Below are 173,530 nucleotides of genomic sequence, written 5' to 3' on the forward strand. Positions count from 1 at the left end.
ATGTCGCCTTTGCTATGAGCAACGCTTGAATGGAGAGCCGGATGCGCTGAGAGGTGCAAGTCCGGTTCGGGGAGGAGAGGCCGGGAAATAGCTCGACTACGTCCGGTCTCTTACTCCACGCTTCTATCCGACCTACGCGCGGCTCTTCGAAATCGATTACCGGACGGTCGCTCTCGACGACAGCTTCGCGATCAACGTGGACGATTACGCAGCGCCCAACGGCGGCGTGTTATTCCCCAATCCCAACGCGCCGACCGGACGCCCGCTGCCGCTCGCCGACATCGAGCGTGTGGTAGCGAAAAACACCGATTCTGTCGTCGTGATCGACGAGGCATATGTGGATTTTGGCGCTGAGTCGGCCATCAAACTGATCGACCGCTACCCGAATCTGCTGGTCATTCAGACAGTGTCGAAGTCGCGCTCGCTGGCCGGCATGCGGGTCGGCTTCGCGTTCGGCAATCCGGAATTGATCGACGCGCTGAACCGCGTGAAGGACAGTTTCAACTCCTACCCGCTCGACCGGCTGGCGCAGGTCGCGGCCATCGCCGCTTATGAGGACGATGCGTGGTCCCGAGACAATTGCGCGAAAGTGATCGCGAGCCGCGAGCGCCTGGCCGCTGGCCTGACGGCGCTGGGCTTCGAAGTCGTGCCGTCGGCGGCGAATCTGCTGTTCGCGCGCCATGAAGGCTACGACGCGGCAACGCTTCTTTTGCGGCTCAGGGAAAGGGAGATTTTCGTGCGCCACTTCAATGCGCCACGAATCGCCCAGCGTCTGCGAATCTCGGTCGGCACCGATGCCGAATGCGACATTCTGCTGGACGCGTTGCGCGATATCTTCAACGCCTACGTGGGATAAACCGGCGGCGCGCGCAGCGGAAAACGTTGCCGCAAAAGGGAAAACGGCGAGGCTGGCACCTCGCCGTTCATTCAACTCTCACGCGGCCTTGTCGGCCTGCAGCGCGTGGTACTTCGCCATCAACCCTTCCGGCGTTTCCAGATGTTCGGGATCGCGCGGAATGCACTCGACCGGGCACACCTGAATGCATTGCGGCTCGTCGAAATGGCCGACGCATTCAGTGCATTTTTTTGGGTCGATCACGTAGATTTCCGGGCCCATCGAAATTGCGTCGTTCGGGCACTCGGGCTCGCACACGTCGCAATTGATGCACTCGTCGGTAATCATCAAGGCCATGCTTCTCTCACTTCACGCCGGCTGAAACCGGCTTAATCCGTCAAGCCGACAGTTTACGCCGGTTACGGTTGCGCCGCCGAAGTGCCGCCGTCCGGGTCCAGCGCGGCAACCTTCTCCGTCAGCCATTTTTCGACCGAGGGAAACACAAACTTGCTGACGTCGCCGCCCAATTGCGCGATTTCACGCACGATGGTGCCGGAGATGAACTGATACTGATCCGACGGCGTCATGAACATGGTTTCGACGTCGGGCAGCAGATAGCGATTCATGCCGGCCATCTGGAACTCGTATTCGAAGTCCGACACGGCGCGCAGGCCCCGCACGATCACACGTGCGTTGTTGCTGCGAACGAAGTCTTTCAGCAAGCCCTTAAAGCTCATTACCTGGACGTTCGGGTAGTGCCCGAGCACTTCGTGCGCGATGTCGAGGCGCTCCTCGAGCGTGAAAAAAGGCTTCTTGTTGCGGCTGTCTGCAACGCCCACCACCAGCGTGTCGAAAATGCTCGACGCGCGCCGAACGAGGTCTTCGTGACCGCGCGTCAGCGGGTCAAACGTGCCCGGGTACACGGCGACTACCATGAGACTTCTCCTCTCTTCAGACAAATGGGCACGTCAAAGCGTCCACGCGACGCATTTGGCACCGGCCGCGCGCGTGGCGATAAACCGCCCGGCGCTTGTTATCGAACGCGCATTATTCCTTATTTTCGCGCTGCAGCAAATGAAAGTGGACAGCACCCGCCTTGCCGTGCCGAATGACGTCCCAACCTGCGAGCGTCTCGTTTCCAGCCAGTTCGAGGGCGGCACCGGCTTCCACATACAGAAAGCCTTCGGCGCTCACCAGCGGTACGGCCAGCGCGAGCGCCTTGTCGAGCAGATCGTCGCCGAATGGCGGATCGAGAAACACCACGTCGAACGATCCGGGCGCGAGACTCGCGGCAAGGCGCAAGCCGTCCGCCTCGGCGATTTCGATTGTGCGCGCCGCGAGCCGTTCCTGGTTGGCGCGCAACTGACCGGCGGCTCGCGCGTTACGTTCCACCATCAGCACGCGCGCCGCGCCGCGCGAAGCCGCCTCGAAGCCCAGCGCGCCGCTGCCGGCGAACAGATCGAGGCAACGTTGACCGTCCAGCCGCTGGCCGAGCCAGTTGAACAGCGTCTCGCGCACGCGGTCGGGCGTGGGGCGCAGCCCGTCGAGGTCGAGCACGGGTAGCGGCGTGCGTTTCCAGTCGCCGCCGATGATGCGAATGGCGTGCGGCTTGCCGCCTTTGGATGAAGCGCCGTGGGCGCGTGAAGGTGCGGAACGAGGCATGCAGGTTTCGATGACGTCATGAAAGCGCCCGCGACGTCGATGCGCACGGGCTGGAGCGGCAACGTTACCACAGGGGCTATCGGCGTCCACCCTGGCCGTTCGGCCGATACGACGGCGGGCGGCGCGCCTGATAAAATGTGCGGCTTCCAGCGCCTTGCATCCCGCATCGCAACGCTGCCTGCCGCTTGCCGGTCATTGCCGGCTGCGCGCATCGGCGCGCGCTCTCACCACGCCAGATCATGTTCAGCTTTTTCAAACGATTCAAGGGTTCGAAAGAGTCCGATAACACGCCGGCAGAATCGCAAACGGCGCCGGAGGCCTTGGCGCCCGAACACGCCGAGGAGCCCCCGGTGGCCTCCGCTACGCCGCGTCCGGCAGCGCCGGTCAGCGTCGATATTCAGTCACCGGGCGCTTCGTCCATAAACGAACCGGAACCCGAGCCGGAAGAGCCCGAACTGGAAACCGTTGAGATCGTCCCGCCGCCGGTGCAGGATGCGGGCGCGAGGCGCTCGTGGCTCAACCGCCTGAAGACCGGCTTGTCGAAGACCAGTTCGAACCTGACCGGCATCTTCGTCGGCACCAGGATCGACGAGGATCTGTACGAGGAGCTCGAAACCGCGCTGCTGATGTCGGACGCGGGCGTCGAGGCCACCGAATTTCTGCTCGAGGCGCTGCGGGAGAAAGTCCGCACCGAACGTCTCTCCGATCCTCAGCAGGTGAAAACGGCGCTGCGCACGCTGCTCGTCGACCTGCTCAAGCCGCTGGAAAAATCGTTGATGCTAGGCCGAGCGCAGCCGCTCGTCATGATGATCGCCGGCGTCAACGGCGCGGGCAAGACCACCAGCATCGGCAAGCTCGCGAAGCATCTGCAGAGCTTCGACCAATCGGTGCTGCTGGCCGCGGGCGACACGTTCCGCGCCGCGGCGCGCGAGCAGTTGGCCATCTGGGGCCAGCGCAACAACGTCACGGTGATGTCGCAGGAAAGCGGCGACCCGGCGGCGGTGATCTTCGACGCGGTCGGCGCAGCGCGCGCGCGCAAGATCGACGTGATGATGGCGGACACGGCCGGCCGTCTGCCGACCCAGTTGCATCTGATGGAAGAACTGCGCAAGGTGAAGCGCGTGATCGGCAAGGCGCAAGACGGCGCGCCGCACGAGGTGCTGCTGGTGATCGACGCGAACACCGGCCAGAACGCGCTCGCGCAAGTCAAAGCCTTCGACGACGCGCTCGGCCTCACGGGCCTGATCGTCACCAAGCTCGACGGCACCGCGAAGGGCGGCATTCTCGCGGCGATCGCGCGGCAGCGTCCGATTCCGGTGTACTTCATCGGCGTCGGCGAGAAGGTGGAGGATCTGCAGCCGTTCAGCGCGGAAGAGTTTTCGGACGCGTTGCTGGGCGGTTGAATACGGCCACCCGGCATTCGCGGCTGAACAAGCAGAAAGGGCGCTCCGTCAACTGACGAGCGCCCTTCCTCATTCAGCCGCGAATCCGATCACTCCGCGTCGGGCTGGGCGCCTGGCGCCGCGCGAGCAAACGCGTCGAGTTGCATCGCGTGATCGTAGATGCGCTGGATCGTCGGAAACTTGCCCGTGTCGACCTTGAAGCGCTGCGCGTTGAATACCTGGGGAATCAGACAGGCGTCGGCGAGCGTGGGCGTATCGCCGAAACACAGTTTGCCGGTGCGTGAACTGCCGGCCAGATGCGTTTCCAGCGTCGCAAAGCCCGCTTCCACCCAATGCCGGTACCACGCGTCCTTCGCGTCGTCGTCGACACACAACGTGTGCTTCAGATACTTCAGCACCCGCAGATTGTTCAGCGGATGAATCTCGCACGCAACCTGCAACGCCACCGAACGCACATACGCGCGATCGGCCGGCGTCCTGGGCAGCAGCGGCGGCTCGGGATGCGTTTCCTCCAGATACTCGATGATCGCGAGCGACTGCGGCATCACCTCGTTGCCGTCGACGAACGTGGGCACGATGCCGTCGACATTCAACTTGCGGTAGTCGGGTTTCAACTGTTCGCCGCCGTCGCGCACGAGGTGCACCGGCACGTAGTCGTACGGCAGGTTCTTCACGTTCAGCGCGATGCGCACGCGATACGACGCCGAGCTGCGGAAATAGCTGTAGAGCTTCATGTTGTTGTCTCCTCCTCCAACCGGCTGTCAGACCACGCGCACGCTGAACTCTCCGAGCCCGTCCACGCCGCCCTTCATCAGATCGCCCGGCACCACCGCGCCGACGCCTTCCGGCGTGCCCGTGAAAATCAGATCGCCGGGTTGCAACTCGAACAGCGTCGACAGATAAGCGATCGTCTCGCCCACCGACCAGATCAGTTGCGACACATCCGAGCGCTGTTTTTCCTCGCCGTTCACCGACAACCAGATCGCGCCCTTGCCGAGATGGCCCACCGTCGCCGCCGGATGAATCGGCCCGAGCGGCGCCGAATGATCGAAGCCCTTCGCGGTATCCCACGGACGGCCGAGCTTCTTCGCTTCCGCCTGCAGATCGCGGCGCGTCATGTCGAGACCGAGCGCGTAACCGTAGACGTGATCGAGCGCGCTTTCAGCCGGAATGTTCTTGCCGCCCTTGCCGATCGCCGCGACCAGTTCCATCTCGAAGTGGACGTTTTTCGATTGCGACGGGTAAGGAAATTCGCCGGTGGCGCCGGGCGCGACGTACAGCACGGCGTCGGCGGGCTTGGCGAAGAAGAACGGCGGCTCGCGGTCGGGATCGTGTCCCATCTCGCGCGCATGCGCCTCGTAGTTGCGGCCCACGCAGTAGATGCGACGCACCGCGAACTGCTCGCCGGACCCGACAACTGGCACCGCGACCACCGGTGCGGGTGCGAATACGTAACTCATCCCGTTCTCCGTTTCTTCGATTGTGCCGCCAGCGCGGCGAGAAAAACATCGAGTGTAACGCGCGGCAAAGTGCGGCGCGCGGCGGATGGACAGGGCGCGCCAGGCGAATCGTCTCGCCGGTTTGCCATAGATGCGATACTCACACCCAATAGCGTCCCTTGAATACCGTGGCCACCGCTTCAGGGCGGCACCGCCACACCGTTCCACTGTCCCGATGACTGATTCCGCCGACACTGCCAATCCCTTCCCTTGCGCCCGCTTCATCAAGGAAATCGGCCGCGGCCCGAACGGCGCCCGCGCGCTCACCGCCGAAGACACGCGCGCGCTCTATACCGCCATGCTCGACGGCCGCGTCGCCGAGCTCGAACTCGGCGCGGTGCTGCTCGCCTATCGCGTGAAGGGTGAAACCGCCGACGAACTCGCCGCGATGCTGGCCGGCGCCCATGCGTCGTTCGAACCGGTTCATGTGCCGCACGGCGCCTTCCGGCCCGTCTCGATCCCCACGTACAACGGCGCGCGCAAACAGCCGAACCTCGTGCCGCTGCTCGCCCTGCTGCTCGCGCGTGAAGGCGTGCCGGTGCTGGTGCACGGCGTGACCGAAGACCCGGGGCGCGTGACGAGCGCTGAAATCTTCACGCATTTGCAGATTCCGCACGCGCGCTCGCACGCCGAGATCGAAGACGGTCTCGCCGAGCGCCGTCTCGCGTTCGCGCCGATCGACGTGCTCGCGCCGAAACTCGCGCGCCTGCTCGCGCTGCGCCGGCGCATGGGCGTGCGTAATTCGACGCATACGCTCGTGAAGATTCTCCAGCCGTTCGCGCCGGCCGGCCTGCGGCTCGTGAACTACACGCATCCGCCGTATCGGGACAGTCTCACGCAGTTGTTCAACACGCATGCGGACGCGGCGGCCGGCGGCGCCTTGCTGGCGCGCGGCACCGAGGGCGAAGCGGTAGCCGACACGCGGCGCCAGGTGCAGGTCGACTGGCTGCACGACGGTATCTGCGAAACGCGCGTGCCGCATGAGCGCTCGTCGCCGGACGCGCCGGAAGTGGCGTTGCCCGAAGCGCGCGACGCACCCACCACGGCGGCATGGATCGGCGCCGTGCTGCGCGGCGAGGCGCCCGTGCCGAGCGCGATCGAACGACAGGTCGAACTGATCGTGGACGTCGCGAAGACGCAGGTGTGAAGGACGCTGCGCGAGCGTGGTGATTGCGCTTGCTGCAAGGGATGGACCGCAATCTCGCCTGACGCGACAGCATCGGGCTGTCGCCGCATCGCCATGCGAGTGATAGGGCAATCTGACCGCGGCGTGGACGACCGGCGCATGACGGCTCGACGCCGCTCAAGCGCCAACCGGCAGGCTCACTCGATCGCGCAACGGGTGGCTTGCCACGCAATCAGCCGCCATTGCCCGGCTTCGTGCGTATGAATCGCGGTGTATGCGATGGGGAACAGCAGCGCGCCGTTATTCGCCTCCATCTCGATCAGCGCGCGCCCCGTGACGACGCAGGTCTCGCGTCCCACCGGCAACACGTCTTGCGACTGCACCTCGATCTGCCGATAACGGCGGCGGCCGCCGGTAATCCCGTCGATGAACTGCCGCTTCGTCTCGCGTTTGCCGTTGGTATGGACATAGCTCACGTTGTCCGCGAGCAGTGTGTCGAGCGATTGCCCGTCGCCGTCGACCATCGCACGAAAGCGCTCTCGCTCGAGCCCGCGAATCGCTTCGATTATCTTTGCCGCCATTGCTCAGCCCTCGCACCGGTGAGCCGAACATGGCCACGGTCGTCAGAAGTTATATTGCAAATATAGCTGGCTGAAATTTATACCAGGATTCGGCTCTTTGATACCGCCGTTGGAAATATGCTGGAAGCGGTAGCCCGCCTGATACTGCTGACGATGGCCGAACTGCACGCCCACGCCCGCGACGTCGGCGAACTGGAACGCCGAGCCGAGCGTGAAGTCGGAGGAAATTCGCGGACTCGACAGGAGCCGCACGCCGGCGCCCACTTCGATGAAAGGACGGATCGACCCGGATGCCTTGATGAAGCGAATCATCGGCGTCACGCCGATCTCGCCGATGTTGTCGTGCACGTTGCCTTCGTTGGTATGCCACCAGGCCATGTGCGCCTCGCCGATCAGCGTGAAATGCCAGTCACCGATTTGCCACCAGGTGAGGTTTGGATCCCAGACCACGCCGAGGTCGAGCTTTTTCACATGGTGATCGCCCACGCCGCCGGCGACCTGCAAACCGAACTGATCGGCCGCGGCCAGTCCGGATACACCCAACAGCGCCGCTGCCGACGCGCTTTTCAGCGCCAGAACACGCCAAGCCTTCTTTTTGTTGTTCATCTAACACCCGAGCTCGCCGAACGTTGAACAATCTGTAACAGATTTGCCTATTCTAAATTCAATCACGATCAGGCGGATCGTATGAAGAAATCTTATTTTTCGCAATTAGTCACTTCTAAAACGGCAAATATCGTTCATTTATGACCGCGGAATAGCATAGCCCGGTAAGTTCTACGGCCCACACAGGGCAAACGGAAGCGGCGTATGATGGCTATCAGGAAGTGAACTTCAATAGAAAATGACGGAACTTGGATGCCCCTACCGCTTCTAAGTATTAGCACTCAGGAAATCAGAGTGCTAACATCCAACGCTGGAGTCGTCACCTGAATACGCTGTTACCTGATTCCAAAGGAGTTTTTTACGTGAGCCATGCAATGACCCTTCCGAGTACTCTGAGCCCGTCGTCGGCTAAGGCCGCTTCGGCAGGTGCACTGGCGCTCTCGCATTCCTCGCTGCTGCCCGGTCAACTGGGCAACATCGACGCTTACATCCAGGCCGTCAATCGCATTCCGATGCTGACGCCCGCGGAAGAACGCCAGTTCGCCACCGAATTTCGCGAGCAGGGCAATCTCGAGTCCGCCCGTCGTCTCGTCCTGTCGCATCTGCGGCTGGTCGTGTCGATCGCGCGCAACTATCTCGGTTATGGCCTGCCGCATGCCGACCTGATCCAGGAAGGCAACATCGGCCTGATGAAGGCCGTGAAGCGCTTCGATCCCGAGCAGAACGTGCGCCTCGTGTCATACGCGATGCACTGGATCAAGGCCGAAATCCACGAATACATCCTGCGCAACTGGCGCATGGTGAAGGTCGCCACCACCAAGGCGCAGCGCAAGCTGTTCTTCAATCTGCGCAGCCACAAGCAGGGCTTGGGCGCGTTCACGCCCGACGAGATCGAAGGTCTCGCCAAGGAGCTGAACGTGAAGCGCGAGGAAGTGGCCGAGATGGAAACACGCCTCTCGGGCGGCGACATCGCGCTGGAAGGCCAGGTCGAAGACGGCGAAGAGTCGTACGCGCCGATCGCCTACCTCGCCGACTCGCATAACGAGCCGACCGCCGTGCTGGCTTCGCGTCAGCGCGACAAGCTGCAAACCGACGGTATCGCGAGCGCGCTGGATGCACTGGACGCCCGCAGCCGCCGCATCATCGAGGCACGCTGGCTGAAGGTGGAGGACGACGGCTCGGGCGGCTCGACGCTGCACGAACTGGCCGACGAATTCGGCGTATCGGCCGAACGGATTCGCCAGATCGAAGCAAGCGCAATGAAGAAGATGCGCGGCGCACTGACCGAGTATGCGTAAGGTCTGAAAAACTCAGCAAACCGGTTCGCGCGACGCACGCTGACCAGCCGGCCGCAAAGCCCCGCCCTCGCAAGACGGCGGGGCTTTTTTCCGTCCAGGCGTCGAAGCGTCGAAGCCCCGCCTCCTTCGCCGTGCGCGCATTGACTCAGGGCCACGGCCGGCCGGCGTTCCTTGACCTACCTCAACCCCCCTGGCAATACTGCATCAACCGTGTGGCGCCAGCGACCCGATGCCGCAGCGCGGAACCCACGCGCGCAAGGTCCCGCTCCTAAAATCGGGATGCACTCGCCGGATCGCTCGCGCGATCTGGATCCAGCCGGACCAACCGGCGTGAAGTCGCCATCGACCGCCCATGACCCTAGCCCTCAATCGCAATAACCGCCCTCGCCCGAGCCTGCGTCAACGGCTCGCCGGGTGGGTGCGCGGTCCGACGCTGGCGCGGGATATCGCCATCGTCCTCGCCATCAAATTCACGCTGTTGATGGTGCTCAAGTACACGTTCTTCAATCATCCCCAGGCGGAGCACATGTGGCTGCCGCCTGAGCAGGTTTCGCAGGCGCTGCTGTCAACGCCTGCCCCGCATCCGTCCCAAGGTGATCAACATGCCCGTTAGCGAAGTCGTAGAACTGTCGCGCCTCCAGTTCGCCATCACGGCGCTTTATCACTTTCTGTTCGTGCCGCTCACGCTGGGCCTGTCGTGGCTGCTCGTCATCATGGAATCGGTCTATGTGATGACCGGCAAGCAGATCTACAAGGACATGACCCAGTTCTGGGGCAAGCTGTTCGGCATCAACTTCGCGATGGGCGTCACGACCGGTCTCACGCTGGAATTCCAGTTCGGCACCAATTGGTCGTACTACTCGCACTATGTCGGCGACATCTTCGGCGTGCCGCTGGCGGTTGAAGGTCTGATGGCGTTCTTCCTGGAGTCGACCTTCGTCGGCCTGTTTTTCTTCGGCTGGACGCGGCTTTCGAAAGTGCAGCACGTCACCGTCACGTTCCTCGTCGCGCTCGGCTCGAACCTGTCGGCCCTCTGGATTCTGGTGGCCAACGGCTGGATGAACAATCCGGTCGGCGCCACCTTCAATTACCAGACCATGCGCATGGAACTCGACAGCATCTTCTCCGTGCTGTTCAATCCGGTCGCGCAAGTGAAGTTCGTGCACACGGTCTCGGCCGGTTACGTGACGGCGTCGATGTTCGTGCTGGGCGTGTCGTCGTGGTATCTGCTCAAGCGCCGCGACACCGAATTCGCGCTGCGTTCGTTCGCCATCGCCGCCGGTTTCGGCCTTGCGTCGACGTTGTGCGTGATCGTGCTCGGCGACGAATCCGGCTACCGTACCGGCGAAGTCCAGCAGGTGAAGCTGGCCGCGATCGAGTCCGAATGGGAAACCGCGCCCGCGCCGGCGCCGTTCACGCTCATCGGTCTTCCGAACCAGAAGGAAGAGCGCACCGACTACGCCATCCGGATTCCGTACGCGCTCGGCCTCATCGCCACGCGCTCCATCGACGAACCGGTGGTCGGTCTGAAAGACCTGATGGCGCAGAACGAAGTGCGCATCAAGAACGGCATGCTCGCCTACGCCGCGCTGCAGAAGCTCAAGCTGGGCGACGCCACCGACGAAGCCAAGGCCGAGTTCGACGCGCACAAGAAAGACCTCGGCTACGGTCTGATGCTCAAGCAGTTCACCGCGAACGTGACCGACGCCACGCCGGAGCAGATCGCCCAGGCCGCAAAAAAGACGATCCCGCCCGTCGCGCCCGTGTTCTTCTCGTTCCGCTTGATGGTCGGCCTCGGCATCCTGTTCCTCGCCACTTTCGTGCTGGCGTTCTGGTTCTGCGCGCAGCGCTCGCTGCTGCTGCAAAAGCGCCGCTGGTTCCTGCGCTGGGCCGTCTGGGCGATTCCGCTGCCGTGGCTCGCGGCTGAATTCGGCTGGATCGTCGCCGAAGTGGGCCGTCAACCGTGGACCATCGCCGGCATTCTGCCGACCCACCTGTCCGCCTCGAGCCTGACGCCGGGCGACCTGTATCTGAGCATCGCCGGCTTCGTGGTGTTCTACACCGTGCTGTTCATCATCGAAATCATGCTGATGTTCAAGTACGCGCGGCTCGGACCGTCGTCGCTGCACACCGGGCGCTATCACCACGAACTGCAACAGCCGCGGCATCAGCCGGTGAATCAGCCGCTGCCGACCAACACGGCCGCATGATTCGCCGCCACTCTGCTTCAAGGGAAACCTCATCATGGATTACGCAACCCTCAAACTGATCTGGTGGGTGCTGATCGGCGTCCTGCTGATCGGCTTCGCGCTCACCGACGGCTTCGACATGGGCGCCGCGATTCTGCTGCCGTTCATCGGCAAGACCGATGCCGAGCGGCGCATCGTCGTGAACACGGTCGGCGCGACGTGGGAAGGCAATCAGGTATGGCTCATCACGGCAGGCGGCGCGATGTTCGCCGCGTGGCCGCTGGTGTACGCGGCGTCGTTCTCCGGCTTCTACTTCGCGATGCTGCTGGTGCTGTTCGCGCTGTTCTTCCGGCCGGTCGGCTTCGACTACCGCAGCAAACGCGAGGACCCGCGCTGGCGCAACGCGTGGGACTGGGCGCTGTTCGTCGGCGGCTTCGTGCCGGCGCTGGTGTTCGGCGTCGCGTTCGGCAACCTGCTGCAAGGCGTGCCGTTTTCGTTCGACACCGACCTGCGCGTCACCTATCACGGCGGCTTCTTCGCCTTGCTCAACCCGTTCGCGGTGTTGTGCGGGCTCGTGAGCGTGTCGATGCTGGCCGCGCACGGCGCAGCCTTCGTGAAGATGAAATCGGACGGCATCGTCGCCGAACGCGCTTCGCTCGCACTGCGCATCGCGTCGCTGGCCGGCGTGGTGCTGTTCCTGATCGCGGGCGCGCTGATCGCGGTGGTGATCGGCGGCTATCAGATCGTCGACGCCGCGCCGCTCGATGCGGTCGCCAATCCGCTGATGAAGAGCGTGATCGGCGCGCCGGGTCTGTGGCTCACCAATTACGCAACCTATCCGTGGATGACGGCCGCGCCGATAGCGGGTCTCGGCGGCGGCGTGCTCGCCGCGTTGCTCGCGCGCTCGCGCTTCGAAAAGAGCGCGTTCCTGGCGACCTCGTCGACGATCATCGGCGTGATTCTGACGGCGGGCTTCTCGATGTTCCCGTTCATCATGCCCTCGTCGCTCGACGGCCGCAGCAGCCTCACCGTGTGGGATTCGACCTCGAGCCGCATGACGCTGCAGATCATGCTGGTGGCGGTGGTGGTTTTCCTGCCGCTCATCCTGATCTACACGAGCTGGGTCTATCGCGTGATGCGAGGCAAGGTAACCGCGGCGGCGCTCGAAGAAAATCATCATTCGATGTATTGACCGGCAATACGATTAACAGGAGTTTGCGATGTGGTACTTCAGTTGGATTCTCGGCATTGGCGTGGCGTTGGCGTTCGGCATCATCAACGTCATGTGGCTGGAATCGCGCCGGCCGGCGGAAGCGGGAAAACACAAAGCGCGTTGATCGAGCCATTGCCGGCGATGCCGGTTAGCGCAAGCGGGTAAACGCAAAAGCGGCACCTTGAATTGAAGGTGCCGCTTTTTTATTGTCGCGTTGTCTTGTCAGAAGAGACGCGCGGTAAGCGGCGCAGAGGCCGCTGCATCACACGACATCAAGCCGGCAAAGGCGTCGCGCCGCCGCTCGTGGGCGACAGACGCGTCGCCAGTTGCGCGGCATAGCGCTGCGCCGACTCGCCGACCACGATATGAAACGTGTCCGCCGACACCCACGCCGTATCGAGCGTGGCGAGGCGCTGACGATCCACCGCCGACGGATCGCGCACGACGATACGCAGACGCGTCGCCGCGACGGCATCCAGCGACAGCACGTTGCCCGCGCCGCCGAATACGGCGAGCCAACGCTGCGGGTCAGGATCGAGCGGACCGCCTTGAGCGCTCGCGGCGGCAGTCGCGGAAGCCGCGGCAGGCGCAACAGCGGACACAGTAACCGCCTTCGCTTCGCCGCCGCCCTGCGCGATTACCGTGCGGATCTCGTCCGCAATAATGTCCGCTTCCGGTCCGATGATCACCTGCACGTTGGTCGCGCCGCGCTTGAGCACGCCGCGCGCGCCGATCGTCTTCAGTTCGTTTTCGGAGACCTTGTCCGAGTCGACCACCGACAGACGCAGACGCGTCGTGCAGGCATCCACCACCGACAGATTCGACGCGCCGCCCAGCGCCGCGATATAACGCTGCGCGCGCGGCACGGCTGCGCCGGCTACCGGCGAAACGAAGCCGCCGGCGGCAAACGATTCGACCTGTTCATCGGCGGCAGCGGGTTCGCGGCCCGGCGTCGCCATGTTGAACTTGCGGATGAAGAAACGGAACAGCCCGTAGTACAACACCGAGTACACGAGACCGATCGGAATCGCCCACCAGCCCCTCGTCGAGAGGCCGTAGTTCAGCACGTAGTCGATCGCGCCGGCGGAAAACGTGAAGCCGAGGTGTATGCCGAGCGCCGAGCAAACAGCAAGCGCGACGCCGGTCAACAGCGCGTGGATCGCATACAGCAACGGTGCGAGGAACATGAAGCTGAACTCGATCGGCTCGGTCACGCCCGTCAGGAACGAGGTGAGCGACATCGAGAACAGCAGCCCGCCGACCACCGCGCGGCGCTCCTTCGGCGCTTCATGGAACATCGCGAGGCACGCGGCCGGCAGACCGAACATCATGACCGGGAAGAAGCCCGTCATGAACGTGCCCGCGCTCGGGTCGCCCGCGAAGAAGCGATGCAGGTCGCCCGTCACCGCGGCGCCACCCGGCGGCGTGAAGGTGCCGAACACGAACCACGTGAGCGAATTCAGAATGTGATGCAAGCCCGTGACCAGCAGCAGGCGGTTCAGCACGCCGAACACGAACGCGCCGAACGCGCCCGCGGTGGTCAGCCAGTGGCCGGCCGTGTCGATCACGGCTTGCACCGGCTGCCACACATAGCCGAACACAATCCCGAGCGCGAGACAGGCCACCCCCGTGACAATCGGCACGAAGCGTTTCCCTCCGAAGAACGCGAGGTAGTCGGGCAGCTTGATGTCCTTGTATTTGTTGTACAGCAAGCCCGCGACGATACCCGCCACGATCCCGGACAACACGCCCATGTTGAGCTTGTCGTTGATGTCCTTCATTACCGCGACTTCGATCAGATAACCGATCGCGCCCGCGAGACCCGCCACGCCGTTGTTGTCTTTCGCGAAACCGACCGCCACGCCGATCGCGAACAGCAGCGGCAGGTTGTCGAAGATCGCGCCGCCGGCGTCGGCGATCATCTTGATGTTGAACACATCGGGCTGGCCCAGGCGCAGCAGCAGGCCGGCAACCGGCAGCACCGCGATCGGCAGCATCAGCGCGCGTCCCAGGCGCTGAATCTTCAGAAACGGATTCCCATCCATTGATATCTCCAATCCTTGTCTCGTTGTGGACTGTCGTTGTCGACTGTCGTCGTTGAGTTTCGTCGCTATACGTGGTTGATCGAGCGAAGCCGGCCGCGGACTGCGTGGGTTCAGTCCAAAGGCCAGGTTTCGCGACTTGCTGCCCTTACCGCCTGGGCCGATTCGAGCGCGAGTGCATCCTGCGCGCGCTGACGGCACAGTTGATAATCGAGGTTGCGCACGCGCGCCTTGATGCCCGGCACCGACACCGGATCCACCGAAAGCTCGGTCACGCCGAGACCGACGAGCAGCGGCATCGCCAGCGGATCGCCCGCCAGTGCGCCGCATACGCCGACCCATTTGCCATGCTTGCTCGCGCCTTGCACGGTCGCCGAAATCAGGCGCAACACCGCCGGATGCAGGCCGTCGGCCTGGGCGGCGAGATCGGCCTGGCAGCGGTCCATCGCCAGCGTGTATTGCGTCAGATCGTTGGTGCCGATCGACAGAAAATCCGCGTGCCGCGCAAGCTGATCGGCAAGCAAAGCCGCCGACGGCACTTCGATCATCACGCCGACTTCGATCGGCTCGGTGCGGCCCGACTCGCGGGCGAACTCATCGATCCGTTTGCGGATGCGGATCAACTCGCCGACGTCGGTCACCATCGGCAGCAGAATCCGCACCGCGCCGAGCGGCTGCACCGCCAGCAGACCGCGCAACTGATCGTCGAGCAGATCGGGGCGCACTTGCGCGAGGCGGATGCCGCGCAGGCCGAGTGCCGGATTCGGTTCGGGCGGCAGCGTCAGGTAATCGACTTCCTTGTCCGCGCCCACGTCCAGCGTGCGGATGATCGCGGTGCGGCCGTTCAAGGCGTCGACGATGGCCTGGTAGCTTTGGCGATGCTCATCCGTGGTCGGCGCCGCCGAGCGATGGATGAACAGCAATTCGGTGCGCAGCAGGCCGACGGAATCGGCGCCGTTGTCGACGGCGGTTTTGGCGTCGTCGAGCGTGGCGATGTTCGCGGCCACTTCGATCGCACGGCCATCGGACGTCACCGCGGCCTGCTGCGAAGTGCGGCGGTTCGCTTCGCGCACGCCTGCCAGACGCGTGCGCTCCAGCCGCGCGCGTTCGACGTCGAGTTCGGTCGGCGCGAATTCGAGCCGGCCGGTGCTGGCGTCCACCACCACTTGCGTGCCCTCGGGAATCGCGTGCAGCGCGTCGCCAACGGCCACCAGTGCGGGAATGCCCGCCTGGCGCGCGAGAATCGCCGCATGCGAGGTCGCGCCGCCGCGCGCCATCACGAGCGCGGTGACACGCGAGCGATCCAGCGAAGACAAATCGGACGGCGTGAATTCCTCGGCCGCCAGCACGGCTTCGTCGGGCAGCGTGCGCGCTGCGGCGTTCGTATAACCCAGCGCGCGCAGCACGCGCTTTTCGATGTCGCGCAGATCGGCGGCACGTTCGGCGAGCAACGCGTCCTCGATGTTCGTCAGGATGCGGATCTGCGCACGGATCGCCTCGCGCCATGCGAAACCCGCGCTCTTGCCGAGGCTGATCAGATCGCGCGCCGCGTCGAGCAGCGTCGGGTCTTCGAGCAGCACACGGTGCACCGCGAAAATGCCCGCTTCGCCATGCGCGCCGCGTCGTGAGGCGTCGCGCACGGTGGTGCCGAGATCGGCATCGACGGTGGCAATCGCCTTGTCCAGCAGACGGCTCTCCGCGGCGGACGTGCCGGTCGCCGTCTCCGGCGGATCGATGTCCGCATCGTCCCAGCGCACCAGCTTGCCGACCGCGACGCCCGGCGCCGCGCACACGCCCGCGAGCGTATTCGGCGCAAGCACTTCGTCCGCCGCGCGCGCCACCGCTTGCGGCGGCGGCGAGCTGGCGCGCGCCGGTTTTTCCTCCACGTCGCCGTGCGCTTCGCGCGTCAATTCGCGGGCGATTGCATCGACCGCGGCCAGGGCTTGCGGACCGACGCCCAGCAACTCGACCGTCGCGCCTTCACCCGCGCCCAGCCCAAGCAGGCCGACCACGCTTTCGATCGACGCCTTGCGCCCCTCGTAACGCACCTCGACGCGCGCGTCGAAACCGCGCGCCGCTTCACGGGCACGCGCGGCGGGCCGCGCATGCAGGCCGCCGGCGTGGGCCAGCGTGACCTGCTGACGCGCTTCCTCGGTGACGTTCGTCGCACTTGCCTCGCGCGACGCATGGGCCGCCGCGCCGCCGCGTGCGCGCAGCACCAGCAGCGGCGTTTCGCCGGCTTTCAGCATGCCGCCTTGCACACGCTCGACGATCTCGAACGCGTCGGAATTGGCAATCGCGATCACCGACACAAGGCTCGGCGCATTCAGCGCGATCTGGTCCTGATCGAACTCGATCAGGACGTCGCCGGTGCGCACATGTGCGCCTTGCTCGACCATCGGCGTAAAGCCCTTGCCGCTCAGCTCGACCGTGTCGATACCGATGTGCAGCAGAATTTCCGCGCCTTCCGCGGTGGCCAGCGTCAACGCGTGACCGGTGCGCGCAAGGTGGGTGACGATGCCGTCGCACGGCGCGACGAGTCGGCCCTCGAGCGGATCGACACCGATGCCGTCGCCAAACATGCCGCCCGAAAACACAGGGTCGGGCACGTTCGCGAGCGGCACGACCGGACCGGTCATCGGCGCGAGCAAAACAATATGGCCTTCAGAATGGCTCTTCAAGCGGGACTCCTCGACACGTCGCATCTGATTTTCTCGTCAGTGAGTTTCGGTGACTTTGTTGAGATGGCGCGGCGCGTCAGGATTGCGCCCGCGCGCGGCGGCAAGGCCGGCGGCCATCACATAAAAGGAAAGGATCGCGGCGATCGGATCGAGCGCCGCATGCGCGGTGGCGGCGAGCGGCAAGCTCGCTTCCGGCACGTCGGCCGGCGCCGCGAGCAGCACGCGCGCGCCGCGCGCCTGCATGTCGCGCGCGAGTTGCAGAAGGCCGGCCTGTTCGGGTCCACGCGGTGCGAACACCAGCAGCGGGTAATCGCGGTCGATCAGTTCCATCGGACCGTGGCGCACTTCCGCGCTCGAAAACGCTTCGGCCTGAATGCCGGAGGTTTCCTTCAACTTCAGCGCGGCTTCCTGCGCGATCGCGAGACCGAGACCCCGGCCGATCACGATCATGCGCTCGATGCCGCGCAATTCGTCCACGGCTTTCGACCAGTCGAGCTTGCCGGCCGCTTGCAGCGCATCGGGCAGCGTGTTCAACGCGCCGAGCAGCGCCGCGTCTTTCTGCCAATGCGCGACCAGTTGCGCGGAAATCGACAGCATCGCGATGTAGCTCTTGGTGGCCGCGACGCTCAATTCCGGGCCGGCCAGCAGAGGCAAGTGGAATTCGCACGCGTCGGCCAGCGGCGAACCCGGCGCGTTCACCGCGGCCACCGTCAACGCGCCGGCGCGGCGCAATGCTTGCATGGTGCCGATCAGATCGGGGCTCTTGCCCGATTGCGAGAACGCGAGCGCAAGCTGGTCGCGCACCTGTAGCGGCGCCTGTTGCAACGTGGCGACCGACATCGGCAGCGAGGCGACCGGCACGCCGAGGCGGCTCATCGTCAGGCTGGCGAAGTAGCTCGCGGCATGATCCGAGCTGCCGCGTGCGACCGTCAGCGCGACATGGCGCGGCTGCTGCGCGAGCTTCGCCGCCAACACCGCCACGCGCGCGGTGTCCGTGAGTTGCGCGGCGACCGTTTCAGCGGACGCCAGCGCCTCTTTAAGCATATTCGACAATTGCTTCTCCTTCGACGTAAGTCGCGGTCAACGCCAGTTCACGATCGAACACGACCAGGTCGGCCCACGCGCCGCGCACGATGCGGCCGCGGTCTTCGATGCCGAGATAGTCGGCGGCGTAGCGCGACAAACGGTTTGATACATCGGCGATCGGCAAGCCGATCGAGACGAGATTGCGCAGCGCCTGATCCATCGTCAGCGTGCTGCCGGCGAGCGTGCCGTCGGCGAGACGCACGCCGCCGAGGCACTTCGTTACGTGCTGGCTGCCGAGGCGGTATTCGCCGTCGGGCATGCCGGTGGCCGAGGTGCTGTCCGTCACCACGTAGAGACGCGGAATCGCGCGCAACGCGGCGCGGATCGCGCCCGGATGAACGTGCAGCAAGTCGGGAATGATTTCGGCGAATTCGGCGTGCGCGAGCGCCGCGCCGACGATGCCGGGATTGCGGTGATGCAGCGGCGACATGGCGTTGAACAGATGCGTGAAGCCGCACGCGCCGTGCTTGAGCGCGGCGACGGCGTCGTCGTAGGTGCCGAGCGAATGGCCGAGCTGCACGCGCACGCCGCGCGCCGCCATCTCCGAGATGATTTCCATGTGGCCGGCGATCTCCGGCGCCAGCGTCACGACGCGAATCGGCGCGATCGACAGATACTTCAGCACCTCGTCCATCACCGCCGAAACGGCGGCGTCGGGCTGCGCGCCGAGCTTGCCGGGGTTGATGTACGGCCCCTCCAGATGCACGCCGAGCACCCGCGAGCCACCCGGCGTGCGTATCTTTGCGTTGTGGCCCAAGCCCGCGACGACGCTCATCAGTTCGTCGCGCGGCGCGGTCATCGTGGTGGCGAGCAGGCTCGTCGTGCCATGGCGCGCATGCGTGCGCGCGATCGTTTCGATCGCGTCGCCGGCTTCCATCACGTCGGCGCCGCCGCCGCCATGCACGTGCAGATCGATGAAGCCGGGCAGGATGTAGGGCGCGTCGTTTGTCGACGGATCGACACGCTCGCCCGTCAGCGCCGTGATGCGGCCGTTTTCGTATTCGAGCGTGCCGTGAATCCACCCATCGGTGGTGAGTATGTTTCCGGTCAGCATGAGTCTCTCTGGTGAGGCGCGATACAGGTGCGACTGAATGGCGTTCGCCTGCGTTGTCGACGGCGGCAGGCCGCCATGCGTCAAAGCGACTTTTCAGGTGCGCAATTCAGCGACGAAATCGTAGTAATCGTCGCGGCAATAGGTGTCGGTCAGTTCGATCGCGCGCTGGTCCGCGCTATATCCGACACGCGTAATGACCAGCAGCGCCGAGCGCGGTTCGATGTCCATTAACGATGCGATCTCGCTCGATGCGTTGACCGCGCGAAAGTGCTGCAAGGCGCGCACGACGGCAGCGCCCCGTTGTTCCAGATAGCTGTAAAGCGACACGCCGATCGCGTGCGGGTCGGGCACGACAGCGGCCGGCAGCGCAGAATGCTCGACCGCCATGACGATGCCGTCCGCGCGCCGCAGCCGCCGCAAGCTCGCCACGGCGGCGCCCGGCGAGAGCCCGAGGTGCACCAGTTCGTCGCGATTGGCGGCGCGGATATCGCGCTCGAGCCACACCGAATCCGGGCGGAAACCGCGCTGCTGCATCTTCTTCGTGAAGCCGGTGAGCCGCGACAGCGGATCTTCGACGCGCGGCGTGATGAAGCTGCCCGCGCCCCGCGCGCGCCGGATCAAACCCTGCTCGACCAGCAACTCGATCGCCTTGCGCGCGGTGATGCGCGACACGCCGATCGCGTCGGAGAGGGTGCGCTCCGACGGCAGCGCCTCGCCCGCCGACCACACGCCGCAATGAATCGCCGTCGCAAGATTGCGCGCCAGCTGCAAATAGAGCGGCGTGACGTTGCGGGCGTCAGGCATGAGTGCGGACCAGCGAGTTTCCATGGGGCTCCGGCGGTGTGCGTGGAAGAGTCCGGCCTACGAAAAAGAGAGCCCATTATATAACCAACATAATACCAGTCAATCGACTGGTTCCATGCTGCCACGGCCTGTGTCAAAGCCTTGCCGGATAAGCGTCAGCCGGGCATTACAGCGCCTTTGACGATGCTTTTCCGGCACCAGGATTTACCCGCACGCGGGAGGTGAAACCCGAAAAACGCGATCCATACTGGGCTCCTACAAGCCGGGCGAGATGACCATGATCCATACCTTTTTGATACCACTTGCCGCGCCGCCGCCCAAGCGGCTTTTTTAATGGAATGCCTTCAAATATAGTGTTGTGTACCCAGCCCATAAAAAATCCCCCCGGGAGCAGCATTGACAGATTCCGAGGCGCTGCGACGCGCTCAGGCCGTCCGCCATTTCAACCGCTTCTATACCCAGCACATCGGCGCATTGCATGAGCATCTGGCAAGAAGCGCCTTCTCGCTTACGGAAGTGCGAGTCCTGCACGAACTCTCCCGCGGACATGCGCAGACAGCGTCGGCGCTCGGCCGCGCGCTCGGGCTCGACAGCGGTTATCTGAGCCGTCTGCTGACCAGCTTCGAGCGACGCAATCTGATCACGCGGCGCCCGTCCGACTCGGATGCGCGGCAGTCGCTGATCGCGCTCACCGACAACGGCCAAGCGGCTTACGCGCCGCTCGATGCGGCGGCGATCGAAGAAGTGTCCGGGGTACTGGGCGGCCTCGCGCCGCGCGCCCAGCAAGATCTCATCGCTGCGATGAAGCTGATCGAGCGGCTGCTCCGCGGCAAGCAACTCGCTGGACCGGTCGAGCTTCGGCAGCCGCGCGTCGGCGAATGCGGCTGGCTCGTGCATCGGCAAGCGCAATGGTTCGCCGCGCAATACGGCTGGGACCAATCGTTCGAAGGACTGCTCGCACGCGTCGTCGCCGATTACACGCAACGCAACGATCCGGTGCGCGAGATGTGCTGGGTCGCCGATCAGGAAGGCATCGTGGTCGGCTCGGTGTGCATCGTCGGCGTCTCAACGACGGTGGCGGGCGTGCGGCTGTTGTGGGTGGAACCGGACGCGCGGCGTCTCGGCATCGGCACGCAGTTGCTCAGCGAATGCCTGCGCTTCGCCGGGCGCGCGGGTTACACGAAGCTCACGCTGACCACCGCGAGCACGCTTGCGGACCCGCGCCGGCTATGCGAGCGCGCCGGCTTCACGCTCGCGGGCACGGCGGCGGAGCGGCGCTTCGGGAAGGATCTGACGGTTGAGAGGTGGGAGCGCGAGTTGTAGGCGCGGGGCGGGGCTGGCCCGCATGCGAGTGAAGGAGCTGCCGGTTCCCCTTTCACTCGCACTCGCTTGAACGCAGCCGCTTAGAACGACGGCACCACCGAACCCTTGAACTGCGTCTTGATGAACTGGCGCACGTCTTCCGACTGGTAAGCCGCGACCAGCTTCTTGACCCACGGCTTGTCCTTGTCCTGTGCGCGCACGGCGATCAGATTCGCATACGGGCTGTGAATGTCCTCGAGCGCGATGGCGTCCCTGGTCGGCTGCAATCCGGCGGCCAGCGCGAAGTTGGTGTTGATCGCGGCGGCGTCGACGTCCGACAGCGAGCGCGGCAGTTGCGCGGCGTCGAGTTCGACGAGCTTGATCTTCTTCGGATTGTCGGCGACGTCGAGCGCGGTCGCGTTATTGCCGTTCGCGCCCGCGCCGGCCTTGAGCTTGATCACGCCTTGCGCCTGCAACAACAGCAGCGCGCGGTTCTCGTTCGACGGATCGTTCGGCACCGCGACCTTCGCGCCTTGCGGCAGATCCTTCAGCGACTTCAGCTTCTTCGAGTAGATGCCGAGCGGCGAGATATACGTCAGGCCGACGTTGACGATCTTGTAGCCGCGCTGCTTGATCTGGCTATCGAGGTAGGGCTGGTGCTGGAAACTGTTCGCGTCGAGGTCGCCCGCGTCGAGCGCGGCGTTCGGCTGCACGTAATCGTTGAATTCGACGACCTTCACGTTCAGCCCTTCGCGCTTCGCCACCTTCGTGACGACTTCCCAGATTTGCGCATCCGAGCCGCCGATGGTGCCGACCTTGATGGCTTTGTCGTCGGCGTGCGCGCCGAAGCTGGTGACGATCGCCGCGCCGGCGACGACTGCCGAGAGGGCCTTGAGTATGTTTCTGCGCTGCATGTAGTTCTCGCTTTTTCTGATCGATGTCAGATTCGGGTGGAAGCGGGCGGCGTTGCTCAGCGATGCTTCGCGTTGCTCTGCGTGATTGATTACAGCGCCGCCAACTGGACCGTAAATGCTCTCATAGGCCCGGCGAGATGGGAAATATCACGATCGCATATAGGTATGCGCGTTTACGCGCAAGACAGGAACGTGCGCGGCTTTGCTTGCGGGCGACGGCGCGACAAGCGGTCGAGCCTCCGTGGCCGGCTACGGGCCTGGTGAGCGCACGAGAGGTTCGCGCGCTCACATGCCTGCAATGCGGCGAGGCTGGCTAGAACGCGGTCCAGTCGTCGTCCGAAGCGACCGGCTTCGCGTCCGCGGCGACCGGGCGCGTCGGCGCCGGCTTTGTGCTTGCAGCGGGCGTGGCCGATGCGACAGGCGCGGAAAGCTTCAGCGCAACCGACTGCGGCTCGGCACGCGCGGCCGACTGCGGCTCGGCACGCGCGGCCGACTGCATCCGCCCCGTTGCGCCCGCTTCGCGCTTCGGGCCCGCCTGCACCACCGCCGTCACTCTGCGCGCTGCCACGGCAGCCGGGCGCTCGGCCGCGGCATCCGCGCCGTTCACGCGAAATGCACTCACGGTGTCGCGCAGACGCCTCGCCTGATCCTGCAACGAAGCCGCCGCGGCTGCGGCCTGCTCGACCAGCGCCGCATTCTGCTGCGTCACTTCGTCCATTTGCGTGACGGCGCGGCCGACCTGCGAAATGCCGCCGCTCTGTTCCTCGGACGCCGCCGCGATCTCGCCCATGATGTCGGTCACACGTTGCACCGCTTGCAGGATTTCGCCCATCGTCGCGCCGGCTTGCTGCACGAGCGTCGAACCGTTGTGCACGCGTTCGACCGACGCGCCGATCAACTGCTTGATCTCCTTGGCCGCCGTTCCCGAGCGCTGCGCGAGGCTGCGCACCTCGCCCGCGACGACCGCGAAGCCGCGGCCTTGCTCGCCCGCGCGCGCGGCTTCCACCGCCGCGTTCAACGCCAGAATGTTGGTCTGAAAAGCAATGCCCTCGATCACGCCGATGATGTCGGCGATCTGCCGCGAGCTCTCGTTGATCTCGCCCATCGTGTCGATGACGCGGCTCACCACGTCGTTGCCGCGCGTCGCGATCTCGGACGCGTTATGCGCGAGGCCGCTCGCCTGGCGCGCGTTGTCGGCGTTCTGCTTGACCGTCGCGGTCAACTCTTCCATGCTCGCGGCGGTTTCCTGCAGCGAGGCCGCCTGCTGCTCGGTGCGCTGGGACAGATCGCCGTTGCCGGCTGCAATCTGCTGCGTCGCGGACGCGATCGATTCCGCCGAACCGCGAATTTCGCCGATGGTCCGCTGCAATCGGCTCTGCATTTCATGCATCGCGGCCATCATGCTGGTCTTGTCATGCGGACGAACCGCGACGGCTTGCGTCAGATCGCCCTGCGCGATATTCGCCGCGAGCCGCGCCGCCTGTTCCGGTTCGCCGCCGAGACTGGCGCGCACGTTGCGGATGATGAGCACCATCCCCAGCGAGATGAGCGCGCCGATCACCAGCACGACGGCGAGGTGTCCCAGCAGCGTCTGATAGTAGACGGTGTCGATGTCCTTGATGAACACGCCGCTCGTGATGTTCCAGTCCCACGGCGCGAAACGCACCACATAGCTGACTTTCGGCACCGCCGTTTCACTGTGCGGCAGACGTCCGCGATATTGCGCGAAGCCGCGGCCGCTGGCCTTGGCGGCATCGACGATCGCCACGTACAACAACTTGCCGTCCGGGTCCTTGAAGTCGCCCACCGGCTTGCCGGTCATTTGCGGCAGCGTCGGATGCATCAGCACGACCGGCTTCGAATCCATCACGAACAGATAGCCGGACTCGCCGTAGCGCATCGTCGCAAGGCGGGCGAGCGCCTCGCGCTGGGCATCGGCCTCGCTCATCTTGCCGTTCTGCGAAAGCGCGTAGTAGCCGTTCACGACGCCCTGCGCCGCTTCGACGAGGTTCGCCATGCCCGCCTTGCGCTCGGCCAGCATCGTGCCGCGCGTTTCGATCGCGCTCCACAAGCCGACGCCGAGCAGCCCCAGCCATACGAGCGCGAGCGACAGCCATAGTTTGCGATTCAAACTCATCCTGCTCATTGAGGTCTCTCTCGTGTGATTTCGTTTTGAGTGCCGCGCACGCCAATACCGGCGGCAAACGATTGCCACGGTTATATCGGCATGGCGGACGCTCAACTTGAGAAAACCGTAAGGGGCCCGATGGCTGGCAGAAAGGCCGCGAGGCGAGTCGGCCGTACGCAAGAAACCCGCGGCTGACCGATAATCGAGGGCCAGGTGGCCGCGAATCCGAGCGGTCCATTCGATTCATTCAATTGCCTGCGAGAACACTTATGTACGTCATCGATCTCATCTACACCGCACCGCTCGAACGTATCGACGACGCGCTCGAAGCGCACCGCGCGTTTCTGACGAAGCACTTCGATGCAGGCGTATTCGTGGCCGCCGGGCCGAAGATGCCGCGCGACGGCGGCATCATTCTGGCGGTGCGCATCGAGCGCGATAAGCTGGACGAGATTCTCGCGAGCGACCCGTTCGCGCAGCAACATCTCGCGCGTTATGAAGTGACGGAGTTCAAGACGACGCGCCTCGCGGCGGGGTTGAATTTGCCGGTTCCGGCTTGAAAACGGCAGCGAAGAAGGGATTTGAGAACGGGGCGCGCGGCTGATAGGCGCGCCCCATGTATCGAAGCGTCAGTCGAGCAGCAGCTTGATGTCGTGCACCCAGGGCGCCGCGCCCTGGCCGTCGCGCGCGAACAGACGCAGTTTGCCGTTCGTGTCAAGTACATAGCTCGCCGCCGTGTGATCCATCGTGTAGCTGTCCGGCGTCTTGCCCGGCACTTTCGCATAGTAGATGCGGAAGTCTTTCGTGACCTTGGTGAGTTGCGCCTGATCGGCCGGACGCAAGCCGACGAACGTCGGGTTGAACGCCGGCACATATTGCGCGAGCAAGGCGGGTGTGTCGCGCTCGGGATCGACGGTGACGAAAAGCACCTGTACGCGCTTCGCGTCTTCCGGGCCGAGTTGCTGTAGCGCTTGCGAGAGTTCGGCCATCGTCGTCGGGCAGACATCCGGGCAATGCGTGTAGCCGAAGAACAGCACCACGACCTTGCCTTTGTAATCCGCCATTGTGCGGATCTTGCCGGACGTGTCGGGCAGCGCGAAGTCGCTCCCGAATTGAGTATTGCCGGTGATGTCGAGATTCTGGAACGCCGGCGGCTGCTTGCCGCAGCTTGCCAGCAGCGCGGCGCCGCCAAGCGCGCAAGCGATCGCGGCGGTCCGCACGGCAGCACGCGCCGTGCGCGCGAAGCGGTTTTTGAGCATGGGATTAAACGCCGATCAGGACGCGTGCGTAATGGTCGATCAGCAGCGCGGCGAACAGCAGCGACAGATAGACGATCGAATAACGGAAGGTTCTACGCGCCAGATCGTCCGAATACTCCCGATAGATCTTCCACGCATACGCGAGGAACACGGCGCCGAGCAGCGCCGCCGCCGCGAGGTACACCACGCCGCTCATGCCGGAGATGAACGGCATCATCGTGACCGCGAACAGGATCACCGTGTAGAGCAGGATATGCAGACGCGTGTACTTCTCGCCGTGCGTGTTCGGCAACATCGGCAAGCCGGCGTTTTCGTAGTCTTTGCGGCGATAGAGCGCGAGCGCCCAGAAATGCGGCGGCGTCCACACGAAGATGATCAGCACGAGAATCCATGCGTCCCCAGGCACGTGGCCGGTGACCGCGGCCCAGCCGAGCGCCGGCGGCATTGCGCCCGAGGCGCCGCCGATCACGATGTTCTGGGGCGTGGCGGGCTTGAGCAGCAGCGTATAGATGACCGCATAGCCGACGAAGGTGGCCAGCGTCAGCCACATGGTCAGCGCATTGGCGAACGTGTAAAGCGTCCACATGCCGAGGCCGCCGAGCACGGCCGAAAACGACAGGATCTGCGTGGTGGTGATTTCGCCGCGCGCGGACGGCCGCCATGAGGTGCGGCGCATCTTCGCGTCGATTTTCTGTTCGACGAGGCAATTGATGGCGAACGCCGCGCCGGCCAGCAGCCAGATGCCGACGGTGCCGCCGATCAGCACGGTCCACGGCACCATGCCGGGCGTCGACAGAAACATGCCGATGACCGCGCAGAACACCGCAAGCTGCGTGACGCGCGGCTTGGTCAGGGCGATGTACTGGGAGACCCGGCTGCCGGGCGTTTGGGAGAGAGTTGTGCTGTCCATGTGGGTCACGCTGGCGCGGCATCGCGCGCGGGCAACGCGGCGCGGCCGGGACGGCTAGAAGCGATTCGAAAGTTTAGCATAACGAGTAGCAGCAGCAGGATCGCCGCGCCGCCGTTATGGGCAACCGCAACGGGAAGCGGCCATTGCAAAACGATGTTCGACAGGCCGGTGATGAACTGGATCAGCACGACCAGCAGCACGCCGTCCGCCGGACGGCGCAGCGACTCGAAGCGGCGCAGTTTCAGCGCGAACCACACCAGATAGGCGACCACCACGATCGCGAACGTGCGGTGCGTCCAGTGAATCGCGACCAGCGCATCCTGCGTGATCATGTCGCCGTCGCGGGTCATCCCGAGTGCGCGCCACAGGTGGAAGCCGTGCTCGAAGCCCATTGACGGGACCCATTGGCCGTTGCAGGTCGGGAAGTCCGTGCAGGCGAGCACGGCGTAGTTCGTGCTGACCCATCCGCCCAACGCGATCTGTACGATCAGCAGCGCGAGGCCGGCGATGGCCGCCGCGCGCCAGCGCGCGGCTTCGGGTTCGTAAGCGGGCAACGGCGTCTGCCGGGCGGCCAGCCAGCCGAGCGTGCCGAGCAGCGCGAGACCGAGCAGCAAGTGAATCGTCACGATCACCGGTTGCAGTTTCATCGTCACGGTCCATGCGCCGAATGCGCCCTGTACCAGAATCAGCAGCAACAACGAGGTCGGCCACCACGGCGACACATGCAGCGGGCGGCGCTTGATGCGCGCCGTCCACGCAATCACCGTCTGCGCGATGATCAGCACGCCGATCGCCATGGCGAAGTAGCGGTGGATCATTTCAATCCATGCCTTCGTCATGCTGACTGGGCCGGTGGGCATCGCCTGATGCGCGGCAGTGATCGCCGCATGCGCGATGAACGGCGACGACGTGCCGTAGCAGCCCGGCCAGTCGGGACAGCCGAGGCCGGAATCGGTGAGGCGCGTGAAGCCGCCGAACATCACCAGGTCGAGCGTCAGGAAAGTGGTGAGCCAGACCAGCTTGCGGAATTTGTTGTCGTCGGCCTTGACCCACACGTAGGACAGCGGCAACAGCGCGATACACAAGCCGATCAAGGCCAGTTGCAGGACGAACATCTTCTCTCTTACCCTGGTTGCGGCGTCAGCCGATGCTCGACCATTTGAGCAGCTTGGTCACGTCGCCCTTGATCTTGCTGGGGTTCGGATCTTTCGGGAAACGCATCATCAGATTGCCGTTCGGATCGACCATGTAGAGGTGATCGGTGAGTTGGGTGCCGGTATCGGCCGGCAGCCACGCGGCCACTTGCGCCGGGTCGGCGACCAGCATGTTGGTATCGGGATACGCTTTTTGTATCACGTCCGCCACGTTGCCTGCGTCGGTGCGCAGCCATACTTCGACGACACGCTCGCGCTCCGGTCCCTGCGCCGCGCGGATTTGCCGCATGAAGTAGAGCTTGGTGACGCAGGCTTTGTCGCACGCGCTGTTGTCGACCGAAATCAGCAGCCAGCGGCCGCGCAGCGAAGCGAACTTGAGCGGCTTGCCGTCCTCGCCCGTGACCATGAGCGAGTCGGGGATCGGCCGCTGCGGTTCGACCAGCTTGCCGTAACTCGTGCTGCCGCCGGTCGGCTTGATCACGTAGTACGTGACATACGACACGACGATCGGCGCCGCGCAGACGATCGCCAGCAACAACAGGATCCAGCGGCCACGCTCCCATGAGCCCTTGCCGTTGGGTTGGCCGGGCATCGCTTGCCTCGGAGCTTCGGATTTGCCGGCTTGCGGCGAACGGGGAGATTGCGTCGACACTACAGAACCTCTTTCAATGATTGCGCGGTCGCCGGCCCGTGCGTGGCCGACGAAACCGCATGCGCTGCGTTACACGCCCGGCGCGTGCTCTTTTTTTGCCGCGCGGCGCGCGGCGTACACGCCGAAGACGAGCGCCGCAGCCGCCATGCCCCACCACTGGAACATATAGCCGTAATTGCGCTCGACGCCGCTCGTCGGCGCAGGCCAATCGCGCACCAGTTTGTCGCCGTCGTCGTTCAATTGCTGGATCACGAACGATTGCAACGGCAGGCCGGTTTCCGCAGCGTAAGCGGCAATATCCAGATTCTGCCGGATCAACTGATGCGCGGCAGAACCGCCCTGCCCCAACTCGAAAGCGCGCGAAGCATCGGCGCGCGCGATACCCTCGATTTCGATCTCGCCTTGCGGCGTGGCATACGGCGCGATGGTCTCGCGATTGCTCATGTTGCGCGGCAACCAGCCGCGATTGACCAGCACATAACCACCGTCGGCCAGTTTAAAAGGCATCACGACGTAAAAGCCAGGCTGATCGTTATACGGACGATTATCGAGGTACACGACCTTGTCCGCGACGAAACTGCCGCGCGCCTTCACGCGATGGAATTCGATGTCCTTCAATTCGACCGCCTGGCTGCTCACCGGCTGCGCCGGCGCATGCTCGAACTGCGTGATGTGCGCTTCGAGCGCTTCCTTTTGATGCGCGCGCTCGCGCTGCCAGAAACCGAGCCGCACCGTCACCACGATCACCAGCAGAATCAGCAGTGCGGGAATGAGGCGAATTTTCATCGAACGCGCTCCGGCATCGCGCGCCGCACCACCGGGAAGGTACGGCAGACGCTAGCGCGCGGTGAGATAATGATCGTCTCGCCTATGCGCTTTCCGCTTTCAGTTGGTTCCATGCACATTCTCGTTCCCGTCGCCTTCGTCCTGATCATCGCCAGCATGGTGTCGGCGCTGTACTTCATGATGCATGACAAGGGCAAAACCAAGCGGATGGTCTGGTCGCTCGCCACGCGGGTGGGCCTGTCGATCTCGCTGTTCCTGTTCATCCTGTTCGCACACTGGATGGGCTGGATTCAGTCGACCGGTATTCCTTACGGGCGTTGAGCCCGGCGGAAAGTCCCCCACTCCGCTAAACAAAACGCCGCCCTGACAGGGTCGAGGGCGGCGCTGATCCGTTCCTTATGCGCCGCGTCCTTCACAGACGTTGCGCGACCGGCTTCTCATGCGATTCCGGCGAACCGGCGGACGCAAGCCGGACTGCGTTACAGCCAATACACCACGACGTACAGCCCCAGCCACACCACGTCGACAAAGTGCCAGTACCAGGCGGCGCCTTCGAACGCGAAGTGATGCTCCGCCGTGAAGTGGCCGCGAATCATGCGCGCCAGCACCACCGCCAGCATCGTGCCGCCGAGGAACACGTGGAAACCGTGGAAGCCCGTCAGCAGGAAGAACGTCGAACCGTACACGCCCGAGGCCAGCGTCAGGTTCAGTTCGTGGTAAGCGTGAAAATACTCGTAGCCCTGAAAGAACAGAAAGACGACGCCGAGCACGAGCGTAGCCGCCAGCCAGATCATCGCCTTCTTGCGATGATCTTCGCGCAGCGCGTGGTGCGAAACGGTCAGCGTGGCGCCCGAGGACAGCAGCAGCGCCGTGTTGATGGTCGGGATCGGCCACGGCTGCATCGACTTGAAGGTCGAGACCAGCGCTGCCGGACCATTGTTCGGCCACACCGCGGAGAAGTCCGGCCAGATCAGCTTGTAATCGAGGCTGCCGAGTTGATGCAGCGCGATTTCGCGCGCGTAGAACAGCGCGCCGAAGAACGCGCCGAAGAACATCACTTCGGAGAAGATGAACCAGCTCATGCTCCAGCGGTACGACTTGTCGACATTCTTGCCGTACATGCCGCCCTCCGACTCGGCGATCGCGTCGCCGAACCAGTGCCACAAGGTAAAGAGCAGCCACAACAAACCGACGACAACGCCAATCGGCGCCCAGTCATGCGCGTTGATCCAGGCCGCCAGCGATCCGAGCATGACCAGCAACCCAACCGCGGCGCTAATCGGATGCCGCGACGGATGCGGTACGAAATAGTACGGGCTCTCGTTTTGACCGCTCATTCTTGATTCTCCACTTCAGTCCAGTTGTTCCGGAATCTCCGGCTGTATCTTCGGCGGCGCGTCGATACCGCACCGCTTCACTCTAATTCGTGGGCTTTGCTTCGCCCTGTATCCTGCACGCGCCTACCGCTTCAACCCACCACGGTCCGCACGACCAGGATCAGCACGCCGATGAAAACGGCCGCGCAGATCAACGCCGCCGCAATCACATGCAGCGGGTTCAACTGCGTGGCGTCCGCTTCCAGATCGCGGCGCTTGCGCACGCCGAAAAACGACCAGAGCACGGCTCGCATCGACTGGCCAAAACTGCTCTTGCGCGGACTGCCGCCGTTATTGCTCATCTCGTCTTCCTTCGCCAGCGGCTCATGCCGTCAAGCGGGGTTGGCGGCGGTTGCCGCCGTATTGGCCGGGAGCGCCGCGCTTCCGGTCTTCGCCGCGGCCGGCGTGCTCAATTCAAAGAATGTGTACGACAACGTGATCGTTTTCACATCCTTCGGCAACTTCGGATCGACCACGAACACCACCGGCATCCGCTTGGTCTGATTCGCGGTCAACGTCTGCTGCGTAAAGCAAAAACACTCGATCTTCCTGAAGTACTCGGTGGCCTGTTTCGGCGCGTAGCTCGGAATGGCTTGCGCCTGAATCGTGCGCGCCTGCTCGTTGCTGACCTCGTACATCACCGTCGTCACTTCGCCCGGGTGCACGTCGAGGCTGCGCTGTTCCGGCTTGAAACCCAACGGGCCGCGCGCGTTCGCGTCGAATTCGATCGAAATCGTGCGGCTCATGTCGACCTGCGTATTCTTCGCCTCGCGCGCCGTGGCATCACGCTGCACGAGGTTGTTGATGCCGGTGATCTCGCAGATCGCGCGGTACATCGGCACCAGCGCAAAACCGAAACCGAACATCATCAACGCGACCACGAACAGCTTGATCAGCATCGAACGGTTAAAAGAGCGGTCGGCCTGAGCCGGCGGTTGCGTCGACATCTCAATCCTCAACAAACCTGCAAACGGACTTCAACCGCCGCGTCAGGAGAACCACGCCTGATTGATGATGACGCTCGCAAAAAATATCGCTGCGATGGCGAACATCACAAGTCCAATCCGCCTGTTGCTTGCGCGAATCTGTTCCGGCGTACGTCTTTCCTGTGGATTGCGCGTCATGCTCAAGCTTCTGAATACCTTTGTGACACGGCGGAAACCGCCGCTACGGCTGCCGGCTCGGAGGGCGACGCGCTATCCGCGCCGCCGCCGAAACCGGCTATCGCGCTGGCTGACGATTACTCGACCGTCGGCGGGTTTTCGAACGTGTGGAACGGAGCCGGACTCGGCACGGTCCACTCGAGGCCCGTTGCGCCGTCCCACGGCTTGTCGCCGGCCTTTTCATGGTCGCCGCCGCCACGGTAGGCCGGCAATGCAACCGCGAACAGGAAGTACACCTGCGCCAGACCAAAACCGAAAGCGCCGATCGAGATGACCTGGTTCCAGTCGGTGAACTGGGCCGGATAGTCGGCGTAGCGACGCGGCATGCCTGCGAGACCGACGAAGTGCATCGGCAGGAAGGCGAGGTTGAAGAAGAACATCGACGCCCAGAAGTGGATCTTGCCGCGCGTTTCGTTGTACATCCAGCCGGTCCACTTCGGCGCCCAGTAGTACCAGCCGGAGAAGAGCGCGAAGAGCGACCCCGCCACCAGCACGTAGTGGAAGTGCGCCACCACGAAGTAGGTGCCGTGATACTGAATGTCGAGCGGCGCCATCGCGAGCATCAGGCCCGACAGACCGCCGAACGTGAACACCAGCAGGAAGCCGACCGCGAACAGCATAGGCGTTTCGAAGCTCAGCGAACCGCGCCACATCGTCGCGACCCAGTTGAACACCTTCACGCCTGTCGGCACCGCGATCAGCATCGTGGCGTACATGAAGAACAGTTGGCCCGTCACCGGCATGCCGGTTGCGAACATGTGGTGCGCCCAGACCATGAACGACAGAATCGCGATCGACGAGGTTGCGTACACCATCGAGCTATAGCCGAACAGCGGCTTGCGCGAGAACGCCGGAATCACCTGCGACACGATTCCGAACGCCGGCAAGATCATGATGTACACCTCGGGGTGCCCGAAGAACCAGAAGATATGCTGGTACATGACCGGGTCGCCGCCGCCGGCCGCGTTGAAGAACGACGTGCCGAAGTGACGGTCGAACAGCACCATGGTGATCGCGCCTGCGAGAACCGGCATCACGGCAATCAGCAGGTATGCGGTGATCAGCCATGTCCAGACGAACATCGGCATTTTCATCAGCGTGAGGCCGGGCGCGCGCATGTTCAGGATCGTCACGACGATGTTGATCCCGCCCATGATCGACGAAGCGCCCATCAGGTGGACCGCGAAAATCGCGAAGTCCATGCCGGGGCCCATCTGCGTGGACAACGGCGCATAGAGCGTCCAGCCGGCGGCGGTCGCGCCGCCCGGCGAGAAGAATGAACCGACCAGCAGGACAGCCGCCACCGGCAGCAGCCAGAAGCTGAAGTTGTTCATCCGCGCGAAAGCCATGTCCGATGCGCCGATCTGCAGCGGCACCATCCAGTTCGCGAAGCCGACGAACGCCGGCATGATCGCGCCGAACACCATGATCAGGCCGTGCATGGTGGTCAACTGGTTGAAGAACTCGGGGCGCATGATCTGCAAACCCGGCTCGAACAGTTCGGCACGGATCATCAGCGCCATCACGCCCCCGGAGAGGAACATGACGAACGAGAAGATCAGGTACAGCGTACCGATGTCCTTGTGATTGGTTGCGAACAGCCAACGGCGCCAGCCATGCGGCGTTTCGTGGGCATGGTCGCCGTGCACGTGCTCGTGGCCCGCGACTACATCGTGTCCGATGCTAGACATGACAATCTCCTAAAGCAAATACTGCGATGCTGACCATGAACACGTCAGGCAGCCGGGCTGATCTGAACACGCCGGGCTTCTTTCGCGTCGCTGCCGCCCGTGATCGTTTCCGGCTTCTTCAAAATAATGTGGTCTTCGGCGATGCCGGCTGCTTTCAACGCGTCGCGCACGGCTTCGGCGCGGCTCTTCGCGAGCTTGGCGTTGGTGTCGGCGGAACCGGTTGCGTCGGTGAAACCGGACAGCGTGAACTTCGCGTCCGGATGCGCCTTCGCGTAAGCCGCGGCCGCCTCGACCGCCGCTTTCGCGTCGGCCGGCAGCGTGCTCTTGCCCGTTTCGAAGTAGACGCTTGCCGGCAATGCCGCTTGCGCTGCGGCCGCGCTGTCCGAAGCGCCCGCGGCTGCTTCCGCGCCCGAGGCGCCCGAAGCTGCCGCCGCACCCGAAGCCGCTTCGGCACCGCTCGCCGCGGCGCCTGCGTCGGCCAGATGGTTGCCGCCTTCGGGCAGCTTGCCGTTACGCGCGTCCGCCACCTGCTTCGGCTGGAGAATGTCGCCCGTGTGGTTGCTCCACGCGTTACGTTCGTATGTGATGACCGAGGCGATCTCGACGTCGTTCAGCGTCGGCGCCCACGCAGGCATCGCGTTCTTGCCCTTCAGCACGAGGCTTACGTGCTCGGCCAGCGGGCCGTGCGCGACCTTGCTGCCGTCGATCGCCGGGAATGCGCCCGCGCCCTTGCCGGTCGGCTGATGGCAGACCGCGCAATTCGCCGCGTACACCTTGCCGCCGCGCTCCATCAACTCGGCCAACGTGTAGGTCTTGTTCGGGTCGTCCTTGCCGGCCGCCATTTTCTTCTTCTGCGTGTCGACCCACTTCGCGTAGTCGTCGGCGGACAGCACCTCGACCACCACCGGCATGAACGCGTGTTCCTTGCCGCACAGTTCGGTACAGAAGCCGCGGAACGTGCCGACCTTTTCCGCCTTGAACCACGTGTCGCGCACGAAACCCGGAATCGCGTCCTGCTTCACGCCGAAAGCCGGCACGTACCAGGAGTGGACCACGTCGTTCGCGGTGGTGATGATGCGGATCTTGCTGTTGACTGGAACGACGAGCGGATTGTCGACTTCCTGCAGATAGGTAGTGGAAATCGGCTGACGACCGTCGGTTTCCGCACGCGGCGTGGAGAGCGTGGACAGGAAACTGATGCCCTCGCCCGGACCCTTCACGTAGTCGTAGCCCCATTTCCACTGATAGCCGGTGACCTTGATGGTGACGTCGGCGTTCGTGGTGTCCTTCATCGCGACGACGGTCTTGGTGGCGGGCAGCGCCATCAGCACGACGATGACGAACGGCACGATCGTCCAGATGATTTCGACGGTGGTGCTTTCGTGGAAATTCGAAGCCTTGTGGCCTTTCGATTTGCGGTGAGCAAAGATCGAATAGAACATCACAGCGAACACGCCGATGAAGATCACCGTGCAAAGAATCAGCATGAACGTGTGAAGGCTGTAGAGCTCCTCAGCGATTTTCGTCACAGGCGGCTGGAGATTGATCTCGTTGACGGCAGGGCCGCCCGGAACATCGCCCACTGCCAGGGCGGCACCGGCGAAAAGCAGTCCGCTCGTCGCCAGCACGCCCATGAGGGCTCGCTTGATTGTTTTCATAGCTTCCTTACCCAAAATTTCCATTCAAACCCTCGACCCCGCCGGCAGGCTGCCCCGCGCTCCCCGTGAACGCCGCGCGCTCGACACGTCTAGCAACGTGTGAGCCACATGCGCAGTTCGCCTGCGAACTGCGCGCGCCGATACTGCGCGAGATGTTGCCCGATCATGACCGTCTGCCCGCGCGAGATCAGTTTGATCTGCTCGCGCGGCGTTGCGCCCGCCTCGATCCGCACCCAGCGCGGATTGAATTCAAATTGCGTGAGCCGCTCGCCGCTGACCTGCTCGATCACGAGCCGGTTCTGAAACAGCCGGATGCGCTCGTAATCAACAGCATGACGCGCATAGATGGCAAACGCGACGCCCACCGCCAGCAATTCGATACCGGTGAACGGCAACACCAGCCAGGCGCCGACCAGAACCAGCATGAAAGCAATTGCCAACGAGAACAACGCAAGCGACACGTAGAGACATACGAACTGCCGTGGAGACATCGAACAGTTGCGCTTCATGATCCAGTCTTTGAGGACCGGTTCCGAATCCGCCAGCAGATCTGATGCTTCCATCGCAGCCTCCTGCGAATCCCCGGCTGCGGACAGTGCTCGCGACCACCATGCGGCCGCTCGCTACACCGCCGCGCCACTTCATTTTGCAGCCCTGCGTCTCGGGCCTGCCGCCCCAAATGTGGGAACTCCGGGCGACAAACTGACGCATTATAGGCGCGATCCATAGCATCCACAAGCAAGCCTCGGCTGGCTCACAAGCCAGGCGTGACAAGCCTCCGCGCCGTTTTGACGCACCTTTTGCGCGTCCTTCGAAGCGGTAATTTCGGGCATAACAGATGCCCGCTTTACCGCCTCGTTGATTCCTCAACGGTTCCTCGAGGAACCTCGTCCGATATCCTCGATCCGCACGATGCCATGACCTTCGGCCGTGGTGCGCGGCACGGCTTTCCATGCGTGTCCGTAGATCACCTCGAAGGTCAGCGCGATGGTGCCGTCCGCGCGCCGACGGGCTTCGAGCGCCCCGAGCAGTGCCTTGTGCAGCCTGCGTGCGGCGGCACTCGACGACGCTTCGCGCTCAAACGGATAGGCGCCCCAGCGGCGCACGTCCGCGAGCAGCGACTCGGGGGACTTGTAGGTGATCGTGAGCGTTTCCTGGTCCATCACTGGAATCTCGAAGCCGCTCTCGACCAGCATGTCGCCCAGATCATGCATATCGACAAAGTCGATCACGTGCTTGCGCATGACGACGCCGTGCGCGGCCTCGACTTCCGCATAGGCGCCGCGCAACTCCTTGAGCGAATCAGGGCCGAGCGTGCTGAACATCAGGAGCCCGTTGACCTTCAGCACCCGCTGCCATTCTGGAAAGACGAGATCGGGACGCGAATGCCAGTGCAGCGCGAGGTTTGACCAGATGAATTCGAAGGCGCCGGCCGCGAACGGCAGCGCCGAGAAGTCGGCCTGCGCGAATCGTGGGCCGCGGGCGCCGAGCGCCTTGCCGAGCGTTGCCGGCAGAAATCGCCGCCAACTCGTGTCGCCGGAATCGTGGCGCAGCGCGCGGCTGAGCATGCCATGCGAGAGATCGGAGCCGAACACCGGCGCCTCGGGAAAGCGCTCACGCAGCGCGGGAATGTCTTCGCCCGCCCCGCAGCCGGCATCGAGGACGCTCGCCGGCGTCACCTTGATGTAATCGAGACGCTCGCGCATGCGCTGGGCGATTTCGCGCGGCAGGAAGGCGACCTCGTCGAAGGTCGCGGCACGGCGGTCGAAAATCCGCCGCAGACGCCGGGAATCATAGGCCGGACGGCCGGATTGAGCGGAAGTTGGGGGCATGAGTGTCGTACTGGCGTGGAGCCCGAAGTATACTCGTTCGCTTCCCTTCATTCAGTGCGAAAGGCCTTCGGGCGGTCGAATCATGCCATTCCGTCTGTTTTCTTCATTCCCCGGCGGTTCGACCACGCGCTTCGTTCGTTTTGCACACGGCTTGCGTTCGGCATGGCCGCATGTGACCCAAGCCGTGCTGCCGAATCTGTGCGCGTTATGCGGCGATTTGTCGCATAAGACACTGTGCGCCGGTTGCGACGAAGCGTATTGGAATGAAAGCCGATTGCGGTGCACGGTATGCGCCGAGCCCTTGTCCGAGATGCGAGCGGCGAGCCGTGCCTACTATCGCTGCGCGGAATGCATCGGTGAGCCGCCCTCGTTCGACGCGACCCTCGCGTTGGCGGATTACCGTCCACCGCTCGACGCGTTGGCGCTCGGCCTGAAATTTCGCGCCCGGTTGATGCTGGCGCGCGAGTTCGCGCTACGCCTCGCTCGGCTCGCGCAAGACTCGTGGCAGGACAGATCGGCGCGGCCCGATGTGATCGCGCCCGTGCCGCTCGCCCGCCAACGTCTCACCGAGCGCGGCTACAACCAGGCATGGCAAATCGCGAGGCCGTTGGCCCGCGCGCTGACTGTGCGCGGCAACGCCACCTTGCTGCATCGCGTGATCCATACCGCGCCGCAATCGCGGCTCGACCTGGAGGCGCGCCGGCTGAACGTGGGCCGCGCCTTCAAGGTGGCCGAACCGGTGCAAGGCCTGCATGTCGGCATCGTCGACGATGTGATGACGACCGGCGCCACGCTCGAGGCGCTGGCAAGCACGCTCAAAGCCGCCGGTGCGCGGCGGGTCACCAACTTCGTCGCGCTGCGCACACCGAAAAACTAGTCTCCACCTGGTCTCATCATGTTCAACGTCGTTCTCGTAGAACCAGAAATTCCGCCGAACACCGGCAACGTCATCCGTCTGTGCGCCAACACCGGCGCGCGGCTGCATCTGATCGAGCCGCTCGGCTTTCCGCTCGACGACGCCAGGATGCGCCGCGCGGGTCTCGACTATCACGAGTATGCGCAAATGAACGTGCATGCCGATTGGTCGGCGTTCGTCGCCAAGGAATCACCGGACCCGGCGCGTATGTTCGCCTTCACCACACGCGGCTCGGGTCGCTTTCACGAGCATGCGTTTCAATCCGGCGACTGGTTCGTGTTCGGCGCCGAAACGCGCGGCCTGCCCGACTCGGTGCTCGACCAGTTCGCCAACGAGCAGCGCGTGCGTCTGCCGATGCGCCCCGGCAATCGCAGCCTGAATCTGTCGAATACGGTGGCGGTGGTGGTGTTCGAGGCCTGGCGTCAGACCGGCTTCGAGGGCGGCGCGTGACGGCGCTTCAATTCGGCTTCGTAGCGCGCAAGCATTGCATCGTCGAAACAGGCGAATATCACCCGCTCGATCCGCGGCGCGCGCGGCAAGTTTTCGAGTACGGTGCCGACCGCAATCCGCACCGCTTCGTCGGCGGGGAAACGGTAGATGCCGCAGCTGATCGCGGGAAACGCGATGCTCTTGCAATCCGCCTCGCGCGCCACTTCGAGCGAACGCTGATAGCAGGACGCGAGCAGGTCGGCTTCGCCGTGCGCCCCGCCTCGCCAGACCGGGCCGACCGCATGGACCACATGTTTGGCAGGCAGGCGGTAGCCGCCGGTGAGCTTCGCGTCGCCGGTCGCGCAGCCGCCGAGCTGCTCGCATTCATGCAGCAACTCCTTGCCGGCCGCGCGATGAATCGCGCCATCCACGCCGCCTCCGCCTAACAACGACGTATTCGCCGCGTTGACGATCGCATCCACGCCGAGCGTCGTGATGTCGACCACGCGTGCTTCGAGCGTGCAACGATTGAAGGTGAACATGGGAACCTCGCTGGTCCGAAGCGTCGATAAAACGTGGACAGCGAGATGGGGCAACCGTTCAGCACTTTTGCGCGCTGAACGGTTGAAGACTCGAACTGTAAGGTGGCGCCTATTCGGCTTTGGAATCGCGCCGCAGCAGGGCGCTGACGGCGTCGCGAGGCGCTATGCCGTCGAACAGCACGGTGCACACCGCTTGCGTGATGGGCATCTCGATCGCGTGAGCGCGCGCGATCGCCAGCACGGCCTGCGCGCAACGCACGCCTTCGGCCACGTGACCGAGGCCGCCGAGAATGTCGTCGAGCGTACGACCCGCGGCGAGTTGCATGCCGACCGTGCGATTGCGCGACAGGTCCCCCGTTGCGGTGAGAATCAGATCGCCGAGGCCGGTCAAGCCGGTGAACGTTTCGGCCCGTCCGCCGAGCGTCACGCCCAGCCGTGACATTTCCGCGAGACCGCGCGTGATCAGCGCCGCGCGTGCGTTGAGACCGAGACCGAGGCCGTCGGCGATGCCCGTTGCGATCGCCAGCACGTTCTTCACCGCGCCGCCCACCTCCACCCCGACGACGTCGTCGCCGGTATAGATGCGCATGGCGCCGTGATGGAACGCGGCGACCGTGCGCTCGCGACATGCTGCCGACACACTCGCGATCGTCAGCGCAACCGGCAAGCCCTGGCCGACTTCGCGCGCGAAACTCGGACCCGAGAGTACGCCGTTGCTGCCATGCCCCGGCAGTTCGGCTGCGACCACCTGATGCGGCAACAACTGCGAGTCGGCTTCAAAACCCTTGCACAGCCAGATTACGTGCGCCGGCACCTTGCCCGCATCCCGCATCGCCTGAAAGAGACCGCGCAGTCCGGCCACGGGCGTTGCGACGACGCATAACGCGTCGTCGGCGAGCGCGTGATCGAGTGCCGCGCCCAGGTCAGCTTCATAGCGAAGCGCCGGCGGCAAGGCAACGCCCGCCAGGTAGCGGGTGTTTTCGCGCGAAGCGCGGAGCTCGGCGACGAGCGCTGGCTCGCGCGCCCACAACACCGTGTCGTGCCGCGCGGCCAGATGGCCGGCGAGGGCCGTGCCCCATGCACCGGCGCCGAGTACGGCAACCTTCATAGCCGGCACCGCCCGTGGCGCGTTAATGCGTGACGCCGTTTTGCGCCGCGCCGTCCTGGCCGCCCATTTGCGCGAGACGTTGCTCGTACAGCGCCTGGAAGTTGATCTCGGCCAGATGGATCGGCGGGAAACCGGCGCGGGTAATTGCGTCGGCGATGTTCGAGCGCAGATACGGGAAAAGGATCGTCGGGCAGGCAATGCCGACCAGCGGATCGATCTGTTCGGCCGGAATGTTGCGGATGTCGAAAATGCCGGCTTGCTTGGCTTCGATGAGGAACGCGACCTTCTCCGACACCTTGGCCGTGACCGTGCCCGTGACGAGAATTTCGAACACGGTGTCGGCGAGGCGTTCGGCCTTCACGTCGACTTCGACTTCGACCGAGGGCATTTCCTGCTCGAGGAAGATGCCCGGCGAATTCGGCTGCTCGAGCGACATGTCCTTCAGGTAGATGCGCTGGATGTTGAAGAACGGCTGGTTATTCTCGTCGGACATGATTGAATGGTTCCCTGATGGATGTGCATAGCGGCGGCCCATGGCTTCAAGGGCCGCCAGATCGTTGCGGCGCATCGCCCGCCCTGTAAAGGCCGGGATGCGCCGGCTTGTATTTCACCCGCCCTGCTCATGCGGCGCGCGGGCGCCGCGAATTCAGGCGGCTTCTTCGAGCAGAGGCATCAAACCGCCCGCGCGATCGAGCGCGGAAAGGTCATCGTACCCGCCGACATGCGTCTCGCCGATGAACACCTGCGGCACCGTGCGGCGGCCGGTCCGCGTCATCATTTCCTCGCGGCGGGCCGGGTCCTTGTCGATCAGTACCTTCTCAACGTGCTCGACGCCGCGCGACTTTAAAAGACGTTCGGCCATCTGGCAATACGGGCACACCTGCGTGCTGTACATGATGACTTTATTCACTTGGCTACTCCTTGTTTCACCACCGGCATGCCGGCTTTCTGCCAGGCGTCGACGCCGCCTTCCAGAACGTGGACTTCGGCGTACCCTGCATCCTGAACGATACGCGCCGCCTTGTTCGACTGCTGGCCGTTCTGGCAGACCAGCAGCACCGGGTTGCTCTTGTTCTTCACAAGCTGCGCGACTTTCGCCTGCAGCTCCGCGAATTCCAGGTGTCGCGCCGCGGGCAAATGACCCTTGGCGAACTCGGCGGACGGCCGCAGATCGATGACCGCCGCGTTGCGCCGGTTGATCAGTTGCGTGGCTTCAGCGGCCGACAGGCCACCGCGGCCGCGCCGGCTGATCGTCGGCCACAGCAGCAACCCACCGGAGATGAGGACGATCGCGATCAGTACAAGGTTTGTGTAATCAGTGAAAAACTTCACGGAAAATCCGCCGAAAAAGAGAGAAATCGAAAAGGGCAATCCGGCCATTATAAAATAACCGTCTGACGCGATGGCGGCGCTCCTCGCGAGCAAGCTCGCCGCGCTTTACCGCTTCCTTACTACCGACCGGCAATCTCATGTACAAACTCGTTCTCATCCGCCACGGCGAATCGACGTGGAACAAGGAAAACCGCTTCACGGGCTGGGTCGACGTCGACCTCACCGAGCAGGGTAATCGTGAGGCGCAGCAAGCGGGCGTGCTGCTGAAGGAATCGGACTACACGTTCGACATCGCCTACACATCGGTGCTCAAGCGCGCGATCCGCACCTTGTGGCACGTACAGGACCAGATGGATCTGATGTACCTGCCGGTGGTGCATTCGTGGCGTCTGAACGAGCGTCATTATGGCGCGCTGTCGGGTCTGAACAAGGCCGAAACCGCCGCCAAGTTTGGAGACGAACAGGTGCTGGTCTGGCGCCGCAGCTACGACACGCCGCCGCCGGCGCTCGAGCCGTCGGACGAACGCGCGCCCTACGACGATCCGCGCTATGCCAAGGTGCCGCGCGAGCAACTGCCGCTCACCGAGTGCCTGAAAGACACCGTGGCGCGAGTGCTGCCGCTGTGGAACGAGTCGATCGCGCCGGCCATCAAGTCGGGCCGCAAGGTGGTGATCGCGGCGCACGGCAACTCGATCCGCGCGCTGGTGAAGTACCTGGACGATATTTCGGACGCGGACATCGTCGGGCTGAACATTCCGAACGGCGTGCCGCTCGTCTATGAACTCGACGAGAACCTGAAGCCAATCAAGCACTATTATCTGGGCGACCAGGAAGCGATCGCGAAGGCGCAAGCCGCGGTCGCCAAGCAAGGCAAGGCGGGCTGATCGCGTCGTCCGGCCGCCGCCCTCCGATGAAAAATACGGCTGGGCGCGGCAAACGGCGCAGCCCCGCGCCGAACGGCAGAGACGCGGCTAGCATCGCCCAGGCGCGCTCGTGGCCGGCATCCGCCGCTTGCGGTGCATGACTTCGGCGATGGGGCACATTCCGTCGAACCAGGCCCGGCATGTGCTGTCGAATCACGATTGCCCGCACCGCGCCCTGAGTGCGCGGGTGTGCAGTTATACTTGTCCGTCCCCATCTCTATCGACGCTGCCACGCGCTTCCGACCGCAACAGACTCTATGCGAAAGAACCTGAAAACTATCGGCCTGATTGCCGCGGGCCTTGCTACTGGCGCATTTGCCACCCTGCAACTCTCGGCCTCGGCCCAGCAACCCGCCAGCGCCACGGCAACCCCGCTGCCGCTGGACCAGCTCAGGCTCTTTGCCGAAGTGTTCGGGCAGATCAAGCATGAGTACGTCGAACCGGTCGACGACAAAAAGCTCCTCACCGCCGCGATCAAGGGCATGGTGTCGAGCCTCGACCCGCACTCGTCGTACCTCGACAAGACCGATTACGAAGAACTGCAGGAGCAGACCAAGGGTCGCTTCGCGGGGCTCGGCATCGAAATCTCGTCGGAAGACGGCCTGATCAAGGTGATCTCGCCGATCGAAGACACGCCGGCGTTCCGCGCTGGCATTCGTCCGGGCGACCTGATCACGCGTATCAACGACAAGCCCGTGCGCGGCATGACGCTCGACCAGGCGGTCAAGCAGATGCGCGGCGAGCCGGGCACCAAGGTCACGCTCACCATTTTCCGCAAGACCGACGACCGCACGTTCCCGCTTACGGTCACGCGCGCGATCATCAAGGTCCAGTCGGTCAAGATGAAGATCCTCGCGCCGGGCTATGCGTACGTCCGCATCACCAGCTTCCAGGAACGCACCACGCCTGACCTCGCCGCGAGGCTGCAGGACATCGCGCGTCAGCAGCCGAACCTGAAGGGTCTCGTGCTCGACCTGCGCAACAACGGCGGCGGTCTGCTGCAAAGCGCGGTCGGCGTCGCGGGCGCATTCCTGCCGCCGAATTCGGTGGTGGTGTCCACCAACGGGCAGATTCCGGATTCGAAACAGGTCTATCGCGACACCTACGACAACTACCGCTTGCAATCCTTCGACAGCGATCCGCTGAAGGACGAAGCGCCGATCTTCAAGACCGTGCCGATGGTCGTGCTGACCAACGCCTACTCGGCGTCGGCTTCGGAAATCGTCGCGGGCGCGCTGCAGGATCAGCACCGCGCGCTGATCGTCGGCAAGACCACCTTCGGCAAAGGCTCGGTGCAAACCGTCCGGCCCATGACGGCCGAAACCGCGCTGCGCCTGACCACGGCGTACTACTACACGCCGAGCGGCCGTTCGATTCAGAACAAGGGCATCCGTCCTGACATCGCGGTGGATCAATACGCCGAAGGCGATCCGGACGACGCGCTGGTCACTCGCGAAGTCGACTACTCGAATCACCTGGCGAACACCCAGGATCCGAACGAGAAGAAGGAAGCGGAACGGCGCGAACAGGAACGCATGGATCAGTTGCGCCAGCTCGAGGAGCAGAACGACAAGAAGACGCCTGAACAGCGTCAGAAGGATCGTGAGCGTAAGCCGGTGGAGTTCGGTTCGGGCGACGACTTCATGCTGCAACAGGCTTTGAATAAGCTGCAAGGCAAGACCGTGCAGGAATCGAAGTCGCTGACCGAGCGGCGTCTGGCACAGAACAAGCCGGCCACATCGGCCTCCGCGCCGGTGGCGGTGAAGCCGACTCAACCGGTTCCGGGCGCATCGGGTCCGGCTTCGGCGGCCGCACCGGCCTCGGCTCCGGCTCCAGCCAAGTAAGCAGCAAACGTGGCGTGTCTTCGCAGCGAAACTTGCTGCGAAGACACGCCTCGGAACACGAAAAAACGCTCCAGCAAAACCCGCAGCAAGCCGCACCCTTCGCGCGATTAAAATAACAGCAACGAAAACGCGCGCCGCAAACCGCCGGTTTGCGTCCCATCGCGCGACACTCACGCGCCCCGCCATGAACGACGACCAACTCCTCCGCTATTCCCGCCATATCCTCGTCGATGAAATCGGCATTGAGGCGCAGCAGCGCTTTATCGACGCGCACGCGATCGTCGTCGGCGCGGGCGGGCTCGGTTCGCCCGCTGCGATGTATCTCGCGGCGGCAGGTGTCGGCCGTTTGACGCTGGTCGATGCGGATACGGTCGATCTCACCAATCTGCAACGGCAGATCCTGCACGTGACAGCATCGGTCGGCAGAAAAAAAGTGGAATCCGGGCGCGACGCGATCGCGCGGATCAATCCCGAGGTCGCGGTGAACGCGGTGGCGGAACGCGTCGACGACGCGTGGCTCGACCGCGAAGTGCCGCACGCGACTGTCGTGCTCGATTGCACCGATAACTTCGCGACGCGCCATGCGATCAATCGCGCCTGCGTGCGGCACGGCGTGCCGCTGGTGTCGGGCGCGGCACTGCGCTTCGACGGCCAGATCAGCACCTTCGATTTTCGTGACGAAGCGTCACCCTGCTACGCGTGTGTGTTTCCGGAAGACCAGCCGTTCGAGGAAGTCGCCTGCTCGACGATGGGCGTGTTCGCGCCGACGGTCGGCATCATCGGTTCGATGCAGGCTGCGGAGGCGCTAAAAGTGATCGGAAATATCGGCACGCCGCTGACGGGCCGCCTGACGATGCTCGATTCGCTGCGGATGGAATGGAACACGATGCGCATTGCGCGCCAGGCGGATTGCCCGGTGTGTGGTGAACAGCATCGGGACTGAGCATGCAAGACGCTGAATGAACAAACGCCGCGGATGTGCGGCGTTTGTTCATTCGAAGCCGATCCGATCCGGCAAACCTCGCTAAGCCAACGCCACGCGCTTGAGCGCGGCCTGCACTTCCTCGGGTTCGAACGAAGCCAGCACATCGGCCACCGGCTTTTCCAGCGTCTTCAGATGCGAGCGCAAAATTTCCTGCTTGACCACCAGCAGTTGACTCGGATGCATCGAGAACTCGGTGAGGCCCATGCCGAGCAGCAGACGCGTCAACGCCGGATCGCCCGCCATCTCGCCGCATACCGACACCGGCACCCCCGCCCGCTTCGCCTCGCGCAGCGTGAACGCGATCAGATGCAGCACCGCCGGATGCAGCGGGTCGTACAGATGCGCGACCGAGTTGTCCGCGCGATCGATCGCCAGCGTGTACTGAATCAGATCGTTCGTGCCGATCGACAGGAAATCCAGTCGCTTCAAAAACAGCGGCAACGCGATCGCCGCAGCCGGAATCTCGATCATTGCGCCGACCTGCACGTTCGGATCGTAGGCCATGCCGGCATCGTCCAGTTGACGCTTGGCTTCGCGAATCAGATCGAGCGTCTGGTCGATTTCCTGCGCGTGCGCGAGCATCGGAACCAGGATCTTCACTGTGCCAAACGCCGACGCGCGCAAAATCGCGCGCAGTTGCGTGAGGAACATCTGCGGCTCCGAGAGGCTCCAGCGAATCGCTCGCAGTCCGAGAGCCGGATTCGCGGCGGTTTCGTAGCCATCGCCGCCGCCCATCGAGTCGAGCGGCTTGTCGGCGCCCACGTCGATCGTGCGGATCGTGACCGGCAAGCCGTTCATCAACTCGACCGCGCGACGGTACGCGCCGAACTGCTCCTCCTCCTCGGGCAAGCGGTCCTTGTGGTTCATGAACAGGAATTCGGTGCGAAACAGTCCGACACCCGTTGCGCCCGCATCGAGCGCCGCGCGCGCGTCGTCCGGCAGTTCGATGTTCGCGCACAGTTCGATACGCGTGCCGCACAGGGTTTGCGTCGGCGAGAATTTCAGGCGCTGCAGCTTGCGCTGTTCGAGCGCCTTTTCGCTTTGACGATACGAATACTCTTCCAGCACGATCGGCGCCGGATCGACGATCACGATGCCATGATCGCCGTCGACAATGATCAGGTCGTCCTGGCGGATCAGCGCACTCGCGTGCTGCACGCCGACCGCGGCCGGAATGCCGAGACTGCGCGCGACGATCGCCGTATGCGAGGTGCGGCCGCCGAGGTCCGTGACGAAACCCTGGAACGTTTGCGTTTTGAATTGCATCATGTCGGCCGGCGCGATGTCGTGCGCAACCACGATCATTTCGTCGCACGCGCCGTGCACGCCGTCCACCAGCGCCACCGACGCGCCCGCGAGCGCCTTCAACACGCGCTCCACCACCTGCTCGATGTCGGCTTTGCGCTCACGCAGGTATTCGTCCTCGATGTCGTCGAAATGGCGCGACAGGCGCTCGAGCTGTTCGGTCAGCGCCCACTCCACGTTATAGCGGCGCGTGCGGATCAGGTCGATGGTTTCCTGCACGAGCATCGCATCGTTCAGGATCATTGAATGAACGTTGATGAACGCGCCCATTTCGCTGGGCGCGTCCGCGGCGAGGTCGGCACGCAGCGTGTCGAGTTCGCCATGAACGAACTGCTGGGCCGCACGGAAACGCTCGACCTCGCTCTCGATCTGAGCGGGTTCGATCAGGTAATGGTCTACGTCGAGTGCAGCCGGGGCGATCAGGTAAGCCCGCCCAATGGCGATACCGCGTGACACGGGAATTCCATGCAGCGTGAAGGACACGCGCACCTCCTCTAGTTGTGTGATGCCGCGGCAAACCGCTGCAGTGCTCTCAGACTCTCGTCGCCATTATAAATTCCACGCCCCTCGCGCGGGCGCCGGGGCTGTGTGCAGCGCAGCACGAATTGTCGCAGCCGCAACGATCGTCGTCGGTTCCATGGACGCCGAATCACCCATTGTCATGCGCTAAAAAAAACGCCGCGGACAGCCGCGGCGTGGTGGATGCTCTTCGCAACGTGGACGCGCGAGCTCACTGGCCCTCGCCGAATTTATCGGCGATCAGTTTCAACAGTGCGTCCATCGCTTCCTTTTCGTCGGTGCCTTCCGTTTCGATCAGCACGGTGCTTCCAATGCCTGCTGCCAGCATCATCACGCCCATGATGCTTTTGGCGTTGATACGGCGGCCGTTGCGGCTCATCCAGATTTCCGCCTGGTAGTTGCCGGCGAGTTGCGTCAACTTGGCCGACGCACGCGCGTGCAGCCCCAGCTTGTTCACAATGGTCGTTTCCTGTTGCAGCATGTGATGGTCCGAAGCGCGGGTAAGTGTTGTTGTGAAGGATGAAACTGCAAACCGGTTGCAATGCGTTTTGAAATCGCTTGACGCCCTTTGAACGCCGTTCGATCCGGTTACAAGCCCGTGGAGTCGGTTTTGTGGGTCAAATCGGCCTCGGGGGGCAAGGCGGGCAAACAGTCGCCAGCAGCGGCATCGGCCGGCAACGCGGGCGAACACGGTTCGCAAGCCGCGGCGGGCTGTGGGGTGGCCGGGCCGATTGCATGCACGCCCTTGGTGGCGCCGGCGAGCGCCTTGTCGACCAGCGTGTCGAGCGGCGTGGCGCGATAACAGACGGCACGCACCAGCATCGGCAGGTTCACGCCGCACAGCACGCGCACATTCGGCACCGACGCGAGCCGCCCGGCGATATTCGCCGGCGTGGCGCCGAACATGTCGGTGAGCACGAGCGCGCCGTTCTCTTCCTTGAGCCGCTCGATTTCCGAATTGGCGAACGAGACCATTTGTGCGGGATCGCAATCCGGCGATACGTCGATCACGCCGATGCGAGCCGGCAAGCCACCATAGATATGCGAAATGCAATCGCGCAACGCGGTGGCGAACGGAGCGTGCGCAATGATCAGAATGCCTGCCATGTCAGCCTTACTGCAAAAGAACGGCCCCAAACCGTGGACCGGGACGAGGCCCGGATCCCAAGCGCCCTCGACCGGCCGTGGGCCATGAGGGCCGGAACGCATCGTTTTGACGAGCGGCCCGCGACGCCCGGTCCAACCGGGACGCATGCGGAAAACTGCTCGCTCACAGTCCGCAATCCATGCCCGTGACGTCCGGCTGACGCCACCGAGTCGGCTTGGCGCGGCGGAGCGGGCATTGTAGCAGGCTCATTTTCGCGCCAAAGCGGGCGTTTCGCCCCGCGCGGAGTTACTACATAGTTTGGGGGCCATGGCGTCCAATCAAGGGCCGTGCCTCAGCCGACCGCCCGCTCCAGCGCGTCGATGAACATGGCCGCGACGTCGAAGCCGGTCTGATCCATAATCTCGCGAAAACACGTCGGGCTCGTCACGTTGACTTCGGTCAGCCAGTCGCCGATCGCGTCCAGTCCGACCAGCAGCAAACCGCGCGCCGCCAGCACGGGCGCAAGCGTGCCGGCGATCTTGCGATCGTGATCGGTGAGCGGGCGCGCCACGCCCAGCCCGCCCGCGGCCAGATTGCCGCGCACCTCGTTGCCCTGGGGAATGCGCGCGAGAGAAAACGGCACCGCTTCGCCGCCGATCAGCAGAATGCGCTTGTCGCCTTCCTTGATCTCCGGAATGAATTTTTGCGCCATCACCGAGCGTGCGCCGTCGTGGCTCAGCATTTCGATAATCGAGCCGAGATTCATGCCGTCGGCCTTCACACGGAACACGCCCATGCCGCCCATGCCGTCGAGCGGCTTCAGGATCACATCGCCGTGCTCTTCGTGGAAGGCGCGCAAGCGAGCCGCGTCGCGCGTGACCAAGGTCGGTGCGACGAACTCCGCGAACTCGCCGATCGCGAGCTTTTCCGAGTGATCGCGAATCGCCTGCGGCTTGTTGAAGATGCGCGCGCCGCCGCGTTCCGCCATTTCCAGCAGCCACGTCGACGTGACGTATTCCATGTCGAACGGCGGGTCCTTGCGCATCACCACGGCGCTGAAGCTTTTCAGCGAGCGTGGCGCGGCGGCCTCGGCAGCGTACCAGGTGTCGCGATGCAGATCGGTCACGTCGCCCGCGATCGCGAAGCGCCGCACGTTCGCCTCGACGTCGCCGCCCGTCCACGCCAGATGCTTCGGCTCGCACGTGTGAAGCGTGTGGCCGCGGCGCGCGGCCTCGGCCATCATCGCGTAGGTCGAGTCTTTGTAGATCTTGAATTGCGTGAGCGGATCGGCGATGAAGAGAATGTCCATGAAGGTCCCGGTGCGCCCTGACGGGCTTGGCATTGAACGTCAATATACTCGTTGAAAATGACGATGGCGGCACGCATGCCGCCATCGGCCACCCAAGGTGGTTAGACCTGAATCGCTTCGGGATCGGTCTTTTCCAGTTCGACCGATGCGGCCAGCAACCCGAGCCGCGCCACCACGCCATACATGTAGAAGCGGTTCGGCGGCGCCGCGCCGGGCTTCGCGTGCGCATCCGGCAGCGCCGTATGCTCGAACCCGAGCGGCACGAAGTGCATGCCCGGCGCGTTCAGATTCTGATCGCGCTCGCGGCTGCCGTGCACGCGGTAGAAGCCGCCCACCACATAGCGGTCGATCATGTACACGACCGGCTCGGCGACCTCTTCGCCGATCCGCTCGAAGGTGTACACGCCTTCCTGCACGATCACGTCGTGCACTTCGAGGCCGTCTTTCGTGGCCGCCATCTTGGCGCGTTCGCGCTTGGTGAGCGCGGCCACTTCCGACGCGTCGTGCACGGTCATCACGCTCATGCCGTAGGTGCCCGCGTCCGACTTGATGACGACATACGGTTTTTCGGAGATGCCGTACTCGCGATACTTCTTGGCGATCTTTTTCAGAACGCCGTCGATCGCATCGGCCAGCGCTTCCTCACCGGTACGCTCCTGGAAATCGACGCCTTCGACGTGCGCGAAGTACGGATTGATCATCCACGGATCGATCTCGACCATCTTGGCGAATTTCTTCGCAACGTCGTCATAGCAGGAGAAATGCGTGGATTTGCGCCGAACCGCCCAACCGGCATGCAACGGCGGCAGCAGATACTGCTCGTGCAGATTTTCCAGCACGGGCGGAATGCCGGCGGACAGATCGTTGTTCAGAAGAATCGAGCACGGATCGAAGTTCTTCAGGCCTAGCCGCCGCGGCGTGCGCTCGAGCGGTTCGAGCACGAGCTTCTGCCCGTCGGAGAGCGCGATCGTGACCGGCCCGACGATGCTTTCGTCGAGCGTGCCGAAACGCACGTTCAGGCCGGCCTGGCGCATGATCGCGGCCAACCGGGCGACGTTCTCGAGATAAAACGCGTTGCGGGTGTGGCGCTCGGGAATCACGAGCAGGTTTTTCGCGTCAGGGCAGATCTTCTCGATCGACGCCATCGCGGCCTGCACGGCGAGCGGCAACACTTCCTGCGGCAGATTGTTGAATGCGCCGGGGAACAGATTGGTGTCGACCGGCGCCAGCTTGAAACCCGCATTACGCAGATCGACCGAACAGTAGAAAGGCGGCGTGTGCTCCTGCCATTCGAGCCGGAACCAGCGTTCGATAGCGGGCGTAGCGTCGAGGATCTTCCGCTCGAGGTCGAGCAGCGGGCCGTTTAACGCCGTAACTAGGTGCGGAACCATTGATCACTCGCAGACTGGAGAAAAAAGATTGTAGAGCAAATGCTTTGCCCATTTGGGGACGGTTTCTCCATTCGCAAGCCGATACGAATGCATTCTCACTATCGTCATGATAGGTGGGGAAAACTGTTGCTCACAAGACGGAACAACTCTTTCAGCAAGAAAAAAGCCCGCCATGAAGGCGGGCCAAAGTCGCTGTGCTTGATTCTGATTGTTCAAGCCCTGAAGCCGGGCTTGCGCATGTTTTCTTATTCGACGTGTTCGCCGTGCAGGCTCACGTCCAGACCTTCGCGTTCCTGTTCTTCCGTCACGCGGATGCCCATCACCATGTCGATGACCTTCAGCAGGATGAAGCTCACGACGCCGCTGTAGACCAGCGTCGTCACCACGCCCTTGGCTTGCAGAAGGACGCTGCCGTCGAAGCCGCCGATGTCCTTGACCGCGAACACGCCGGTCAGGAGCGCACCCACGATACCGCCGATGCAGTGCACGCCGAACGCGTCGAGCGAATCGTCGTAACCGAGCTTGTGCTTGAGCCACGTTGCCGACCAGAAGCAGACCACGCCGGCCACGATGCCGATCACCAGCGAACCCGTCATGCCGACGAAGCCCGAAGCCGGCGTAATCGCCACCAGACCCGCCACCGCGCCCGACACGATACCGAGCACCGACGGCTTACCCTTGGCCGCCCATTCGGCGAACATCCATGCCAGCGCTGCCGCCGCCGTTGCGATTTGCGTCGCGAACATCGCGAAACCGGCACGGCCGTCAGCCGCCACCGCGGAACCCGCGTTGAAGCCGAACCAGCCCACCCACAGCATGGACGCGCCGATCAGCGTGAGCGTCAGGTTGTGCGGGGCCATCACTTCCTTGCCGTAGCCGACGCGCTTACCGAGCACGAGGCAGCAGACCAGACCCGCGACACCCGCGTTGATGTGCACCACCGTGCCGCCCGCGAAGTCGAGGATGCCGGCGCTAGCCAGCCAGCCGGTCGGTTCCCACACCATGTGCGCGATCGGCGAGTAGACGATGATCGACCACAGCGTCATGAACACCAGCATCGCCGAGAATTTCATCCGGTCGGCAAACGCGCCGGTGATCAGCGCCGGCGTGATGATCGCGAACGTCATCTGGTAGACGAAGTAGACCGTTTCCGGGATCGTCTGGGCCAGATGGCTGACGGTCAGCGTCGTGGCCTTGTCGCCCTTGATGTAGTTCATGCCGGACATGAACACGCGCGAGAAGCCGCCGATGAACGAGCCGCCCGGCGTGAACGCGAGGCTGTAGCCCACCACGCCCCAGATAATCGTCACGAGGCAGGTGATCGCGAAGCTTTGCATCAGCGTGGCGAGCACGTTCTTCTTGCGGACCATGCCGCCGTAGAACAGCGCGAGACCGGGGATCGTCATGAACAGCACGAGCGCGGTGGAGGTCAGCATCCAGGCGGTATCGCCCGAATTGATCTTCGACGAATCGACCGAGAACGGCGCGGTCGGCGCGGCCGGTGCGGCGTCCGATGCCGCGGGCGCGGCTGCGGCGCTGGCGGCCGGGGCGGCGGAAGCGTCCGCTGCCGGCGCCGAGGCTGCGGCCGGAGCCGATGCGTCCGCTGCCGGCGCGCTGGCGGCCGTATCGGAAGCAGCGGCCGAGGCGGCTGCCGGGGCGGAAGCGTCGTCCGCGAGGGCGGCGCCGATACCGCCCGCGAGCAGCGAACCGGCCATCAGCAAGGACATCAATAATTTGCGCATCTTTCGTTTCCTCTTATCGCTATCTGTGTCGCTATCTTTTAGTGTTACAGGGCGTCCGCGCCGGTCTCCCCGGTGCGGATTCGAATCACCTGTTCGATCGGCGTGACGAAAATCTTGCCGTCGCCGATTTTGCCGGTGCGTGCCGCGCGCTCGAGTGCCTCGATCGCCTGGTCGACGATGTCGTCCGAGACGGCTGCCTCGATCTTCACCTTCGGCAGAAAATCGACGACGTATTCAGCGCCCCGATACAGTTCCGTATGGCCCTTCTGACGGCCGAACCCTTTCACTTCCGTCACCGTGATGCCCGAGACGCCGATGGCCGACAAGGCTTCGCGCGCCTCATCGAGCTTGAACGGCTTGATGATTGCGGTAATGAGCTTCATGAAATCCTCGCTAAGTTGCGTAACCCGTTCGTAACCTGTTTGCGTACCCGTAACCCCTTCGCGTGGTCTCGTTCCGCTGTCGGCAAAACGCTACCGGCAGTGCGCGCGGGGCAGTAACAGCAACTCGCATGCCATGTTGTGTCAGACTTCGCGTGGGGGCACGCTGCGCAAGGGCTCAAGCGTGCCTGGCCGGACGGCCAACGTTGTCGGCGCACGCTGGCGCGGCTTATTGATCGTTGCTAGAGTGTTCTGACGGCGTGGAACAGCCCGACGCGCACCAAAGGCGCCCATGAGGACACCTCATACCACCGGTCATGCACCAAGGTTGAGCATTTCGCGCAGCAAGGCACAGCCGCAATGAAACATGCACATTTTCCGTGCAGAAAAGGGAACACCATGAAACAACCGAATGATGTCTTCAACGACTTTCAGGCCCGCATGAGCGAGCTGTTCAAGAACTCACCGGCCAAGGACGTCGAACGCAATTTGAAAGCCATGCTGTCGCAAGGCTTCTCGAAACTCGACCTGGTCACGCGCGAGGAATTCGATACGCAGACTCAGGTGCTGGTGCGCACGCGCGCTCGCCTGGAGGAACTGGAGCGCCGCGTCGCCGAACTCGAGCAGAAGCTGCCGGTCACGCAAACGCCGTAAGGCTTTGCTCGCCGCGCATTAGCTGCGCAGTGCTGCACATCACTGGCAAGCGAGCCGTGACGTCATCAGCGTTTTAGGGGACTTGCGCGCACCCCGGCGCGCTGTCCGACGGGAGAAAACATGTCGCTTGCCGTGGTGCGCAGTCGCGCGCCGGCCTCTGGCCGCGCGCCCGAAGTTACCGTCGAGGTTCACCTCGCCAACGGATTACCCTCTTTCTCGATCGTCGGCCTGCCCGATCTGGAAGTGCGCGAAAGCCGCGAGCGCGTACGCGCGGCGCTGCAGAACTGCGGCTTCGACTTTCCTGTGCGGCGCATTACCGTCAACCTCGCTCCCGCCGATTTGCCAAAGGAGTCCGGCCGCTTCGACCTGCCGATCGCCTTGGGCATTCTCGCGGCGAGCGGCCAGATTCCGGCCGAATCCTTGCTGCATCGGGAATTCGCCGGCGAACTGTCGCTGACCGGCGCGCTACGGCCGATGCGCGGTGCTTTTGCGATGGCGTGCGGCACGGCGCGCGGCGGCGTCGCGCTTGGCGGCGGCGCCGCGCATGGCGGCGGCGTCGCACTTTCCGTCACACCGGGCGAGTTCGCGGCAGCCGGTTTGCCGGCACCGCACACGCCGCAACTCTATCTGCCGGTCGCAAGCGCCGCGGAAGCGGCGCTGGTGCCCGGCGTCGACGTCTATGGCGCCGCCGATCTGCCATCGTTATGCGCACATCTGGCAGGAGCGCCCGATGCGCGGCTCTACCCTGTCGCCGCACCCGAGCTCGGCGAAACGGCGCCAGTCGCCGCACCTGACATGAGCGACGTGATCGGCCAGCGCGGCGCGCGCCGCGCGCTGGAAGTCGCGGCGGCGGGCGGACATCACGTCCTGCTGATCGGGCCGCCCGGCGCCGGCAAGTCGATGCTCGCCGCCCGTTTGCCGAGCCTGCTGCCGCCCATGACCGACGACGAAGCGCTCAGCTCCGCCGCGCTACTGTCCGCGAGCCGGGCCGGTTTTACTCCCTCGCAATGGCGGCAACGGCCGTTTCGCGCGCCGCATCATTCGTCGAGTGCCGCGGCGTTGGTCGGCGGCCGCAACCCACCGCAACCGGGCGAGATCACGCTGGCGCATCTCGGCGTGTTGTTTCTCGACGAATTGCCCGAATTCGATCGACACGTGCTGGAAACGCTGCGTGAACCGCTGGAGGCGGGTCGCATCACGATCTCACGCGCCGCCTTGCAGGCGGATTTTCCGGCAGCATGCCAATTGATCGCCGCGATGAATCCCTGCCCGTGCGGATGGCGTGGCGACCCCAACGGCCGCTGTCGCTGCACGCCGGAGATCGCCGCGCGCTATCTGCGCAAACTGTCCGGGCCGTTGCTGGACCGCATCGATATCCAGCTCGAAATTCCGGCGCTCACGCCGGCTGAGTTATCGGCCCGATCGACTGCGACGGGCGAGACGAGCGCCACGATCGCAGAGCGGGTGAACGCCGCGCGCGAACGGCAACTGAGCCGGCAGGGCAAAACCAACCGCGAGCTGAGCGGGCGCGAAGTGGACGAAGTCTGCCGGCCGGACGCAACGGGCGAAGCGCTGCTGCGCGAGGCAGGCGAGCGCTTCGGCTGGTCCGCGCGGGCTTATTACCGCGTGCTGAAGGTGGCCCGGAGCATCGCCGATCTCACCGGTGCCGCCATGCCGAGCGCCGCGCAAATCGGTGAAGCCGTCCAATATCGTCGGGCGTTGAGCCCGTTATAAAGCGAAAAACATGCTGTCAAGACTTGACTTATGCACATTCGCGCGTTCCTGCAAACTTTTGAAACATGTGAAAGGTGCGGCGCGCGATTCAACGAAAGACCGTTGATTCGATTGCGTTTTTTCAACCGGCGCGGGCGAAGTGAAACTGACGGAGTGCCCACCGGATGGGCATTTGCGGCAATTAAAGCGGAGTTCTCAACAGAGTTATCCACAGGGCGTCTGCGCAACGGGAAAACTTCAACGTAAACCGGCAATTAGCGCACGATGCTGCGAAGGAACTTTCACTGTGCATGATGAACCGGCGCGACGCCTCGTCGGCCAAAACTACCGTTTTTAATACAGGTGGAACGACGAAAAGAATTGGTCGATCTGCTCCTGTTGCAATGGTTTCGACGTAATGATCGCGGCTTGATAAACGTGCCGCCCGCGTGCTGCCAGCCGTGCATAGACGGTGCGCGATTCATGCTGGGAGCCGGCCTCGCCGCTCACTTTCATTTCCAGCCCCAGCACCTGGCCGCCCGCGGCAAGCGGGATTTGCACCGCATGGGTGACGGGCGCGGCGCCCACGTTATGGGCAAGACCGGTGCGCAGGAATTCGAGCACGGCGCGCTGCGTCGTGTCGTCGTCGTTCGGCAGCATCACGGTGCCCACCGCGAATACGGCGTCGCCTGCTTCGGCGGTCTGCATCGCCATCTGCATCGGCGTGCCGTCGATCTGCACCGTTCGCTGATCGTTGCCCGGCTTGGCAGGCAGGTCGATGGTGTAGCCGTTGTCGCTGTTCGCCACGGTGCGCCAGTCGAAAGCGGGCGAACATGCCGACAAAGCCGCGCCGAGTGCCAGCATGCAGGCCGCCGTGCCGATCACCGTCCGGGCCCGCCGCAAGCGCAAAGTGCCGTCGGCGGAACGACAGTTAGTCGAAAAACGGTCTTGCGAGCGACGAACGAACGAGCGGACAGAAGAAATTCGAGCGAACAGATGGAAAACGCGATGAAAAACGAGCGAAACGGTTCGGGACATGGGGCGGAAGATCGGACTGACGGAAGCGGAAAACCCTATTATCCGCTCCCGGCCCGCGTCCTGCCGCGCCGACGGATTGGGGCTACAATGGCGGCAGTCATGCTGCGCCGGGCTGAAAAGCCCGAACCGGCGCACTGTTCCGCGCGTGCCGCGCGACTCTCGAGGTTCCGTTCATGAGTTCCACCCCAATGAGCACCACCCCGTCCACCGCCGCCCGGCGCGCGAGTCCGGTTCGCTACGTCATCATCGCCGCCGTGGCCGTCGCAATCGCGATCGCCGGCTATTTCGCGTTTGCGGGTCAGCAGCGCGTACCCGACGCCACCTTCACGCTGCTCTCCGGCCAAAAAATCTCGACCGCCGACCTGAAAGGCAAGGTCTATCTGGTCAACTTCTGGGCGACGAGTTGCGACACCTGCATGAAGGAAATGCCGCAAATGGTCCAGACGTACAACCGCTTCAAGGGCCAAGGGCTTGAATTCGTCGCCGTCGCGATGAGTTACGACGCGCCGATGTACGTGACCAACTACACGCAAACCCGTCAGTTGCCGTTCAAGGTGGCCATGGACGACGGCTCGGCCGCGAAGCAGTTCGGTAACGTCCAGCTCACGCCCACCACGTTCCTGGTCGACAAGGACGGCAAGATTCTGAAGCGCTACGTCGGCGAGCCGCAATTCGCGGAACTCGACAAGCTGCTGGAAAAAGCGCTGAACGCGGCCTGAACGCAGGCGAGGTTCCTACGTTCCAACCTGACTCAAACGCGCCGGCCTGGCATCTCCTTGGCCGGCGCTTCAAATCCTCACCGCTCCCCTTCCCCCTTGGCCGCGAGGCCATACCGCTTGATCTTCTCGTAGAGCGTCGCCTTGCCGAGCTGCAGCTTGTCCGCCGCGACCGCGACTACGCCGCCCGTCTGCTCCAACGCCTCGGCGATCACCGCGCGCTCGAACTGCTCGACGCGTTCCTTCAGCGGCTGAGTGGGCGCGCCGTCATCGGCGAAGGACATCACCGGATCTTCGGCGACGCCGAGCACGAAACGGTCGGCGGCATTGCGCAACTCACGCACGTTGCCCGGCCAGTCGCGCTGCATCAGGCTCGCGCGCTGACGATCGGTGAGGATCGGCGCCGGGCGTTGATAACGCACGGCCGCGTCGAGTAGAAAGTGCTCGAAGAGCGGCACGATGTCCTCGCGCCGCTCGCCCAACGGCGGCAACGCGATCGTCACCACATTCAGCCGGTACAGCAGATCGCGGCGGAACGAGCCGTCCGCGACATGCTCGGCCATGTCGCCTTTCGCCGCGGCAACCACGCGGCAATTCACGCGGATCGGCTGATTCGAGCCGAGCCGTTCCAGCACGCCGTCCTGCAGCACGCGCAGCAGCTTGACCTGCAACGCGAGCGGCATGCTTTCGATTTCGTCGAGAAACAGCGTGCCGCCCGACGCATGTTCGAGCTTGCCGATGCGGCGCTTCGCCGCGCCGGTGAAGGCGCCCGGTTCGTAGCCGAACATTTCCGACTCGAACATCGGCTCCGGCAGCGCGCCGCAATTCACCGCGATAAACGGCTTGTCACGCCGCGGCGACAACTCGTGCAGACTGCGCGCGATCAATTCCTTGCCCGCGCCGGTGTCGCCGTTGATGAGCACCGATGCATCGGTCGGCGCAACGTTCGCGATCAGCCGCCGCACCTGCTCGATCGCCGGGCTGCGGCCGATGATGCGCGGCGCCACCGAATTCTGTTCCGCCAACTCGCGCCGCAGCGCGAGGTTTTCGAGCACCAGCTTGCGGCGCTCCAGCGCGCGCCGCACGGTTTCGATCAGACGTTCGGACGCAAACGGCTTTTCGATGAAGTCATACGCGCCGTCGCGCATCGCCTGCACGGCCATCGAAATATCGCCGTGACCGGTGACCAGAATCACCGGCACGTCGGGCGCGCGCTCGTGGCATTGCGCGAGCAGATCGAGACCGCTCGCGCCGGGCAAGCGAATATCGCTGACGATCACGCCGGAGAAATCCGCGCTGATCGTCTTCGCCGCGGATTCCACCGACGCATGGCCGATCACGTCGAAGCCGGCGAGTTGCAAACTCTGCACACTGGCGCGCCGCACGAGTTCGTCGTCTTCGATATACAGCACTTGCAAGCCGTGGTTCACCATTGTCGTTTTCCGTCTGATTCAGGAACCCGTCGTCAGCGGGTCCGATGTATGGCTCGTTTGCACGCCAGCGCGGCGCAGCGTCAACACGAATAATGCGCCGCCGTGCGCCGCGTTGCGCGCCACCAGCGTCCCTCCGCAATCGCGGGCGATCGACGACGAAATCGCGAGGCCGAGGCCAAGCCCTTGCCCCATTTCCTTGGTGGTGAAGAACGGTTCGAACAGGCGCGGCAGCACGTCTTCGGGAATGCCCGGACCATTGTCGCTCACGGCGAACGACAAGCTCGCCTCCGCGACTTCGATCTCGATCGAAATGCGCGGCGGACTCATGCCAGCGGTTGCATCCAGCGCATTGCCGAGCAGATTGATCAGCACCTGTTCGAGCCGCAAGTCGTCGCAATGGGCGATCAGTTCGGGATGGTCGTCGGAGAGGTTCAAGGGCGCGCGCGCGCCGCTGTCGGCGTCGAGCAAGGCGAACTCCATCTCCACGCCTTGCAAGCGCTTTTGCAGCAAACCGATCACGTTGCGCAGCGCCCGCACGACCGGCGCGCGCGCATTGCGCGGCCGCGCTCGTCCGACGAACAGCTTCAACTGATTGGTGATCTTGCCCATGCGCTCGGTGAGCGAGGCGATCGCTTCGAGGTTGTCGCGCGCCGACGCGTGGTCGCCGCGATCGAGCAGCACGCGCGTGTTGTCCGAGAATCCACGCAATGCCGCGAGCGGCTGATTCAATTCGTGCGTGATGCCGGCCGCCATCTGGCCGAGCGCGGCGAGCTTGCTCGCCTGGATCAGCTCGTCGTGCGCGGCGCGCAGTTCCTGTTCGGCGCGCGTGCGTTCGGCGACTTCCTTCTGCAATTGCTCGTTCGCCTGCGAAAGATCCGCGGTGCGCTCGGCGACCCGCCGATTCAATTCGGCGTAGGCCTTTTGCAGCAGCGCGCGGCTTCTCATGACCTCGCGCACGCGAGCGCGGCGCATTCTCCAGTAGAACGCGAGCAGCACGAGCGAGATGTAGCCGAAGCCCGTGACGATGGTCGCGTTGCGCGCGTCGGCGTCGACCGGATCGACGGGCGACATCGTGATCAGATGCCAGTCCGGCTCGCCCATGCCGCGCCGCGACGCGAGATAGCGCGGCGCATAGCGGCCGCCGCCGATGCGCACGATCTGCGCGTTGCCTTCGAGCGTGCGCTCGATCGTCACCGGCAGCGGCGCGATCGGCTGCTGCGCGTACTGACGCGCCTGGTAGATCGAATCGGCGACCTGGCCCGACAGCGGCCGTATCGTGTGATATTTCCACGCGGGCACGGCGGACAGAAAGATCACGCCATGATCGTCGGTGACGACGAGCGGCTCGGACGCATCCGCGCTCTGAAACCATTCGAGATCGAGTTTGACGACCGCCACGCCGACGATCTTGCCCGCGCGCCGCACCGGCTGCGAAATGTAGTAGCCCGGCGCCTGCGAGATCGTGCCGATGCCGAAGAAGCGGCCCACGCCGCCTTTGACCGCATCGAGAAAATACGGCCGGAAGTGATAGCCCGCGCCGATGAAACTGCCCGGCCCGCGCCAGTTGCTCGCGGCCACGCAGTATCCATTGAGCGGAATGATGTAAGTGACCGTCGCGCGCGCGTGACGGTTGAGGTCTTCGAGATAGTGATTGGCGCGCTCGACGTTGGCCGGAGTCGGATCGACCAGCACGTCTTGCACGCTGGGATGTTCGGCCAGCAGATACGGCAGCGATTCGTAGCGCTCCAGCGTGCTCTTCAGCGCGCTGGTGGTGCGGTCGACGCGCACCGCGGCGTTGCGCCGCAAGTTGTCGATTCCGCTTTGCCACGCGACGCTGTAAGTGAGCCCGCACGCCGCCACGAGCCCGGCGACGAGCGCGAAGAGGATCAGCAGGCGGCGCGTCACGTTGGCAATATCCGATCGGTGAGGATCAGTTATTGTGGCATAAGGCGACACGCCGTCGGCGCGAGCTTCGTCGGCCGACGGCGTGGGGTTGCGGCTCGCGGCCACCGGTTTCATGCGAGGTGTCCGCGGCCGTGAGCGTCGTGGTTCTGGCAGCCGGTACGCGGCTTAAACGCCGGCCGGCTCTTTGAGCGGCACATCGCCGCGCAATGCCGCGTTCAGCTTGTTGCGGTCCAGTTCCTTTTCCCATGCCGACACCACGACCGTCGCCACGCCGTTGCCGACGATGTTGGTCAGCGCACGGCATTCGCTCATGAAGCGGTCGATGCCGAGAATCAGCACCATGCCCGACAGCGGAATGGTCGGCACCACGGCGAGCGTCGCGGCCAGCGTGATGAAGCCCGCGCCGGTCACACCGCTCGCGCCCTTCGAGGTGAGCATCGTCACCGCCAGCAGCGTGAGCTGTTGCGTCCACGTGAGGTCGATGTTGGTCGCCTGGGCGATGAACAGCACGGCCATCGTCATGTAGATGTTGGTGCCGTCGAGGTTGAACGAATAACCGGTCGGCACCACCAGACCCACCACCGAACGCGAGCAGCCGAGCCGCTCGAGCTTGAGCATCAGTTGCGGCAGCGCGGCTTCCGACGAGCTCGTGCCGAGCACGATCAGCATCTCTTCCTTGATGTAGCCGATGAAGCGCAGGATGTTGAAGCCCACCGCGCGCGCGATGATACCGAGCACCACCACCACGAACACGATCGAGGTCAGATAGAACGTGCCGATCAGCTTGAGCATCGGCAGCAGCGAGCCGATGCCGTACTTGCCGATCGTGAACGCCATCGCGCCGAACGCGCCGATCGGCGCCAGCTTCGTGATGATGCGCACGATGCCGAACAGCACATGCGAGATCCCGTCGATGAAGTTCGTCACGACCTTGCCCTTCTCGCCGGCCGTCGCGAGCACCGCGCCGAACAGCAGCGCGATCAGCAGGATCTGCAGGATTTCACCCTGGGCGAACGCGGACACGAGCGTGTCCGGGATCAGGTGCATCAGGAAGTCGACGGTGGTCTGGCCGTGCGCCTTCGCGGCATACGAGGCGACAGCCTTGCCGTCGAGCGTGGCCGGATCGATGTTGAAGCCGACGCCCGGTTTCAGCAGATGCGTCGCCATCAGGCCGAGGATCAGCGCGAAAGTGGAGACGACCTCGAAGTACAGCAGCGCCTTGCCGCCGACGCGCCCGACCTTCTTCATGTCCTCCATGCCGGCGATACCGGTCACGACCGTACAGAAGATGATCGGCCCGATCACCATCTTGATCAGCTTGATGAAGCCGTCGCCGAGCGGTTTCATGTCGACCGCGAGCGTCGGATAGTAATGGCCGAGCGCGATGCCGATGATGATCGCCGCGATCACCTGGACGTACAGCACTTTGTAGAAAGGTTTCTTCACGATATTACCTGCGATGTGGGTGAGCCCATGGCCTGCCACGCTGCGCATCATGCGAACGGAACTCGTCACGCCTGTGCACGGCATTAGGCCGCGACAAGACGACGAATTCAGAAATACCGGGAAGGGAAATCAGACATCGTTGTCTCCTTGCTTTAGTTGTCGGACCGTTGCGGCCGCGTTATCTATTTCGCAAGGTCGATGCCAGCTCGAATCAAAACGCAACAGCTTGATTTTTATGGATTTTCCGTCGCGCGGCGGAATGCGGCGTCCGGGATTCCGGAAATCGGGACAAGGGGCGTCGGATAATCCGGAATCCATCGGGGCGGCGGCCCCGGGAAAACCCGGACGCCTTTTCAACGGCGCGGTTCGGCCCCGCGCGCGCTGCGTCAATCAGGGGTCAAGCACCGCCTTCTTCCAGCACCAGCAAGTTTTCGTGAGAAAAACCGAGCGACACCGGCTGCCCCCGTTCGGGCAAGCCGCGATTCGGATCGTTGAACACGTCGAGCGAAATCACGGCGTCTTTCACGCGCGTTCTGATGCGCACCACCGCGCCGAGGAAATTCACTTCCTCGACGGTGGCGTTCAGCGTATTGCGGCCCGGCGCCGCCGGCTCCAGCACGATCGCTTCAGGGCGCAACGCGAGCAGACGCTTCTTGCCGGCATCGTCCGGCGGCAGTTCCTGGGTGGTGGTGAGCTCCTGACCGTCCACGGCCATCTTGCCGGTCGCCGGATCGACCACATGCCCGGCCAGAATATTCAGCGTGCCGACGAACGACGCGACAAAGCGCGTGCGCGGATAGTTGTAGATTTCCGAAGGCGAGCCGATCTGTTCGACGCGCCCCTCGTTCATCACGACGATGCGGTCGGAAATCGACAGCGCCTCTTCCTGGTCGTGCGTGACGAAAATCGACGTGATGCCGAGCTCGCGCTGCAACGTGCGAATGTCCTGCCGAAGCGAAATACGGATCTTGGCGTCGAGTGCGGAAAGCGGCTCGTCGAGCAACAGCACTTGCGGCTTGCCGGCCAACGCGCGCGCCAACGCCACGCGCTGCTGCTGCCCGCCCGACAACTGCCACGGATAACGCCCGCCCAGATGCGGCAGCTTGATCAGATGCAGCATCTCCTCGACGCGGCTGTTGATCTCCGCCTGCGGCCGATGCGTGATCTTCAGACCGAAGCCGATATTCTCGGCCACCGTCATGTTGGGAAACAGCGCATACGACTGGAACACCATGCCGACCTTGCGCTGCCGCGTGCGAAGGTGCGTGACGTCCTTGTTGTCGAGCCGGATGACGCCGCGCGTCGGCGTTTCGAAGCCGGCGATCATCCGCAGCACGGTAGTCTTGCCGCAGCCGGACGGCCCGAGAAAGGTGATGAATTCGCCGCGCTCGATCTTCATGTCGAAGTGATGCAGCGCCGTGTTCGTCCCGAAGGACTTATGCAGATTTTCGATCTCAAGGAATGCCATGATTCGCTGCCTCAGTCCGTCAAGTTTTTTGGCCGCCGGTCGCGCGGGCCGAGCCGAATACCTGAATCAATCCCATCGACGCCCACGTGATCACGAACGCGATGATCGCAAGCGCCGACGGCTCATAAGCGCGGTTCGCGCCGATCAATTGCAGGTACGGACCGAACGCGGGCCGATCGAGCAGACTCGCCAGCGTGAACTCGCCGATCACCACCGCGAAGGTGAGAAACGCGCCGGAGAGAATCCCCGAGCGGATGTTCGGAAAGATCACCTTGAAGAGAATCGTCGGCCAGTTCGCGCCGAGACATTCGGCGGCCTCGGTCAGCGAACGCACGTCGACGGCGCGCAGGCCCGCGTCCACCGCGCGGTACATGTACGGCAGCGCGAGCGTCACGTAACCGAACACCAGCAGCAAATCCGTTGCGCGCTCGTTGCCGGTGAGCGGCAGGATCGAACTGCTGTTATAGATGCGCAGATAGCCGAACACGATCACGATCGCGGGCACCACCAGCGGCAGCAGCGTGATGAATTCGACGACCGGCCGCAGCTTCGGCAGCCGCAACTGCACCCAGTAGGCGGTCGGCACCACCAGCAGCACGCCGACGACGATCGTGAACACCGCCATCATGATCGAATAGCCGAACGAGGCCTGAAAGCGCGGATCGGCCAGCACGACGCGGTACGCCTCGAAGCTGTAGACGCCGCGCTTCATGCGCATGCTGAACTCGACCGTGGCGATCAACGGAATCAGGAAATACAGCGAACCGACGATCATCGCGGTCCACGCGCCCACCCGCGACTGGCTTTTCATCGGCGCCCCCTTTCAGCGCGCGAACGCAGCCAGATGTAGCCGCCGTTCGACAGGCCCGTCACCAGCACCATGCCGAGCGCGAGCGCGTAGCCGAGGTTCTGGTTATGCATCACGTCGCCGCGAATCTGCGCGTACAGCAGGATCGTGACGATGTTCAGCGAACTTCCCGTCAACGCATAGGCCGTGGCGACCGCGCCGAACGAGTTGGCGAACAGCAGCAATGTGGCGCCGAGCACGCTCGGCCACAGCACCGGCAACGCGACGTGGCGCCAGTATTGGTACGCGGTGCCGCCGAGGCAGTCGCACGCCTCGCGCCATTCGCGCTTCAGGCCGTCGAGCGCGGGCGTGACGATCAGCACCATCAATGGAATCTGGAAGTACAGGTAAGTCAGCGTCAGTCCGGTAAAGCTCAGAATGCTGAAGCCGGTCGAATAGAGATTGATGTCGAGGTACTTCTTCAGCAACACGGTGACGAGTCCGACGCGCCCCAATGTGCAGATGAAAGCGAACGCGAGCGGCACGCCGGCGAAGTTCGAAGCGACGCCGGAAAACGTCATCAGGGTCGGGCGAATCCAGCGCGGCAGCTTGCCTTGCACCGCCGCCCAGGCCAGCAGCGAACCGATCACCGCGCCGCCGAGCGACGACGCCGCGCTCACCTTGAAACTGATCAGATACGCGTTCATGACCGTGGGCTGAAGCAGGTCACGAAAGTTGGCGAGCGTGAAGTGGCCTTGCGAATCCTGGAACGCGCCGATCATCAGGAAGCCGGTCGGCAGAATCAGAAACAGCAGCGCGAAGGTGAAAAACGGCACCACGCCGATCCAGGCGAGCAACTGCGACGCGCGGCCCGGACCGTCGACGCGAGGCGTTGGGGTGGGCACGGGAGGAACCAGCAGTTCCGTTTGGACCGACCCGGCATCCGATGAAGCACTCATAGCTCACCCTTGGCAATCTGGCTAACGCCGGGGGGCGCCGCTCATTACGAGCGGCGCGCCGCCGGCCCGACTTCACGCTATGGTTTGAAGCTGCGGTACGTCCGCGGCCAGGTTCGTCGCTGCGCTCAGTTGATGCTCAGTTGGCGCTCAGTTGAGCGCTTACCTGACGCTCACTTGACGTTCGCGCCGACCGCTTCGTCCCAATGCTTGGTGATGGTTTCCTTGTACGCGTCCTGTTGCGACAGCGTCGGGAACACCACGTTCTTGTACGACGAAGGCGGCGGCAGCTTGTCGAGCAGCGCTTGCGGAACCTTCTTCGCCGCGACCATTTCGTTATAGCGCATCGGGTGGCAATAGCCGGCCAGCCAGCCGATCTGGCCTTCGTCCGAGTACAGGTATTCCATCCACAGCTTGGCCGCGTTCGGATGCGGCGCATACGCGCTGATCGCCTGGACGTACACGCCCGCGACCACGCCGGTTTTCGGAATCACCACCTGCACCTTCGGATTGCCCTTCAACGTATCGCGGTCGGCCAGCGCGTTGTAGTCCCAGCGCACGATGATCGGCGTCGTGCCCTGCGCGAGCGATGCGGCCTTGCCGATCACCGGCACGAAGTTGCCGCTCTTGTTCAGATCGGCGAAGTACTTGAGGCCGGCTTTATCGGCCTTGCTCACGTCGCCCTTGCTTTGCGACAGACCCGCCGCGAACACGGCCTGAATCGCCTGGTTGGCCGAGCGCGGATCGCCCGCGAGCGACACGGCGTTCTTGTAGTCCGCCTTGAGCAGATCGCTCCAGTCGGTGGGCGCCTTGTCGATCATGTCGGCGTTCACTTCAAACGACAGCACGCCGTAGTAGTCGCCGTACCAATAGCCGTCGGCGTCTTTCAGTTCCTTGGGAATCGAGTTCCACGACGAAACCTTGTACGGTTGCAGCAAACCTTCCGCCTTCGCCGTGGGACCGAACGACAAACCCACGTCGATCACGTCGGGCGCTTGCGGCCCCTTGTTGCCCTTGTTCGCCTTGATGGCTTCGACTTCGTCGCCGGAACCGGCGTCCGGATTCAGCTCGTTGATCTTGATGCCGTATTTCTTCTGAAAGCCGGCGACCAGTTGACCGTAGTTGCACCAGTCGTGCGGCAACGCGATCACGGTGAGCTGGCCTTCCTGCTTGGCGGCGGCGACCAGCGCGTCGAGCGGCGCGGCCGAGGCGCTGCTCACGCCGGCTGCGGCAACGCCCGCGACGGTCGACAGCGAAAGTATGCGAGCTAACGCGGTGCGGTTCATGGTTTTCCCCATCCTCTGCCGAAATTGCTACGTTTGGAAAATTTCTGGTTCGAGCATCAAGGCGGGCGGGTGTGATTCGCACTCGCCCGCCCGCGGCATGTTCACACCGAATTAGCCGGTGCGGAAAACATGTCGGGTTTCAGTCTATCGATACGATCGGTACAAATCATGTCAACGCCCCACTGCGCCAGCAGCAGGGCGCGCGCCGGTTCATTCACCGTGTAGGCGAGCACGCGCAAGCCGGCCGCGCGGATGTCCGCGACCAGCGGCTCGCTCAGATGCCGGTGGCTCGCGTGCAGCGACACGCAGTCCAGTTCACGCACGATGCGCAGCCAGTCCGCCGGCACCTCTTCGAACAGCATGCCGCGCCGCAATGAAGGCGCGGCGTCGCGCGCCGCGGCGAGCGCGTCGAATGAAAACGATGAAAGCAGCGGCGGCGTCTGTCCTTGCCACAATGTCAGCGCGCCGCTTGCAACCAGCCGACCGGTGATCTCGTCGCGGCCCGGACACGGCTTGATTTCGATGTTGGCGGCAATGCCGTCGCGCGCGCAACGCATGGCCGCGTCGGCCAGCGTCGGCAGACGCGTGCCCGCGAATTGCGGTCCGTACCAGGCGCCGGCGTCGAGCGCGGCGAGTTGCGCCCACGTGTAGTCGGCGGCGGCGCCATGACCGTTGGTGGTGCGTTCGAGGGTGTCGTCGTGCAGCAGGAAAAGCTGATTGTCCGCGGAAAGCTTGGCGTCGAATTCGACCATGCGGTAGCCGTGACGCACGCACGCGTCGAAACCGGCCAGCGTGTTCTCAGGCGCGAGGCTGCCGCCGCAACGATGCGCGACCAGTTGCGGATACGGCCAGTCTGCGGATACAGCGCGATCAATCCCGTTTCCCACGTCTCGTCACCTTCCATGCGGATAGTTCGAAATAGGCACGACGCTATGATTTGCGAAGGCTAAGTTGAAATACACAAACTTGCAAGCTGCCAAAAAAATACAACACAATCCGGCTAAAGTAGTACGCTTGACATCGCCCGGACACACATTCGTGTCCACGATGTCGTCCTTAGAAACAAAGTCGTGTAACGCGCGTTCGCATCCAGGGAAAAACGCATGTGGCAGGAAGACCGTCATCAGAGAATTCGAGCGTTGTTGTCGACGCTTCAACGCGTGTCGACCGAACGGATCATGGCGGACCTTGGCGTGTCACGCGAAACCGTGCGGCGCGATCTGCTCGATCTCGAAGCGCTCGGCGAACTGCGGCGCGTGCACGGCGGCGCAATCAGACCCGCCGACGAAGCGCCGATCGCCGAACGCGCTCACACGCGCGTCAAGTCCAAAACGGCGATTGCCAAGGCGGCCACCGGTTTGATCGCGAGCGGCCAGACGCTTTTCATCGACGCGGGCACGACCACCGCGGCGCTCGCCGAACAACTGGCGAAACTGGCGAATCTCACCGTTGTCACCAACTCGATCGACGTCGCGCTGAAAATGCGCGGCGCCGTGGAGCAAGCCGACGCGGCCAACGAAGTGATCCTGCTCGGCGGCTCGATCAGCGACCGCGCAATGGCGACCACCGGCGCCACTACCGTGCTCGACATCCAGCGCTATCGCGCGGACATGGCGCTGCTGTCGCCGGTCGGCGTCGACCACCGGCATGGCGCGACCAACTACGACCACGCCGAAACGGAAGTGGCGCGCGCGATGGTCGCCAACGCGGACCGCGTGATCATCCTCGCCGACTACAGCAAGATCGGCCAGCGCAGCCGCATTTCGTATTGCCCGATCGATCGGATCGACGTGCTCGTCACCAACAAAAAGGCGGCCGAGGCCGCCGACTTTGCATCGCTAAAAAAGAAGCTGGAAGAAATCGTGCTGGCCTAGGATCGGGCGCCCGCGCCTATTCCTTCACATGCATCGTATCGAGCACGCGTTTGCGCAAGCGCGTGTCGTGCAGCGCGCCGGCTGCGTCGAGCACCGGATAGGCGGTCGAACAGAACAACGAGTTGAGCCGCTTCATGTCGCTGATCAGGTCCAGATGCAACGCGCTGGTCTCGATGCTGCGCAGGCTCTGTCCCGCGAGACGATCGAGGTGCTTGTAGGAATACGCGCGCTCCAGGTCGCGAAAGCGCTCCTTCTCGGCCAACAGTCGCTCGGCGCAACGTAGATCGTTATTGAGGAACACGGAGAGGCCAAGTTGCAGATTGCTGACGAGCCGCGCCTGGAGGTCGTCCAGTTCGCCCAGCCCTTCCTCTGAAAACGAAAGGCGGTGCGCGATCTTCTTCTCCTCGATATCGCCGACGATCCGCTCGATGATGTCGCCCGCATGCTCCAGGTTGATCGTCAGCGAAATGATGTCGGTCCAGCGGCGGCTGTCGGCTTCGTCCAACTGCTCGCGCGAGATCAGCGTGAGGTACGTTTTGACCGCGGCGTAGAGTTCGTCGACGTCGTCGTCCATGCGGACGGTTTCGCGCGCTTTGTCCAGGTTGTTGTGGTGAATCAGCTCCGCCACGTTGTCGAGCATGGTCCGCACGATGTCGCCGATGCGCAGCGCCTCGCGCGAGGCATTCGCGAGCGCGAGCGTGGGCGTGGACAGCGCTGCCGTATCCAGGTGCAGCGGCCGCAGTTCGCCGTTCGGCAGCGGGCGGTCATGCAGCACGCGGGTGCAGATGCGCGCGACCGGGTCGATCAGCGACAGGCACGCGCAGCAACGCAGCGCGTTGTAGATCAGATGGAAGCCGACCGTGGCTTCGCGCGGATTCGCGATCAACACCGGCAAACCGCGCGCGAGCAGCGAGGTGAACGGCAGGATCAGCAGCGCACCGGCCAGCTTGAACGCGAAGCTACCCAACGCGAGCCGCCGCGCCGCCGAATTTTGCGCGACGGTACCCATGAGCGCGAGCACGCCGCTGCCGAGATTCGCGCCGATCACCAGACACAACGCGACCTTCAGCGAGATCACGCCGGACGAGGCGAGCGTCGCGGTGAGCAGAACCGCGGCGAGGCTCGAATAGGACAGCATGGCGAACGCCGCGCCGACGAGCGCATCGAGCATGGTGTCGCCGGTCAGCGCGCCGAACATCACGCGCACGCCGGCGCCTTGCGTCATCGGCTGGGCGGCCTCGACGATCAGATGCAGCGCCAGCAGAATCAGGCCGAGCCCGATCAGCGTGCGCCCGACCTGCCCCAGGCGCGTTTGCTTGCGCGACAGGAAGAGCGGCACGCCGAACAGAACCAGAATCGGCGACAGCCATGAAAGGTCGAGTGTGAGGACCCGCGCCATCAGCGCGGTGCCGACATCGGCGCCGAGCATGATCGCAAGGCCGCTGGTCAGCGGCACCAGACCTTGAGCCGCGAACGACGTGACGATCACCGCGGTGGCATTGCTGCTCTGTACCAGGCTCGTTACGCCGACGCCCGACAGAAAGGCGCGCCAGCGGCTGCTGGTGCTGCGGCCGAGCACGCTGCGCAGATCGGCGCCGAGCACCCGCAGGATGCCGGTACGCACGATGTGCGAGCCCCACACGAGGAGCGCCACACCGGCCAGGAGGTTAAGGAGTATCAACATAAGGCACTGCGCGTCCGTTCCTGCTGCCATGACCCGAACCGCATGCCGCGCGAACCGGCACCCGGGGCGTATGCAGTAGTGTTGCACAATTTTGCCTTATTGTAATTTTGTGCTTTTAAATATACGCTCGGTGGCACGCGGTGTACGAATGGCGTCGACCTTTGTGGACGCATGTTTCGTCGTTCATCGCTCCGCTACTTACTTCGTTCGCCCACTTGATCACGAGGACGCTGGATGAGCCGCAATCTTGCGCTGTTCGACCTGGACCACACGCTGCTGCCGCTCGACAGCGATCAGGCGTGGGCTCACTTCATTGCGGGCCTGGGCATAGAGGGCGCTGCGCGGCACGCGCAAGAGATCGACGAGTATTACCGGCAGTACGTGGCCGGCACGCTCGATATGACCGACTATCTGAACTACACGCTGGCGCCGCTCGCCCGCCACTCGCGCGAGCAACTCGACGCATGGCATGCGCAGTTCATGCAGGACGTGATCACGCCGGCGATTCTGCCGGCCGCGCGCGAACTCGTGCAACGCCATATCGAGGCGGGCGATTTGTGCTGCATCGTTACCGCCACCAATGTGTTCATCACACAGCCGATCGGCAAGGCGCTGGGCTTCGAGCATCTGCTCGGGATCGAACTCGACACGGAACACGGCGATCCGCTCGCGCGCTTTACCGGAAGCTCAGTGGGCGTGCCGACTTTTCGCGAAGGCAAAATCACGCGCACCGAGAGCTGGCTGGCGTCGCTCGGCCATTGCTTGCAGGATTTTCCGCAGAGCTATTTCTATAGCGACTCGATCAACGACGTGCCCTTGATGGAGCGCGTCACGCACCCGGTCGCGACGAATCCCGACGCGCGGCTGCGAGCGATTGCGGCAGAACGCGGCTGGCCGGTGATCGAGCTGTTTGCTTGAATCGACAGGCGTCGCCTCGACGGTGTTAACCGCGGCTCCAGCGCCTGGATGCCGCGACTGAGCAACCTGCAACGGGCACTGCATGGGTTCTCGCGAATGATGACGCGTCGATATCCAGTTGCGCAAGCTGGCCGTTCGGCAGATTGACCGCGTGCGGCACGCAGCGCGATGATCTTCGCGTTGCCATTCTTCGCATCCGCCATGGTCTTCGTATTCAGTTGTTTGAGCTGGCTGTTCTTCAATGTCGGCGTGCCGGTGTTTGGGCCGATTGCACTGCTGCCCCTGTTGAGTTTATCGCGCGTTTTTCGGCGGGCGTCGCAGGGCATTGCGATAAAAGCCATCAAAGACGGACAGCTTCTCTGGGTCGTCATTTCGATGTGCGCGAGTGCTTGTTATGAGATTGGCTCTGCGCTAGGCGACGCACGAACCGACGGCTCGCTGGCGTCGATCCTCGTATCGTTCGCTGCGGCTGACGCGGTGTATCACCCCGCGCGAAACGACAGCGAAGAACCGTGCGACCGAAGGCTGATGTGGTTTTCGCTATTCATGACCGCAGCCGTCGCCGCCTCTTTCTCCGCATCTCATTATTCGCTAGCCTAACCAACACCAAGGCGATTGCACTATACTTTTTCACCGAGCCTAACAGGGAGAGCCAACATGCCGAATCTGATCGATCACCTCATCGAGAATCGCGCGCTGCGCAATCGCTTTATCGACCTCATGTACCCGTTCACGTTAATTGGTGCAACGCTGGCTTCGATCTCAATGCTGCTCGCGCGCTACTATCGGTAGTCCGCTCGCATGTTCCGTGAGCGCATGATTCCAGCGCTCACAGTTCGCTTGCCAAAAAGAACAAAGCCCGCAACATGTGCGGGCTTTGCTTTTTTTCAAACCGACCGTAATCAACCCGCTCAGACCACGCCTGCTCCGTGCGCCTGCAAGTCGGCGTGGTAGCTCGATCGAACCATCGCGCCCACGGCGGCATGCGTGAAGCCCATCTTGTACGCTTCTTCCTCGTACATCTTGAACGTGTCGGGATGCACATACGAGCGCACCGGCAAATGGTGTTCCGACGGTTGCAAATACTGGCCGATCGTCAGCATGTCCACGTCGTGCTCGCGCAGGTCGCGCATCACTTGCAGGATTTCTTCCTCGGTTTCGCCGAGGCCGACCATCAGGCCGGACTTGGTGGCGACGTCCGGATGCAGCGCCTTGAAGTCCTTCAGCAGCTTCAGCGAATGTGCGTAATCCGAACCCGGACGCGCTTCCTTGTACAGACGCGGCACCGTTTCGAGGTTGTGGTTCATCACATCGGGCGGTGCGGCGTTCAGAATGCCGAGCGCGCGATCCAGGCGGCCGCGGAAGTCCGGCGTCAGAATTTCGATGCGCGTTTCCGGCGACAGCTCGCGCGTCTGCCGAATGCACTCCACGAAGTGAGCCGCGCCGCCGTCGCGCAAATCGTCGCGATCGACGCTGGTGATCACCACGTATTTCAGCTTCAGCGCGGCGATGGTGCGCGCGAGGTTGCCCGGCTCCTCGGTGTCCAGCGGATCGGGGCGGCCGTGGCCGACGTCGCAGAACGGGCAGCGGCGCGTGCACTTGTCGCCCATGATCATGAAGGTCGCGGTGCCCTTGCCGAAGCATTCGCCGATGTTCGGGCAGCTTGCTTCTTCACACACCGTGTGCAGATTGTGCTCGCGCAGAATCTGCTTGATTTCGTAGAAGCGCGAATTGCCGGTCGCCGCCTTGACGCGGATCCAATCCGGTTTCTTCAATTTTTCGATCGGGACGATCTTGATCGGAATGCGGGCGGTTTTGGCTTGCGCCTTCTGCTTCGCGGTGGCGTCGTAGGCGGCGGAAGCCGGCACGGCTTCGGCGGCGGGAGAAGTTGCGAGGTTCGCGGTAACGTCAGTCATTCGTTCGGTCCAGTCAGGCGGTGATCGCACCGGCCTGCGGTTGGGCGACGGCCGCGGGACTGCCGTCGAGGTTTGCGGTGAGGCGTGCTGCAAGGGTGCGGGCCACGTCGTCCCAGCCGGCGGCAACGCCGAGCGTCGCCATATCGACTGTTTCGAGCCCCGCGTAGCCGCATGGGTTGATGGCCAGAAACGGCCGCAAGTCCATGTTCACATTGAGGCTCACGCCGTGATAGCTGCAGCCGTTGCGGATTTTCAGACCCAGCGCGGCGATCTTCGCGCCGGCGTGCAAGCCGGCTTGCGGATGAGGCGCCACGTAGATGCCGGGGGCGCCCGCCTTGCGTTCTCCGGCGAGATTATACGCCGCGAGGGTGTCGATCACGGCCTGCTCGATCCGCGTGACCAGTTCCCGAACCATCAGTTTGCGGCGGCGCAAATCGAGCAGCAGGTAGGCCACCACCTGACCGGGCCCGTGATACGTGATCTGACCGCCCCGGTCCGCCTTGACGAGCGGAATGCCGCTATCGGCCGCCAGCAGATGCGACGGATCGCCGGCCTGGCCCAAGGTGAAGACGGGAGGATGTTCGACCAGCCAGATTTCGTCGGGAGTGTCGGCCGTGCGCGCGTCGGTGAATGCGCGCATGGCTTCGAAACTGGCTTCGTAAGGTTCGCTGCCGCGCCAGCGCAGCGTGAGCGGCGCCGCGGCGGACAATGGAGACGGGGAAACCGGGGTGGCGCACATGGTGGCGCTAGTTTACCGAAAACCGGCGATCCCCGCCGGGCGCGGCGCCGCCGCCGAGGCGAACGCCGGAAGCGCGGCATGCGCCGGACATGCGCGGCGAGCCGCGCGCCGCGGCCTGCCAGTGAGCGATTCCCCGCTCAAACCGTCCGCCAGCCGCCGCGCATGCGCGCCGCCAGCCGTTCGCCAACCCGGGCGAACCAGTTCAACGCGCGTTCGTCGCAGCGCGTCGGCACGGAAAACATCACCTTCGCCTGCGCGCTGTCCTCGGCGCTCAGCCAGAGCCGCTCGCCGCGCCGAAGCCGTAGCGTGTGGCCGGGTTGCAGCCAATAGTCTTCCGTGTCGTCGCTGCGTGTCACCCACACCGCGCCGCCGTGCACGACGAGCCTGGTGCTGCGCGCCACCTTCATCGGAACCGTTTCGCCACGGCGGATTTCAAACGCAATGCTAGAGGAAATTTCTCGCATGATGCCCTCGCCAAAAATCGTTTCATGGCTACAATCGTAGGCGTAGCAAGGGTTGACGCAAAACGATCTATTTTCACCTCTATGTGAGAAAAATTTCGATGGATCTCCGGCAATTACCCGCCCTGAACGCAGTCAAGGCATTCGAGGCCGCCGCCCGCCATGAGAGCTTCTCGCGCGCCGCCGACGAACTGTTCGTCACCCACGGCGCCGTCAGCCATCAGATTCGTGCGCTCGAGGCCGAACTGGGCGTCTCGCTGTTCGCCCGCGACGGCAAACGCGTGCGGCTCACCGAAACCGGCCGGCGCTACGCCGCACAGGTGCGCTCGGCGCTCATGGCGCTCGCCGACGCCACCCGCGAAATCCGCGCGGGCGACCGTGAGCGGCGGCTGGTCGTGTCGATGCTGACTTCGTTCGCGGCGCGCTGGGTGACGCCGCGCATCGGCAGCTTTATTGAAGCGCATCCGCAGTGGGATCTCGAACTGCTGTCCACCAACGCGCTAACCGACTTCGCGCGCGACGACGTCGACGTGGCGATCCGTTTCGGCTTCGGCAAATATTCGGGGCTGCATTCGGAGCTTCTGCTGGAGGAGATTTTCTTTCCGGCGTGCGCGCCGACCTTCAACGGCGGCAAGCTACCGCAAACGCCGACCGATCTGGCCAAGGTACCGCTGCTGCGCTCCGACGACGAATTGTGGCGTCCGTGGTTCGACGCCGCCGGCCTCACCGACTGGCCGGAGCCGAAACGCGGCGTGCTGTATCAGGATTCGTCGAATCTTTTGCAAGCGGCCATCGACGGCCAGGGGGTCGCGCTCACGCGCCGTTCGCTGGCGATGCACGAGATCGCCGCGGGGCGCCTCGTGCGGCTATTCGATGTGGATGGGCCGAGCCCGTGGCAGTACTACTTCATCTGCCCGCCGCAGATGCTCGAAACCGCGCGGGTCAAGGCATTCCGCGACTGGGTGTTCGACGAGGTGGGCCGCTTCAAGCAGCTTTTCGAGCGGGCTTGCGAGGCGCGGCCCGCGGCAGACACCGAGCAGACGGCGGACGCCTTGCGCGCCGCGCCGTGACGCTCGCGCAGGCGTTAAAGCACCACCTTCACCATCGGGTGACCGGTAAGCGCGCGGTAGATATTGTCGAGCTGTTCGCGGCTGGTGGCGCGAACCGTCACCGTCAGGCCGGTGTAATTGCCGCTGCTGGACGGCCGCGTCTCGACGTTTGCGGCGTCGACTTCGCTATCGAACTGCCGAACCACCGTGACGATCGTCTCGGTGAATTCGGGGTGCGACTTGCCCATGATCTTGATCGGAAAATCGCACGGAAACTCAAGCAATGATTCGTTCACGGAACTCATTTTCCACTCCTTGCCGCGCTTCTCGCGCCTGCTTTGCCTTGGCGCGCTGATACGCCGCGTACAGCGCCGCAAACACCGCGCCCGGCTTACCGTCGCCAACCGGCTGACCGTCCAGTTGCGTGACCGGCAGCACTTCCTTGGTGGCCGAGCTGACGATGATCTCATCGGCCGCGCGCAATTCGGCTTCGGCGATCTCGCGCGCCTCGAAGCGGATGCCGCACTCGCTCGCCAGTTCTTCGATCAGCCCGTAGCGAATCCCTTCGAGAATCTTGTGGCTGCGCGGCGGCGCGGACAACACACCGTCTTTCACCATCCACACGTTCGACGACGAACCCTCGGTCAGCATGCCGTCGCGAAACTGGATCGTCTCGAACGCGTCGTTTTCCGCCGCGTATTGCGCCATCAGCACATTGCCGAGCAGCGACACCGACTTGATGTCGCAATTGAGCCAGCGACGGTCTTCGGCGCTCACGCAGCGCACGCCTTGCGCGCGCTGCGCGGCGCCGGGCAGATTGAGCGGCGTGACCATCACGAACACGGTCGGCTGAATGCCGGCCGGAAACGCGTGAGCGCGCTTCGCGACACCGCGCGTGACCTGGATGTAGGCGATCGCGTCCTGCTCGGGGCTGAGGCCGGCGTCCGCTTCGTTCGCCGCGACCACGCGCTCGATCAACTCGCGCCAGCCGGCGTCGCTAAACGGATTGACGATGCCGATCTTGTCGACCGACCGGGCGAGGCGCGCGAGATGTTGCGTGAAACGGAACGCCGTGCGGCCGCCGGTATGCGCATACAGCGGCGCGACTTCATAAATGCCGTCGCCGAAAATAAAGCCGCGGTCGAGAACCGGCACGCGCGCTTCGGACAACGGCACCAGTTCGCCGTTCAGATAAACGATCGGGTCGAACGAAACATCGGAAAGGGCGGTCATCGCGATTGGGCGCTTATTTTTTCTTGTTGAACATCAGCATCAGCGAATCCCACACGCGGCCCACCACGCCGGCTTGCGGCACGGCCTGCAACGCGACCACCGGGAATTGCGCCAGCACCTTGCCGTCCGCAACCAGCTTCGCCGTGCCGACCTGCTGACCGCTGGCGATCGGCGCGATCAGCGGATCGATCTGCTCGATCTGCGGCTTCACCTTGTCGGCCATGCCCTTCGGCACGGTGATGTACTGATCGCTCTTCACGCCGATCTGCACGGTGTCCTGCGCGCCCTTGTAGACGCGCGGCGTGCCCACCACCTGCGCCGCCTTGTACAGACGCACCGTGTCGTACGCGGTGTAGCCGTAGTTCAGCATCTTCAGGCTGTCCTGCACGCGGTCGTGTTCCTTCGGCTCGCCCATCATCACCGTGACCAGACGGCGCGCCGCGCCAGGCGTGCCCGGCAGCTCACGCTTCGCGCTCGCGATCAGGCAGTAGCCGGCAGCTTGCGTATGGCCGGTCTTCAGACCGTCGACCGTCGGGTCGATCCACAGCAGACGGTTGCGGTTCGGCTGCTTGATCTTGTTGTACGTGAAGTCCTTGACCGAGAAGATGTTGTAGTAGTCGGGAAAGTCACGAATCAGACGCGCCGACAGCACCGCGAGGTCGCCCGCGGTGGTGTAGTGCTGCGGATCGGGCATGCCGTTCACGTCGGCGAAATGGGTGTTCTTCATGCCGAGGCGCTGCGCCTCGGTGTTCATCATGTTGACGAACTGCGACTCGCTGCCGCCGACCAGTTCGGCCAGCGCGATCGCCGCGTCGTTACCCGACTGGACGATCATGCCGTACACCAGGTCGTGCACGGTGACCGGCTTATTCGATTCGATGAACATGCGCGATTCGTCGGTGCGAACGCGGCGCACCGCTTCGCCCGGCATCACCGTTTGCTCCATCGTGATCTTCTTCGTCTGCAATGCCTCGAAGACGAGATACGCGGTCATCAGCTTGGTGAGCGACGCCGGCTCCACGCGCTCGTCGGGATTGCCGGATGCGAGCACCTGGTTGCTGGTCGCGTCGACGAGCACCCACGAACGCGCGTTCACCGCCGGCGGCGGCACTTGCGCGAACGCGGTGCTGGCAACGAGGGTTGCCGGCAACACGATGCCGAGGGTGACGGCACGGCCAAGCGTATTAGGAACGAAGGAAACAGCGGATGGAAATGACGTGCGGCCGAAAGTTGAGAAACGCATAGGGTCGATTCGTGCGGAAAAGTACATCGTGCGCAGGGCGCATTGTTGGAAGAGCCGGTCGGCGAGCGTCTGGCCGTAAAACGGCGCGGCGCCCGTTGGACTTCCGGCCACGCGGTCGGTTCGCGCAGCACGCCTCGCATCCGGCACCGCTGCGCGCGAGAAGAAGCCACGCGTCGCGCGAACTGCCGGGTGGGCGGCGCTGCGCCCAAAAAAGAGCGCCCATTATACGCGCGCTATCTCGCCAACCATGCGCGGGGCGCGGCGATTAATTGCCGTTTGTGCGTACCTGTACCCCGGAAAACGCGCGCCGCCCGCCCCTCAGCGCCACGCGTCGACGATGATCCGCTTGAGAATGTGCAGCTTGCGATGCAGAAAATGCTCGGCGCCCGGAATCACGATCACGGGCAATTCCTGCGGCCGGGCCCAGTCGTAAACGGATTGAATGGGAACGGTGTCGTCGGTTTCGCCGTGAATCAGCAGCGTGTTGTCCGGCACCGGCGCGACTTCCCAGCGGCTCGCCGCCGTGCCGACGAACACCATGCGCTCGATTGCCTGGCCTTCCTCGCGCAGCTTCGCGGCGACGTGCGACAGCACGAACGTGCCGAACGAAAAACCCGCGAGCACAAGCGGCAGATCGCCCTGCCCGGCTTCAGCGCGCATGTGATCGATCACGGCGCGCAGATCGTCGCGCTCGCCGATGCCCGCGTCATGCTCGCCTTGCGTTTGCCCGACGCCGCGAAAATTCGTGCGATACGTCACGTAGTTCAACTGCACGAGCGTGCGCGCCAGCGTCTGGGCGACCTTGTTGTCCATCGTGCCGCCGAACAGCGGATGCGGATGCGCGACCAGCGCGATGCCGCGCGGCGCGGCGCCGTTTTCACGGGTTCCGTCGGGCAGATCGCGCGCGACCTCGATCTTGCCGACCGGGCCGTCGATCAGATACTTCTTCGTGTGTACGTTCATGGGGACGCTTATTGATCGATTTTCAGGCGCTCGACAATCTTGCCGTTCACGAGATGCGAATCGACGATTTCGTCGATGTCGCTCTCGTCGATATACGTGTACCAGACGCCTTCGGGGTACACGACGAGCGTCGGGCCGAGCTCACAGCGGTCGAGACAGCCGGCCTTGTTGATGCGCACCTGGCCGGGGCCGGCGAGGCCGAGTTGCTTCACGCGTTTTTTCGCGTACTCCTGCATCGCCTGGGCGTTGCAGTTCGCGCAGCTTGGGCGATCGGCGCCGGGTTCGCGCTGATTGAGGCAGAAGAAAACGTGGTACTTGTAGAAGGAATCCATGTGTGCGGTGGCGAGGCTGTAAGAGTGGAAAGGGCGCTGGATGCGCCACGGCGCGCCTGTCGGTAATGCGGACGATTATAGCGAGCGGGGCTCGCGATCGCTGGCGGCGGGCCGTGCATCGCCGGGTCCGCGCTACGCATGGAGGTGGCGGCCGCACCGGCTTCTTCACGCGCCGGGGCAAACCGGCGCCCCACGCGCCGTCAAACGTGCGTCACGCGCCGCTTGAGCCACGCCTGCTCGACGACGAACGCGAGCCACACCAGCGCCGCGTACGGCCAAATCCACGCGAGCCAGTGCGCGAGACCGTTGAAATGCAGATACCGCCCCTGCCGCCAGTCCGCCAGCACGACGTCGAAATACGGATTCACCGGCAGCAGATTGACGAACACCAGCGCGACCGTCAGCGCGCAGGCCGCGAGCGCCGCGCGCGAGCGGCGCCGCAAGCGCAGCGCCAGCAGCGCCGCGACGGTGCCGCACGCAAGCCCGGCGAGTGCGCCGGAGGTCGCCCAGTCGAATGTCAGACCCGACTGCGACTGTAGAAACGTCGCGCCCACCTTGACGCCCAAGGTCATGAGGATGAACGCGATCAACAGTCGCACGCGCGGCGCATGACGGCGCACCGCCAGCGACGCCAGCGCGAGCGCGGCAAACAGATTGAGGGTGGTGATCGCCGCTTCCCACAGGTCGACGGGCAGCCACGCGGCGACCCGTGCCGGCCATGCGCCGACGTGCCAGCGCAACGGCGTCCATGCGAGCAGCGCATCCTGTGTCGTCGAATCGAAGCGCAGCCACAACGCGCGCGGCCAGTTGCCGAGACCGAACAGGCGGGGCGCCGGGTACATCGTCGCGAAAGGCCACGAGAAGATGAGGCACGCGAGCGCCGCACGGTCGCGTTCGAACCACAGGAGCCGCAAGCGCCGCAACAAGCCGCGATCGAGCAGCGCGCCGGTGGCGGGCGACATGATCGCCGCGCCGAGCAGCGCGCCGAGCGCATTGGCGGCCAGATCGACGTTGGAAGCGACGCGCGTGGGCAGATAGGTTTGGACCGCCTCCATGGTCCCCGACAGCAGTCCGCCCAGCACGAAGGCCAACGCGACCGCCAGCGGGCCGCGCCAGCGCGGATAGACCGCGAGCACCACGAGCGCGCCGAACGGCATGTAGCCGAGCACGTTGGTGATCACGTCGAAGGCCGTGAGGTACTGCGGCAAGGGATCGGACAGAAAGGCGAACGGTGCGAGGCCGAGCGAGCGCCAACCGTAAAACGGATACCACGAACCGTAGACGATCAGCGCGGCATACAGCACCAGCGCCTGCCGGGAGAGCGCCGACGGGCGCCGCTGCCAGGGCTTTTCGCTCATGCAGCGCTCCGTTGCGTGCGCCGCCGGGAGGTCATTGCGCGGCGACCAGCGCCTGCACGCCGAGCCACGCGCCGATTTGCGCGACCAGATCGTCGCTGGCCGTGGCGAGCGCCTGCGCGCCGCCGGCGGCGTCCGACGAACTGGCCGGCGCACGCGAGACGAACGTGCGCTGGCCGATCACCTTGCCGTTCTGCGTCAGCGTGGCGCGCGCGGTGACTGCGGCGTGGCTCTGGGAACTGCTGTCGAAAACCTGCTCGAACTCGCTCAGATCGACCTTCAGCACCGGCGCGCGCACGCCGTCTGCGCCCGTCAATACGGTGCCGTTCGAACTGAGCGCGTTGCGCAGACGCTGGGTCAGCAACTGCGCGGGCGGCATCGTCCAATGGCTGTTCGCGTAGGTGGCGGTTTGCTGCGCGTCGGCGTAGCTGAGCCGGTAGATCAGCTTGTCGGATTCGAGCATGCCCGGCGCGCTGACGTCGAGTATCTTCACGGCCGGCAACTGGCCCGCCGAAGCGGCCTGATTCGGCGGGCCGAAATCGTAGCGGATGTCCGAGATTGCCGCAGGATTACCCGCGCAACCCGCGGCCAGCACGCCGAACGCGAGCAGCGCCGCCAGCGCGGCGCGCGTGGACCATCCCGAGGACAACAATCGGTGAATCGAGCGTGACATAACCATCTTCCTTCTTCAAAACCTTCAAATCATTTATCGGCGCGGGCGGCGGGCCACTTGAAACCGGCCTCGCCAGGTCCGGGCGCCGCGCCCGGCGCGCCGAACAGCACGCTGCGCGGATTGCTGCTCAACGTATCGGCCGCGCGGTCCACCGAACGGGCCGCCGAGCGCACGTCCTCGGCGAGCGAATTGACGCGCGGCAAGGTGTCGTAGCCGACCCGCGCCGACAACTCCTGCAGCGAGCCGTTCATCGACGTCAACGCGTCGCCCGCCTGCTGCGCCGCCGCGCCGACCTTGTTGAGGTTGGTCTCGAACGGACCGTCCGGGCGGTTCAGACTGGTGATCAACTGATTGGTCGACGCGAGCGTGCGATCCAGTTGGTCGATCGTGGCGGGCAGCTTGCCGGCGACCGGCGCCGCCTGCTGGGTCAGCGTGGCCACACCGTCGGCGGCCTTCTGGATGCTGGCCGCCGTGCCTTGCAGTTGAGCGGCCATTTCCGGCGACAGCAGATTATCGACGTCGTCCGCGACTTTTTCGAGTTTGCGCAGCAGCACGTCGCCGCGTTGCTGCAATTGATCGAGCAAGCCCGGACGCATCGGCAACTGCGCGACCTGCTTGGGCGACGACGGCAGCGGCGACGGATCGCGCCCGCTGTCGTCCAACTGGATGAAGGCAATGCCCGTCACCCCCTGGAAGCCCAGGCTGCCGAAAGTCGAATGGGTGATCGGCGCGTGCGTGTCGACGAGGATGCGGATCAGAATCTGCCCCGGATGAGCCCGGTCGAATTTGATCGACTGCACCTTGCCGACGTCGAGCCCGCGATAGCGCACCGCCGCGTCGGTATAAAGCCCCGTCACGTTGGTGCGCGCGATCAGATCGTACGGCACCCGCACGGAACGGTCGACGTTGAACAAAAAAGCCGCCACCGCGATCGCAACCAGCAGGACGATCGTGAAGAGCCCCGCCCAGAAGGCGTGTGATTTGTTTTCCATTGTCAGGTTCCCTGGTTCACAGCGGCAATTCGGACGACGCCGGTTCGAGCGCCGCGCGCGGCAGTTTCGCGCGGCGCTCCGGCGGCAGCGCCTGCAACGCGCGGCGCCCGCGCAGGCCGAGGAAATATTCGCGGATGAAAGGATGATCGACGCCCGCCGCCTCCTCGACCGGCGCGGCGACCAGCACCTTGCGATCGGCCAGCACCGCGACGCGGGTGGACAGCGCGACCATCGTGTCGAGATCGTGCGTGACCATCACCACGGTCAAGCCCAGCGCGCGATGCAGCGCCGAGATGAGTTCGACGAATTCATCGGACGCCTGCGGATCGAGCCCGGCGGTCGGTTCGTCGAGAAACAGCAGTTCAGGTTCCAGCGCGATCGCGCGCGCAATGCCCACGCGCTTGATCATTCCGCCCGACAGCGCCGACGGCATCTTCGACGCGTGCTTGCACGGCAGACCGACCATTTCCAGCTTGAGCATCACGATGTCGCGCAACAGGTCCTCGGGCACCTGGCCGAGTTCGCGCACCGGCTGCGCGATGTTGTCGAACACCGAAAGCGACGAGAACAGCGCGCCGCGCTGAAACAGCATGCCGGAGCGGCTGCGCATCAGCAGCGCGGTTTCCGGCGAGATGGTCGCGAGGTCCTCGCCGAACAGCTTGATGGTGCCCGACGACGGCCGCTCCAAACCGAGAATCTGCCGCACCAGCGTGGTTTTGCCGGAGCCCGAGCCGCCGACGATCGACACGATCTCGCCGCGCCGCACGTCCAGATTCAGGTGCTGATGCACGATGTTGCGGCCGTAGCGCTTGGTCACGTCGATCACCTCGATCACCGGCTCGGCGATCGAGGGCATCGGCTGGCCGCGCACGGCCTGGGTGAGTGGCGCGATCATCCGAGCCCCACGTTCTGGAAGAGGATCGCGAACACCGCGTCCGCGAGAATCACGATGGTGATCGAGGTCACCACCGAAGTCGTCGTGCCTTCGCCGAGACTCTGCGAATTGGCCTTGATGCGGAAACCGAAATGGCAGCCGACGAGCGCGATCAGCATGCCGAACGCGACGCCCTTGCCGAGGCCGATCCACAGATTCGCGACCGGCACCACGCCCGGCAACGCGCGCGCGAAGTAGCTCATGTCGATGCCGAGCACGATCTTGGCGGCCAGCGCGCCGCCGGCGAGCGCGATGATGTTGGTCCACATCACGAGCAGCGGCATCGCCACGCCGAGCGCGATCACGCGCGGCAGGATCAGCCGCAGCCCGTGCGGAATGCCCATCACGCGCATCGCGTCGAGTTCCTCGGTCACGCGCATCACGCCGATCTGCGCGGTGATCGCCGAGCCCGAACGGCCCGCCACCAGGATCGCCGACAACACCGGCCCCAGTTCGCGGATCACCGAGAGCCCGAGAATATTCACGATGTACTGATTCGCGCCGAAGAGCCGCAGTTGCTGCGCGGACAGATAGCTGAGCACGATGCCGATCAGGAACGCCACCAGCGCGGTGATCGGCAGCGCCCGGGTGCCGGCGTTGTAGATGTTCGCGGAGATCTCGGTCCACGGCGTGATTTTCGGCTTGCGCACGATCGCCAGCAGATCGAGCACGACGCGCCCGAGCATGCCGACGCCGCCATATAGATGCTCGAAGAACGAGAAGATCGCGAGGCCGAGCCGCGTGAACGGATCGAACTTGACGACCGGCTCGGCCGTTTCGCGCGCCGTGTCGAGCAGCGCGATGCGCTCGAAAATATCGCGCTGCGTATCGGTGAGCTCGGTGTCCGGCGGCATCCGGTGGCCCCACACGCGCCATAGCGCCTGGCCGCCCACGTGGTCCATCCGGTCGATGCCCGAGAGGTCCCACTGGCGGATGCCCGTGGCGCCTATCAGCGAGCGCAACTGGGGAATCACGTGTCCGGTCGCGCGGTCGCGCGCGAGCGCGAGCGCCGTCCACTGGCCCGAGAGCCGGACGATCTTGCCCTGGCTGCCGGCCGCGACTTCAAGGCCGGGCGGAGTGTCGTAGTTCAAGGATCGCAGGAATCTGGTTATCGGATTAAGCGGCCATTGTAGCGAAGGCGCGGCGGATAGATCGTGCCGGCGGCCGGCCCGGTTGGCTGTCGCTACAATACCGGACATGAACGCTGACAAGACCTCATCCCGGGCCGCCGCGGCTGCCGACTGGCGTATCGATCGCGAGCGCGCCGTCGCGCTGTTCGGCCCGCACGCGCATGACTGGCCGATCGAAATCGTCGAGGAAACCGGCTCGACCAACGCCGACCTCATGACCCGCGTCAAGGCGTTGCCGCGCAAGGCCGGCGCGCTGCCGCGTCCGATCGTGCGGGTCGCGTATCTGCAAACGGCCGGGCGCGGGCGCCGCGGCCGTCCCTGGTATGCGGAGCCCGGCAATGCGCTGCTGTTTTCGGTGGCGTGCGTGCTGCCGCGTCCTCTCGGAGGACTGGCGGGGCTAAGTCTCGCTGTCGGCGTGGCGCTGGTCGACGGGCTGCGTTCGCTGCCGGTCGCGGGTCCCGGCCAGATCGCGCTGAAGTGGCCGAACGACGTGCTGCTCGAAGGCGACAAACTGGCCGGCATCCTCATCGAAACCGCGTGGAGCACCGACGAGGCCAGCGCCGTCGTGATCGGCATCGGCACCAACGTGAAGGGCGCGGACGAACTGGCGGCCAAGGTCGGCGCACTGAACGCCGGCACGCCGCCGCAGGCGCGCGGCACCGCGCCGACGGCACTGCAACGCGCGCTGCCCAACGCGAATCTCACCGACACGCTCGCCGCCGAACTGAACGCGCTCGAACCCGCGCTGCAGCGCTTCGGCGCCGACGGCTTCGCGCCGTTCCAGGCGCGCTGGAACGCCGTGCATGCGTACGCGGGGCGCGAAGTCGTGTTGCTGGAGCAAGGCGAGGAACTGGCGCGCGGCGTGGCGGCGGGCGTCGACGAGCGGGGTCAATTGCTGCTCGACACGGCTGCGGGCCGCCAGGCCATCGCCACCGGCGACGTCTCGCTGCGTCTCGCCGACGGTGCCGCATGACGAACGGTGCGCCCTATCTGCTGATCGATGCGGGCAATAGCCGCATCAAGTGGGCTTTGGTGCAGGCGGACGGCGCGCGGATCGCGTCGGGGGCGCTGGCGCACGACGGCGCCGAAGACGCTCTTGAGTGGTCGAACTTGCCGACGCCCGGCAGCGCATGGTTATCGAACGTCGCGGGCGATGGCGTCGCGGCGCGGATCACAGCGCTGCTTGCCACTCACTGGCCGCAATTGCCGCTCACGACGATTCGCGCCTGCGCGCGGCAATGCGGCGTGACCAACAGCTACACCACGCCGCACGCGCTCGGCAGCGACCGTTGGGCCGGTATGATCGGCGCGCACGCGGCGTTTCCCGGCGAACCTCTGCTGATCGCGACGTTCGGCACGGCGACCACGCTGGAGGCGTTGCGGGCGGACGGCTGTTTTGTCGGCGGCCTGATCGCGCCGGGTTGGACCTTGATGATGCGCTCACTGGGCGAGCACACCGCGCAACTGCCGACGCTCGACGCCGACGCGGCGCGCGGCCTGGTCGACGCCGGCGGCACGCTTCAGGCGGCGCACCCCGGCCCGTTCTTCGCGACCGACACGCCGCGTTCGCTGTCGGCCGGTTGCACGCTGGCGCAAGCCGGCTTGATCGAGCGGATGTGGCGCGACTTGCAGGAAGAATGGCAGGTGCCGGTGCGTCTGGTAGTGAGCGGCGGCGCCGCCGATGAAGTGACAAGCGCGCTCAAAGTGCCGCATACTCGCCACGATTCGCTCGTGCTGTCCGGTCTTGCGCTGATTGCCGCCGAACGCGCGATGCAACGCGGCGCCTGAGTTCCGCCCATCAAGATAACGGCGGCCCGATTTTCGGAGTGAGAGAACAACAATGCTGCGCTGGCTGATCGCCATACTCTTTCTTGCCAACCTGCTGGCATTCGTCGCGGTGCGCGGCGTATTCGGGCCCCCGCCCACAGCCGGAGGACGCGAGCCTAACCATTTGAACCGGCAAGTCCATCCGGAGTGGTTGCGCGTTCAACCCATCACGCCGGCTCAGGCCGCCGACCAGCCGGTAGTCGGCGGCCCGGCGCCGGCCGCGCCGATCGCGGCATCGGCCTTGCCTCAGTAAGCAGACGCACGAAGGGGCGCAGACAGCGCGTAAGCGCATGAGACTTGCGCGGCGCGCGAGCGAGCGCGTCGTTCAGCCTTGCGTGCGAACCTTCTTCAGCAGCGCGCTGGTCGAGCGGTCATGCTCGAACGGGATCGCCAACGCCTTCCCGCCCCATCCGCGCACGATGGCCGACTCGGGCAACGCATCCATATCGTAGTCACCGCCCTTGACGAGCACATCCGGCCGCAGTGCCGAAATCAACTCGACAGGCGTCTTTTCGCCGAAGCACACCACGTAATCGACGCTCTCCAGAGCCGCCAGCAGAGCCATCCGATCAGCCTCGTTATTGATAGGCCGATCGTCGCCCTTGCCTAGCATGCGGACCGAGGCGTCGCTATTCACGCCGACGATCAGACTGGCGCCCAACGCTTTCGCGTCCGCTAGGTACGTGACATGCCCGCGATGCAGGATATCGAACACCCCATTGGTAAATACCACCGGCGCGCTCAACGAGGGACGGAGCTCGACCAGCGCATCGCGCGTGAGAATCTTGCGTTCGAAAGTAGCAGCCATGACGGAGTCGGAAAGAAACGGGAAAGTGCCGCCACGATACACGTTGGGCGGCACGAAGCAAAACGGTCCGGCAAGCTCACGCGTGCCGGACCGTTCTTTGAAACCGTAAGACCTGTTCGTGGCGCGAGCGCCGCCGGAGTCGACTCATACCGGCAAACTCAAGCCAGCGAATTCACAGCCATCAAGCCGGCTGCCCAGCCGATTTCTGGTCGGCCTGCAAGCGCGCAACCACTTCCTTGCGGTAGCGATTCAATTCCTGCGCCGTATTGAACGTGCGCTCGAACAGGATCGACAGATTGTGCAGGATCCGTTCGACCACCTTCTTTTCCCAGCCGTCGTCGAAACGGATTTGCTCGTCGAGCCAGCGTTCGAGCCATTCCGGATCCGGCAGACGCGACTGAATCGTGTCGCGCGGGAACAGCGCCTGGTTCACGTGCAGATTGGTGGGGTGCAGCGGCTTTTCGGTGCGGCGTGCCGACGCCATCAACACGCCGATCTTGGCGAAGGCCGCGCGCGCGATGTCGCCGGTCTGCGCCATTGCTTTCTTCATGTAGCGCAGATAAGCGCCGCCGTGACGCGCTTCGTCGCGCGAAATGGTTTCGTAGATATGCTTGATGACCGGCTCGGTGTGCCACTCTGCCGCACGGCGATACCAGTGATTCAGGCGGATTTCGCCGCAGAAGTGCAGCATCAGCGTTTCGAGCGGCGGCGCCGGATCGAATTCGAAACGCACGGCGTGCAGTTCTTCTTCCGTCGGACACATTTCCGGTTTGAAGCGGCGCAGATACTCCATCAGCACCAGCGAATGCTTTTGCTCCTCGAAGAACCACACGCTCATGAACGCGGAGAAATCGCTGTCGTGGTGGTTGTCACGAAGAAACATTTCCGTGGCGGGTAACGCCGACCATTCGGTGATCGCGTTCATCTTGATCGTCGCGGCCTGCTCGTCGGTCAAGAGCGATGCATCGAACTTGTCCCAGGGAATGTCTTTCTCCATGTCCCATCGAACGGATTCGAGCGATTTATAAAGTTCCGGATAAAGCATGGTGTTCATAGTCCCACCCCTGTTCTGCGCATACTGTCTGTGTCTGTCACTACTACATGTAGCACTTTTGCTGACGACGAACGAACGCACCGTTCGCCGGCCAAGCATTCAATTTTACGCGGTAATCGGCTGCCTGGATGCGCCGGGCAGCAAGAAGTCCGGGCGTTTGCGCGGGCGCCTGATCTTGATGACGCGCTGCGCGGCCAACCGTGGGTGAGGGATACCCTGTGCCTGAGGTCGAGCCAGTTTTGCGATGAAGCCGCACCGTCCAGCCCTGCGCCGGTGGTGCCGGCGGCGAATGGAGCAAGGGCGGCTGGATTGGTTGTTTTCAGCGCACGCCCAAAAGCCAGATAAAGCTTACACAATCATAGCACGCTGACTTTACGGGACCCTCGCGGTAGCGGCCGCAAGTGCGGTGCCCGATTGACCTGCCTCAATGAACCACGCGATCCAGCGAGTGTGGTGGACGATCTGGGGCAAAACCATGACAGGCGGTGAATTCGAGTTCTCGATTGAATGGGGCACCGCCCGTTCGTGCGTCTTTTGCGCGCTTTGCGTCGTCTATGTCGATGCCGCGCCAGTCGCGCCCCGTTTCATTGCCGCCGTCAAACCGACTTTTTCGCGACTCGCGGGCTCACGCTCGCGCTGCCCGTGCGCTTCGTGGATGTCGATGCCCGCTTCGCCGCCGGTCGCCTGGGCGCGGCTTGCGGCACCGACTCGGGCTCCTCGCGCGCGTCAGACGGCTGCGTGCCTCCCGACGCCGGCGCTTTCGCCTCCTCTTCCGGGGACTCCGTCGGCGAACTGCCTGTTGCGGCGCCCGCCGCGGGCTGTGTCATCGCGAATTGGGCGATCTGATTGAACTGGGATTGCAGCAGGTTCCACCACGCGGAGGCGTCGAAGGGAGTGGTCGCGGGGGCCTCGTCCTGATCGCCCGCCGATTCGGCCGCTCCCGGAGACGATGCCCCCGATGGCCCGGCACTGCTAGAGGCTGGACGCGGCGCGTCGGAATGCGGCCAGCCGGTCGCCGGTGACGGGCTCGGCGCGGCGGATGCAGCCGGCTGTTCCATCGACGCCTGCGCGAACGCGCCGAACGCGCGCAACGTGGCGAGCGTCGCGCGCTGCACTTCGAGCGCCTGAATGGCGGACTGCAACATGCTCAGATTGAGCTTGAGCCATTGCTCGACGGCGCGCATGTCGGTAATGCGCTTGTCGAGTTCCTCGACGCTGGTGAGCGGCGCCATCATGTCGGACATCATCGAGAGCGACGGCCCGAGGCCGGCGCCGGGTTGCGCGCCGGAAAAGGCCGAGCCGAACGGAGAGAGCCGCATCATGCCCCACATCTGGTCGAGCATTTCAGCGGGCGGAAAGCCAGGGAAGCCGGGAAAGGGCGGCGTGGAGCCAGGTGTATCGGTCATGCTTGTCGCCTCGCTGCTTGAAGGGAAGGAAATGGCGCCGTCCCGCGCGCGTTTGATTCGATGATACCGTGCGAGGCGCCTGCTTTTGCGTCTCGCTCGTGGCCGGTTTTTGCCGGCGCATCTTGATACGCTGCGTAGGCTGTGCGCCGTCGCGCTTCAGGAATTCTCGTCGTCCGACGCAGCGCCGCGGGCCGACTTTTGCGGCCGCCCACTCCACGGATCCGCACCGCCGAAGTCGGGCGCGCGCCGCTCGCGCAGCGAACTCACGCCTTCGCGCACATCCGGCCCGGCAAACCCCATGAACTCCAGCGCGAGCGACGTATCGAACGCCGGCCCCGCCGAGCGCAGCCAGTTGTTCAACGCATACTTGGTCCAGCGAATCGCCGTTTGCGAGCCGTCGGCCAGTTTGCGCGCGACCTCGAAGGCCTTGGGCAGCAGATCGTTTTCGTCGACCGCGAGCGATACGAGGCCGATCCGTTCCGCTTCCGCGCCGCTCACCGGCTCGCACAGCATCAGGTAATACTTCGCTTTCGCCATGCCGCACAGCAGCGGCCAGACGATCGCCGCGTGATCGCCGGCGGCGACGCCCAGACGCGTATGCCCGTCGATGATGCGCGCCGTCTTCGCCGCGATCGAGATATCGGCGAGCAGGCCCGCCACGAGCCCCGCGCCGACCGCCGGGCCGTGCATCGCCGAGACGATCGGCTTGCTGCAGTTGATGACGTTGTAGACCAGATCGCGTGCCTCGCGCCACACGCGCGCGCGCACGTCGAAATCGGTCGCCATGTCCTCGACCAGTTGCAGATCGCCGCCCGCCGAAAAGCCCTTGCCTTCGCCGCGAATGATCGCGACACGCACTTGAGGATCCCGATCGATGTCGCGCCAGATTTCGGCGAGCTCGAAATGCATCCGCGCGTCGGCGGTGGCGAGTGCGCTGCGGTTCGCGCCCTCGCCGCTCATCACGACTTCGAGCACGCCGTGCGGATGGCGGTGCAATTGAAGCGCCTGGTAGTGCGCGTAATGCGCGTCGTTGCGATGGGGTGCGTGAGACATGGCAGGTAATCCGTCGATCGATGCATCGGTTGAAACCGCTGCGCTAAAAACCCGTTCAGCGCGACTGATAAACCCACTTCGCGTTTCTGATTTCGACCATCACGCGCGCTCGTTGATCGAGCCCGAGGTGGTCGGTGGCGCTCATGTTGACCACGCCGTTGGTGTCCGCGAGACCGCGCGTGCCTTCGAGCGCATCGCGCAGCGCGCGACGAAACTCCGGCGTGCCCGGCGCGGCCGTCTTCAGCGCGATCGGCACGGCGTTGCTGAGCAGCATGCCCGCGTCCCACGTGTACGAACCGAACGCCGACACGCTGCCCGGTCCGCGCAGCGCTTCGAAGCGCGCGATGTAGTCGAGCGCGAGGCGTTTCGCGGGATGATCGGCCGGCAACTGCGCGGCCACCAGCACCGGGCTGGCGGGCAGGAACGTGCCGTTGCAATCGGCGCCGCACACGCGCAGGAAGTCGTTGTTGCCGACGCCGTGATTGTGATAGATCAGCCCTTTGTAGCCGCGTTCCCTGAGCGTCTTCGGCGGCAACGCGGCGGGCGTGCCGGCGGCGCCCACCACCACCGCGTCGGGCTTCGTCGCGAGAATCTTGAGGACCTGGCCGGTTACGCTCGGATCGGTGCGGTTAAAGCGTTCGCTCGCGACCACGTTGATGCGATGCAACTGCGCGAACTTCGCGACCTCGACGTAGAACGTCTCGCCGAGCGCGTCGGCCTGGCCGATGAACGCAATCGTCTTGACGCCGCGCGTGCTGGCGTGTTCGGCGATGGCCGAGGCCATCATCGCGTCCGTCTGCGGCGTCTTGAAGACCCAATGGCGCCTGGCGTCCACGGGCTCGATGATTTTCGCCGACGACGCAAGCGAGATCATCGGCGTTTCACCGTCGGCGACCACGTCGATCATCGACAGCGAATTCGGCGTGATCGAGGAGCCGATGATCGCGTCGACGCGATTCTCCGAAATCAGCTTCTTGGTGTCCTGCACCGCCTGGGTGGTGTCGGACGCGTCGTCGAGCACGATGTATTCGACGCTCTGGCCGCCGATCTGTCTGGGCAGCAGCGTGGCCGTGTCACGGGCGGGAATGCCGAGCGATGCGGCCGGTCCGGTCAGCGACAACACGAGGCCGATCTTTACCTGCGCGAGCGCCAGGGCGGGCCATGACGCGGCGAGCGCGGCGCCGAGTCCGGCGGCGATACCCTGAAGCGCAAGACGCGATTTGCCCGTGCGGGCTTTCGCGGCGCAAGCGCGAGCGTCTCCGGTTGCAGGTTCAAAGGATTCAAGTCGCGGCATGCTGTCTCCTCACGTCGGTCTTTCGTTTTTTGATGTACTGCCGATGTCGTGCTGCTTTTTTTGCGGCTTGTTTGCTGATTGTTTGTACCGCGCGCGCCGACGCTCGCGATGAACGGCGGCGGGCCACCCCGAGGCGTGCGGCCGCGCCAGTCAGTGTAGCGGCGCGCCGGGGCCGCGGCATCGGGCGAAACCCTTTCGCCGCTTCAATCCAGCGGCGCGATGCCCTGGTCGATCGAACCGAAAATCGACTTGCCGGCTTCATCGAACATTTCGATCTTCACGGTATCGCCGTAGCGCATGAATTCGGTTTGCGGCGCGCCGTGCTCGATGGTCTCCAGGCAGCGCTTCTCGGCGATACAGCAGTAGCCGCGCTTCGCGTCCTTGTTCGACACCGTGCCCGAACCGACGATCGTCCCGGCGCGCAGATTGCGCGTTTTCGCCGCGTGCGCGATCAACTGGCCGAAGTGAAACACCATGTCGGTGCCCGCGTCCGGCTGGCCGACCTTCTTGCCGTTCCAGTGGACGATCATCGGCCGATGCACGCGGCCTTCGCGCCAATGTTCGCCGAGTTCGTCGGGCGTCACGGCGACCGGCGCGAACGAGGTGGCCGGCTTGCTCTGGAAAAAGCCGAAGCCTTTCGCCAGTTCGGCGGGAATCAGATTGCGCAGCGAGACGTCGTTCGCGAGCGTGATCAGACGCACGCTTCTGAGCGCCTGGTCGGGCGTGGCGCCCATCGGCACGTCGGTGGTGATCACGGCGAGTTCCGCCTCGAAGTCGATGCCGAACGCTTCCGACGCGCACAGCACATCGTCTTTCGGGCCGATGAAGTCGTCGCTGCCGCCTTGATACATCAGCGGATCGGTCCAGAACTCGGGCGGCATTTCCGCGCCGCGCGCGCGCCGCACCAGCTCGACATGGTTCACATACGACGACCCGTCGGCCCATTGGAATGCGCGCGGCAGCGGCGCCATGCATTCCTTCGCATCGAACGCGAAGGTGTTGCGCGCGCGGCCCTGATTGAGCGCTTCGTAAAGTTCCTGCAATTGCGGCGCGTAGAAGGTCCAGTCGTCGAGCACGCGCTGCAACGTGGGCGCGATCGCGTCGGCGATGGCCGCGGTATGCAGGTCGCGCGACACGACGATCAGTTGGCCGTCGCGCGTGCCGTCCTTCAGCGTGGCAAGTTTCATAGGGGAGTGAACCGTGTTGGTGACGATGGAAGGAATCTATTCTACGATGGTGAATCGGCGCCGCCCAAGCGACTGCAGGTTTCGGCCGCGAGCCACGCCGATCAAGGCACTTTTCTCACCGCCGTTTAAACGCGCTCCGTGCGCCTCGCTCATGCCTCCAACTGCCCGCTCCGGCGCGATTCACAGCAACGCCGACTCCGCTGAGCCGCTCGATACGCCCGAAACCGACGACGAAAGCGTCGAGACCGGCGAGGAGAAACTGCGCTCGGGCATTCAGTCGATCGAAGTCGGTTTCCGCTTGCTCGACGTGCTGACCCACGAGCCGCGCGCCATGATGCTGCGCGATCTGGCGCAACGCGCCGGCATGAGCCCGGCGAAGGCGCATCGCTATCTGGTGAGTTTTCTGCGCCTTGGCGTGGTCGCGCAGGATCCGCTGTCGGGTCGCTACGAACTGGGCGGCTTCGCGTTGCAATTGGGGCTTGCGCGGCTCGCGCGCGTCGACGGCGTGAAGCTCGCGCGCATTGCGCTCGCCGAACTGCGCGAGCGGCTCGACTTGACAGTGGGCATCGCGGTCTGGGGCAATCAGGGACCCACAATGGTTCATTGGATGGAATCGAGCCATCCGGCCAAGGCATCGCTGAAACTCGGCGACGTCATGCCGTTGCTCGGTTCCGCGACCGGTCTGCTGTTTGCCGCGTATCTGCCGTCGAGCAAGACGGCGGCGATGCTCGAACGCGAACTGGCCGATTCGCGCCGCTCGTCCCATATGGGCGGGCCGCGCACGCACGAAGAGGTCGAGCGTGTGCTCGCCGACGTGCGGCGGCATGAAGCGGCACGCGTGGAAGGCATGCTGCTGCCGACCATCCACGCCTTCTGCATGCCGGTGTTCGACTCCACCGGCGAGCTCGCGCTCGGCATCGTGGCGCTGGGCCATGAGGGTGCGTTCGATATCCGCTGGGGCGGCGAGATCGATACGGCGTTGCGCGAATGCGCGCAGAAGCTCTCGTATGAGTTGGGGTATAGTGCGACGCCCCGCTAGGGTTCGAGCCCGCGCGGCATAAGGCCGGCACGCTTGACGTTGCCAGCTTGCCGCGATTCGATGCCTTCGGCGTGGGTGCGATTTCGCCGTCGCGGAACATCGTTTGCGGCGGCGCGGTCGAATCCGTTCGCTGCCGGCCTCGCGGCTCGGCGGGCCGATGCGGCCCGCCAGTTCTTCGCGGCATTTTGCGGCGGCATTCGGCGGTGGTTTTTGCGGCGGTTTTTTACGGTAGCCGCCGCGCACATGCCCACAGGCGTTGTCCAATCCCGACACTTCCTTCCGCACGCATTCATCGCCAAAAAATGGCCTCACCCTTCACCGCACGCCGCCGCTCCGACCACCTGCCGCCCGCCGCGCAGCGCGCCGGCTCGCGCGCGTGGCGGTGGATTGCGGCTCTCGTGCTGGTGGCCGTTCTGCACTGGATCGCCGCGCAATGGTTCGAGCGCAACCGCGCGACGCTGAATCCGTCGGATAACGAGCATGTCCCCGTGCAGGTCGCGCTGCTGACGCCTGAACGCATCGAGCGGAAACCGGCCGCCGCGCAGCAAGCACCAACACCCGCGCCGACGCATAAGGCAGCCCCGAGCAAGCCGCGCGAGCATGTGCTGACGGCGTTGCAGCCGGCGACGCAAGCTCCGGCTGCTGCATCGGACACCGCGGCAAGCGCCCTCAATGCGAACGCAAATGCGAACTCCAATGCGGGCGCCAGCGGCGCCGGTGCAGCCAGCGCGCCCGCAGGCGCGAGCGGACCGCAAGCATCACCGGGCGTGAAGTTCTCCGTTCCGCCATCCGGCGAACTGCAGTACGACACGTTTTACAACGGCGTGCGTAACCAGCCCGGCACGATCCACTGGTCCAGCAGCGCGCAAAACTACGAAATGGTCGTCTCCGTGCCGTTGCCGTTCGTCGGCACATTCGTCTATTCGAGCCACGGCCGCATCGACGCATTCGGCCTCGCGCCGGATCAGTACGTCGAAAAACGCGGCCGCCGCGCGGAAGACATTTCGATCTTCAATCGCGTCGACAAAAAGATCGCCTTTACGCGCACGCCGACCACACTGCCGCTGCCCGACGGCGCGCAAGACCGTTTCAGCATGGTGATGCAGCTTGCGAGCCTGGTGCGTGGCGATCCCGCCGCCTACCAACCGGGCGTGACGCGGCAATTCTTCGTGGCCGACAGCGATAGCGGCGAAAACTGGCCGGTCGAGACGATCGGCGACGAAACCATCCGCACCGCTCAGGGCTACCTCGATACGCGCCATTTCAAACGCCTGCCCCGCCGCGAGGGCGACCGGCGCCGCATCGACGTGTGGCTCGCGCCTTCGCTCGGCTGGCTCCCCGCGAGAATCCTGCAGACCGAGCCGAACGGCACGCAATTCGAACTGGTGTGGCGCGGCAAGCTCGACGCCAATGGTGCCGTCGGTTCGTCGAATGCGGGAGGAGCCAATGGTATTGGCGATGGCCGCACAGCGTCGCCTGATGATTCGGCGAGCCCGCCGCCTTCAGGCGCGTCAGCGGTTCCGTCCGGGCCGGGGCCGGAGCCCGCGCCACCCGCTCCCGCCGATTCGTCCGATCCCGCCAATAACCCAGGCATCATCAAGCCCTGAAAGCCTGGACCCGAGCAGGGTCTCGAGCAAATCGCGAAACTTCCGCGTCAACGCTCGCTCGCACAAACAGTTCCGACCGTTTGCGCGGCGCTGAGTATGATGTGGTAACGGCGTGTCGTCCGACGCCCGCTACAGCGCGCGAATGGATCCTTCTACTGCGTTCCCTTCAAGGAGCCCGTATGCAAGTGAACATCAACGGCATCGAGACGCGCTATGTGCTGAGCAATGAGGGCGGCGGCCCCTGGCTCACGTTCATCCACCAGCTCGGCGGCGACCTGTCCGTGTGGGACCAGCTCGCCGGCTATTTCCGCGACGACTACACCGTGCTGCGCTACGACCTGCGCGGTCACGGAGAAACCGCGGTATCGAGCGAACCCTTCACCATCGCCGACCTTTCGCGCGACCTCGCCGCGCTGCTCGATGCGCTCGACGCACCTCGCACGCATCTGGTCGGCATGTCGATGGGCGGCATGGTCGCGCAACAATTCGCACTGGACTACCCTTCGCGCGTCGATACGTTGACCATTGCCGACAGCACGGGCGGGACGCCGCCCGAGGGCCGCGCGCTTTTCGATCAACGCGCCGCCGCGGCCCGCCAGGACGGGATGGCGCCGCTGGTATCCGCCACACTGAGCCGCTGGCTGACGCCCGGCTTTCAGGCCGCGCACCCCGAAGCGGTCGAACAGATCAGCGAGGTACTGAGCCATACGTTGCCGGAAGGCTACGCCAAGGCGTGCGAAGCCCTGCGCGATTTCGACGTACGCAGTAAGCTGGGAGCCATACGTTGTCCAACCTTGACCGTGGCGGGCCGCCACGACACGGGCACGCCGCCTGCTGCGACACAGGCGGTAGCAGACGCCATCGAAGGCGCGCAGTTCGAACTACTCGACGCCGCTCATCTTGCGCCTGTCGAGCAAGCTCACCGTTTTGCTGCACTGCTTGAAACGTTTCTTGAAAGACCGGTCTAACCGGTAGGTTCGGAACCTTTAGGAGCGTCAATCCCGGACCCACCCCTTGAATTCCACACCACAAGCTCCAGATATGGCGCAGGAACGGCCAGGAGCCAACGGAAATAAGGAGTGTCGCCATGCAAATGATCTATAACAGCCCCAACTATTGTGTCGTCGAGTTTCCGCCGCAGGAAGGTCCGCTGGCCATGAAGTCAGGTGGCTACGAGATCGTCGATAAAAACATGCAGCGCGAAATTTACATCGACGGTGCAATGGCGGCGCGTTTTCGCGAGCACGTGCAAAAGCTGATCGAAGAGGAACCGTCGCTGGACGAAGTAGACGAATTTCTCGGCCAGTTCGACAGCCTGATGCATCAACCGGTCATTCTTCACTAACCGCAGGGTTCGGCTCAACGTTTTTGGCGACCTACATCGACCGCGCCGTCCGGCTCCGCCGGCGGCCCTTATAAGGCGGTCAGCAGCATGAAACGGCCCAGCAGGCTTTTGCCTTGCTGGGCCGTTTTGTTATCCGCGCGGCGCATGCCCCGATTGCGGGCATGGTTGCTCCGGCCCGCGCCCGGCGGAACCGGGCAGCAGCGGCTACAATGACAGGCTCCCGAGAAAAGCCGGCGCAAGCCCAAGTCCGCCATGAACCAGCCTGCTCAAATTGCCCCGTCAGCCCGTCCCGACGCCGCCTACACGCGCGGCGCGGCGCTGCCCGCGCTGCTCAAGTCGCGCATTCTGATCCTGGACGGCGCAATGGGCACGATGATCCAGCGTTACAAGCTCGACGAAGCCCGCTATCGCGGCGAGCGCTTCAAGGACTATGGGCGCGACATCAAGGGCAACAACGAGTTGCTGTCGATCACGCAACCGCAGATCATCCGCGAGATTCACGAGCAATACCTGGCCGCGGGCGCGGACATCATCGAAACGAACACGTTCGGCGCGACCACGGTGGCGCAAGCCGACTACGGCATGGAAGCGCTTGCAGTCGAGATGAATCTCGAGTCGGCCAAGCTCGCGCGCGCGGCGTGCGACAAGTATTCGACGCCCGACAAGCCGCGCTTCGTCGCCGGCGCGATCGGGCCGACGCCCAAGACGGCGAGCATTTCGCCCGACGTGAACGATCCTGGTGCACGCAACGTTACCTTCGACGAATTGCGCACGGCGTACTACGAACAGGCCAAGGCTTTGCTCGACGGCGGCGCGGATCTGTTCCTCGTCGAAACGATCTTCGACACGCTCAATGCGAAGGCCGCGTTGTTCGCGCTCGACGAGCTGTTTGAAAACACCGGCGAGCGTCTGCCGATCATGATTTCGGGCACGGTCACCGACGCGTCGGGGCGCATTCTCTCGGGGCAAACCGTCGAGGCGTTCTGGAACTCGCTGCGTCACGCCAAACCGCTCACGTTCGGCCTGAACTGCGCGTTGGGCGCGGCGCTGATGCGCCCGTACATCGCCGAACTGGCGAAGCTGTGCGACACCTACGTGTCGTGCTATCCGAACGCGGGCTTGCCGAACCCGATGAGCGACACCGGCTTCGACGAATTGCCCGCCGATACCTCCGGGCTGCTCAAGGAATTCGCGCAGGCAGGTCTGGTGAATATCGCCGGCGGCTGCTGCGGCACGACGCCGGAGCATATCGCGGCGATCGCCAAGGCGCTGGCTGAAGTAAAGCCGCGCCAATGGCCGACGCAATACCGCGACGCAGCCTGAAAACGGCGGCCCGGATTCCGGGCCGCCGCTTCCCGCCATCGAAACAGACGCATCAATCGCCCGCAAATCACTCGCACCTACGCCATGACCGATCACACCATGCGCCTTGCCGGCCTCGAGCCGTTCAACGTCACCTCCGGGACGCTCTTCATCAACGTCGGTGAACGCACCAACGTGACGGGCTCCAAGGCGTTCGCGCGAATGATCCTGAACGACCAGTTCGACGAAGCGGTCGCGGTGGCGCGTCAGCAGGTGGAAAACGGCGCGCAGGTCATCGACGTCAACATGGACGAGGCGATGCTCGATTCGAAAGCGGCGATGGTGCGCTTCATGAATCTGATCGCGTCGGAGCCGGACATCGCGCGCGTGCCGATCATGATCGACTCGTCGAAGTGGGAAGTGATCGAAGCGGGCCTGAAGTGCGTGCAAGGCAAGGCGATCGTCAACTCGATCTCGCTGAAGGAAGGCGAGGAAGCGTTCCGCCATCACGCGAACCTGATTCGCCGCTATGGCGCGGCCGCCGTGATCATGGCGTTCGACGAGCAAGGCCAGGCCGATACGTTCGAGCGCAAGACGCAAATCTGCAAGCGCTCCTACGACTTCCTTGTGAACGAAGTGGGCTTCCCGCCCGAAGACATCATCTTCGATCCGAACATCTTCGCGATCGCAACGGGTATCGAAGAGCACAACAACTACGCCGTCGACTTCATCAACGCCACGCGCTGGATCAAGCAGAACCTGCCGTATGCGAAGGTGAGCGGCGGCGTGTCGAACGTGTCGTTCTCGTTCCGCGGCAACGATCCGGTGCGCGAAGCGATCCACACCGTGTTCCTCTACCACGCGATCCAGGCGGGCATGGACATGGGCATCGTCAACGCGGGTCAGCTCGGCGTGTATGCCGAGCTCGATCCCGAGTTGCGCGAGCGCGTGGAAGACGTCGTACTGAATCGCCGCGAAGACGGAACCGACCGTCTGCTCGAAATCGCCGACAAGTTCAAGACCGGCGCCGCGAAGAAGGAAGAGAACCTCGAATGGCGCAATCAGCCGGTCGAGAAGCGTCTGTCGCATGCGCTGGTGCACGGCATCACCAACTTCATCGTCGAAGACACCGAGGAAGTGCGCGCGAAAATCGCCGCGGCGGGTGGCCGGCCGATCAACGTGATCGAAGGTCCGCTGATGGACGGCATGAACGTCGTCGGCGATCTGTTCGGCCAGGGCAAGATGTTCCTGCCGCAAGTGGTGAAGTCGGCGCGCGTGATGAAGCAGGCGGTCGCGCACCTGATTCCGTACATCGAGGAAGAAAAGAAGCAGTTGGCCGCCGCCGGCGGCGACGTGCGCGCGAAGGGCAAGATCGTCATCGCCACGGTCAAGGGCGACGTGCACGACATCGGCAAGAACATCGTATCGGTGGTGCTTCAGTGCAATAACTTCGAAGTGGTCAACATGGGCGTGATGGTCCCGTGCAACGACATTCTTGCGAGAGCAAAGGTCGAGGGCGCGGACATCATCGGTCTCTCGGGGCTCATCACGCCGAGCCTGGAGGAGATGGCCTACGTCGCGTCCGAAATGCAGCGCGACGATCATTTCCGCATCAAGAAGATACCGCTTTTGATCGGCGGCGCGACCACGTCGCGCGTGCACACCGCCGTGAAGATCGCGCCGCATTACGAAGGCCCGGTGGTGTACGTGCCGGACGCGTCGCGCTCGGTGTCGGTGGCGTCGAGCCTGCTCTCCGACGAAGGCGCGGCGAAGTACGTCGACGAACTCAAGGCCGACTACGACCGTATCCGCCTTCAGCACGCCAACAAGAAAGCGCTGCCGATGGTCACGCTCGCCGAAGCCCGTGCGAACAAAACCAAAGTAGATTGGGCGAGCTATCAACCGGTCAAGCCCAAGTTCATCGGTCGCCGCGTGTTCAAGAACTTCGATCTGAACGAACTCGCGAACTATATCGACTGGGGTCCGTTCTTCCAGACCTGGGACCTGGCCGGCCCGTACCCCGCGATCCTGAACGACGAGATCGTCGGCGAATCGGCGCGGCGTGTGTTCTCCGACGGCAAGTCGATGCTCGCGCGCCTGATCCAGGGCCGCTGGCTGCAAGCCAACGGCGTGATCGCGCTGCTGCCGGCCAACACGGTGAACGACGACGACATCGAAATCTACACGGACGAATCACGCTCGCAAGTCGCGCTGACCTGGCGCAACCTGCGTCAGCAAAGCGTGCGGCCGGTGGTGGACGGCGTGATGCGGCCGAACCGGTCGCTTGCCGACTTCATCGCGCCGAAGGATTCGGGCGTGGCCGACTACATCGGCATGTTCGCGGTCACGGCGGGCCTCGGCGTGGACGTGAAGGAAAAGCAGTTCGAAAAGGATCACGACGACTACAGCGCGATCATGCTCAAGGCGCTCGCCGACCGCTTCGCCGAAGCCTTTGCCGAGGCTCTGCATGCGCGCGTACGGCGCGACCTTTGGGGCTATGCGAACGCCGAAACGCTTTCCAACGACGAACTGATCGCGGAAAAGTACCGCGGCATCCGCCCGGCGCCCGGCTATCCGGCCTGCCCGGACCACCTGGTGAAGCGCGATATGTTCGACGTGCTGCAAGCCAATGAAATCGGCATGACCGTGACCGAATCGCTCGCCATGCTGCCGGCGGCGAGCGTCTCCGGCTTCTATCTGGCGCATCCCGACAGCACCTATTTCTCGGTCGGCAAGATCGGTCAGGATCAACTGGAAGACTACGCACAGCGCATGTCGTTATCGAAAGCCGACGCCGAACGGGCTCTCGCGCCATTGCTCTAGGCACGGCGTGGCGTGGCGTGGCGTCAAACCCACTATATCGGGCGGGAAACACTGAATATTTGCGGCGGCGTAATTTTCGTCTTTGTAGACTGAATTGCTTTTACCGCCAGACGCGGCCAAAAAAACGCGTCGGCTCATCTAATTGCAATCGTCGACGGAGAGAATCATATGAAGAAGCTGACGCTGTTATTGACTGCAGTTTCCCTTGCCTTGGGCGCCTCGGCGGTGCTGGCCCAGCCTGCCGCTCCCGGCGGCTCCAGCGCGGTCAGCTCGTATTCGCCGCCCACCGTGAAGCACGTCAAGAAACCCAGGAAGCAGAAAATGAAGAAGGGTGCGTCGGCGCCGGCAGCGGCCCCGGCGGAGGCCGCCAGCCAGTAAGCAGCGCACGCCGGCCGGTTGTTCGCGTCCGGTAAACACAAGAGCCCGCACTCAGCGGGCTCTTTTCATTGGCACACCGGCGTCAGCGGCGCAACGCGCGCCGCGCGCCGTCACCGAGATCGCGCCGGGATCACAGACCCCACACGATATCCGCGTTTTCCTTCTGCGCCGCGCGCAGCATGTCGAGGAACGGGTACGCGCGCTGTGCGAGTCCCGGCGGAATTTCATGATGCTCGTGACCTTCCTCGCCTTCATGGAAATGGCCGTCGTGCTCGGCGCGTTCCTGCTTGTCGATGGTGATGGCCGCTTCGAGTTTCGCGATCGCCACGCCCAGTTCATCATGGGCAACGACGCCCCGCTCGCCAAGGCGTTTGCCGATGATGCCGACCAGATACTGTGCGAGGTTCTCCAGCATCACCACGTCGGGGCAGGCGCGGCATTTAAAAGTAATCAGCATGTCTGTTCCCTGTTTCGTTATGTTGGATCGACGCGCGAGCGGCTCGTGGACGACTGCCGGCGCGCGTTACGTTAGCCCGCCGATCAGGCGCGGCGGCCACGGCCCTTGCCGGGCATCTCATTGAACATATTAGCACCTGCTAAAATCCGTCTGGACGGAAAAGCGCGCCGCCATGCGCCGCGCGCGGCATGGCGCAGGCGGCGCGGCTGGGCCCGGTTGGCCCACCCCGCTTAGGCGCTGCGTGCAACGGCAAGCGGTTGTTGCCACCGCTTGCGGCCCGCCGCGGCAGCCCTTGCATGTCGCCGCACGCCGCGCTCACCGCGACGCAGGCAATGTGCCCAGTGGCGCCGCTAATGTGCCCGGCGCGCCCGGCAAATCCGGGCGGGCACATCGCCGCTTTCCACGCTTCTGACGAACCGGCTGCGCCCGTCGCGCGGCCGGCGCCTCTTCCGCATCACCGGATTGCCTCACTGGACTCGCAACAAGCATGCTGCCCGCACATAAACACACTCTCGAAACACTGCTCGCCGATACGGTGAAGCAGGTGGCGCAAGCCTCCCAAGGCGCGACCGAAGCCGCTTTCGTGTCGCCCACCATCACGCTGGAGCGTCCCAAGGTCGCCGCGCACGGCGACGTCGCGTGCAACGTGGCGATGCAACTCGCCAAGCCGCTGCGCGCCAATCCGCGCCAACTGGCGCAACAGATCGTCGACGCGCTGCTCGCGCAGCCGCGCGCCCAGGGTCTCATCGAAACCGCCGAAGTGGCCGGTCCCGGCTTCATCAACCTGCGCCTCGCGGCTGCCGCGAAGCAGGCGGTGATCGCCGCCGTGTTCGCGGAGAAAGAGACGTTCGGCCGCTCGCCACGCGACGCCGGCAAGCACGTGCTGATCGAATTCGTTTCGGCCAACCCCACGGGCCCGCTGCATGTCGGCCACGGCCGCCAGGCCGCGCTCGGCGACGCGCTTTCGAACGTGCTGGCCTCGCAAGGCTGGGACGTGCATCGCGAGTTCTACTACAACGACGCCGGCGTGCAGATCCACACGCTCGCGCTGTCCACGCAGGCGCGCGCCCGCGGCCTCGCCCCCGGCGATGCGGGCTGGCCGGCTTCGGCATACAACGGCGAGTACATCGCCGACATCGCGAAAGACTATCTGAACGGCGTCACGGTGGCGGCGAGCGACGGCGAGCCGGTCACCGGCGCGGGCGACGTCGAAAATCTCGAAGCGATCCGCCGGTTCGCGGTCGCCTATCTGCGCCGCGAGCAGGACATGGACTTGCAGGCCTTCGGCGTGAAGTTCGACCAGTACTATCTGGAGTCGTCGCTATACACGGAAGGCCGCGTCGAGAAAACCGTCGAGGCGCTGATCGCCGCCGGCAAGACCTACGAGCAGGAAGGCGCGCTGTGGCTGCGCACCACCGACGACGGCGACGACAAGGACCGCGTGATGCGCAAGACCGACGGCACCTACACGTACTTCGTGCCGGACGTCGCCTATCACGTCGCCAAGTGGGAACGCGGCTTCACCAAGGTCATCAACATCCAGGGCTCCGACCACCACGGCACGATCGCGCGCGTGCGCGCCGGTCTGCAAGGTCTCGGCGTCGGCATTCCGAATGGCTACCCCGATTACGTCCTGCACAAAATGGTCACGGTGATGCGCAACGGCGAGGAAGTGAAGATCTCGAAGCGCGCCGGCAGCTATGTGACGGTGCGCGACCTGATCGAATGGTCGGGCGGCGCGACGCCGGGCACGGAGGCCGCCGTCGACCTGATCGACGAAGAGACGATTCGCCGCGGCCGCGACGCCGTGCGCTTCTTCCTGATCTCGCGCAAGGCCGATACGGAATTCGTGTTCGACATCGACCTCGCGTTGAAACAGAATGACGAAAACCCGGTGCATTACGTGCAATATGCGCACGCGCGAATCTGCTCGGTCATCGCCGAATGCAAGGCGCGCTACGGCATGGACGAAAGCACGCTCGCCAACGTGAACGTCGCGCCGCTCACCAGCGAACGCGCCATGGCCTTGCTGAACAAGCTCGCCGAATTCCCCGACATGCTGCAACACGCGGCCGACGAACTCGCGCCGCACGCGGTCGCGTTCTACCTGCGCGACCTCGCCGGGGAATTCCACTCGTTCTACAATGACAGAGCCGAGCGCGTGCTGGTCGACGATGCAGCCGAACGCAATGCACGCGTCGCGCTGCTCGCGGCCACGCGCCAGGTGTTGGCCAACGGTCTCGCGACGATCGGCGTCTCCGCTCCCGTCAAGATGTAAGTCCTCCGGCGCAACATGCATGCGGCCGTCGCTATAATCGGCGGCCGTTCCAGGATTCTTTTCGTAGGTGATTCATACGATGGCAAAACCACGCCGCACAACAAAGCAATCGAAACAAACCGGGGGGACTTTTCTCGGCATCGTGCTGGGCCTGATCGTCGGCCTTGCGATCGCGGTAGTGGTGGCGCTGTATATCACCCGTGCGCCTACGCCGTTCGTCTCGAAGGTGGCGCCGCCCGCGGCGTCCGATGCCGGCGCGAGCCAGCCGCAGCAATACGATCCGAACCGTCCGCTGCAAGGCAAGACGCCGGGCCAGCCGGTGCCGCAAGCCGCGCAACCCGCACCGCCGAACACCGCGCCGGGCGCGACCAACGCGCAGACCCAGTCGGGCATGCTGGAAGAACCGCAAATCGTCGAAGTGCCGCCGTCCAATGCCAATAACGGCAATGCGAACGGCACGGCGATCGCGCCGAAGCCCGCCCCGGACAACGGCACTGCAACGGCGCCCGTGAAGAAGCCGGGCGAGAGCGCGCCGAGCGCGACCGCCGCGGGCTCCGCGCCGAAGAGCACGTCATCGGCCACGACCGCCAACGCCAAGCCCGGTTCGGGCGCGGCGCCGACGCCGGGCGATGCGAACACCGGCTACTTCCTGCAAGTGGGCGCCTACAAGACCGCCGCCGACGCCGAGCAACAGCGCGCGCGTCTCGCGTTCCAGGGTTTTGAATCGAAGGTCACGCAGCGCGATGCGGGCGGTGTCACGTACTATCGCGTGCGCATCGGGCCGTTCTCCAAGTTCGAGGACATGAATTCGAGCCGTCAGCGTCTGTCCGACGCGGGCGTGGATACCGCCGTGATCCGCTTTACGAAACAATGAAGCAACGCGCCAATCACCAATAAACGCTGATTTGCCGGAGCGCGCCGCCGCCGAACTATCGGCGAACGGCTCGTGTCCTAGGCAACGGAACACTGAAAACGTTCAACGCCGATTCACAAACGGTGACGGGCATTGCGTGGCGCCACCGCTTTACCGCCTACTTGGGTCATCAACACATGAAAAAACTGCTGAGCATTCTGTTCCTTTCGCTGGGCCTCATCGCCGCCACGGCGCATGCCGCGCCCGCCACGCCGGTGTCGGGCAAGGACTACACCGTGCTGTCCACGGCGCAACCCACCGACGTGCCGGCCGGCAAGATCGAAGTCATCGAGTTCTTCTGGTACGGCTGCCCGCACTGCAATGAATTCGGCCCGTACCTCGACGGCTGGGTGAAGAAGCAAGGCCCGGACGTGGTGTTCAAGCGCGTGCCGGTTGCCTTCCGCGACGACTTCATTCCGCATTCGAAGATGTTCCACGCGCTCGAAGCACTCGGCCTCAGTGAGAAACTCACGCCGACGATCTTCAAGGAAATCCACGTCAACAAGAACTACCTGCTGACGCCGGAAGATCAGGCCAAATTCCTCGCGAAGAACGGCGTCGATCCGAAGAAGTACATGGAAGCGTACAACTCGTTCTCGACGCAAAGCGCGCTGCAAAAAGACAAGAAGATGCTCGAAAGCTACAAGATCGAAGGCGTGCCGACGCTGGCGGTGCAGGGCAAGTATGAGACGGGTCCGGCCGCGACCAACAGCCTGACGGGCACGCTCGACGTCCTCGACTACCTGGTGCAGCAGGTCCGCGCCAAGAAGATGTAACGTCCGAGGCGCCGGAATGAGTTCACCGTTGAAGGTCTTCATTACCGGCGCGTCGAGCGGCATCGGCCTCGCGCTCGCCGCCGAATATGCGCGGCGCGGCGCGATTCTCGGCCTCGTCGCCCGCCGCGGCGACGCGCTCGCGGCTTTCCAGCAGTCCCATCCCCAAAACGCTGTCTCTGTCTACGCCGTCGACGTTCGCGACGCCGAGGCGCTCGCCGAGGCGGCCACGCGCTTCATCGCGCAGCATGGCTTGCCGGACGTCGTGATCGCCAACGCCGGGATCAGCCGCGGCGCGCTCACCGGCCACGGCGACCTGCGCACGTTCCGCGAAGTGATGGATATCAATTACTTCGGCATGGTCGCGACCTTCGAGCCGTTCGCCGCCGCGATGGTCGCCGCGAAACGCGGCACGCTGGTCGGCATCGCCAGCGTCGCGGGCGTGCGCGGCTTGCCGGGGTCGGGCGCGTACAGCGCGTCGAAGTCGGCGGCGCAAAAGTACCTGGAAGCGTTGCGCGTCGAGATGCGGCCGCACGGCGTGGGCGTGGTCACCATCGCGCCCGGCTATATCCGCACGCCGATGACCGAGCACAACCCGTACACCATGCCGTTCCTGATGGACGCCGACCGTTTCGCGGTGAAGGTTGCCGGGGCGATCGAGCGTCAAACCGCCTTTGCGGTGTTTCCGTGGCAAATGCGCATCGCGGCGATGCTGCTGCATGTGCTGCCGCGCTGGCTCTACGACCGCGTTTTCGAACGCGCGCCGCGCAAACCGCGCGCCGTCACCGAGTAGGCCATGCAGCCCCGTGCGATCGATGCAGCCGGCGTCGCGCACGAACCGGCGAGCGCCGAGGCGCGCATCGTCTCGCTGGTGCCGAGCATCACGGAACTGCTGTTTGCCTTGGGATTGGACAGGCAGATCGTCGGGCGCACCGGTTTTTGCGTGCATCCGCGTGAGAAGGTACGCCAGGTGCGCAAGGTAGGCGGCACCAAGGCCGTGAATATCGACGCCGTTCGTGCGTTGCGCCCTACCCATCTGATCGTCAATGTCGACGAAAACGAGCGCGATACCGTCGACCAGTTGCGCGCGTTCGTGCCGCATATCGTCGTCACGCATCCGCGCACGCCGCGAGACAATCAATCGCTCTACACGCTGCTGGGTGCGATTTTCAGCCGTGAAGAGGAAGCGCGGCGCCTGAGCGACGCGCTCGAAAACCGCCTGCATGAAGCCGCAGCGCATACGTTTGCCGCGCAAAACGTGCTGTATCTGATCTGGCGTGAGCCGTGGATGACCGTCGCGCGCGATACCTATATCGCCGCCATGCTGCGGCTCGTCAACTGGCGCACGCTGCCCGATGTGCGAGGCGGTGCGGCGGGCGCCGCTCGCTATCCCGTACTCACCACGCTCGACTTCGACCATGCTCCGTGGCTTGCCGATGTCGATCGCATTCTGCTGTCCAGCGAACCCTATCGCTTCACGCAAGCGCATTGCGATGCGTTGAAACGCGATCCGCGGCTGGCGAGGGAGCGTATCGAACTGATCGATGGCGAACTGGTGTCGTGGTACGGCGTGCGCGCGATCGAGGGCATCGTCTATCTGATGCAACGCGCCGCGCGGGGATAAGCGCCGCCGTCCCGCCGTCCCGCCGTCCATATGGATATGTGGATTAAGTGGTTGTCGCCGCCAGCACCCTTCGATAAGCTTTCGCGAAGGCCGCGCCGCGTCGATGGAGGCGACATCCACCCATGCGGCAGCGCCGGAAACGTATCACAATCATAGAGGCGGGCGTCGGCTACCCTTGACGACCCGCCACCCGCCACCGGAACACAAGCACACCAAGACGCACTGCCTGACCGCGCTCGTTATGGGAGATCCTATGCGCTTCAAACTGCTCGCAGCCGCCGTACTGTTCACGGCGCCCGCGCTCGTGCTCGCCAAACCGCTGACCGTCTGTACCGAGTCGAGCCCCGACGGCTTCGATGTCGTGCAGTTCAATTCACTGGTGACGACCAATGCGTCGGCGGACGTGGTCTTCAACTCGCTGGTCTCATACGACGAGGCCACGAAGAAGGTGGTGCCGGCGCTGGCCGACAAGTGGGAGGTGAGCGCCGACGGCCTCGCCTACACGTTCCATCTGCGTCCGAACGTGCAGTTCCAGACCACCGATTACTTCAAGCCCACTCGCACGCTGAATGCCGACGACGTGGTGTTCACGTTCGACCGCATGCTCAACGACAGCAATCCGTGGCACAAGGTGGTGGGCGCGAGCGGCTTCCCGCATGCGCAGTCGATGGGCTTGCCGAAGCTCATCAAGGCGGTCACCAAGGTCGACGACAACACCGTCAAGTTCGAGTTGAACGCGCCGGACGCGACCTTCGTTCCGATCCTGACAATGGGTTTCGCGTCGATCTATTCGGCTGAATACGCCGATCAATTGCTCAAGGCCGGCAAGCAGGTCGATCTGAACGCGAAGCCGATCGGCACCGGCCCGTTCGTACTGAAGAGCTATACGAAAGACGCGGTGATTCGCTACGACGTGAACCCGACCTACTGGGGTCCCAAGCCGAAGATCGATCGCCTGATCTACGCGATCACGCCGGACGCCACCGTGCGCGCGCAGAAGGTGAAGGCGGGCGAATGCCAGATCGCCCTGTCGCCGAAGCCGCAGGATCTCGCCGACGCGAAAACCGACAAGTCGCTGGATATCGTCAAGACGCCCGCCTTCATGACCGCGTTCGTCGCGTTGAACACGCAGAAAAAGCCGCTCGACAACCAGAAGGTGCGCGCCGCGCTGAACATGGCGTTCGATCGCACCACGTATCTGAAGACGGTGTTCGACAACACCGCGACGCCGGCCGTGAACCCGTATCCGCCGAACACGTGGAGCTACGACAAGGCGGTGAAGGCGTGGCCGTACGATCCGGCGAAAGCGAAGAAGCTGCTCGCGGACGCGGGCTTCCCGAACGGCTTCGAAACGACGATCTGGGTGCGCCCGAACGGCAGCGTGCTGAACCCGAATCCGAAGGCCGGCGCCGAACTGCTGCAAGCCGACTTCGCGAAGATCGGCGTGAAGGCGGACGTGAAGGTGATCGAATGGGGCGAACTCATCAAGCAGGCGAAGCAAGGGCAGCATGATTCGCTGTTCATGGGCTGGGCCGGCGACAACGGCGACCCGGACAACTATCTGTCGCCGCTCTTCAGTTGCAACGCGGTGAAGTCGGGCATCAACTTCGCGCGCTTCTGCAATGAGGACCTCGACAAGCTGATCGCCGACGGCAAGGCCACGCCCGATCAGGCCAAGCGTGCGAAGGCGTATGAACAGGCGCAGCAGATCATTCACGACCAGGCGCTGTGGATTCCGCTCGGTTATCCGACCGCGGCGGCGATCACGCGCACGAACGTGAGCGGTTATCACGTGAGCCCGTTTGGCCGGCAGAACTTGGGCACGGTGGCCGTGCAGTAATACCGCTTAGGCTTGAACGAAACCGCATGAAAAAGCCCGGTTGCGAAAGCACCGGGCTTTTTTCATCAAAAGGTTGAAGGGTAAAACCGATCAAGCCGAAAACCGGATCACGCCATCCGAACCCTGCGTGCGCTTCAACGTGCCCGCGAGCCACAGCAGATGCAAGTGCGCCAAGGCTTCACCCATCGCAAATGTCATCTGGTGGATGTCGAGCTGGCGTTTGAACATCAGCGGCACGATATCCGCTGCGCTTTGCGGTTTTTCGGCACACGCCTCGCGCACTTCGGCGAGGCGCGCGTCGTGATGCTCGCGCAGTTGCCTGATGCGCGTGCGCACGCCGCGAAACGGCTTGCCATGCGACGGCAGCACCAGCGTCTCTTCAGGCATCGTCTCGTAACGGCCGAGCGATTCCAGATACAGCGCGAGCGGCGAGCCTTCCGGCTCGATGTCGAACACCGACACGTTGGTCGAAATGCGCGGCAGCACCATGTCGCCGGAGATCAGCACGCCGGTCTCCTCGCAGTGCAGCGCGCAGTGCTCCGGCGAATGGCCGAAGCCCGTCACCACGCGCCACGTCTTGCCGCCGATCCTCATGCCGTCGGCTTCGCGCAAACGGCGGTATTGGCCGGGAATCGCCGGCACGAGGCTCGCGTAATAGCTCTTGCGGGCGCGCAGCTTGTCCAGCGACGCTTCGTCGGTCACGCCGTGCCGCGCGAAGTGACGCGCCGCGCCTTCGCCGCCCGCATTCGAGCCGTCGCCGGCCGCCATCACGCGCGCTTGCATGTACTCGCCGAGCGTCATCCATAGCCGGGCGTCCCAGCGTTGCCTGTCGCCGCCGGTGCACACCCAGTGCGCGAGACCGATGTGATCCGGGTGGCAATGCGTGACGATCACGCGCAGCACCGGCAGGCCGCCGAGCACCGAGTCGAATACTCTCTCCCAGTTCTCCTTGATCGCGTCCGACGTAATGCCGCAATCGACCACCGTCCAACCCGGCTGACCGTCGATCTCATCGCGCAACAGCCACAGGTTGATATGGTCCAGCGCGAAGGGTAACGGCATGCGCAGCCAGAACACGCCGGGCGCGACTTCCATCGCGTGGCCGGCTTCCGGCAAGCTGTCGTTGAACGGATAGTCGAGTTGATGTTCGAGTGCATTCATTGCGGGTGTCTTCCTCCGTCGGCCGTCCGGCATGGCGAGGTGTGCGATGCCGGGCGGCGTGGTTGCGGCCCGGTTGCGGCCCGGTTGGGGCATGCCGGTGCCGTATTGCGCCTGGTTGCGTTTCGCTCAAGTTGACGATAACGTTAACGTTGATTCTATCGTCCAATCCAACTTTCTGCCCGGCCACGGCATGCCCCGATGAACACGCAATACACGATCACCGAGCTCGCGCGGGAATTCGACGTCACGCCGCGCGCCATCCGCTTCTACGAAGACCAGGGTTTACTCTCGCCGAGCCGCGAAGGATCGAGCGGCTTGCGCCGCGTCTATTCAGGCCGCGACCGAACGCGCCTCAAGCTCACGCTGCGCGGCAAACGGCTCGGCTTCACGCTGTCGGAAATCCGCGATCTGCTGGACGTGTACGAATCGCCGACCGACACCGTCGCGCAATTGCACGCGTTCCTCGCCACGGTCGCGCGCCATCGCGAAGTGCTCGAACGTCAACTGGAAGACCTGAACGCGACGCTCGAAGACCTCGCGCAATACGAAACCCAGGCGCGCGCGCTGCTGGAAAACGGCACACGCGAAGCCAGGCCCGCATGAAAGCGGACCACGCAAATTTTTTTGCCGGCAGTTGAGCCGATTAAGGCATGCCAAACTGACGCATTGAGCGGAGATAGCCGGAAAGTCGGCGAACGCCCGCGAAAATGCACGCCGGGCGCGGCATGCGCCAAGGCATGAGTCGAGCGGCGCGATGCGTCGCGGGCCCACCCGGACGATACAATCACGGGTGTCTTCACGACATGGGACGAATGCACGGTCGACATGAATCACTTCCCCAAACTGTTGTCGTCGCAGATCGGCTTTGACGTCGCCCAGACGATGCTCGAAGGATTCGAGCGCCACTACCGCATCTTTCGCGAGGCCGCGGTCCATGCCAAGACGCTGTTCGAACGCGGCGACTGGCACGGCCTGCAAAAACTCGCGCGCGATCGCATTACGTCATACGACGATCGCGTCGAGGAATGCGTCGAACTGCTGCAAGACGAATACGACGCGGAAAATATCGACAGCGACGTGTGGCAGCAGATCAAGCTGCACTACATCGGCCTTCTGACCACGCACCGCCAACCCGAGTGCGCGGAGACGTTCTTCAATTCAGTCTGCTGCAAGATCCTGCATCGCTCGTATTTCAACAACGCCTTCATTTTCGTGCGGCCGGCGATCTCGACCGAATACATCGAGAACGACGAACCGGCCGCGAAGCCGACGTATCGCGCGTATTACCCGGGCAAGGACGGTCTTGCCGCCACGCTCGAGCGCATCGTCACGAACTTTCAACTGGAGACGCCGTTCGAGGATCTGACACGCGACGTCGGCTGCGTGATGCAGGCGATTCACGACGCCTTCGGCGTATTCGACGAAGCACCCAACTTCCAGATTCACGTGCTCTCGTCGCTGTTCTTCCGCAACAAGTCGGCGTATATCGTCGGGCGCATCATCAACGGCGATTTGCTGTTGCCGTTCGCGGTGCCGCTGCGTCATGTGAGGCCGGGCGTGCTCGCGCTCGACACGGTGCTGCTCAAGCGCGATCAGTTGCTGATCATCTTCAGCTTCTCGCACTCGTATTTCCTCGTGGATATGGAAGTGCCGTCCGCTTACGTGGAGTTTCTCGGCACGATCATGCCGGGCAAGCCGAAGGCGGAAATCTATACCTCGGTGGGCTTGCAGAAGCAGGGCAAGAATCTGTTCTATCGTGATCTGCTGCATCACCTGTCGCATTCCAGCGACCAGTTCATCGTCGCGCCCGGCATCAAGGGGCTCGTGATGCTGGTGTTCACGCTGCCGTCTTTCCCATACGTATTCAAGCTGATCAAGGACAGCTTCCCGCCGCCGAAGGAAACCACGCGCGCGCAGATCCAGGAGAAGTATCAGCTCGTCAAGCGGCACGACCGTTTGGGCCGCATGGCCGACACGCTCGAATATTCGAGCGTCGCGCTGCCGCGCTCGCGGCTCGATGAAGCGCTCGTGCGCGAACTCGAAAAGGAAGTGCCGTCGCTGCTCGAATACGACGGCGAGAACCTCGTGATTCGCCATATGTATATCGAGCGCCGCATGGTGCCGCTCAATCTGTTCCTGCAACACGGCTCCGACGAGGACGTCGATCACGGCATCAAGGAATACGGCAACGCGATCAAGGAACTGATGCAGGCGAACATTTTTCCGGGCGACATGCTGTACAAGAACTTCGGCGTGACGCGTCACGGCCGCGTCGTGTTCTACGACTACGATGAAATCGAATACCTGACCGACTGCAACGTGCGCGCGGTGCCCACGCCGCGCAACGAGGAAGACGAAATGTCGGGCGAGCCGTGGTACTCGGTCGGCGTGCACGACATTTTCCCGGAGACGTATGGCACGTTCCTGCTCGGCGACCCGCGCGTGCGCCGTTCCTTCATGCGGCATCACGCGGACTTTTTCGATCCCGCGCTGTGGCAGCGGCACAAGGATCATCTACTGAAAGGCGAACTGCCGGACTTTTTCCCGTACGACAGCAGTGTGCGCTTTTGTATCCGCTATCCCGAACGCTTCGCCGATGCTGCGAAAGCACCGGCCCCATCAGACGCAACGGACGCGCAAGCCGACGAGCGCAGCGTGCGGGTGGCGTGAACATCCTGCGCCGTCCGCATTGCTGAACGCATCGTCCGAAACCTTATGTAACGACACCGACCGGTCTATCGGTCGAGCAACCGCCAAGACGCACCATGAACTCGAACGCTTCCACTCCTCCGAACCCGCTCGCGCATCTCTTCGACAACAACGATGCGTGGGTGACTCGCAAGCTCTCCGAAGACCCCGAGTACTTTTCGCGCCTCGCGCATCAGCAGACGCCCGAATATCTGTGGATCGGCTGCTCCGATTCGCGTGTGCCGGCCAACCAGATCATCGGCCTGCCGCCGGGCGAAGTATTCGTGCACAGAAACATCGCCAACGTGGTCGTGCATACCGATCTGAACTGTCTGTCGGTGATCCAGTTCGCCGTCGATCTGCTGAAGGTCAAGCACATCATGGTGGTCGGCCACTACGGCTGCTCGGGCGTCGGCGCGGCGCTGCACGGCCGTCGCGTGGGTCTCGCGGACAACTGGCTGCATCACGTGCAGGACGTGCGCACCAAGCATGCGGCGCTGATCGAGGAATGGCCGCTCGGTGAAGCGCGGCATCGGCGGCTGGTCGAACTGAACACCATCGAGCAGGTGGTGAACGTGTGCCGCACGACCATCGTCAACGATGCCTGGGCGCGCGGCCAGGAATTGACCGTGCACGGCTGGGTGTACGGCGTGCATGATGGCAAGGTGCGCAATCTCGGCATGACCGTCGGCGAACCGGGCGCGCTCGACGCGGTTTATCAGGGCTGCGTCGCGGGAGTATCGGCAAGCGGCGCGCACGGCGCGGACAACGACATGGTCGCGGCCGACGCCGCGCAACTCGGCGAGATGCCGGCGATCGTCGAAGGTGTGATCAAGGAGCTGAAACATGAGTGAGACAAACGCTGATCCGATCGTCATCGTGGGCGTTGCCCGCACGCCGATGGCGGCATTTCAGGGCGACTTCGCTTCGTTGACCGCGCCGCAACTCGGTTCGGTCGCGATCGAAGCCGCCGTTCAACGCGCGGGCCTGAAACCCGGGCAGATCGACGAAGTGGTGATGGGCTGCGTGCTGCCCGCCGGGCTCGGTCAGGCGCCCGCGCGTCAAGCGGCCCTCGGCGCCGGCTTGCCGCTCGCCACGGGCAGCACCACCGTCAACAAGATGTGCGGCTCCGGCATGCGCGCGGCGATGTTCGCGCACGACATGCTGGCCGCGGGTTCGATCGAGGTGATCGTCGCGGGCGGCATGGAAAGCATGACGAACGCGCCGTATCTGCTGCCCAAGGCGCGTGGCGGCATGCGCATGGGCCACGGCCAGGTGCTCGACCACATGTTCTACGACGGCCTGGAAGACGCCTACGAGAAAGGCCGCCTGATGGGCACGTTCGCCGAGGAATGCGCGGCGTCGTTCGACTTCACGCGCGAGGCGCAGGACGCGTTCGCCGTCGAGTCGCTGAACCGTGCGAAGCGCGCGAACGAGGACGGCTCGTTCGCATGGGAAATCGCGCCGGTGAAAGTCGCGAGCCGCAAGGGCGAGGTGAGCATCGATCGCGACGAGCAGCCGTTCAAGGCGAACCTCGAAAAAATTCCGACGCTCAAGCCCGCGTTCAGCAAGACCGGCACGGTGACGGCGGCGAACTCGTCGTCGATTTCCGACGGCGCGGCCGCGCTCGTGATGATGCGCGAGTCGACCGCGAAGCGCCTCGGTGTCGAGCCGATCGCGCGCGTGGTCGGTCATTCGACCTTCGCGCAGGAGCCGGCGAAGTTCACCACCGCGCCGGTCGGCGCGATTCGCAAGCTGTTCGAGAAGAACGGCTGGCGCGCGGACGAAGTGGATCTGTACGAGGTCAACGAAGCGTTCGCCGTCGTCACGATGGCCGCGATGAAGGAACACGGTTTGCCGCACGAAAAGGTCAACGTGAACGGCGGCGCTTGCGCGCTCGGGCATCCGATCGGCGCGTCGGGCGCACGGATTCTCGTCACGCTGATCGGCGCGCTGAAACAGCGCGGCTTGAAGCGCGGCGTCGCGACGCTGTGCATCGGCGGCGGCGAAGCCACCGCGATGGGTATCGAACTGGTTTGACGCGCGGCTCCAGGCACTCCAGGCAGTCGGGGCCGTTGCGGCAGTTGAGGCAGTTGAGGCACGAGGTGATTCGATGAAGACAGTGTTGATCGTGGGTGCGTCGCGCGGCATCGGCCAGGAGTTTGCGCGGCAATACAAAAAGAGCGGCTGGCGCGTGCTCGCCACCGCGCGCGACGGGGCCGCGCTCGACGCATTGAACGAACTCGGCGCGGAGACTTTTTCCGTCGACGTCACCGCGCCCGACGAAATCGCCGCGCTCGGCTGGAAGCTCGACGGCGAACGGCTCGATGCGGCGATCGTCGTGTCGGGCGTCTACGGCCCGCGCACCGCGGGCATCGAGACCATCACCGCCGATGACTTCGACCATGTCATGCACACCAACGTGCGCGGTCCCATGCAGCTGATGCCGATCCTGCTGCCGCTCGTCGAGGAAACCGGCGGCGTGTTCGCGGTGATCTCGAGCAAGATGGGCAGCATCGGCGACGCGGGCGGCACGACCGGCTGGCTCTATCGCGCGAGCAAGGCGGCGCTCAACAACGCGCTGAAACTCGCGTCGCTCGAGGTCAGGCGCGCGACCTGCGTTTCGCTGCATCCGGGCTGGGTGCGCACCGACATGGGCGGCGCCGAGGCGGCGATCGATCCGGCGCGCAGCGTCACCGGCATGCGCGAATTGCTGGCGCAGGCCGCGGCCGCGCGCGAGGCGTTCAATGGCCGCTTCTATCAATACGACGGCACGCCGCTCGACTGGTGAGAGCGCCAAGAATGAGGAGACTGAGCGATGGTGCTTGACCAGGACCACCTGATGGTGCGCGACGCGCTGCGCACGTTCGTGCGCGAAGCCGTCACGCCGCACGCGGCGCGGTGGGACCGCGAGCGGGTTTTTCCGCACGACGTGCATCGGCAACTCGCCGAACTCGGCGCATACGGCGTGCTGGTGCCCGAAGCCTACGGCGGCGCGGGCATGGACGCCTTGGCGCTCGCGCTGATCCTCGAGGAAATCGCCGCTGGCGACGGCGGCACGTCCACCGCCATTTCCGTCAACAATTGCCCGGTGTGCAGCATCCTGCTGAGCTACGGCAACGACGCGCAGAAGCGCGACTGGCTCACGCCGCTCGCGCGCGGCGAGATGCTCGGCGCGTTCTGCCTGACCGAACCGCAGGCCGGCTCCGACGCCTCCGCGCTGCGCACCACCGCGACCCGCGACGGCGACGCGTACGTGCTGAACGGCGTCAAACAGTTCATCACGAGCGGCAAGAACGGCAACGTCGCAATCGTGATGGCCGTGACCGACAAGGCGGCGGGCAAGCGCGGCATCAGCGCGTTCATCGTGCCGACCGATACCAAGGGCTACGTCGTCGCGCGAATCGAGGACAAGCTCGGCCAGCATTCGTCGGATACGGCGCAGATCATTTTCGAGGACTGCCGCGTGCCGGCCGCGAACCTCATCGGCGCGGAAGGCGAAGGCTATCGGATCGCGCTGTCGGGGCTCGAAGGCGGGCGCATCGGCATCGCCGCGCAAAGCGTCGGCATGGCGCGCGCCGCGTTCGAGGCGGCGTTGGCCTACGCCAAGGAGCGCGAGAGCTTCGGCGCGCCGCTCTTCTCGCACCAGGCCGTGCAGTTTCGCCTCGCCGACATGGCGACGCAACTCGAGGCCGCGCGTCAGCTGATCTGGCATGCCGCGGCGCTGAAAGACGCCGGCCAGCCGTGCCTCACCGAAGCCGCGATGGCCAAGCTGTTCGCCTCCGAAGCCGCCGAGCGCATCTGTTCCGCGGCCTTGCAGATTCATGGCGGCTACGGCTATCTGAGCGACTTCCCGGTCGAGCGTATTTACCGCGATGTCCGCGTGTGCCAGATCTACGAAGGCACGAGCGACATCCAGAAGATCCTGATCGCTCGCGGTCTTGGCTGAACGTCCAATGAACGAGCCATTGTTGCCGGCGCAGCGTCCATCCGACTGTCCCTGCGGCGGCGCCGCGCCCGGCCAGCGCGCCGGCGCCCGCGCGCCCCGCTTCGCGCAATGCTGCGGCCGTTACATCGACGGCGGCGAAGCGGCGCCGCGCGCGCTCGAACTGATGCGCTCGCGTTACAGCGCGTACGTTCTCGGCGCGACGGATTATTTGCGCGCCACCTGGGCGCCGCACACCTGCCCCGCCGACCTCGACGCGGACCCCGCCGCGCCCGATGCGCCACGTTGGCTCGGACTTCAGATCAAGGCATTCGCTGAAAGCGACGCCGATCACGCGACGGTCGAATTCGTCGCGCGTTACAAGGTGGGTGGCCGCGCGCACCGGCTGCACGAGTTGAGCCGCTTTATCCGCGATGAGGACGGCCGCTGGCGCTATGTCGATGGCGACGTGAGCGAATAGCCCGACGCCTTCCCGAGCCTTACACGACGCGCCAGCCTCCGAGGCGCGTTCACATGCGGCCCTCAAAGACCGGCTTCCTGTTCGTGTTGGCCCGGCGCCACAGCCCATGCGCCCGCCATCTTGCCTCGTGCAGCCGGCCGCCGGCGAGACCAGCGTCTTCAAGCCAGCATGAGCCCGATCCGCGCACGGCAATTTTTTCGTCGCGGGTTCTCCTTGATTGCACAAAACAAAATTGTCGTGCCAGGATGAGGCCGTAGCTTCATGGCGTCACGTTGCGAAAGCCGGTCATAACCGGCTACGCAAAATGCGCAAGGACGCTGCCGGTCACCAGATAGTGTGGGTTCGGCGGCGCTTCCGGGCAGCATGGGTGGCGCTCATCATCGGCGCGTGGGGTCGCGTCGGCCGTTTGGGTTCAATCCCGTGCGATCTCCAGTGGCGTGCGTGCGCTTCGCGCAGCAGTACGCGGGTATGTTTTTGCGTGTCGAAAACACCGGTGAAAGCAAAATGTCAGCAGCCGTTCTGGACAAGTGGGCATGACGGTATTCAGGCAAGTTTTTGAGGCGGATGCGTTAATGGTGTTCAGCAAGGTTCTGACGAAGTGTGCGGTGATCTGTGCAGCGGCTGCGTGCGCTGTCGCCGTCGCGCACGCCGCTCCGCTCGCCGACACCCAGGCGGGACCTCTCGCCCGCGCGCAGGTGCCGCGCATCGCGCTCGACGACGACGTCTATCTGCCGGCTGCGGGCCTCAACGAAAAAATCATCCGCGTGCCGGTGGACGCTGCCGGCGCGGTCACGCTCGAAACGACGATCTACAAACCGGACGGCCCAGGCCCGTTTCCGATGATCGTGTTCAACCACGGCAAGATTCCCGGCGATCCGCGCACGCAGGAACGCAGCAATCCGCTGCCGTTCGCGCGCGAATTCGTGCGCCGCGGCTACGTGGTGGTGGCGCCGAACCGCCAGGGCTTCGGCCATTCGGACGGCGTTTATCAGCAGGACGGTTGCGACGTCGAACGCAATGGCATGAGCCAGGCCGGCGACGTGGCGGCCACCATCGGCTACATGTCGAAGCAGCCTTACGTGGACGCCACGCATATCGTGGTGGCCGGCACCTCGCACGGCGGTCTCGCGACGATGGCCTACGGCACCGAAGCCGCGCCGGGCGTGCGGGCGCTGATCAATTTCTCGGGCGGTTTGCGGCAGGACGCTTGCAGCGGCTGGCAGGCCAACCTCACGCGCGCATTCGGCGCGTACGGTGAAAAGACCAAGGTGCCGTCGTTGTGGATGTACGGCGATAACGACTCGGTGTGGACCGCGCCGCTGGTGGCGGGCATGTACGCCGCGTATGCCGAGCATGGCGCGAGCGCGAAGATGGTGGATTTCGGCAACTACAAGAACGACGCGCATCGGCTGGTGGGCGACCGCGACGGCGTGCATGTGTGGTGGCCGGCCGTCGAGGCTTTCCTGGCCCGCGTGGGCATGCCCACGGGCGTGCAGTATCGCGTGTCCGATCCTTCGTTGCCGAAGGCGAGCGGGTTTGCCGCTGTCGATGCGGTGGATGCGGTGCCGTTCGTCGACGAAGCCGGGCGCAATGGCTATCGGAACTTCCTGCATCAATATCCTAGCCGGGCTTTTGCCGTGTCGGATACCGGCGCGTGGTCGTGGGCCGAGGGCGGCGACGATCCGATGTCGGTGGCGGTTGCCAATTGCCAGAAGCAGAGTTCGGCGCCTTGCCGGTTGTATGCGGTGGATAACGCTGTTGTTTGGGGTTCTGGGGGCACTCAGACCGCTGCGAGCGGTGCGGATCAAGGTCGGCATGCTATTGCTAGCCGGGAGTGAGGGTCGGGTTTTTTTGCCTGCTCGGCGGGGTTGGTTTTTGGGGTTGGTTTTTTGGCCTTTCCTTGATTTGTTAGTGGTCTATTGGCGTTGCCCCTGTGCGGGGCGGCACCTACTTTCTTTGCCGCCGCAAAGAAAGTAGGCAAAGAAAGCGGCTCACACCGCCAGTTCTGAAGCGGGTCCCCTGGCTTGGAGGGCATCGTGGTGCATCTGGAATCCGTGTTCCCGCACACTCCGCGTTCGTGACACAGCAGTCATTCTTCCGGCGACGCTGCGCGCGCCGTCGCGGTACTTCATAAAGTCGCACGGCGCTTTTGCGGTCGGCAGCAGTTCTCGATGCCCAGACAAACCGCCGTCAGCCGCAGTTCTCCAAACCAATAGCGCTGCGTGCGCCCGGCGTCACTGCATCGAATGCCGGCGACTTGCCGACAACTTGCCGGCGCATCGGCGCGCGGCCGGACGCTCAGCACGGCGACCGGCGACCGGCCCCACAACCGGTGTCCTGCAACCAGCGACACATCTGAAACAGCATCTGGCTTTTCGGCGTCTCGCCGAGGCGAAGCCGATGGCCCCCACCGCGCCCAATGAAACCGCTGGTTTCCGTGCGCGCCGCTTCCGGCGAGCGCGCAGCGCGAGGCGGGAAGTATGACTGCCTTGTCACGAACGTCGAATGCGCGAGGGCACCGATTCCAGATGCACCACTGCCCCCTCCAAGCCAGGAGACCCGCTTCAAAGCTGGCGGTGTGAGCTGCTTTCTTTGCCTACTTTCTTTGCGGCGGCAAAGAAAGTAGGTGCCGCCCCGCACAGGGGCAACGCCAATAGACCACTAACAAATCAAGCAAAGGCCAACAAACCAAGCCCACAACCCAAACCGCCGAGCAGGCCAAACCCCACCTACATCCCACTACTTTGCCGTCGTCAACTGCACCGATCATCCACCTTCATGAGAAAACAGAAACGACCTGCATCGAACAGCCCCAAACCCCAGCCCAGCAAGCAAAACCCCAAATTCCAGCGCAGGTGCGCGCAACGAAATAAACCGCTAATCTCGACCCCGCGCGCATCGCCAAACGCCGCGCGCAGCGCAACGAAACGGCCCTAAAAAGCCCGACGCGCAGCGGCAAAAAGCATCCTGGAGTACCCGCTTTGCAAAACCCGGCAACACAACCGTCATCACGAGAAGACTGGATCGCCCGCAGCCTGCGCGCCGTCTGGCACCCCTGCACGCAGATGAAGCACCACGAGCGTCTGCCGCTCATTCCCGTCGCGCGCGGCCAGGGCGCGTGGCTTTACGACCGCGCCGATCACCGTTATCTGGACGCGATCAGCTCCTGGTGGGTCAACCTGTTCGGCCACGCGAACCCGCGCATCAACGCGGCGCTGAAAGACCAGCTCGACACGCTCGAACACGCGATGCTCGCGGGCTGCACGCACGAGCCGGTCATCGAACTCGCGGAACGCCTCGGCGCGCTCACCGGCAACACGCTCGGCCACGCGTTCTTCGCGTCCGATGGCGCATCCGCCGTCGAAATAGCGCTGAAGATGAGCTTCCACTCGTGGCGCAATCGCGGCTTCGCCGACAAGCAGGAATTCGTCTGCCTCGCCAACAGCTACCACGGCGAGACCATCGGCGCGCTCGGCGTCACCGACGTCGCGCTCTTCAAGGACGCCTACGACCCGTTGATCCGTCACGCGCACGTCGTCGCGTCGCCCGATGCGCGTCTCGCGCAGCCTGGCGAGACCGCCGACGACGTCGCGCGCCGCGCACTCGATCACGTGCGCTCGCTGTTCGAAGCGCGCGCCGACACAATCGCCGCGCTGATCGTCGAGCCGCTCGTGCAATGCGCAGCCGGCATGGCGATGCACGACGCGTCGTATCTCGCCGGATTGCGCGCGTTGTGCGACCAGTACGGCGTGCATCTGATCGCCGATGAAATCGCCGTCGGTTGCGGTCGCACCGGCACGTTCTTCGCATGCGAGCAGGCGGGCATCTGGCCGGACTTTCTGTGTCTGTCGAAAGGCATTAGCGGCGGCTATCTGCCGCTCTCGATCGTGTTGTCGCGCGATGAAATCTTCGCGGCCTTCTATCACGACGACACCGCGCGCGGCTTCCTGCATTCGCATTCCTACACCGGCAATCCGCTCGCGTGCCGCGCGGCGCTCGCCACGCTCGACCTGTTCGCGAGCGACAACGTCCTCGCCGTCAACGCGCAGAAGTCCGCGAAACTGAAGGCCGCGCTTGCTCCGCTCGCTGGGCACGAGCAGGTGCGCAATCTGCGCCAGTGCGGCACGATCTTCGCGTTCGACGCGGTGATCGACGACGCTCAACATGCGAGGACATTCTCGCGCCGCTTCTTCGAAAACGCGTTGCAGCGCGAGCTGCTGCTGCGCCCGATTTCAACCACCGTGTATCTGATGCCGCCGTACATTCTCGACGACGAAGAACTCGCGCTGCTCGCCTCGCGCACTCATGAAACGTTCGAAGCCACGCTCGCGGAGGCGCGCTAATGCACTTGCTCGACACACTTGCACAAGGCCTGAAAGACATCGACGCACGCGGCCTGCGCCGTCGCCGCCGCACGGCCGACACGCCGTGCGCCGCGCACATGACGGTGGACGGCCGCGAGATCATCGGCTTCGCCAGTAACGACTACCTCGGCCTCGCCGCGCATCCGCAACTGATCGCCGCGATCGGCGAAGGCGCGCGGCGCTATGGCGCGGGCAGCGGCGGTTCGCATCTGCTCGGCGGCCACTCGCGCGCGCATGCGCAACTCGAAGACGACCTCGCGGAATTCGTCGGCGGCTTCGTCGACAATGCGCGCGCGCTGTACTTCAGCACCGGCTACATGGCGAACCTCGCGACGCTCACCGCGCTCGCGGGCCGCGGCACGACGCTTTTCTCCGACGCATTGAATCACGCGTCGCTGATCGACGGCGCGCGCCTGTCGCGCGCCGACGTGCAGATCTACCCGCACTGCGATACCGAAGCGTTGAGCGCGATGCTCGACGCTTCCGACGCGGAAGTGAAAGTGATCGTCTCCGATACGGTGTTCAGCATGGACGGCGATATCGCGCCGCTGCCGCGTCTGCTCGAACTTGCTGAGCAACACGGCGCGTGGCTGATTCTCGACGACGCGCATGGCTTCGGCGTGCTCGGTCCGCAAGGGCGCGGCGCGATCGCGCAGGCCGCGCTGCGCTCGCCGAACCTGATTTCGATCGGCACGCTCGGCAAGGCGGCGGGCGTCTCGGGCGCGTTCGTCGTCGCGCACGGCACCGTGATCGAATGGCTCGTGCAGCGCGCGCGTCCGTACATTTTCACCACGGCCTCGGTGCCTGCCGCCGCGTATGCGGTGTCGGCGAGTTTGCGCATCATCGGCGGCGACGAAGGCGATGCGCGGCGCGCGCATCTTCGGCAATTGATCGAACGCACGCGTGAGATGCTGAAAGCCACGCCGTGGCTTCCGGTCGATTCGCACACCGCCGTGCAGCCGCTCATCATCGGCGCGAACGAAGCCACGCTCGACATCGCCGCCCTGCTCGACCGCGCGGGTCTGTGGGTGCCGGCGATTCGTCCGCCGACCGTGCCCACCGGCACGTCGCGCTTGCGTATTTCGCTTTCCGCCGCGCACGCGCAAGCGGATCTCGACCGGCTCGAAGCGGGCTTGCAACAAGCGGGAGCGAAAGCGGCATGAGCACGGCGCTGTCTCTCTTCGTCACCGGCACGGATACGGAAATCGGCAAGACGTTCGTTTCGTCGGCGCTGTTGCGCGGCTTCGTTCGCGAAGGCCTGCAAGCCGCCGCGATGAAGCCGATCGCCGCCGGCGCATTCGAACTCGACGGCGTTCTGCATAACGAGGACGCGGATCAACTCGACGCCGCATCGAGCGTCTTGTTGCCGCCCGACATTCGCACGCCCTATCTGCTGAAAGAACCGGCCGCGCCGCACATCGCGGCCGCGCTGGAAAACGTCACCTTCGATATCGCGCACATCGTCGCTTGCCATGCCGAGGCTGTGAAACGCGCGGACGTCGTGGTCGTGGAAGGCGTCGGCGGCTTTCGCGTGCCGTTGACGGCGACTGCGGACACCGCCGATCTCGCCGTCGCCTTGAAACTGCCGGTCGTGCTGGTGGTCGGCCTGCGCCTCGGCTGCATCAACCATGCGCTGCTCACCGCCGAAGCGATCGCCGCGCGCGGACTGACGCTGGCCGGCTGGGTGGCGAACCGCGTCGACCCCGACATGACGTTCCCCGACGAAAACATCGCGTCGATCCGCGAGCATCTTGCGCGCGAACACGACGCGCCCTTGCTCGGCATCGTGCCGCATCTGAGCCCGGCTTCGCCCGAACTCGCGGCGGACCGGCTCGACATCGACCGACTCTTGCAGACGCTGCGCCATGCGCGGCGCTGATCAACATCACATCCATCCATGAGGATTGACGACATGACGCAACTGAACATCGCTCCGACGCCGGTCGACACGGCGGCCGCCAACAGCAATGCCAATCACAACGCCAATAGCGCCGCATCGGACGGCAAACAGCTCGCGCGCTGGCGCGTCGCCGACATCGTCGCGCTGTACGAACTGCCGTTCAACAATCTGATGTTCCGCGCGCAGCAAACACATCGCGAGCATTTCGACGCGAATACCGTGCAACTGTCGACGCTGCTGTCGATCAAGACGGGCGGCTGCGAGGAAGATTGCGCGTACTGTCCGCAGTCGGTGCATCACGACACGGGCCTGCAGGCCGACAAGCTGATGCCGGTCGACGAAGTCCTCGCCGCCGCGCGCGCCGCCAAGCAAAACGGCGCGACGCGCTTTTGCATGGGCGCCGCGTGGCGCAATCCGAAAGACCGGCACCTGGAGCCGATCAAGGACATGATCCGCGGCGTGAAGGCGATGGGTCTCGAAACCTGCGTGACGCTCGGCATGCTGGAGACGCACCAGGCGCAAGCTCTGCGCGAAGCGGGCCTCGACTACTACAACCACAACCTCGATACGTCGCCGGAGTTCTACGGCCAGATCATTTCGACGCGCACGTATCAGGACCGTCTCGACACGCTCGAACGGGTGCGCGACGCGGGCATCAACGTGTGCTGCGGCGGCATCGTCGGTTTGGGCGAGTCGCGGCGCGAGCGGGCCGGCTTGATCGCGCAACTGGCGAACATGGAGCCGTATCCCGAGTCGGTGCCGATCAACAACCTGGTGCAAGTGGAAGGCACGCCGCTGACCGGCACGGAAGCGATCGACCCGTTCGAGTTCGTGCGCACGATCGCGATTGCACGCATCACGATGCCGCGCGCGATGGTGCGTCTGTCGGCGGGACGCGAGCAGATGAACGAAGCGTTGCAGGCCATGTGCTTTCTCGCCGGCGCGAATTCGATTTTCTATGGCGATCAGTTGCTGACCACCAGCAATCCGCAAGCGGAGGCGGATCGCAAGCTGTTGGAGCGCCTGGGGATTCGGGCGGAAGCGGCGCAGCAGATGCCGCTCGATCAGAGCGGTTGCGAGCATGGCTGCGAACACGGTCATGACTCGCACGCTGCGCCCAACTAAACGCAACAAGCGCATGCGATAGCAATTCGCGCAATAAAAAAGGCCGCCTCGGTAACGAACCGAAGGCGGCCTTTATGCTTCAAGCGAAGCTTTACTTCCTATCCACGATGATCTGATCGAACGTCCCGCCATCGGAGAAATGCGTTTGCTGCGCTTTCTGCCAGCTACCGAACATCTCTTCGACGGTGAAGGTCTTGATCGGTTTGAACTCCGCCTCATGCTTGGCGAGTACGTTCCTGTCGCGCGGACGCAGATGATGTTGCGCGATGATTTCCTGCGCGGCCGCCGACCACAGATAGTCGAGATACGCCTGCGCTTCCTTGCGCGTGCCGCGCTTGTCGACCACCTTGTCGACGATCGCCACGGGCGGCGCCGCCAGCAAGCTCACCGACGGATACACCGCTTCGAAATTGCCCGCGCCCACACCCGTGTTCATCAGCGCGACTTCGTTTTCGAACGTCACCAGCACGTCGCCGATGCCGCGCTGCGTGAACGTGGTGGTCGCGCCGCGGCCGCCCGTGTCGAGCACCGGCACGTTCCTGAAGATCGCTTTTTCGAAGTCGAGCGCCTGCGCGTCGGTGCCGCCGTGCTGCTTGCGATAACCCCACGCGGCCAGATACGTATAGCGGCCGTTACCCGAGGTCTTGGGATTGGCGATCACCACCTGCACGCCGGGCTTGGCGAGATCGTCCCAGTCCTTGATGTGCTTCGGGTTGCCCTTGCGCACGAGGAACACCATCGTCGTGGTGTACGGCGCGCTGTCGTTCGGCATGCGCGCACGCCAGTTGGTCGGCACCAGTTGGCCCTTTTCGGCGAGCAGGTCGATGTCGTTCGGCTGGTTCATCGTCACGACGTCGGCCTGCAAGCCTTGCAGCACCGACAAGGCCTGCGCGCTCGACGCGCCGTGCGACTGGCGGATCGACACGGTCTCGCCGGTCTTCTGCTTGTACGCCGCGATGAAGCCGGCGTTGATGTCCTTGTACAACTCGCGCGTCACGTCGTACGAGACGTTGAGCAACGACGCTTGCGCGTGCGCCGTCGACACGCCGCCGAGCGCGAGCGTGATTGCCGTCATGCCGGCTGCCAGCCAGCGCGATGTGCCCGTCTTGCCTGCCATCTTGTCCCCGCCTATCGATGATGAAAACCGGTGGCCGCACGAACGCGCGGCATGAAGCGGGATTCTAACGGATCGCTTACTGGCTCACTCGTGCCGGGGCCGGTGCATCGAGCGCGGCGCGAAGCCTCAAACGAATGCGTGCTGCGCGGCCTCGAAGGCATCCTCGCGAAAGCGCAATGGCGCGGCGCAATGCACCAGCGTGTCGATGAAATACTTGGCTCGCGGCCAGGGGCCGAAACCGGCCGCGGTGTTGATATGCCCCGCGTCGCCGAGATTGACGAACGCGCTGCCGAAACGCTGCGCGAGATCGCGCGAACCGGCGAGCGGCATCCACGGATCGGTTTCGCTGCCGATCAGGATCGACGGCACGCCGAGGCGCCGCGCGTCGAACGTTCCCGCGAAGCCGAATTTCTCCGGGCTCGCGGGCGCGACGAACAGCACGCCGACCACGTCGTTCGCATACGACGCCTGCTGCAACGCATGCGCGGTCGCGAGGCAACCGAAGCTATGCGCGGCCAGCACGAACGGTCCGCGCTCGCGCGCGAGCAGATCGCGCAGCGACTTCGCCCATAGTGCGAGGTCCGGCGCGTCCCAGTCGGCCTGTTCGACGCGCAGCGAGCGCGCGAACTGCCGCTCCAGCCATGTTTGCCAATGCGCGCCCTCGCTGCCGTGCAGACCGGGCACGGTCACGAGCCGCGGCGGCCATGTCGATTTGGTGCATGAAAGCATGTCTGTCCCTCGCAAAGGGAATCCGGGAAGGTATTGTCCCGCTGCGCGCCGCGCGAACGAACCAAGTTTTTGTGCTTTGTTTATCGGGCTAAATGGCGGTCGAGATGGCGGCGCCGTGACTGTCGACGTAGCAGGCGACGTGGCCGGCGACTGGCCCGAGCGACGGCCGGTGCCATGTGCCGCGTGACCGGCGAATTGCACGGCCGTCCGCAAACGCGCGCGATCGGCGTCGAAAAAGTAGAATGAAGCCTACCCATAAAAGGAGGAGGCCCCATGCCGCAAGCGTCGTCTGAAGCGCCGCGCGCGTCGCAGCCGTCACAACGGGCCTTTCCCGCAATCCGGCCCGACAACGCAGGCGTCTTTCTGACCGTATGAAAATCCTCTTCTACATGCCGCATGCCGATGCCGCCGCCTGGCTTCACGACTTTGCCCGCGCGCTGCCCGAGGCCGATCTGCGCGAGTGGCAGCCTGGCGACACCGCGCCGGCGGACTTCGCGGTCGTGTGGCGGCCGCCGCGCGAGATGCTGGCCGGCCGCGACGACTTGCGCGCGATCTTCAATCTGGGCGCGGGCGTGGATGCGATCCTCGCGCTCGAAAGCGAACAGCCCGGCATCTTGCCGCGCAACGCCCAGTTGATCCGCCTGGAGGACACCGGCATGGCGCCGCAAATGGCCGAGTACGTCGCGCACGCGGTGCTGCGCTACCTGCGCCGTTTCGACGAATACCAGACGCTGCAAAGCGAACGCCGCTGGGAAGTGCTCGAACCGCATCCGCGCGAGACCTTCACGGTCGGCGTGCTCGGGCTTGGCGTGCTCGGCGCGCATGTCGCGCAAACGCTCGCGGGCTTCGGCATGCCGGTGCGCGGTTATAGCCGCGGCGCGCGGCACATCGAGGGCATCACGACCTTCGCCGGCGAGGCGCAGTTCGATGCCTTTCTCGACGGCGTGAAAGTGCTGGTGAATCTGCTGCCGCATACGCCGGATACAGCCGACGTGCTGAACGCGCGCACCTTCTCGAAGCTCGCGCGCGGTACCTATCTGATCAACGTCGCGCGCGGCGGGCATCTGGTCGAACAGGATCTGCTCGAAGCGCTCGCGAGCGGCCAACTCGCCGCCGCCACGCTCGACGTGTTCCGCGAGGAGCCGTTGCCGCCCGATCATCTGTTCTGGCGGGAGCCGCGTATCACGATCACGCCGCACATCTCCGCGCTGACGTTGCGCGAGGAAAGCGTCGCGCAGGTCGCGCGGAAAATCACGGCGCTCGCGCGCGGCGAAACGGTCAGCGGCGTGGTGAATATCGAACGCGGGTATTGAGAGCCGGGTGAGCTTCGAGCAGGCACTGAGAGACATCAATGAAGGAGCGCCGCCAAGCGCGGCAGGAGACACATCATGGCCTTACCGCAGCAAGTGAAAATCGTCGAAGTCGGTCCGCGTGACGGGCTGCAGAACGAAAAAGAATTCGTCGCCACGGCGATCAAGATCGAGTTGATCAACCGCTTATCGGCGGCGGGTTTTCGCAACGTCGAAGCGGCGTCGTTCGTCTCGCCGAAATGGGTGCCGCAAATGGCCGACGGCGCCGACGTCATGGCCGGTATCGAACGGCGCCCAGGCACGATCTACTCGGTGCTGACGCCGAACATGCGCGGCTTCGAAGGCGCGCTCGCCGCGCGCGCCGACGAGATCGTGATTTTCGGCGCGGCCAGCGAAGCGTTTTCGCAGAAGAACATCAATTGCAGCATCGCGGAAAGCATCGACCGGTTCGCACCCGTGGCGCGCGCGGCGAAGGAAAATCGCCTGCGGATTCGCGGCAGCGTGTCGTGCGCGCTGGGCTGCCCGTATCAGGGCGAGGTGCCGGTGGCCTCGGTGGTCGATGTGGTCGAACGTTTCGCGGCGCTCGGCTGCGACGAAATCGACATTGCCGATACGATCGGCGTCGGCACGCCGAAGCGCACGCGCGAAGTGTTCGATGCGGTGACCAAGGTGTTTCCGCGTGAACGTCTATCGGGCCACTTCCACGACACTTACGGCCAGGCGCTCGCGAACATCTACGCCGCGTTGCAGGAAGGCATCGAGATTTATCACGCGTCGGTGGCGGGGCTCGGCGGCTGTCCGTATGCGAAGGGCGCGACCGGCAACGTCGCGACCGAGGACGTGCTGTATCTGATGAACGGCCTCGGCATCGAAACCGGCATCGACCTCGCGCAAGTCGTGGCGATCGGCGATTTCATCTCGACGTCGATCGGCCGGCCCAACGTATCGCGCGCCGGCAAGGCGCTGCTCGCCAAGGCGCGCAGCGAAGCGGGCAACTGTGTTTGACCTCAGCCAATCAATCAGGATCTAAAACAATGATGGACGACGCTTTCCTCGAATCCGACAATCTCGCCGCGCTGCCCGACTCGGCGCGCCGCGTCGCGCTGTTGCTGCGCGAGCGCGGCCACGCCGGCCGCATCGTGATGCTGCCGGAAACCGGCAAGACTTCCGCCGAAGCCGCCGCCGGGCTCGGCTGCTCGGTCGCGCAGATCGCCAAATCGATCCTGTTTCGCCGTCGCGAGGACGACGCGCCCGTGCTGGTGGTCGCGAGCGGCGCGAATCGCGTCGACGAGAAGAAGGTGGCCGCGCAAGTCGGCGAGATCGGCCGCGCGGATGCGAAGTTCGTCCGCGAAAAAACCGGCTATGCGATCGGCGGCGTGTGTCCGATCGGCCATGCGACCGAACCGGTGACGCTGATCGATGCCGACCTGCTGGCGCTCGACAGCTTGTGGGCCGCGGCGGGCCATCCGCATGCGGTGTTCAATCTCACGGCGCAGGAATTGATTACGCTGACGGGCGCGCCGGTGATCGACGTGGCGCTGCGCGAAACCGCTTGAAGCCATGACCGAAAGCCTCGGCCACGACGACGGCGCTGCCGTGCCGTCGCCCTGCATCAACGTCTGCAAGATGGACGCGTCGACCGGCTGGTGCGAAGGGTGTCTGCGCAGCATCGACGAGATCGCCGGCTGGTCCTCGTTCGACAACGACGCGAAGCGCGCGGTGTGGGACGCGATCGAGGCGCGTCACGCGCAGGTCATGGCGATGCAAGCGAAGGTGCCGCGATGAACGCGCCGCCGCGCATCGTCACGATAGGCGAGACGTTCAGCTCGACGCTCGCGCTTTCGGCGGAGTCGGTGAAATCGTTCGCCACGCTCGTCAACGACTTGAACCCGCTGCATCACGACGACACCTATGCCGCGCAAAGCCGCTTCGGCGGGTTGATCGCTTCGGGCACGCAGCCCACCGCCTATTTCATGGCGCTGCTGGCGACGCATTTTTCGACCTACGCGCAGCCGCTCGGTCTCGAGTTCGACATCAAGCTTAAAAAGGCGGTCCATGCGAACGACACGCTCACGATCACCTGGCGCGTGCGCGACGCCTACTGGAAGCCGAGCCTGAACGGCGATCTGACGCATCTCGATGGAGCGGTGGTGAACCAGCGCGGCGACACTGTGTTGATCGGCACGTCCACCGTTCTGGTGATGCCGAAGCCCGAAGCATCGGCGAACGCATCGTGATTGCGCTGCCGCCATCCATCAAGGTATTCGAGCGTGGCTGGCTCTCGTCGAACAACGTGCTGCTGATCGACGATGCGTGCGCCGCGCTCGTCGATACCGGCTATGCGACACATGCGCCGCAAACGCTCGCCCTGGTGCGGCAGACGCTCGGCGCGCGGCCGCTCGATCTGATCGTCAACACGCATCTGCATTCGGATCACTGCGGCGGTAACGCGCTCTTGCAGGCAACGTGGCCGTGCAGGACCGCGATTCCCGTCTCCGAAGCCGACGCCGTGCGCGCATGGGACGAAACGCGTCTGACGTTTCGCGCGACGGGGCAAGCTTGCGAGCGCTTCAGCTTCACCGAGACCATCGCGCCCGGCGTGCGGTTGCGGCTCGGCGCGCTCGATTGGCAGGTGCTCGGTGCGCCCGGCCACGATCCGCATTCGTTGATGCTGTATTGCGCGGACGAGCGCATCCTGATCAGCGCGGACGCGCTGTGGGAAAACGGCTTCGGCGTGATTTTCCCCGAGCTGGAAGGTGAAAGCGGTTTCGCCGAGGAACAAGCGGTGCTCGAAGCGATTGCGGAGCGGGACGTGCGCCTCGTGATTCCCGGCCACGGCGCGCCTTTCACGAATGTCGAGCAAGCATTGGAGCGGGCGTTTTCGCGCGTCGCATGGTTGCGAGCCGATCCGGCGCGCAATGCGAGGAATGCGTTGAAGGTGCTGATCGTGTTCAAGCTGCTCGAAGTCCGCGAGATGGGCTTCGACGTCCTGCTGCGAATGCTCGATGAAGCTGCCGCGATGCGCGCCGCCGCGTCGATGCTCAAGCCGCGCGGCGAATGGCCGGCGCTGGTGCGGGAGATCGTCGAGGAACTCGCGGCGCGAAATGGGCCGCTGGCGGTGGACGGCGCGCGCATCGTCTCCCGTCAGGCTTGACGCTCGCGCGCTGGCGCGGGGTCCAAGCGGCATGCGGCTAAAAACCGTCGCCACAAAAAGAAAGCCGCTCGACCATTGGGAATGGCGAGCGGCGGAAATTCTGTCGGACGTGATCAGCGTCGTTACGAATGATACGCGCGCCGGATTTGCGACCGCATCAGTGATTTCCCTACAGAAGTTTGACGCCGCGTTTTAATCCGGCATACAGGTGGTGTCGCGCGAACCCGCATGGCCGCTCGCTTTGCGCGCGATCCGTTCGCGCATTGATCCGCCCATATGAACAATGCCTCGTTCCGGAATCCGTAGCATCCGCACGGAACGCGAGCAAGCGGAGGCTCGTCACGTCGACGACAAGCGCTTCTGCGGCACGATTCGCCAGCCGAGATTGACGCCGGCCGCCGCGAGCAGAATCAGCACCGCGCCGAGTATCTGAATCCATGCGAGCGTCTGCCCGAACGCGATTCGATCGACGATGATCGCCACCACCGGATAGATGAACGACAGCGCGCCGGTCATCGAAGTCGGCAGCTTCTGGATCGCGCCGTAAAGCAGCACGTACATGAGGCCGGTATTGACCACGCCGAGCACAATCAATTCGAGCCACTGCACGCCATTGGTCGGCAGCGCGTCGAAACGCACGAATGGCGCGAGCATCACCACGCCGAGCGACACCTGAATCAGCGCGATCAGATGCGGCGGCGTGCCCTTGAGCCGCTTCGTGATGATCGACGACACCGCGTACATCGCCGCCGCGCCCACCGCATAGGCGACGCCCACCAGATACTGCCCCGGCACCGCCAACACCGCCGGCTCGACTTTCACGACGAACACGAGGCCGATGAACGCGACCACCAGCCATGCCACCGTCGACGCGCTAATGCGCTCGCGAAAAATCAGCGCGCCAAGCGCGACCAGCATGAAAGGCTGCGTGTTGTAGACGGCCGTCGCCATCGAGATCGACGCGCGCGAATACGCCGCGAACAGCAGCACCCAGTTCAGCACGATCGCCGCGCCGCCGAGCAAGGCGAGGCCGAGCATCGTCCACGAAAACAGCTTGCGCCTGAAGAGACCCAATACGGCGCACACCAGCGCCAAGGTCGCGCCGCCGAAAATGCAGCGGAAGAACACCACGTTGAACGAGCTCTGCTGCGACGACACCACCAGCCAGCCGATGGTGCCCGACATCAGCATGGCCATGCTCATCTCCGCGGCCCCGCGGCGAATTTCATTTGAAGCCATGATTCGATCCTCGAATTGAATCCTGCATGACAGGCAGTGTAATTAATCCGATGACGCCAATACATGGCTAAACTTAAGCCTTCCGGCGATTAAACCTAAGAATCGAAGGCCATCATGATCAAACGCCTTGCCCCCTCCGTGCCCGCGTCGCTCGACGAAACCGACCGGGCGCTGCTCACCGCGCTCGCCGAGGACGCCCGTCAGCCGGTCGCCGAACTGGCGCGTGCGGTCGGCCTGTCGGCGCCGAGCACGGCGGAGCGCATCCGCAGGCTCGAAGCGCAAGGCGTGATCGAGCGCTTCACGGTGCAGATCGATCCGCGCGCGCTCGGCTTCACGTTGCAGGCGATCGTGCGCGTGAAGCCCCTGCCCGGTCAGTTGCATCTGGTGGAGGAAGTGATCCGGCGCATTCCGGAGTTCGTCGAATGCGACAAGGTGACGGGCGACGACTGCTTTATCTGCCGCCTGTATCTGCATTCGATCGAGCAGTTGGATGAGATTCTGTCGAAAGTCACCGAGCGGGCGGAAACCAGCACCGCGATCGTCAAGTCGACGCCGGTCGCGCGCCGCTTGCCGCCGCTCGGTTGAGCGGCGGGCGCGGCGGGTCATAAAGAAGCGCGCGCTCGCGCATGAACGAAGCGGCTTACTGTTCGACCGCTTCGAAGAAAGACAGCATTTCCGCGAGCAGTGGCTCAGACGCCTCTTCGGGAAGGTAATGCCCGCAAGACAGCGACCGGCCGCTCACGTCGCGCGCCACACGGCGCCATTCCGCCAGCGCGTCGAAGCACTTCTCGATCACGCCCTTGTCGCCCCACAGCACCCGCAGCGGACAGCCGATCTTGTGGCCCCGTTCGATATCGGCGCGATCGTGCTCGAGGTCGATGCTCGCCGCCGCGCGGTAGTCCTCGCACATCGCGTGAACCGCGCCGGGTTGCGCGAGCGCGGAGCGATAGGCATCGAGCGCGTCGGGTTCGAACGCGGCCAGCCCCGCATGACGGCTGCCCATCACCGAATCGACATACGCGGCCGGGTTCGCGCCGATCAACGTCTCGGGCAGCGGCTCGGGCTGGATCAGGAAGAACCAGTGGAAGTAATGCGTGGCGAACGCGCGGTCGGTGGCTTCGTACATCGCGAGCGTCGGCGCGATGTCGAGCAGCATCAGACGTTCGACGGCGTCGGCATGGTCGAGCGCCATGCGATGCGCGACGCGCGCGCCGCGGTCGTGCGCGCACACCAGAAAACGTTCGAAGCCGAAGTGGCGCATCACGGCGACCTGGTCGGCCGCCATCGCGCGTTTCGAATAGGGCGTGTGGGCGGCGTCGCTCGGCGGTTTGTCCGACGCGCCGTAGCCGCGTAAATCAGTGGCGATGACGGTGAAGTGTTCGGCCAGTTGCGCGGCGCAGCGCCGCCAGATCAGATGCGATTGCGGATGACCGTGCAGCAACAGAAGCGGCGGCCCCGCTCCGCCCTTCACTCCGAAAATGTCGACATCGCCCGTGGCGACGCGAAAGGGCGTGAAATTCTCGAAGGCCATAACGGAGTCTCGTGTCGTTTGGAAGTCTGTGCATTGTAGGAGCGCAATATGTACACCCCGAGTGGGTTAGCCCACGCAAGCATAGAACCTGAACACTCCCTCCAACCGTTCCAAACCAACACGCGAACGCAAGCGAGGCGCTTCGCCTATAATCGAACGACCGTTCTTTAATAGACGGCGGCATAGTGGACAGATGCGCGAGCTTCGAAGCGCCGTCAGCCAGGTGCCGCTAAACTCATTAACGCCGGGCGCTGCACGCCGCACCGGTCGCTCAAATCAGGAGACTCGCATCATGGCATTGCCCGCCGTCCTGCAAAAACTTACGCTGCCCGTCGTCGCCTCGCCGATGTTCATCGTCAGCTATCCCGAACTGGTGCTGGCTCAATGCAAGGCCGGCATCGTCGGTTCGTTTCCGGCGCTGAACGCACGCCCCGCGGAATTGCTCGACGCATGGCTCACGCAGATTCAGGCGCAGCTCGCCGAGCACAAGGCCGCCCATCCCGATGCGCTCATCGGGCCGATTGCCGTCAACCAGATCGTTCATCAGTCGAATACGCGGCTCGAGCACGACGTGCGTGTGTGCGTCGAACATAAGGTGCCGATCTTCATCACTAGCCTGCGCGCGCCCGCGCGTGAAATCGTCGATGCGGTGCATGGCTACGGCGGCATCGTGCTGCACGACGTGATCAATCTGCGCCATGCGCAGAAGGCGCTGGAAGCGGGCGTCGACGGACTGATCCTGGTGGCGTCGGGCGCCGGCGGCCATGCGGGCACGACCTCGCCGTTCGCGCTGGTGGGCGAAGTGCGGCGCATCTTCGACGGCCCGATCGTGCTGTCGGGCTCGATCGCCAACGGCGGCTCGATTCTCGCCGCACAGGCGATGGGCGCGGACCTCGCGTACATGGGCACGCGTTTCATCGCCACGAAAGAAGCGCACGCCGTGGACAGCTACAAGCAGGCCATCGTCAATTCCACGGCGTCGGACATCATCTACACGAACCTGTTCACCGGCGTGCACGGCAACTACATCCGCGAAAGCATCGTGAACGCGGGGCTCGACCCGGACGCGCTGCCGGAATCGGACAAGACCAAGATGAACTTCGGCGGCGACAAGGCGAAGGCGTGGAAAGACATCTGGGGCGCGGGCCAGGGCGTCGGTTTGATGGATGACGTGCCGAGCGTCGCGGAACTGGTGCGGCGCTTGTCGAAGGAATACGACGATGCGAAGGCGCGGCTGGGGATTGCGCGCTGAACGCGAGGCGAGTGCTTCGCTTCAAGGCGGTTCGCCGCGGCTCGTACGTCTGCTGCCGAGCCGCGGCTCATACCCGCCTCACATATTGCGGCGATACTGCCCGCCCACTTCGAACAACGCGTGCGTGATTTGCCCCAGCGAGCAAACGCGCACGACATCCATCAACACCGCGAACACGTTTTCATCGTCGATCACCGCGCGTTTCAGGCGTTCGAGCGCCGCGGGCGCGCCCTCGCGATGCTGCGCCTGAAAGTCGCGCAGACGTTTCAACTGGCTTTGTTTTTCCGCGTCGGTGGAGCGAGCCAGCACGATCGGCTGCGGCGCTTCATGCGGATGCGCGCTCAAAAATGTATTCACGCCGACGATCGGATACGAGCCGTCATGCTTGCGATGCTCGTACAGCATCGACTCGTCCTGAATGCGCCCGCGCTGATAACCCGTTTCCATCGCGCCGAGCACGCCGCCGCGCTCGGTGAGCCGATCGAATTCGGCCAACACCGCTTCTTCCACCAGATCGGTCAGCTCCTCGATCACGAAGCTGCCCTGATTCGGGTTCTGGTTCTTCGCCAAACCCCATTCACGGTTGATGATCAACTGAATCGCCACCGCGCGGCGCACCGAGTCCTCGGTGGGCGTCGTGATCGCTTCGTCGAATGCGTTGGTGTGCAGCGAGTTGCAGTTGTCGTAGATCGCGATCAGCGCCTGCAGCGTGGTGCGAATATCGTTGAAGTCGATTTCCTGAGCATGCAGGCTGCGGCCCGAGGTTTGCACGTGATACTTGAGCTTCTGGCTGCGCTCGTTGGCGCCGTAACGCTCGCGCATCGCGATGGCCCAGATGCGTCGCGCGACGCGGCCCAGCACCGTGTACTCCGGGTCCATGCCGTTTGAAAAGAAGAACGACAGGTTCGGCGCGAAATCGTCGATCGACATGCCGCGCGCCAGATAGGCCTCGACATAGGTGAAGCCGTTCGCGAGCGTGTAGGCGAGTTGCGAAATCGGATTCGCGCCGGCCTCCGCGATGTGATAGCCGGAGATGGACACCGAATAGAAATTGCGCACGCCGTGCTCGACGAAATACGCCTGAATGTCGCCCATCACTTTCAGGCTGAACTCGGTCGAGAAAATGCAGGTGTTCTGCCCTTGGTCTTCCTTCAGGATGTCGGCTTGCACGGTGCCGCGCACGTTTTCAAGCGCGGCTCGGCGCGCCGCGGCGAGTTGGTCTTGCGTGAGCGGATGGCCGTGCTGTTGTTCCATGCGCGCGATCTGCTGATCGATCGCGACGTTGAAGAACATCGCGAGGATGGTCGGCGCGGGGCCGTTGATCGTCATGGAGACCGAGGTTTCCGGCGCGCACAGATCGAAGCCGTCGTAGAGCGCTTTCATGTCGTCGAGCGTCGCCACCGACACGCCCGAATTGCCGACCTTGCCGTAGATGTCCGGCCGCTCGTCCGGCTCTTCGCCGTAGAGCGTGACGGAATCGAAGGCCGTCGAAAGACGCTTGGCCGGCATGCCCTCGGAGAGCAGCTTGAAGCGGCGGTTGGTGCGGAACGGGTCGCCCTCGCCGGCGAACATGCGCGTCGGGTCTTCGTTTTCGCGGCGGAACGGGAACACGCCAGCGGTAAACGGAAAGTAGCCGGGCAGGTTGTCGAGCATCAGCCAGCGCAGGATTTCCCCGTGGTCGACGAACTTCGGCAGCGCGACCTTGCGGACTTCGGAGCCGGACAGTGTCGTGACGGTGAGCGCAGTGCGAATTTCGCGGTCGCGGATGCGGACGACGTGTTCGTCGCCGGAATAGGCGGCGACGGTGTGCGGCCAGCTTTCGAGTAGTTGGCGTTCGCGTTCGCCGAGGGCGGCGGTGCGCTGGGCGATCAAGCTGTCGAGCGGGATTTCGGCGGTGGTGGCTTGTTCGGGCGCTTGTTCGGGCGCTTGTTCGGGCGCTTGTTCGGGTGCTTGTTCGGGCGCTTGTTCGGGCGCTGGGTCTGCGGAGGACGCTACGCTCGCCATTGACGTCGAGATCGCACTGATACGTGCGCCCGCATTTGCACCCTCACCCGCATTTGCTTCACCGAGCATGCGGCGCGCTTCGACCAGTTGCCAGCGCTCGCGCGCCACGCGCGCTTGCGCGTCGGCGCGCTCACGGTAAGCGTGAACCGTCTGCGCGACATCGGCGAGATAGCGCACACGGGCCGGCGGCACGATGGCGTTGCGGCCGCTCGAAAAGCGCACGTTATCGAGCGTGGGCAGACGGCCGCCGCCCGCGCGCAAGCCGTGCTTGCGCAGCGCGCTTGCCACTTGCTGATACAGCGCGGTCACGCCATCGTCGTTGAAACGCGAGGCGATTGTGCCGAACACCGGCATCGCGTCGGGCGACTTCGCGAAGTCGCCGCGATTGCGCTGCACCTGCTTGGCGACGTCGCGCAACGCGTCCGGCGCGCCCTTGCGATCGAACTTGTTGATCGCGACGAAGCCCGCGAAGTCCAGCATGTCGATTTTCTCCAACTGGCTGGCCGCGCCGAACTCGGGCGTCATTACATACAGCGATTCGTCGACGAACGGCACGATCGCCGCATCGCCCTGGCCGATCCCGGACGTCTCCACTACGATCAGATCGAAGCCCGCCGCTTTGCACAGCATGAGCGCGTCGGGCAAGGAGTCGGAGATTTCGCTCGACGCTTCGCGCGTCGCCATCGAGCGCATGTACACGCGCGCGCCGCCGCCCCAGTCGCCGATCGCGTTCATGCGAATGCGGTCGCCGAGCAGCGCGCCGCCGGATTTGCGGCGCGACGGGTCGATGGCGAGTACGGCGATGGTGAGCGCGTCGCCGTAGTCGAGCCGGAAGCGGCGAACCAGTTCGTCGGTGAGCGAGGATTTGCCCGCGCCGCCGGTGCCGGTGATGCCGAGGATGGGAACCTCGCTCGCCTTCGCAAGCGCCGACAGTTTTTCGCGCTCGGCCGGCGCGACGCCGCCCGTTTCGAACGCGCTGATCAGTTGCGCGAGTCGGCGGAAGGTGGGCGATACCGAATCGCGTGCATCGAGGACGGGCGCAGTGGGCGTGACGGCGGGCGCCTTTGCGGTGTCCGCTTGTGGCGTTTCGCCGGCCTGGCGAGCGTTATGGAGCGGATCGTGACCGCCGGCGCTTTGATGGTCGGTGGAGGCCTTGCCGACGGTGTGCGGGACCGGGTCCGCTTGCGCCGTTTCGCCGGCTTCGCGAGCGTTGTGGAGCGGATCGCGGCCGCCGCCGCTTTGATGGTCGGCGGACGCCTTGCCGACGGTGTGCGGGACGGGGTCCGCTTGCGCTGTTTCGCCGGCTTCGCGAGCGTTGTGGAGCGGATCCTGACCGCCGCCGCTTTGATGGTCGGTGGGCGCATCGGCGCGCGCTTCCAAACGCGGCAACCTGCGCGCCGACAGGTCGGCGATCCACGCACCCACCGCATTTTCCCGGCTGCCCTCGACGGCACGCGCGGCTTCCAGGCAACGCGCGATCATGTCGTCGATCATCCCTTGCAAGCCGAGCCGCTGACCGTCATGCGGCGAATAGATTTTCTCCACGCCGTAGCGTTCGAGTTCGGCGATTTCCTCGGGGACGATCACGCCTCCGCCGCCGCCGAATACCTTGATGCGCTCGCCGCCGCGCGCGCGCAAGAGTTCGACTAAATAGCGGAAGTATTCGTTATGCCCGCCTTGATAGCTGGACACGGCGACGCCGTCGGCGTCTTCGTGCAGCGCGGCGGTGGCGACTTCATCGACGGAGCGGTTGTGGCCCAGGTGAATCACCTCGACGCCGCTCGCCTGCAGGATGCGCCGCATGATGTTGATCGACGCGTCGTGTCCGTCGAATAGCGCGGCGGCCGTGACGAAACGCAGACGCCGGCCCGCTGGCAGCTTGTGGCTACCGGCGCGCTGCGGCGTGGACAGATCGGTCATGTCTCCCCCAGATCGTTACGCGTATGGGTGCTGGCAACCAGTATAGCTAAACGAGGGGCGGCGTCCGGGCGGGATCGAGGCGGGGTTTGGCGTGGCTGGCGTCCTTCGCCTTTGCCACGTTTTGCGTCTTTTGCGTCTTTTGCGTCTTTTGCGTCTTTTGCGTCTTTTGCGTCTTTTGCGTCTTTTGCGTCTTTTGCGTCTTTTGCGCGTTTAGCGCGCGTTTGGCGCGTTTGGCGCGTTTGGCGCGTTTGGCGCGTTTGGCGCGTTTGGCGCGTTTGGCGCGTTTGGCGTGTTTGGCGTGTTTGGCGTGTTTGGCGTGTTTGGCGTGTTTGGCGTGTTTGGCGTGTTTGGCGTGTTTGGCGCGTTTGACGCGTTTGACGCGTTTGACGCGTTTGACGCGTTTGACGCGTTTGACGCGTTTGACGCGTTTGACGCGTTTGACGCGGCAGGCCGCTTCCCCTACCCCCCGCGTGCGGCGCGCCAGTTAGCCCGACCATCACCGATAGGCAACTTTGGCGCCGTCCGTCATCACCGACGAACGGCGGCGCACCGCCACGCGCCTAACGCGCGGCCAACGCCTTGATCTGCTCCAGCGACGGCCACAGCGATTCGTTCGCGAACCGCTCCGCCAGGAAGTCGACAAACGAACGGACCTTCGCCGACAGATGCCGGCGGCTCGCATACACCACATGAATCGGCAGTTCGCGCGGCGGCACCTCGTCCACCAGCAACGGCACGAGACGCCCCGCGGCCAGATCGTCGCCGATCACCTCGGTGCCGAGCAACGCGATACCCGCGCCTTGCAGCACGATCACGCGTTGCGCTTCCAGATGATTGACGATCAGGTTGCCCGACAGACGCATGCGCGAGGCGTCGCCCATGCCGGGCGCGATTTCGAGCGCCGACACGCCCGCATAGTGCAGATAGTTGTGGCGAGCGAGATCGGCGACGGTTTTCGGCGTGCCGTGACGGCGCAGATAGGCCGGCGACGCGCACAGCACGAGGTGAGCGGTCGCGATCTGCCGGGCGATCAGCGACGACGACTTCAGCCCGCCCGGCGAGGCCCGGATCGCGACGTCGAAGCCCTCGTCGATCAGTTCGACCACGCGGTCGGACAAGGTCATGTCGACGGTGACTTGCGGATACTGCGCGGCGTAGTCGGCCACGGCGGCCATCACGTGGCTCAAGCCGAACGCCGACAGCGACGACACCCGCAAGCGCCCCTGCGGCACGACGCTCGCCGCGCCGACCGCCTGCTCGGCCTCCTCGAGTTCGGTGAGCACCTGCGAGAGGCGCTCGTAGTATTCGCGGCCCGCCTCGGTCGGCGCGACGCGCCGCGTCGTGCGGTTCAAAAGACGCGCGCCGAGTTGCTGTTCGAGGTGCATCACGTGCTTGCTCGCCATCGCCGCCGACATCTCCATCCGCTCGGCCGCGCCGACAAAGCTGCCGATCTCGACCACGTGGCGGAACACTTTCATGCTGACGAGGGTGTCCATCTCAATCGCTCGCTGAGGGAATTAATCAGCGTCATTTTGCAGGGTTTATCAACCAGACGGTGAGCGGATCGGCTACGCGCGGACGTCAGAAACGACAAAGCCCGCCTTCGGGAGAAAGCGGGCCTTGCGGATATTGCCGCGGCAGGTTAGCCGTCATGCGGCGACTGCCGCGAAGCGGACGCCGCGCGGCACGCTCAGAACTTGGCGCGCATGCCGACGCCGTAGGTGTTGCCGCTCGACTGGCCGGTGATGTGGTCGTACAGGTAGGCCGCGTAGATGTCGGTGCGCTTGGACAGCGGATAGTCGTAGCCGACCGCGGCCGTCTGACGGGTCTGGTCGAAGCCGCCGCCGTCGCGCGAATACGCGTACGACGCCATCACGGTGCCCGGGCCCACCGGCACCGAGACGCCGCCCTGCGCCGTGTTCACGTGCCAGCTCGTCGAGGTCTGATCGTTGTGCGTGTACATGTATTGACCGAAAAGCTTCACGTACTTGAGGTCGTAAGACAGGCCGAGCTGCGCCACGCCCTGCGCCTTCAGGCCCGGCACGCCGGACGAATCGAAGCTGCCCAGGTCGCCCGGCGAGTTGTTGAAGTTCACGTACTGGTACACCGCGGTCGCCGCAAACGGGCCGTGGAAGTACAGCACCTGGCCGCTCCACTTTTTCGCGCCGTTCTGCGTCGTGTTGCCGAGTGCGTACATCGCGCTCGCGGAGAGCCCGTTGAAATTCGGCGACGAGTATTGCACCGCGTTGTTCCAACCCGAATCGCCCGTCACGCCTTGATCGGTCGAGTAGGTCGGGAATGTGCCGAGTCCGAGGTAGACGTGATAGACCATCGGCGAGAAGACATACGAGTCGATGAACGGATTGAACAGGATCGTCGATACGAACAATTGAGTGGTCAGACGGCCGGCGGTGACCGTGCCGTACGGCGATTCGATACCGACATACGCATTGCGCGAGAACATCGTGTCGCCGCTGAAGCGGCCGTACTGGCCGTTCTGCGCGCGGAAGAAGTCTTCCAACGTGAAGATCGCCTTGTAGCCGTTGCCCAGATCCTCAGCCCCCTTCAAGCCCCAGTACGACGTGGACATGCCGCCGCCGGACACCTGCACCGACGTCTTGCCGCCCGGAAACTTCTGCGCGCCGACCCATTCGTCGACCTGACCGTAAAGCTGCACGCTCGATTGCGCAAAAGCAGACGATGCACTGGCCAGCAGAGCGGCACACGCGGTTGCCTTGAGAGTGGTCTTCAGCGCACGGCTGATGCTTGTTTTCATGGATTCTCCTGTCTTTGTCAAAAGGGGGTGGCTGTGCGAAAGGGGAAGCTCGCGCGAACCATTGTTGTTGTCCGTTCGGTGATCGAGCCAATCTGGGCGGGACCATCTTTGCGGACCATTTTTATGGACAAAAATATCGTTGGTTATTGCGGGTATATCGGTCTGATTAGTTTTGTCGCTTATCGGCCTGATAAAGCGCGTGTTCCAGCCGCCCGCGCGGCAGCGCCGCAAAGCTCGCCGCGCGACGAAAAACAGCGCTGACATTGCGCCGGGCCGGGGTAACACCGCTTCAGACGACATGCGGATGACGCGCCGCCGCGCAAACCACCAAATTTGACGATGGGAGACGGTTCGCTGCCGAGCGTTTTCAAAAAAGTGTGGCGTCGAAACGTCAGATTGGCGGGGGCATTTCGGACGATGCCAAGGCCGCCTGGAAAACTGGCAAGCGCCGCAGTAATGCAGCGAAGGAGAGGAAGAAGGAAGCGAACAGCGCTTGTGGTACCCGCGAGCGAGCGTTTGCCTGCCCGTGCAACAAGAACGGCGACGGGTGCGTCACCGTGCGACGGCTAGTTCCGGTACGGCGAACCTTCCTGTTGACGCGGATCGTCCGACTGGCGCGGCATGGCGCGCGTCGAGCCGCGCTCTTCGTTATAGCGGGCGACGTCGGCGCGAATCGAACCGCTGCGAACCGGCCCATTGCCCGGCGGCCGCTGCGCGGAGCGCGATTCGGCGCTCACCGGCTTAATCGCGCCCGCGTACTGGATGCCGCCGCGTCCCGCGCCCGGATAGGCGGGGCCCGACGGTCCTGCAACCCGACGCATGCGCGGATCGTAGTTGCCGAAGCCGTTCGCGTAAATGCCGCCAGCCAGGTCCGCACCGCCGCGCGGCAGGCGCATGTTCCGGTCAGCCGTGTCGTTGCGGGCCGGCCTTGCGTTGGGCGCGCCGTAGTAACGGTTGTCGTTGCGCGCATCACCACGCATCGCATGTGCCGCGCCTCCCGACGCGTACCCACCGCCACCGCCGCCGTGCAGCATGCCCGGCGCTTTTGCATAGGCGAACGAGCACAGCGCGGCGATGACTGCGCCCAACACCCAGTGCTTCGTTCTCGACAACGCGTCCACCCAGTGACTCTCATGCCCGAAGACTTGCCTGAAACCCACCGTTCGAGCTGCGATGGACTTGTTCTGGGACTGGCACGAGCGCTGCGGATATATCGCGGCGCGGGAGCATCCCGATGGCCTTTGAAGCGTAATTTATGGGTGCTGACAAAGGGTGTCGAGCCAAAAAGTGTTATGCCCCAACCGCGGATGTAACACCTTGTTACTGCGACGTTTTTCCGCGACAGTGCGCTTGCGTTAAAGCCTTGGAACCGCTTGCTCGGGGCATCGCCGAGGGCACCTGGCTCACGCTTGCTTACGACCAATCGCCCCTGGATTCTTCGCCCGATTGTCGAAACCATGGAACCAGACAAACCGCCTCGCGAATCTTGAACGGCGACCGCCGATAGCCGGCCAGCCGCTTGCTCATGTGATTGGATGCAGGTTATTCATTAATGAATTCGGCAAATGAATTTGCTTTTTCAATCGATTTTCAACAACAATAGACGTCTCCCATAGCTTGAGGCTGGCGACTTGCACGCGCGTTTGCCGTGCGCTTTTCCGCATCACCGAATCGAGATTCCGACATGGCTCGCCCGAAACTGCTTCCCGACAACTTCACCTTGTGCCTCGTCGGCACCGTGATTCTTGCCAGCTTTCTGCCGGTTCACGGGCAGGCCGCCGCCGGGTTCGACTGGGTGACGAACGTGGCGGTCGGCCTGCTGTTTTTCCTGCACGGCGCAAAACTTTCACGCGAAGCGATTATTGCGGGGGCGACGCACTGGCGTCTTCATCTGGTAGTGCTGCTCAGCACGTTCGCGCTGTTTCCGCTGCTCGGCCTCGCCCTTAAGCCGCTCCTTTCGCCACTTGTCACGCCGGCGCTCTATGCGGGGGTCCTCTTCCTCTGCACGCTGCCGTCGACGGTGCAGTCGTCCATCGCGTTTACTTCCATTGCGAAGGGCAATGTGCCGGCCGCCGTGTGCAGCGCGTCGGCCTCGAGCCTGCTGGGCATCTTCATCACGCCCGCGCTCGTCAGCCTCCTCGTCACTAACCACGCCGCCGGCGGCAGTTCGCCGTGGCATACGGTGGGCAATATCGTGCTGCAACTGCTGGTGCCGTTCGTGGCCGGGCAGTTGCTGCGGCCGCTGATCGGCAAGTGGATCGAGCGCAATCGCGGCGTGCTGAAATTCGTGGACCAGGGCTCGATCCTGCTGGTGGTGTACGGCGCGTTCAGCGAAGCGGTCAACCAGGGCCTTTGGCATCAGATTCCGCTCTCCGCGCTCGGCGGCCTGCTGGTGGTCAACGTCGTGCTGCTCGCGCTCGCGCTGGCCGCGACGATGTTCGTCAGCAAGCGGCTCGGCTTCAACCGCGCCGACCAGATCACGATCATCTTCTGCGGTTCGAAGAAAAGCCTTGCCGCCGGCGTGCCGATGGCCAAGGTCATTTTCGCCTCGCATGCGGTGGGCGCCGTGGTATTGCCGCTGATGCTGTTCCATCAGATCCAGTTGATGGTGTGCGCCGCGCTCGCGCAGCGCTGGGGCGCCCGCGACACCAGCGGCGAAACCCGCGCCGCCGCGCGCGAGCGGTCCGCCGCCGCCGTGGCCCGCCGTTGAATACGCGCGCAATGCAATCAGGACATTCATAAGCGCCCTCCCTGAGCGTCATTTGAAGAAAGCCGCCGCGTGCGGCTTTTTTGTTATTTCACGCGCAAACGCCGCCGCTGTCGCCTCGGCCGGACGGCATAGGCAAAATCCTGGAGGCGCCTGGCCTCGCGCACCAATCCAGTGCGACGCTTCACGAAAACTTCACTTAATTCCACGCCAGGCGGGCCGATAAGCCGAACGTCGATCGCTACGCCTACCTGCCATGCAACCTCGCTCGCCCTCCCGATTCGCCACGCCGCGCATCGCGGAGTTGATCTCCCGGCGCGATCTGTCCGCCGTATTCCAGCCGATCATCGATTTCGAGGACGGCGCGATTCTCGGCTACGAAGGGCTGATCCGCGGCCCGGCCGGCACGCCGCTCGAAGCGCCGTTCGCGCTGTTTTCGCAGGCGCTCGCCGAGGGCTGCGCGATCGAACTCGAACGCGCAGCCGCGCACACCTGCATCGAGGCGTTCGCGAGACTCGGTGTGGACGGCAAGCTGTTCCTCAACTTCAGCGCGGGCGCGATCCGCCAACTGGCCGACGCGCGCGAGGACACGCTCGCGCTGCTGCGGCATCGCGGGCTGGATCCGCAGCGCATCGTGATCGAGTTGACCGAGCAGAGCATGATCGCGGACGTCGGCAGCTTCCTGCCGGTGATCTCGGCGCTGCGCACGGCGGGCGCGCAATTCGCGCTCGACGACTACGGCACCGCCAACGCCAGCATGAATCTGTGGGTGCGGCTGCAACCGGACGTGGTGAAGATCGACCGCTTCTTCATTCACGACATTGCCTGCGATCCGCTCAAGTTCGAAGCCGTGCGCGCGATGCAGCACTTCGCCAGCGCGAGCGGCGCGCAACTGGTGGCCGAGGGTATCGAGAACGAAGCCGATCTGATCGTGGTGCGCGACATGGGCATCGCCTGCGGGCAGGGTTATTTCTTCGGCCGCCCGCATGCGCAGCCGGCGCGCCACGTAACCGACGACGCCCGCGACGCGCTGCGCGCCGGCCATATCGCCGTATTTCCGGAGCCCACGCGCATGGCTAGCGGCGCGTCGCCGTCGGGCGGCATGGCGTCGGCGAAGATGCTGGTGCATGCGCCCGCGCTGCCGCGTCACGCCACCAACAACGACGTGCTCGAACTGTTCAACCGTCTGCCCGACCTGCACGCGGTCGCGGTGGTCGAATATGACGAACCCGTCGCGCTGATCAACCGCCGCAGCTTCATGGACCGCTACGCGCTGCCGTACCACCGCGAGCTGTTCGGCAAGCGTCCGTGTTTGCTGTTCGCCAACGCATCGCCGGTGATCATCGAGAAATCGATGACCGTCGAGCAGATGGCCAGGCTGCTCGCAAGCGACGACCAGCGCTATCTCGCCGACGGTTTCGTGATCACCGAAAACGGCAAATACGCGGGGCTGGGCACCGGCGAGAACCTCGTGCGCGCGGTGACCGAGGTGCGCATCGAAGCCGCGCGCTACGCGAATCCGCTGACCTTCCTGCCGGGCAACATTCCGATCAGCTCGCACATCGCCCGCCTGCTCGGCAACGACGCGGGCTTTCACGCGTGTTACGTCGACCTGAATCACTTCAAGCCCTTTAACGATCAGTACGGCTACTGGCAAGGCGACGAAGTGCTGAAATTCGCCGCCGCCGTGCTCGCCGACGTGTGCGATCCGACGCGCGATTTTCTCGGCCATGTCGGCGGCGACGACTTCCTGATCCTGTTCCAGAGCGAGGACTGGCGCGAGCGCGTGCTGCGCGCGATCCACGTGTTCAACGAAGGCGCGCAGCGCTTCTATGCGCCCGCCGACCGGCTCGCGGGCGGCATTCACGGCGAAGACCGGCGCGGCAATCCGACCTTCTTCGGTTTCGTGACGATGGCGATCGGCTGCGTGCGCGTGGCACCGGACGGCGGCCCCGCGCTCTACAGCAGCGAGGAGATCGCCTCGGTCGCGGCGCTGGCGAAGCGTCGCGCGAAGCACGAGACGAGCGGTTTCGTCCTGATCGACGCGGAGGAAAGCCTGACGTTATTACGCGGCCAGGCTGAGGCCGTTCTTCAAGCGCCCTTCGACTGAATGCGCAACAGCAACAGCCCCTGGAGCCACGATCCACGCAATGTTTAGTGAATTTTACTAAACGACAAATTCCGGGCCAACCTCAACATCTACGGGTATTTCCGGGTGTGGATCGCCGGTTTCCAAAGGTGTTTCCGGCGGGTTTTACTATACAATCGCCCGAATTCAAACACCGTGCGGCCCTGCTCGGCCGTGTCATTCGATGGCCACAACCATCCGCGACGTCGCCCGCGCGGCGAGCGTGTCGATCGGCACCGTCTCCCGTGCGCTGAAGAACCAGCCCGGCCTCTCCGAAGCCACGCGCGTGCGCGTGGTCGAAGCGGCGCGGCAGCTCGGTTACGACGCCGCCCAATTGCGTCCGCGCATTCGCCGTCTCACCTTCCTGTTGCATCGTCAGCACAATAATTTCGCCGTCAGCCCGTTTTTTTCGCACGTGCTGCACGGCGTGGAAGACGCGTGCCGCGAACGCGGCATCGTCCCATCGGTGCTGACCGCCGGTCCCACCGAGGACGTGATCCAGCAGATGCGCCTGCACGCGCCGGACGCGGTGGCGATCGCCGGTTTCGTCGAACCCGAAACGTTGAGTACGCTGGTGGCGATGCGCCGTCCGCTCGTGCTGATCGACCTGTGGGCGCCCGGCCTGCGCTCGGTGAACCTCGACAACGCCGCGGGCGCCATGCTCGCCATGCGGCATCTGTTCGGGCAGGGGCGCAAGCGCATCGCGTTCATCGGCGGCTCGCTCGCGCACTTCAGCATCGCCCAGCGCGCGCTCGGTTACCGGCGCGCGTTTTTCGAAGCGGGGCTGCTGTTCGACCCGTCGCTTGAAGTGACCATCGACGCCGGCCTCGACCCCGACAGCGGCGCCGCGCGCGCGATGCATCAGTTGCTCGACGCGCCCGGCCCACGGCCCGACGCCGTGTTCGCCTACAACGACGCCGCCGCGCTCGCCGCGCTGCGCGCGTGCCTCGCGCGCGGCCTGCGCGTGCCCGAGGACATCGCCATCATCGGCTTCGACGACATTCCCGCCGCCGCCCACGCCACGCCGCCGCTGTCCACCATTTCGGTCGACAAGGAAGCGCTCGGCCGGCGCGGCGTCGAGTTGCTGCTCGAAGACGCGCCTGCCGAACTGGAAATCCGCTTGCCCGTTCATCTCATTGCCCGTGCCAGTACTTTGATGGAAAAGCCATGACGCAATCCGATCCGCATCAACCCGCAAACGGCGCGGCCGTTGCCGTGCCGCCCGTCGACAGTTTCCGCAGCCGCGATTTCCTGCTCGCGCATGTGCAGGACACGCTGCGCTTTTACGCGCCGAACGTGCTCGATCCGAGCGGCGGCTTCTTTCATTTTTTCCGCGACGACGGTTCCGTCTACGACAAGACCACGCGGCATCTGGTGAGCAGTTGCCGCTACGTCTTCAACTACGCGATGGCGTATCGCCAGTTCGGCGACCCGCGGCATCTCGAGTACGTGCGCCACGGCTTGCGCTTCCTGCGCGAAGTGCATTGGGACCCGCACCACGAGGGCTACGACTGGGAGCTCGAATGGCGGGACGGCAAGAAGCGCACGCTCGACGCCACGCGCCACTGCTACGGTCTCGCGTTCGTGCTGCTCGCCTATTCGCATGCGGCGATGGCGGGCGTCGAGGAAGCGAGGCCGATGATCGGCGCGACCTTCGAACTGATGGAACACCGCTTCTGGGACCCCGCCGCCGGTCTCTACGCCGACGAGGCATCGCCCGAATGGCGCGTGAGTTCGTACCGCGGGCAGAACGCGAACATGCACACCACCGAGGCGCTGCTCGCCGCGCATGAGGCGACCGGCCACCTCGTCTATCTGGATCGCGCGGAACGGGTCGCGTCGAATATCACGCTGCGCCAGGCGAAGCTCTCGCAGGGGCTCGTGTGGGAGCACTTTCACGCGGACTGGTCGGTGGACTGGCATTACAACGAGGAAGACAGCTCGAACATCTTCCGCCCGTGGGGCTTTCAGCCGGGGCATCAAACCGAATGGGCGAAGCTGCTGCTGATTCTGGAGCGCTACCGTCCGTTGCCGTGGCTGCTGCCGCGCGCGATCGAACTGTTCGACGCCGCGATGACGCACGCATGGGACGAAGACCACGGCGGCCTCTATTACGGCTTCGGCCCGGACGGCACCGTGTGCGACCACGACAAATACTTCTGGGTCCAGGCCGAGACCTTCGCCACCGCCGCGCTGCTCGGCAAGCGCACCGGCAACGAACGCTTCTGGGACTGGTACGACGAGATCTGGCGCTATAGCTGGGCGCACTTCGTCGATCACAAGCATGGCGCGTGGTATCGCATCCTCACCTGCGACAACCGCAAGTACAGCGACGAAAAGAGTCCCGCCGGCAAGACCGACTATCACACGATGGGCGCGTGCTACGAGGTGCTGGCGCACGCACTGCCCGACAGCACGGCCGCTGCGAAGGAATCCGCGGAGCAGACGAAATGAACGACCGCAGCGCGAACAGCGCACTCCCTCTCTTCGTCTCGGCCGGCGACATCCTCACCGACCTCGTGCGCACCGGTCCCTCGCAATGGCTGTCGCGTCCTGGCGGCGCCGGCTGGAACGTGGCGCGCTGCGTCGCGCGGCTCGGTTTGCCGACCGCGTGCGCCGGGTCGCTCGGCGTCGACAATTTCTCGGACGAACTGTGGAACGCGAGCGTCGCCGCCGGGCTCGACATGCGCTTCATGCAGCGCGTCGAGCGCCCGCCCTTGCTGGCGATCGTTCATCAGACGCATCCGCCCGCGTACTTTTTCATGGGCGAAAACGGCGCGGACCTGGCGTTCGACCCCACGCGCTTGCCGGCGGGCTGGATCGAGCAGGTGAAGTGGGCGCACTTCGGCTGCATCAGCCTCGTGCGGCAGCCGCTCGGCGATACGCTGGCCGAGTTGGCGGCCGAACTGCGCACGCGCGGCGTGAAGATCAGCTTCGATCCGAATTACCGGAATCTGATGGAGCATGGGTATGCGCCCACGCTGCGCAAGATGGCCGCGCTCGCCGATCTGATCAAGGTCTCGGACGAGGATTTGCGCCTGCTCTTCAAGACCGACGACGAGGCCGCCGCGCTCGCGCAACTGCAAGCCATGAATCCGTCCGCCGCCGTGCTGGTGACGCGCGGACCGGAAACGGCCATGCTGATCGACGGCGCAATGCTGACGGAAGCACGGCCGCCGCGCGTCGAGGTGGTCGACACCGTGGGGGCGGGAGACGCGTCCATCGGCGGCTTGCTGTTCAGCTTGATGACCGCGCCGCAGCGGGCCTGGCCCGAGCACCTGGCGTTCGCGCTGGCCGCTGGCGCGGCGGCTTGCCGGCACGCCGGCGCGCACGCGCCGTCGCTGGATGAAGTCGTCGCGCTGCTGTAATTCCGCTGTCTTGCGCGGCGCGCATTGTCATGACGACGGAGCGCCGCGCGGCGAAAACCGAAGCTCCATCATCGTGCTAGCATGAAAAAACCGAAACCTTTGGAAGAAGGAGCGACGCCATGGACGACATCACCTACACCAAAGGCATCTACACGGCTACCGCCTCGGTAAGAGAGTTACAGACCGACTCGTACCAGGGCCTCGTCACCCTCACGCGCGACGAAGGCGGCGGAGCCAACGATCAGGAGACGACGGTCTACGAAGTGGAAGCGACTTCGTCGACGCCGGAGGAAGCGCTCGAGGAAGCCAAGGCGCTCGCTCACCGTATTCTCGGGGAAATCGAACTCTAGGTAGTCAAACCGCCGGCGCCGCGTTGCGTCGCGCGCTGCGCCACCCGAACAACCGGCTGGAGGCGATCATGGCTGAACAGCTCTTCCTCTACGGCGTGTACTCCATTCACGTCCGCCCACTCGAACTCAACGGCGCGCGCTGGGACGCGGAATACGAAATCCGGCATCGCGAGAAAGCGGTCAAAACGTGGGCGACCGTCGGCGGCGACGATGGCTACGCCGACGAAGCCGAAGCGGTCGCCGCCGCGCATCAGCAAGCCGTCAACGATATCGAGCACGGCGCCGGCATACCCAAGCCGCGAACATTTCCGTAGCGCGAACGCGCGCAAGGCGCCGTGCTACGCTTTGCGCGTTTTCATCTCCACGAGCACGCAATGGCTAGCGAACCCTCAGACCGATTTTCCGGCACCGGCCTCGGCGACGCTGGCGTGCGTGCGCGGCGGCGCCGCACGCCCGGCGGCCGCGAGATGCGCCTCGACGATCGCGTGGTGATCGCGCACGGCATGCCCACGCCGCTCTGGCAGGACCTCTATCACCGCGCGCTCGTGGTGCGCTGGCCGATGTTCTTCGTCTCGCTCGCGGTGCTGTTCCTGGTGCTCAACACCGCGTTCGCCGCGCTCTACATGATCGGTGACGAGGCGATCGCCAATCAGTTTCCGCCGGGCTTCGGCGGCGCGTTTTTCTTCAGCGTCGAAACGCTCGCGACCGTCGGATACGGCGACATGCATCCGCGAACCACCTACGCGCACTGGATCGCCACGCTCGAAATCTTCATCGGCATGTCGAGCATCGCGTTGGCGACGGGCCTGATCTTCGCGCGCTTTTCGCGTCCGCACGCCAAGATCATGTTCGCCCGTTATGCGGTCGTGCGGCCGCTCGATGGCCGCATGACGCTGATGGTGCGCGCGGCCAACGCGCGTCAGAACGTCATCGCCGAAGCGCGCGCGAAGCTGCGCATTCTGCGCAGGGAAACCACCGCCGAGGGTTATACGCTGCGCAAGCTCCACGACCTGACGCTCGTGCGGGACCAGCATCCCGTGTTCAAGCTGGGTTGGAGCCTCATGCATGTCATCGACGAAAGCAGCCCGCTGTTCGGCGAAACCGCCGAAACACTCAAGAATCGCGACACCTCGCTGCTGCTGACGCTCGAAGGAGTCGACGAATCCACCGCGCAAACCATGCAGGCGCGCTACGTGTGGACGTTCGACGAGATCTACTGGCAGCATCGCTTCGTGGACGTCATGAGCGAGGTGGATGGCGTGAGTCACATCGACTACTCGCATTTCGACGAGATCGTGCCGCTCGACGCGGCACCGCTCGACGTCACGGCGCGGGCCGCCGCGACCGCGCAGTCGGATACGGTTGCCGGAAACTGAATACGCCGCCCGGGGCGTCGCGCGGGACACCAGGGCATACCCGGAGCCTCCGCCCGCCTGGCAAATCCCTCTCGAAACGTCGGCAAAATGCGCGACTCTTCTCGCTCATTCGCCGTCAGCCGTTCGAACTAGAAAAAATCTACTCTGATCGGCGCTGAAAAATAGAGTCTCTTTCGTCGCGTCGCCCATGTGGTCCCCACCCACGGCGCGCGGATGCAGATAATGGAGACTCACCCATGACCGCTCGCCTGCCCATCGATGGCACGCCCGCTCTCGCCGATTACAAGCTGTCCGACAACCTCACCGCGACGCGCGGCCGCATTTTCCTGACCGGCACCCAGGCGCTGGTGCGCCTCGCGTTGATGCAGCGCGCGCTCGATCGGGCGCGCGGCATGAACACCGCCGGTTTCATCAGCGGCTATCGCGGCTCGCCGCTCGGCATGGTCGATCAGCAGTTGTGGAAAGCGAACAAACTGCTCGCGGCGAGCGATATTCGCTTCCTGCCGGCGATCAACGAGGAACTCGGCGGCACTGCCGTGCTCGGCACGCAGCGGGTGGAGGCCGACCCCGAACGCACCGTCGAAGGCGTGTTCGCGATGTGGTACGGCAAGGGCCCCGGCGTGGATCGCGCCGGCGACGCGCTCAAGCACGGCAACGCATACGGCTCGTCGCCGCACGGCGGCGTGCTGGTGGTGGCGGGCGACGACCACGGCTGCGTGTCGTCGTCGATGCCGCATCAGAGCGACTTCGCGATGATGGCCTGGCATATGCCGATCGTGAATCCGTCCAACATCGCCGACATGCTCGAATTCGGCTTGTACGGCTGGGCGTTGTCGCGATTCTCGGGCGCGTGGATCGGCTACAAGGCGATCTCCGAGACGGTCGAATCGGGCTCGACCGTCGACCTCGACGCGCTGCATACCGAATGGACGCCGCCGCACGATTTCCAGGCGCCAGCCGGCGGCCTGCATAACCGCTGGCCCGATCTGCCGAGCCTGACGATCGAATCGCGCATGCACGCGAAGCTCGACGCGGTGCGCCACTTCGCGCGCGCCAACAGCATCGACAAATGGATCGCGCCGAGCCCGCACGCGAACGTGGGCATCGTCACTTGCGGCAAGGCGCATCTTGACTTGATGGAGACGCTGCGCCGGCTCGATCTGACGGTCGCCGATCTGGACGCCGCCGGCGTGCGGATCTACAAGGTCGGCTTGTCGTTTCCGCTGGAGATGACGCGCATCGACGCGTTCGTTGCCGGTTTGTCCGAAGTGCTGGTGATCGAGGAGAAGGGCCCGGTCATCGAACAGCAGATCAAGGACTATCTGTACAACCGCACGCAAGGCACGCGGCCGATCGTGATCGGCAAGCATGCCGAGGACGGCACGATGCTGCTGTCGTCGCTCGGTGAATTGCGGCCTTCGCGTATCTTGCCGGTGTTCGCGAACTGGCTCGCCAAACACAAGCCCGCGCTCGACCGGCGCGAGCGCGTGGTCGATCTGGTCGCGCCGCACATTCTCTCGAACGCCGCGGACAGCGTGAAGCGCACGCCGTATTTCTGTTCGGGCTGCCCGCACAACACCTCGACGAAAGTGCCGGAAGGATCGATCGCGCAAGCGGGCATCGGCTGTCACTTCATGGCTTCGTGGATGGAGCGCGACACGACCGGGCTGATCCAGATGGGCGGTGAAGGCGTCGACTGGGCGTCGCATTCGATGTTCACGAAAACGCGTCACGTGTTCCAGAATCTCGGCGACGGCACGTACTTTCACTCGGGCATTCTCGCGATCCGCCAGGCGGTGGCCGCGAAAGCCACCATCACGTACAAGATTCTCTATAACGATGCGGTTGCGATGACGGGCGGGCAGCCGGTCGACGGCAGCATCTCGGTGCCGCAGATCGCGCGCCAGGTGGAAGCCGAAGGCGTGTCGCGCTTCGTCGTGGTGAGCGACGAGCCGGAGAAATACGACGGCCATCACGATCTGTTTCCGAAGGGCACGACGTTTCACCATCGCAGCGAAATGGACGCCGTGCAGCGCCAATTGCGCGACACCGACGGCGTGACGGTGCTGATCTACGACCAGACCTGCGCGGCGGAAAAACGGCGCAGAAGGAAGAAAGGCGAATTCCCCGATCCCGACAAGCGTCTGTTCATCAACGAGGAAGTCTGCGAAGGCTGCGGCGATTGCGGCGTGCAATCGAATTGCCTGTCGGTGGAACCCGTTGAAACGGCATTGGGACGCAAGCGGCGCATCGACCAATCGTCGTGCAACAAGGATTATTCCTGCGTGAACGGCTTCTGCCCGAGTTTCGTCACCGTGGAAGGCGGCAAGCTGAAGAAAGCCGCGGGCGTGGCGTTCGATCCGCAAGCGCTGGCGGCGCGCGTCGCTGCGTTGCGCGTTCCCGCGACGCATCTCGACGCCGCGCCCTACGACATTCTGGTGACGGGCGTCGGCGGGACCGGCGTCGTGACGGTCGGCGCGCTGATCAGCATGGCGGCGCATCTGGAAGGCAAGAGCGCGTCGGTGCTCGACTTCATGGGCTTCGCGCAAAAGGGCGGCTCGGTGCTGTCGTTCGTGCGCTTCGCCGCGCGCGACGAATGGCTCAACCAGGTGCGGATCGACACGCAACAGGCCGACGTGCTGCTCGCCTGCGACATGGTGGTGGGCGCGAGCGCCGATGCCCTGCAAACGGTGCGTCATGGCCGCACGCGCATCGTCGTGAATACGCATGCGATTCCGAATGCGAGCTTCGTGCAGAACCCCGACGCGACGCTGCATGCGGATGCGCTGATCGACAAGATGCGTCACGCGGCAGGTGCGGAACGCATGTCCACGTGCGACGCGCAAGCGCTTGCCACGCGCTTTCTCGGCGACACCATCGGCGCGAACATTCTGATGCTCGGCTATGCGTGGCAGCTCGGTCTCGTGCCGGTATCGTTCGCCGCGATGATGCGCGCGATCGAGTTGAACAACGTCGCCGTGCAGATGAATCAGTTGGCGTTCTCGATCGGCCGGCTCGCCGCCGAAGACCCCGCCGCGCTCGAAGCATTGTGGGAAGCGCGGCATGTCGCGAAGCAAACGGTGCGCGTCGATACGCTCGATGAACTGATCGCGCATCGCGAGGGGCGTCTGCAAACGTATGGCGGCGAGCGCTATGTGAAGCGTTATCGCGCGCTGGTGGATGCTGCACGTCGCGCCGAGACCGCGGTGGACGCACGGAGCGAGCGCCTCACGCGCGCGGTGGCGACCACGTTCTACCGTCTGCTCGCCGTGAAGGATGAATACGAAGTGGCGCGCCTGCATACGGACGCCGCATTCCGCGAGGCGCTCGAAGCGCAGTTCGAAGGCGTGGCGGGCAAGGACTTCGGCATCAGATTCAATCTCGCGCCGCCGACGCTGACGCGTCCGCAGCCCGGCATCAACCCGGCCAAGAAAACCTTCGGTCAATGGATGTGGCCGGTGCTCGGCATGCTGGCGAAATGGCGCGGCCTGCGCGGCACGATGCTCGATCCGTTCGGCCGCACGCTCGAACGCAGGATGGAGCGCGAACTCGCCGACGATTACGAAACCACGCTGCAACGCGCGTTTGCAAAGCTCAACGCGAACAACCTGGAAGACGTCGCGAAGCTGGCCGACCTGCATGCTCGCGTGCGCGGTTATGGTCACGTGAAGCTGGCGAATCTGGCGGGCGTGAAGCGTGGCGAACGCGATCTCGCCGCACGCTTGCAGATCGAAGCAGCAACGGGCGCGTGCGTGAAGAAGTCGCTGGAAGAGGTGAAAGGCGCCGGGCAGTTGCGCGGCATTCCGGTGGTGGTCGCGAAGTAAGGCTCGTGTGCGTGGGCATGTGCGTGTTGCAAATGCCGCTTCGGGGTTCGGCTCCGAAGCGGCATTTTTCATCGCGCCTTGCGCACGTTATGCCGCGCTATGCCGCGTTCAGCAGCGCTCTCACTTGCGCAACCCTGGCGGCATCGACCGGCGCGAGCCCCTTGCCGCCGACGCGCACGCCCGAGCCGAAATGCACCGCTTGCACTTGCGTCGCGCGGACGAAGCCGGCAACCGCGTCGACCGTCAAACCCGCGCCGGCCAGCACCGTGCAATGCGAGCCGGACGCTTGCCTGACCAGGTCGCCTAGCGTTGCTTGCGCGTCGAGCACCGAGGCTTTTCCGCCCGACGTCAGCACGTTCGTCACCGCTTCGAATTCGAGCAGCACGTCGAGCGCTTCTTGCAGATCGCGCGCTTCGTCGAATGCGCGGTGGAAGGTGATCGCAAGGCCGTCGGCCGCGTCGATCGCGCGTGCGAGTGCGTCGCGGTCGATCTGTCCTGCCTGGGTCAGCATGCCGATCACCACGCCGTTGGCGCGCGCCGCTTTTGCCGCGCGCACGTCGCGCAGCATGACCGCGGAGTCGTCGGTGTCGTAGACGAACGAGCGGCTGTGCGGCCGCACGATCACATTCACAGGAATATCAACCGCGCTCACCACCGCTTCGATCAAGCCGACGCTCGGCGTCAGGCCGCCCTCGCCCATCGCGGTGACGAGTTCGAGACGGTCAGCGCCGGCTTGCGCGGCGAGGCGCGCATCGGCCACCGTGGTGGCAATGACTTCGAGCAGAACGGACATGAGGATGAAAGCGCGTCGTGGAAAACGACATCATCTCAGAACCGCTCTTCGTCCACCCAGTCGATGTCGCCGCACAGCACGCAGGTTTGCGCGCCGACGCGCGTCGCCACCGAAAGCGTCACGCACGGCAACGCCTCGTTGATCGACAGATACGGACGCGTCACATGCACGCGTTCCGGCGCATTGATCGCCGCGCGGAAATACGGACGACGCAGCCAGTTCGCCCCTTGCGCGTCGGCGAGCGGCAGAAAGCGCGTTTCATGCGCCGCGCGATCGGCGCGCAGCACGACATTGCGGCCCGCCTGCCGGCCTTTCGAATCGAGCAGGAAACAGCGCGCGGCGTGATCGAGCGCGAGAAAATTCCAGCAGACCTCCTCTAGCGGCTCGCCGGCGGCAAGCCGCTCGGCCGCGCGCTCGAAGGCGCGCAGATACGGTGCGAGGCGGCTCGCATTGTGGCGCTCACGCGCTTCGGCCTGTTCGCGATAGCGCTCGGTGAGGTCGCTGATGCAAGTCGTCGCCTGGAGGGCGTCCGCCGCGGCGGGGCTCGGGCGGCCGAAAAAGAAACCCTGCACGAAGTCGGCGTTGCAGGCGAGCGCCATCTGCGCTTCGTGCTCGGTTTCGACGCCTTCGATCAGCACGAGCTTGCCCGCTTCGTGCAGCAGCGCGACGAGTCCCGGCAAGATCGTCGCCATGTCGGCGCGATGCGCGGCGTGCGACAGCATGATGCGGTCGAGCTTCACGATGTCCGGGTTCAGTTGCCAGATCCGCTCGACGTTCGAATGTCCCGCGCCGAAATCGTCGAGCGCGATCAGGAAGCCTCGGTCGCGGAACTGGCGCACGGCGTCGGCGAGACGTTCGAGATCTTCCGCGCGCTGTTCGAGCACTTCGAGCACGATGCGCCGCGGCGGCAGATCGAGCCGCCGCAGATTGGCCAGCAGCGCGGCGGCGTGGTACGGATCGGTGAGCGCGCCGGGATGCACGTTGAGGAACAGCCATTCGCGCTCGGCGCCGAGCACCTTGAAGTTTTCCAGATGCAGCGTCTGCGAGAGCCGGTCCAGTTGAAGGACGTCGCCGACCCGCGCGGCCTCGCCGAATACGTCGAGCGGCGACACGGGACGGTCGAGCGCGTCGTGCGCGCGCAGCAGTCCCTCGTAGCCGACCGCCCGCATATGCGAGAGGCTGAAAATCGGTTGAAACACGCTGGTGAGCGTCAGCTCGCCATGCTGTACCGAAAAACGTTCGAGTCCCGACGTCACTTCGACGTCGAAACCATGCGGCGCACTGGCCGTCCTTTCCTGCTGCGCAATCGTCATGCGATCCTCTCACGCGAAAGCCGGGCCGGTCCGAACGCGGAAGCGAGCAACCTCGGCGCCGTCTCTCTCAAAATGTGCGTTGTCGATATGGGTTAAGCAAGCTCCATGCGCGCGCTAACGCACCTTGGTAAGTAATTCGCATGAAAGATTGCACCGGCAAAAGGGCCAATGCGCCGCACGGGGGCGCGGCAGGCACTCTTTAGGTGCGCCGCCCGGTTCGCGCGCTCGCCTGCCTCGTTCGCGGCTCACTCGCTCTAAGCCGTGCCGGGGTCGCATGGGCGCCGTGCGTCCTCGGGCTAAACTTCGGCCTTCCGCCCTGCGCGGCATGACGCGGCGAGGCCGTCGACATCGCGAATAAACACGTTATAGGCTCAGAAACAGACCGATGGAAATTGTCTTCACCGTATTGATTCTTTTGCTTGCGGTTGCCGCGTCAGGCGTCGTCACGCGCCTCTTGCCGCTCACGTTGCCGCTGCCGCTCGTGCAGATCGCGATCGGCGCCATGCTCGCGTGGCCGCGGCTTGGACTGCACGTCACGTTCGATCCGGAAATCTTCATGATGCTGTTCATTCCGCCGCTGCTGTTCGCGGACGGATGGCGCATTCCCAAGCGCGAGTTCTTCATGGCGCGCCGCGCGATCCTGATGCTCGCGCTCGGCCTGGTTTTCATGACGGTGCTCGCGGTCGGCTACTTCGTCCATGAACTGGTGCCGTCGATGCCGCTGCCGGTTGCATTCGCGCTCGCCGCGGTGCTGTCGCCGACCGATGCCGTGGCGCTCTCCGGCATCGCCGGCAAGGGCAAGATTCCCGGACGGCTCATGCATATCCTCGAAGGCGAGGCGTTGATGAACGACGCGTCGGGCCTCGTCGCGTTGAAGTTCGCGATTGCCGCGGCATTGACCGGCGTGTTCTCGCTGCGCGACGCGTCGATCAGCTTCGTGATCATCGCCGCGGGCGGACTCGCGACGGGCGCGGCCGCGAGCTGGCTGTTCAGCATTGTGTCGACACGCTTTCTGAACCTCACGGAAGAAGGCGATCCGGCGCCGGTCGTCGTGATGACGCTGTTGATTCCGTTCGCCGCTTATCTGATCGCCGAGCGTTTGGAGTTATCGGGCATTCTCGCCGCGGTCGCGGCCGGCATGATGATGAATTACACGAGCATCGTGAACGCCGGCTCGGTATCGTCGCGCATCCGTGCAAACAGCACGTGGACGATGATCGAGTTCGTCTTCAATGGCATGGTGTTCATTCTGTTGGGACTGCAGTTTCCGCACATTTTCGGCCGGGCTCTGCTCGACGCGCACGAGACCGGCGACGCGCAGGTGTGGCTGCTGATCGGCTACATCGCCGCGGTCGGGGCCGCGCTGTATGCGATGCGCTTCGTGTGGGTGTGGCTGCTGCGCTGGTTCGCGAGCCGCGGCGCGGCGAAGCACGGCGTGGCGAACGCGGTGCCGGGCTTGCGCACGGTGGCGGTGACGACGGTGGCCGGCGTGCGCGGCGCGCTGACGCTGGCGGGCGTGCTGTCGTTGCCGGAGGTGTTGCCTGGCGGCGTGCCGTTGCCGGGCCGCGACCTCGCGATTTTCATCGCGTCGGGCGTGATTCTGCTGTCGCTGCTGGTCGCAGTGGTTGCCTTGCCGTTGTTGCTGCGCGGCTGGCGGCGCGGCAAGGATCCGCATGCGGCGGAGGAAGTTTTCGCGCGCAAGCTGGCGGCGCAGGCGGCGATTCGCGCTGTCGACGATGTGCACGATAGCGAGTGCGCGAATCTGGACGAAGCGGCATCGGCGTATGCCGCTGATGTGACCGCGCGCGTGATGGACCTTTATCGACGGCGGCTCGCCACGCTCGGAGAGGACCAGGAGCCGCGCGAGTTGGCGCGCCGCGCCGATGCGTTGGAGTTCAGGATGAAGCTGGCGGCGATGCGAGCCGAGAGGAAGACGCTGCTCGCGTTGCGTGGTTCTCAGGCGATTAACGATGAGACTTTGAACAAGCTCATGCGGGAGGTGGATTTGTCGGAGACGGCTTTGACTGTTCGGAGGCGGTAAGGGTTTGGCCTGCTCGGCGGTTTTGGTTGTGGTTGTGGGCTTGGTTTGTTGGGCTTGGTTTGTTGGCCTTTCCTTGCTTTGTTAGTGGTCTATTAGCGTTGCCCCTGTGCGGGGCGGCACCTACTTTCTTTGCCGCCGCAAAGAAAGTAGGCAAAGAAAGCGGCTCACACCGCCAGCTTTGAAGCGGGTCTCCTGGCTTGGAGGGGATTGTGGTGCATCTGGAATCGGTGCCCTCGCGCACTCCGCGCTCGTGACAAGGCAGTCATTCTTCCGGCGACGCTGCGCGCGCCGTCGCGGTACTTCATAAAGTCGCACGGCGCTTTTGCGGTCGGCAGCAGTTCTCGATGCCCAGACAAACCGCCGTCAGCCGCAGTTCTCCAAACCAATAGCGGTGCGTGCGCCCGGCGTCACTGCATCGAATGCCGGCGAGTTGCCGACAATTTGCCGGCGCATCGGCGCGCGGCCGGACGCTCAGCACGGCGACCGGCGACCCGCCCCACAATCCACAACCGGTGTCCTGCAACCAGCGACACATCTGAAACAGCACCTGGCATTTCAGCGTCTCGCCGAGGCGAAGCCGATGGCCCCACCGCGCCCAATGAAACCGCTGGTTTCCGTGCGCGCCGCTTCCGGCGAGCGCGCAGCGCGAGGCGGGAAGTATGACTGCCTTGTCACGAACGCCGAATGCGCGAGAACACGGATTCCAGATGCACCACGATGCCCTCCAAGCCAGGGGACCCGCTTCAGAACTGGCGGTGTGAGCCGCTTTCTTTGCCTACTTTCTTTGCGGCGGCAAAGAAAGTAGGTGCCGCCCCGCACAGGGGCAACGCCAATAGACCACTAACAAATCAAGCAAAGGCCAAAAAACCAAGCCCACAACCCAAACCGCCGATCAGGCAAAAACCCCCACCTTCAACCCACCGGCCCCCGCGCCGGCTCCCCCCTGAGCAAGGCATAAAGAATAATCGCCCCAAACGTGGCAGTCCCAATCCCACCCAGCCCGAACCCACCAAGCTTCAACGAAAAATCCCCCGCCCCAAGCACGAGCGTCACCGCGGCAACGATCAGATTGCGATTGTCGGCAAAGTCCACTTTATTGACGACCCAGATCCGCGCGCCGGTCACGGCAATCAGACCGAATACGACGATCGACACGCCGCCCAGCACCGGTCCCGGAATGGTCTGAATCACCGCGCCGAACTTCGGCGAAAAACCCAGCACCAGCGCAATCACGGCAGCAATCACGAACACCAGCGTCGAATAGATCTTGGTCACGGCCATCACGCCGATGTTCTCGGCGTAAGTCGTCACGCCCGTGCCGCCGGCAAAACCGGAGACTATCGTCGCGAGACCATCGCCGAAAAATGCGCGACCCATATAGCCATCGAGGTTCTGACCGGTCATCGCGCTCACCGCCTTGATATGCCCGAGGTTCTCCGCGACGAGAATCACCGCGATCGGCGCGAGCAAGGTCATCGCCCGCGGCTCGAACACCGGCGCCGTGAAGTGCGGCATGCCGAACCACGCGGCGTGCGCGACGATCGAGAAATCGATCGGCTTACCCATGCCGAGGCCGTTCGTGACGATCGCGTAAATCGCATACGCCATCAGCAGCCCCACCAGAATCAGCAAACGCTGCAGCATGCCGCGCGCAAACACCGCGACCGCGCCGACACACAGCACCGTCACGAGCGCCATCCACGAATCGAAATTGCTGGCGCTCACGCCGCGCACCGCGATCGGCGCAAGATTCAAACCGATCACGCAGACGATCGCGCCCGTCACCACCGGCGGCATCAGCGTCTCGATCCATCGGGTGCCGACCGCCGACACGATCAACCCGATGATCGCGTACACCACGCCGCACGCGATGATCCCGCCCAACGCCACCGGAATGTTCATGTTCGGGCCCTGCCCGCCGTACCCCGTCACGGCGATCACGAGACCGATGAACGCGAAGCTCGAGCCGAGATAGCTCGGCACGCGCCCACCCACCACCACGAAGAACAGCAGCGTGCCGATCCCCGACATGAAGATGCACAGATTCGGATCGAAGCCCATCAGGAGCGGCGCGAGCACCGTCGAACCAAACATCGCGACGACGTGCTGAATGCCCATCGCGAACATCTGCGGCCACGCAAGCCGTTCGTCGATACCGACGATGCGGCCCTCGGCGGCGGCGGACTGCGCGCGCCAGCGCGGGAAATAGGAATCGGCCATGGCGGGGGTTCTCCTCTGTTCGGCGTGATGGCGACGGCGCCCGAAAACGCGCCGCCCAGGAATTACGCGCGAGTGTACGGAGTGCCACCTGGCCTGGCAAGGGCGGCGAAAGGCGCGCTGAATCGATCGAAATACGAGGCCGATGAGCTGCGACAACCGCGCTGATCCACCGGTTCGAACCCGCGACGAACACCTCGCCTCTCGATCACGCCGACGCAACAGCCCGCCTGCGCGAAGAGTCGGCGACGAAAAATCAGCCGCGCCGCGGCTCCAGTGAAAACACCGTGACGGCCGCCTGCAATTGCCTCGCCTGATCCGCCATCGACGACGCCGCGGCCGCCGCCTGCTCGACGAGCGCCGCGTTCTGCTGAGTCACGTCGTCCATCTGCGCGACAGCGCGATTGACTTCCTCGATGCCCGTGCTTTGTTCCTGCGATGCCGACGAAATCTCGCCCATGATGTCCGTCACGCGTTTCACCGCGAGCGTGACATCGGCCATCGTCTGACCGGCCCGCTCGGCCAGTTGGGCGCCGCTGCCTACGCGCGCCGTCGAGCTTTCGATCAACGCCTTGATCTCCTTGGCCGACACCGCGCTGCGCTGCGCGAGCGAGCGCACTTCGCCCGCCACCACGGCAAAGCCGCGTCCCTGTTCGCCCGCGCGCGCGGCTTCGACAGCAGCGTTGAGCGCGAGAATGTTGGTCTGGAACGCGATGCCTTCGATCACCGCGATGATGTCGGTCATGCGCTTCGAGCCGGCCGCCAGCTCGCGCATCGTTTCGACGACATCGCCGACGAGACTGCTGCCGCGCGCCGCCACCTCCGACGCGCCGTGCGCCACGCTGCCCGCCTGCTGCGCGTTCTCGGCGTTCGTCTTTACCGTCGACGTCAGTTCCTGCATGCTCGACGCGGTTTCCTGCAACGCGGCGGCCTGCTCTTCGGTGCGCTGCGACAGGTCGGTGTTGCCTTGCGCGATCTCGCCCGAAGCCATCAGGATCGATTCGCTCGACACGCTGATGCCCGACACGATGCCGGCCAGCCGTTCACGCATGTTGCGCAGCGCGAACAGCATGCTGTCGGTGTCGCCCGCGCGGGTGTCGACGCGCACGCTCAAGTCGCCGTCCGCGATGCGGTTGGCGATCTCCATCGCGTAGTACGGCTCGCCGCCTAGCTGGCGCGACAGGCGGCGCGCGATCGTCGACGCGAGCAGCGCGCCGGCCACGATCGCGCCGAGCACCAGCCCGAGCATCACGAGATGCATGCGCTCGTACTTGCTGGCCGACTGGGCCTGCAAGTCGTCCGCCTGCTGCCGGCGAAAGTCGATCAGCGCGACGATGCGATCGCGCAGCGCCTCGCTCGATGCAATCGCCCGGCGCACGACTTCGTTGTTGTCGACTCCGGCGGGAATCGGTTCAAGACCGATCTGCTGATGCACGATAGCCTCCCAAAGCGCCGACTTGCGCAGCACTTCGTCGAACAGCTCCTGGCCCTTGCTGCTCGCGATGGTCGGGCGATACTGGTCGTACGCGCCGTGCATGTCCTTGAGCGATGCGACGATGCTGTCCTTCAGCTTCTGGCGGCCGGCGTCGTCGGTGGCATAGCCAAGATTCGCGGCGGCAAGATCGGCGTCGATCTTGTGACGGTTCGCCTCTTCGAGCCAATACAGGCCATCCATGCTTTTATCGGCAATGGCGTCGGAAATCTCATGCAGCGACGAAAGCGCCGCCAACGCCATTCCTCCGATTACGACCGAAAAGCCGATCACGACGGCAAATGCGAGCAGCAGCTTTCGGAACACGGTCATGCGGTCGAACCACTTCATTTCGCCATCCTGGTTAAGTTTCTGTTTGGAGCCCTTCTCTCCTTCTCTTTACGGCCGCGATGGCAAGTGGCTGAAGCGATAAATGGCGGGAATAAGCGAAATGGGACGTTCAACCGGGCTTGATAGCGTAGCCGCCGAACGTCTGCGCGTTCTTACGGCTAGATCCGGACATGATTGGGATTTGTCTTATATATACGCACGCGCGCACTGCTTAGACTTTATTGGCTGCGTTGACCCCCATGAGTAAGCGCAAGCGATGTTGTTGTAACTCTCCGACTTTCCGCTCACGCTCCCCGGTGTGAGCGGCTTTTTTTTGCCTGTGCGTTTCATCGCATGCATTCGCTGCGAGCCGCGCCCGTTCATGTCTGCTCGACGAAAGCGCGGCTCGCGAGACGCAATGTGTGATTGCGCACGTCCTCCGGCCAGGCAGCGACGAACGCTTCGAAGCGCGGCCGATCGTCCGCATACAGCGCGCGCGTGGCGTCCTCGTAACCCGGCAGATTGCCGGCCAGCGCGGTCATGAAGCGATACACCGCTTCTTGCGCCGCACGCTGACGATCCTTGTGCTCGCCGGCGACACGCGCCGCCTCGACCAGTTTGCGCAACGCCACTGAAGCGCCGCCCGGCTGCCCGTTCAGCCACTCCCAATGACGCGGCAACAAGGTCACCTCTCTTGCCACCACACCCAGCTTGGGCCGACCTCGCCCGCGCGGGGGGTCCTCAGCCGTCGCGTCGGAGGCGGGGGTGGTTTGCGCAGCTTCGGCTTCCTCACCTGCATGCTCGGCCGCGAGCCTCGCCACGATCTCTTCGGGCGTGCCGCGCAGATCGAACTCGACCGGGTGGCTGGTGGCGTCGTCGAAGATCAGCACCGGCGCCTGTTCGCCACGCGCCAGCACCGCTCTGACCGCTAGCGCTACGTCGGAGAGGGCGCCGGACGCGATGCAGCGGTGGCCTTCGAAGGCAGTGCAAGTAGCGCGATAAACGGTCATGACAAACTCCCAGAAAAGAATTTGTCGAATTATAGCCGGGTAAAATACAAAAGCAACATATTACCCGGATGAAATTAACGATAGATGTGGGGCGAGAATTCTGGAGTTAGGTATCCTGGGACGCCGGTGCCGCCGCCTGGCGCTTGCGTGGCCGTGCCGTAGGCGACAGTGCGATTGCGGCCCGCGTCCTTGGCTTCGTAGAGCGCCTCGTCGGCTGCGTTGATCAGCTCGCGAGCCGTGGCGAATATCTGGCCGCTCGTGCAGGCAATGCCGATGCTGACCGTCAGCACATGGTGCGAACTCGCCACGTGGCGAACCTCGCGCTCCTGAATCGCGGCGCGAATCTGCTCGGCAAGGTTCATTGCGCCGGCTTCGTCGGTGTCCGGCAGCAGCACTGCGAATTCCTCGCCGCCGTAGCGCGCCGCGGTATCGCCGGGACGCCGCAAGTTGTTCGTGATGCAGCGCGCGACCTCGATGAGCGCAGCGTCGCCGGCGGAATGGCCGTATAGATCGTTGAAGCCCTTGAAACTGTCGACGTCGATCAACAACATCGACAACGGCCACGCATTGCGTTGCGCGCGGCCCCATTCCTCGTCCAGGTCCTGCTCGAAGATGCGGCGGTTGTTCAGGCTGGTGAGTCCGTCGGTGCGCGCTAGCACGCGCAACTCTTCCTCGGCGGCGCGGCGTTGCCGCAACTGCTGCGAGAACAGGATCGCAAGCGCGATGATCGTCACGTCGAGCGCGCCGATCAGCGAGCCGATGATCCACGCGCGACGCCGCCATTCCACATAGATGTCGCGCGTGGAAAGCGCGACGTCGAGGATCAGCGGATACATGTCGATATGGCGGAACGCGTACCAGCGCTCCACACCGTCGATCGCCGCCGTGCCGAAGAAATCGCCGCTCGGCTGCAGGAGAAAGCGCGAATAGTTCGCGGTGCCCTTCAGATTGCGGCCGATGATTTTTGGATCGTAGGGTCGCCGCATCAGCATCGTGCCGTCGTTTAGCATCAACGCCATCGAGCCGCCCGGGCCGAGATTCATATCGGCGAACAGGCCGCGGAAATAACTCAGGCGCATGGTGCCGACGACCACGCCGCCGAAGCTGCCGTCCGGCCGGGAGATACGCCGGCTCAACGCGATGCTGACTTCCTTGCCGGCGATCTTCGGCAAAAATGGACGGCTGACGTACAGGCCCACGTCGGGAGAATCCCGCTGCACCTTGAAGTACTCGCGATCCGCGAGATTGATACGGCGCGGCGGCGAGGCTTGCGAGTCGAACTTGATGTCGCCGGCTTCGTCGAGGACGAAAATCGAGCCCATATCCTTCGCGCCGATGGAGCCGTCGAACAGCAATAGTTGACGCATGGCCGGCGGCAAGTCCTGCACGCCAGGCTGTTTCAGCCCCTCCATCACCGCGCGCAACGACAGGTCGTAGATCTCGAGATTGCGCGACACGTCGCGCTCGACCAGCAGCGACACGTTGAAGACGGAATCCTGCGCGCGCCGCAACGCGTCATCGTGCATTTGCGCGAGCACCCACACGGCGATCGCGAGTATCGCGCTGGCCAGCACGATGCTGATCGCAATCACAATGTTCGGGTGGCGCATCACCATGGGTTTTCGTGGTTCGAGGCTGGCGCGGGGTTGCGCGCGGGGGAGGTTGGGGTTGGCGGCGTGCGCGGGCGCGGGCGCGGGCCGGGATTTCGGTAGGGTAGCAGACGATGGGGGGTGGCGAATGGCCGAGAAGAGGGGGTTTTGATGCGTTAGGGGCGGGTGTTGGGTAGCGTTGGAACACGCTATTTGCCGCGGTTGCGGTGTTGCGTATTGCGTGTTTCTCGTCGTGGATGTGTGGGCGCCGGGATTCGAGTTGGCGGCCATGTGCGCGTCAATGCATGTCGATGACTGCCATATCGGATTGCGATTGTCGGGAGGAATGGGGTATCGACGATAGCTGGCTGGGATCGCGCGGCTTCGCGGATTGAGGCTCCGGCCTCAAACACTGTAGACAAGACTTCCGACGGGTCGACGCTGGCGTTCTGCTTGCGCCTGCCAGTTTAAGAACTTGATCAACGCAGGCAATAAAAAACCCCGAAGGACGATAGACCTTCGGGGTTTCCGTGAAAGACATTGCTAACTGCAACTTCGGTGGGAGGAGGGCTACCAAACTAATCCATCAACTGCCCGCGCAGCAATGGACCTCCAGTTCGAGAAAGTGCAAATGCCCCCGAAAATGCCCCCGGCGCAAGCGCCCTTCAAAATCCTCTCGAACTCCGATCGTATTGTACAGCGCTGCATAAAGCCGGACATACGAGTACTGCGCTGTCACTCGACGGCCACATATTCGTTGCCGCTTACCGCTAATGATGAACCCGAGATGCTGCGATCGCGTGCGGTGGCAGTATTCCGGGTCACCAGTTTTTCCGCTGGCGTCACACGAATTCCGAGTCGCTAGTCACACGGATCGTCTGCGGTCTGAAAGACCATCTTTCTCGTTGCAACTCGTGTCACGGGGCGCAGGCACTTTCTCCTGTCTGACCGATTACGCTCTAAAAATTTTCAATCACATATCACCCGACTGAGCCGGCCCCGCCGCTCCGCTACTGCAATCCCGCATTGGCGAACCTGACCCAGGAGTCTGGTGATGCTTCCTACCCCTCTCGAATACCTGATCGCATTTGTGATCTGCTCCCTCCTCGGCGCGCTCTCGACGCTAGGTGTCGGTTGCTACGTCAATCATATCCGGCAATAGGCGGCACGCTGCCATGCCTGAACGTCACCCACCCTATCCACCATTCGACGAGGACGACGAGGATACATGGATGCACGGGCCGGCGTCCTCGCGCTCCCCTGTCGCCAGCAGCGGGACAGTCGATCGGGCGAGGCGCTGCTGCTGATTCTGCTGGTCACTCTTGTCGCCCTCGCGCGAATACTGGAACGCGACGCGGTACTTGAATTCGGCGATCCCGATCGAGAAGTGAAACTCGTACTCCGCCTGGCCCTGCATGGCGTTGCCGTAATAATTCGATCCTTTCGATCAGCGTGTACAGCCGCATGATCTGGGCGGCCAGGCGTTTCGGATACGTCGTGTAATAGCTGAACTGGACCAGCGTCGCCCGGGTTGCGTCATCAGTAATATCCCAACCGAGCGCCCAGGCGCGCGGCGCTTTCGAAGCCGGATTGAGCACCTCTGGATCGCCCTTTGGAGGCGCAACGAGCTGGCTCAAGGTGCTGATGTCGATTGCGAGTTCATCGGAGAAAGCGTTGGCGAACTGGCGGACGGCGGCCAGTTCCCGCCTCGCGGCAACCTGCAGTTCGTCCGTAGAAGGTGAAGTATTCGCCGGCGCCGCGAGTTTAGGAATTCCCTCGACCTCGAATCTGGACAGCTGCTGCGTCAATTGCCCGGTGTAATTCTTCACGGCATTGGTCAGCTGATCCTGGGCATCACGGACCTTGTGATCGACCGAATGACCGATTTCGCTCATCGTGCCGAGCAATTGGTCGATCTGACTCTTGATCAGCGCTGCCTTCGCCGCCTGGGGCGCAAGCAGCGCAGCGGCCTGCCGGTGATATTCATCGACCTTTGCAAGCAGCGCGAGGTACGCGTTCCAAAGCTCGAACGCCTTCTGTTGCGCGATGTCCTGCACCTGTGCGATGACGGCAGTCAGGCTCGCCTGCAGATCTCTGAGCGTCTGCAGGACACGCCCGAATTCAGGGCTGCCCGTCAACGCGCCGATCAATTCGGCGACTTTCTTGTCGACGGCCTGATCAATCAGATCCTTGACCATCGGACGCAGCCACGACCCCACGTCGCGATCGAAGTCGAAATGCTGAAGCGCATCCCACGCTTTGTGCAACTGCTCGAGCATCTTCTGCTGTTCCGGCGGCAGCAGCAGTTCCGGGTGCTGCGCCAGCCCGTTGACATCGGCGGCAAACGCCGTCGACGCGACGCTGAAGTCGCGCAGCAGCGCAAGCATTCGACCCTCGTCGAAAGGCGACGCATTAAGCATCTTTTCCAGTTCGTCTGCGTCCTGCTGCAAGCGCTCCAATTGCGGCACCAGGCGGGCAGCCACGACCGGCGCCTGAGCCGTCTGGCTCTTGACCAGAGCCATTGCATTGGAAAGACCGCTTTTGACGCCGCCGATGATCGCCAGCAATGCGTCCCTCGTGAGGTTGAAGAGGTTCTCCCGCTTGATGGTCGGAATCTTCGTGCCTGTCGCGGCGAGCGCGACCTTCAGAATATCGACGATACGAACGATGCCGAGCAACTTGGCGTCGCCTATGAAGGCGCTGAAGAATTCGACCGGATCGAAATCGCCATGATGCGAGGGCGTGGCGGCCGGCGGTGCGCCCTTCACCTTGGCCTTGGTGAGCAGCGCGGCCTGCGCGGACGCCGGATTCAATTCGACGAGTTCCTTCGGCGGACCACCAAGAAGCCCGCGTTGTGCGGACAGGTAGACGATCGCCGTGCTCGGACTCGCGAAGCCGCCGGAGCGCGACGTGTCGCCGCGAAAATCGAGCACGGGTCCCGGCGCGACGAACACGGCGAAAATCTGTCCGGCGTTGAACTCCGATGCGAATCCCGCGTGGCCGTACATGCGGTCATATTCCAGCAGATAGCGAGCCGAAGCATTGCCCGTGATCGTCGAAACGTGCGTGAGGCTGACCCGGCAGCGCCGCCGCGCGGGAAAGAACGGCGGCTGATTGAGCCGTTCTCCGCGCGCGGACATGCGAGGCACGCATAACGGGGTGTCGTCGGCGTTGACGAAACCGTCGTCGAACGGCGTCTGCACATCGAGCAACACCCGGTCGGTTTCGACTTCGGTGTTGTCGCCGTGCATGCCGGGCACGTAGGGCAAGCGCCCCGAGCGCACCCTTGCAAAACCCGGCGCGTCGCCGTGGGGCCAGGCATTCACGTCGCACGACAATGCCTGAGCTGTCATCTTGCGCCACGCGCGGACGACCTTGGCGAGCATGATGCCCGTGTTCACCACGTTGTTATCGACGAAAACTTGCGGCGCCGTATAACTCGAGCGCGAGGCCGGTTCGGCGAACGGAAAGGCCACGTCTTCGCCGCACAGATTCCTCGGCCAGAACGCGGCCTGCCCGAGTGTGTCGACCCCGTTCTCGTCGGGCTTGTCGAGATCGGGCGTGGTGAAGTCGCCGATATCGATCGATGCGTGTCCCCAATAGCGGTTCTCGTTGGGTTGATCGAGTGCCGGAAACACGCGCGTGGCGGCCCGGACCACGATGAAGAACCGCTGCACGAGACGCGCCACCGACTGCATCTTTCCGCTGGTGGATGTCTCGAAACAGAACCGGCGCTCCGTCATCTTGATGAGCACGGCCGGAAGGCCCATAGGAAAAAGAAAGCCCTTGTACTCCACGCGCGCCAGCGTGTCCCGCCCGATCTGCCCGTTGTGGTCGTAACGCACCACGCTCAACGCGCCACTGAGGTCCGATGGCGCGGAAGGCGGCGCCCAGCGCCCCTTGTACTTGAAGTTCGCGCCGAGGCTCGTCAGTTGAAGCAGCGATACGTCGATCGGCACGGGAACGTATTTGCCGTCGCCGCTGCGGCTGACCTCGTTGCTGTTGCACTTCCTCGCCTGCGACGAGCCGCCCTGGATGCGAAAGCCATACAGCGCTGTCAGCGCGACGAGTTCATGGCGGTCCCGTGCATCGGTCGAAGCACGGAACTCGCAAGCCGACGCATCGCCGGCGAAAGGCGCAGGCGGTTTGAATATATTGACTTTGATGAGGTTGTGCGGCCCCGGACAGGCGCCGGCCACCAATGGCGCCTTGCAGCTGACGTCGAGCACGTCGCGCGCATCGGGCGAGAAGACTGCGCGCACCTTCGTGGCGGTGAGACGGACATTCCACAACTCGTTTCGCCCCGGCACCGCGCCGCGCGCGGCGGAAGTCGGCTGCGTCATCGATTGGATCCACGACGCCGGATCGCCTGCGATCGGGCTCATCACGAGCCGCGCCGGCACCTCGATGCCGGTCGCATATTCGAACGGCGCGCTCAGCGGATCGCCGAGGCTGAGCGGCCTCGTGATGGTGGGGCTCTGCGCTTGCCCCTCGCTTTCGCCCGGAAGCTCTTCCGTTCCAGCGGCCAACGCGCGCCTCGGCAGCACCGGAATGAAGAGCGGCACGGGCGGATTTTTCGGGTCGGGCAACGGCGGCGCGTAGGCGGCCCAGCTCAGTAGAGCCTGCAGCGTCAGGGGGATGCGCGCGCCCGGCGCCAGACTAAACAGCAGCCGCGACGCGCCTGCGCGCTCAGTCTTCACCCGTCCTTTAACGCCTGGCTGCGAGCCGCGAAGAAAATTGCGCAGTCCCTCGCTTCGTCTGAATTCGGCGAATTTTTCGCGCAATCCATTCGCGCCGAGCTTTTCGAGTAACTTGTCGAGATCGTCCGGACCTATACCCGCCTTCTTCAGGTCAGCGGCCGACACGGGCGAGTTCGTCAGGTCACCCTGTTTGCCGTCCAGTCTGCCGTCGCAGAGCGCACGCAGGATCGCGAGCGCGGCCAGCGGTTCCGGAACCGGCATGTCCTCCGCCTTCTTGCACCCGCTCGCCGGAATGCAGGCCCAGTCCGAGATATAGACGGCCTGTTCCATCAGATGCTGCGAGCCGAAGTCATATTCGATGAGCGGCATCGCACCGGCGCTTTCCGGCCGCGCGACGATGACCCATCCGTTCGACGTGAGCCTCAGATCGATATGTTTGAAGCGCAGCGTAGCCGCGAAAGCATCCGATGCGCGTCTGATCACGAGGTCGTAATCATCGAGCGGGATCACACAGTGGGCGAGCGACGAGATTCCCGCGCCGTATTCGGCCGGCCGCGCAGCCGATCCGGACGCGACGGGGCGCAATTTGAACATCGCGGCATCACATCCGGGCAGGCTGACGACGAAGCGCGACGCGCGCGGCGACGCCATTGCCAAGACTTCGGAAACCTCTCCCGGCGATGCATCGTTGGCAACCAGCCAGACCTTGCCATCCGATTCGTCGCTCGCGAACTCCACCGCGAGCGCACCCGCGTCATGCCATTCCCGCGTGGGCAAGACGGCCGCGCCCTGCACCTTGCGCGACTGATCCGCGTAGTCGAGCGTGTAGTCCACGCGCTGCGCCTTCAGACGCAGATTCGATGGCCCCGGCCAGTGCAAATGCGCCGGGCCTTCGCGCAAACGCATCATCACGCGCACCGTCTTCGACGACGAAGCGCGGATGAACCAGACCGCGTGCGCCGAACCCACCGACACGCGCGGCGTCACACCCTCAAGTCCGATCGACTGACCTTCGGCCGGTATCGGCCAGATATCGGTGAGCCGTTCGACCGGCAATGCATCCTTGCCGTGCGCCGGGCGACACGAATTGAGTTCGATGCGCAAGGATTGCAGCGCCGTCTCCTCGTGACCGATGCGCATCGATGCACGATGAAGGCCGCCGAGATCCAGCGTCCAGTCCGGCCCGAAGCTCGCATGGCCGTGCACGCCGTCGAGCCGAACATCGCCCGCCCCGCGAAAAGCGATGCGACCGATGTTCGCCTCGCCTGTCGCACGATGATAGCCCAGGAGCCATGTATGAAAAGGAAACGATGCGTCGAACTTCAGACCATCGAGGACGAGCCGGCCGTACCATCCGGTCCCGCCACGCTCCACCTTCAGGCACAGGTCGGCGGGAAGATCGGTTCCTGGAAAACGCGCCTGACGCAACTGAACGTGCAGGTGCGAAGCCGATTGCTCGACATGCAGCAGCGCTATGCCGTCGAACCAACGGCGGTCGATTTTCCAGACCTCGATCCCGCCGATGAAGACTCGGAAGGCATGACTATCGGCATCGCAAGTGAAGCAGCACGCCGCGCGCACCAGCGGTCCAATTAGCGGCAGCCCCGCTGACAGCCCGGCCGCGCCCACCATCATCGCGCGCCGGGTCGTCCTGATCGCAGTCAGTGATTCGACGAGATCCCTGTAGTGATCCCACAGTCCTCTCGGCTTCGGGAACGCTTCGCCCTCGAGTGCGTCCGCTCGATTCGATCGCATATGCAGTCTCTCAGTCCAAAGGACAATACGGCAAACGGCCCGTCCGCGCTGTTGAGCCGCGACGCCTCTCTCTCATTGTCAGCGATTGTTTGCACCATGCACTCACGCCCGGGAGTTTCGTCTCCGAAGGAGCGTCAGGGCCGTCTCACGCACGTAAAAAACGTTCCACCAACCGCGCGTCGCGCATCATGCATCTCTACGGCGCGACTACTGCTTGCGCTTATGGATCCCTGAACCGCTGCATATGCGACTGTAAGGATGTGATTCAGTCTAGAAAGAAAGCCGGATTTATCAAGGCTTGGTTTCTTGGGAAGGTCGTTTGACTCGGCTCGCGCGATAGATATTTATATGAGCAATCGATGAGCAGATGATCGCTCTTCATCCTCGGTGTCGGGCAAACCCTATGAATGACTCTCAATAGTTGGGGATCCACCAAACACGAAGCGATTCAGCGCAACATTTGCGAGCGGACAACTCGAATTGCCATGTTTCGGAATCGCATTCCAAGGCCCATTGGACGGCTTGTAGCTACTAATGTGCACCCGAGGTTAGTATCACATTGTCATGCTTGCAGCCGTCAATCGTGCCGTTGGTATATGCGAAGCATTTTGAATTATCGATCATTTCGGGATCGAATTTCGCTTTAGCTTCTATACAAGCTTTCTTTCGGCTATCGTGCTCGCTTAGTAGTTCTCCGAGCTTGGGCTGTGAATCGCTCGTCTGTACGCTGCAAACATTACTCATCGTCTGTTTACGTAGCTCCCATGTTTTTGACGCCGCAGGCGCCCAAACGAATGTTAACGAAAGGATTAAGCTGCTCATTGCCATTACGAATGACCTTGCTCGCATTGTAAACCTCATAGGGTTATGTCGAGTTGGGCTACAGTGCATCCGGGCCGCTACCCAATGCTCTAATGACAGATCAATTGGAAAACACCAGCTAGTCACGTCTGAGGAAACAAGCTCAGCCTCCGCGCACTCACCGTTATCATGCCGTCTTGAAATACCGATTTCCGGTACTGCGCAAACGATGAGAGTTTCAAAGGGAACGCAGAAATACTCGTCACGGCCTCGTCGCTTTCTTCTTGCGAATTCAAGTCGTCGTTAGGCGTCACCATGACCTCCTCTAGGTTGCTATCCGATATGGGGCAAATCGAATCTGGTGTGAGCTCGATTTCATCGCGGGGCAAGTGCGATGGCAGTGGCTCTCGCGTGGGTGCCCGACCGGGTGGCGTCGTCGACGCCTTGTCTCGGTGCCCT

Annotated in this window: 156 protein-coding genes and 1 pseudogene; 71 read left to right on the plus strand and 86 right to left on the minus strand. The window is 64.2% G+C overall.

The window, feature by feature from the left end:
- Positions 1-109: 109 nt before the first annotated feature.
- A pseudogene (locus tag ACTJLC_RS14205) lies at positions 110-856 on the plus strand (pyridoxal phosphate-dependent aminotransferase); the annotation flags it as partial.
- Positions 857-934: 78 nt separating this feature from the next.
- On the opposite strand, the gene ACTJLC_RS14210 reads toward ACTJLC_RS14205, so the two are convergent.
- The 3 genes from ACTJLC_RS14210 to rsmD form a co-directional block, all read right to left on the minus strand.
- The gene (locus tag ACTJLC_RS14210; protein ID WP_073429402.1) at positions 935-1,192 is read right to left on the minus strand and encodes a YfhL family 4Fe-4S dicluster ferredoxin; all 258 of its coding nucleotides are present in this window, start codon (positions 1,190-1,192) and stop codon (positions 935-937) included.
- A 62-nt stretch (positions 1,193-1,254) separates the two neighbouring features.
- Complete coding sequence (coaD, locus tag ACTJLC_RS14215) at positions 1,255-1,770, minus strand: pantetheine-phosphate adenylyltransferase (protein ID WP_073429401.1); 516 nt, start codon at positions 1,768-1,770, stop codon at positions 1,255-1,257.
- 112 nt (positions 1,771-1,882) lie between these two features.
- The gene (gene rsmD / locus ACTJLC_RS14220; RefSeq protein WP_083084721.1) at positions 1,883-2,497 is read right to left on the minus strand and encodes a 16S rRNA (guanine(966)-N(2))-methyltransferase RsmD; all 615 of its coding nucleotides are present in this window, start codon (positions 2,495-2,497) and stop codon (positions 1,883-1,885) included.
- Positions 2,498-2,736: 239 nt separating this feature from the next.
- On the opposite strand from rsmD, the gene ftsY reads away from it, so the two are divergent.
- Positions 2,737-3,900 (plus strand): signal recognition particle-docking protein FtsY, encoded by a 1,164-nt coding sequence (gene ftsY, locus ACTJLC_RS14225; protein WP_440844275.1) that lies wholly within the window; start codon positions 2,737-2,739, stop codon positions 3,898-3,900.
- 89 nt (positions 3,901-3,989) lie between these two features.
- Here the strand turns inward: ftsY and maiA are convergent, their stop codons facing one another.
- Positions 3,990-4,634: a maleylacetoacetate isomerase gene (gene maiA / locus ACTJLC_RS14230; RefSeq protein WP_073429400.1), complete on the minus strand. Its 645-nt coding sequence runs from the start codon at positions 4,632-4,634 to the stop codon at positions 3,990-3,992.
- Positions 4,635-4,661: 27 nt separating this feature from the next.
- On the minus strand, positions 4,662-5,360 hold the full coding sequence (locus ACTJLC_RS14235) for a fumarylacetoacetate hydrolase family protein (RefSeq protein ID WP_083084723.1): 699 nt from the start codon (positions 5,358-5,360) through the stop codon (positions 4,662-4,664).
- Positions 5,361-5,574: 214 nt separating this feature from the next.
- On the opposite strand from ACTJLC_RS14235, the gene ybiB reads away from it, so the two are divergent.
- Positions 5,575-6,546, plus strand: a complete 972-nt coding sequence (ybiB, locus tag ACTJLC_RS14240; RefSeq protein ID WP_083084724.1) for a DNA-binding protein YbiB — start codon at positions 5,575-5,577, stop codon at positions 6,544-6,546.
- Positions 6,547-6,722: 176 nt separating this feature from the next.
- Here the strand turns inward: ybiB and ACTJLC_RS14245 are convergent, their stop codons facing one another.
- The gene (locus tag ACTJLC_RS14245) at positions 6,723-7,106 is read right to left on the minus strand and encodes a nuclear transport factor 2 family protein (RefSeq protein WP_073429397.1); all 384 of its coding nucleotides are present in this window, start codon (positions 7,104-7,106) and stop codon (positions 6,723-6,725) included.
- Positions 7,107-7,148: 42 nt separating this feature from the next.
- Positions 7,149-7,712 (minus strand): acyloxyacyl hydrolase, encoded by a 564-nt coding sequence (locus ACTJLC_RS14250; RefSeq protein ID WP_440844279.1) that lies wholly within the window; start codon positions 7,710-7,712, stop codon positions 7,149-7,151.
- 362 nt (positions 7,713-8,074) lie between these two features.
- Here ACTJLC_RS14250 and rpoH point away from each other — a divergent pair, with 362 nt between their 5' ends.
- The 5 genes from rpoH to cydX all read left to right on the plus strand — a co-directional run bounded on the left by rpoH (position 8,075) and on the right by cydX (position 12,536).
- The gene (rpoH, locus tag ACTJLC_RS14255; protein WP_073429395.1) at positions 8,075-9,010 is read left to right on the plus strand and encodes an RNA polymerase sigma factor RpoH; all 936 of its coding nucleotides are present in this window, start codon (positions 8,075-8,077) and stop codon (positions 9,008-9,010) included.
- Positions 9,011-9,362: 352 nt separating this feature from the next.
- Positions 9,363-9,623, plus strand: coding sequence for a cytochrome oxidase putative small subunit CydP (gene cydP, locus ACTJLC_RS14260; protein WP_073429394.1), 261 nt, complete (start codon positions 9,363-9,365; stop codon positions 9,621-9,623).
- Positions 9,613-11,220, plus strand: coding sequence for a cytochrome ubiquinol oxidase subunit I (locus ACTJLC_RS14265; protein ID WP_073429393.1), 1,608 nt, complete (start codon positions 9,613-9,615; stop codon positions 11,218-11,220). The genes cydP and ACTJLC_RS14265 overlap by 11 nt, the downstream gene beginning before the upstream one ends.
- Positions 11,221-11,254: 34 nt before the next feature.
- The gene (gene cydB / locus ACTJLC_RS14270) at positions 11,255-12,391 is read left to right on the plus strand and encodes a cytochrome d ubiquinol oxidase subunit II (RefSeq protein ID WP_440844282.1); all 1,137 of its coding nucleotides are present in this window, start codon (positions 11,255-11,257) and stop codon (positions 12,389-12,391) included.
- Between the two features lie 28 nt (positions 12,392-12,419).
- A complete protein-coding gene (cydX, locus tag ACTJLC_RS14275; protein ID WP_440844284.1) occupies positions 12,420-12,536 on the plus strand; it encodes a cytochrome bd-I oxidase subunit CydX in 117 nt (38 codons plus the stop codon).
- Positions 12,537-12,684: 148 nt separating this feature from the next.
- On the opposite strand, the gene nagE is transcribed toward cydX, so the two are convergent.
- The 6 genes from nagE to ACTJLC_RS14305 form a co-directional block, all read right to left on the minus strand.
- Complete coding sequence (gene nagE / locus ACTJLC_RS14280) at positions 12,685-14,457, minus strand: N-acetylglucosamine-specific PTS transporter subunit IIBC (RefSeq protein ID WP_440844286.1); 1,773 nt, start codon at positions 14,455-14,457, stop codon at positions 12,685-12,687.
- A gap of 110 nt (positions 14,458-14,567) precedes the next feature.
- Positions 14,568-17,159: a phosphoenolpyruvate--protein phosphotransferase gene (gene ptsP, locus ACTJLC_RS14285; RefSeq protein WP_440844288.1), complete on the minus strand. Its 2,592-nt coding sequence runs from the start codon at positions 17,157-17,159 to the stop codon at positions 14,568-14,570.
- A 12-nt stretch (positions 17,160-17,171) separates the two neighbouring features.
- Positions 17,172-18,179 (minus strand): SIS domain-containing protein, encoded by a 1,008-nt coding sequence (locus ACTJLC_RS14290; RefSeq protein ID WP_073429388.1) that lies wholly within the window; start codon positions 18,177-18,179, stop codon positions 17,172-17,174.
- The gene (gene nagA, locus ACTJLC_RS14295) at positions 18,172-19,275 is read right to left on the minus strand and encodes an N-acetylglucosamine-6-phosphate deacetylase (RefSeq protein ID WP_083084731.1); all 1,104 of its coding nucleotides are present in this window, start codon (positions 19,273-19,275) and stop codon (positions 18,172-18,174) included. Before nagA ends, ACTJLC_RS14290 begins: the two co-directional genes overlap by 8 nt.
- Before the next feature lie 93 nt (positions 19,276-19,368).
- Positions 19,369-20,103, minus strand: a complete 735-nt coding sequence (locus ACTJLC_RS14300; RefSeq protein ID WP_073429387.1) for a GntR family transcriptional regulator — start codon at positions 20,101-20,103, stop codon at positions 19,369-19,371.
- Between the two features lie 142 nt (positions 20,104-20,245).
- Positions 20,246-20,476 (minus strand): hypothetical protein, encoded by a 231-nt coding sequence (locus ACTJLC_RS14305; protein ID WP_310131537.1) that lies wholly within the window; start codon positions 20,474-20,476, stop codon positions 20,246-20,248.
- Between ACTJLC_RS14305 and ACTJLC_RS14310 the strand changes: the two genes are divergently transcribed.
- Positions 20,476-21,402 carry a bifunctional helix-turn-helix transcriptional regulator/GNAT family N-acetyltransferase gene (locus ACTJLC_RS14310; protein WP_073429386.1) on the plus strand — a complete coding sequence of 309 codons (927 nt, stop codon included), beginning with the start codon at positions 20,476-20,478 and terminating at the stop codon, positions 21,400-21,402. The two genes, ACTJLC_RS14305 and ACTJLC_RS14310, sit on opposite strands and share 1 nt — an antisense overlap.
- A gap of 80 nt (positions 21,403-21,482) precedes the next feature.
- Here ACTJLC_RS14310 and ACTJLC_RS14315 read toward each other — a convergent pair whose 3' ends face one another.
- Both ACTJLC_RS14315 and ACTJLC_RS14320 read right to left on the minus strand, forming a co-directional pair.
- Positions 21,483-22,295 carry a MetQ/NlpA family ABC transporter substrate-binding protein gene (locus ACTJLC_RS14315; RefSeq protein WP_310119255.1) on the minus strand — a complete coding sequence of 271 codons (813 nt, stop codon included), beginning with the start codon at positions 22,293-22,295 and terminating at the stop codon, positions 21,483-21,485.
- Between the two features lie 313 nt (positions 22,296-22,608).
- Complete coding sequence (locus ACTJLC_RS14320) at positions 22,609-24,441, minus strand: methyl-accepting chemotaxis protein (protein WP_440844292.1); 1,833 nt, start codon at positions 24,439-24,441, stop codon at positions 22,609-22,611.
- A 251-nt stretch (positions 24,442-24,692) separates the two neighbouring features.
- Here ACTJLC_RS14320 and ACTJLC_RS14325 point away from each other — a divergent pair, with 251 nt between their 5' ends.
- A complete protein-coding gene (locus ACTJLC_RS14325) occupies positions 24,693-24,983 on the plus strand; it encodes a YciI family protein (RefSeq protein ID WP_310131542.1) in 291 nt (96 codons plus the stop codon).
- A 69-nt stretch (positions 24,984-25,052) separates the two neighbouring features.
- Here ACTJLC_RS14325 and ACTJLC_RS14330 read toward each other — a convergent pair whose 3' ends face one another.
- The 5 genes from ACTJLC_RS14330 to ACTJLC_RS14350 all read right to left on the minus strand — a co-directional run bounded on the left by ACTJLC_RS14330 (position 25,053) and on the right by ACTJLC_RS14350 (position 29,184).
- Positions 25,053-25,682, minus strand: a complete 630-nt coding sequence (locus ACTJLC_RS14330) for an SCO family protein (RefSeq protein ID WP_310131544.1) — start codon at positions 25,680-25,682, stop codon at positions 25,053-25,055.
- Between the two features lie 4 nt (positions 25,683-25,686).
- The gene (cyoE, locus tag ACTJLC_RS14335; RefSeq protein ID WP_083084739.1) at positions 25,687-26,592 is read right to left on the minus strand and encodes a heme o synthase; all 906 of its coding nucleotides are present in this window, start codon (positions 26,590-26,592) and stop codon (positions 25,687-25,689) included.
- Between the two features lie 5 nt (positions 26,593-26,597).
- The gene (locus tag ACTJLC_RS14340) at positions 26,598-27,707 is read right to left on the minus strand and encodes a COX15/CtaA family protein (protein ID WP_440844295.1); all 1,110 of its coding nucleotides are present in this window, start codon (positions 27,705-27,707) and stop codon (positions 26,598-26,600) included.
- A 25-nt stretch (positions 27,708-27,732) separates the two neighbouring features.
- Positions 27,733-28,398 carry an SCO family protein gene (locus tag ACTJLC_RS14345; protein ID WP_374710289.1) on the minus strand — a complete coding sequence of 222 codons (666 nt, stop codon included), beginning with the start codon at positions 28,396-28,398 and terminating at the stop codon, positions 27,733-27,735.
- Between the two features lie 69 nt (positions 28,399-28,467).
- Positions 28,468-29,184: an SURF1 family protein gene (locus tag ACTJLC_RS14350; protein ID WP_073429378.1), complete on the minus strand. Its 717-nt coding sequence runs from the start codon at positions 29,182-29,184 to the stop codon at positions 28,468-28,470.
- A gap of 111 nt (positions 29,185-29,295) precedes the next feature.
- On the opposite strand from ACTJLC_RS14350, the gene ACTJLC_RS14355 reads away from it, so the two are divergent.
- Positions 29,296-29,505, plus strand: coding sequence for a twin transmembrane helix small protein (locus ACTJLC_RS14355; RefSeq protein WP_073429377.1), 210 nt, complete (start codon positions 29,296-29,298; stop codon positions 29,503-29,505).
- Positions 29,506-29,663: 158 nt separating this feature from the next.
- Here ACTJLC_RS14355 and ACTJLC_RS14360 read toward each other — a convergent pair whose 3' ends face one another.
- The 8 genes from ACTJLC_RS14360 to ACTJLC_RS14395 form a co-directional block, all read right to left on the minus strand.
- The gene (locus ACTJLC_RS14360; RefSeq protein ID WP_073429376.1) at positions 29,664-30,521 is read right to left on the minus strand and encodes a cytochrome c oxidase subunit 3; all 858 of its coding nucleotides are present in this window, start codon (positions 30,519-30,521) and stop codon (positions 29,664-29,666) included.
- A gap of 131 nt (positions 30,522-30,652) precedes the next feature.
- Positions 30,653-30,862, minus strand: coding sequence for a DUF2970 domain-containing protein (locus ACTJLC_RS14365; protein ID WP_073429375.1), 210 nt, complete (start codon positions 30,860-30,862; stop codon positions 30,653-30,655).
- A gap of 30 nt (positions 30,863-30,892) precedes the next feature.
- Positions 30,893-31,507, minus strand: a complete 615-nt coding sequence (locus ACTJLC_RS14370) for a cytochrome c oxidase assembly protein (protein WP_310131554.1) — start codon at positions 31,505-31,507, stop codon at positions 30,893-30,895.
- 42 nt (positions 31,508-31,549) lie between these two features.
- Complete coding sequence (locus ACTJLC_RS14375) at positions 31,550-31,684, minus strand: cytochrome oxidase small assembly protein (RefSeq protein ID WP_090518769.1); 135 nt, start codon at positions 31,682-31,684, stop codon at positions 31,550-31,552.
- Positions 31,685-31,800: 116 nt separating this feature from the next.
- Entirely contained in the window at positions 31,801-33,414 is a 1,614-nt protein-coding gene (gene ctaD, locus ACTJLC_RS14380; RefSeq protein WP_073429373.1) for a cytochrome c oxidase subunit I, read from the minus strand.
- A gap of 44 nt (positions 33,415-33,458) precedes the next feature.
- On the minus strand, positions 33,459-35,096 hold the full coding sequence (coxB, locus tag ACTJLC_RS14385) for a cytochrome c oxidase subunit II (RefSeq protein ID WP_310131557.1): 1,638 nt from the start codon (positions 35,094-35,096) through the stop codon (positions 33,459-33,461).
- A 65-nt stretch (positions 35,097-35,161) separates the two neighbouring features.
- A complete protein-coding gene (locus tag ACTJLC_RS14390; protein ID WP_073429371.1) occupies positions 35,162-35,635 on the minus strand; it encodes a DUF2244 domain-containing protein in 474 nt (157 codons plus the stop codon).
- Between the two features lie 303 nt (positions 35,636-35,938).
- A complete protein-coding gene (locus ACTJLC_RS14395) occupies positions 35,939-36,904 on the minus strand; it encodes a methyltransferase domain-containing protein (RefSeq protein WP_440844300.1) in 966 nt (321 codons plus the stop codon).
- Positions 36,905-36,986: 82 nt separating this feature from the next.
- On the opposite strand from ACTJLC_RS14395, the gene ACTJLC_RS14400 reads away from it, so the two are divergent.
- Together ACTJLC_RS14400 and trmL are read left to right on the plus strand one after the other, a co-directional pair.
- Positions 36,987-37,781 carry a ComF family protein gene (locus ACTJLC_RS14400; protein WP_073429369.1) on the plus strand — a complete coding sequence of 265 codons (795 nt, stop codon included), beginning with the start codon at positions 36,987-36,989 and terminating at the stop codon, positions 37,779-37,781.
- A gap of 18 nt (positions 37,782-37,799) precedes the next feature.
- Complete coding sequence (gene trmL, locus ACTJLC_RS14405; RefSeq protein WP_073429368.1) at positions 37,800-38,270, plus strand: tRNA (uridine(34)/cytosine(34)/5-carboxymethylaminomethyluridine(34)-2'-O)-methyltransferase TrmL; 471 nt, start codon at positions 37,800-37,802, stop codon at positions 38,268-38,270.
- On the opposite strand, the gene ACTJLC_RS14410 is transcribed toward trmL, so the two are convergent.
- The 5 genes from ACTJLC_RS14410 to ACTJLC_RS14430 form a co-directional block, all read right to left on the minus strand.
- Positions 38,243-38,791: an O-acetyl-ADP-ribose deacetylase gene (locus ACTJLC_RS14410; RefSeq protein WP_073429367.1), complete on the minus strand. Its 549-nt coding sequence runs from the start codon at positions 38,789-38,791 to the stop codon at positions 38,243-38,245. The genes trmL and ACTJLC_RS14410 overlap by 28 nt on opposite strands.
- Positions 38,792-38,900: 109 nt before the next feature.
- Entirely contained in the window at positions 38,901-39,899 is a 999-nt protein-coding gene (locus ACTJLC_RS14415; RefSeq protein ID WP_440844303.1) for an NAD(P)H-dependent glycerol-3-phosphate dehydrogenase, read from the minus strand.
- Between the two features lie 22 nt (positions 39,900-39,921).
- A complete protein-coding gene (gene secB, locus ACTJLC_RS14420; protein ID WP_073429365.1) occupies positions 39,922-40,392 on the minus strand; it encodes a protein-export chaperone SecB in 471 nt (156 codons plus the stop codon).
- A 153-nt stretch (positions 40,393-40,545) separates the two neighbouring features.
- Positions 40,546-40,809 carry a glutaredoxin 3 gene (grxC, locus tag ACTJLC_RS14425; protein ID WP_073429364.1) on the minus strand — a complete coding sequence of 88 codons (264 nt, stop codon included), beginning with the start codon at positions 40,807-40,809 and terminating at the stop codon, positions 40,546-40,548.
- Positions 40,806-41,231, minus strand: coding sequence for a rhodanese-like domain-containing protein (locus tag ACTJLC_RS14430; RefSeq protein ID WP_073429450.1), 426 nt, complete (start codon positions 41,229-41,231; stop codon positions 40,806-40,808). Before ACTJLC_RS14430 ends, grxC begins: the two co-directional genes overlap by 4 nt.
- 137 nt (positions 41,232-41,368) lie before the next feature.
- Between ACTJLC_RS14430 and gpmA the strand changes: the two genes are divergently transcribed.
- The 3 genes from gpmA (at position 41,369) to ACTJLC_RS14445 (ending at position 44,941) form a co-directional block, all read left to right on the plus strand.
- Entirely contained in the window at positions 41,369-42,115 is a 747-nt protein-coding gene (gene gpmA / locus ACTJLC_RS14435; protein ID WP_073429363.1) for a 2,3-diphosphoglycerate-dependent phosphoglycerate mutase, read from the plus strand.
- Positions 42,116-42,411: 296 nt separating this feature from the next.
- On the plus strand, positions 42,412-43,998 hold the full coding sequence (locus tag ACTJLC_RS14440) for a S41 family peptidase (RefSeq protein ID WP_073429362.1): 1,587 nt from the start codon (positions 42,412-42,414) through the stop codon (positions 43,996-43,998).
- Positions 43,999-44,182: 184 nt separating this feature from the next.
- The gene (locus ACTJLC_RS14445) at positions 44,183-44,941 is read left to right on the plus strand and encodes a HesA/MoeB/ThiF family protein (protein WP_310131567.1); all 759 of its coding nucleotides are present in this window, start codon (positions 44,183-44,185) and stop codon (positions 44,939-44,941) included.
- Between the two features lie 81 nt (positions 44,942-45,022).
- On the opposite strand, the gene ptsP (ACTJLC_RS14450) is transcribed toward ACTJLC_RS14445, so the two are convergent.
- The 7 genes from ptsP (ACTJLC_RS14450) to ACTJLC_RS14480 form a co-directional block, all read right to left on the minus strand.
- On the minus strand, positions 45,023-46,771 hold the full coding sequence (gene ptsP, locus ACTJLC_RS14450; protein ID WP_083084756.1) for a phosphoenolpyruvate--protein phosphotransferase: 1,749 nt from the start codon (positions 46,769-46,771) through the stop codon (positions 45,023-45,025).
- A gap of 247 nt (positions 46,772-47,018) precedes the next feature.
- A complete protein-coding gene (locus ACTJLC_RS14455) occupies positions 47,019-47,288 on the minus strand; it encodes an HPr family phosphocarrier protein (RefSeq protein WP_054035732.1) in 270 nt (89 codons plus the stop codon).
- Between the two features lie 107 nt (positions 47,289-47,395).
- Positions 47,396-47,914 (minus strand): PTS sugar transporter subunit IIA, encoded by a 519-nt coding sequence (locus ACTJLC_RS14460; protein WP_310131571.1) that lies wholly within the window; start codon positions 47,912-47,914, stop codon positions 47,396-47,398.
- A gap of 332 nt (positions 47,915-48,246) precedes the next feature.
- On the minus strand, positions 48,247-49,203 hold the full coding sequence (gshB, locus tag ACTJLC_RS14465) for a glutathione synthase (RefSeq protein WP_073429358.1): 957 nt from the start codon (positions 49,201-49,203) through the stop codon (positions 48,247-48,249).
- 101 nt (positions 49,204-49,304) lie between these two features.
- Positions 49,305-50,594 carry a glutamate--cysteine ligase gene (gene gshA / locus ACTJLC_RS14470; protein WP_073429357.1) on the minus strand — a complete coding sequence of 430 codons (1,290 nt, stop codon included), beginning with the start codon at positions 50,592-50,594 and terminating at the stop codon, positions 49,305-49,307.
- A 245-nt stretch (positions 50,595-50,839) separates the two neighbouring features.
- Positions 50,840-52,336: an ammonium transporter gene (locus ACTJLC_RS14475; RefSeq protein WP_310131573.1), complete on the minus strand. Its 1,497-nt coding sequence runs from the start codon at positions 52,334-52,336 to the stop codon at positions 50,840-50,842.
- 44 nt (positions 52,337-52,380) lie between these two features.
- Positions 52,381-52,719 (minus strand): P-II family nitrogen regulator, encoded by a 339-nt coding sequence (locus ACTJLC_RS14480; protein WP_006048089.1) that lies wholly within the window; start codon positions 52,717-52,719, stop codon positions 52,381-52,383.
- Positions 52,720-53,115: 396 nt separating this feature from the next.
- Between ACTJLC_RS14480 and ACTJLC_RS14485 the strand changes: the two genes are divergently transcribed.
- Both ACTJLC_RS14485 and ACTJLC_RS14490 read left to right on the plus strand, forming a co-directional pair.
- A complete protein-coding gene (locus ACTJLC_RS14485; protein ID WP_073429355.1) occupies positions 53,116-53,370 on the plus strand; it encodes an accessory factor UbiK family protein in 255 nt (84 codons plus the stop codon).
- Positions 53,371-53,490: 120 nt separating this feature from the next.
- The gene (locus ACTJLC_RS14490; protein ID WP_440844309.1) at positions 53,491-55,104 is read left to right on the plus strand and encodes a YifB family Mg chelatase-like AAA ATPase; all 1,614 of its coding nucleotides are present in this window, start codon (positions 53,491-53,493) and stop codon (positions 55,102-55,104) included.
- Between the two features lie 333 nt (positions 55,105-55,437).
- Here ACTJLC_RS14490 and ACTJLC_RS14495 read toward each other — a convergent pair whose 3' ends face one another.
- Positions 55,438-56,079: a hypothetical protein gene (locus ACTJLC_RS14495; RefSeq protein ID WP_374710290.1), complete on the minus strand. Its 642-nt coding sequence runs from the start codon at positions 56,077-56,079 to the stop codon at positions 55,438-55,440.
- A 230-nt stretch (positions 56,080-56,309) separates the two neighbouring features.
- Here ACTJLC_RS14495 and ACTJLC_RS14500 point away from each other — a divergent pair, with 230 nt between their 5' ends.
- The gene (locus ACTJLC_RS14500; protein ID WP_073429352.1) at positions 56,310-56,840 is read left to right on the plus strand and encodes a TlpA disulfide reductase family protein; all 531 of its coding nucleotides are present in this window, start codon (positions 56,310-56,312) and stop codon (positions 56,838-56,840) included.
- Between the two features lie 77 nt (positions 56,841-56,917).
- On the opposite strand, the gene ACTJLC_RS14505 is transcribed toward ACTJLC_RS14500, so the two are convergent.
- From ACTJLC_RS14505 to ugpQ, 8 genes are all read right to left on the minus strand, one after another.
- Entirely contained in the window at positions 56,918-58,270 is a 1,353-nt protein-coding gene (locus ACTJLC_RS14505) for a sigma-54-dependent transcriptional regulator (protein ID WP_073429351.1), read from the minus strand.
- An 18-nt stretch (positions 58,271-58,288) separates the two neighbouring features.
- Positions 58,289-60,289 (minus strand): sensor histidine kinase, encoded by a 2,001-nt coding sequence (locus tag ACTJLC_RS14510; RefSeq protein WP_440844311.1) that lies wholly within the window; start codon positions 60,287-60,289, stop codon positions 58,289-58,291.
- A 51-nt stretch (positions 60,290-60,340) separates the two neighbouring features.
- Positions 60,341-61,621, minus strand: coding sequence for a dicarboxylate/amino acid:cation symporter (locus tag ACTJLC_RS14515; RefSeq protein ID WP_073429449.1), 1,281 nt, complete (start codon positions 61,619-61,621; stop codon positions 60,341-60,343).
- 397 nt (positions 61,622-62,018) lie between these two features.
- Positions 62,019-63,089 (minus strand): ABC transporter ATP-binding protein, encoded by a 1,071-nt coding sequence (locus ACTJLC_RS14520; protein ID WP_310131605.1) that lies wholly within the window; start codon positions 63,087-63,089, stop codon positions 62,019-62,021.
- A 19-nt stretch (positions 63,090-63,108) separates the two neighbouring features.
- Positions 63,109-63,900 (minus strand): ABC transporter permease, encoded by a 792-nt coding sequence (locus ACTJLC_RS14525; protein WP_073429348.1) that lies wholly within the window; start codon positions 63,898-63,900, stop codon positions 63,109-63,111.
- A complete protein-coding gene (locus ACTJLC_RS14530; RefSeq protein ID WP_073429347.1) occupies positions 63,897-64,835 on the minus strand; it encodes an ABC transporter permease in 939 nt (312 codons plus the stop codon). The genes ACTJLC_RS14525 and ACTJLC_RS14530 overlap by 4 nt, the downstream gene beginning before the upstream one ends.
- 170 nt (positions 64,836-65,005) lie before the next feature.
- Complete coding sequence (locus ACTJLC_RS14535) at positions 65,006-66,118, minus strand: ABC transporter substrate-binding protein (RefSeq protein ID WP_073429346.1); 1,113 nt, start codon at positions 66,116-66,118, stop codon at positions 65,006-65,008.
- A gap of 101 nt (positions 66,119-66,219) precedes the next feature.
- The gene (gene ugpQ, locus ACTJLC_RS14540) at positions 66,220-67,005 is read right to left on the minus strand and encodes a glycerophosphodiester phosphodiesterase (RefSeq protein WP_440844314.1); all 786 of its coding nucleotides are present in this window, start codon (positions 67,003-67,005) and stop codon (positions 66,220-66,222) included.
- Positions 67,006-67,221: 216 nt separating this feature from the next.
- Between ugpQ and ACTJLC_RS14545 the strand changes: the two genes are divergently transcribed.
- Complete coding sequence (locus ACTJLC_RS14545; protein WP_073429344.1) at positions 67,222-67,992, plus strand: DeoR/GlpR family DNA-binding transcription regulator; 771 nt, start codon at positions 67,222-67,224, stop codon at positions 67,990-67,992.
- Between the two features lie 16 nt (positions 67,993-68,008).
- On the opposite strand, the gene ACTJLC_RS14550 is transcribed toward ACTJLC_RS14545, so the two are convergent.
- Positions 68,009-69,676: a Na/Pi cotransporter family protein gene (locus ACTJLC_RS14550; RefSeq protein WP_440844317.1), complete on the minus strand. Its 1,668-nt coding sequence runs from the start codon at positions 69,674-69,676 to the stop codon at positions 68,009-68,011.
- A gap of 234 nt (positions 69,677-69,910) precedes the next feature.
- Here ACTJLC_RS14550 and ACTJLC_RS14555 point away from each other — a divergent pair, with 234 nt between their 5' ends.
- From ACTJLC_RS14555 to ACTJLC_RS14565, 3 genes are all read left to right on the plus strand, one after another.
- Positions 69,911-70,594, plus strand: a complete 684-nt coding sequence (locus ACTJLC_RS14555) for an HAD family hydrolase (protein ID WP_440844319.1) — start codon at positions 69,911-69,913, stop codon at positions 70,592-70,594.
- A gap of 168 nt (positions 70,595-70,762) precedes the next feature.
- On the plus strand, positions 70,763-71,194 hold the full coding sequence (locus ACTJLC_RS14560; RefSeq protein WP_440844321.1) for a hypothetical protein: 432 nt from the start codon (positions 70,763-70,765) through the stop codon (positions 71,192-71,194).
- A 57-nt stretch (positions 71,195-71,251) separates the two neighbouring features.
- Entirely contained in the window at positions 71,252-71,386 is a 135-nt protein-coding gene (locus ACTJLC_RS14565; RefSeq protein ID WP_268801995.1) for a hypothetical protein, read from the plus strand.
- Between the two features lie 119 nt (positions 71,387-71,505).
- On the opposite strand, the gene lipA is transcribed toward ACTJLC_RS14565, so the two are convergent.
- The 3 genes from lipA to ACTJLC_RS14580 all read right to left on the minus strand — a co-directional run bounded on the left by lipA (position 71,506) and on the right by ACTJLC_RS14580 (position 73,713).
- Entirely contained in the window at positions 71,506-72,510 is a 1,005-nt protein-coding gene (gene lipA / locus ACTJLC_RS14570) for a lipoyl synthase (protein ID WP_073429341.1), read from the minus strand.
- Between the two features lie 13 nt (positions 72,511-72,523).
- Positions 72,524-73,249: a lipoyl(octanoyl) transferase LipB gene (gene lipB, locus ACTJLC_RS14575; RefSeq protein WP_440844323.1), complete on the minus strand. Its 726-nt coding sequence runs from the start codon at positions 73,247-73,249 to the stop codon at positions 72,524-72,526.
- Positions 73,250-73,386: 137 nt separating this feature from the next.
- Positions 73,387-73,713 (minus strand): DUF2917 domain-containing protein, encoded by a 327-nt coding sequence (locus tag ACTJLC_RS14580; RefSeq protein ID WP_440844325.1) that lies wholly within the window; start codon positions 73,711-73,713, stop codon positions 73,387-73,389.
- Positions 73,714-73,811: 98 nt separating this feature from the next.
- On the opposite strand from ACTJLC_RS14580, the gene ACTJLC_RS14585 reads away from it, so the two are divergent.
- Positions 73,812-74,780, plus strand: a complete 969-nt coding sequence (locus ACTJLC_RS14585; protein ID WP_440844327.1) for a transcriptional regulator GcvA — start codon at positions 73,812-73,814, stop codon at positions 74,778-74,780.
- A gap of 14 nt (positions 74,781-74,794) precedes the next feature.
- On the opposite strand, the gene ACTJLC_RS14590 is transcribed toward ACTJLC_RS14585, so the two are convergent.
- The 10 genes from ACTJLC_RS14590 to ACTJLC_RS14635 form a co-directional block, all read right to left on the minus strand.
- Positions 74,795-75,064: a DUF493 family protein gene (locus ACTJLC_RS14590; RefSeq protein WP_073429337.1), complete on the minus strand. Its 270-nt coding sequence runs from the start codon at positions 75,062-75,064 to the stop codon at positions 74,795-74,797.
- Positions 75,036-75,992 carry a D-amino acid aminotransferase gene (locus tag ACTJLC_RS14595; RefSeq protein ID WP_440844330.1) on the minus strand — a complete coding sequence of 319 codons (957 nt, stop codon included), beginning with the start codon at positions 75,990-75,992 and terminating at the stop codon, positions 75,036-75,038. Before ACTJLC_RS14595 ends, ACTJLC_RS14590 begins: the two co-directional genes overlap by 29 nt.
- Positions 75,993-76,005: 13 nt before the next feature.
- On the minus strand, positions 76,006-77,235 hold the full coding sequence (locus ACTJLC_RS14600; protein WP_073429447.1) for a D-alanyl-D-alanine carboxypeptidase family protein: 1,230 nt from the start codon (positions 77,233-77,235) through the stop codon (positions 76,006-76,008).
- A gap of 318 nt (positions 77,236-77,553) precedes the next feature.
- Complete coding sequence (locus ACTJLC_RS14605; RefSeq protein WP_073429335.1) at positions 77,554-78,198, minus strand: alpha/beta hydrolase; 645 nt, start codon at positions 78,196-78,198, stop codon at positions 77,554-77,556.
- An 8-nt stretch (positions 78,199-78,206) separates the two neighbouring features.
- Positions 78,207-78,530, minus strand: a complete 324-nt coding sequence (locus tag ACTJLC_RS14610) for a (2Fe-2S) ferredoxin domain-containing protein (RefSeq protein ID WP_073429334.1) — start codon at positions 78,528-78,530, stop codon at positions 78,207-78,209.
- Between the two features lie 200 nt (positions 78,531-78,730).
- Positions 78,731-79,888, minus strand: a complete 1,158-nt coding sequence (locus ACTJLC_RS14615) for a VanZ family protein (protein WP_440844333.1) — start codon at positions 79,886-79,888, stop codon at positions 78,731-78,733.
- A gap of 31 nt (positions 79,889-79,919) precedes the next feature.
- Positions 79,920-80,558: an ABC-type transport auxiliary lipoprotein family protein gene (locus ACTJLC_RS14620; RefSeq protein WP_083084776.1), complete on the minus strand. Its 639-nt coding sequence runs from the start codon at positions 80,556-80,558 to the stop codon at positions 79,920-79,922.
- Between the two features lie 29 nt (positions 80,559-80,587).
- A complete protein-coding gene (locus tag ACTJLC_RS14625) occupies positions 80,588-81,550 on the minus strand; it encodes an MlaD family protein (protein ID WP_073429331.1) in 963 nt (320 codons plus the stop codon).
- Positions 81,551-81,566: 16 nt separating this feature from the next.
- Positions 81,567-82,445 (minus strand): ABC transporter ATP-binding protein, encoded by an 879-nt coding sequence (locus ACTJLC_RS14630; RefSeq protein WP_073429330.1) that lies wholly within the window; start codon positions 82,443-82,445, stop codon positions 81,567-81,569.
- Positions 82,442-83,575, minus strand: a complete 1,134-nt coding sequence (locus tag ACTJLC_RS14635) for an MlaE family ABC transporter permease (protein WP_073429329.1) — start codon at positions 83,573-83,575, stop codon at positions 82,442-82,444. The genes ACTJLC_RS14630 and ACTJLC_RS14635 overlap by 4 nt, the downstream gene beginning before the upstream one ends.
- A 106-nt stretch (positions 83,576-83,681) precedes the next feature.
- Between ACTJLC_RS14635 and ACTJLC_RS14640 the strand changes: the two genes are divergently transcribed.
- Genes ACTJLC_RS14640 through ACTJLC_RS14650 form a run of 3 tightly spaced genes read left to right on the plus strand, consistent with a single transcriptional unit; the run spans position 83,682 to position 85,694 of the window.
- Positions 83,682-84,587 (plus strand): biotin--[acetyl-CoA-carboxylase] ligase, encoded by a 906-nt coding sequence (locus tag ACTJLC_RS14640; protein WP_440844336.1) that lies wholly within the window; start codon positions 83,682-83,684, stop codon positions 84,585-84,587.
- Positions 84,584-85,402: a type III pantothenate kinase gene (locus ACTJLC_RS14645; RefSeq protein ID WP_440844338.1), complete on the plus strand. Its 819-nt coding sequence runs from the start codon at positions 84,584-84,586 to the stop codon at positions 85,400-85,402. Before ACTJLC_RS14640 ends, ACTJLC_RS14645 begins: the two co-directional genes overlap by 4 nt.
- 52 nt (positions 85,403-85,454) lie before the next feature.
- Positions 85,455-85,694, plus strand: coding sequence for a hypothetical protein (locus ACTJLC_RS14650; RefSeq protein ID WP_073429326.1), 240 nt, complete (start codon positions 85,455-85,457; stop codon positions 85,692-85,694).
- A gap of 72 nt (positions 85,695-85,766) precedes the next feature.
- Here the strand turns inward: ACTJLC_RS14650 and rfaE2 are convergent, their stop codons facing one another.
- From rfaE2 to ACTJLC_RS14680, 6 genes are all read right to left on the minus strand, one after another.
- Positions 85,767-86,249 carry a D-glycero-beta-D-manno-heptose 1-phosphate adenylyltransferase gene (gene rfaE2 / locus ACTJLC_RS14655; protein WP_440844341.1) on the minus strand — a complete coding sequence of 161 codons (483 nt, stop codon included), beginning with the start codon at positions 86,247-86,249 and terminating at the stop codon, positions 85,767-85,769.
- 181 nt (positions 86,250-86,430) lie between these two features.
- A complete protein-coding gene (locus tag ACTJLC_RS14660) occupies positions 86,431-87,303 on the minus strand; it encodes a ferritin (RefSeq protein ID WP_073429324.1) in 873 nt (290 codons plus the stop codon).
- Positions 87,304-87,899: 596 nt separating this feature from the next.
- A complete protein-coding gene (locus tag ACTJLC_RS14665) occupies positions 87,900-88,709 on the minus strand; it encodes a PhaM family polyhydroxyalkanoate granule multifunctional regulatory protein (protein ID WP_440844343.1) in 810 nt (269 codons plus the stop codon).
- A 156-nt stretch (positions 88,710-88,865) separates the two neighbouring features.
- A complete protein-coding gene (locus ACTJLC_RS14670) occupies positions 88,866-89,762 on the minus strand; it encodes an enoyl-CoA hydratase/isomerase family protein (RefSeq protein WP_310119320.1) in 897 nt (298 codons plus the stop codon).
- A gap of 55 nt (positions 89,763-89,817) precedes the next feature.
- A complete protein-coding gene (locus tag ACTJLC_RS14675; protein ID WP_073429321.1) occupies positions 89,818-91,056 on the minus strand; it encodes an ABC transporter substrate-binding protein in 1,239 nt (412 codons plus the stop codon).
- Positions 91,057-91,259: 203 nt separating this feature from the next.
- Positions 91,260-92,243 carry a fumarylacetoacetate hydrolase family protein gene (locus tag ACTJLC_RS14680; RefSeq protein ID WP_083084788.1) on the minus strand — a complete coding sequence of 328 codons (984 nt, stop codon included), beginning with the start codon at positions 92,241-92,243 and terminating at the stop codon, positions 91,260-91,262.
- Positions 92,244-92,262: 19 nt separating this feature from the next.
- Here ACTJLC_RS14680 and ACTJLC_RS14685 point away from each other — a divergent pair, with 19 nt between their 5' ends.
- From ACTJLC_RS14685 to ACTJLC_RS14715, 7 genes are all read left to right on the plus strand, one after another.
- Positions 92,263-93,282 (plus strand): IclR family transcriptional regulator, encoded by a 1,020-nt coding sequence (locus ACTJLC_RS14685; RefSeq protein WP_374710914.1) that lies wholly within the window; start codon positions 92,263-92,265, stop codon positions 93,280-93,282.
- Positions 93,283-93,584: 302 nt separating this feature from the next.
- The gene (locus ACTJLC_RS14690) at positions 93,585-94,889 is read left to right on the plus strand and encodes a DUF3108 domain-containing protein (RefSeq protein WP_440844346.1); all 1,305 of its coding nucleotides are present in this window, start codon (positions 93,585-93,587) and stop codon (positions 94,887-94,889) included.
- Positions 94,890-95,068: 179 nt separating this feature from the next.
- Entirely contained in the window at positions 95,069-95,857 is a 789-nt protein-coding gene (locus ACTJLC_RS14695) for an alpha/beta fold hydrolase (protein ID WP_310119327.1), read from the plus strand.
- Between the two features lie 119 nt (positions 95,858-95,976).
- Positions 95,977-96,234, plus strand: a complete 258-nt coding sequence (locus tag ACTJLC_RS14700) for a BTH_I0359 family protein (RefSeq protein WP_007179533.1) — start codon at positions 95,977-95,979, stop codon at positions 96,232-96,234.
- A 252-nt stretch (positions 96,235-96,486) separates the two neighbouring features.
- Complete coding sequence (locus ACTJLC_RS14705) at positions 96,487-97,557, plus strand: homocysteine S-methyltransferase family protein (protein WP_073429315.1); 1,071 nt, start codon at positions 96,487-96,489, stop codon at positions 97,555-97,557.
- Between the two features lie 66 nt (positions 97,558-97,623).
- Complete coding sequence (gene metH / locus ACTJLC_RS14710; protein WP_440844415.1) at positions 97,624-100,359, plus strand: methionine synthase; 2,736 nt, start codon at positions 97,624-97,626, stop codon at positions 100,357-100,359.
- 168 nt (positions 100,360-100,527) lie between these two features.
- Complete coding sequence (locus ACTJLC_RS14715; RefSeq protein ID WP_440844349.1) at positions 100,528-100,737, plus strand: acid-shock protein; 210 nt, start codon at positions 100,528-100,530, stop codon at positions 100,735-100,737.
- A 130-nt stretch (positions 100,738-100,867) separates the two neighbouring features.
- On the opposite strand, the gene ACTJLC_RS14720 is transcribed toward ACTJLC_RS14715, so the two are convergent.
- Positions 100,868-101,194, minus strand: a complete 327-nt coding sequence (locus ACTJLC_RS14720) for a DUF1840 domain-containing protein (RefSeq protein ID WP_073429312.1) — start codon at positions 101,192-101,194, stop codon at positions 100,868-100,870.
- A 487-nt stretch (positions 101,195-101,681) separates the two neighbouring features.
- Between ACTJLC_RS14720 and argS the strand changes: the two genes are divergently transcribed.
- The 6 genes from argS to ACTJLC_RS14750 all read left to right on the plus strand — a co-directional run bounded on the left by argS (position 101,682) and on the right by ACTJLC_RS14750 (position 108,622).
- Entirely contained in the window at positions 101,682-103,472 is a 1,791-nt protein-coding gene (gene argS, locus ACTJLC_RS14725; RefSeq protein WP_073429311.1) for an arginine--tRNA ligase, read from the plus strand.
- Positions 103,473-103,551: 79 nt separating this feature from the next.
- Positions 103,552-104,346, plus strand: a complete 795-nt coding sequence (locus ACTJLC_RS14730; RefSeq protein ID WP_440844352.1) for an SPOR domain-containing protein — start codon at positions 103,552-103,554, stop codon at positions 104,344-104,346.
- A gap of 176 nt (positions 104,347-104,522) precedes the next feature.
- On the plus strand, positions 104,523-105,161 hold the full coding sequence (locus ACTJLC_RS14735) for a thiol:disulfide interchange protein DsbA/DsbL (protein ID WP_083085058.1): 639 nt from the start codon (positions 104,523-104,525) through the stop codon (positions 105,159-105,161).
- Positions 105,162-105,177: 16 nt separating this feature from the next.
- The gene (locus ACTJLC_RS14740; protein ID WP_073429309.1) at positions 105,178-105,951 is read left to right on the plus strand and encodes an SDR family oxidoreductase; all 774 of its coding nucleotides are present in this window, start codon (positions 105,178-105,180) and stop codon (positions 105,949-105,951) included.
- A 3-nt stretch (positions 105,952-105,954) separates the two neighbouring features.
- Complete coding sequence (locus ACTJLC_RS14745; protein ID WP_440844355.1) at positions 105,955-106,782, plus strand: helical backbone metal receptor; 828 nt, start codon at positions 105,955-105,957, stop codon at positions 106,780-106,782.
- A gap of 253 nt (positions 106,783-107,035) precedes the next feature.
- A complete protein-coding gene (locus tag ACTJLC_RS14750) occupies positions 107,036-108,622 on the plus strand; it encodes an ABC transporter substrate-binding protein (protein ID WP_440844357.1) in 1,587 nt (528 codons plus the stop codon).
- 90 nt (positions 108,623-108,712) lie between these two features.
- Here ACTJLC_RS14750 and ACTJLC_RS14755 read toward each other — a convergent pair whose 3' ends face one another.
- Positions 108,713-109,783 carry an MBL fold metallo-hydrolase gene (locus ACTJLC_RS14755; protein WP_440844359.1) on the minus strand — a complete coding sequence of 357 codons (1,071 nt, stop codon included), beginning with the start codon at positions 109,781-109,783 and terminating at the stop codon, positions 108,713-108,715.
- A 198-nt stretch (positions 109,784-109,981) separates the two neighbouring features.
- Between ACTJLC_RS14755 and ACTJLC_RS14760 the strand changes: the two genes are divergently transcribed.
- The 12 genes from ACTJLC_RS14760 (at position 109,982) to bioB (ending at position 124,266) form a co-directional block, all read left to right on the plus strand.
- Positions 109,982-110,386, plus strand: a complete 405-nt coding sequence (locus ACTJLC_RS14760) for a MerR family transcriptional regulator (protein WP_073429305.1) — start codon at positions 109,982-109,984, stop codon at positions 110,384-110,386.
- 222 nt (positions 110,387-110,608) lie between these two features.
- Positions 110,609-112,453 carry a bifunctional isocitrate dehydrogenase kinase/phosphatase gene (aceK, locus tag ACTJLC_RS14765; protein WP_114161787.1) on the plus strand — a complete coding sequence of 615 codons (1,845 nt, stop codon included), beginning with the start codon at positions 110,609-110,611 and terminating at the stop codon, positions 112,451-112,453.
- A gap of 95 nt (positions 112,454-112,548) precedes the next feature.
- Positions 112,549-113,325, plus strand: a complete 777-nt coding sequence (gene can / locus ACTJLC_RS14770) for a carbonate dehydratase (RefSeq protein ID WP_440844362.1) — start codon at positions 112,549-112,551, stop codon at positions 113,323-113,325.
- Positions 113,318-114,511 carry an acetyl-CoA C-acetyltransferase gene (locus ACTJLC_RS14775; RefSeq protein ID WP_310312830.1) on the plus strand — a complete coding sequence of 398 codons (1,194 nt, stop codon included), beginning with the start codon at positions 113,318-113,320 and terminating at the stop codon, positions 114,509-114,511. The genes can and ACTJLC_RS14775 overlap by 8 nt, the downstream gene beginning before the upstream one ends.
- A 73-nt stretch (positions 114,512-114,584) precedes the next feature.
- The gene (locus tag ACTJLC_RS14780) at positions 114,585-115,262 is read left to right on the plus strand and encodes an SDR family oxidoreductase (RefSeq protein ID WP_073429301.1); all 678 of its coding nucleotides are present in this window, start codon (positions 114,585-114,587) and stop codon (positions 115,260-115,262) included.
- A 27-nt stretch (positions 115,263-115,289) separates the two neighbouring features.
- Positions 115,290-116,420 carry an acyl-CoA dehydrogenase family protein gene (locus tag ACTJLC_RS14785; protein ID WP_440844365.1) on the plus strand — a complete coding sequence of 377 codons (1,131 nt, stop codon included), beginning with the start codon at positions 115,290-115,292 and terminating at the stop codon, positions 116,418-116,420.
- Positions 116,421-116,427: 7 nt separating this feature from the next.
- A complete protein-coding gene (locus ACTJLC_RS14790) occupies positions 116,428-116,877 on the plus strand; it encodes a YchJ family protein (protein WP_073429299.1) in 450 nt (149 codons plus the stop codon).
- A 572-nt stretch (positions 116,878-117,449) separates the two neighbouring features.
- Positions 117,450-118,715, plus strand: coding sequence for a dienelactone hydrolase family protein (locus tag ACTJLC_RS14795; protein ID WP_073429298.1), 1,266 nt, complete (start codon positions 117,450-117,452; stop codon positions 118,713-118,715).
- 1,143 nt (positions 118,716-119,858) lie between these two features.
- Positions 119,859-121,220: an adenosylmethionine--8-amino-7-oxononanoate transaminase gene (gene bioA / locus ACTJLC_RS14800; protein ID WP_440844367.1), complete on the plus strand. Its 1,362-nt coding sequence runs from the start codon at positions 119,859-119,861 to the stop codon at positions 121,218-121,220.
- The gene (bioF, locus tag ACTJLC_RS14805; protein WP_310119357.1) at positions 121,220-122,404 is read left to right on the plus strand and encodes an 8-amino-7-oxononanoate synthase; all 1,185 of its coding nucleotides are present in this window, start codon (positions 121,220-121,222) and stop codon (positions 122,402-122,404) included. Before bioA ends, bioF begins: the two co-directional genes overlap by 1 nt.
- Positions 122,401-123,120, plus strand: a complete 720-nt coding sequence (gene bioD, locus ACTJLC_RS14810; protein WP_440844370.1) for a dethiobiotin synthase — start codon at positions 122,401-122,403, stop codon at positions 123,118-123,120. The genes bioF and bioD overlap by 4 nt, the downstream gene beginning before the upstream one ends.
- Positions 123,121-123,153: 33 nt before the next feature.
- Positions 123,154-124,266: a biotin synthase BioB gene (gene bioB / locus ACTJLC_RS14815; protein ID WP_440844372.1), complete on the plus strand. Its 1,113-nt coding sequence runs from the start codon at positions 123,154-123,156 to the stop codon at positions 124,264-124,266.
- A gap of 91 nt (positions 124,267-124,357) precedes the next feature.
- Here bioB and ACTJLC_RS14820 read toward each other — a convergent pair whose 3' ends face one another.
- Positions 124,358-125,383 carry a sulfate ABC transporter substrate-binding protein gene (locus tag ACTJLC_RS14820; RefSeq protein ID WP_073432209.1) on the minus strand — a complete coding sequence of 342 codons (1,026 nt, stop codon included), beginning with the start codon at positions 125,381-125,383 and terminating at the stop codon, positions 124,358-124,360.
- Between the two features lie 126 nt (positions 125,384-125,509).
- On the minus strand, positions 125,510-126,112 hold the full coding sequence (locus ACTJLC_RS14825; protein WP_073432210.1) for an RBBP9/YdeN family alpha/beta hydrolase: 603 nt from the start codon (positions 126,110-126,112) through the stop codon (positions 125,510-125,512).
- Positions 126,113-126,483: 371 nt separating this feature from the next.
- Here ACTJLC_RS14825 and ACTJLC_RS14830 point away from each other — a divergent pair, with 371 nt between their 5' ends.
- From ACTJLC_RS14830 to ACTJLC_RS14855, 6 genes are all read left to right on the plus strand, one after another.
- Positions 126,484-127,425, plus strand: a complete 942-nt coding sequence (locus tag ACTJLC_RS14830; RefSeq protein WP_440844374.1) for a 2-hydroxyacid dehydrogenase — start codon at positions 126,484-126,486, stop codon at positions 127,423-127,425.
- A gap of 75 nt (positions 127,426-127,500) precedes the next feature.
- Positions 127,501-128,427 carry a hydroxymethylglutaryl-CoA lyase gene (locus ACTJLC_RS14835; protein ID WP_073432212.1) on the plus strand — a complete coding sequence of 309 codons (927 nt, stop codon included), beginning with the start codon at positions 127,501-127,503 and terminating at the stop codon, positions 128,425-128,427.
- 29 nt (positions 128,428-128,456) lie between these two features.
- Complete coding sequence (locus tag ACTJLC_RS14840; protein ID WP_083084821.1) at positions 128,457-128,978, plus strand: YbaK/EbsC family protein; 522 nt, start codon at positions 128,457-128,459, stop codon at positions 128,976-128,978.
- Between the two features lie 4 nt (positions 128,979-128,982).
- The gene (locus ACTJLC_RS14845; protein ID WP_083084823.1) at positions 128,983-129,207 is read left to right on the plus strand and encodes a DUF1289 domain-containing protein; all 225 of its coding nucleotides are present in this window, start codon (positions 128,983-128,985) and stop codon (positions 129,205-129,207) included.
- A complete protein-coding gene (locus ACTJLC_RS14850) occupies positions 129,204-129,659 on the plus strand; it encodes a MaoC family dehydratase (protein WP_440844377.1) in 456 nt (151 codons plus the stop codon). The genes ACTJLC_RS14845 and ACTJLC_RS14850 overlap by 4 nt, the downstream gene beginning before the upstream one ends.
- Positions 129,656-130,576 carry an MBL fold metallo-hydrolase gene (locus tag ACTJLC_RS14855; protein WP_440844379.1) on the plus strand — a complete coding sequence of 307 codons (921 nt, stop codon included), beginning with the start codon at positions 129,656-129,658 and terminating at the stop codon, positions 130,574-130,576. The genes ACTJLC_RS14850 and ACTJLC_RS14855 overlap by 4 nt, the downstream gene beginning before the upstream one ends.
- Positions 130,577-130,915: 339 nt before the next feature.
- Here the strand turns inward: ACTJLC_RS14855 and ACTJLC_RS14860 are convergent, their stop codons facing one another.
- A complete protein-coding gene (locus tag ACTJLC_RS14860) occupies positions 130,916-131,815 on the minus strand; it encodes a DMT family transporter (protein ID WP_440844381.1) in 900 nt (299 codons plus the stop codon).
- 114 nt (positions 131,816-131,929) lie between these two features.
- Between ACTJLC_RS14860 and ACTJLC_RS14865 the strand changes: the two genes are divergently transcribed.
- Complete coding sequence (locus tag ACTJLC_RS14865; RefSeq protein ID WP_440844383.1) at positions 131,930-132,400, plus strand: Lrp/AsnC family transcriptional regulator; 471 nt, start codon at positions 131,930-131,932, stop codon at positions 132,398-132,400.
- 55 nt (positions 132,401-132,455) lie between these two features.
- Here ACTJLC_RS14865 and ACTJLC_RS14870 read toward each other — a convergent pair whose 3' ends face one another.
- A complete protein-coding gene (locus tag ACTJLC_RS14870) occupies positions 132,456-133,346 on the minus strand; it encodes an alpha/beta fold hydrolase (RefSeq protein ID WP_310119377.1) in 891 nt (296 codons plus the stop codon).
- Positions 133,347-133,638: 292 nt separating this feature from the next.
- On the opposite strand from ACTJLC_RS14870, the gene ACTJLC_RS14875 reads away from it, so the two are divergent.
- Complete coding sequence (locus ACTJLC_RS14875; RefSeq protein WP_440844385.1) at positions 133,639-134,598, plus strand: NAD(P)H-dependent flavin oxidoreductase; 960 nt, start codon at positions 133,639-133,641, stop codon at positions 134,596-134,598.
- A 78-nt stretch (positions 134,599-134,676) separates the two neighbouring features.
- On the opposite strand, the gene ACTJLC_RS14880 is transcribed toward ACTJLC_RS14875, so the two are convergent.
- The 3 genes from ACTJLC_RS14880 to ACTJLC_RS14890 form a co-directional block, all read right to left on the minus strand.
- The gene (locus ACTJLC_RS14880; protein ID WP_440844387.1) at positions 134,677-138,522 is read right to left on the minus strand and encodes a methylmalonyl-CoA mutase family protein; all 3,846 of its coding nucleotides are present in this window, start codon (positions 138,520-138,522) and stop codon (positions 134,677-134,679) included.
- A gap of 560 nt (positions 138,523-139,082) precedes the next feature.
- Positions 139,083-140,018, minus strand: a complete 936-nt coding sequence (locus ACTJLC_RS14885; protein ID WP_073432222.1) for a LysR family transcriptional regulator — start codon at positions 140,016-140,018, stop codon at positions 139,083-139,085.
- Between the two features lie 194 nt (positions 140,019-140,212).
- On the minus strand, positions 140,213-141,298 hold the full coding sequence (locus ACTJLC_RS14890; RefSeq protein WP_073432223.1) for a porin: 1,086 nt from the start codon (positions 141,296-141,298) through the stop codon (positions 140,213-140,215).
- Between the two features lie 123 nt (positions 141,299-141,421).
- Here ACTJLC_RS14890 and ACTJLC_RS14895 point away from each other — a divergent pair, with 123 nt between their 5' ends.
- On the plus strand, positions 141,422-141,559 hold the full coding sequence (locus tag ACTJLC_RS14895; RefSeq protein WP_440844389.1) for a hypothetical protein: 138 nt from the start codon (positions 141,422-141,424) through the stop codon (positions 141,557-141,559).
- A gap of 305 nt (positions 141,560-141,864) precedes the next feature.
- On the opposite strand, the gene ACTJLC_RS14900 is transcribed toward ACTJLC_RS14895, so the two are convergent.
- Entirely contained in the window at positions 141,865-142,389 is a 525-nt protein-coding gene (locus tag ACTJLC_RS14900) for a hypothetical protein (protein ID WP_244744665.1), read from the minus strand.
- A gap of 593 nt (positions 142,390-142,982) precedes the next feature.
- Between ACTJLC_RS14900 and ACTJLC_RS14905 the strand changes: the two genes are divergently transcribed.
- From ACTJLC_RS14905 to ACTJLC_RS14945, 9 genes are all read left to right on the plus strand, one after another.
- A complete protein-coding gene (locus ACTJLC_RS14905) occupies positions 142,983-144,008 on the plus strand; it encodes a bile acid:sodium symporter family protein (protein ID WP_073432225.1) in 1,026 nt (341 codons plus the stop codon).
- 253 nt (positions 144,009-144,261) lie between these two features.
- A complete protein-coding gene (locus ACTJLC_RS14910; RefSeq protein ID WP_440844392.1) occupies positions 144,262-146,115 on the plus strand; it encodes an EAL domain-containing protein in 1,854 nt (617 codons plus the stop codon).
- A gap of 202 nt (positions 146,116-146,317) precedes the next feature.
- The gene (locus tag ACTJLC_RS14915) at positions 146,318-147,304 is read left to right on the plus strand and encodes a LacI family DNA-binding transcriptional regulator (protein WP_073432227.1); all 987 of its coding nucleotides are present in this window, start codon (positions 146,318-146,320) and stop codon (positions 147,302-147,304) included.
- Positions 147,301-148,587 carry an AGE family epimerase/isomerase gene (locus tag ACTJLC_RS14920; protein WP_440844394.1) on the plus strand — a complete coding sequence of 429 codons (1,287 nt, stop codon included), beginning with the start codon at positions 147,301-147,303 and terminating at the stop codon, positions 148,585-148,587. The genes ACTJLC_RS14915 and ACTJLC_RS14920 overlap by 4 nt, the downstream gene beginning before the upstream one ends.
- Positions 148,584-149,501 (plus strand): carbohydrate kinase family protein, encoded by a 918-nt coding sequence (locus ACTJLC_RS14925; RefSeq protein WP_440844396.1) that lies wholly within the window; start codon positions 148,584-148,586, stop codon positions 149,499-149,501. Before ACTJLC_RS14920 ends, ACTJLC_RS14925 begins: the two co-directional genes overlap by 4 nt.
- A 119-nt stretch (positions 149,502-149,620) precedes the next feature.
- Positions 149,621-149,851: a hypothetical protein gene (locus ACTJLC_RS14930; RefSeq protein WP_073432230.1), complete on the plus strand. Its 231-nt coding sequence runs from the start codon at positions 149,621-149,623 to the stop codon at positions 149,849-149,851.
- A 68-nt stretch (positions 149,852-149,919) separates the two neighbouring features.
- Entirely contained in the window at positions 149,920-150,165 is a 246-nt protein-coding gene (locus ACTJLC_RS14935; protein WP_083085059.1) for a hypothetical protein, read from the plus strand.
- 60 nt (positions 150,166-150,225) lie between these two features.
- A complete protein-coding gene (locus ACTJLC_RS14940) occupies positions 150,226-151,227 on the plus strand; it encodes an ion channel (RefSeq protein ID WP_083084842.1) in 1,002 nt (333 codons plus the stop codon).
- A 236-nt stretch (positions 151,228-151,463) separates the two neighbouring features.
- Positions 151,464-155,051 carry an indolepyruvate ferredoxin oxidoreductase family protein gene (locus ACTJLC_RS14945; RefSeq protein ID WP_440844399.1) on the plus strand — a complete coding sequence of 1,196 codons (3,588 nt, stop codon included), beginning with the start codon at positions 151,464-151,466 and terminating at the stop codon, positions 155,049-155,051.
- Between the two features lie 97 nt (positions 155,052-155,148).
- Here the strand turns inward: ACTJLC_RS14945 and ACTJLC_RS14950 are convergent, their stop codons facing one another.
- Positions 155,149-155,844, minus strand: coding sequence for a copper homeostasis protein CutC (locus ACTJLC_RS14950; RefSeq protein ID WP_440844401.1), 696 nt, complete (start codon positions 155,842-155,844; stop codon positions 155,149-155,151).
- Positions 155,845-155,879: 35 nt separating this feature from the next.
- The gene (locus ACTJLC_RS14955) at positions 155,880-157,157 is read right to left on the minus strand and encodes a sensor domain-containing phosphodiesterase (RefSeq protein ID WP_073432234.1); all 1,278 of its coding nucleotides are present in this window, start codon (positions 157,155-157,157) and stop codon (positions 155,880-155,882) included.
- Positions 157,158-157,542: 385 nt separating this feature from the next.
- On the opposite strand from ACTJLC_RS14955, the gene ACTJLC_RS14960 reads away from it, so the two are divergent.
- Positions 157,543-159,198 carry a Na+/H+ antiporter gene (locus ACTJLC_RS14960; protein ID WP_440844404.1) on the plus strand — a complete coding sequence of 552 codons (1,656 nt, stop codon included), beginning with the start codon at positions 157,543-157,545 and terminating at the stop codon, positions 159,196-159,198.
- Positions 159,199-160,110: 912 nt separating this feature from the next.
- On the opposite strand, the gene ACTJLC_RS14965 is transcribed toward ACTJLC_RS14960, so the two are convergent.
- The 5 genes from ACTJLC_RS14965 to ACTJLC_RS14985 all read right to left on the minus strand — a co-directional run bounded on the left by ACTJLC_RS14965 (position 160,111) and on the right by ACTJLC_RS14985 (position 172,270).
- Positions 160,111-161,418 (minus strand): solute carrier family 23 protein, encoded by a 1,308-nt coding sequence (locus ACTJLC_RS14965; protein WP_440844406.1) that lies wholly within the window; start codon positions 161,416-161,418, stop codon positions 160,111-160,113.
- 253 nt (positions 161,419-161,671) lie between these two features.
- A complete protein-coding gene (locus tag ACTJLC_RS14970) occupies positions 161,672-163,237 on the minus strand; it encodes a methyl-accepting chemotaxis protein (RefSeq protein WP_073432940.1) in 1,566 nt (521 codons plus the stop codon).
- Between the two features lie 359 nt (positions 163,238-163,596).
- Positions 163,597-164,226: a DUF2239 family protein gene (locus ACTJLC_RS14975; protein WP_440844408.1), complete on the minus strand. Its 630-nt coding sequence runs from the start codon at positions 164,224-164,226 to the stop codon at positions 163,597-163,599.
- Between the two features lie 74 nt (positions 164,227-164,300).
- The gene (locus ACTJLC_RS14980; protein ID WP_440844410.1) at positions 164,301-165,842 is read right to left on the minus strand and encodes a sensor domain-containing diguanylate cyclase; all 1,542 of its coding nucleotides are present in this window, start codon (positions 165,840-165,842) and stop codon (positions 164,301-164,303) included.
- Positions 165,843-167,131: 1,289 nt separating this feature from the next.
- Positions 167,132-172,270 (minus strand): hypothetical protein, encoded by a 5,139-nt coding sequence (locus tag ACTJLC_RS14985; protein WP_440844412.1) that lies wholly within the window; start codon positions 172,268-172,270, stop codon positions 167,132-167,134.
- Between the last annotated feature and the right edge of the window lie 1,260 nt (positions 172,271-173,530).

Source organism: Paraburkholderia sp. 22099, from assembly GCF_052045835.1.
GTDB lineage: Bacteria > Pseudomonadota > Gammaproteobacteria > Burkholderiales > Burkholderiaceae > Paraburkholderia > Paraburkholderia terricola.

Excerpts from the sequence above, each read along its gene's own strand:
- ACTJLC_RS14210 (WP_073429402.1), bottom strand. The coding sequence starts at position 1,192 with ATGGCCTTGATGATTACCGACGAGTGCATCAATTGCGACGTGTGCGAG.
- coaD (WP_073429401.1), bottom strand. The coding sequence starts at position 1,770 with ATGGTAGTCGCCGTGTACCCGGGCACGTTTGACCCGCTGACGCGCGGT.
- rsmD (WP_083084721.1), bottom strand. The coding sequence starts at position 2,497 with ATGCCTCGTTCCGCACCTTCACGCGCCCACGGCGCTTCATCCAAAGGC.
- ftsY (WP_440844275.1), top strand. The coding sequence starts at position 2,737 with ATGTTCAGCTTTTTCAAACGATTCAAGGGTTCGAAAGAGTCCGATAAC.
- maiA (WP_073429400.1), bottom strand. The coding sequence starts at position 4,634 with ATGAAGCTCTACAGCTATTTCCGCAGCTCGGCGTCGTATCGCGTGCGC.
- ACTJLC_RS14235 (WP_083084723.1), bottom strand. The coding sequence starts at position 5,360 with ATGAGTTACGTATTCGCACCCGCACCGGTGGTCGCGGTGCCAGTTGTC.
- ybiB (WP_083084724.1), top strand. The coding sequence starts at position 5,575 with ATGACTGATTCCGCCGACACTGCCAATCCCTTCCCTTGCGCCCGCTTC.
- ACTJLC_RS14245 (WP_073429397.1), bottom strand. The coding sequence starts at position 7,106 with ATGGCGGCAAAGATAATCGAAGCGATTCGCGGGCTCGAGCGAGAGCGC.
- ACTJLC_RS14250 (WP_440844279.1), bottom strand. The coding sequence starts at position 7,712 with ATGAACAACAAAAAGAAGGCTTGGCGTGTTCTGGCGCTGAAAAGCGCG.
- cydP (WP_073429394.1), top strand. The coding sequence starts at position 9,363 with ATGACCCTAGCCCTCAATCGCAATAACCGCCCTCGCCCGAGCCTGCGT.
- ACTJLC_RS14265 (WP_073429393.1), top strand. The coding sequence starts at position 9,613 with ATGCCCGTTAGCGAAGTCGTAGAACTGTCGCGCCTCCAGTTCGCCATC.
- cydB (WP_440844282.1), top strand. The coding sequence starts at position 11,255 with ATGGATTACGCAACCCTCAAACTGATCTGGTGGGTGCTGATCGGCGTC.
- cydX (WP_440844284.1), top strand. The coding sequence starts at position 12,420 with ATGTGGTACTTCAGTTGGATTCTCGGCATTGGCGTGGCGTTGGCGTTC.
- nagE (WP_440844286.1), bottom strand. The coding sequence starts at position 14,457 with ATGGATGGGAATCCGTTTCTGAAGATTCAGCGCCTGGGACGCGCGCTG.
- ptsP (WP_440844288.1), bottom strand. The coding sequence starts at position 17,159 with ATGCGACGTGTCGAGGAGTCCCGCTTGAAGAGCCATTCTGAAGGCCAT.
- ACTJLC_RS14290 (WP_073429388.1), bottom strand. The coding sequence starts at position 18,179 with ATGCTTAAAGAGGCGCTGGCGTCCGCTGAAACGGTCGCCGCGCAACTC.
- nagA (WP_083084731.1), bottom strand. The coding sequence starts at position 19,275 with ATGCTGACCGGAAACATACTCACCACCGATGGGTGGATTCACGGCACG.
- ACTJLC_RS14300 (WP_073429387.1), bottom strand. The coding sequence starts at position 20,103 with ATGGAAACTCGCTGGTCCGCACTCATGCCTGACGCCCGCAACGTCACG.
- ACTJLC_RS14305 (WP_310131537.1), bottom strand. The coding sequence starts at position 20,476 with ATGCTGCTCCCGGGGGGATTTTTTATGGGCTGGGTACACAACACTATA.
- ACTJLC_RS14315 (WP_310119255.1), bottom strand. The coding sequence starts at position 22,295 with ATGCAGCGCAGAAACATACTCAAGGCCCTCTCGGCAGTCGTCGCCGGC.
- ACTJLC_RS14320 (WP_440844292.1), bottom strand. The coding sequence starts at position 24,441 with ATGAGCAGGATGAGTTTGAATCGCAAACTATGGCTGTCGCTCGCGCTC.
- ACTJLC_RS14325 (WP_310131542.1), top strand. The coding sequence starts at position 24,693 with ATGTACGTCATCGATCTCATCTACACCGCACCGCTCGAACGTATCGAC.
- ACTJLC_RS14330 (WP_310131544.1), bottom strand. The coding sequence starts at position 25,682 with ATGCTCAAAAACCGCTTCGCGCGCACGGCGCGTGCTGCCGTGCGGACC.
- cyoE (WP_083084739.1), bottom strand. The coding sequence starts at position 26,592 with ATGGACAGCACAACTCTCTCCCAAACGCCCGGCAGCCGGGTCTCCCAG.
- ACTJLC_RS14340 (WP_440844295.1), bottom strand. The coding sequence starts at position 27,707 with ATGTTCGTCCTGCAACTGGCCTTGATCGGCTTGTGTATCGCGCTGTTG.
- ACTJLC_RS14350 (WP_073429378.1), bottom strand. The coding sequence starts at position 29,184 with ATGAAAATTCGCCTCATTCCCGCACTGCTGATTCTGCTGGTGATCGTG.
- ACTJLC_RS14355 (WP_073429377.1), top strand. The coding sequence starts at position 29,296 with ATGCACATTCTCGTTCCCGTCGCCTTCGTCCTGATCATCGCCAGCATG.
- ACTJLC_RS14360 (WP_073429376.1), bottom strand. The coding sequence starts at position 30,521 with ATGAGCGGTCAAAACGAGAGCCCGTACTATTTCGTACCGCATCCGTCG.
- ACTJLC_RS14365 (WP_073429375.1), bottom strand. The coding sequence starts at position 30,862 with ATGAGCAATAACGGCGGCAGTCCGCGCAAGAGCAGTTTTGGCCAGTCG.
- ACTJLC_RS14370 (WP_310131554.1), bottom strand. The coding sequence starts at position 31,507 with ATGTCGACGCAACCGCCGGCTCAGGCCGACCGCTCTTTTAACCGTTCG.
- ACTJLC_RS14375 (WP_090518769.1), bottom strand. The coding sequence starts at position 31,684 with ATGACGCGCAATCCACAGGAAAGACGTACGCCGGAACAGATTCGCGCA.
- ctaD (WP_073429373.1), bottom strand. The coding sequence starts at position 33,414 with ATGTCTAGCATCGGACACGATGTAGTCGCGGGCCACGAGCACGTGCAC.
- coxB (WP_310131557.1), bottom strand. The coding sequence starts at position 35,096 with ATGGAAATTTTGGGTAAGGAAGCTATGAAAACAATCAAGCGAGCCCTC.
- ACTJLC_RS14390 (WP_073429371.1), bottom strand. The coding sequence starts at position 35,635 with ATGGAAGCATCAGATCTGCTGGCGGATTCGGAACCGGTCCTCAAAGAC.
- ACTJLC_RS14395 (WP_440844300.1), bottom strand. The coding sequence starts at position 36,904 with ATGCCCCCAACTTCCGCTCAATCCGGCCGTCCGGCCTATGATTCCCGG.
- ACTJLC_RS14400 (WP_073429369.1), top strand. The coding sequence starts at position 36,987 with ATGCCATTCCGTCTGTTTTCTTCATTCCCCGGCGGTTCGACCACGCGC.
- trmL (WP_073429368.1), top strand. The coding sequence starts at position 37,800 with ATGTTCAACGTCGTTCTCGTAGAACCAGAAATTCCGCCGAACACCGGC.
- ACTJLC_RS14410 (WP_073429367.1), bottom strand. The coding sequence starts at position 38,791 with ATGTTCACCTTCAATCGTTGCACGCTCGAAGCACGCGTGGTCGACATC.
- ACTJLC_RS14415 (WP_440844303.1), bottom strand. The coding sequence starts at position 39,899 with ATGAAGGTTGCCGTACTCGGCGCCGGTGCATGGGGCACGGCCCTCGCC.
- secB (WP_073429365.1), bottom strand. The coding sequence starts at position 40,392 with ATGTCCGACGAGAATAACCAGCCGTTCTTCAACATCCAGCGCATCTAC.
- gpmA (WP_073429363.1), top strand. The coding sequence starts at position 41,369 with ATGTACAAACTCGTTCTCATCCGCCACGGCGAATCGACGTGGAACAAG.
- ACTJLC_RS14440 (WP_073429362.1), top strand. The coding sequence starts at position 42,412 with ATGCGAAAGAACCTGAAAACTATCGGCCTGATTGCCGCGGGCCTTGCT.
- ACTJLC_RS14445 (WP_310131567.1), top strand. The coding sequence starts at position 44,183 with ATGAACGACGACCAACTCCTCCGCTATTCCCGCCATATCCTCGTCGAT.
- ACTJLC_RS14455 (WP_054035732.1), bottom strand. The coding sequence starts at position 47,288 with ATGCTGCAACAGGAAACGACCATTGTGAACAAGCTGGGGCTGCACGCG.
- ACTJLC_RS14460 (WP_310131571.1), bottom strand. The coding sequence starts at position 47,914 with ATGGCAGGCATTCTGATCATTGCGCACGCTCCGTTCGCCACCGCGTTG.
- gshB (WP_073429358.1), bottom strand. The coding sequence starts at position 49,203 with ATGGACATTCTCTTCATCGCCGATCCGCTCACGCAATTCAAGATCTAC.
- gshA (WP_073429357.1), bottom strand. The coding sequence starts at position 50,594 with ATGGTTCCGCACCTAGTTACGGCGTTAAACGGCCCGCTGCTCGACCTC.
- ACTJLC_RS14475 (WP_310131573.1), bottom strand. The coding sequence starts at position 52,336 with ATGCGCAAATTATTGATGTCCTTGCTGATGGCCGGTTCGCTGCTCGCG.
- ACTJLC_RS14480 (WP_006048089.1), bottom strand. The coding sequence starts at position 52,719 with ATGAAGCTCATTACCGCAATCATCAAGCCGTTCAAGCTCGATGAGGCG.
- ACTJLC_RS14485 (WP_073429355.1), top strand. The coding sequence starts at position 53,116 with ATGAAACAACCGAATGATGTCTTCAACGACTTTCAGGCCCGCATGAGC.
- ACTJLC_RS14490 (WP_440844309.1), top strand. The coding sequence starts at position 53,491 with ATGTCGCTTGCCGTGGTGCGCAGTCGCGCGCCGGCCTCTGGCCGCGCG.
- ACTJLC_RS14500 (WP_073429352.1), top strand. The coding sequence starts at position 56,310 with ATGAGCACCACCCCGTCCACCGCCGCCCGGCGCGCGAGTCCGGTTCGC.
- ACTJLC_RS14505 (WP_073429351.1), bottom strand. The coding sequence starts at position 58,270 with ATGGTGAACCACGGCTTGCAAGTGCTGTATATCGAAGACGACGAACTC.
- ACTJLC_RS14510 (WP_440844311.1), bottom strand. The coding sequence starts at position 60,289 with ATGAAACCGGTGGCCGCGAGCCGCAACCCCACGCCGTCGGCCGACGAA.
- ACTJLC_RS14520 (WP_310131605.1), bottom strand. The coding sequence starts at position 63,089 with ATGGCATTCCTTGAGATCGAAAATCTGCATAAGTCCTTCGGGACGAAC.
- ACTJLC_RS14525 (WP_073429348.1), bottom strand. The coding sequence starts at position 63,900 with ATGAAAAGCCAGTCGCGGGTGGGCGCGTGGACCGCGATGATCGTCGGT.
- ACTJLC_RS14530 (WP_073429347.1), bottom strand. The coding sequence starts at position 64,835 with ATGAGTGCTTCATCGGATGCCGGGTCGGTCCAAACGGAACTGCTGGTT.
- ACTJLC_RS14535 (WP_073429346.1), bottom strand. The coding sequence starts at position 66,118 with ATGAACCGCACCGCGTTAGCTCGCATACTTTCGCTGTCGACCGTCGCG.
- ACTJLC_RS14545 (WP_073429344.1), top strand. The coding sequence starts at position 67,222 with ATGTGGCAGGAAGACCGTCATCAGAGAATTCGAGCGTTGTTGTCGACG.
- ACTJLC_RS14550 (WP_440844317.1), bottom strand. The coding sequence starts at position 69,676 with ATGTTGATACTCCTTAACCTCCTGGCCGGTGTGGCGCTCCTCGTGTGG.
- ACTJLC_RS14555 (WP_440844319.1), top strand. The coding sequence starts at position 69,911 with ATGAGCCGCAATCTTGCGCTGTTCGACCTGGACCACACGCTGCTGCCG.
- ACTJLC_RS14560 (WP_440844321.1), top strand. The coding sequence starts at position 70,763 with ATGATCTTCGCGTTGCCATTCTTCGCATCCGCCATGGTCTTCGTATTC.
- ACTJLC_RS14565 (WP_268801995.1), top strand. The coding sequence starts at position 71,252 with ATGCCGAATCTGATCGATCACCTCATCGAGAATCGCGCGCTGCGCAAT.
- lipA (WP_073429341.1), bottom strand. The coding sequence starts at position 72,510 with ATGACTGACGTTACCGCGAACCTCGCAACTTCTCCCGCCGCCGAAGCC.
- lipB (WP_440844323.1), bottom strand. The coding sequence starts at position 73,249 with ATGTGCGCCACCCCGGTTTCCCCGTCTCCATTGTCCGCCGCGGCGCCG.
- ACTJLC_RS14580 (WP_440844325.1), bottom strand. The coding sequence starts at position 73,713 with ATGCGAGAAATTTCCTCTAGCATTGCGTTTGAAATCCGCCGTGGCGAA.
- ACTJLC_RS14585 (WP_440844327.1), top strand. The coding sequence starts at position 73,812 with ATGGATCTCCGGCAATTACCCGCCCTGAACGCAGTCAAGGCATTCGAG.
- ACTJLC_RS14590 (WP_073429337.1), bottom strand. The coding sequence starts at position 75,064 with ATGAGTTCCGTGAACGAATCATTGCTTGAGTTTCCGTGCGATTTTCCG.
- ACTJLC_RS14595 (WP_440844330.1), bottom strand. The coding sequence starts at position 75,992 with ATGACCGCCCTTTCCGATGTTTCGTTCGACCCGATCGTTTATCTGAAC.
- ACTJLC_RS14600 (WP_073429447.1), bottom strand. The coding sequence starts at position 77,235 with ATGCGTTTCTCAACTTTCGGCCGCACGTCATTTCCATCCGCTGTTTCC.
- ACTJLC_RS14605 (WP_073429335.1), bottom strand. The coding sequence starts at position 78,198 with ATGAACGTACACACGAAGAAGTATCTGATCGACGGCCCGGTCGGCAAG.
- ACTJLC_RS14610 (WP_073429334.1), bottom strand. The coding sequence starts at position 78,530 with ATGGATTCCTTCTACAAGTACCACGTTTTCTTCTGCCTCAATCAGCGC.
- ACTJLC_RS14615 (WP_440844333.1), bottom strand. The coding sequence starts at position 79,888 with ATGAGCGAAAAGCCCTGGCAGCGGCGCCCGTCGGCGCTCTCCCGGCAG.
- ACTJLC_RS14620 (WP_083084776.1), bottom strand. The coding sequence starts at position 80,558 with ATGTCACGCTCGATTCACCGATTGTTGTCCTCGGGATGGTCCACGCGC.
- ACTJLC_RS14625 (WP_073429331.1), bottom strand. The coding sequence starts at position 81,550 with ATGGAAAACAAATCACACGCCTTCTGGGCGGGGCTCTTCACGATCGTC.
- ACTJLC_RS14630 (WP_073429330.1), bottom strand. The coding sequence starts at position 82,445 with ATGATCGCGCCACTCACCCAGGCCGTGCGCGGCCAGCCGATGCCCTCG.
- ACTJLC_RS14640 (WP_440844336.1), top strand. The coding sequence starts at position 83,682 with ATGAACGCTGACAAGACCTCATCCCGGGCCGCCGCGGCTGCCGACTGG.
- ACTJLC_RS14645 (WP_440844338.1), top strand. The coding sequence starts at position 84,584 with ATGACGAACGGTGCGCCCTATCTGCTGATCGATGCGGGCAATAGCCGC.
- ACTJLC_RS14650 (WP_073429326.1), top strand. The coding sequence starts at position 85,455 with ATGCTGCGCTGGCTGATCGCCATACTCTTTCTTGCCAACCTGCTGGCA.
- rfaE2 (WP_440844341.1), bottom strand. The coding sequence starts at position 86,249 with ATGGCTGCTACTTTCGAACGCAAGATTCTCACGCGCGATGCGCTGGTC.
- ACTJLC_RS14660 (WP_073429324.1), bottom strand. The coding sequence starts at position 87,303 with ATGAACACCATGCTTTATCCGGAACTTTATAAATCGCTCGAATCCGTT.
- ACTJLC_RS14665 (WP_440844343.1), bottom strand. The coding sequence starts at position 88,709 with ATGACCGATACACCTGGCTCCACGCCGCCCTTTCCCGGCTTCCCTGGC.
- ACTJLC_RS14670 (WP_310119320.1), bottom strand. The coding sequence starts at position 89,762 with ATGTCTCACGCACCCCATCGCAACGACGCGCATTACGCGCACTACCAG.
- ACTJLC_RS14675 (WP_073429321.1), bottom strand. The coding sequence starts at position 91,056 with ATGCCGCGACTTGAATCCTTTGAACCTGCAACCGGAGACGCTCGCGCT.
- ACTJLC_RS14680 (WP_083084788.1), bottom strand. The coding sequence starts at position 92,243 with ATGAAACTTGCCACGCTGAAGGACGGCACGCGCGACGGCCAACTGATC.
- ACTJLC_RS14690 (WP_440844346.1), top strand. The coding sequence starts at position 93,585 with ATGGCCTCACCCTTCACCGCACGCCGCCGCTCCGACCACCTGCCGCCC.
- ACTJLC_RS14695 (WP_310119327.1), top strand. The coding sequence starts at position 95,069 with ATGCAAGTGAACATCAACGGCATCGAGACGCGCTATGTGCTGAGCAAT.
- ACTJLC_RS14700 (WP_007179533.1), top strand. The coding sequence starts at position 95,977 with ATGCAAATGATCTATAACAGCCCCAACTATTGTGTCGTCGAGTTTCCG.
- ACTJLC_RS14705 (WP_073429315.1), top strand. The coding sequence starts at position 96,487 with ATGAACCAGCCTGCTCAAATTGCCCCGTCAGCCCGTCCCGACGCCGCC.
- ACTJLC_RS14715 (WP_440844349.1), top strand. The coding sequence starts at position 100,528 with ATGAAGAAGCTGACGCTGTTATTGACTGCAGTTTCCCTTGCCTTGGGC.
- ACTJLC_RS14720 (WP_073429312.1), bottom strand. The coding sequence starts at position 101,194 with ATGCTGATTACTTTTAAATGCCGCGCCTGCCCCGACGTGGTGATGCTG.
- argS (WP_073429311.1), top strand. The coding sequence starts at position 101,682 with ATGCTGCCCGCACATAAACACACTCTCGAAACACTGCTCGCCGATACG.
- ACTJLC_RS14730 (WP_440844352.1), top strand. The coding sequence starts at position 103,552 with ATGGCAAAACCACGCCGCACAACAAAGCAATCGAAACAAACCGGGGGG.
- ACTJLC_RS14735 (WP_083085058.1), top strand. The coding sequence starts at position 104,523 with ATGAAAAAACTGCTGAGCATTCTGTTCCTTTCGCTGGGCCTCATCGCC.
- ACTJLC_RS14740 (WP_073429309.1), top strand. The coding sequence starts at position 105,178 with ATGAGTTCACCGTTGAAGGTCTTCATTACCGGCGCGTCGAGCGGCATC.
- ACTJLC_RS14745 (WP_440844355.1), top strand. The coding sequence starts at position 105,955 with ATGCAGCCCCGTGCGATCGATGCAGCCGGCGTCGCGCACGAACCGGCG.
- ACTJLC_RS14750 (WP_440844357.1), top strand. The coding sequence starts at position 107,036 with ATGCGCTTCAAACTGCTCGCAGCCGCCGTACTGTTCACGGCGCCCGCG.
- ACTJLC_RS14755 (WP_440844359.1), bottom strand. The coding sequence starts at position 109,783 with ATGAATGCACTCGAACATCAACTCGACTATCCGTTCAACGACAGCTTG.
- ACTJLC_RS14760 (WP_073429305.1), top strand. The coding sequence starts at position 109,982 with ATGAACACGCAATACACGATCACCGAGCTCGCGCGGGAATTCGACGTC.
- aceK (WP_114161787.1), top strand. The coding sequence starts at position 110,609 with ATGAATCACTTCCCCAAACTGTTGTCGTCGCAGATCGGCTTTGACGTC.
- can (WP_440844362.1), top strand. The coding sequence starts at position 112,549 with ATGAACTCGAACGCTTCCACTCCTCCGAACCCGCTCGCGCATCTCTTC.
- ACTJLC_RS14775 (WP_310312830.1), top strand. The coding sequence starts at position 113,318 with ATGAGTGAGACAAACGCTGATCCGATCGTCATCGTGGGCGTTGCCCGC.
- ACTJLC_RS14780 (WP_073429301.1), top strand. The coding sequence starts at position 114,585 with ATGAAGACAGTGTTGATCGTGGGTGCGTCGCGCGGCATCGGCCAGGAG.
- ACTJLC_RS14785 (WP_440844365.1), top strand. The coding sequence starts at position 115,290 with ATGGTGCTTGACCAGGACCACCTGATGGTGCGCGACGCGCTGCGCACG.
- ACTJLC_RS14790 (WP_073429299.1), top strand. The coding sequence starts at position 116,428 with ATGAACGAGCCATTGTTGCCGGCGCAGCGTCCATCCGACTGTCCCTGC.
- ACTJLC_RS14795 (WP_073429298.1), top strand. The coding sequence starts at position 117,450 with ATGGTGTTCAGCAAGGTTCTGACGAAGTGTGCGGTGATCTGTGCAGCG.
- bioF (WP_310119357.1), top strand. The coding sequence starts at position 121,220 with ATGCACTTGCTCGACACACTTGCACAAGGCCTGAAAGACATCGACGCA.
- bioD (WP_440844370.1), top strand. The coding sequence starts at position 122,401 with ATGAGCACGGCGCTGTCTCTCTTCGTCACCGGCACGGATACGGAAATC.
- bioB (WP_440844372.1), top strand. The coding sequence starts at position 123,154 with ATGACGCAACTGAACATCGCTCCGACGCCGGTCGACACGGCGGCCGCC.
- ACTJLC_RS14820 (WP_073432209.1), bottom strand. The coding sequence starts at position 125,383 with ATGGCAGGCAAGACGGGCACATCGCGCTGGCTGGCAGCCGGCATGACG.
- ACTJLC_RS14825 (WP_073432210.1), bottom strand. The coding sequence starts at position 126,112 with ATGCTTTCATGCACCAAATCGACATGGCCGCCGCGGCTCGTGACCGTG.
- ACTJLC_RS14830 (WP_440844374.1), top strand. The coding sequence starts at position 126,484 with ATGAAAATCCTCTTCTACATGCCGCATGCCGATGCCGCCGCCTGGCTT.
- ACTJLC_RS14835 (WP_073432212.1), top strand. The coding sequence starts at position 127,501 with ATGGCCTTACCGCAGCAAGTGAAAATCGTCGAAGTCGGTCCGCGTGAC.
- ACTJLC_RS14840 (WP_083084821.1), top strand. The coding sequence starts at position 128,457 with ATGATGGACGACGCTTTCCTCGAATCCGACAATCTCGCCGCGCTGCCC.
- ACTJLC_RS14845 (WP_083084823.1), top strand. The coding sequence starts at position 128,983 with ATGACCGAAAGCCTCGGCCACGACGACGGCGCTGCCGTGCCGTCGCCC.
- ACTJLC_RS14850 (WP_440844377.1), top strand. The coding sequence starts at position 129,204 with ATGAACGCGCCGCCGCGCATCGTCACGATAGGCGAGACGTTCAGCTCG.
- ACTJLC_RS14860 (WP_440844381.1), bottom strand. The coding sequence starts at position 131,815 with ATGGCTTCAAATGAAATTCGCCGCGGGGCCGCGGAGATGAGCATGGCC.
- ACTJLC_RS14865 (WP_440844383.1), top strand. The coding sequence starts at position 131,930 with ATGATCAAACGCCTTGCCCCCTCCGTGCCCGCGTCGCTCGACGAAACC.
- ACTJLC_RS14870 (WP_310119377.1), bottom strand. The coding sequence starts at position 133,346 with ATGGCCTTCGAGAATTTCACGCCCTTTCGCGTCGCCACGGGCGATGTC.
- ACTJLC_RS14875 (WP_440844385.1), top strand. The coding sequence starts at position 133,639 with ATGGCATTGCCCGCCGTCCTGCAAAAACTTACGCTGCCCGTCGTCGCC.
- ACTJLC_RS14880 (WP_440844387.1), bottom strand. The coding sequence starts at position 138,522 with ATGACCGATCTGTCCACGCCGCAGCGCGCCGGTAGCCACAAGCTGCCA.
- ACTJLC_RS14885 (WP_073432222.1), bottom strand. The coding sequence starts at position 140,018 with ATGGACACCCTCGTCAGCATGAAAGTGTTCCGCCACGTGGTCGAGATC.
- ACTJLC_RS14890 (WP_073432223.1), bottom strand. The coding sequence starts at position 141,298 with ATGAAAACAAGCATCAGCCGTGCGCTGAAGACCACTCTCAAGGCAACC.
- ACTJLC_RS14895 (WP_440844389.1), top strand. The coding sequence starts at position 141,422 with ATGGACAAAAATATCGTTGGTTATTGCGGGTATATCGGTCTGATTAGT.
- ACTJLC_RS14905 (WP_073432225.1), top strand. The coding sequence starts at position 142,983 with ATGGCTCGCCCGAAACTGCTTCCCGACAACTTCACCTTGTGCCTCGTC.
- ACTJLC_RS14910 (WP_440844392.1), top strand. The coding sequence starts at position 144,262 with ATGCAACCTCGCTCGCCCTCCCGATTCGCCACGCCGCGCATCGCGGAG.
- ACTJLC_RS14915 (WP_073432227.1), top strand. The coding sequence starts at position 146,318 with ATGGCCACAACCATCCGCGACGTCGCCCGCGCGGCGAGCGTGTCGATC.
- ACTJLC_RS14920 (WP_440844394.1), top strand. The coding sequence starts at position 147,301 with ATGACGCAATCCGATCCGCATCAACCCGCAAACGGCGCGGCCGTTGCC.
- ACTJLC_RS14925 (WP_440844396.1), top strand. The coding sequence starts at position 148,584 with ATGAACGACCGCAGCGCGAACAGCGCACTCCCTCTCTTCGTCTCGGCC.
- ACTJLC_RS14930 (WP_073432230.1), top strand. The coding sequence starts at position 149,621 with ATGGACGACATCACCTACACCAAAGGCATCTACACGGCTACCGCCTCG.
- ACTJLC_RS14935 (WP_083085059.1), top strand. The coding sequence starts at position 149,920 with ATGGCTGAACAGCTCTTCCTCTACGGCGTGTACTCCATTCACGTCCGC.
- ACTJLC_RS14940 (WP_083084842.1), top strand. The coding sequence starts at position 150,226 with ATGGCTAGCGAACCCTCAGACCGATTTTCCGGCACCGGCCTCGGCGAC.
- ACTJLC_RS14945 (WP_440844399.1), top strand. The coding sequence starts at position 151,464 with ATGACCGCTCGCCTGCCCATCGATGGCACGCCCGCTCTCGCCGATTAC.
- ACTJLC_RS14950 (WP_440844401.1), bottom strand. The coding sequence starts at position 155,844 with ATGTCCGTTCTGCTCGAAGTCATTGCCACCACGGTGGCCGATGCGCGC.
- ACTJLC_RS14955 (WP_073432234.1), bottom strand. The coding sequence starts at position 157,157 with ATGACGATTGCGCAGCAGGAAAGGACGGCCAGTGCGCCGCATGGTTTC.
- ACTJLC_RS14960 (WP_440844404.1), top strand. The coding sequence starts at position 157,543 with ATGGAAATTGTCTTCACCGTATTGATTCTTTTGCTTGCGGTTGCCGCG.
- ACTJLC_RS14965 (WP_440844406.1), bottom strand. The coding sequence starts at position 161,418 with ATGGCCGATTCCTATTTCCCGCGCTGGCGCGCGCAGTCCGCCGCCGCC.
- ACTJLC_RS14970 (WP_073432940.1), bottom strand. The coding sequence starts at position 163,237 with ATGAAGTGGTTCGACCGCATGACCGTGTTCCGAAAGCTGCTGCTCGCA.
- ACTJLC_RS14975 (WP_440844408.1), bottom strand. The coding sequence starts at position 164,226 with ATGACCGTTTATCGCGCTACTTGCACTGCCTTCGAAGGCCACCGCTGC.
- ACTJLC_RS14980 (WP_440844410.1), bottom strand. The coding sequence starts at position 165,842 with ATGGTGATGCGCCACCCGAACATTGTGATTGCGATCAGCATCGTGCTG.
- ACTJLC_RS14985 (WP_440844412.1), bottom strand. The coding sequence starts at position 172,270 with ATGCGATCGAATCGAGCGGACGCACTCGAGGGCGAAGCGTTCCCGAAG.